General features: G+C 57.7%; 226 protein-coding genes, 4 tRNA genes, 1 other RNA gene and 5 pseudogenes (1 of these 236 cut by a window edge). 101 read left to right on the top strand and 135 right to left on the bottom strand.

What is annotated here, in order from left to right; all coding sequences use genetic code 11:
- Nucleotides 1-778 precede the first annotated feature (778 nt).
- Entirely contained in the window at nt 779-1,507 is a 729-nt protein-coding gene (locus OLX72_RS13495; RefSeq protein ID WP_162797885.1) for a gamma-glutamylcyclotransferase, read from the bottom strand.
- Nucleotides 1,508-1,748: 241 nt separating this feature from the next.
- Between OLX72_RS13495 and OLX72_RS13490 the strand changes: the two genes are divergently transcribed.
- The 4 genes from OLX72_RS13490 to OLX72_RS13475 all read left to right on the top strand — a co-directional run bounded on the left by OLX72_RS13490 (nt 1,749) and on the right by OLX72_RS13475 (nt 3,810).
- Complete coding sequence (locus OLX72_RS13490) at nt 1,749-1,925, top strand: hypothetical protein (RefSeq protein WP_205388955.1); 177 nt, start codon at nt 1,749-1,751, stop codon at nt 1,923-1,925.
- Between the two features lie 509 nt (nt 1,926-2,434).
- On the top strand, nt 2,435-2,914 hold the full coding sequence (locus tag OLX72_RS13485; protein ID WP_254684605.1) for a hypothetical protein: 480 nt from the start codon (nt 2,435-2,437) through the stop codon (nt 2,912-2,914).
- Nucleotides 2,915-2,937: 23 nt separating this feature from the next.
- Complete coding sequence (locus OLX72_RS13480; protein ID WP_114870799.1) at nt 2,938-3,300, top strand: hypothetical protein; 363 nt, start codon at nt 2,938-2,940, stop codon at nt 3,298-3,300.
- A gap of 75 nt (nt 3,301-3,375) precedes the next feature.
- Complete coding sequence (locus OLX72_RS13475) at nt 3,376-3,810, top strand: CBS domain-containing protein (RefSeq protein WP_114870800.1); 435 nt, start codon at nt 3,376-3,378, stop codon at nt 3,808-3,810.
- Here the strand turns inward: OLX72_RS13475 and OLX72_RS13470 are convergent.
- Nucleotides 3,807-4,181 (bottom strand): hypothetical protein, encoded by a 375-nt coding sequence (locus tag OLX72_RS13470; RefSeq protein ID WP_205388956.1) that lies wholly within the window; start codon nt 4,179-4,181, stop codon nt 3,807-3,809. The genes OLX72_RS13475 and OLX72_RS13470 overlap by 4 nt on opposite strands.
- Before the next feature lie 28 nt (nt 4,182-4,209).
- Here OLX72_RS13470 and OLX72_RS13465 point away from each other — a divergent pair, with 28 nt between their 5' ends.
- Nucleotides 4,210-4,494, top strand: a complete 285-nt coding sequence (locus OLX72_RS13465; protein WP_114870801.1) for a co-chaperone GroES — start codon at nt 4,210-4,212, stop codon at nt 4,492-4,494.
- A 37-nt stretch (nt 4,495-4,531) separates the two neighbouring features.
- Nucleotides 4,532-6,157, top strand: coding sequence for a chaperonin GroEL (gene groL / locus OLX72_RS13460; protein WP_114870802.1), 1,626 nt, complete (start codon nt 4,532-4,534; stop codon nt 6,155-6,157).
- 153 nt (nt 6,158-6,310) lie between these two features.
- On the opposite strand, the pseudogene OLX72_RS13455 reads toward groL, so the two are convergent.
- The 5 genes and pseudogenes from OLX72_RS13455 to OLX72_RS13435 all read right to left on the bottom strand — a co-directional run.
- Nucleotides 6,311-6,565, bottom strand: a pseudogene (locus tag OLX72_RS13455) (IS30 family transposase); the annotation flags it as partial.
- Nucleotides 6,519-6,761, bottom strand: a complete 243-nt coding sequence (locus OLX72_RS13450) for a transglutaminase N-terminal domain-containing protein (protein ID WP_114870803.1) — start codon at nt 6,759-6,761, stop codon at nt 6,519-6,521. The pseudogene OLX72_RS13455 and the gene OLX72_RS13450, both read right to left, overlap by 47 nt.
- Before the next feature lie 261 nt (nt 6,762-7,022).
- The gene (locus OLX72_RS13445) at nt 7,023-7,556 is read right to left on the bottom strand and encodes a hypothetical protein (RefSeq protein ID WP_114872328.1); all 534 of its coding nucleotides are present in this window, start codon (nt 7,554-7,556) and stop codon (nt 7,023-7,025) included.
- 74 nt (nt 7,557-7,630) lie between these two features.
- Nucleotides 7,631-7,768 (bottom strand): hypothetical protein, encoded by a 138-nt coding sequence (locus OLX72_RS13440; RefSeq protein ID WP_162798078.1) that lies wholly within the window; start codon nt 7,766-7,768, stop codon nt 7,631-7,633.
- A 131-nt stretch (nt 7,769-7,899) separates the two neighbouring features.
- Nucleotides 7,900-8,580 (bottom strand): annotated as a pseudogene (locus tag OLX72_RS13435) (transglutaminase domain-containing protein); the annotation flags it as partial.
- A 76-nt stretch (nt 8,581-8,656) separates the two neighbouring features.
- On the opposite strand from OLX72_RS13435, the gene OLX72_RS13430 reads away from it, so the two are divergent.
- Nucleotides 8,657-8,806: a hypothetical protein gene (locus OLX72_RS13430; protein WP_162798079.1), complete on the top strand. Its 150-nt coding sequence runs from the start codon at nt 8,657-8,659 to the stop codon at nt 8,804-8,806.
- A 269-nt stretch (nt 8,807-9,075) separates the two neighbouring features.
- Complete coding sequence (locus OLX72_RS13425; RefSeq protein ID WP_114870806.1) at nt 9,076-9,255, top strand: hypothetical protein; 180 nt, start codon at nt 9,076-9,078, stop codon at nt 9,253-9,255.
- 201 nt (nt 9,256-9,456) lie between these two features.
- Here OLX72_RS13425 and OLX72_RS13420 read toward each other — a convergent pair whose 3' ends face one another.
- Both OLX72_RS13420 and OLX72_RS13415 read right to left on the bottom strand, forming a co-directional pair.
- Complete coding sequence (locus OLX72_RS13420) at nt 9,457-9,738, bottom strand: hypothetical protein (protein ID WP_114870807.1); 282 nt, start codon at nt 9,736-9,738, stop codon at nt 9,457-9,459.
- A 151-nt stretch (nt 9,739-9,889) separates the two neighbouring features.
- Complete coding sequence (locus tag OLX72_RS13415; protein WP_114870808.1) at nt 9,890-10,102, bottom strand: hypothetical protein; 213 nt, start codon at nt 10,100-10,102, stop codon at nt 9,890-9,892.
- A gap of 303 nt (nt 10,103-10,405) precedes the next feature.
- Between OLX72_RS13415 and OLX72_RS13410 the strand changes: the two genes are divergently transcribed.
- Complete coding sequence (locus tag OLX72_RS13410) at nt 10,406-10,699, top strand: hypothetical protein (protein WP_162797862.1); 294 nt, start codon at nt 10,406-10,408, stop codon at nt 10,697-10,699.
- Between the two features lie 179 nt (nt 10,700-10,878).
- Here OLX72_RS13410 and OLX72_RS13405 read toward each other — a convergent pair whose 3' ends face one another.
- From OLX72_RS13405 to OLX72_RS13390, 4 genes are all read right to left on the bottom strand, one after another.
- Nucleotides 10,879-11,637 (bottom strand): hypothetical protein, encoded by a 759-nt coding sequence (locus OLX72_RS13405; RefSeq protein WP_114870811.1) that lies wholly within the window; start codon nt 11,635-11,637, stop codon nt 10,879-10,881.
- Between the two features lie 70 nt (nt 11,638-11,707).
- The gene (locus tag OLX72_RS13400; protein ID WP_114870812.1) at nt 11,708-12,061 is read right to left on the bottom strand and encodes a hypothetical protein; all 354 of its coding nucleotides are present in this window, start codon (nt 12,059-12,061) and stop codon (nt 11,708-11,710) included.
- Nucleotides 12,058-12,369, bottom strand: a complete 312-nt coding sequence (locus OLX72_RS13395; RefSeq protein ID WP_114870813.1) for a hypothetical protein — start codon at nt 12,367-12,369, stop codon at nt 12,058-12,060. The genes OLX72_RS13400 and OLX72_RS13395 overlap by 4 nt, the downstream gene beginning before the upstream one ends.
- A gap of 399 nt (nt 12,370-12,768) precedes the next feature.
- Entirely contained in the window at nt 12,769-13,209 is a 441-nt protein-coding gene (locus OLX72_RS13390) for a GFA family protein (protein WP_114870814.1), read from the bottom strand.
- Between the two features lie 462 nt (nt 13,210-13,671).
- Between OLX72_RS13390 and OLX72_RS13385 the strand changes: the two genes are divergently transcribed.
- The 5 genes from OLX72_RS13385 to OLX72_RS13365 all read left to right on the top strand — a co-directional run bounded on the left by OLX72_RS13385 (nt 13,672) and on the right by OLX72_RS13365 (nt 17,380).
- The gene (locus OLX72_RS13385; protein WP_114872329.1) at nt 13,672-13,878 is read left to right on the top strand and encodes a cold-shock protein; all 207 of its coding nucleotides are present in this window, start codon (nt 13,672-13,674) and stop codon (nt 13,876-13,878) included.
- A gap of 117 nt (nt 13,879-13,995) precedes the next feature.
- Nucleotides 13,996-14,268, top strand: coding sequence for a DUF982 domain-containing protein (locus tag OLX72_RS13380; RefSeq protein ID WP_204326055.1), 273 nt, complete (start codon nt 13,996-13,998; stop codon nt 14,266-14,268).
- A 459-nt stretch (nt 14,269-14,727) separates the two neighbouring features.
- Nucleotides 14,728-15,723 carry a fatty acid desaturase gene (locus tag OLX72_RS13375; RefSeq protein ID WP_114870815.1) on the top strand — a complete coding sequence of 332 codons (996 nt, stop codon included), beginning with the start codon at nt 14,728-14,730 and terminating at the stop codon, nt 15,721-15,723.
- A gap of 757 nt (nt 15,724-16,480) precedes the next feature.
- Nucleotides 16,481-16,687, top strand: a complete 207-nt coding sequence (locus tag OLX72_RS13370; protein WP_433988876.1) for a cold-shock protein — start codon at nt 16,481-16,483, stop codon at nt 16,685-16,687.
- Nucleotides 16,688-16,993: 306 nt separating this feature from the next.
- Nucleotides 16,994-17,380, top strand: a complete 387-nt coding sequence (locus tag OLX72_RS13365; RefSeq protein ID WP_433988875.1) for a DUF6481 family protein — start codon at nt 16,994-16,996, stop codon at nt 17,378-17,380.
- A 588-nt stretch (nt 17,381-17,968) separates the two neighbouring features.
- On the opposite strand, the gene OLX72_RS13360 is transcribed toward OLX72_RS13365, so the two are convergent.
- The 3 genes from OLX72_RS13360 to OLX72_RS13350 form a co-directional block, all read right to left on the bottom strand.
- Complete coding sequence (locus tag OLX72_RS13360; RefSeq protein ID WP_433988874.1) at nt 17,969-21,340, bottom strand: AAA family ATPase; 3,372 nt, start codon at nt 21,338-21,340, stop codon at nt 17,969-17,971.
- A gap of 325 nt (nt 21,341-21,665) precedes the next feature.
- Nucleotides 21,666-21,980 (bottom strand): hypothetical protein, encoded by a 315-nt coding sequence (locus OLX72_RS13355; RefSeq protein ID WP_162798080.1) that lies wholly within the window; start codon nt 21,978-21,980, stop codon nt 21,666-21,668.
- Nucleotides 21,973-23,532, bottom strand: a complete 1,560-nt coding sequence (locus OLX72_RS13350; RefSeq protein WP_114870819.1) for an arylsulfatase — start codon at nt 23,530-23,532, stop codon at nt 21,973-21,975. The genes OLX72_RS13355 and OLX72_RS13350 overlap by 8 nt, the downstream gene beginning before the upstream one ends.
- Before the next feature lie 154 nt (nt 23,533-23,686).
- On the opposite strand from OLX72_RS13350, the gene OLX72_RS13345 reads away from it, so the two are divergent.
- Nucleotides 23,687-24,688: an AraC family transcriptional regulator gene (locus tag OLX72_RS13345; RefSeq protein WP_114870820.1), complete on the top strand. Its 1,002-nt coding sequence runs from the start codon at nt 23,687-23,689 to the stop codon at nt 24,686-24,688.
- A gap of 236 nt (nt 24,689-24,924) precedes the next feature.
- Nucleotides 24,925-25,236: a bactofilin family protein gene (locus OLX72_RS13340; RefSeq protein WP_114872330.1), complete on the top strand. Its 312-nt coding sequence runs from the start codon at nt 24,925-24,927 to the stop codon at nt 25,234-25,236.
- Between the two features lie 306 nt (nt 25,237-25,542).
- On the opposite strand, the gene OLX72_RS13335 is transcribed toward OLX72_RS13340, so the two are convergent.
- The 3 genes from OLX72_RS13335 to OLX72_RS13325 form a co-directional block, all read right to left on the bottom strand.
- Complete coding sequence (locus OLX72_RS13335; protein WP_162798081.1) at nt 25,543-26,175, bottom strand: hypothetical protein; 633 nt, start codon at nt 26,173-26,175, stop codon at nt 25,543-25,545.
- A 44-nt stretch (nt 26,176-26,219) separates the two neighbouring features.
- Nucleotides 26,220-26,540, bottom strand: coding sequence for a hypothetical protein (locus tag OLX72_RS13330; RefSeq protein WP_114870822.1), 321 nt, complete (start codon nt 26,538-26,540; stop codon nt 26,220-26,222).
- A gap of 270 nt (nt 26,541-26,810) precedes the next feature.
- Nucleotides 26,811-27,515 (bottom strand): IS6 family transposase, encoded by a 705-nt coding sequence (locus OLX72_RS13325; protein ID WP_433988873.1) that lies wholly within the window; start codon nt 27,513-27,515, stop codon nt 26,811-26,813.
- A gap of 552 nt (nt 27,516-28,067) precedes the next feature.
- Between OLX72_RS13325 and OLX72_RS13320 the strand changes: the two genes are divergently transcribed.
- The gene (locus OLX72_RS13320; protein WP_433988872.1) at nt 28,068-29,072 is read left to right on the top strand and encodes a hypothetical protein; all 1,005 of its coding nucleotides are present in this window, start codon (nt 28,068-28,070) and stop codon (nt 29,070-29,072) included.
- Between the two features lie 76 nt (nt 29,073-29,148).
- Nucleotides 29,149-30,441: an O-acetylhomoserine aminocarboxypropyltransferase/cysteine synthase family protein gene (locus OLX72_RS13315; protein WP_114870851.1), complete on the top strand. Its 1,293-nt coding sequence runs from the start codon at nt 29,149-29,151 to the stop codon at nt 30,439-30,441.
- Between the two features lie 44 nt (nt 30,442-30,485).
- Here the strand turns inward: OLX72_RS13315 and OLX72_RS13310 are convergent, their stop codons facing one another.
- Nucleotides 30,486-31,181, bottom strand: a complete 696-nt coding sequence (locus tag OLX72_RS13310; protein ID WP_433988871.1) for an SIMPL domain-containing protein — start codon at nt 31,179-31,181, stop codon at nt 30,486-30,488.
- Between the two features lie 179 nt (nt 31,182-31,360).
- On the opposite strand from OLX72_RS13310, the gene OLX72_RS13305 reads away from it, so the two are divergent.
- Nucleotides 31,361-33,784, top strand: a complete 2,424-nt coding sequence (locus tag OLX72_RS13305; protein ID WP_433988870.1) for a hypothetical protein — start codon at nt 31,361-31,363, stop codon at nt 33,782-33,784.
- Between the two features lie 12 nt (nt 33,785-33,796).
- Here the strand turns inward: OLX72_RS13305 and hppD are convergent, their stop codons facing one another.
- Nucleotides 33,797-34,888: a 4-hydroxyphenylpyruvate dioxygenase gene (gene hppD, locus OLX72_RS13300; RefSeq protein WP_433988869.1), complete on the bottom strand. Its 1,092-nt coding sequence runs from the start codon at nt 34,886-34,888 to the stop codon at nt 33,797-33,799.
- Nucleotides 34,889-35,046: 158 nt separating this feature from the next.
- Here hppD and OLX72_RS13295 point away from each other — a divergent pair, with 158 nt between their 5' ends.
- Nucleotides 35,047-35,502, top strand: a complete 456-nt coding sequence (locus OLX72_RS13295; RefSeq protein ID WP_114870855.1) for an Lrp/AsnC family transcriptional regulator — start codon at nt 35,047-35,049, stop codon at nt 35,500-35,502.
- Between the two features lie 31 nt (nt 35,503-35,533).
- Entirely contained in the window at nt 35,534-37,438 is a 1,905-nt protein-coding gene (locus OLX72_RS13290) for a cation:proton antiporter domain-containing protein (protein ID WP_114870856.1), read from the top strand.
- 4 nt (nt 37,439-37,442) lie between these two features.
- Here OLX72_RS13290 and cobT read toward each other — a convergent pair whose 3' ends face one another.
- The gene (cobT, locus tag OLX72_RS13285; protein WP_114870857.1) at nt 37,443-38,453 is read right to left on the bottom strand and encodes a nicotinate-nucleotide--dimethylbenzimidazole phosphoribosyltransferase; all 1,011 of its coding nucleotides are present in this window, start codon (nt 38,451-38,453) and stop codon (nt 37,443-37,445) included.
- Nucleotides 38,454-38,550: 97 nt separating this feature from the next.
- Between cobT and OLX72_RS13280 the strand changes: the two genes are divergently transcribed.
- Nucleotides 38,551-39,309 carry an adenosylcobinamide-GDP ribazoletransferase gene (locus OLX72_RS13280; protein ID WP_433988868.1) on the top strand — a complete coding sequence of 253 codons (759 nt, stop codon included), beginning with the start codon at nt 38,551-38,553 and terminating at the stop codon, nt 39,307-39,309.
- Nucleotides 39,310-39,361: 52 nt separating this feature from the next.
- Here the strand turns inward: OLX72_RS13280 and OLX72_RS13275 are convergent, their stop codons facing one another.
- The 5 genes from OLX72_RS13275 to OLX72_RS13255 all read right to left on the bottom strand — a co-directional run bounded on the left by OLX72_RS13275 (nt 39,362) and on the right by OLX72_RS13255 (nt 44,372).
- On the bottom strand, nt 39,362-39,874 hold the full coding sequence (locus OLX72_RS13275; RefSeq protein ID WP_114870859.1) for a CarD family transcriptional regulator: 513 nt from the start codon (nt 39,872-39,874) through the stop codon (nt 39,362-39,364).
- A 298-nt stretch (nt 39,875-40,172) separates the two neighbouring features.
- Nucleotides 40,173-40,511 (bottom strand): ferredoxin FdxA, encoded by a 339-nt coding sequence (fdxA, locus tag OLX72_RS13270; protein WP_114870860.1) that lies wholly within the window; start codon nt 40,509-40,511, stop codon nt 40,173-40,175.
- A gap of 51 nt (nt 40,512-40,562) precedes the next feature.
- On the bottom strand, nt 40,563-40,961 hold the full coding sequence (locus OLX72_RS13265) for an RNA-binding S4 domain-containing protein (RefSeq protein ID WP_114870861.1): 399 nt from the start codon (nt 40,959-40,961) through the stop codon (nt 40,563-40,565).
- A 3-nt stretch (nt 40,962-40,964) separates the two neighbouring features.
- Nucleotides 40,965-43,841: a helicase-related protein gene (locus tag OLX72_RS13260; RefSeq protein ID WP_433988867.1), complete on the bottom strand. Its 2,877-nt coding sequence runs from the start codon at nt 43,839-43,841 to the stop codon at nt 40,965-40,967.
- Between the two features lie 30 nt (nt 43,842-43,871).
- On the bottom strand, nt 43,872-44,372 hold the full coding sequence (locus OLX72_RS13255; RefSeq protein ID WP_433988866.1) for a tetratricopeptide repeat protein: 501 nt from the start codon (nt 44,370-44,372) through the stop codon (nt 43,872-43,874).
- Nucleotides 44,373-44,499: 127 nt separating this feature from the next.
- Here OLX72_RS13255 and OLX72_RS13250 point away from each other — a divergent pair, with 127 nt between their 5' ends.
- The 5 genes from OLX72_RS13250 (at nt 44,500) to OLX72_RS13230 (ending at nt 50,301) form a co-directional block, all read left to right on the top strand.
- Nucleotides 44,500-44,790, top strand: coding sequence for an SCP2 sterol-binding domain-containing protein (locus tag OLX72_RS13250; RefSeq protein WP_114870864.1), 291 nt, complete (start codon nt 44,500-44,502; stop codon nt 44,788-44,790).
- On the top strand, nt 44,790-45,758 hold the full coding sequence (locus OLX72_RS13245; protein ID WP_433988865.1) for an alpha/beta fold hydrolase: 969 nt from the start codon (nt 44,790-44,792) through the stop codon (nt 45,756-45,758). Before OLX72_RS13250 ends, OLX72_RS13245 begins: the two co-directional genes overlap by 1 nt.
- A gap of 60 nt (nt 45,759-45,818) precedes the next feature.
- The gene (locus tag OLX72_RS13240) at nt 45,819-46,829 is read left to right on the top strand and encodes a ligase-associated DNA damage response exonuclease (protein ID WP_433988864.1); all 1,011 of its coding nucleotides are present in this window, start codon (nt 45,819-45,821) and stop codon (nt 46,827-46,829) included.
- On the top strand, nt 46,826-48,418 hold the full coding sequence (locus tag OLX72_RS13235) for an ATP-dependent DNA ligase (RefSeq protein WP_433988863.1): 1,593 nt from the start codon (nt 46,826-46,828) through the stop codon (nt 48,416-48,418). Before OLX72_RS13240 ends, OLX72_RS13235 begins: the two co-directional genes overlap by 4 nt.
- A gap of 62 nt (nt 48,419-48,480) precedes the next feature.
- Nucleotides 48,481-50,301, top strand: a complete 1,821-nt coding sequence (locus tag OLX72_RS13230; RefSeq protein WP_114870868.1) for a M3 family oligoendopeptidase — start codon at nt 48,481-48,483, stop codon at nt 50,299-50,301.
- A gap of 60 nt (nt 50,302-50,361) precedes the next feature.
- On the opposite strand, the gene OLX72_RS13225 is transcribed toward OLX72_RS13230, so the two are convergent.
- From OLX72_RS13225 to OLX72_RS13205, 5 genes are all read right to left on the bottom strand, one after another.
- Complete coding sequence (locus tag OLX72_RS13225; RefSeq protein ID WP_114870869.1) at nt 50,362-50,631, bottom strand: DksA/TraR family C4-type zinc finger protein; 270 nt, start codon at nt 50,629-50,631, stop codon at nt 50,362-50,364.
- 113 nt (nt 50,632-50,744) lie between these two features.
- Nucleotides 50,745-51,152 carry a lysozyme inhibitor LprI family protein gene (locus OLX72_RS13220; protein ID WP_368073713.1) on the bottom strand — a complete coding sequence of 136 codons (408 nt, stop codon included), beginning with the start codon at nt 51,150-51,152 and terminating at the stop codon, nt 50,745-50,747.
- 172 nt (nt 51,153-51,324) lie between these two features.
- Nucleotides 51,325-51,507, bottom strand: a complete 183-nt coding sequence (locus tag OLX72_RS13215; RefSeq protein ID WP_114872331.1) for a hypothetical protein — start codon at nt 51,505-51,507, stop codon at nt 51,325-51,327.
- Nucleotides 51,508-51,917: 410 nt separating this feature from the next.
- On the bottom strand, nt 51,918-52,814 hold the full coding sequence (gene rpoH, locus OLX72_RS13210) for an RNA polymerase sigma factor RpoH (protein ID WP_114870871.1): 897 nt from the start codon (nt 52,812-52,814) through the stop codon (nt 51,918-51,920).
- 187 nt (nt 52,815-53,001) lie between these two features.
- Nucleotides 53,002-54,045, bottom strand: coding sequence for an RluA family pseudouridine synthase (locus tag OLX72_RS13205; RefSeq protein ID WP_114870872.1), 1,044 nt, complete (start codon nt 54,043-54,045; stop codon nt 53,002-53,004).
- Between OLX72_RS13205 and OLX72_RS13200 the strand changes: the two genes are divergently transcribed.
- From OLX72_RS13200 to OLX72_RS13190, 3 genes are all read left to right on the top strand, one after another.
- Nucleotides 54,044-54,349, top strand: coding sequence for a DUF6476 family protein (locus tag OLX72_RS13200; protein WP_114870873.1), 306 nt, complete (start codon nt 54,044-54,046; stop codon nt 54,347-54,349). The genes OLX72_RS13205 and OLX72_RS13200 overlap by 2 nt on opposite strands.
- A 148-nt stretch (nt 54,350-54,497) precedes the next feature.
- Nucleotides 54,498-56,114 carry a hypothetical protein gene (locus OLX72_RS13195; RefSeq protein WP_433988862.1) on the top strand — a complete coding sequence of 539 codons (1,617 nt, stop codon included), beginning with the start codon at nt 54,498-54,500 and terminating at the stop codon, nt 56,112-56,114.
- Entirely contained in the window at nt 56,099-56,728 is a 630-nt protein-coding gene (locus tag OLX72_RS13190) for a spermidine synthase (RefSeq protein ID WP_433988861.1), read from the top strand. Before OLX72_RS13195 ends, OLX72_RS13190 begins: the two co-directional genes overlap by 16 nt.
- A gap of 8 nt (nt 56,729-56,736) precedes the next feature.
- Here the strand turns inward: OLX72_RS13190 and OLX72_RS13185 are convergent.
- From OLX72_RS13185 to OLX72_RS13175, 3 genes are all read right to left on the bottom strand, one after another.
- Nucleotides 56,737-56,813 (bottom strand) — tRNA-His (locus tag OLX72_RS13185).
- 43 nt (nt 56,814-56,856) lie between these two features.
- Nucleotides 56,857-57,717 (bottom strand): DMT family transporter, encoded by an 861-nt coding sequence (locus tag OLX72_RS13180; RefSeq protein ID WP_114870874.1) that lies wholly within the window; start codon nt 57,715-57,717, stop codon nt 56,857-56,859.
- Entirely contained in the window at nt 57,714-58,199 is a 486-nt protein-coding gene (locus tag OLX72_RS13175) for a GNAT family N-acetyltransferase (RefSeq protein WP_114870875.1), read from the bottom strand. The genes OLX72_RS13180 and OLX72_RS13175 overlap by 4 nt, the downstream gene beginning before the upstream one ends.
- A gap of 79 nt (nt 58,200-58,278) precedes the next feature.
- Between OLX72_RS13175 and OLX72_RS13170 the strand changes: the two genes are divergently transcribed.
- The gene (locus tag OLX72_RS13170; protein ID WP_114870876.1) at nt 58,279-58,467 is read left to right on the top strand and encodes a DUF6324 family protein; all 189 of its coding nucleotides are present in this window, start codon (nt 58,279-58,281) and stop codon (nt 58,465-58,467) included.
- Here OLX72_RS13170 and OLX72_RS13165 read toward each other — a convergent pair.
- Nucleotides 58,457-58,918: an MmcB family DNA repair protein gene (locus tag OLX72_RS13165; protein WP_114870877.1), complete on the bottom strand. Its 462-nt coding sequence runs from the start codon at nt 58,916-58,918 to the stop codon at nt 58,457-58,459. The two genes, OLX72_RS13170 and OLX72_RS13165, sit on opposite strands and share 11 nt — an antisense overlap.
- A gap of 117 nt (nt 58,919-59,035) precedes the next feature.
- On the opposite strand from OLX72_RS13165, the gene ssrS reads away from it, so the two are divergent.
- Nucleotides 59,036-59,190, top strand: a non-coding RNA gene (gene ssrS / locus OLX72_RS13160) — 6S RNA.
- A gap of 30 nt (nt 59,191-59,220) precedes the next feature.
- Here ssrS and OLX72_RS13155 read toward each other — a convergent pair.
- The 4 genes from OLX72_RS13155 to ribB all read right to left on the bottom strand — a co-directional run bounded on the left by OLX72_RS13155 (nt 59,221) and on the right by ribB (nt 61,803).
- Complete coding sequence (locus OLX72_RS13155) at nt 59,221-59,547, bottom strand: hypothetical protein (protein WP_114870878.1); 327 nt, start codon at nt 59,545-59,547, stop codon at nt 59,221-59,223.
- 103 nt (nt 59,548-59,650) lie between these two features.
- Nucleotides 59,651-60,133, bottom strand: a complete 483-nt coding sequence (gene nusB, locus OLX72_RS13150; protein ID WP_114870879.1) for a transcription antitermination factor NusB — start codon at nt 60,131-60,133, stop codon at nt 59,651-59,653.
- The gene (locus tag OLX72_RS13145; protein WP_433988860.1) at nt 60,130-60,681 is read right to left on the bottom strand and encodes a 6,7-dimethyl-8-ribityllumazine synthase; all 552 of its coding nucleotides are present in this window, start codon (nt 60,679-60,681) and stop codon (nt 60,130-60,132) included. Before OLX72_RS13145 ends, nusB begins: the two co-directional genes overlap by 4 nt.
- Nucleotides 60,682-61,803 (bottom strand): 3,4-dihydroxy-2-butanone-4-phosphate synthase, encoded by a 1,122-nt coding sequence (gene ribB / locus OLX72_RS13140; protein ID WP_114870881.1) that lies wholly within the window; start codon nt 61,801-61,803, stop codon nt 60,682-60,684.
- A 136-nt stretch (nt 61,804-61,939) separates the two neighbouring features.
- On the opposite strand from ribB, the gene OLX72_RS13135 reads away from it, so the two are divergent.
- On the top strand, nt 61,940-63,001 hold the full coding sequence (locus tag OLX72_RS13135; protein WP_114870882.1) for a proline racemase family protein: 1,062 nt from the start codon (nt 61,940-61,942) through the stop codon (nt 62,999-63,001).
- Nucleotides 63,002-63,003: 2 nt separating this feature from the next.
- Here the strand turns inward: OLX72_RS13135 and OLX72_RS13130 are convergent, their stop codons facing one another.
- The gene (locus OLX72_RS13130; RefSeq protein ID WP_433988859.1) at nt 63,004-63,597 is read right to left on the bottom strand and encodes a riboflavin synthase; all 594 of its coding nucleotides are present in this window, start codon (nt 63,595-63,597) and stop codon (nt 63,004-63,006) included.
- Between the two features lie 153 nt (nt 63,598-63,750).
- On the opposite strand from OLX72_RS13130, the gene OLX72_RS13125 reads away from it, so the two are divergent.
- The 3 genes from OLX72_RS13125 to OLX72_RS13115 all read left to right on the top strand — a co-directional run bounded on the left by OLX72_RS13125 (nt 63,751) and on the right by OLX72_RS13115 (nt 68,319).
- Nucleotides 63,751-65,043 (top strand): capsule biosynthesis protein, encoded by a 1,293-nt coding sequence (locus OLX72_RS13125; protein WP_433988858.1) that lies wholly within the window; start codon nt 63,751-63,753, stop codon nt 65,041-65,043.
- Nucleotides 65,044-65,159: 116 nt separating this feature from the next.
- On the top strand, nt 65,160-66,290 hold the full coding sequence (locus tag OLX72_RS13120) for a polysaccharide biosynthesis/export family protein (protein WP_433988857.1): 1,131 nt from the start codon (nt 65,160-65,162) through the stop codon (nt 66,288-66,290).
- A gap of 1 nt (nt 66,291) precedes the next feature.
- Entirely contained in the window at nt 66,292-68,319 is a 2,028-nt protein-coding gene (locus OLX72_RS13115) for a capsular polysaccharide biosynthesis protein (RefSeq protein WP_433988856.1), read from the top strand.
- Here OLX72_RS13115 and ribD read toward each other — a convergent pair.
- The 16 genes from ribD to OLX72_RS13035 form a co-directional block, all read right to left on the bottom strand.
- On the bottom strand, nt 68,316-69,422 hold the full coding sequence (gene ribD / locus OLX72_RS13110; protein ID WP_433988855.1) for a bifunctional diaminohydroxyphosphoribosylaminopyrimidine deaminase/5-amino-6-(5-phosphoribosylamino)uracil reductase RibD: 1,107 nt from the start codon (nt 69,420-69,422) through the stop codon (nt 68,316-68,318). The two genes, OLX72_RS13115 and ribD, sit on opposite strands and share 4 nt — an antisense overlap.
- On the bottom strand, nt 69,419-69,889 hold the full coding sequence (nrdR, locus tag OLX72_RS13105) for a transcriptional regulator NrdR (protein WP_114872337.1): 471 nt from the start codon (nt 69,887-69,889) through the stop codon (nt 69,419-69,421). Before nrdR ends, ribD begins: the two co-directional genes overlap by 4 nt.
- A gap of 170 nt (nt 69,890-70,059) precedes the next feature.
- The gene (locus tag OLX72_RS13100) at nt 70,060-70,464 is read right to left on the bottom strand and encodes a hypothetical protein (protein ID WP_433988854.1); all 405 of its coding nucleotides are present in this window, start codon (nt 70,462-70,464) and stop codon (nt 70,060-70,062) included.
- A 103-nt stretch (nt 70,465-70,567) separates the two neighbouring features.
- Entirely contained in the window at nt 70,568-70,990 is a 423-nt protein-coding gene (locus OLX72_RS13095) for a hypothetical protein (protein WP_433988853.1), read from the bottom strand.
- Between the two features lie 84 nt (nt 70,991-71,074).
- Nucleotides 71,075-71,485 (bottom strand): hypothetical protein, encoded by a 411-nt coding sequence (locus OLX72_RS13090; RefSeq protein WP_114870886.1) that lies wholly within the window; start codon nt 71,483-71,485, stop codon nt 71,075-71,077.
- Between the two features lie 27 nt (nt 71,486-71,512).
- Nucleotides 71,513-71,857 (bottom strand): hypothetical protein, encoded by a 345-nt coding sequence (locus tag OLX72_RS13085; protein WP_162798090.1) that lies wholly within the window; start codon nt 71,855-71,857, stop codon nt 71,513-71,515.
- 269 nt (nt 71,858-72,126) lie between these two features.
- Entirely contained in the window at nt 72,127-74,106 is a 1,980-nt protein-coding gene (gene rpoD, locus OLX72_RS13080) for an RNA polymerase sigma factor RpoD (RefSeq protein WP_114870888.1), read from the bottom strand.
- A gap of 111 nt (nt 74,107-74,217) precedes the next feature.
- A complete protein-coding gene (gene dnaG, locus OLX72_RS13075) occupies nt 74,218-76,173 on the bottom strand; it encodes a DNA primase (RefSeq protein ID WP_433988852.1) in 1,956 nt (651 codons plus the stop codon).
- A 42-nt stretch (nt 76,174-76,215) separates the two neighbouring features.
- Nucleotides 76,216-76,527, bottom strand: a complete 312-nt coding sequence (locus OLX72_RS13070) for a hypothetical protein (RefSeq protein WP_254684608.1) — start codon at nt 76,525-76,527, stop codon at nt 76,216-76,218.
- Between the two features lie 36 nt (nt 76,528-76,563).
- Nucleotides 76,564-77,109: a sarcosine oxidase subunit gamma gene (locus OLX72_RS13065; RefSeq protein ID WP_254684609.1), complete on the bottom strand. Its 546-nt coding sequence runs from the start codon at nt 77,107-77,109 to the stop codon at nt 76,564-76,566.
- Nucleotides 77,102-80,035 carry a sarcosine oxidase subunit alpha family protein gene (locus tag OLX72_RS13060; RefSeq protein ID WP_433988851.1) on the bottom strand — a complete coding sequence of 978 codons (2,934 nt, stop codon included), beginning with the start codon at nt 80,033-80,035 and terminating at the stop codon, nt 77,102-77,104. The genes OLX72_RS13065 and OLX72_RS13060 overlap by 8 nt, the downstream gene beginning before the upstream one ends.
- Nucleotides 80,032-80,304 (bottom strand): sarcosine oxidase subunit delta, encoded by a 273-nt coding sequence (locus OLX72_RS13055; protein WP_433988850.1) that lies wholly within the window; start codon nt 80,302-80,304, stop codon nt 80,032-80,034. Before OLX72_RS13055 ends, OLX72_RS13060 begins: the two co-directional genes overlap by 4 nt.
- A gap of 75 nt (nt 80,305-80,379) precedes the next feature.
- Nucleotides 80,380-81,633: a sarcosine oxidase subunit beta family protein gene (locus OLX72_RS13050; RefSeq protein ID WP_433988849.1), complete on the bottom strand. Its 1,254-nt coding sequence runs from the start codon at nt 81,631-81,633 to the stop codon at nt 80,380-80,382.
- A gap of 223 nt (nt 81,634-81,856) precedes the next feature.
- On the bottom strand, nt 81,857-82,129 hold the full coding sequence (locus tag OLX72_RS13045) for a hypothetical protein (RefSeq protein ID WP_433988848.1): 273 nt from the start codon (nt 82,127-82,129) through the stop codon (nt 81,857-81,859).
- 30 nt (nt 82,130-82,159) lie between these two features.
- On the bottom strand, nt 82,160-83,647 hold the full coding sequence (locus OLX72_RS13040) for a hypothetical protein (protein ID WP_433988847.1): 1,488 nt from the start codon (nt 83,645-83,647) through the stop codon (nt 82,160-82,162).
- A 164-nt stretch (nt 83,648-83,811) separates the two neighbouring features.
- The gene (locus tag OLX72_RS13035) at nt 83,812-85,242 is read right to left on the bottom strand and encodes a Glu/Leu/Phe/Val family dehydrogenase (RefSeq protein WP_114872340.1); all 1,431 of its coding nucleotides are present in this window, start codon (nt 85,240-85,242) and stop codon (nt 83,812-83,814) included.
- 344 nt (nt 85,243-85,586) lie between these two features.
- Between OLX72_RS13035 and OLX72_RS13030 the strand changes: the two genes are divergently transcribed.
- Genes OLX72_RS13030 through OLX72_RS13015 form a run of 4 tightly spaced genes read left to right on the top strand, consistent with a single transcriptional unit; the run spans nt 85,587 to nt 88,480 of the window.
- Nucleotides 85,587-86,342, top strand: coding sequence for a pilus assembly protein TadG-related protein (locus tag OLX72_RS13030; protein ID WP_433988846.1), 756 nt, complete (start codon nt 85,587-85,589; stop codon nt 86,340-86,342).
- Between the two features lie 46 nt (nt 86,343-86,388).
- The gene (locus OLX72_RS13025; RefSeq protein ID WP_433988845.1) at nt 86,389-87,378 is read left to right on the top strand and encodes a hypothetical protein; all 990 of its coding nucleotides are present in this window, start codon (nt 86,389-86,391) and stop codon (nt 87,376-87,378) included.
- A gap of 8 nt (nt 87,379-87,386) precedes the next feature.
- On the top strand, nt 87,387-87,926 hold the full coding sequence (locus OLX72_RS13020; protein ID WP_433988844.1) for a TadE/TadG family type IV pilus assembly protein: 540 nt from the start codon (nt 87,387-87,389) through the stop codon (nt 87,924-87,926).
- Nucleotides 87,923-88,480 (top strand): TadE/TadG family type IV pilus assembly protein, encoded by a 558-nt coding sequence (locus OLX72_RS13015; protein ID WP_433988843.1) that lies wholly within the window; start codon nt 87,923-87,925, stop codon nt 88,478-88,480. Before OLX72_RS13020 ends, OLX72_RS13015 begins: the two co-directional genes overlap by 4 nt.
- Here the strand turns inward: OLX72_RS13015 and OLX72_RS13010 are convergent.
- Both OLX72_RS13010 and OLX72_RS13005 read right to left on the bottom strand, forming a co-directional pair.
- On the bottom strand, nt 88,477-88,959 hold the full coding sequence (locus tag OLX72_RS13010; RefSeq protein WP_433988842.1) for a hypothetical protein: 483 nt from the start codon (nt 88,957-88,959) through the stop codon (nt 88,477-88,479). The genes OLX72_RS13015 and OLX72_RS13010 overlap by 4 nt on opposite strands.
- 65 nt (nt 88,960-89,024) lie before the next feature.
- Nucleotides 89,025-89,969: an NAD(P)-dependent oxidoreductase gene (locus OLX72_RS13005; RefSeq protein ID WP_433988841.1), complete on the bottom strand. Its 945-nt coding sequence runs from the start codon at nt 89,967-89,969 to the stop codon at nt 89,025-89,027.
- A gap of 104 nt (nt 89,970-90,073) precedes the next feature.
- On the opposite strand from OLX72_RS13005, the gene OLX72_RS13000 reads away from it, so the two are divergent.
- Both OLX72_RS13000 and OLX72_RS12995 read left to right on the top strand, forming a co-directional pair.
- Complete coding sequence (locus OLX72_RS13000) at nt 90,074-91,252, top strand: 4Fe-4S double cluster binding domain-containing protein (RefSeq protein ID WP_114870898.1); 1,179 nt, start codon at nt 90,074-90,076, stop codon at nt 91,250-91,252.
- A gap of 111 nt (nt 91,253-91,363) precedes the next feature.
- Nucleotides 91,364-92,275, top strand: a complete 912-nt coding sequence (locus tag OLX72_RS12995) for a pirin family protein (protein WP_114872343.1) — start codon at nt 91,364-91,366, stop codon at nt 92,273-92,275.
- 42 nt (nt 92,276-92,317) lie between these two features.
- On the opposite strand, the gene OLX72_RS12990 is transcribed toward OLX72_RS12995, so the two are convergent.
- A complete protein-coding gene (locus OLX72_RS12990) occupies nt 92,318-92,902 on the bottom strand; it encodes a TetR/AcrR family transcriptional regulator (protein ID WP_433988840.1) in 585 nt (194 codons plus the stop codon).
- A gap of 96 nt (nt 92,903-92,998) precedes the next feature.
- Between OLX72_RS12990 and OLX72_RS12985 the strand changes: the two genes are divergently transcribed.
- From OLX72_RS12985 to OLX72_RS12955, 7 genes are all read left to right on the top strand, one after another.
- A complete protein-coding gene (locus tag OLX72_RS12985; RefSeq protein ID WP_433988839.1) occupies nt 92,999-93,247 on the top strand; it encodes a hypothetical protein in 249 nt (82 codons plus the stop codon).
- A gap of 104 nt (nt 93,248-93,351) precedes the next feature.
- Nucleotides 93,352-94,638, top strand: coding sequence for a homoserine dehydrogenase (locus OLX72_RS12980; protein WP_433988838.1), 1,287 nt, complete (start codon nt 93,352-93,354; stop codon nt 94,636-94,638).
- Nucleotides 94,639-94,699: 61 nt separating this feature from the next.
- On the top strand, nt 94,700-95,668 hold the full coding sequence (gene glpX / locus OLX72_RS12975) for a class II fructose-bisphosphatase (RefSeq protein ID WP_114870902.1): 969 nt from the start codon (nt 94,700-94,702) through the stop codon (nt 95,666-95,668).
- A gap of 66 nt (nt 95,669-95,734) precedes the next feature.
- Complete coding sequence (gene recJ / locus OLX72_RS12970) at nt 95,735-97,474, top strand: single-stranded-DNA-specific exonuclease RecJ (RefSeq protein ID WP_433988837.1); 1,740 nt, start codon at nt 95,735-95,737, stop codon at nt 97,472-97,474.
- An 87-nt stretch (nt 97,475-97,561) separates the two neighbouring features.
- Nucleotides 97,562-97,636 (top strand) — tRNA-Glu (locus tag OLX72_RS12965).
- Nucleotides 97,637-97,725: 89 nt separating this feature from the next.
- Nucleotides 97,726-99,021: a tyrosine-type recombinase/integrase gene (locus tag OLX72_RS12960; protein ID WP_433988836.1), complete on the top strand. Its 1,296-nt coding sequence runs from the start codon at nt 97,726-97,728 to the stop codon at nt 99,019-99,021.
- Nucleotides 99,018-99,680 (top strand): hypothetical protein, encoded by a 663-nt coding sequence (locus OLX72_RS12955; protein WP_433988835.1) that lies wholly within the window; start codon nt 99,018-99,020, stop codon nt 99,678-99,680. The genes OLX72_RS12960 and OLX72_RS12955 overlap by 4 nt, the downstream gene beginning before the upstream one ends.
- Nucleotides 99,681-100,758: 1,078 nt before the next feature.
- On the opposite strand, the gene OLX72_RS12950 is transcribed toward OLX72_RS12955, so the two are convergent.
- Nucleotides 100,759-101,787 (bottom strand): hypothetical protein, encoded by a 1,029-nt coding sequence (locus OLX72_RS12950; RefSeq protein ID WP_433988834.1) that lies wholly within the window; start codon nt 101,785-101,787, stop codon nt 100,759-100,761.
- Nucleotides 101,788-101,881: 94 nt separating this feature from the next.
- A complete protein-coding gene (locus OLX72_RS12945; RefSeq protein ID WP_433988833.1) occupies nt 101,882-102,370 on the bottom strand; it encodes a tetratricopeptide repeat protein in 489 nt (162 codons plus the stop codon).
- Nucleotides 102,371-102,678: 308 nt separating this feature from the next.
- On the opposite strand from OLX72_RS12945, the gene OLX72_RS12940 reads away from it, so the two are divergent.
- Both OLX72_RS12940 and OLX72_RS12935 read left to right on the top strand, forming a co-directional pair.
- Nucleotides 102,679-103,662 (top strand): lysozyme inhibitor LprI family protein, encoded by a 984-nt coding sequence (locus tag OLX72_RS12940; RefSeq protein WP_433988832.1) that lies wholly within the window; start codon nt 102,679-102,681, stop codon nt 103,660-103,662.
- 384 nt (nt 103,663-104,046) lie between these two features.
- Nucleotides 104,047-106,104 carry a DEAD/DEAH box helicase family protein gene (locus tag OLX72_RS12935; RefSeq protein WP_433988831.1) on the top strand — a complete coding sequence of 686 codons (2,058 nt, stop codon included), beginning with the start codon at nt 104,047-104,049 and terminating at the stop codon, nt 106,102-106,104.
- On the opposite strand, the gene tnpA is transcribed toward OLX72_RS12935, so the two are convergent.
- The gene (gene tnpA / locus OLX72_RS12930) at nt 106,070-106,468 is read right to left on the bottom strand and encodes an IS200/IS605 family transposase (protein WP_433988602.1); all 399 of its coding nucleotides are present in this window, start codon (nt 106,466-106,468) and stop codon (nt 106,070-106,072) included. The genes OLX72_RS12935 and tnpA overlap by 35 nt on opposite strands.
- Before the next feature lie 800 nt (nt 106,469-107,268).
- Between tnpA and OLX72_RS12925 the strand changes: the two genes are divergently transcribed.
- The 7 genes from OLX72_RS12925 (at nt 107,269) to OLX72_RS12895 (ending at nt 113,846) form a co-directional block, all read left to right on the top strand.
- Entirely contained in the window at nt 107,269-108,363 is a 1,095-nt protein-coding gene (locus OLX72_RS12925) for a TRAP transporter substrate-binding protein (protein WP_433988830.1), read from the top strand.
- A gap of 104 nt (nt 108,364-108,467) precedes the next feature.
- Complete coding sequence (locus OLX72_RS12920) at nt 108,468-109,058, top strand: TRAP transporter small permease subunit (RefSeq protein WP_114870831.1); 591 nt, start codon at nt 108,468-108,470, stop codon at nt 109,056-109,058.
- Between the two features lie 32 nt (nt 109,059-109,090).
- Nucleotides 109,091-110,458, top strand: coding sequence for a TRAP transporter large permease (locus tag OLX72_RS12915; protein WP_114870832.1), 1,368 nt, complete (start codon nt 109,091-109,093; stop codon nt 110,456-110,458).
- Nucleotides 110,455-111,807, top strand: a complete 1,353-nt coding sequence (locus tag OLX72_RS12910; RefSeq protein ID WP_433988829.1) for an amidase — start codon at nt 110,455-110,457, stop codon at nt 111,805-111,807. The genes OLX72_RS12915 and OLX72_RS12910 overlap by 4 nt, the downstream gene beginning before the upstream one ends.
- A 1-nt stretch (nt 111,808) precedes the next feature.
- Entirely contained in the window at nt 111,809-112,003 is a 195-nt protein-coding gene (locus OLX72_RS12905) for a hypothetical protein (RefSeq protein ID WP_114870834.1), read from the top strand.
- A complete protein-coding gene (locus tag OLX72_RS12900) occupies nt 112,000-112,959 on the top strand; it encodes a 2-hydroxyacid dehydrogenase (RefSeq protein WP_114870835.1) in 960 nt (319 codons plus the stop codon). Before OLX72_RS12905 ends, OLX72_RS12900 begins: the two co-directional genes overlap by 4 nt.
- Nucleotides 112,960-112,976: 17 nt before the next feature.
- Entirely contained in the window at nt 112,977-113,846 is an 870-nt protein-coding gene (locus OLX72_RS12895) for an NAD(P)-dependent oxidoreductase (RefSeq protein WP_433988828.1), read from the top strand.
- Between the two features lie 100 nt (nt 113,847-113,946).
- Here OLX72_RS12895 and OLX72_RS12890 read toward each other — a convergent pair whose 3' ends face one another.
- A complete protein-coding gene (locus OLX72_RS12890; protein ID WP_433988827.1) occupies nt 113,947-114,165 on the bottom strand; it encodes a hypothetical protein in 219 nt (72 codons plus the stop codon).
- Nucleotides 114,166-114,287: 122 nt separating this feature from the next.
- On the opposite strand from OLX72_RS12890, the pseudogene OLX72_RS12885 reads away from it, so the two are divergent.
- Nucleotides 114,288-114,506, top strand: a pseudogene (locus tag OLX72_RS12885) (GDCCVxC domain-containing (seleno)protein).
- Between the two features lie 169 nt (nt 114,507-114,675).
- Here the strand turns inward: OLX72_RS12885 and OLX72_RS12880 are convergent.
- The 7 genes and pseudogenes from OLX72_RS12880 to OLX72_RS12850 all read right to left on the bottom strand — a co-directional run.
- A pseudogene (locus OLX72_RS12880) lies at nt 114,676-115,386 on the bottom strand (alpha/beta fold hydrolase); the annotation flags it as partial.
- Nucleotides 115,387-115,509: 123 nt separating this feature from the next.
- Nucleotides 115,510-116,556 (bottom strand): serine hydrolase domain-containing protein, encoded by a 1,047-nt coding sequence (locus tag OLX72_RS12875; protein WP_433988826.1) that lies wholly within the window; start codon nt 116,554-116,556, stop codon nt 115,510-115,512.
- A 161-nt stretch (nt 116,557-116,717) separates the two neighbouring features.
- Complete coding sequence (locus OLX72_RS12870; RefSeq protein WP_433988825.1) at nt 116,718-118,142, bottom strand: C69 family dipeptidase; 1,425 nt, start codon at nt 118,140-118,142, stop codon at nt 116,718-116,720.
- Nucleotides 118,143-118,181: 39 nt separating this feature from the next.
- Nucleotides 118,182-120,197 (bottom strand): dipeptide ABC transporter ATP-binding protein, encoded by a 2,016-nt coding sequence (locus tag OLX72_RS12865; protein ID WP_433988824.1) that lies wholly within the window; start codon nt 120,195-120,197, stop codon nt 118,182-118,184.
- Nucleotides 120,194-121,084, bottom strand: coding sequence for an ABC transporter permease (locus OLX72_RS12860; protein WP_433988823.1), 891 nt, complete (start codon nt 121,082-121,084; stop codon nt 120,194-120,196). The genes OLX72_RS12865 and OLX72_RS12860 overlap by 4 nt, the downstream gene beginning before the upstream one ends.
- Nucleotides 121,065-122,009 carry an ABC transporter permease gene (locus tag OLX72_RS12855; RefSeq protein ID WP_433988822.1) on the bottom strand — a complete coding sequence of 315 codons (945 nt, stop codon included), beginning with the start codon at nt 122,007-122,009 and terminating at the stop codon, nt 121,065-121,067. Before OLX72_RS12855 ends, OLX72_RS12860 begins: the two co-directional genes overlap by 20 nt.
- An 81-nt stretch (nt 122,010-122,090) precedes the next feature.
- Complete coding sequence (locus OLX72_RS12850; protein WP_433988821.1) at nt 122,091-123,914, bottom strand: ABC transporter substrate-binding protein; 1,824 nt, start codon at nt 123,912-123,914, stop codon at nt 122,091-122,093.
- On the opposite strand from OLX72_RS12850, the gene OLX72_RS12845 reads away from it, so the two are divergent.
- From OLX72_RS12845 to OLX72_RS12835, 3 genes are all read left to right on the top strand, one after another.
- The gene (locus OLX72_RS12845; protein ID WP_433988820.1) at nt 123,795-124,607 is read left to right on the top strand and encodes a helix-turn-helix domain-containing protein; all 813 of its coding nucleotides are present in this window, start codon (nt 123,795-123,797) and stop codon (nt 124,605-124,607) included. The genes OLX72_RS12850 and OLX72_RS12845 overlap by 120 nt on opposite strands.
- Before the next feature lie 457 nt (nt 124,608-125,064).
- On the top strand, nt 125,065-126,375 hold the full coding sequence (locus OLX72_RS12840; RefSeq protein ID WP_433988819.1) for an adenylate/guanylate cyclase domain-containing protein: 1,311 nt from the start codon (nt 125,065-125,067) through the stop codon (nt 126,373-126,375).
- A 311-nt stretch (nt 126,376-126,686) separates the two neighbouring features.
- A complete protein-coding gene (locus tag OLX72_RS12835; protein WP_433988818.1) occupies nt 126,687-127,466 on the top strand; it encodes a hypothetical protein in 780 nt (259 codons plus the stop codon).
- A gap of 153 nt (nt 127,467-127,619) precedes the next feature.
- Here the strand turns inward: OLX72_RS12835 and OLX72_RS12830 are convergent, their stop codons facing one another.
- A complete protein-coding gene (locus tag OLX72_RS12830; RefSeq protein WP_433988817.1) occupies nt 127,620-128,039 on the bottom strand; it encodes a hypothetical protein in 420 nt (139 codons plus the stop codon).
- 333 nt (nt 128,040-128,372) lie between these two features.
- On the opposite strand from OLX72_RS12830, the pseudogene OLX72_RS12825 reads away from it, so the two are divergent.
- Nucleotides 128,373-129,077, top strand: a pseudogene (locus tag OLX72_RS12825) (IS6 family transposase).
- On the opposite strand, the gene OLX72_RS12820 reads toward OLX72_RS12825, so the two are convergent.
- The 5 genes from OLX72_RS12820 to OLX72_RS12800 form a co-directional block, all read right to left on the bottom strand.
- Complete coding sequence (locus OLX72_RS12820; RefSeq protein WP_433990491.1) at nt 129,028-129,222, bottom strand: hypothetical protein; 195 nt, start codon at nt 129,220-129,222, stop codon at nt 129,028-129,030. The pseudogene OLX72_RS12825 and the gene OLX72_RS12820 sit on opposite strands and share 50 nt — an antisense overlap.
- Before the next feature lie 68 nt (nt 129,223-129,290).
- The gene (locus OLX72_RS12815) at nt 129,291-131,057 is read right to left on the bottom strand and encodes a DUF4153 domain-containing protein (protein ID WP_433988816.1); all 1,767 of its coding nucleotides are present in this window, start codon (nt 131,055-131,057) and stop codon (nt 129,291-129,293) included.
- Nucleotides 131,058-131,150: 93 nt separating this feature from the next.
- Nucleotides 131,151-132,710 (bottom strand): trimethylamine methyltransferase family protein, encoded by a 1,560-nt coding sequence (locus tag OLX72_RS12810; RefSeq protein WP_114870906.1) that lies wholly within the window; start codon nt 132,708-132,710, stop codon nt 131,151-131,153.
- 121 nt (nt 132,711-132,831) lie between these two features.
- The gene (locus OLX72_RS12805; RefSeq protein ID WP_114870907.1) at nt 132,832-133,536 is read right to left on the bottom strand and encodes an HAD family hydrolase; all 705 of its coding nucleotides are present in this window, start codon (nt 133,534-133,536) and stop codon (nt 132,832-132,834) included.
- A 5-nt stretch (nt 133,537-133,541) separates the two neighbouring features.
- Nucleotides 133,542-133,826: a DUF3572 domain-containing protein gene (locus OLX72_RS12800; RefSeq protein WP_114872345.1), complete on the bottom strand. Its 285-nt coding sequence runs from the start codon at nt 133,824-133,826 to the stop codon at nt 133,542-133,544.
- Between the two features lie 71 nt (nt 133,827-133,897).
- On the opposite strand from OLX72_RS12800, the gene OLX72_RS12795 reads away from it, so the two are divergent.
- Nucleotides 133,898-135,358 carry a diguanylate cyclase gene (locus OLX72_RS12795; protein WP_162798093.1) on the top strand — a complete coding sequence of 487 codons (1,461 nt, stop codon included), beginning with the start codon at nt 133,898-133,900 and terminating at the stop codon, nt 135,356-135,358.
- Between the two features lie 3 nt (nt 135,359-135,361).
- Here OLX72_RS12795 and OLX72_RS12790 read toward each other — a convergent pair whose 3' ends face one another.
- The 4 genes from OLX72_RS12790 to OLX72_RS12775 form a co-directional block, all read right to left on the bottom strand.
- Complete coding sequence (locus OLX72_RS12790) at nt 135,362-135,847, bottom strand: periplasmic heavy metal sensor (protein ID WP_114870909.1); 486 nt, start codon at nt 135,845-135,847, stop codon at nt 135,362-135,364.
- A complete protein-coding gene (locus OLX72_RS12785; RefSeq protein ID WP_162798094.1) occupies nt 135,844-136,227 on the bottom strand; it encodes a hypothetical protein in 384 nt (127 codons plus the stop codon). Before OLX72_RS12785 ends, OLX72_RS12790 begins: the two co-directional genes overlap by 4 nt.
- A complete protein-coding gene (locus OLX72_RS12780; protein WP_433988815.1) occupies nt 136,214-136,804 on the bottom strand; it encodes an RNA polymerase sigma factor in 591 nt (196 codons plus the stop codon). The genes OLX72_RS12785 and OLX72_RS12780 overlap by 14 nt, the downstream gene beginning before the upstream one ends.
- Before the next feature lie 63 nt (nt 136,805-136,867).
- Nucleotides 136,868-137,320 carry an EF-hand domain-containing protein gene (locus tag OLX72_RS12775; RefSeq protein WP_433988814.1) on the bottom strand — a complete coding sequence of 151 codons (453 nt, stop codon included), beginning with the start codon at nt 137,318-137,320 and terminating at the stop codon, nt 136,868-136,870.
- Between the two features lie 238 nt (nt 137,321-137,558).
- Between OLX72_RS12775 and OLX72_RS12770 the strand changes: the two genes are divergently transcribed.
- A complete protein-coding gene (locus OLX72_RS12770; RefSeq protein WP_433988813.1) occupies nt 137,559-137,966 on the top strand; it encodes a DUF983 domain-containing protein in 408 nt (135 codons plus the stop codon).
- 24 nt (nt 137,967-137,990) lie between these two features.
- Nucleotides 137,991-138,686 (top strand): NUDIX hydrolase, encoded by a 696-nt coding sequence (locus tag OLX72_RS12765; protein WP_114870914.1) that lies wholly within the window; start codon nt 137,991-137,993, stop codon nt 138,684-138,686.
- A gap of 17 nt (nt 138,687-138,703) precedes the next feature.
- On the opposite strand, the gene OLX72_RS12760 is transcribed toward OLX72_RS12765, so the two are convergent.
- On the bottom strand, nt 138,704-139,606 hold the full coding sequence (locus OLX72_RS12760; protein WP_114870915.1) for a DMT family transporter: 903 nt from the start codon (nt 139,604-139,606) through the stop codon (nt 138,704-138,706).
- A gap of 19 nt (nt 139,607-139,625) precedes the next feature.
- Nucleotides 139,626-140,558, bottom strand: coding sequence for a fatty acid desaturase (locus OLX72_RS12755; protein WP_433988812.1), 933 nt, complete (start codon nt 140,556-140,558; stop codon nt 139,626-139,628).
- A gap of 108 nt (nt 140,559-140,666) precedes the next feature.
- Between OLX72_RS12755 and OLX72_RS12750 the strand changes: the two genes are divergently transcribed.
- Nucleotides 140,667-141,527 carry a helix-turn-helix domain-containing protein gene (locus tag OLX72_RS12750; protein WP_114870917.1) on the top strand — a complete coding sequence of 287 codons (861 nt, stop codon included), beginning with the start codon at nt 140,667-140,669 and terminating at the stop codon, nt 141,525-141,527.
- A 39-nt stretch (nt 141,528-141,566) separates the two neighbouring features.
- On the opposite strand, the gene OLX72_RS12745 is transcribed toward OLX72_RS12750, so the two are convergent.
- From OLX72_RS12745 to OLX72_RS12730, 4 genes are read right to left on the bottom strand one after another with little or no spacing between them, the layout of a single operon-like run.
- Entirely contained in the window at nt 141,567-142,325 is a 759-nt protein-coding gene (locus tag OLX72_RS12745) for an SDR family oxidoreductase (RefSeq protein WP_114870918.1), read from the bottom strand.
- Entirely contained in the window at nt 142,322-143,794 is a 1,473-nt protein-coding gene (locus OLX72_RS12740) for a carnitine 3-dehydrogenase (RefSeq protein ID WP_433988811.1), read from the bottom strand. The genes OLX72_RS12745 and OLX72_RS12740 overlap by 4 nt, the downstream gene beginning before the upstream one ends.
- The gene (locus tag OLX72_RS12735; protein WP_162798095.1) at nt 143,791-144,273 is read right to left on the bottom strand and encodes a lipocalin; all 483 of its coding nucleotides are present in this window, start codon (nt 144,271-144,273) and stop codon (nt 143,791-143,793) included. Before OLX72_RS12735 ends, OLX72_RS12740 begins: the two co-directional genes overlap by 4 nt.
- A 5-nt stretch (nt 144,274-144,278) precedes the next feature.
- Nucleotides 144,279-145,187 (bottom strand): 3-keto-5-aminohexanoate cleavage protein, encoded by a 909-nt coding sequence (locus OLX72_RS12730; protein WP_114870921.1) that lies wholly within the window; start codon nt 145,185-145,187, stop codon nt 144,279-144,281.
- A gap of 80 nt (nt 145,188-145,267) precedes the next feature.
- Between OLX72_RS12730 and OLX72_RS12725 the strand changes: the two genes are divergently transcribed.
- Entirely contained in the window at nt 145,268-146,230 is a 963-nt protein-coding gene (locus OLX72_RS12725; protein WP_114870922.1) for a GlxA family transcriptional regulator, read from the top strand.
- A 40-nt stretch (nt 146,231-146,270) separates the two neighbouring features.
- Here the strand turns inward: OLX72_RS12725 and OLX72_RS12720 are convergent, their stop codons facing one another.
- Nucleotides 146,271-147,314, bottom strand: a complete 1,044-nt coding sequence (locus OLX72_RS12720) for an aldo/keto reductase (RefSeq protein WP_114872346.1) — start codon at nt 147,312-147,314, stop codon at nt 146,271-146,273.
- A gap of 111 nt (nt 147,315-147,425) precedes the next feature.
- Between OLX72_RS12720 and OLX72_RS12715 the strand changes: the two genes are divergently transcribed.
- The 4 genes from OLX72_RS12715 (at nt 147,426) to metG (ending at nt 151,797) form a co-directional block, all read left to right on the top strand.
- Nucleotides 147,426-148,043, top strand: coding sequence for an ImuA family protein (locus tag OLX72_RS12715; RefSeq protein ID WP_114870923.1), 618 nt, complete (start codon nt 147,426-147,428; stop codon nt 148,041-148,043).
- Nucleotides 148,044-148,092: 49 nt separating this feature from the next.
- On the top strand, nt 148,093-148,695 hold the full coding sequence (locus OLX72_RS12710; RefSeq protein ID WP_114870924.1) for a YceI family protein: 603 nt from the start codon (nt 148,093-148,095) through the stop codon (nt 148,693-148,695).
- Nucleotides 148,696-148,777: 82 nt separating this feature from the next.
- Nucleotides 148,778-150,019, top strand: coding sequence for an MFS transporter (locus tag OLX72_RS12705; RefSeq protein WP_114870925.1), 1,242 nt, complete (start codon nt 148,778-148,780; stop codon nt 150,017-150,019).
- 59 nt (nt 150,020-150,078) lie between these two features.
- Complete coding sequence (metG, locus tag OLX72_RS12700; protein WP_433988810.1) at nt 150,079-151,797, top strand: methionine--tRNA ligase; 1,719 nt, start codon at nt 150,079-150,081, stop codon at nt 151,795-151,797.
- On the opposite strand, the gene OLX72_RS12695 is transcribed toward metG, so the two are convergent.
- On the bottom strand, nt 151,794-153,404 hold the full coding sequence (locus tag OLX72_RS12695; RefSeq protein WP_433990464.1) for a sulfatase-like hydrolase/transferase: 1,611 nt from the start codon (nt 153,402-153,404) through the stop codon (nt 151,794-151,796). The two genes, metG and OLX72_RS12695, sit on opposite strands and share 4 nt — an antisense overlap.
- A gap of 148 nt (nt 153,405-153,552) precedes the next feature.
- Here OLX72_RS12695 and OLX72_RS12690 point away from each other — a divergent pair, with 148 nt between their 5' ends.
- Nucleotides 153,553-155,052: an NAD(P)-binding protein gene (locus OLX72_RS12690; protein ID WP_433988809.1), complete on the top strand. Its 1,500-nt coding sequence runs from the start codon at nt 153,553-153,555 to the stop codon at nt 155,050-155,052.
- Nucleotides 155,053-155,101: 49 nt separating this feature from the next.
- On the opposite strand, the gene OLX72_RS12685 is transcribed toward OLX72_RS12690, so the two are convergent.
- The 3 genes from OLX72_RS12685 to OLX72_RS12675 form a co-directional block, all read right to left on the bottom strand.
- Nucleotides 155,102-155,187, bottom strand: a tRNA-Leu gene (locus tag OLX72_RS12685).
- Between the two features lie 58 nt (nt 155,188-155,245).
- Complete coding sequence (locus OLX72_RS12680) at nt 155,246-155,800, bottom strand: tetratricopeptide repeat protein (protein WP_433988808.1); 555 nt, start codon at nt 155,798-155,800, stop codon at nt 155,246-155,248.
- 65 nt (nt 155,801-155,865) lie between these two features.
- Complete coding sequence (locus tag OLX72_RS12675) at nt 155,866-156,342, bottom strand: Lrp/AsnC family transcriptional regulator (protein WP_114872348.1); 477 nt, start codon at nt 156,340-156,342, stop codon at nt 155,866-155,868.
- A gap of 135 nt (nt 156,343-156,477) precedes the next feature.
- Here OLX72_RS12675 and putA point away from each other — a divergent pair, with 135 nt between their 5' ends.
- Both putA and OLX72_RS12665 read left to right on the top strand, forming a co-directional pair.
- The gene (putA, locus tag OLX72_RS12670; RefSeq protein ID WP_433990463.1) at nt 156,478-159,870 is read left to right on the top strand and encodes a bifunctional proline dehydrogenase/L-glutamate gamma-semialdehyde dehydrogenase PutA; all 3,393 of its coding nucleotides are present in this window, start codon (nt 156,478-156,480) and stop codon (nt 159,868-159,870) included.
- 96 nt (nt 159,871-159,966) lie between these two features.
- Nucleotides 159,967-160,710: a rhomboid family intramembrane serine protease gene (locus OLX72_RS12665; protein WP_114870930.1), complete on the top strand. Its 744-nt coding sequence runs from the start codon at nt 159,967-159,969 to the stop codon at nt 160,708-160,710.
- A 21-nt stretch (nt 160,711-160,731) separates the two neighbouring features.
- Here OLX72_RS12665 and OLX72_RS12660 read toward each other — a convergent pair whose 3' ends face one another.
- Together OLX72_RS12660 and OLX72_RS12655 are read right to left on the bottom strand one after the other, a co-directional pair.
- On the bottom strand, nt 160,732-161,517 hold the full coding sequence (locus tag OLX72_RS12660; protein WP_114870931.1) for an inositol monophosphatase family protein: 786 nt from the start codon (nt 161,515-161,517) through the stop codon (nt 160,732-160,734).
- 16 nt (nt 161,518-161,533) lie between these two features.
- A complete protein-coding gene (locus OLX72_RS12655) occupies nt 161,534-161,698 on the bottom strand; it encodes a hypothetical protein (protein WP_433988807.1) in 165 nt (54 codons plus the stop codon).
- Here OLX72_RS12655 and OLX72_RS12650 point away from each other — a divergent pair.
- Nucleotides 161,697-162,737 (top strand): NADP-dependent oxidoreductase, encoded by a 1,041-nt coding sequence (locus OLX72_RS12650; RefSeq protein WP_114872349.1) that lies wholly within the window; start codon nt 161,697-161,699, stop codon nt 162,735-162,737. The two genes, OLX72_RS12655 and OLX72_RS12650, sit on opposite strands and share 2 nt — an antisense overlap.
- On the opposite strand, the gene OLX72_RS12645 is transcribed toward OLX72_RS12650, so the two are convergent.
- Complete coding sequence (locus tag OLX72_RS12645) at nt 162,734-163,639, bottom strand: LysR family transcriptional regulator (RefSeq protein ID WP_114870932.1); 906 nt, start codon at nt 163,637-163,639, stop codon at nt 162,734-162,736. The two genes, OLX72_RS12650 and OLX72_RS12645, sit on opposite strands and share 4 nt — an antisense overlap.
- Nucleotides 163,640-163,735: 96 nt before the next feature.
- On the opposite strand from OLX72_RS12645, the gene metF reads away from it, so the two are divergent.
- The 3 genes from metF (at nt 163,736) to OLX72_RS12630 (ending at nt 166,256) form a co-directional block, all read left to right on the top strand.
- On the top strand, nt 163,736-164,611 hold the full coding sequence (metF, locus tag OLX72_RS12640) for a methylenetetrahydrofolate reductase [NAD(P)H] (protein ID WP_433988806.1): 876 nt from the start codon (nt 163,736-163,738) through the stop codon (nt 164,609-164,611).
- 62 nt (nt 164,612-164,673) lie between these two features.
- Complete coding sequence (locus tag OLX72_RS12635; protein WP_433988805.1) at nt 164,674-165,159, top strand: PaaI family thioesterase; 486 nt, start codon at nt 164,674-164,676, stop codon at nt 165,157-165,159.
- A gap of 41 nt (nt 165,160-165,200) precedes the next feature.
- The gene (locus OLX72_RS12630; protein ID WP_114870935.1) at nt 165,201-166,256 is read left to right on the top strand and encodes an AbrB family transcriptional regulator; all 1,056 of its coding nucleotides are present in this window, start codon (nt 165,201-165,203) and stop codon (nt 166,254-166,256) included.
- On the opposite strand, the gene OLX72_RS12625 is transcribed toward OLX72_RS12630, so the two are convergent.
- From OLX72_RS12625 to OLX72_RS12615, 3 genes are all read right to left on the bottom strand, one after another.
- Nucleotides 166,253-167,335: a DUF2235 domain-containing protein gene (locus tag OLX72_RS12625; RefSeq protein ID WP_433988804.1), complete on the bottom strand. Its 1,083-nt coding sequence runs from the start codon at nt 167,333-167,335 to the stop codon at nt 166,253-166,255. The two genes, OLX72_RS12630 and OLX72_RS12625, sit on opposite strands and share 4 nt — an antisense overlap.
- Nucleotides 167,313-169,610 carry a xanthine dehydrogenase family protein molybdopterin-binding subunit gene (locus OLX72_RS12620; protein WP_433988803.1) on the bottom strand — a complete coding sequence of 766 codons (2,298 nt, stop codon included), beginning with the start codon at nt 169,608-169,610 and terminating at the stop codon, nt 167,313-167,315. The genes OLX72_RS12625 and OLX72_RS12620 overlap by 23 nt, the downstream gene beginning before the upstream one ends.
- A gap of 75 nt (nt 169,611-169,685) precedes the next feature.
- Nucleotides 169,686-170,819, bottom strand: a complete 1,134-nt coding sequence (locus tag OLX72_RS12615; protein WP_433988802.1) for a type III PLP-dependent enzyme — start codon at nt 170,817-170,819, stop codon at nt 169,686-169,688.
- A gap of 105 nt (nt 170,820-170,924) precedes the next feature.
- Between OLX72_RS12615 and OLX72_RS12610 the strand changes: the two genes are divergently transcribed.
- Complete coding sequence (locus tag OLX72_RS12610) at nt 170,925-171,359, top strand: Lrp/AsnC family transcriptional regulator (RefSeq protein ID WP_114870939.1); 435 nt, start codon at nt 170,925-170,927, stop codon at nt 171,357-171,359.
- A gap of 66 nt (nt 171,360-171,425) precedes the next feature.
- On the opposite strand, the gene efp is transcribed toward OLX72_RS12610, so the two are convergent.
- Entirely contained in the window at nt 171,426-171,989 is a 564-nt protein-coding gene (gene efp, locus OLX72_RS12605; protein ID WP_433988801.1) for an elongation factor P, read from the bottom strand.
- 218 nt (nt 171,990-172,207) lie between these two features.
- Between efp and OLX72_RS12600 the strand changes: the two genes are divergently transcribed.
- Together OLX72_RS12600 and OLX72_RS12595 are read left to right on the top strand one after the other, a co-directional pair.
- Nucleotides 172,208-172,528 carry a DUF6280 family protein gene (locus tag OLX72_RS12600; RefSeq protein WP_008228933.1) on the top strand — a complete coding sequence of 107 codons (321 nt, stop codon included), beginning with the start codon at nt 172,208-172,210 and terminating at the stop codon, nt 172,526-172,528.
- A gap of 76 nt (nt 172,529-172,604) precedes the next feature.
- Nucleotides 172,605-174,068 (top strand): cobyric acid synthase, encoded by a 1,464-nt coding sequence (locus OLX72_RS12595; protein ID WP_433988800.1) that lies wholly within the window; start codon nt 172,605-172,607, stop codon nt 174,066-174,068.
- Between the two features lie 12 nt (nt 174,069-174,080).
- Here OLX72_RS12595 and OLX72_RS12590 read toward each other — a convergent pair whose 3' ends face one another.
- The 3 genes from OLX72_RS12590 to OLX72_RS12580 all read right to left on the bottom strand — a co-directional run bounded on the left by OLX72_RS12590 (nt 174,081) and on the right by OLX72_RS12580 (nt 177,509).
- The gene (locus tag OLX72_RS12590) at nt 174,081-175,268 is read right to left on the bottom strand and encodes a hypothetical protein (RefSeq protein WP_433988799.1); all 1,188 of its coding nucleotides are present in this window, start codon (nt 175,266-175,268) and stop codon (nt 174,081-174,083) included.
- A gap of 74 nt (nt 175,269-175,342) precedes the next feature.
- Complete coding sequence (locus OLX72_RS12585) at nt 175,343-176,743, bottom strand: TolC family outer membrane protein (protein ID WP_433988798.1); 1,401 nt, start codon at nt 176,741-176,743, stop codon at nt 175,343-175,345.
- A 112-nt stretch (nt 176,744-176,855) separates the two neighbouring features.
- Nucleotides 176,856-177,509, bottom strand: a complete 654-nt coding sequence (locus tag OLX72_RS12580) for a protein-L-isoaspartate O-methyltransferase family protein (RefSeq protein ID WP_114870944.1) — start codon at nt 177,507-177,509, stop codon at nt 176,856-176,858.
- A 154-nt stretch (nt 177,510-177,663) separates the two neighbouring features.
- On the opposite strand from OLX72_RS12580, the gene OLX72_RS12575 reads away from it, so the two are divergent.
- Nucleotides 177,664-177,737 (top strand) — tRNA-Cys (locus OLX72_RS12575).
- An 85-nt stretch (nt 177,738-177,822) separates the two neighbouring features.
- Here OLX72_RS12575 and OLX72_RS12570 read toward each other — a convergent pair.
- The 3 genes from OLX72_RS12570 to OLX72_RS12560 all read right to left on the bottom strand — a co-directional run bounded on the left by OLX72_RS12570 (nt 177,823) and on the right by OLX72_RS12560 (nt 180,274).
- A complete protein-coding gene (locus OLX72_RS12570) occupies nt 177,823-178,743 on the bottom strand; it encodes a tyrosine-type recombinase/integrase (protein WP_433988797.1) in 921 nt (306 codons plus the stop codon).
- A 230-nt stretch (nt 178,744-178,973) separates the two neighbouring features.
- On the bottom strand, nt 178,974-179,366 hold the full coding sequence (locus tag OLX72_RS12565; protein WP_433988796.1) for a hypothetical protein: 393 nt from the start codon (nt 179,364-179,366) through the stop codon (nt 178,974-178,976).
- A complete protein-coding gene (locus tag OLX72_RS12560; RefSeq protein WP_433988795.1) occupies nt 179,345-180,274 on the bottom strand; it encodes a hypothetical protein in 930 nt (309 codons plus the stop codon). The genes OLX72_RS12565 and OLX72_RS12560 overlap by 22 nt, the downstream gene beginning before the upstream one ends.
- Nucleotides 180,275-180,677: 403 nt before the next feature.
- On the opposite strand from OLX72_RS12560, the gene OLX72_RS12555 reads away from it, so the two are divergent.
- The 3 genes from OLX72_RS12555 to OLX72_RS12545 all read left to right on the top strand — a co-directional run bounded on the left by OLX72_RS12555 (nt 180,678) and on the right by OLX72_RS12545 (nt 183,821).
- Nucleotides 180,678-181,319, top strand: a complete 642-nt coding sequence (locus OLX72_RS12555; RefSeq protein ID WP_433988794.1) for a hypothetical protein — start codon at nt 180,678-180,680, stop codon at nt 181,317-181,319.
- Between the two features lie 3 nt (nt 181,320-181,322).
- Entirely contained in the window at nt 181,323-182,309 is a 987-nt protein-coding gene (locus OLX72_RS12550; RefSeq protein ID WP_433988793.1) for an HNH endonuclease signature motif containing protein, read from the top strand.
- Between the two features lie 837 nt (nt 182,310-183,146).
- The gene (locus tag OLX72_RS12545; RefSeq protein WP_433988792.1) at nt 183,147-183,821 is read left to right on the top strand and encodes an ankyrin repeat domain-containing protein; all 675 of its coding nucleotides are present in this window, start codon (nt 183,147-183,149) and stop codon (nt 183,819-183,821) included.
- A 152-nt stretch (nt 183,822-183,973) separates the two neighbouring features.
- Here OLX72_RS12545 and OLX72_RS12540 read toward each other — a convergent pair whose 3' ends face one another.
- Both OLX72_RS12540 and OLX72_RS12535 read right to left on the bottom strand, forming a co-directional pair.
- Complete coding sequence (locus tag OLX72_RS12540) at nt 183,974-184,168, bottom strand: YgaP family membrane protein (protein WP_433988791.1); 195 nt, start codon at nt 184,166-184,168, stop codon at nt 183,974-183,976.
- Between the two features lie 71 nt (nt 184,169-184,239).
- On the bottom strand, nt 184,240-184,836 hold the full coding sequence (locus tag OLX72_RS12535) for a Crp/Fnr family transcriptional regulator (protein ID WP_433988790.1): 597 nt from the start codon (nt 184,834-184,836) through the stop codon (nt 184,240-184,242).
- 368 nt (nt 184,837-185,204) lie between these two features.
- Between OLX72_RS12535 and OLX72_RS12530 the strand changes: the two genes are divergently transcribed.
- Together OLX72_RS12530 and OLX72_RS12525 are read left to right on the top strand one after the other, a co-directional pair.
- Nucleotides 185,205-186,776 carry a sensor histidine kinase gene (locus OLX72_RS12530; RefSeq protein ID WP_433988789.1) on the top strand — a complete coding sequence of 524 codons (1,572 nt, stop codon included), beginning with the start codon at nt 185,205-185,207 and terminating at the stop codon, nt 186,774-186,776.
- Complete coding sequence (locus tag OLX72_RS12525; RefSeq protein ID WP_433988788.1) at nt 186,773-187,417, top strand: response regulator; 645 nt, start codon at nt 186,773-186,775, stop codon at nt 187,415-187,417. Before OLX72_RS12530 ends, OLX72_RS12525 begins: the two co-directional genes overlap by 4 nt.
- Before the next feature lie 289 nt (nt 187,418-187,706).
- Here the strand turns inward: OLX72_RS12525 and OLX72_RS12520 are convergent, their stop codons facing one another.
- The 4 genes from OLX72_RS12520 to OLX72_RS12505 form a co-directional block, all read right to left on the bottom strand.
- Nucleotides 187,707-188,168: a hypothetical protein gene (locus OLX72_RS12520; protein WP_433988787.1), complete on the bottom strand. Its 462-nt coding sequence runs from the start codon at nt 188,166-188,168 to the stop codon at nt 187,707-187,709.
- Between the two features lie 264 nt (nt 188,169-188,432).
- Nucleotides 188,433-189,044 (bottom strand): TIGR02466 family protein, encoded by a 612-nt coding sequence (locus OLX72_RS12515; RefSeq protein ID WP_162798102.1) that lies wholly within the window; start codon nt 189,042-189,044, stop codon nt 188,433-188,435.
- A gap of 185 nt (nt 189,045-189,229) precedes the next feature.
- Nucleotides 189,230-189,742 carry a hypothetical protein gene (locus OLX72_RS12510; protein ID WP_433988786.1) on the bottom strand — a complete coding sequence of 171 codons (513 nt, stop codon included), beginning with the start codon at nt 189,740-189,742 and terminating at the stop codon, nt 189,230-189,232.
- A 303-nt stretch (nt 189,743-190,045) separates the two neighbouring features.
- Nucleotides 190,046-190,690, bottom strand: a complete 645-nt coding sequence (locus OLX72_RS12505) for a hypothetical protein (protein WP_433988785.1) — start codon at nt 190,688-190,690, stop codon at nt 190,046-190,048.
- A 17-nt stretch (nt 190,691-190,707) separates the two neighbouring features.
- Here OLX72_RS12505 and OLX72_RS12500 point away from each other — a divergent pair, with 17 nt between their 5' ends.
- Both OLX72_RS12500 and OLX72_RS12495 read left to right on the top strand, forming a co-directional pair.
- Nucleotides 190,708-191,319, top strand: coding sequence for an aspartate/glutamate racemase family protein (locus OLX72_RS12500; RefSeq protein ID WP_433988784.1), 612 nt, complete (start codon nt 190,708-190,710; stop codon nt 191,317-191,319).
- Between the two features lie 1,220 nt (nt 191,320-192,539).
- Nucleotides 192,540-193,268, top strand: a complete 729-nt coding sequence (locus tag OLX72_RS12495; protein WP_114870972.1) for a helix-turn-helix domain-containing protein — start codon at nt 192,540-192,542, stop codon at nt 193,266-193,268.
- Nucleotide 193,269: 1 nt separating this feature from the next.
- On the opposite strand, the gene OLX72_RS12490 is transcribed toward OLX72_RS12495, so the two are convergent.
- Nucleotides 193,270-193,851, bottom strand: coding sequence for a hypothetical protein (locus OLX72_RS12490; protein WP_433988783.1), 582 nt, complete (start codon nt 193,849-193,851; stop codon nt 193,270-193,272).
- A 234-nt stretch (nt 193,852-194,085) separates the two neighbouring features.
- Between OLX72_RS12490 and OLX72_RS12485 the strand changes: the two genes are divergently transcribed.
- Complete coding sequence (locus OLX72_RS12485; protein WP_433988782.1) at nt 194,086-195,090, top strand: DMT family transporter; 1,005 nt, start codon at nt 194,086-194,088, stop codon at nt 195,088-195,090.
- A 14-nt stretch (nt 195,091-195,104) separates the two neighbouring features.
- Here the strand turns inward: OLX72_RS12485 and OLX72_RS12480 are convergent, their stop codons facing one another.
- The 6 genes from OLX72_RS12480 to OLX72_RS12455 form a co-directional block, all read right to left on the bottom strand.
- A complete protein-coding gene (locus tag OLX72_RS12480) occupies nt 195,105-195,350 on the bottom strand; it encodes a MoaD/ThiS family protein (protein ID WP_433988781.1) in 246 nt (81 codons plus the stop codon).
- 2 nt (nt 195,351-195,352) lie between these two features.
- Nucleotides 195,353-197,596, bottom strand: coding sequence for a xanthine dehydrogenase family protein molybdopterin-binding subunit (locus tag OLX72_RS12475; RefSeq protein ID WP_433988780.1), 2,244 nt, complete (start codon nt 197,594-197,596; stop codon nt 195,353-195,355).
- Nucleotide 197,597: 1 nt separating this feature from the next.
- Nucleotides 197,598-198,074, bottom strand: coding sequence for a (2Fe-2S)-binding protein (locus OLX72_RS12470; RefSeq protein ID WP_114870976.1), 477 nt, complete (start codon nt 198,072-198,074; stop codon nt 197,598-197,600).
- Entirely contained in the window at nt 198,071-198,934 is an 864-nt protein-coding gene (locus tag OLX72_RS12465; RefSeq protein WP_114870977.1) for an FAD binding domain-containing protein, read from the bottom strand. The genes OLX72_RS12470 and OLX72_RS12465 overlap by 4 nt, the downstream gene beginning before the upstream one ends.
- Nucleotides 198,935-199,014: 80 nt before the next feature.
- Complete coding sequence (locus OLX72_RS12460; RefSeq protein WP_433988779.1) at nt 199,015-200,493, bottom strand: aromatic amino acid lyase; 1,479 nt, start codon at nt 200,491-200,493, stop codon at nt 199,015-199,017.
- Nucleotides 200,493-201,500: an ornithine cyclodeaminase family protein gene (locus OLX72_RS12455; protein WP_433988778.1), complete on the bottom strand. Its 1,008-nt coding sequence runs from the start codon at nt 201,498-201,500 to the stop codon at nt 200,493-200,495. The genes OLX72_RS12460 and OLX72_RS12455 overlap by 1 nt, the downstream gene beginning before the upstream one ends.
- A gap of 380 nt (nt 201,501-201,880) precedes the next feature.
- Between OLX72_RS12455 and OLX72_RS12450 the strand changes: the two genes are divergently transcribed.
- Both OLX72_RS12450 and OLX72_RS12445 read left to right on the top strand, forming a co-directional pair.
- Complete coding sequence (locus tag OLX72_RS12450) at nt 201,881-202,684, top strand: phytanoyl-CoA dioxygenase family protein (protein ID WP_433988777.1); 804 nt, start codon at nt 201,881-201,883, stop codon at nt 202,682-202,684.
- A gap of 45 nt (nt 202,685-202,729) precedes the next feature.
- Nucleotides 202,730-203,245, top strand: coding sequence for a GNAT family N-acetyltransferase (locus tag OLX72_RS12445; protein WP_433988776.1), 516 nt, complete (start codon nt 202,730-202,732; stop codon nt 203,243-203,245).
- 85 nt (nt 203,246-203,330) lie between these two features.
- Here the strand turns inward: OLX72_RS12445 and ptsP are convergent, their stop codons facing one another.
- Together ptsP and OLX72_RS12435 are read right to left on the bottom strand one after the other, a co-directional pair.
- Nucleotides 203,331-205,574: a phosphoenolpyruvate--protein phosphotransferase gene (ptsP, locus tag OLX72_RS12440; protein ID WP_433988775.1), complete on the bottom strand. Its 2,244-nt coding sequence runs from the start codon at nt 205,572-205,574 to the stop codon at nt 203,331-203,333.
- A 14-nt stretch (nt 205,575-205,588) separates the two neighbouring features.
- A complete protein-coding gene (locus tag OLX72_RS12435) occupies nt 205,589-205,801 on the bottom strand; it encodes a hypothetical protein (RefSeq protein ID WP_433988774.1) in 213 nt (70 codons plus the stop codon).
- A 29-nt stretch (nt 205,802-205,830) separates the two neighbouring features.
- Between OLX72_RS12435 and OLX72_RS12430 the strand changes: the two genes are divergently transcribed.
- Nucleotides 205,831-206,499, top strand: coding sequence for an ureidoglycolate lyase (locus OLX72_RS12430; protein WP_114870983.1), 669 nt, complete (start codon nt 205,831-205,833; stop codon nt 206,497-206,499).
- Here the strand turns inward: OLX72_RS12430 and OLX72_RS12425 are convergent.
- The 5 genes from OLX72_RS12425 to OLX72_RS12405 form a co-directional block, all read right to left on the bottom strand.
- Nucleotides 206,496-207,734, bottom strand: a complete 1,239-nt coding sequence (locus OLX72_RS12425) for an aspartate kinase (RefSeq protein ID WP_114870984.1) — start codon at nt 207,732-207,734, stop codon at nt 206,496-206,498. The two genes, OLX72_RS12430 and OLX72_RS12425, sit on opposite strands and share 4 nt — an antisense overlap.
- 197 nt (nt 207,735-207,931) lie before the next feature.
- The gene (locus OLX72_RS12420) at nt 207,932-208,336 is read right to left on the bottom strand and encodes an OsmC family protein (RefSeq protein ID WP_114870985.1); all 405 of its coding nucleotides are present in this window, start codon (nt 208,334-208,336) and stop codon (nt 207,932-207,934) included.
- A 114-nt stretch (nt 208,337-208,450) separates the two neighbouring features.
- Nucleotides 208,451-209,095 (bottom strand): SDR family NAD(P)-dependent oxidoreductase, encoded by a 645-nt coding sequence (locus OLX72_RS12415; protein WP_433988773.1) that lies wholly within the window; start codon nt 209,093-209,095, stop codon nt 208,451-208,453.
- A gap of 3 nt (nt 209,096-209,098) precedes the next feature.
- A complete protein-coding gene (locus tag OLX72_RS12410) occupies nt 209,099-209,530 on the bottom strand; it encodes a DUF1178 family protein (RefSeq protein WP_114870987.1) in 432 nt (143 codons plus the stop codon).
- A 70-nt stretch (nt 209,531-209,600) separates the two neighbouring features.
- Nucleotides 209,601-210,074 (bottom strand): NUDIX hydrolase, encoded by a 474-nt coding sequence (locus OLX72_RS12405; protein WP_114870988.1) that lies wholly within the window; start codon nt 210,072-210,074, stop codon nt 209,601-209,603.
- A gap of 188 nt (nt 210,075-210,262) precedes the next feature.
- On the opposite strand from OLX72_RS12405, the gene modA reads away from it, so the two are divergent.
- Genes modA through modC form a run of 3 tightly spaced genes read left to right on the top strand, consistent with a single transcriptional unit; the run spans nt 210,263 to nt 212,806 of the window.
- Nucleotides 210,263-211,012, top strand: coding sequence for a molybdate ABC transporter substrate-binding protein (gene modA, locus OLX72_RS12400; RefSeq protein WP_114870989.1), 750 nt, complete (start codon nt 210,263-210,265; stop codon nt 211,010-211,012).
- Nucleotides 211,012-211,710, top strand: a complete 699-nt coding sequence (modB, locus tag OLX72_RS12395; RefSeq protein ID WP_433988772.1) for a molybdate ABC transporter permease subunit — start codon at nt 211,012-211,014, stop codon at nt 211,708-211,710. Before modA ends, modB begins: the two co-directional genes overlap by 1 nt.
- On the top strand, nt 211,703-212,806 hold the full coding sequence (modC, locus tag OLX72_RS12390; RefSeq protein ID WP_433990462.1) for a molybdenum ABC transporter ATP-binding protein: 1,104 nt from the start codon (nt 211,703-211,705) through the stop codon (nt 212,804-212,806). Before modB ends, modC begins: the two co-directional genes overlap by 8 nt.
- A gap of 71 nt (nt 212,807-212,877) precedes the next feature.
- Here the strand turns inward: modC and OLX72_RS12385 are convergent, their stop codons facing one another.
- Together OLX72_RS12385 and OLX72_RS12380 are read right to left on the bottom strand one after the other, a co-directional pair.
- Nucleotides 212,878-213,645 carry an EcsC family protein gene (locus tag OLX72_RS12385; protein ID WP_114870992.1) on the bottom strand — a complete coding sequence of 256 codons (768 nt, stop codon included), beginning with the start codon at nt 213,643-213,645 and terminating at the stop codon, nt 212,878-212,880.
- A gap of 51 nt (nt 213,646-213,696) precedes the next feature.
- Nucleotides 213,697-214,191: a GNAT family N-acetyltransferase gene (locus OLX72_RS12380; RefSeq protein WP_114870993.1), complete on the bottom strand. Its 495-nt coding sequence runs from the start codon at nt 214,189-214,191 to the stop codon at nt 213,697-213,699.
- Nucleotides 214,192-214,282: 91 nt separating this feature from the next.
- Here OLX72_RS12380 and OLX72_RS12375 point away from each other — a divergent pair, with 91 nt between their 5' ends.
- A complete protein-coding gene (locus OLX72_RS12375; RefSeq protein WP_114870994.1) occupies nt 214,283-214,888 on the top strand; it encodes a flavin reductase family protein in 606 nt (201 codons plus the stop codon).
- Between the two features lie 259 nt (nt 214,889-215,147).
- Here the strand turns inward: OLX72_RS12375 and OLX72_RS12370 are convergent, their stop codons facing one another.
- Together OLX72_RS12370 and OLX72_RS12365 are read right to left on the bottom strand one after the other, a co-directional pair.
- Complete coding sequence (locus OLX72_RS12370; RefSeq protein ID WP_433988771.1) at nt 215,148-216,452, bottom strand: ferredoxin reductase family protein; 1,305 nt, start codon at nt 216,450-216,452, stop codon at nt 215,148-215,150.
- Nucleotides 216,453-216,527: 75 nt separating this feature from the next.
- Complete coding sequence (locus OLX72_RS12365) at nt 216,528-218,156, bottom strand: SulP family inorganic anion transporter (protein ID WP_114870996.1); 1,629 nt, start codon at nt 218,154-218,156, stop codon at nt 216,528-216,530.
- Between the two features lie 203 nt (nt 218,157-218,359).
- Here OLX72_RS12365 and OLX72_RS12360 point away from each other — a divergent pair, with 203 nt between their 5' ends.
- The 3 genes from OLX72_RS12360 to OLX72_RS12350 are packed head-to-tail and all read left to right on the top strand — an operon-like array spanning nt 218,360 to nt 220,415.
- Complete coding sequence (locus tag OLX72_RS12360) at nt 218,360-219,247, top strand: S-methyl-5'-thioadenosine phosphorylase (RefSeq protein WP_114870997.1); 888 nt, start codon at nt 218,360-218,362, stop codon at nt 219,245-219,247.
- Entirely contained in the window at nt 219,244-219,876 is a 633-nt protein-coding gene (locus OLX72_RS12355; protein WP_114870998.1) for a LysE family translocator, read from the top strand. Before OLX72_RS12360 ends, OLX72_RS12355 begins: the two co-directional genes overlap by 4 nt.
- 8 nt (nt 219,877-219,884) lie before the next feature.
- Complete coding sequence (locus OLX72_RS12350) at nt 219,885-220,415, top strand: adenine phosphoribosyltransferase (RefSeq protein ID WP_114870999.1); 531 nt, start codon at nt 219,885-219,887, stop codon at nt 220,413-220,415.
- A gap of 44 nt (nt 220,416-220,459) precedes the next feature.
- Here the strand turns inward: OLX72_RS12350 and OLX72_RS12345 are convergent, their stop codons facing one another.
- From OLX72_RS12345 to OLX72_RS12320, 6 genes are all read right to left on the bottom strand, one after another.
- Nucleotides 220,460-221,878, bottom strand: coding sequence for an FAD-binding oxidoreductase (locus OLX72_RS12345; RefSeq protein ID WP_433988770.1), 1,419 nt, complete (start codon nt 221,876-221,878; stop codon nt 220,460-220,462).
- Nucleotides 221,879-221,917: 39 nt separating this feature from the next.
- Nucleotides 221,918-222,736 (bottom strand): MBL fold metallo-hydrolase, encoded by an 819-nt coding sequence (locus tag OLX72_RS12340; protein ID WP_114872353.1) that lies wholly within the window; start codon nt 222,734-222,736, stop codon nt 221,918-221,920.
- A gap of 75 nt (nt 222,737-222,811) precedes the next feature.
- Nucleotides 222,812-223,396: a GNAT family N-acetyltransferase gene (locus tag OLX72_RS12335; RefSeq protein WP_114871001.1), complete on the bottom strand. Its 585-nt coding sequence runs from the start codon at nt 223,394-223,396 to the stop codon at nt 222,812-222,814.
- On the bottom strand, nt 223,396-224,658 hold the full coding sequence (locus OLX72_RS12330) for a M16 family metallopeptidase (protein WP_433988769.1): 1,263 nt from the start codon (nt 224,656-224,658) through the stop codon (nt 223,396-223,398). The genes OLX72_RS12335 and OLX72_RS12330 overlap by 1 nt, the downstream gene beginning before the upstream one ends.
- The gene (thrC, locus tag OLX72_RS12325; protein WP_433988768.1) at nt 224,655-226,046 is read right to left on the bottom strand and encodes a threonine synthase; all 1,392 of its coding nucleotides are present in this window, start codon (nt 226,044-226,046) and stop codon (nt 224,655-224,657) included. The genes OLX72_RS12330 and thrC overlap by 4 nt, the downstream gene beginning before the upstream one ends.
- Before the next feature lie 4 nt (nt 226,047-226,050).
- A protein-coding gene (locus OLX72_RS12320; RefSeq protein ID WP_433988767.1) for an SURF1 family protein crosses the window boundary here: on the bottom strand, nt 226,051-226,403 show its 3' portion. Its footprint extends 325 nt past the window's final position; 353 of the gene's 678 nt are visible here — the last part of the coding sequence; its start codon lies beyond the right edge, outside the window; the stop codon is at nt 226,051-226,053.

Raw genomic sequence — 226,403 nt, 5'->3', positions numbered from 1 at the left:
GCCCGGGTTCCCTATTATCGCGACGTGGGCTTGGCGAGTTTCTGGAAACCAACTCATAGCTTTTAAAGTCGAAAGATTCCAAGCATTGTCGGCTACCACGTATTTGCGATATGCTAGTTCAAGGGCTCGACGTCTGGTTTGCAATTCGACAAGCATATAGTCCCCTCCACGATCTACGATCCACTTAAGTCTAGGGTAAACTCGTGCGGCGTTTGTATCAACTGTTGAGGGCACCGAGAGCATGAAGGCCTGGGTCTACTTATTCTTGAATTGCCTACAAATAGACGGTCAGGATCGTGCTGGACGGGTTAAAATCCGTTTTTGTCCCGCGGAGCAGTCGTGCGCTGCAGTCTGAATCAAGGCCTGCCAAGAAGATTTAAACATGGGAAGTTTCGTGGGGGAGCATGCGAGCTCAAATCGAATTACTTCGGAAAAATCGTCATACATGCTACGCAAGCACGCTGCCCCCACACCACTTTAAATTGTGGCAAAACTATGTCTATCCCGTTTTAGGAAACAATCTGTTTTCAAAGCGCGACTTATAGTGCTGGTTTTCTTCATGTGCTTCGGGGTCAAAGTGAAATCTAGAACGGCTCAAAGTGGCAATACTGGCACTACCGGTTTTCGACACCTCGCCGCCGAACATCAATCGGCGCAACCAGCCCAAGGCAAATGCACAATTAGACAATTCGAGCAACTTCGATCGTCTTTCTTCGCTGAAGTTGAGAATAGGTCAACAGAAATCCGAGAAAACATGCGGAAACGGCGCTCGACCAAGTTACTTTCGGAATGCACGAGCAGAAGCGTGCAGTCTCTTCATGTCATCGTCTTGGATGCCCAATTCGTCTAGATGCATGACCAACGACTGAAGGTAATCGAAATTTGGGCCAAGCCCGCCTTCGGCGACTGCAATCATCCGAGCCGCTTCCTCGACGGTCAGATGCGGCATATAGCAGCGGTTCGTTCGGTCCATGACGAAGACCAATGCTTCTACTGACCCTTGAGACGTTTCAACTTCGTGAAACACAGGACAGTAAGCACCGGCAAACATCTCCCTGTGCCACATGAATTTTGTCTCGCGATCCACTAAATCTGCAGCGATCCTGAAGGCAACACCGTCACATTGCCCACCTTGATCAAGCGCGGCCATAAGCCCGGGCCGATCATGGCTGCCGCGGCCGCCTTCCAGCAGCATACAAAAACTGCGACGCCAGCCTGATAAACCGCCACGCCGGTATTCTTCGACATAAACCGCAGGATCCCAGATCAAAGAGCCATAGGCGAAAACCCAAAGATCCCGAGACCATCGTCCCGCTAGGACCGTTTGGCGATTGGCTTCTCGCGCGTCGTGGTCCATGCGCCATCCCGGTGGCCAACCCTCGGCCTCAGCTTGCTTATCCAGTTCATCGAAATATTCATGCCCGAAACGCATCTCCGAGGACTCTGGATGGGTGATTAGATCGCGAAGGGCGGGGGTGTGTTGAAAGACATGTTCTGGAAAAGGCATAGAGCAGTCTTGTTGGTTTTCAGCACCGATGACCAGAGTAGAATGCGCTGCAGGACACCGTCGCCAAAAAAGCATCAGGAAGCGTGCGGGGTAATCCGTAGATCATCATGTCACAATCTCCTTGTGCATTGATCCTGCTGTTTCGTGCATCAGACCCGTCAATGCAACAAATCAGCTGACCCCGCCTGACCGCTCAGATGATGCGTGACAAGAATGCAATCAAGCGAGTAAGTATGTATTCATGAAACAAATCCCAAAGAAAACGACAGATGATGCCTTAATTCAGGAGTTTCTGAACAAAGGCGGCAAGGTGGACATCGGAAAAACCAAACCGCTAAAAGCCGAACTGGGTTTGAGTAACAATGTTTGGAACAACAAGCTGACCAAAGAAGAAAAGTCGGCACGGGATAAGAAGTGATCTAGTGCGCCAGAAGCAGATTTGCCCACATTTGAAACTTGCTTTTTTGTGGCGCACCGAGCCGCGCATGTAACGGGTGGCTGCCTTTGCGGCAGCATCCGATTTGAAGCCGACGTTTTTTTGCAGAATGGTTGTCCCGGATGCTGATCGAGAGTTCTTTGCGGTCCATTTTGCCATCACACCTGTTGCCTTTACAGAAGCCCCCCCTCTAAAAGTAAACTCGGAAAAATCTGTCTACCCACGCCGGTCCCCTGACCTGAATGCTTTGAACTTTTATACCCCCCCTTCGCAGGTATCTGGTCTATCCTTAGTGCAAGTCATTGCTGGTTTCCTGGTCGCTCCGATCAGTTATCTGACGGGATAGACTACAGGCTTGTAGGTTTTCACATAAGCGCTCCCCTGCAATATTACCAAAGCGGACGCTTAAAGTTCAGAACGGCTAGGTCTGGTACGCGGACAAACCGAACCTGTGCAGCTGCAGCTATTGCTGACGCAGAAAGCACTCGCAATTGCGGCATGGCTATCGTTGTGCCGCAAAGCAATTCACCAAAGCGGCCATGATCTTGGCGCGCGTCAAAGTACGGCTTTCCTGCTTGCGCGGAGAAGTTGCCAATCAGTCCCAAATTTCTGTATTTACTGCACTAATTATTTCTATCTACATCTTGTATTCCGCATTACCCGGGGCCATTTCTGCATTAGGCGAAACACTGTGGATCGCCAATTCTCTGATGGGTAGAAAAATGAGTAGAGTCGCCATTGGTGCTCTTCTCGCGACCTTCGTAGCCTTCTCGGCTCATGCCATGAACCCCGAGATCGATACTGACGGGGACGGAAAAGCATCCCTCGTTGAGCTTCAAACGGTCTTTCCCGAACTCGCCGAAGATCTGTTTCTGGAAATAGATACCAACGCCGATGGTCTGGTGGATGATGAAGAAATGATGATCGCGGTTGAAACCGAGATGATCCCCGGCATCGAAATGGACGCATAACACCTAGCCTTGGAGATTGTGCAATGCACACGCATGACAAGTTCAGATGGGTCTTCGCAAGTTTGGGCCTCTGGCTGATCGTTTCACCCTTCCTGCTCCTCGGCGGTGAAAAATCTCTGATGAACGCAAGGATCGGTGAGACGGCAGTCCTAATGCTTGGTGGTCTGGTGGCGCTTTGGATGGCGTGTTTGAACCACCCCCGGCAAGACCTAATGCAAGCGATCGCCGGTCTGACATTGGGTTCGTCGTTGATCGCAGCGCCGCTGGCGTTTGATCTCAACGAAAGCTCCGTGGCTGTCTGGAACGCTCAAGTGATTGGTTCTGTGTTTGTGCTGAGCGCTCTTTTCGAGTTCTACGACCACTGGGCAGGCCACAACGCCCAGTGAAACTTCAGGAGTGGGGCGATTGTCGCCCCACCCACCTCCAACTCGGAGCCTATTGCGCCTCGTGAGGACCACACCGTGACAATCAAGAAGCTTCTAAAGGACCCAAAGGTAGGCCTGCGGACAATTGCGCCAACCGCACAGATCGCGCAGGCCATCACCATGCTGGCTGCGGACGATACCTCGGCCCTCTTGGTGACAAATGACAACCAAACGGTTGATGGCATTCTATCGAGCAGAGATATCGTTAAATACCTTGACGACCACAAGCAGGTCTCGGACGAAATTCTCGTGCTGGACGTGATGACAAAGGAGGTCATCACTTGCAATTTAATAGAACCTGTCCAGCGGCTTGAGCTGCTGATGACCCGAAACAATGTCCGCCACATCCCGATCACGGATGCCGGTGCCCCTGTCGCTCTGATCAGCATCATCGATGTAACCCGTCACCGCCTCTCTCTGGCCGAAGGCGAGTTGTCACAGATGCGCGATTTTGTCAGCGGTGCCAGCTAATGCCTTCGGCCCTCGTCGCCATCGTTCTCGAAATTGAGCGTGTCGATTGTTTCGGCATGAAACCAACCAACACTAAAAGGAAAGACAATGACAAAAGGTAAAGGCGGCAAACGCGGCAATAAGGAAGCCAAGAAACCGAAGCAGGAAAAGCCCAATGTCAAGGCCACAGCCAATTCCCTCGCAGGCAAGCCTGCACTGGAGATTGGTGGAAAGAAGCTGACGTAACTTTGGATCGCCCCTGCGGTGATTAAAAACCGCCACGCGACAAATGCGCCGCAAAACTGAATGGAGCACGCGAAAGGCTCGCGCGCTCCTGCAAAGGCACTGAAAAGTGGCAAGCGCCATTGCATCTGAATTTTGGCCATACCCATGGAACCCTCTAGAAGGAGCAATTCCAAAATGTTTACGCCTCTACACGACCGCGTTCTGGTCCGTCGCATCGAAGGCGACGAAAAGACGAAAGGTGGCCTGATCATACCCGACAGCGCAAAGGAAAAGCCCGCCGAGGGCGAAATCGTGGCTGTGGGCGCAGGTGCACTGGACGACGACGGCGACCGGATCGCCATGGACGTCAAAACCGGCGACAGGATCCTGTTCGGCAAATGGTCCGGCAGTGAAATCAAGATCGACGGCGAAAATCTCATGATCATGAAGGAGAGCGACATCCTCGGCATCATCGCCTGACCACTTCTGTCCTTCCCTCATTTTTAGGAATACCGACATGTCTGCAAAAGACGTCAAATTTGGCACGGACTCCCGTGGCCGCATGCTCAAGGGCATCAATACACTCGCCAACGCCGTCAAGGTCACGCTGGGCCCTAAGGGCCGCAACGTTGTTTTGGGCAAATCCTGGGGCGCGCCACGCATCACCAAGGACGGTGTGACCGTCGCCAAGGAAATCGAACTCTCCGACCCATTCGAAAACATGGGCGCACAGATGGTCAAGGACGTCGCATCGCGCACCAATGACGAGGCAGGCGACGGCACGACCACCGCTACTGTTCTGGCTCAAGCCATTATTAAGGAAGGCATGAAGTCGGTCGCTGCGGGCATGAACCCAATGGACCTTAAACGTGGCATCGACAAGGCCGTGGAAGCCGTCGTAGCCGAAGTCAAGGCAATGTCACGTCCTGTCGGCGACACGGATGAGATCGCCAAGGTCGGCACGATATCGGCCAATGGTGAGGCTGCGATTGGCCAACAGATCGCGGACGCAATGGCCAAGGTTGGGAACGAAGGCGTGATCACCGTCGAAGAAAACAAGGGCCTGGAGACCGAAACGGAAGTCGTCGAGGGCATGCAGTTCGACCGCGGCTATCTCAGCCCGTACTTCGTCACAAAAGCCGAGAAAATGACGGCGTGCCTGGAAGACTGTGTGATCCTGCTTCACGAGAAGAAGCTGACCTCGCTGGCCCCAATGGTGCCCCTGCTCGAAGCGGTCATGCAAGCGGACAAGCAGTTACTAGTTGTTGCCGAAGATATCGATGGGGAAGCGCTCGCCATGCTTGTGGTGAACAAGCTCCGCGGCGGCTTGAAGGTCGCAGGCGTCAAGGCGCCTGGCTTCGGGGATCGTCGTAAGGCGATGCTGGAAGACCTCGCTATTCTTACAGGTGGCCAGGTCATTTCCGAAGAACTCGGCATCAAGCTCGAGAATGTCACCCTGGATATGCTGGGTGTCGCCAAGAAGATCACGATCACCAAAGACGCCACGACCGTGATCGACGGGGCGGGCGACAAGACGACCATTGCCGCGCGTGTGTCTCAGATCCGCACTCAGATCGAAGACACAACGTCGGATTATGACAAGGAAAAGCTGCAGGAGCGTCTTGCGAAACTCGCGGGCGGAGTTGCGGTGATCAAGGTCGGCGGTGCGACCGAAGTCGAAGTCAGGGAGCGCAAAGACCGCGTCGATGACGCCTTGAATGCAACCCGCGCGGCCGTTCAGGAAGGCGTCGTTCCCGGCGGCGGTGTTGCTCTGGTTCACGCTGGCAAGGTGCTGGCAGGCCTTTCTGGTGACAATGCAGACCAGACGGCAGGCATCGCGATCATCCGCAAGGCCCTCCAGGCACCGCTGCGCCAGATCGCCGAAAATGCAGGCGTTGATGGTTCGGTCGTTGCCGGAAAGATCGTCGAGAATGACTGCAAGACGTTTGGCTACGATGCACAGGCAGACACCTACGGTGACATGTTGAAGGCGGGTATCATTGATCCCACGAAAGTTGTGCGCATTGCGCTCCAATACGCAGCCTCAGTTGCTGGCTTGCTTGTGACGACAGAAGCGATGATTGCTGATCGTCCGATAAAATCCGGCAGGACCGAAATGGCTGACATGGAAAGCATGATGTAGATGGTTACCCCGGACAAAAGGCGACTTATTTGGCGAAGGAAAGCAAAAACGCGTCGGTACTTAAGAGAGTGTTCTCGCTTTACAGCGAATTGCAACCCACCTGTGATAGTCTGGACTCCGGGGGCCACATCGAACGGCTGTAAACGGCAGATTGGCGATGGAACGCAGCGACTTCTGCGCGACCAACCCGCGAGATATCTCTTCACGGTCCACCAAGCTTAAAGCAAATCGAGATCGCTTACGGGCAGGTGGCCGGATCCCACCAAACTGCGCCAAATGTGGAAAGATCGAAGACGACGCACGATTGAAGTGCCGCCCAATCGAGCTCATAGACTCTCCGCGTTGCCATCGGTCCCACATCTCAGACTTCTGTCTGTCCGTATAAAACGTCCGCGTACGATACTTCATCTCTAACACTCCATCTTTCCAAAAAGATCAAAGTGTTGCGATCACCCGTTGAAACCGCAGGCATATTCAGACCTTTGCGACCCTCAAGACCCAACTCTTGCGTTTCGCGCGGACGCAGCATCAACCTGTGCGGCCCGAGGGCGACCGCCTGACGGTATCGGTAGGTTGTAGTGTGAAGGATGTCGAGGCAGGCCAAATTTTGGGGGTCCAGTGTGGTTCGCGCAAGACGGCACGCAGGTCGATGCGGATCAGCGGCGGCGCGATGACCCAGAGCTATCGGGCGCGGCGTTTCGCCAGGCGTTCAATCCTTTGCAGCGCCGACAGATCCGCTCTCCGAACCCTTCGCTCCAGAAAAGGGTTTCGCACCGCAGGCATTGGCGTTCCTGCGGAACGTCGCGCCGGGCCCGAACGGTCGTAATGTATGGCTGTTCGCCTTCGGACATGGCCTCGTCCGACATCAAGTCTGTCCCGCGACTTGGCGGCCTAGCGATCGCGACAGTGTTTCCGGCTCTGTCGAAATGCCTTCGTTTTCGGCAGCCTGTATTGGTGCATCGTCCGGCGTCTTTTGAGTGGTCGTGATCGATGCCCGCCCACCCAGATCGGGATCTGGCGTTTTGCGGTCCGAGTAGAGGTGGCGCAGATGCGCCTCGGAGACACCGTCGGCCTTCATCACGAGGCGCACCATCGGATCCGCCAGCATTTGCTCGAGGAAGAAGTCGGATAGCGCCTTACCCGTCAGCTTGTCCCTGGCACGTGCGTAGTCGAGGTCGGCAAGGGAAACGGTAAGAGTCCGTGCAAGTCCAGGATGCGATATCTGGGGATGAAGCTTCACCAAAACGGAGGCTTTCCAAGCTTCGGGATCCTGTTGATTGGGGGGCGAAACCAACTCCGTTTCGATCTCGTACTCTCCCGCCGGGAGCGTTTCGGTGAAACCGGGTACGGTGAACGGTCGTGCGAAAACCGCAACTGTCTTGCTCGTCATATCTTCCATCGGCGTGATCCTCTCCCTTATTGTTTCTGTTGCCCGCGCCCCCTTGAGAATGGGGCGCGCAGCCTGTGCAGGTCTCAAGATGTCTCTGAGTCCGCTGGCGCCTCCTTGCCAGCGACCGTGGGCTCGTTCGCCTTGGCAGGCGCGTTTGCTGTTTTGGCAGGCTTCGGCTTCATCGCGGCCGCAGCCTTGGCGGTCAGGTCCTTGAAGGACATGTCATGTTCCTTTGATTGGCCGGGGCCACCTCCTTGCCCATTGCGGACCGGGATGCTTGGCATCGGTACAATCTATATGGGGACTGGCGGCCCGATTTACGATAGCGCATCGAAAAGGAAGCCGAGATCATTCAGGCCAATTCATCCGTCCACACCTTGAATTCCGTCAAAGGGTACTGACCGAATGTCTGGGTCAAAGGGACATCCGTGGCATCGCGGCCGCGCGCGATCAGAATTCTCGCAAACCGCGGCTTGTTGTTGCGCGGGTCAAACATGTGCCATTCACCAGAGAGAAAGACCTCCATCCACGCGGCGAAGTCCCCCGGCGGATGAGGGAGAGGTTCACCGGTGTCACTCAGATATCCTGTGCAGTAGCGTGCAGGAATGTTCATGCAACGACACAAAGCGATGGCGAGATGGGCAAAGTCGCGGCAGACGCCCTTTTGCTCGGCCATTGCCTGCAATGCGGTGCGCGTCGCTTTCGCCTTGGGGCCCATTCGGATCGCGATATCAAAGCCGGCATCGATCAGGTCACGTCGGATGTCTGAAAAATCCAGAGACAGTTTGATCCTCGGGTGGGCCTTGGAAAAGGCCGCGATCTGCTCTGTGAAATGTGATTTTGAGAGGACGGATGGAACGGTCACGCGAAGCTCACCGCTCGGCGCAGTTGCGGACACCGACAGATCAACTAACTCGCCTTCGACGGCCTCCAGCATCTTGTGCGCTGCAGCCAGAAGCCTGTGGCCCTCGCGCGTCAGCGTCAGCTTTCGGGTCGAGCGATAGATCAGCGCGACGCCAAGGCTGTCTTCAAGAATGACATTGATTTGCTCCATGTACGACGGGTTAAAGTAGGTGAAAGATATTCGAGTGGATTAGGAGAGAACTACAATGGCAATTGTTACCAATGCGATTGCCGTAACAATTGCCATGCGAAACTTTTTGGCCGGTGATCGAAGGAACGCCTGGTCTGATTTCAAGCGCTTCCCCAATCTCTCGTTTAATGTGCCATTTTCCAATTTAGTCAGCCTTTCTCTTTAGATAACTACCCGGGCTGCAAAACAGGGATACGACCTCACGTGGGATTCTGTGCCCAACTTGGTACAGAGAATGCGCTTCATGTTTCGAAAGGCCGTGGTTGCTCGACGTCGGCAACACCGCGACGAAGGTTTTTTAACCACTAGCCATTGCTATATCCCACACGTCAAAATGTCAAAGCCCATACAAGCGGTGGTTCGGGTACCGTTAAGGAACAACCGCTTCGTTCCAAAACGTTTGTTTCTTGGGAGGGTACAGAAGGCTAAGCTCTTTTGTTTAGACATGTACCCATACATTCGACAGATGATGCGCTTGTTCAGGAATTCCTGAACAAAGGTGGCAAAGTCAACTTTGGCAAGACCAAGCCGTTGCCGGAAGAACTGGGCCTAAGCAAAATTGTTTGGAACAACAAACTAACCAAAGAAGAAAAGTTAGCTCGCGATAAGAAGTAAAGCGGACCTTAGATGCACGATGCGCCGAGATCCGCTGAGCGGGACGAATTGTAAATTCGCTGCGCTTGCACCAATGACCGTTTTGTTGGCTCGCACTAGTTGGATTGAAGAATAGTCCGCCTTTGACAACCCTTATTAGCCAATGCAGTACCGCGGTTGAGGGACACCGCTTTCGGGCGGGCCGTGGCTATTTTCGGATTTCTAGGCTTCGTCAAAATCCGGAACATTGCCCAGCCTTACAAGGAAGCTTGGTTCGCCAACTTCCCCACTGTTTGGATCCTCACTGACCATGTAAGCGTCAGCACCTGCGCAATCCACGGATAGAGCCTCTCGTTCGGCTTTGTTTTGTGCCTCCGAGGCTGTGGAGTATTCGAATTGCTTGGCAATTTTCAGGCCAGTCTGCCCATTTCGCCCAGCCTTCATTTCAACATACGTCTGGCAGATATAGTGAATTTTTTCTGTGGTCCGCTCTGAATTCGTCATGGATTGATCCTTGGAGGAAGCCGGGACGATTGAGAAATCTGACATCCGCCTTGGCCGATTTCAGCCCGGTTTGATTGCTTGTGAGGAATCTAGGCGTTCAACCCAAAACAAGGCTGCTGAAGCTTTGTCATCGCTTTGAAGTGCCCAAAGATCAACGGGTTTTGCGCGTCGCCTTGGTTGTGGTTTCAGGTGGCGTGTTCGCGTCTCGTTCAAGACGGGTGTTGCGAAGCCGGGTGATTTTAGCCTGTCGTTGTTCGGCTTCTTCATCGACCATTTGTCTGACAACACGTGTCGTCTTGTCCAGCGCGGTTTCCGGTTTGGGGTTATGCTCTTTGAAGACATTTGTAATTGTGTGTTTCGTCAATTTTTTAGTCTCTCTTTTTTGGTTACAGATCGGTTGGTCTAGGAAAGGTCCTTCAAAACAGCGTCAAGTGTTCGGCCTTGCCTCGGATATGTCGCGATTGTCTCGTGGGTCGATCATCGAATAGTTTTACTTTGATGTCTGGCGCGGCCATCGCATGCATCAACGCGTTGTAGTTCATCTGAAACTTCGCTTCAGATCCCATCTTCAGCATGGATCGGTTTGCCTCAATGACCAGATGATTTCTGGTTGCACGGATAAATATGCGCAAACTAGCATCGAAACCCCCGAAATGTCTGTGTCCTGATGTCCGATCGCGAGTATATGGCGCTTGGAAACACCACTGACTTGCGCGATCCGAAGTTTTACCAAAGTTGGGTTGACCAGGGCAATGGCGGAAGGCGCAGGTTTTGCATCCGCTTCAATATCGTCGAAAAAGGATCCGCTGTCTTGTCCGCTACAGGTGCTATCGATGACAGAAAGGATGCGATACGCTTGTTAATGGCGGACAAGGCCATTCGCCGTCTTGCCATCGGTTTGCGCAAAATTCCCCTCGCAATAAACGACTGCCGATGGGGGCTTTTTGACCTGCCTGACTGACGCCAGATTTGTAGGTTTGATCGGAGTGATTGGTGGCGCTTGCGCGCCGCCTACGGGACGGCGGATAGTGACAACATTTTCAGATTTGATTTCCATTGTAGTTCCCTTTTTGCGTCGGCACAGAGGACAGAACTGTCCTCACCTGCGCTTTTTGAAGTAGTCGTTGGCGCGTTTTGCGCCTAGTTGTTAAGCACGCACAGCTCCTTTGATTTTTGGAAATTTCGGTTGCATTCCCATCGGTTTCCCGACCTATCCAAATGCGCGTTTTCGGGCAGGCTGATCAATTCGCATGTATCTCCAGAGACGGCGTAGCCACGATCACACTTCCACCCTCTGCCGTAGGTTGTGCCGTCAAAATATGCATTTTGCGGGACCACGACAGCTTCGCACAGACCGGCCTTTTCAAAGAAGCCACGCTCACATGTCCAAGGTTGACCGTATCCTGATCCATTCAGAAAAGCGTTGGCTGGAACCGCAATGGGGGTACATTGCTCGCCAGTTGTTTCAAACCCACGTTTGCACGTCCACATGGAACCATATGAGGCATCTGCCAAGTATGCATTTGCTGGCAGCAAGATCTCCTGACATGTGTCATCAATCTTGATGTAGCCACGCAAACACCGCCACCGTTCGCCCGACGGGTCCAAAAACCCACCTTCAGGCACCTCTACTGCAACACATGCAGCTTCATCGGTTCCGCGAAACCCATGCAGACATTCCCATCCGGAACCGTAGGACCGGTTCGTTTCGTATGCGTTCTGCGGCACAACAACAGCGACGCAGGCATTTTCGTTTAGCCGGAAACCAATGTTACATTCCCATCCGGAACCGTAACGTTTGGCACTGGCGTTCTCAGGCATTGTCAGTGCGGCGGTTTGTGCAAATGCAGGGAGCGCAAGCAACATGACTGCTATGATCGAACCTACAAATAGGGCCATGACTGTTGGTCTGTCTGCTAGTATATGAACTGCGGCAGAGCGCGGAGATCGCGTTTCCGTTGTTCCTAATTTACGACCCATCTAAAGCAAGCTCCTCAAGACAGGCGTCTGCCAGATCCCGGCTTGGAACGTCAGTGCCGGGCAGTGTGGCCCAGCCTGTTTCCATCATCGCATTGCGCTGCTGAAAGCTTGAGGTTTGTTGAAGTGTCGCCAGTTTTTCGATGCGTTCTGCATCAGCTTGCGAAAGGTCTAGACAAACCGGCACCATGGCCAATGTGACTTGCTCTGACGCGAAGCTATTTGCCCTCTTGTCCGCGCTGCCTGCTGTTGACCAGCCACCCCAGGTGAAGCCAAGAATAGATACAACAACTGCGCCAACCAAGGCACCGTAAACACCGGGTTTCGTCCATTCGGGAAATTTCATTTTCGATCCTCTGACGGAGAAAGCGCCGCCGCACTATTTTTGATTGCGTTCGTATTTGCGTTGGCCTGATCCTGCTCCAGAGCCAACTCCAGGTCTCGGTGGTCCACTAAGCGCACCTCTGATTTTCCTGTGTGCCAATTAATCAATAGAAACGTCGCCGTCCGTCTGTATGCCGCAAAGCTGTGGCTCAGGATGACTTCGTCGTCTGCCAACACTTCGTATTCACCCGCGGGCAGTTCATCGGCGTATCCCGCGACCACAAACGGATGAAGAAATGTCACAATTGACGTGGTCGAGCGCGATGACATCGGCAACCTTCCCAAACATCAGACCCTTGCGACAGGACGTGACAGTTGAATTTTCATGATTAAGGATTGTGGTCCGCTTTCGCAGACTGATGCGCCGACGCCGCAGAGAACCGCAATTTTCGTATTCTTCATATAGTCTCTGGGCGTCAGAAATACAACGTTGGTGACATTGGCTCCAATTCTGAGACAACCCATGCGCCTAGAGAGGTCAAGGTTTGCAGGACTCCATCGTGTGCATCGGAAGACCTTCTCCAGCCATGTCATTTTTCGGCTCATCCGCTCAGAAGCTGACTTTCGCTGCATCACAGAAGATTGGAACAGAGGGCTCATTGCTGCCATCTCCGGTCGATGTTGTCGGACGGCCGCTCAGCGGAGCCAGGCACTCACTCGGGCAGGCTACTAGGCCCCGGCTGGCCAGGCAAAGCTGGGTTGCAGTGCCTCGTAGACCGGGCGAGCATCCGATGGTTTCGGGTAGCCTTTGCTCTCGTCCCAGAACGCGTGATAGGTTGCATCAGGAAACGCCGCATCGTCGTAGCCCATGACGTTTGGCACAGCGACCCGGATGCGCTTCTCCTTATCGTCCAGCATGAGAGCTGCCTCGCATTCAGAGCAGGTGCAAAGCTCCAGCGGACCGTCTGGGTTGTCCTTGTTGAACGGTTGTCTAGCCATCTTCTCGGGATGATCGGCTGTTAAATCACCCCAGTTGAAGAAAGCCACATGTGTGTGCTGCTGGCCGGTCACCGATTTGCAAACATCGCAGTGGCATTCATGGTTGTCGATCGGTTCGCCGGAGGCGGTTACACGCACGTGGTCGCATCCACCCTGATATTGACTGGCCATTTAATCCTCCCTTTCTTTCGGCACCAATCAATCCGGCACCTTGCGTCACGAGCATAGCACAGCGTCCGGCGAGTCGCGAATTTCTCGTCGGTATCGAATGTTGTGATCGAGCCAAATGTCGCAAAAGGGCTCTGACCGGTCAGAGCCGCATTCCGCACGAATGCCCACACCACAAACCGGCCTTTTGCAGTTGCAGCAGATGCGACTGCGTAAAACCTTTGCACCCGCGGCATGGGATGTTCGGCGACGCGGTAAATTCTTCCCGAAACTCGTCGTTCGACCTTGTCACATTCCCTGTTCTGCGTCCTTAGCACTTGCAATGAAGAGGACATGTACCCACATAAACTTTGCGATGTATCTTTTTACGACCTTCTGTTTTCTAGCGGCCTCAGTTGATCCAACGACGACACTGAGCCGGGCTATCGCGTGATGTGGATGGCAATTATTCTAGGAGACATCACGATGGCCAACGGCACCGTGAAATGGTTCAACACTCAAAAAGGTTTCGGTTTCATCGCCCCTGAGCATGGACCGAAGGATATTTTGGGTCACATTTCCGCCCTTGAACGGGCAGGGATTAATCAGCTGGACGATGGGCAGACTGTGGCCTTCGACATCGAAGAAGGCCGGGACGGCCGCGAAGCTGCAACCAATCTCGCACTGGCGTAAGTCGGCGTTGAACTGAATTGTAAGAGGGGAATGACCTTTGGGCTGTTCCCGCCTCCTTACTTGATATGGCCCTTTGGTTTTCAGAGATGGCCATCGCGATTTTAATGGAACAAAAACTTGATAGAAATTAACTGGGGAACCCCCATAACATTAGTTCTGTCGCCAGAAGGCGGCACCAAGAAATTCACCACCATAGAACAGGCCTCACACTGGCTTCGGAAAAAGTGGCCGGTTGCCGATCGCTACCGAGACGTTGCGGTTGGTCGGATTGATGCGGCGATGCATTGTATGGGTACGGTTGGCTCGGCCCGCAAAGCTTTCCTTGCGGCAGCGAACACTGCTGGCTTCAAGCTGGACCATGCGAACACCGGAACAACACCCATTCTTTGATCATTGCGGCGCAACGCCTGCGTCACTCGTGGATCACCATTCAGACTCAGGACGTCGGAAATATCAGCCCATCCAAAGCCTGGCGGACCGTGTCGCGGCCCCAGTGATAAGCTCAACAAGGAGACCACCAGATCACTAGTCTTACAAACACCACATTGTTGAAAAGCACCAAACCACGCGCGGAAACGCTGATGGACAAAACTACGCGCGCAGTAACCGAAATCCTTGACGAAGAAACGGAAAAACGCAGAATCAAGACAGATCGTCTTCGCAAGGCTCGCCTCGAGAGAGGCTAACGCGCTAGCCGAGACGCCAACGCCAATGGCAAAGTCCGGTACAGCCCGCAAAAAGCCCCCGGCCAAGGCTGCCAGAAAGAGCTGAAACGCGCCTGGTCCGGAACGCATCAGATTGCCCAGAACACGAGGGCAGTTTCAGGCCCGACATACGAAAGGTACCAGAATGCAACCCTCCGAATGGACCCGGGTCCTCGCCAAATATCGCGAACCTATCCTCTCCCGCAGTATCTTCGAACTGATCGTGACCCTTGCGCCTTTTGTGGCGATTTGGGCTCTGGCCTGGTGGGTGCTGTCGATCAGCCCTTGGCTGGCAATGGCGCTGGCGATTGCCAATGCGGCGTTCCTGGTCCGCTTATTCATGATCCAGCACGATTGTGGTCACGGCGCGTTCTTCAAAAACCGCCGGGTAGGCGATTGGATGGGTCGGTTTATAGGGGTTTTAACGCTGACGCCATATGACATATGGCGCAAAACCCACTCAATTCACCATGCGACGACCGGCAATCTCGACAAGCGAGGCGTCGGCGACTTACCCACACTGACAGTCCGGGAGTATCGGGAAAAGAATTGGGTCGGCAGGGCGTCGTATCGCTTGGTCCGCAATCCGCTATTCTTGTTCGGTGTCATCCCATTCTACACGTTTTTTCTGCAGAACCGGCTTCCTGTCGGTTTGATGCGATCAGGATGGCGGTATTGGTTCAGCGCTCTGGCAACCAACGTCGTTATCGGAGCCGCGCTTGCAACAATCGGTTGGCTGGGCGGTTGGGACGTGCTGTTGTTCGTGTTCCTGCCGACCATGCTTTTGGCCGCAAGTACGGGGATGTGGCTCTTCTACGTCCAGCACCAGTTCGAAGACACCTTCTGGGACCATGAGGGAGACTGGAACGTGCACGATGCCGCCTTCAACGGAAGTTCGCACTACGATCTGCCTGGTATTCTGCGTTGGATAACCGCGAACATCGGTGTTCACCATGTGCATCACCTAGCCAGCCGCATTCCCTTCTATCGCTTGGGCGAGGTCGTCCGAGACCACGATATCCTTGCGCAGTCCCGGCGCCTTACGCTTTGGGAGAGTTTCCGCTGTGCGCGGCTTCACCTCTGGGACGAGAACAGTCGCAAACTATTGTCATTTTCGGATGCGCGGGCGCTTGCGACGTAAAGATGTGCGCAGGATCGCCGGCTAACCTTCCTCAATGTGAGCGTGACGGGCCTTCAACTACAATTCCAGTGTGAATGCTCCCAAGCCCTCCCATCAAAAGAAAGGGCAAATGTGGCCGACTTTTACACCGCCCGCGACAGCACAATACTGCCGCTATCATGGCCGAGTATTGCTGCGTCGTTCACGGCAGAGGTTATGGACGATTTGCGCAACCCGATAGGGTAGCCCACAAGTCCGCTTCTCATCAGTTGGGGCTTAAGTTCTCGCTGCGACCAGCATGAACGGCCGGTTTCTCCACCGCATAGCAGCGGACTCAATCATGCTGGTGCCGCATTTCCCATGCTGTGAGCGCGCGCAGCGAGCAACACGAACTCACAGGATGGGCTCTTGGCGGCCATTCGCCGCAGACTGCACCGTTGTCGGCTGAGCGGGACTTTGCCGCTGAAGGTTCTTGCGCAAGCAATGGCCGCTTTCCAATTCATGACGCCGATATTTTCAGCTTAAGTAAGGGACGCCGTCAAAAGCGCGCTGCACCTGCGGATGAAACTGATCAGGTCTTAGAGTTGTGTTATGCGACAAAACCGCTTTCGACCAACGACCAGTAAATAGAACTTGCTTAGTTGAACAAAGGAGACTAGCGAATATGAGTTACGTTACCTCTATCGACTTTTCTGCTCCTTACGGCTCAGTGATACGATCTTGCACTGACTAGCCGAGCTACCGCATTCCGCGGGTGGCATTATTAAGGAGACTTACGATGGCGAATGGCACCGTAAAATGGTTCAACTCTACTAAAGGTTTTGGTTTTATCGCCCCTGAGGGCGGAAGCAAGGATGTGTTTGTACATATCTCAACGCTTGAGCGCGCAGGCCTGACTTCGCTGAATGATGACCAGAAGGTCACATTCGATATTGAGGCCGGTCGCGACGGTCGCGAAAGCGCGACCAATTTGGCTCTGGCTTAAGCATTTTACCTTTGAAGGTATAGGCTGAAATGGAATTTGGGCGCGTCGGAAACGATGCGCCCATTCTACTTTCCCTTCAAGGGTTTTGCTATTCATACGCAACGTTATATGCAAATCGTTTTCAATACATGCGCCGTCACGCCTAGCCATTGCAAACAAAGCATTCTCAACCCTTTGCAACAAATAGTCAGGCGAGTTAGCAGGTTTCTTTTTTCGGTTTCCAAAAAGGATACACGCATGATTTTCTATCGATATAGCGTGTAATCCCCTTAACCCCTGAACCACAAAAGTGTGAGCTAGAACAAAATGAAAAACTCCGATCGAGATCGCTTTGATGGGCGCCTCAAGAATGCATCTGAAGCCAAGCAGAACAGGCTGAAGCGTTTCAAAGCTTCCGCAAACAGCCCGGAAATGCTGGTAAAGCTCGCTAACAGAAATGAGGCCGCCGCGGTCCGCGAAGCGAAGAGACAGGTTAAGGCTGCAAACAGGCTCAAAGAACAAGAGGACCTCGCGCGTCAGCAAGCTGAGGATACAAGAAAAAGCGAAGAGGACGCCGCGGTGCGAGAGGCGGCGCTTGAGGCAGAACGCGCTGAGGTTTCCGATCAAGTCATTGCGCAAAATACATCGCGCGAAGCAGAGCGCAAGGCAGAACGTGACCAACGCTATGCTGCGAGACAAAACCGAAAGCGCTGATTGAACCAAAAAAGCCACTCGTGGGCGAAACAATTCGTTTTCTTTAACCTCGCTACCGCAATTTCCGGTCTGTTTGTCCGAAGGCTGCTTCCTTCATTGGCGCTGCCAGCTTGCAATTGCCGAGGCCGCTTCGATCAGGAACAACTGGATTGGTGCATGACTTGGCATCAAAGGCTTTGGCAGACGGTTGGGATGTGACTGATGCCGCGGGCTTCTTTCTAACCACAAGGTCCGGAAACATCTATTGGATTAACTCAGCACACGCTGTGCCGCCGGGAATCGATGAAATGACCAATCTGTGGCGCATGCCAGACGGTCGAATTGCGACTGTTCGAGTCTGCATTGGGCTCGATGCAGTCATTCACCGCAGACTGCACCGATGTCGGCTGAGCGGACAAAGTGTGAATTCGCTGCACCTGCATAATCTTGGCTTTCTAAAGCGCTTTTATTGATGGTGAGGGTGTAAACCGGCGCATTGATTTAAGAAAATATGAATAACTCAAAATCGGCAATGCGGACTTTCGGCTAGTCCCGTTGTTGGCCGCATCCGCAGAAACGAGGCGCGAATGTAATCCGTTGGCAGCAAAATTACGCCGTCAACTCAGCGAGCAGTTCTCGAGCCATCTTCTGATCTTCGGGGCAGTCGCCATCAGCGATGCTTTGGTGAATAGGTTCGAGAATTGCAATGGCTTCGTCCCGTCGATCCTGTTCCTGCATAAGGCGCGCCAGATCGATGGCCGCACGCAGTTCATATAGCTTTGCACCCTGTTGACGGGCGACGTCGAGAGCCTTGCCCAAGAAGCTTTCAGCCACTTCGCTGTCACCATCGGCCATGGCGATACGCGCCTGCACCCGCTTCAAGTCCGAAAGGGAATAGGTCTCGCCAGTCTGGTCCATCATTTCCTGCGCTAAAGCAGCCAGTTTGGCGGCCTCAAGGCGAAGTCCCAACGCCAACGCGCTTCGTGCCATCCCGATGCGAACCTGAGGAATGAACATTTTCGTGTCCAAAGCGGCAATCGCAGCATCTGCTTTCAGATACTTTTGCACGCAAGCCCTGTCTCCGCTTTTCGCCGCCAGAATTTCACGAATAGCGACTGCAAATTCATACCACACCGGCAGATTGTGCTCGTGAGAGATCGGTATGACCTCGGTCACACAACGCTCAACCACGGCATAGTCTTCTGCATCTAAGGCGAACATCGCCCGGATAACCAGCATGTAACAAATGGTTTGAATGTGCCCGGTCGATCTGGCTATCCGATCGGCTTCGTCTGAATACTTCCAGCCTTGGCGGGTTTTACCTAGAAGCAAGCTACGAGTTGCCGCAAATGTGTAAAGTGAAACGCCAACATCCTGCCCAAAGCGGTTGGCCAAACCGCCGTGTTCGACGGGGTCGTAATTCTTAAATGCAACGTTGAGGTACTTTTCTGCCCCAGCCAGGTCACCCATGAACATTCGCGTGGCGGCGGCGACCCGGTTGGCCACAACCAAGGGCACAATCTCTGACGAACCGGCCGTGGTCTCGACGAGAGCTTCTGCTCGCTGCCAAGCTTCTGAAAACTCTCCCCTGATCGCCTTGCCGATCCACAATCCGTAGAGAACCGAATAACGCATAGGGGTTTCACCGACTATGTCGGCTAGTGTGAGAGCATTTTCGAAGGCGTCAATAGTGTCACTGGCACCGTATCCACGACGAACGAGCAAAGTCATACCAAGCTGAATTTGCAAAGAAAGGGCTCGTTCAGTTGCTGAACCATCCCCTGCGTCCACCTTTGGTTCAATAAGCTCGATGGCTTGCGCCAAATGCGAGATCGCCTCGTCAAACGCTGGTCGTGCGGTGGCCGCTTTACTGGCGGCTTCCCACAGGTCTATTGCGCGGTCAGTAAGTCCGGCCGCCTCGGCGTGTACGGCAAGGACTTCAGGTGCTATTTCGGGGTCTGTCTCCAACGCCGTCAGGATACGCGCATGGATGGCGCGGCGTTTCTCTTTCAGCTGGCTCTCATAGGCCGCGTCGCGCACCAATGCGTGTTTGAAGAGATAGGTTGCTTCGGGAGGCAGGCCCCTGCGGTAGATCAGTTCGGCTGCGATCAGGCCGTCCAGTGCGGCAGTCAGTTCAGCTTTGGGCAAAAGGGATATCTCCGCCAGTAAACCATGGCTGAACTCCCGCCCGATACAGGCGGCCGTCTGCGCCACTTCCTTGATTGGTTGCAACCGGTCCAGTCGCGCCATCAAGCTGTCATGCAGCGTGGTGGGGATGGCGATGGTGCTCAGCGGTCCATTCAGAACCAGCCGGACGCCGTCTTCTTTCAGCGCGCCGGATTCAAGGATGGTCTTGGTCAGTTCCTCAACAAACAGTGGCACGCCATCCGTGCGCTCCGCGATAATTGCCATGATCTCGTCTGGCAGCGCCTTGCCGCCAGTCAACTTGGCGACGATGTCTCCGATCTGATCCTTGCCCAGCCGGTTCAGCGCGAACTTCGTCACGATGGGATGCCCGCCAAAGCCATACTCAAAGCTGGGACGCGCCGTGGCAAGGATCATGATGTTTTGATCCGCAACAGTATCCAGAAGCAGGTCCAGCAACTCCAACGAAGTTGGGTCAATCCAGTGCAAGTCTTCGTAGACCAACAGCACCGGCTTGTCCTGGCTTTGCTCAACCAGCAGCTTGGCCAGTATCTTCATGGTATGCGCCCGTTGCTGGGCTGGTGTCAGATCAAGCGCACCGTACCGAGCCGTTCCGTCCAGACCCATCATCGGCGTGATCAGCTTCAGCGTGTCGGGGTCCTTTCCAAGCAGCGCCTCCAACTTGTCCAGCCGGGCATCCGGCCCGTCTGATGGTGCGAACCCGGCGGCAAACGACAATTGCTGAATGACTGGATAGAACGCGGAATCCGCGTGATAGGGCGAGCATTGATAAGTGATGCGGATGTGATCATCCTTTGCAACCTCGTCGATGACCGCTCTTGTGATACGAGACTTGCCAATACCGGCCTCGCCGCTGACGATCACCATCTGGCCCTGTCCCGAGCGGGCCAAAGCCCAACGCTCCAGCATCAGTTCGATCTCGCGGTCGCGTCCGACGATGGGGGTCAGAGTGCCAGACTGGCGTGCGGCAAAGCGGCTTTCTTGCACTGCCTCGCCGTCAACGACGAAGGCTTCGACCGGCGCACCCACGCCCTTCAAATCTTGTGCGCCGAGTGACGCCAGCTTGTACGTGCTGCCCAGCAGACGGCGTGTTTCGCTGGGCAGAACAAGCTGGTTCGGCCCTGCAACGCCTTGCAGCCGCGCGGCCAGGTTGGGGGTCTCTCCAACCACAGCAGCTTCCTGAGTCGCACCGCTGCCGATCAGGTCTCCAACGATGACAACACCCGTGGCGACCCCGATCCGGGTTGCAAGGGCTGTGCCATCGGGAGCATTTATTGTCCTAATACTGTCGATAATCGCCAGACCCGCGCGCACGGCACGTTCCGCATCATCTTCACCCGCGCGCGGCCAGCCAAAGTAACACATCACGCCGTCGCCCATGAACTTGGCCACGAAACCTTCATAGCGGCCAACAACACCGGCCACCGTGTTCTGATACCCAGTGATGACGGTACGCATGTCCTCAGCGTCAATGCGCGTCGCCATCTCGGTCGAGCCGACAAGATCAACGAACATCACCGTTAGATGGCGGCGTTCCGCGTCGGCGCTCGGGTTGGATGTGAGGTTGGAAGACGTGTCAGAAACCGCGTCTCCTATTGATTGGTTTTGCAATGCCGGGGTATCTGCTTCGGTTTTGTCGGTGAATTTTCTGATCGCCTCGTTGACGCGACGTCGAGGCCCAATTGGTAACCCCATTTCTTTCAAGTCATCTTCAGAAAGATAGGCAAGGTCAGCGAGCTCAATCTCGGCTTCAACAAAAGCCAAAGTGTATTTTTGTAAGCCAAGTTCAGCGAGCCAGCTTTGAACGTCTTGCACGTCTTCCCCCACATCCACGGATTTCAGCAATCCGTAATTACAAAGGAGAGCTTAGCCTGATCTTCGACTATGTCATGCCATTACTTTAGACTTTAACACGCTGTTTGGGGACAAACTTGCCTGTCGTTGGCGACCTGATCTCGGCGGCTCTAGCCACTTGGGTTACCCTTTGACGGCCGGAAAGACCCCGCAGCGAACGTCCGCAATGCGAAATCGCAAAGCAAAAATGCAGGATATCAGTGACGGGCACGTCTGGTCCGGTTGTGAAATTCTGAGTCGTGCTGCAAGTGCCAAATAAATCCATTGCGACACGGCTGGTTTGGGCTCAAAGCGGAAGTTCACAGTTTTTTGGCGAGTGTCTGCTGTGTCGCGTCAAGCCGCCGTTAGCGACTGAAAATTCGAAACTTTTGTTCCGAATGGCTGCTTTTACCGGCACCAGACGTTCGCTGCACTCTGTATTAATGACCGCCTTGCGGACTGAACGGACATTGAGCTTTTTCGCCAGATTACTTTTTATGGTAAAATGACCAATTTCACATGCGCCTAAGTCGTCTTGTGGTTTCTGCCAATAAGGGGCGCCAGATGCGGGCGCCCCAAAACTTGTCTCACTCTTTACTAAGTCGAAATCAGCATCAGCCACCCTGATTGCGCTGCAGAGAAGACAGAACCTGATCAATAGAGAAGCTCGCCGGAGCTTGCCGGGGTGGATAGTCTTTGAAAGTCTCGAGGAACTTGCCGACAAATACTTGCGCCGGAACAAGCAAATAGAGCCGCTCAAACCGCCACATAGTGTATCCTGCCGCTTCTTCCTGCGCGCGCTCGAAAGGGTCGCTATAGAGGTCGATCAGTTTCGGTACCCGCAGTGGAACAAAGGGTTCCTCCCAAACCTCGAAGCCTTCGGCGCGTTGTTCAGCGAACACAAGTTTCCAACGGCCATATCGCAGGTTTACGAGATCACCACCGTCATTGAAGTAAAAGAACTCTTTGCGCGGCCCTTCTTCGGCTTCGCCTTTGAAGTATGGCATAAAGTCATAACCATCGAGGTGAACGGGCTCGTTCGCGTCCCCAAACGGAGCCTCGGTCAGCATGCGTTCTTTCATGTTTTCATCGCCTTGTGCCGACATGAATGTCGGAAACCAGTCAAGATGACTGATGATCTGGTTCGACTTGCGGCCCGGTTCGATGACGCCCGGCCACTTTATCATCATGGGAACACGGTAGCCGCCTTCCCAGTTATCATTTTTTTCACCCTTAAACGGGGTGGTCCCACCATCCGGCCATGAAAAGACTTCCGCTCCGTTGTCAGTAGAGTAAATAACTACGGTATTGTCTGCGATGCCAAGCTCTTCAAGCTTGTCCAGCATTTCGCCGACCATGCCGTCATGTTCAACCATACCATCGGGATAAACACCTAAGCCAGTTACACCTTCACTCTCGGGCTTGAGCCGAGTGTTAATGTGCATCCGGGTAGTGTTGTACCAAAGAAAGAATGGCTTTTCCTGATCTACCGCACGCTCCATGAAATCTATGGCACCCGCCGTGACTTCTTCATCAATCGTTTCCATACGCTTGCGCGTCAGTGGCCCAGTGTCTTCGATCGAACCATCTGCACTTGCACGGATAACGCCACGCGGACCAAAGTTCTTTCTGAACTCCGGGTCTTGCGGGTAGTCAACGCTTTCAGGCTCTTCTTCTGCATTGAGGTGATAGAGATTGCCGAAGAACTCATCAAAGCCATGGTTCGTCGGTAAGTGTTCGTCGCGGTCACCAAGATGATTTTTCCCGTATTGTGCAGTCATGTAGCCAACTGACTTCATGTACTCCGCAACAGTTGGGTCCTTTTCGGACATCCCCTCCGCTGCCCCCGGTAAGCCAACTTTAAGCAAACCTGTTCGAAACCCCGACTGACCTGTAACAAAGGAGGCTCTGCCAGCAGTACACGACTGTTCGCCGTAAGCGTGCGTGAACAGCATCCCTTCATTAGCAATCCGGTCAATGTTAGGCGTCTCGTAGCCCATCATTCCTTGATTATAGGCACTGATATTCCAGTACCCCACATCGTCTCCCCAGATGACCAAATAGTTCATCGGTTTTTGGTCTTGTGCCACTGCCGTAGCGGCGGACAGTGCTAGCCCAGCGCAGAATGCAGCAGTTGCCGCTGATCCGCTGATTTTTTGAAAGAATGTCCCCATTCGTAACAAGCTCCCTTTTCTCCAAATAATTTTTGGAGAAACACATTAGCACGTATGGTAAGAATAGCCTTAGCATTTCCGGCCACGCATCAGGGAATTACGTCCAAAGAAGGCGTTATCGGGTCGCGGAATGTTTGGAAGTGAGGAATAAAATATGGCACAATTTTGCATTGTTGCCGCGCATGCGATCAAGCCAATGATTGGTGCCGCAGCCATACCGATGCCGCAACTTGAGCGACTAGCGGAACGTGCAGGTTTACCCGGTTCGATTATTGAAGACACAACTGGATATGTGCCGCTCCATGCAACTGAGAGCTTTCTCAATCTTGTCCATCGAAAGCTAGGTGATCCTTCTTTCTTGTACACAAGTCTAAGCCTCGACATGTCTGAAAAGCAGGAAACCCATTCGGTGGTCGGAATACCACTTCCTGTAGGGGCAACGGGTAAAGAAGCGCTGCAGGCTTTGACGACCACGTTTAACCGTTACATAACTGGAACGCGGTTTTATTGCGAGATAAGAGGCGAACTTTTGTGGATTGAGCGAACAACCTCAGCCACCGATTGGTCTGATGAATGGCCGATAATCCAATACAATCTCAGCATCATGTTATTGGGTGTGCGCCGCGCTCTCGGACGACGGGTGCACCCAAGAGCCCTCCATCTTCCAGTAATTACAACACAGGCAGACATACCGGAAGAATTGCGGGGCATTCCAGTAACCCTGAAAAAGCAAGGGTTTGGCATGGCTTTTGATGTTGTCGATGTTGCCTTTTCGGGCTTTACACTAGGACATATGGAGAACCGATCAAACGGGCTGATGTCTGAAGCCATCCATATAGATATACGGTCGGCCATTTCATCTTGTCTGTCTCAGTTCGTTATGTCTTCGACAACCGACAATCTGTCTGAGCGCGTTGCAAGATCATTTGGGATCAGCGAGCGGAGTTATCGGCGTCTACTCGCAAAGGTTGGTACAAGTCATTCGGAACTTCTGTCAGATATTCGACTGGATTGGGCGCTCAGACTTCTGGCGGACAAAACGAATGCTGTAGCCGAGATCGCAATGGAGTTGGGGTATGCACATGCTGGCGACTTCACGAGGTTTTTCAAAAGCCGGATGGGATGTTCTCCTACCGAGTATCGTTACAAAGTCTAATGGTGCATGGATGTTCCGTAATCTCATTTACACTCCAGTTCAAAAGTTGAAGGTCAGTGTCGCCTTTGGGCTCGGTGCAGTCATTCGACAATTCCAGATGAACTTCTGCTTCTAGGTGAGCCTTTGTCACCTCTGACCGGCGCTTACGAAAGTTGGCAACTTAAGCTTCAGTGTTGTGTTTGGCGGGAATGATTGTCAGGAAGGTCGCGTGTCCGTGCCAAATGGAAGCCACACCTATGAAATCAGTAGTCGAAGAAGACCTAACCATAGAAGGCAATTTAGAAGCAAAGGATGGTAGCGTCGAAGTCAAAGGCAAAGTGCTGGGTAATGTCACTGCCGCATCGGTCGAGTTACATCAGACCGGAAAATTAGATGGGAATCTCACCGCTGCCTCAGTTTCAATTGAAGGCAGCTATGAGGGTACCCTGAAATGTGATGAATTGCGGGTCGCCGCCACTTCAAAGATCAAGGGCGATATCTCCGCGAAAACTATGACAACGGAAGGTGGCGGTATATTTGTTGGCAAAGTCAATATAACAGGCCCTTGATGTAGGGTTACATGACAAAAAATTTGAGGCCGATTTGGGCTCGATGCAGTTATTCACCGAAATTTGGTGACTGTCTGCTGTGCAGCGCAAAGCAGTCCTTCATGGCTGCAAATTCGAATTTTGCTTTTGAACGACTGCTTTCACCGGCAGCGGACGTTCGCTGCAATCACAACGAATGTCTCAGTTGCGGATGGGGTGGATGGCTCCTGCAACATTCGGCGTCGCAATACGCCATCGTGCAGTTGTCATGAACTCCTTACGAGAGGAGCCACCCAATGCAAGTTACAACAATCGGCCGTGATTTGGCTATTCGATGCCGATGCCGATATCGAATGTAACTGGTTGCGCCCCGGAATTGACGATCTCGACCACGTGGTCGCCGGACTGCCAGAGTTGACCTTGATAAGGGGTGTCGGAAGAGATCAGGTCCAAAAGGAGCGAGCCGTCCGGGTTAAAAATCTTGTAGTCCAGCGCGCCGCCACGGGAACCAACGTCTATGCGCATGAACTGGCCGTCTGCCGCGCCAAGCACGTAGCTCACTGATGAATTTGGATTCAGAGTGCCGGACATAGCCGCGCCGCTGGTGCCTGCCGCGAACTGGACCCGCTGAGACCCTGATACGACTGGAGCAGCAGAAGCGCCCGCCATCGCGCCACCTCCGTCATCGGCCATGGTGCCTTCGCCACTGACCTGCCGGAAATCCGCGATTTCGGGGCCAGACCAGACGAGACACTCATAAACGCCGCCATTGGCATCACGCAGTCGAACCATAATGGCAGCTTCGGAAAACTCTTGGCCCAGTACTTCGCCACCCACGTTCCCGACGCGGCTGATGAGTTCGTCGATGCAAGCATTTGCTTCGTCGGATATATCGGCCACGGTTGGAGTTGCCATAATCGCCAAAGCCAAAAATGCAGAATTCAGTCGAATGTATTTCATCGCCCATCTCCTTGCCTTGAGCTGCTTGTACTCGGGCACAAAAGTTATGACGCAGAAGCGTCCCGAAGCTTTTGCAGTACTGCGTCGCATTCGCTTGCAGCACCGACAATCGTTTCGCCACTGCCTTCTGCGTCAGGTGTCAACTCCCTGAGATTGCTAACCGCGCGGTTGAAGACTTGATCGACCTGTTCTTCGGTCAAAAGCCCCTCTTGCTGCGCAGCGTTCGCAATGCCGCAAACGCCAGCCGAAAGACCCGTTGCAATACCTATTCCCGCGCCACTGCCAACGCCCATCATGCCGCCGCCAATACCGCCAACAACCAATCCGACAACAAATGTCAAAGTGGCTAATAGACCTTTGCCCATGAAAATTCCTCCGTAGCATTCCATTGTTTAATCACGAATTAGGAACAGCTTAAAACTTCTTTCGCAACACTTTTGTGATGAACGCTTCGGCTCGGTGCTGCCGTTCGCCGCAGGCTTCACCGATGTCGGCTGAGCGGGACGAAGCAGACCCTCGAACTGACCGGTCTCGTTGGCGCTGCCTGTCTCATGGCTGGGACAACAGCTGAATTGGCAGAAAGGTGCTGTCAGACCAATTCGAACTCGTCTCTGCAAGGACAGTAAGGCTGATCCTTATGCCGCACCGAGACCGCGCCACTCAGCCAGAGCGGCGGCGCGGTTGAGTTTGAAATTCGTTCGACTTGAGAGGCTGCGTTCCTGATTAAAGTGATTGTAAACGGATGCGTGAACGGCGGCGAATTTCTGCAAACTTCGCATGCGCCGGAAGCGAAGCATGGCTCGCTCTCGTCGTCGAAATGGCAGGTGGGAATTCTCCGCTCTGTTGTTCATCCACCGTCCTGTTTCCTGCTTGTCTGCGACGCCAATCTCTTTCAGCGCAGCGCCGTACGAGGCCAGCCCATCCGTGACGATGACTTCTGGACGACCATGCTTACGCATTGCTTTCTTTAAGAATTTCAATGCGGCCTTCTTGTCGCGCGTCTTTGTCACGAAGCTTTCCAGAACTTCGCCTTCATGATCGACGGCCCGCCAAAGATAATGTCGCTCACCGTTGATCTTCACGAACATCTCGTCCAGATGCCAGCGCCACCGGCTGGATTTCAAACCCTCGATCCGCCGTTTTCGGATCTCAGAAGCAAACATCGGACCGAACCGATGCCACCAAAATCGAACGGCCTCGTGGCTCACGTCGATGCCGCGTTCGTGCAGCAGGTCCTCCACGTTACGAAGGGACAGAGGAAACCGGACGTACAACATTACCGCCAGGCGGATAATCTCACGGCTCGTTTTAAAATAGCGAAATGGGTCAGGATTGGTCATCCGACGAGGCTACAAAACCGCCCTGCCCGCCTCAAGCGATTTTGCTCTGACTGGACCCATACATCCGGGCTCGGACCAGACAATCGCCGCGATTTGCACCAATGGCGGCTTCGATTTTTATCCAGCCTTTCGTGAGGGAGACTTGATCGACGGCGCTATCGAAAATCCGGGGGGATGCTGGCTTCCCTGATTTCCCTGCTCGCCTACCACCTTTCCCTGTTCTTTCAATTTCTTTCCCTGATATCCGGATAGTTTTCCTGCTAATTTGAGAACAGGGAAAAACCCCATAACACGCTGTAAACAAATCAAGAATCTGGGTGAAAATCGTCAAAAACGAACCAAATCAGTCCGAATTTGCAGATTTTCCCTGTTATTTCCCTGTAAAACAGGGAAAACAGGCCCGAGACTGGTTCGGTCAGGACTGCGTCCACCACCATTTCCTCTCGATACCGTTGGCAAACCCCAACTGAAATCTGCGCGAAATAGTGCCTTTTGGCGATCTGCAATCCGGCCTATGCTATCCGCGACACCCCAAAGGTTTCAGAGCAGAGAATGGCACGAAAAGCCGCAAGATCAGCCAGTTTCAATATCGTGATTGTGGGCCAGTCCGGCCGCCTGCAATACGAGGCGCTGTTGTTTGTCGCGTCGCTGCGCCAGTGCGCGCCCGCTTTCAAGGGTCGCGTTCTGGTTGCTGAACCGCAGCCCGGCCCGCTTTGGTCGTCTGATCCGCGGATCAACAAACCCGATGTCCGCGACAGTCTTGCCGCGCTTGGCGCACAAATCATCCCGTTCGAAAGCCGCCATTTTGGCGGATCCTATCCCTATGGAAACAAAATCGAGGCACTGTTCGCCCTGCCCGCAGATGAACCTTTTGTATTTTTTGACAGTGATACCCTGATCACCGGCGAAATTTCGGATGTGCCGTTTGATTTCGCGCGCCCTTCCGCATCCTTGCGCCGCACCGGAACCTGGCCGCAACCCGAGCTTTACGGCCCCGGATACACGGATATCTGGAAATCTCTTTACGATAAATTCGGCCTTGATATCCAAAGTTCGCTGGACCTGTCCCAACCCGATGAATTCTGGGCACGCTACCTTTATTTCAACGCCGGATATTTCTACTACCGGTGCCCGCATCTGTTTGGGCAGAGATTTCTGGACTACGCTTTGGCCATCCGCGACGATCCACCGCCCGAACTGGTTTGCCAGTCGCTGGATCCCTGGCTGGATCAGGTGGCGCTGCCGCTGGTGATCCATGCCCTTGGCGGCGGGCGTAATGCTTTGCCTGCCGGGTTTCTGGACGGGTCGGTCAGTTGCCATTACCGCCTGTTTCCAATGCTTTATGCCCGCGAATCCGATGCTGTGGTTCAGGTGCTTGAAACGGTATCGGCGCCCAACAAGATCAAAAAGGTCCTGAAAGGATCCGATCCGATCAAACGCATGGTCTATCAGGGACGCGGCCAGAAGGTGCGCGCCCTGTTTGACCGGAACAACCTGCCCCGCCGTGAACAGGCGATCCGCAACAGGATCAAGTCCGAAGGGTTCTGGATGCGATAGCCGCGCGTCGCGGTTGTTTTGGCAATGCCAATGTCATAGTGCTATCGCAACGCCATTTCACAACGGAGAATTTCCCATGACTGACGGCCCGAAATACGGTTTTGACACGTTGCAAATTCACGCTGGTGCGCGGCCGGATCCGGCAACGGGCGCGCGTCAGACACCGATCTATCAGACAACGGCTTATGTGTTTCGCGATGCAGAACACGCGGCGGCCTTGTTCAATCTGCAAGAGGTCGGATACATCTATTCGCGCCTGACCAACCCGACAGTTGCCGTGCTGCAGGAACGCATTGCCACACTGGAGGGCGGCGTTGGCGCAGTGTGCTGTTCTTCGGGACATGCCGCACAGTTGATGGCGCTGTTCCCGCTGATGTCACCGGGGAAAAACGTTGTTGTCTCTACCCGCCTTTACGGCGGAACTGTCACCCAGTTCAGCCAGACCATCAAACGGTTCGGCTGGTCTGCCACCTTTGTAGATTTTGATGATACCGATGCGGTCAAGGCTGCGATTGACGATGATACACGCGCGATTTTCTGTGAATCGATCGCGAACCCGGGTGGTTACATCACCGATCTGCCGGCAATTTCAAAGATCGCCGATGGCGCAGGCATTCCGCTGATTGTCGATAACACGTCTGCCACCCCTTACCTGTGCCGCCCGATCGAACATGGCGCGACCCTTGTTGTCCATTCGACCACGAAATACCTGACCGGCAACGGTACGGTGACCGGCGGCTGCGTGGTGGATTCGGGCAAGTTCGACTGGTCCGGCAATGACAAGTTCCCGTCGCTCAGCACACCCGAACCCGCCTATCATGGCCTGAAATTCCATGAAACATTCGGCCCGCTGGCGTTTACCTTTCACAGCATCGCCATTGGCCTGCGCGATCTGGGCATGACGATGAACCCGCAGGCGGCGCATTACACGCTGATGGGCACCGAAACACTCAGCTTGCGGATGCAGCGCCATGTCGAAAACGCCGAAAAAGTGGCGGCGTGGCTTGAAGCCGATCCGCGGGTGGATTTTGTCACCTATGCGGGCCTGAAATCCTCGCCCTATTTCAAACGGGTGAAAACCATATGCCCGAAAGGCGCGGGCGGATTGTTCACCTTTGCGGTCAAGGGCGGCTATGACGCCTGTGTGAAACTGGTCAACGCGCTCGAGATTTTCAGCCATGTCGCCAATCTGGGCGATACGCGGTCGCTGATCATCCACTCGGCCTCGACCACGCACCGCCAGTTGACGGCGGAACAGCAAGAGGCCGCAGGGGCCGGCCCCAATGTTGTGCGGATTTCCATCGGGATCGAAGACGCCGACGACCTGATCGCAGATCTGAATCAGGCGTTAAGCAAAGCATCGCATTGAAAAACCGGCCCGGAGAGCGCGCTGCGCTCTCCGGGCCAATCATCCTAGTTCTCTATCGCAAACACCATCGACACGGACGCGGATATTGAAACTTCGCCTTCTGCGATGGGAATGCTGGAATCACTCATCATCGCGCGTTCCATCATGACCGGTTGATTTCGACCACTATGTTCCGCGATCGATTGAACCGCGCCCAATGTCACACCCGCAGCGGCAGCCATTTGTTGGGCTTTTGCCATTGCATCCTGCACCGCGCGGGTGCGGGCGGTTTCCATCAAGGGTTCGGGATCCTGAAGTGAGAACTGCAACCCGTTGAAATCGTTTGCACCATCCTGAACAACCTGCGTCAGAACCGCCCCCAGCACAGACAAATCCCGCACCCGCACAGACACTGCATTCGATGCGGAAAAACCGGTGATTTCCGCGCGGTTGCCGTTGGACGAATTGCGGTTTGACCACACCGGGTTCAACGAAAACCGCGATGTCTGGATATCGCGATTTTCGATTCCAGTTTCGCCCAGCCGAGTCAGAATACCGGTTACGGCCTTTGACACCTCGGCCATCGCATCCTGTGCGTTCTTGGCCTCGTGCGTCACGCCAAGGGTGATGATGGCCATATCCGGCGCAACCTCAACCTGGCCTTCTCCGGTTACGGAAATAAGCCTTGGTGTGTCCTGCGCACTGGCCCGGGCCGTCAGCCCAATTCCCACCAATATCGCCAAAACTGCAACCCGCCACATGTCGTTCTCCTTTGATTATCGAATTACTGTCCAAGTATGACGCAAGGGCTGCGCAAATCCTTGGATAATTCTCAAATAAAATCAGCGTTTTTCTTCCCCTCGGCAAAGACCTGCTTTAAAATGCGCGAAACGCAGGGGGTGTTTCCCTTGCCCGTGGGCCAGATGGTAGACACACACGCATGAAACCAATGTTCGCGCTTTCCCTGTCTTTTGAAGGCATTGACCTGTTGCATCGCGGCGCAGGCGGGTGGCGGATCGTGGGCGAGGTTCCGTTGCACACGCTAGACCTGACGGAAGAACTGGCGGCTTTGCGCAAAACCGCAGGCGTGCTGGAACCGGATGGTGTCCGCACCAAGGTGATTATTCCCAACGATCAGATCAAATACCTGACGATCCAGACGGAAGGCCTGTCTGACGACGACCGCACGGCACAGGTACGTGCGGCGCTTGACGGCGCAACCCCCTATGATGTGGACGAACTGGTTTTTGATGTCAGTCTGGACGGCAATGTGGCGCATGTTGCGGCAGTTGCCCGCGATACGCTGGACGAAGCCGAAGATTTCGCAGTTGAACACGATTTCAACCCGATCTGTTTCGCCGCCATTCCCGGCGACGAAGCCTTTCTGGGCGAGCCGTTTTTCGGCGTGACCCGCGCAGCCAAAAGCCTTTTGGCACCGGATGAGGAAGTGGAAACAGACGGCGTCGCGGTTGTGGTTGTGGGCAAGGCGGACATTTCCGAAGACCCGGTTGCCGATGCCAAAACCGGCGATTTCGTTGCACCCGTATCAGGGCCGGAGCAAGCAGACGAGCAAGCAGACGAGCAAGCAGACGACGCTCCGGAACCGTTGGCAAGTGTTGATGACGAAGAAACCGAGGCGACCGCCCCGCAGATCGACACCGGGAAACCTTCCGCAACGGATGACGATCACGAGGGCACCAGCGCCCCCCCTCCGGTCGGATTTTCAAGTGTGCGCGCAGCACGCACAACATCCGAAAGCCTTGATATTACCGCACCCAAACTGAGCGGTGTGCAACGCGACAAGGACAGACCGACAGCACCAGACATTCCCGTTCCGGCAGCCCAAAAACCGGAAATGGCGCTGGCCGATGATGTGACGGCACCACCGATCACAGGTCTTCCGGTGTCTCCGGAAGCGATTGAAGATGGCGATCCGGGCGGCATTTCTACGCCAGACGGTCTGCCCCGCCTGACACCCAACACAATCCCGCCTGCACCGGATACCGACGGGCCGGGCGAACATGCGTTCGGTGCAGTCAAGGCGGGCGCAGCACCTGCAATCGGCGGCAAACCGAAATATCTGGGCATCATTCTGACGGCCATATTGTTGGTGTTTCTTGCAGCTGTGGCCGCATGGGCATCGCTTTTTGCCGGCGCAGGGCTGTCCAAATTCTTTGGCCGCGATCACGATGACACGGACGTGGCCGTTGTGCAGGAAGATCCGGCACCTGCAGAACCGGAATCCTTGATTGCGCCGCAATCCGAGGTGACAGCCAGTCTGGCGCAACCGGATCAAGAAACAGAGATGACCCCCAGCAATATCGTGGAAGTCTCTGCCACCGAACCCGAAGACGAAGACGAAGCGTTGACAGACGCGGACATCGCCGTGCTGGACGCCATGCGCCAGCCTGCCCCGCCCGAACCGCTGACGCCCGAACGCGCCGAAGCCCGCTATGCCGTTTCGGGCATTTGGCAAATGGCCCCTGTTGCGCCGGACGCCAGCAACCTGATCGATATTGAAGATATTTATGTGGCGGGAATTGATCCTGTATCAAGCACGACAGATGCGGTGGCCCTGCCTTCTGTCACGGCTTTCCTGACGGATGAATTGCCCGAACAGATATCTTCGCCGAGTGCGGCAGGAACCGTGTTCGATCTGGATGAAAACGGTCTGGTCGTCCCCACGCCCGAAGGTGCTGTGACGCCCGATGGCGCGCTGGTCTATCTGGGCAAACCACCGGTTGTCCCGCCCGAAAGACCACAAAGCATCATAGCGCAAACAGATGCGGAAACCGCAACGCAAACCAGATTGTCCCAATTGCGGCCCCGCCTGCGCCCCGAAAACCTGATCGAAAATACCGAACGGACGCAACTGGGCGGGCTGACAAAATCGGAACTGGCCGGCATCCGGCCAAAACTGCGCCCGGACGTGGCCAAAGTTGAAGAGGAACAGGACGAGACACCGACCGCCCAGGCCGTTGCAACGTCGATCAAGCCGAACTTGCGCCCGAAAAACATGGATCAGATCGTGCAGCAGGCCAATGTGCGCGCGCCCGAACCTGTACAGGTGGCGGCCGCCGCCAGCGTCGCGCCTGTCACCGTTGCGCCGTCCATTCCGTCCACCGCATCGGTTGCCAAACAGGCGACGGTCAAGAATGCGATCAAACTGAACAAGATCAACCTGATTGGCGTCTACGGCAAACCTTCAAGCCGCCGCGCGCTGGTCCGGCTTGAAAACGGACGATACAAAAAGGTTGAGGTCGGCGACCGCATCGACGGCGGCAAGATTTCGGCCATCGGCGACAGCGAATTGCGCTATACCAAAGGCGGCCGCAATGTCGTGCTGAAAATGCCGAAAAGCTGAAGCAATCGCAGGTCAGACCTTGAGTTCGCCCGAGTTCACCTGTTCCTGTTCGATCGATTCGAACAACGCCTTGAAATTACCCTCGCCAAATCCGTCATCGCCTTTGCGCTGAATGAATTCGAAAAAAATCGGACCGATCACCGTTTTTGAAAAGATTTGCAGCAGAATTTTGGTTTCGCCACCATCCACCACGCCTTCGCCATCAATCAGAATGCCGTGCTTTTTCATCCGATCCAGCGGTTCATTGTGCCCTTCGACCCGCGTTTTGCTAAGTTCATAGTAAGCATCAGGCGGCCCCGGCATGAATTTCAGTCCGCGTTCGGCAATGGCATCTGTGGCGTCGTAAAGCGTATCGGTTCCCACGGCGATGTGTTGGATACCTTCGCCATTGTACTTCTTCAGATAGGATACAATCTGGCCGGTTTCGCCACGATCCTCGTTGATCGGGATGCGGATGCGCCCGCATGGCGATGTCAGCGCACGGCTCAGCAATCCGGTAAACTTGCCTTCGATATCGAAAAACCGGATTTCGCGGAAATTGAAAAGATCACCGTAAAACCGGAACCATTTGTCCATATTGCCTTTGTGCACATTGTGGGTCAGGTGATCGAGGTAATAGAACCCCACGCCTTTCGGCTTTGACACGTCCAGCCATTCGAATTCTTCGTTATAGGGGCTGGTGTCGTAATACTGATCCACGAAATACAAAAGCGACCCGCCGATGCCAATTATCGCAGGCACATCCAGTGACTTGCCGGTGCCGGTGTAAGGTGTCGCTCCCTTGCCCATCGCGTGATCAAATGCCTTTTGCGCATCCGCCACCCGCCATCCCATCGATGGCGCACAAGGCCCGTGCTCCTGCACGAACTCATGGGCAAAACTGTCTGCATCCGCGTTCAGCAAATAGGTGATATCCCCCTGCTGCCACAGTTCGATATCCTTGGTCTTGTGACGGGCCGTATTCCGATATCCCATCCGGGTGAAAAGTGTGCGCAGTTCCTGTGGATCAGGATGGGCGAATTCCACGAATTCGAACCCGTCGGTTCCGGCAGGATTGTCTTTAGTGATTTGTGATTTTGGCGCGCTATGCGGAAACGGTCCCATCGGGCTGTCTTTCTTTGGTCTGATCTGTTCGCGCTTCCCGTATAGACGCCACAGCTTGCGTCATTTGCGCGAAATTATGCCAATATCAAAGGTTGAACGCGCAGGATTTAATGAATTATTATAAACAGCGCGGAAATTGCGCATAAAGGCTGCAAAACATGCTAGATCACCTCGACACAAGGCTATTGGCCGCCCTTCAAAGCAACGCACACCTGACAACGCAGGAGCTAAGCGATGTGCTGAACCTGTCGCCCAGTCAGGCAGGACGCCGCCGCCTGCGGCTTGAGAAAGAAGGCTATATTACCGGCTATTGTGCCCGCCTTGATCCGGTCAAGCTGGGGTTGAACGTTCAGGGGTTTGTGCAGGTCCACCTGAACCAGCACGGGCCGGAACACGGGCGGTCTTTTGCGCGCCTCGTATCGCTGCGTGCCGAAATAATCAGCGCATGGACGATGACGGGGGATGCGGATTACCTGCTTCGGGTGTATTGTAGCGATCTTTCTGCACTGAACACCTTGATTCATGACGTTCTTTTGCCCCACCCTGCTGTTGGGCGGGTGCACAGCCAGATCGTGATGGATCAGTTCAAAAGCGATGCGCCACTGCCTACGTGACGCCGTCCCATCCGACCAAAAGGCCCCTTTTATGGAATCATTCCTTTATCAGGCTTCAATCTATCTGGCGGCCGCAGTCATCGCGGTTCCGTTTGCCGCGCGATTGGGGCTTGGATCGGTTCTGGGTTATCTGGCCGCGGGCATACTGATCGGGCCGGTTCTGGGCTTTGTCGGTGCCGAAACCGAAGATTTGCGCCATTTTGCCGAATTCGGCGTCGTGATGATGTTGTTCCTGATCGGGCTGGAACTGGAACCGCGCGCGCTGTGGGATATGCGCCATCGCCTGATTGGCATGGGCGGCTTGCAGGTTGTGCTAAGCACGCTTGCCCTGATGGGCGTCGCAATGGCGTTTCACCAGCCGTGGAGCGTGGCACTTGCCATTGGGCTGGCACTGTCCCTGTCATCGACCGCGATTGTCCTGCAAACGCTTTCGGAAAAGGGTTTGATGCAGACCAGCGGCGGCAGATCGGCGTTTTCCGTGCTGCTGACGCAAGATATCGCCGTCATCCCGATTCTTGCCCTGTTGCCCCTGCTGGCTATTGCGCAACCGCCGATCACGGCGTCGCCTGACGGATCGCTGCAACGTTCAACACATTCCGGCACCGGCGGCGATGGCCATGGCGGGGGCCATGGCGACGTGGCGCTGTCGCTTGTTGATGGATTGCCCGGCTGGGGCGTGACACTTGTCACGATCGGTGTGGTGGCCACCATCATTCTGGCGGGCATTTACCTGACCCGCCCGGTGTTCCGCTATATCCACGCCTCGCGGTTGCGCGAAATGTACACCGCGCTGGCGCTGCTGATCGTGGTCGGTATTTCGTTTCTCATGTTGCTGATCGGCCTGTCGCCGGCTTTGGGCGCGTTTCTGGCGGGCGTGGTTCTTGCCAACTCGGAATTCCGGCATGAGCTGGAAAGCGATCTGGAGCCGTTCAAGGGGCTGTTGCTTGGCCTGTTTTTCATCACTGTTGGCGCCGGCATCAACTTTACGTTGCTGTTTTCCAATGCGCCTGCAATTGTCAGCATGGCCCTGCTGGTGATCATTATCAAAGGCCTGATCCTGTTTGTTCTGGGCCGTGCGTTCAAGCTGCGCGGCCGCGATCAATGGCTATTCACTCTGGGCCTCGCACAGGCCGGTGAATTCGGGTTCGTGCTGTTGTCTTTTTCCGTCCAGCAAAATGTGATCCCGCAGCGCGTTGCCGAAACGCTTTTGCTGGTGATCGCGCTGTCGATGCTGATCACGCCGTTGCTGTTCATTCTGTTTGATGTGCTGTCCAAACGCATGGGCGAAGGGGCGGGCCACCACGAAGCGGATGAAATCGATGAAAAAGGCACCGTGATCATCGCCGGCGTTGGCCGGTTCGGGCAGATCGTCAACCGTCTGGTGCAATCCAGCGGGTTCAGCACCGTGGTTCTGGATCACGATATGGAAGTGATCCAGTTGATGCGCCGGTTTGGCTTCAAGGGGTTTCTGGGCGACCCTACCCGCCCCGAACTGTTGCGCGCCGCAGGCTTGAGCGAAGCATCGGTGCTGGTGGTCGCGCTGGATGATCCCGATGCAGCCGTGCGGTTGGTGGCCTATGCGAAACGCCAAAGGCCCGATCTGCATGTCGTCGCCCGCGCCCATGACCGAAACCATGTCTACCGGCTGTACAAGGCCGGTGCGGATGACATTGTGCGCGAAATGTTCGACAGCTCGTTGCGGGCGGGACGGTATGTTCTGGAAAACATCGGGCTGTCCGAATACGAGGCCGCCGAAGTCGCCCAAACCTTTTACGCCCATGACCGGTTTGCCGTTAAGGAACTGGCGGAACTGTGGCGCAGCGATATTCCATCCAGCGAAAACGAACCCTATCTGGCCCGCGCCAAAGAGCTTCAGAAGGAACTGGAACTGGCGCTGCTGAACCGTGCGCAGGACGAACCGAAGAAATCCGCCTGAGCGTCTAGCCCTCGGAAACACCGGCCTCGGCAAAGGTTGCCATGCCACTGTGGCACGCCACGGCGCCTTGCAACACGGCAATCGCCAGCGCCGCGCCCGATCCTTCGCCTAGCCGCAAACCCAGCGACAAAAGCGGTGTTTTCCCAAGTTTCTCCAGCAATTTCCCGTGCGCGCCCTCGGCACTCAGATGGCCCGCCACCGCGTGGTCCAGAACTGTATCGTGAACGCCGTGCAGGCACGCCGCTGCCGCCGTGCAGATGAACCCGTCAAGGATCACGGGAATCCGCAACTGCCGAGCCCGGGCAATGGCGCCCGCCATCGCCGCCAGTTCTCGCCCCCCCAGACATTGCAGAACCGCCAATCCGTCTTTGGCATCACGGTGCTTTTCTACACCCGCCGCTACCACGCGACATTTCAGATCAAGCGCTGCGCCCTCAACACCTGTGCCCGTCCCTGTCCAATCGGGTGCCGATCCGCCAAACAGCGCAAGACAGATCGCCGCCGCAGACGTGGTGTTTCCGATCCCCATTTCGCCCGTGACCAAAAGATCCGCAGCAGGATCAACCGCGTCCCATCCGGCCAAAAGCGCGGCAACACACTCTGCTTCGCTCATGGCGGGCGCTGTCGTGAAATCCTGTGTGGGCCTGTCCAAGGACAGTGCATGCACATCCATGCGCGCGCCGAAGGCTTTACTAAGCTGGTTGATTGCCGCCCCGCCATGTTGGAAATTCAGCACCATCTGTTCCGTCACTTCGGGCGGAAACGCGGATACGCCCTGGGCGGCAACACCGTGATTGCCGGCAAAAATCACGACCTGTGGCGATGTAATCTGCGGGCGCCCTGTCCCTCGCCATCCGGCATACCAGATTGCCAGATCTTCCAGACGGCCCAGCGCGGCAGGCGGTTTTGTCAGTTGGGCATTGCGTGCACGCGCATCCGCCACCGCATCACCATCGCATTCAGGCGCGTTTCGCAAAAGAGATCTGAACTGGTCCAGTGTGGAAAATGCGGTCATGTTGTCGCCTTCATTGCAAGTGTCGTGTGATGCGTGTTTAACCCGACAACAACGAGTGTGACAGTGGCGAAACCCGTACCGGAGACGCAAAAACGACATGACTGCCCATCTGCGCGCCATTGATCTTGGGATCGCGTTTTCCCTGCTCTGCCGCCTGCCGGTTGATCGGCTGGTACGCATCCCCGATGCCGCATGGCAAAGACAGGCGCAGGCGGCTTGGGCCTTTCCGCTTGTCGGGGCGGCTATCGGCGCGCTGGCTGCGATTGCAGGCTGGTGCGCGCTGGCGCTGTCCTTGCCGCCGTTGATTGCCGCAGGGATCAGCCTTGCCGTTCTGTCGATATCCAGCGGCGCGATGCACGAAGACGGATTGGCCGATTGCGCAGACGGGTTCTGGGGCGGGTCAAGCCGCGAACGCCGGCTTGAGATCATGAAAGACAGCCAGATCGGCACCTATGGTGTTCTGGCCTTGATCCTTGTTACCGGCCTGCGGTGGATCGGATACGGCGTTCTGCTTGCAAGTGGAACATTGGCTGTGATTGCCATCGCCGCCCTGTCGCGCGCGGCAATACCCGCTGTGATGTGCGCCCTGCCCCACGCGCGAGCAACAGGATTATCCTATCGTGTAGGGCGCCCGGAATGGCCTGCAGCGGGCCTGTCCGCACTGATTGGCATTGCCATCGCCGTCTTGTGTCTGGGGGGCGGCACCGTAATCGCAGCCTTGATTGCAGCCGCCACGGTGTTTGGTATTGCGCTGTTGGCAAAGGCCAAAATCGGCGGCCAGACCGGGGATGTTCTGGGCGCAGCGCAACAAATGGCCGAACTGTCCGCCATTCTGACATTGCTGGCGCTGGTCTGAAACAAAAGGGCCGCGCATTTCCGCACGGCCCCAAAATGAGTTTGGTGTTTGCTCAGGCCGCGACGCGCGACATCAGAACATCATCAACCTGCTTTGCGGCGGCAATTTCATCGCCACCGGCAACAGCCGCCACCTCACGGGTCAACCGCTCCAAAGCGGCTTCGTACAACTGGCGCTCGGAATAGCTTTGTTCGCGCTGATCGTCAGTGCGGTGCAAGTCGCGCACCACTTCGGCAATTGCAATCAGATCGCCGGAATTGATCTTTTGTTCATATTCCTGCGCACGACGCGACCACATCGCCCGTTTGACCTTGGCCTTGCCCTTAAGCGTCTTCATCGCATGCGTGATCACATCGGGCGAGCTGAGCGCACGCATGCCAAAGGCCGTGGCCTTGTTGGTCGGAACCCGCAACGTCATCTTGTCTTTTTCGAAAGAAATCACAAAAAGCTCAAGCGTGATGCCCGCCACTTCCTGTTCTTCGATCGAAATGATCTGACCCACGCCATGCGCCGGGTAGACGACGAATTCTTCGGGGCGGAAATCCAGTTTCTTGTTCTTTGTCATTTAAAAAGTCCTTGATCTGCACCTGACACTTTACTGCGACGTCACAAATTCTGGCACGGGATCATCCATTTGCCCCCATGTCAGACTTTTCGCCGAAAATAAAACCATCCCAGAGCGGCAGCACATGAGGATGGTATCAGGTCAGTTGCTTCATTTGTAACGAGTACATAACACAAAAAACGGCATTTTCCAAGCCACGCGTGATTGCCGCGCACGATTTAAGCGCCCCTTTGGCACAAATCAGCCGTCTTTCAGGCGCACGGGGCATTTTTTTCGGCCCCGTTGCCGGGCGAATCGTTCAGCCGCCCTCGCCCGGGGCTTCGGAAAAGTATTTTTCAAGCTTGCCGGTTTCGCCGTCACGCTCTTCCGCGTCGGGTAACGGATCTTTCTTGGTAATGATCACGGGCCACATTTCAGAATACTTGCGGTTGAATTCGACCCATTTTTCCATGTCCGGCTCGGTATCAGGGCGGATCGCGTCTGCCGGGCATTCCGGCTCACATACGCCGCAATCGATGCATTCATCGGGATGAATAACCAACATGTTCTCACCCTCGTAGAAACAGTCTACCGGGCACACTTCGACACAGTCGGTATATTTACACGCGATGCATGAATCGTTGACGATATAGGTCATGGTTTGTCTACTTTTCTGAAGCTTAGCGGCTAGCTAATTCAGCAGGCTGGATCATTCAAGGTTTCGCGCACGAGAAAGGTCAGTTTGACGCCGCGCGCGTTTCGTGGGCCGCCCTTTTCCCTCAAATCGCGGATTTGGCGCAACGCTGTCCGCCTTGTCCGCCGGATCGCGGGGTTGGGGCGGATCAAGATCGGTGTAAAGCGCCTGTGCTTCCGGGGCCGGGCCGCGGCGATCCGCCAGGGCTTCGATCCGGATCACGCGGATCACACGGGACTGCGCAAAGGTCAGCACATCGCCGGCGCCCACCAATTGCGCAGGTTTACCGGCCTTTACCGTGTTCACACGCACATGCCCGGACGAAATGGTTTTTGCAGCCAAAGTACGGGTCTTGAAGAACCGCGCCTGCCACAGCCATTTGTCCAAACGCTGTTTTCCGGTCGCGTCGCCCACAGATCAGCTGTTGTCTTTCAGCCCCATCAACGCGGCGGCGAATGGGTTATCGGGATCGATTTTCTTTTCGGGTCTGGGGGGTCTTGCCTGAAACTGCTGCGCGCCTTTGTCGCGGCCCTGTCCCTGCCGCTTGTCACCGCGCGCACCACCCTTCTTGCCTTGCGGTTTTCCCTTACCACGAGGTTTGTCCGAGAATTGCGCCGGTTTTGCCCTGCGATCGGGGCGCATTCCGCCCCAGCGGAACGTATAGAAAACTTCCTGTTCCGGTGCCGCGACCGGTGCATCCGTTGCACCTGCCCCATCGGCGCCCGGCGGGATTTCAACCGGGCTGTCGGGTGGCGCTTCTCCGGGCACATCGACAGGCACCTCGACCGGAGAATCGGCGGGCTCTTCCGCCGGCGGCTCGGTCGGTGTTTCATCCGGTTGAGGCGGCGTTTCCTCGGGCTGTTTCTGCGGCACTTCCTTTGGATCTTGCTGTGCGGCAACCGCGGCCTCGCTGGCCTTGACCTTGGCGCGCTCGCCTTTTTCGGCACTGTAGCCCAGCCCGGTCATCAGATCGGCGAACTGTTCCAGCGTCATACCGGTGATCGACAGCATATCGGCTTTGGCTTCGAACCCGCCACGGCTGTCTTCGGCCCGCACCATATCCGCAAGTCGCTCCAGCATGTCGATGCGGATCGCCCGTGTTCCGGCGGCGCGGTATCCGCACATCGTATGATAGCCCTTGGGCGCATCGGTTTTGGCCGGAACCGTCACCAGTCCGGGCGGCGGGCTTTCGGGAAATTCCTGAAGGTCCTGCGCCAGCGACCACAGCACAAGCCGCAACCGTGTCGGGGCCGGTTTCAGCAGCAAAGGCATGAAAATAGTGAACTGGCCAAAGCGGATACCATGTTTGCGCAGCGCCCCGCGCGCATCCTGATCCAGCGCTTTGACATCGTCGGCCACGTCCGCGCGTTGGAGAATCCCCAATCCTTCGACCATGCGAAATGCAAAGCCGCGCGCAAGTCCGGTAAGGGCTTCGTCCTTCGACAAGGCCAGCAACGGTTCGAACAGGGCTGCGATCTTGCGGTCTATGAAATGCTGCAATCGGCGCTGCACCTTCTGCGCAACATCCACGCCGGCGGCATCATCCACAAAAACCTCTACCTGCGGCTTGAGCGGATCGCTTCCCTTGACAAGTTTGCCCACCGCATGGGTGCCCCACATCAGGCCACCCTGTTCTGTGAAATCGATTTCGGTGTCCGGCGCGTTGTAAAACCGGTCCGCGCGCAGATGGAACTGCGGCGCCAGTGCCTGCAGGGACGCCGCCTTCAGCGTCTTTGCTTCGGCCCCGGCCGCCCCTTTGTCCGGCGAAAACCGGAAGCCTTCCAAACGACCGACAAATTCGCCTTCGACGGTCACATCACCTTTATCATTCACTTCGGCCAAGAGGGCCTCCTTTTGGTTGAGCCGGCGAAGCAAAACTGACGTGCGCCGATCCACAAATCTTTGGGTCAGACGTTCATGTAACGCATCCGACAACCTGTCTTCTACAGCGCGCGTGGCCCCGCGCCAATGGCTTTCGTCCCTTGTCCAGCCTTTGCGTTGCGCGACATAGGTCCATGTGCGGATAAATGCCAGCCGTTTGGACAGCGCATCGATGTCGCCATCGGTGCGATCAATCCGCTGGATTTGGCGCGCCAGCCAGTCATCCGGGATATCGCCGGACTGGTGCAAATAACCGAAAATCGCCTCAAGCAGGCCGGCGTGTTCCGCGTGACTGATACCGCGAAAATCGGGGATGCGGCAAACATCCCACAGCAGCCGGATCGATTGGCCATCCGATGCCCGCGCCCGCACCTCGGCCAGACCCGCAAGGGTGCGCAGCGCAATAAGATCATCCGCGTCACGCGCCTTGACCAGAATGGGGTTGTCCGGCGACGTTTCCAGTGACGCAATCAATCCATCCACACTGCCGAATTGAAAGGCGGGATTGCGCCAGTTCAACTTTTGCAACGGTGTGAACCTGTGCGCCATGATCGCCTGCGCCACGTCGTCGCTCAGCGGGGATGCTTCGCCGGTGACGCCGAAACTGCCATTCGACATGCCGCGCCCTGCGCGCCCCGCGATCTGGGCCAGTTCGTTGGGCGCAAGCGGACGCATCCGCCGCCCGTCAAATTTTGACAATGCGGAAAACGCCACATGGTTGATATCCAGGTTCAGGCCCATCCCGATCGCATCGGTGGCAACCAGATAATCAACCTCGCCATTCTGGTACATATCGACCTGGGCGTTGCGTGTGCGCGGTGAAAGTGCGCCCATTACCACAGCGCACCCGCCCTTTTGGCGACGGATCAGCTCTGCGATTGCATATACATTTTCAACCGAAAACCCGACAATCGCACTGCGTTCTGGCATTCTGCTTATCTTTTTCTGACCATTATAGGTCAGTTGCGACATTCGCTCGCGGTGCAGGAACTGTGCGTCGGGCACCAGCGCCGAAATCGGGCCGCGCATCGTATCCGCGCCCAGAAACAACGTTTCGTGTTGCCCCCGCGCGCGCAGCAACCGGTCGGTAAAGACGTGGCCGCGTTCAGGGTCAGCACATAGCTGGATTTCATCCACGGCCAGGAAATCGCACCCCATACCTTCGGGCATCGCCTCAACAGTGCAGACCCAATATTTCGTGCGTGGGGGAACAATGCGTTCTTCCCCAGTGACGAGCGCCACGACAGACGGTCCGCGAATAGCGACGATCTTGTCATAAACCTCGCGCGCAAGAAGACGCAGCGGCAACCCCATGACGCCGGTTCGATGCCCCAGCATGCGTTCAATCGCATAATGGGTTTTACCTGTGTTTGTCGGGCCCAAAACGGCCACGATCCGCGACGATCCGGTCACTGCTATGTCCCTTCGCGGACGGAGTTTGTTTTAAAGGGGCTGGCCCAGAACGCCGTTTTCCAGACGCTGTATCGCCGTGGTTACTTCGCTATGATGCGGATGTATAGCGCGAACCCGCAGGTAGGCCTGATAGGCGCGATCCGTATCACCCAACTCTTCCAGAATGACACCAAAGCCGAACATCGCATTGTAATTGTCCGGGTTCAGAACCAGTGCCTTGCGCAAATCCCCCAGCGCCGGCCCGTAGAGATCGGACTGGTAAAAGGCCGTGGCCCGCATATGCCATCCTTCGGCAAAATCGGGGGCGTGATCGGTCAGCGCGCTGAAATGTTCGATGGCAGCCGCATAATCGCCCGCATCCATTGCATCACGCCCGCGCTTCAACAACAAATCCATCGAGGCAGAGCCGGTTTTCGACCATTCCGCCTGTACCGCCCTGTCCAGCTGCTTTGCCTTGACAGGTTCGGCGTCTTTCAGCTGTTCCAGCAATGATTTTACATCATCCTGTGCCGCCAAAGGTAAGGAATTCATGACTAGCAGCAGAAATGCCGCAACGGTACATTTGAGATTAATCGCTTTGATGCCCATAACACCGCTAATGTAGCGCGCGTGCAGATGCATTTCCAGACATCTGTGGCCAAATAAGGGAAGACAGACAATGAGCGACGTAATTTCAGAGGCCGTAGCCGTTCTGAACGAAAAACTGGCGGGCACCGATATTGGTGGTACCGCAAAATTCAGCATCGCCGGCGAAGGCGACATTGTGATGGATGCCAGCGGCGCACGTGCCTCGGACGAAGAGGCCGATGTCACGCTCAGCGCAGATGCCGACACTTTCCGCTCGATTCTGGATGGCGAAACCAATCCGACCAGCGCCTTCATGACCGGAAAACTGTCTGTGGACGGCGACATGGGCATGGCGATGAAACTGGCGTCAGCGCTGGCTTGATGCATTTAGAGGCGGCCCCTTTTTTTGACGATGTGGCCGATGGGCCACCGGGCGGGGCCGCCCACTGGTTGCGCGCGTCCGATGGGGTGCGCATCCGCGTAGGCCACTGGGTGCCCGCAAACGCCAAGGGCACGGTTCTGCTGTTTCCGGGCCGCAGCGAATATGTGGAAAAATACGGTCGCGCGGCGGCAGACCTTTATCAGCGTCAGTTTGCGACGATAACAATCGACTGGCGCGGCCAGGGCCTTGCCGACCGGATGCTTGAAGATGCCCGCATCGGGCATGTGCATCGTTTCACAGACTACCAGAAAGACGTGGCAGCCATGGTGCAGGCCGCGCAGGCGCTGGATCTGCCGCGCCCCTATTTTCTGATGGCCCATTCCATGGGCGGATGTATCGGCCTGCGGTCACTTATCGAAGGGTTGCCTGTTCAGGCCGTGGTGTTTTCCGGCCCGATGTGGGGCATCCGCATCGCCCCGACAACGCGCCCCGTCGCTTGGGCACTGTCCTTTGGCAGCGGCTGGATCGGTCAGGGGCACCGCCTGCCCCCCGGCACCAAGATCGATGCCTATGTCACGTCCGAACCGTTCGAAGACAATTTGCTGACCACAGATGCGGACATGCATGATTATATGGTGCGTCAGTTGCGCATCCATCCCGAATTGTCACTTGGCGGCCCCAGCCTGATCTGGTTGCGCGAGGCACTGTGCGAATGCCGGTATCTGGCACGGCGCTGTACGCCGGACCTACCCTGTCTGACAGTGATGGGCGGCAATGAACGCATTGTCGATATCGCGCGCATCAGGGACAGGATGAACACGTGGCCCGGCAGCCGGCTGGACGTGATCGAAGGCGCCGAACACGAGGTTCTGATGGAAAGCGCACAAACCCGCACCCGTATCTTTGATCAGGCAGCCGACCTGTTTTCAAACAACATGGAAAGCAAGGCGTCGGCCCAAAGCGCCTGATCGCAGAACAGGTTTTCGCGAAAGGCTGGGAAATCCCGCCGCCCCTACTATTGTTGGGATATGAAAAACCCGGTTCTGACTTTTACACCAAACGGCATTTATTGCGCCGCAGGCGATTTTTACATCGATCCGTGGCGCCCGGTTGATCGCGCCCTGATCACCCACGGCCATGCGGATCATGCGCGCGCCGGTCACAGCCGCTATCTGGCTACCAGAACCGCCGCACCGGTGATGCGGCACCGTCTGGGCAACATCAGCATTGAAACAACCGGTTACGGCCGCCAACTGAGCATCGGCGATGCAATCGTTTCGTTCCACCCGGCAGGGCATGTACCCGGTTCTGCCCAGATCAGGGTCGAGGTGGGCGGCGAAATCTGGGTCGCGTCCGGCGATTACAAAACCGAAGAGGATGGCCTGTCTGATCCCTTTGAGCCGGTGCGCTGTCACAGCTTTATCACCGAAAGCACCTTTGGCCTGCCCGCGTTTCGCTGGGACACACAGGAACAGGTGGCACAAGATCTGAACGCTTGGTGGGCCTCCTGCGCCGCACAGGGTAAAACCGCGCTTTTGGGGGCCTATGCCCTTGGCAAGGCGCAGCGCCTGATGCGCATGCTGGACCACAACATCGGGCCGATCCTGACCCACGGCGCGGTCGAGGCAACCAATACCGTCCTGCGCGCCGAAGGTATCGATTTGCCCGCCACTGTGCTTGTCACGGGCGATACCAATATCAAGGATCATCCAGGCGCTATCGTGCTGGCCCCGCCCTCGGCCCTGGGCAGTGCATGGGCCCGCAAACTGGGGCCGCATTCGACTGGGTTTGCCAGTGGCTGGATGCGGTTGCGCGGCATCCGGCGCCGCCGCGCGGTCGATCGCGGCTTTGTTGTTTCGGATCATGCCGACTGGACGGGCCTGAACAGCGCCATTCGCGATACCGGCGCAGAAAATATATATGTTACGCATGGTTATACAGATATCTTCACACGTCACCTGAATGAAAAAGGCTATAATGCCAGCATCGTCACAACCGAGTTTCAGGGCGAGGATGCAGACGAGGCGGACATGCCATGAAACAGTTCGCCGCCCTGTTCGACCAGATCGACCAGACAACCAAGACGAACCAGAAGGTGGCCGCCCTTTCGGCCTATTTCCAGTCCGCCCCCGAACAGGACCGATTGTGGACCATCGCGCTGTTTTCAGGGCGGCGGCCGAAACGGGCCGTCACCACAACCCGCCTGCGGGAATGGGCCGCCGAAGTGTCAGAATTGCCGCTGTGGTTGTTAGAGGACACCTATCCCGTTGTCGGTGATCTGGCCGAAACAATCGCCCTGATCCTGCCGCCTGCAAGCTACACATCGGATTACGAATTAACACATTGGATCAATACACTGCGCGATCTTTCTGACGTGGAAGAAGCCACCAGAAAAGACAACGTTTTGTCCGCCTGGGATCAGCTGAACACAACCGAACGGTTCCTGTTTAACAAACTGATCACAGGCGGGTTCCGCATCGGGATCAGCCAGAAACTGATGACGCGGGCGCTGGCGCAGGCCAGCGGCAAACCCGAAACCGAACTGGCCCACCGTTTGATGGGCGACTGGACCCCCGACACCACAACCTACCACGATCTGATCGAGGCCGAAGATGCCAGCGCCGACGCGTCACGGCCCTATCCGTTCTATCTTGCCTACGCGCTGGAGAGTTCGCCCGACGCGTTGGGCGACCCGTCTGGTTGGTACGCAGAATGGAAATGGGATGGCATCCGAGGTCAGCTGATTATCCGCGACGGGCAGTATTTCGTCTGGTCCCGCGGCGAAGAACTGATGACAGACCGTTTTCCCGAACTGGCCCGCGCGGTTGATTTCCTGCCGGACGGCACCGTTCTGGATGGCGAATTGCTTGCGTGGGGCGGCAACGCGCCATTGTCGTTCAGCGCGCTGCAAAAGCGGATCGGGCGCAAAACAGTACCCAAAAAGCTGCTGGCCGAAACGCCGGTTGTTCTGGCGGCCTATGATCTGCTGGAACAGAACGGTCAGGACATGCGCGCCAAACCCTTTGCCGAACGGCGCGCAGCCCTGGAACAGATTGCAAAAGACCTGCCCCGCGATGCCCCCCTGCACCTGCCGCCGCAACTGCGGTTTGACACATGGCGCGATCTGGAAGCGTTGCGCACCGACGCGCGCGCGCATCAAGCCGAAGGTGTCATGCTGAAACGCGCCGACAGCCCCCATCTGGCCGGGCGCAAGAAAGGCGACTGGTGGAAATGGAAGCTGGACCCGTTGGTGATTGATGCCGTGATGATCTATGCGCAGGCCGGACATGGACGGCGCGCCAATCTGTTCACCGATTTCACCTTTGCCGTATGGGACGGCAACGATCTTGTACCCTTCACCAAGGCCTATTCCGGCCTGACAGATGCTGAATTCGCCAAAATCACTGCGTGGGTGCGCAGAAACACCCTGCAACGCTTTGGTCCCGTGCGACAGGTCAAACCACACCACGTCTTTGAAATCGCCTTTGAAGGCATACAGGCCAGCCCGCGCCACAAATCCGGTGTCGCCCTGCGGTTTCCCCGCATGTCACGCTGGCGGCAGGACAAACCGCTGCAAGAGGCCAATTCCTTGGACGATCTGAAAGAAATGCTGCGGGTTTATGGCTAGGTCCGCTTGTGACTCGCGCCCAAGGCTCTTAACTCTGTCACAGATGCAAAAATGAGGGTTCCATGTTCCAACTTCCGTTTCCGGTACGCGATGCAAATGCCACAGGTGGCGCTGACAATCTGGGCAACCTGCCCGAATGGGATCTGAACGATCTTTACACAGGTGAAGACGCGCCCGAACTGAAACGCGATCTGGACTGGCTGGAACAGGCCTGCACCTCTTTCGCCACCGATTACGAAGGCAAACTGGCCGGTCTAGATGCCAACGGCCTGTTGGAATGTGTGCTGCGCAATGAACGGATCAGCACGATTGCCGGGCGTATCATGTCCTTTGCCGGATTGCGCTATTACCAGCACACCACAGATGCAGGCCGCGCCAAGTTCATGTCGGACATGCAGGAAAAGATCACCAACTTCACCACCCCGCTGGTGTTTTTCACGCTGGAACTGAACCGGCTGGAAGATGATCATCTGGCGGCGTTGTTGCACCAGAACCCGGATCTGGCGCGCTACAAGCCTGTGTTCGACCGCATCCGCGCGATGAAACCCTATCAGTTGTCGGACGAGTTGGAAAAATTCCTGCACGATCTGGGGGTCGTGGGCGATGCGTGGGAACGGCTGTTTGATGAAACCATTGCCGGCCTCACATTCGACGTGAACGGTGAAACCCTGGGCATCGAAAGCACGCTAAACCTGCTGACCGATCCGGACCGCGAAAAACGGCAGGCCGGTGCCGAAGAACTGGCGCGCGTGTTCGGCGAAAACGTGAAAACCTTTGCCCGCGTGCACAACACACAGACCAAGGAAAAGGAAATCGTTGACCGCTGGCGCGGCATGCCCACTGCGCAAACCGGCCGCCATCTGTCAAATGATGTCGAACCCGAAGTGGTCGAAGCCCTGCGCGAGGCGGTTGTCGCCGCCTATCCGCGCCTCAGCCACCGCTATTACGATCTGAAACGCAAATGGCTGGGGCTGGACCGGATGCAGGTCTGGGACCGCAATGCCCCCCTGCCGATGGAAGATCCGACCATCGTCAACTGGGATCAGGCACAAAAGATGGTGATGGATGCGTATTCTGCTTTTGATCCCCGTATGGGCGAACTGGCCGAACCGTTTTTCAACAAGGGCTGGATTGATGCGGGTGTAAAACCCGGCAAAGCCCCCGGCGCCTTTGCCCACCCCACCGTGACCGAAGTGCACCCCTATGTGATGTTGAACTATCTGGGCAAACCGCGCGACGTGATGACCCTCGCGCATGAACTGGGGCACGGCGTGCATCAGGTGCTGGCCGCCGATCAGGGCGAAATGCTGTCCTCGACCCCGCTGACACTCGCGGAAACGGCATCGGTGTTCGGTGAAATGCTGACATTCCGCAAGATGCTGGACAACGCGAAAACCGATGCGCAACGCAAGGTTCTGCTGGCTGGCAAGGTCGAAGACATGATCAACACGGTCGTGCGCCAGATCGCGTTTTACGATTTCGAATGCAAGCTGCACGCCGCACGGCGCGGCGGCGAACTGACGCCGGATGATATCAACGCGTTGTGGATGTCGGTGCAGGCCGAAAGCCTTGGACCTGCCTTTGATTTCATGGACGGGTATGAAACGTTCTGGGCCTACATCCCGCATTTCGTCCACTCGCCGTTTTATGTCTATGCCTATGCCTTTGGTGACGGCCTCGTGAACGCGCTGTATTCGGTTTACGCCGAGGGCGATGACGGGTTCGAGGACAAGTATTTCGACATGCTGAAAGCGGGCGGGTCAAAGCACCACAAGGAATTGCTGGCGCCCTTCGGGCTGGACGCGTCCGACCCGAAATTCTGGGACAAGGGCCTAAGCATGATTGAAGGCCTGATCGACGAACTGGAAGCGATGGAAGGGTAAGAACACCCTCTTCAAGGCCGCGAAATTTTCAGAGTTTCGCGCGCCTGTCGCCGTGGTCGCTTACTTCAACTGGCTGTCCTTGCTGCCCCGCCGGTTGATGCCGACGCGTGTTTTGCGTTGGCTGTCGCGTTCCTGCATACAGTCGATGCACAGTTTTACGCCGGGGATCGCGGCGCGGCGCGCCTCGGGGATCGGTTCTTCGCAGTCCGCGCAATGGGTCAGGCTGTCACCGACGGGGGCCTTGCGCGCCTTCAGCCGCGCCAGTTCGTCATTTATCGACGCTTCGATCTGTTCGCTCACGGCGCCGTCACGCGCCCATCCTCCGGCCATCGCTCACACTCCTTTGTACCTCGCATATTTAAGGCATCTGCCCTCACCTGCCAACAAGAACGGGTGGGTCGCCCTTTGGCAGAAAACGGTGCCGTGCGCAGGAAAGGCCCGCTTCATTGTACGTAGCGCATAAGCTCTTCTGCGCGGCCCCGCCCAAGCTTGATCTTGCAGGAATTGATCGCGATCCCTGTTCCGGAACCGCCTCCGAAAGTTGCCCCGACATAGTCGCATTGTGCATCGCGATAGGCTGACCAGGCCGCCTGTGCGGCTTCCAGAGCAGGTACCGCCACCGTTCGATCAGTTACGTTGTCAAGCTCTGCCGCAGAACTCATCGCGAAGCCCAGATAGATGTCGACAGTCGCATCGACCCGCTCAAGTGTATCGGCGACACAGGCCCCGATCTCGACCTGACTGCTTCCGCCGCATTCTGTTGCCGGATCGGACAGGGCGATGCCGGGCAGGCAGGTCAACAAGAACAGTTTCATGCCAAGACTTCGCATGACAAATCTCCTTTTGCTCATCAATCAATCCTTGCCAGGCTAACTTGGCAGACGTCGACAAACACCATCCATTCAATACATTTCTTGCACGGAGTCTTGAAATCAGCCGTCGTGTCCTTCGCAGCAAAAGTCCGCGCCCGGCCCAGCACAGACAAGAAAGCCTAGTTTTTGGCCGCCCACCGCGTTTTCACGATCAACTTTGGTTGGCGCCACGCATGCGTCGGATACTTCCCCGAATTGCGCGCCAGTTATCTGCTTCATCGTTGTTTCCGGCGTTCTTGAACCGCTTTTCGCACTGAGCGGCCTCAAATTCTGCTTTGTCTCCGTGAGTACGGTACAAAGCGCGAGCGATTTCCGTAATTTTGATGGTATCCATGGTCTTCCCTCCGTTGGTCAAAACGTCAAAGCAATGGTCAAGAGGATCGGCAAAGTGCATGTCGTCGAGACAATTTTTCCGCGCGCCGCAGCGCTGGCCTTCGCAACATTTTTATCGGCTGAATCGTCACAGATCCGGCCAATATCACTGACCCGTCACAAGACATGACAGCCTTTGCGCCTCTCTTCCAGCATACATAAAAAGGTGCGCAGGATCAATTTTGTTTGCCTTGCACCGTTGGGGCAGGCCTTGGTTTCTATCTCAGAGCAAGCGATTTTTCATCGTTCTTTTTGCAATGGTGCCAGCCAAACAGGAACACCTGAAACCGAACCCTGCGATCTGCCTCTCTACCAAAAAAGGGCGGCCCCGCAGGACCGCCCGTTTCCATGTCACTCAAGACCGACGCAAGGTTACGCTGTGGCCAGCATGCCTTTTTCTTTGGCCAGATCACGCATCCGTTTTTGCAGTTTTTCAAACGCGCGCACCTCGATCTGACGGATACGTTCGCGGCTTACGTCATATTGGCCACTCAGATCTTCCAGCGTTACCGCCTTGTCGGCCAGACGCCGCTGGGTCAGGATATCCTTTTCCCGGTCATTCAGCACGTCCAGCGCCTGTGCCAGCAATTCGCGCCGCGCTTCCAGTTCGTCGCGCTCGGCGTAATCTCCGGCCTGGTCGGCATCTTCGTCTTCCAGCCAGTCCTGCCATTGCATCGTACCTTCGCCTTCGGACCCGACCGTTGCGTTCAAAGACGCATCACCACCCGACAGGCGGCGGTTCATCGAGATCACTTCGTCTTCGGTCACGCCCAGATCGGTCGCGATCCGCTTGACGTTTTCAGGGCGCAAATCGCCATCTTCCAGCGCGCCGATTTTGGATTTGGCTTTGCGCAGGTTGAAAAACAGCTTTTTCTGCGCCGATGTCGTACCCAGTTTCACCAACGACCAGCTGCGCAGGATGTATTCCTGAATGCTGGCGCGGATCCACCACATCGCATAGGTCGCAAGGCGAAAGCCCTTTTCCGGATCAAACCGCTTGACGGCCTGCATCAGGCCCACATTCGCCTCTGAAATCACTTCGGCCTGCGGCAGGCCGTATCCGCGATATCCCATCGCGATTTTGGCCGCCAATCGCAGATGCGATGTGACCATCTTGTGGGCTGCTTCCGTGTCCTGTTCTTCGACCCAGCGCTTGGCCAGCATATATTCCTCTTCCGGTTCCAGCAGCGGGAATTTCCGGATTTCCTGCATATACCGGTTCAGACCGCCTTCGGGCGTCGGTGCCGGCAGATTTGCGTAGTTTGCCATTTTCTGTCCCCTCCCAATGTTTAAGGGCTTAACATACCATATGGGTCGTGGTCGCACCCCTTTCAAGGGGCATATGATGTTCCTTTAACGCTATAATGGCAGCTTTCCGTCGCTGTGAAAGTCACGTGTCAGTGCGCTCACGCGCATGTGCTGTTCATGTCAAAGCGCGCGATGACATTAAACCGCCCTATGCACCCTGATCTGCCGGACTACGCAATGCGGCAATCAACGCGACCATATCGGGCGGCAATGGGGCCTCAAACCGCATCGCTTCGCCGGTGACCGGGTGGTCAAAACCCAAAACGGCCGCATGCAGCGCCTGACGGGAAAACGCGGCAACGGCGGCGCGCCCGGTTTCGGAAATCGCCTTGGCCGACAATTTGCGCCGCCCGCCATAGGTCGGATCGCCGATCAGGGCATGTCCCGCATGCGCCATATGAACCCGGATTTGATGGGTCCGGCCGGTTTCCAGCCAGCATTCAACCAGCGATGCAACCGGTGGGTTTCCGAACGCCTCGACAATGCGGGCGCGGGTGACAGCGTGCCGCCCCCCCTGAAACAGCACCGCCTGACGCTGCCGGTCAGTCTTGTGCCGGGCCAGTTGCGTGGTCAGGCGCAGAATATTGCCTGCCTCAAAGCTTGCGCCCCTGATCCCGCGCAGACGCGGATCATTGGCATCGGGAACGCCGTAGACGACTGCGTTGTAATACCGCTCCACGCTGTGCTTTTCGAACTGAGCCGCCAACCCGTGATGCGCAGCATCCGATTTGGCCACCACCAGCAGACCGCTGGTCTCCTTGTCGATCCGGTGCACGATACCGGGGCGTTTCATCCCACCGACGCCGGACAGGTCATCGCCGCAATGCGCCAGCAGCGCATTCACCAACGTACCCGAAGGGCTGCCCGGTGCAGGGTGGACTACCATGCCCGCCGGTTTGTTGATGACAATCAGGTCGGCGTCTTCAAACACCACATCCAGCGGGATAGGTTCCGGCGCGATATGGCTGTCCTGGGGTGCATCCACAACAATGCTGATGCTGGCCCCTTGTGCAACTCTGGCCTTGGGATCGTCGGCGATCACGCCATCCACATGCACCGCACCATCTGCGATCAGCCGCGCCAGCCGCGTCCGCGACAGAACCGCATCCTCTGGCACATCGCGGGCAAGCGCCTTATCAAGGCGGGGCGGCGGATCTTCCGCGATGGTGAATGTAACACGGCGGATGTCCATGCAAGACCCTTCTGAACTGACCCCGGAACCGGCCAATTTGCGTTTCCTGCGGCGTCTGGTGACACTGCTGACCGCAACGATGATTGGCGGCCTGTTTATCATCATTGCCCTCTTTGTCATCCGTTTCTCTGACCGTCCAGCCCCCCTGCCCGATGAGATCACTTTACCTGACGGGGCCACGGCCAGTGCGTTCACCCAGGGCGACGGCTGGTATGCCGTGGTGACGCGGCAGAACACGATCCTGATTTTCGATCGGGGCAGCGGTGCCCTGCGCCAAAGCATCGATATAAAAACGGGCGATTAGGAAGCCTTTCGCTTTTCAGCACAATCGCGACCTTGAAGCCGTGATTGTATCTGTTCTGATCACAATTTCGCCGCATTAAGCCCCTAGAACCCGACAGAACAGCCACCCGTGCCGGTGGCCCGTTTCGCGTGACAACACAGGGCAAAGCATGAGCAGTACCGACACACATCCACATCTGCACCCATCGCCCGCGCGCAGAAAGCAATGGGTCGTTCCGGCCGTTTTCACGCTGACCATTTTTGTCAGCGCATCCCTGTTGTTCTTCGTCCAGCCGCTGTTCGCCAAGCTGGTGCTGCCCCAGATCGGCGGCGCGCCGGGGGTGTGGACCACGGCGATGCTGTTTTTTCAGGTTGTTTTGCTGGTCGGGTATATCTACGCGCACCTTCTGACCCGCCATGTCCCGCTGAAATGGCAATTGCCCATCCATCTTGCGGTGTGGGCCGGTGCGTTGTGGTTTCTGCCCCTGTCGGTCAGCGAAAGCTGGGCTTACGATCCGACAGCATCGACAGCGTGGCAAACGCTGTCCCTGTTCGCTCTGGGAGTGGGCGTGCCGTTTGGCATGTTGTCGGCCAACGCGCCCTTGCTGCAATCGTGGTATGCCAAATCGGACGGCCCGTCTGCGCATGACCCCTATTTTCTTTACGGTGCCTGCAATTTCGGATCGCTTCTGGCGCTTCTGGGGTTTCCCTTGCTGGCCGAACCCCTGTTCGGGGCACAGGCCATCGGCTGGGGCTGGGCGGCGGGTTTTGTCGCGTTCGGCGCGCTATTGATGATCAGCGGTCTGCTGACCCTGCGGGCCAGACCGGCCCCGCAAACAGGCGATACGCGCGTTCATATCGTGGCACCACCCACCAACATCACCGCATCAACCGTGGCGATCTGGCTGCTTCTGGCCTTTGTTCCATCCACGCTGATGTTGTCGATCACCACCAAGATCAGCACCGATCTGGGATCATTCCCGCTGATCTGGGTCGTGCCGCTGTCGCTGTACATCCTGAGTTTCGTCATCGCCTTTTCCAACCGCCCGCTGTTTTCGAATGCCGTATCACGCCCGCTTGCCGCAGGCGCGATTGCCGTGATGGCCGTTTTGATGAGCCATCAGTCCAGCGGCATCCAGACATGGCTAAGTGCGCTGTTGTTCGCACCGGCGCTGTTTATCGTCGCGGTTCATGCCCACAGGGCGCTATATGAACGCCGCCCCGACGCGGCGCACCTTACGCTGTTTTACATCATCATGTCGGTGGGGGGCGCATTGGGCGGCCTGTTCAATTCCATCATCGCCCCGGTGGCATTCAGCGGCATCTACGAAGGAGTGATTTCGGTCATATTGGCGGCGCTGCTTTTGACGCTGGGCACCAAAACCATCCCCGTGCGCCCGCTGGCCCACGGGTTGCTGTCAGCGGCGGCGGTGCTGTTCGCCTTCAGCCTGCTGCGCGGCACCGACAGCGAAGGCCCCGTTGCCATGATCACATCACTGGGGTTGATGGCCGGATTCGCGATTCTACTGGCCAGACTGGCGCGCGCGCCGGTGGCCATTCTGGCGGCTGTGGTGGTGTTTCTGGGGGCTGACATGCTGTCGCTAAGCAAGGATTACACGTTCAAGGACCGCAGCTTTTCGGCGCGCATACGGTCTATGATACCGACGGATTGCGCGTTTACGGCAACGGAACCACGATCCACGGCTATCAATATGTCGATGAAACCGGCACCCGTCCGACACCGCTGTCCTATTACCATGCAAACAGCCCGATGGCGCAGATCCTGACCACGACAGACGGCATTGAAACCGCCCGGATCGGCATTGTCGGACTGGGCGTCGGATCGCTGGCCTGTTACGCCCGGCCGGGCCAGTCGTGGGAGTATTACGAGATCGACGAAATGGTGGACCGCGTGGCGCGCACGCCCGAGATGTTCAATTTCATGTCCCATTGCGCACCGGACTCCAGCACCCATCTGGGGGATGCGCGCATTGTTCTGGCACAGCAGGATCTGACATTTGATATCATGGTCCTTGATGCCTACAGCTCGGATTCGATTCCGGTGCATCTGGTCACGCGCGAAGCGGTTGAAATGTATCTTGACCGTCTGGCGTCAAACGGGGTTTTGGTGTTCCACATTTCCAACCGCTATTACGATCTGACCCAGCCACTGGCGCGCATCGCAGGCGAAACCCGTCTGTTGGCCGCCAAACGCGTAGATGCCCCCGACCCCGCCGCGCCGCTGCCAAAGGGCGCCAAACCGTCTGTCGTGATGATGCTGACGCCGGATGCCGGCAAAATGTCGGCCCTGCTGCGCGATCCGCGCTGGCGCGCCGTGGCATCGGATGGCGGTACTGCCTGGACGGATGATCACGCCCATCTGCTGTCGGCCCTCAAGTAAAGGAAGAATGGTACCACCTCCCCGGCTCGAACGGGGGACCTCTTGATCCACAATCAAGCGCTCTAACCTACTGAGCTAAGGCGGCACACGGTGGGGATTTAGCGCCCATGGCCGATGATTGCAAGAGGTTAAGGGCGACTAAGAACCGCCAGCGACACCCCCAGAATTGCGATGCTCAATCCCAGAGCAAACCCCGCGGTCAGCGGTTCGCCCAAGGCCAGCGCCCCGACAATTGCGGCAGTGATCGGCGAAATGCCCATCAGCACCGTCGCCTCGCCCGGGCCGGTATGTTTCAGCGCGGTCAACCACAAAAGATATCCCGCCCCGCTTAGAAATCCGATGGCCAGAACCATCGCCCATTGACCGGGAAGCAGTACCGACAGTTGCGCCATCGGCGTTTCGATCAGACTGGCGGGAAACAGGCTGAGCGCGGCGGCAAACATGGCGATCGCCCCGACCTGCAAGGTCGGGTATTTTTGCAGATAGGGGCGGTAATAGATCGAACAGGCAGCCGCAGAGCCTGCCGCCAGAAACACCAGCCCCGCCCCGAACCCGCTGGTCGGCAGGGTATTGGCCCCCAGACAGATTGCCACCCCGACCACGGAAATCAGCGCCCCCAACACCCGCAGCAGCGTCATTTTCTCGCGCCCCAGCGCTGCAGCCAGCGCGATTGTCAAAATCGGGAACATCCCGAACACAACCGCCCCCTGCGCCGCAGACACATAGTGCAATCCATAATTGACAAGCGCCACGGTGATCCCGAATTGCACCACCCCCAGCAACAGGATCGGCCCCCTGTCAGCCGGCGCAATACGGGCCGGTCGCAGGCGCAGAAAAAACGGGGCCAGCACCATTACCGCAATGCTGTAGCGCAAAAACGCCAGTGTCATCGGGCTGATGTCATCCGCCAGCGCACGGGTCAGCACCATGGCCAATCCGGTCTGAACCCCCGTTATGGCTGCGGCGATCTGGCCGCGCCGGCGGCTCAAAACCGGATGCTCCAGTTTTGTTCCACATTGTCACGACCAAAGGAATGCACCGGCGTCGCACTGTCCAGCGACCAGCCATTGCGCTGATAAAGCACCCCTGCCGCCTTGTGGCTTTCGTGGGTCCACAACCGCATTCCACGATAACCGGCATCCCGTGCGAACTGCATGCAGGTGTGCAGCATCCGCGTGCCCAGACCGGTGCCGCGCGCCTTAGGCAACAACAGGAACACCCGCAATTTTGCAGTGTATTCGTCCAGCCGGACGCAAAAAATGCTGCCCAGACGTTCTTCACCCTGCGCGGCGATCCATCCGGCTTCGCATGCGGGGTCGTGGTGCGCCAGAAAATCAGTCAGGACATCATCAACCAAAGCGCCAAAACTGTCATCGAACCCTTCGTCGCGCGCATAAAGCGTACTGTGTTGCCGAACCAGCCAGTCTTTGTCATCTGGCCGAAAGCGGCGCAGTTCAATGTCTTGCGTCATGCGCGCAGCAAAGCACGCCCCCACTTGCCAAGCAAGGCCTTGCGCGCTAGCACATGACACCTAAAATCAGGAGGCCGGCATGGGCATCGACACAGAGCGCGATATCGAAGCAAACTTGCAAATCGGCCCGACCGACAAAGGCATGGTGCGCATCTTTGTCGAAGCGAACGGCATTGAAATCCCGATGGATTTCGACCCCGAAGAAGCCGACGACATCGCCGAGGAAATTCGCGCGGCCGCCGTGGCCGCACGCGCCGTCAAACGCTGAACGCCGGCCCCATTGCCGGATCGCGCAGACGTTGCAGGCGGCGGGCTGCATGACTGGCAAATTTCTGGATCACCACCTTGCGCCGCGCCGGTGCAAGTTTGTGTTCCGGGGCCATACGAATGATTTCGGCGTCATAGGCATCGGCGATGATCAGGCCGGTTTGCTCCGGCAACAGATCGGTGGGAAAATCGCAATCCACCGCCCAGAAATACCGGTCGCACCACTCCAGATAGCCCTGCCATTTGCAGTCCGTCTGAAAATCCGCACGCGAGGATTTGCATTCGATAATCCACACCTCGCCTTTTGGGCCCAACCCCATCACATCCACACGCAATCCACGCGCAGGTACGAATTCTTCAATAGAAGCAATATCGTGGCTGCTCAGATGGCGTGATACGCCGCGGGCCAGAAGCTGGCCGGGCTGCAATAAGGAAGGGGTCACATCCGACATGGCTCAACCATGAACAAAACGTAAACATTTTTCAAGCCCCGCGCTTGCGGCGTTCCTGCGAACGAAGACATCAAACCCCTTGTCCGGATCATGGCAACACCCTATGTCTGCTCCGTGGCGGTTCTGCCCTTCTCGTGACTGGTTACGTTCCAGTGGCCTTAAGCAAATCCGAGGGAGCTGGCTCTGTTCAAGCCCTGGTTTGATTACCTGGCGCCCACCTGTAAATACAGGTCCTCGGGAATATAGAACTAAAACGGTTCGGTGGTTCCGTCACACATTCTCTACCCGATCGAAACTGGCGATCAGCGGCGCGTCTTCCGCTGCGCAGTGTCGGATTCGGCGCGCACCGGCACAGCCAGATAATCGCGGATCGCATGGCCGCCGTGATGATCATCGTCATCATCATCCTTGCGCGCCATCATCATCACCGCAAAGGCAAATTGAACGCCCGCGAACACGATGCCGTGCATGAACCACAACAGGAACACGGCCAGAACACCATCGGAATTATGCGACACAAGATACCACAGGTTCATCACGTTGAACCACAACAGCAGCGCAACAAAAACCGCGGCAACCCCAAATCCGATTGCGACGTTACGAATATATAATTTGACGAGTTCAGGCATATGACCACTCCTTCGTCTTTATTATATCACATCTCGCCAAAAGGACGAGGGCGACAGCGTCAAAAGGTGGCGACAAATTGCCCGAGGAGGCCGACGAGCCGGATCAGAACGCTTCGGGGCGGGCCTCGCGTGCCATGTGATCCAGCACCGCGTTTACGAATTTCGGTTCCTTGCCGTCGGGAAAAAACGCCGTGGCGACCTGTACGAATTCCACGATCACCACCTTGGGCGGCACATCGGACCCGACCAGTTCGGCCCCGGCGGCGCGAAACAACGCCCGCAATGTCGGATCGATCCGCGCAATCGGCCACTTTGCCACCAGTGCGCGGTCTGTCATCTGGTCGATCCGCACCTGCTGCGTAACGGCCCCGTCAAGGATCTCGGTGAACAGGTCCACATCGCCGTCCGCCATCTCTTCGCCCTCATAGACGGCGCCAAAACGGTGGTGCAGGAATTCATTGCGCACCTGATCCGCGCTTTGATCGGAATGTTCCATCTGAAACAACGCCTGCACGGCATATAGCCGCGCGGCGGATTTCATCTTGCGCTTCTGGTTGCCTGACGGTGCGGCTTGCGTTTCGCTCATGCGGTCGGTTTTCCAATGCTATCGCCCGCCAAAAGGATGTTTTCCGATGCGGGTTTGAACCCGACCCCTTTGGTCTGGCGGCCCCACTTACGGCTGAGCGCGACAAGATGCAAGGCCGCCGCAGCGGCACCGCCACCTTTGTTCTGATCCGACGGATCGGCGCGCATTTCGGCTTGCGCTCGGTTTTCCACGGTCAGGATGCCGTTGCCGATGCACAACCCCTGCAACCCCATCATTTGCAGGGCGCGGCTGCTGTCGTTGCACACCGTATCGTAATGCGTGGTTTCGCCGCGAATGACGCAGCCAAGCGCCACATACCCATCGTAATTGGACATCCGTTCCGCAATGCTGATTGCGGTGGGCAATTCTAGCGCGCCGGGCACCTCGATCTTGTCCCAGCTTGCGCCACAGGCTTCCGCTTCGGCAACCGCTCCGTCCACCAGATTGTCGGCGATATCCTTGTAATAAGGTGCAACCACGATCAGCAATTTGACGGGCTTGTCGAATTCGGGACGTGGCAGGATGTAATGCTGTTCGGCGGTGGCCATTCATGCCTCCTTCAGGATCGGGCGGGTGCCGGTGATGCGCAGACCATAGGCATCCAGTCCAACATAGCGGGTCATCGGTGAATCGGTCAGAAGGATCAGATCGTGCAATCCCATCTTTGACAGGATTTGCGCACCCAGACCGGTTTGCTTGATTGTGCGGGGGCCGTCTTCTTCCTGAGTATACAGGGCCTTGCGCGGCTCGCGGAAGAGGCAGACCGCGCCGCGCCCTTCCTTTGCAATGATTTCCATTGCGCGCGGCAGTTCCACAGCGGGTTTCGGGCCCAGACCCAGTACATCGGCGGCTTCGTGCAACGCGTGGGTGCGCACCAGAACGGGTTCCGGCGTGGTGATGTCACCCTTGGTCAGCACCACATGTTCGATCCCGTGGGTTTGATCCGTAAACAGGCGCATTTTCCATGCGCCGCCATATTCGGACACCACGTCATGCTGCGCGGTTTCCACCACCAGATTGTCATAGCGGCGCCGGTACGCGATCAGATCGCTGATCGTGCCGATTTTCAGCCCATGGGTTTTCGCCACATCCACCAGATCGGGCAGACGCGCCATTGTGCCGTCCGCATTCATGATTTCACAGATCACACCGGACGGATTGCGCCCCGCCAGTCGCGACACGTCACAGGCGGCTTCGGTGTGCCCTGCCCGCACCAGAACACCACCGCGGCGCGCACGCAGCGGAAACACGTGCCCCGGCGTCGCGATATCGGCACCGGTTGACGCAGGATTGATCGCGACAGCCACAGTGCGCGCACGGTCCTGCGCCGAAATACCGGTGCTGACACCTTCGCGGGCCTCAATCGACACAGTAAAAGCGGTTTCGTGGCGCGACGAATTATGTGTTGCCATCATCGGAAGGCGCAGCGCCTCGATCCGGTCGGCAGGCAGTGTCAGACAGATCAGGCCGCGCCCGTGATTGGCCATGAAATTGATCGCATCCGCATCGGCCGCATCAGCCGGAATGACCAGATCGCCCTCGTTCTCGCGGTCTTCGTGATCGACCAGAATAAACATCCGACCCGCGCGCGCATCTTCAATGATCTGTTCGATCGGCGAAATATGGGCGGCCAGGTTGGATTCAACAGGTCCGGGTGTTTCGAAACTCATGGCAGGTACCTTCGCAGCAGTTATCGCGCAGATAGACCAGCAAGCGCAAAAATGCCAGAGCAACCAGAGTCGAATTCAGGCTGGACGCTTGCCGTAACCACGCTTTAGCCTGAACCGACAGGCACAGGAGGTTGAGATGCAGGTTTCCCGCTTGATCAACGTGGTCGAGGCGCATGCCGAAGGCGAACCGGGTCGCGTGATCACCGGCGGCATGCCCCACATGCCGGGCAATACAGTGTTTGAACGCATGCAATGGATGCAGGAAAACGCCGATGACATCCGCCTGCTGATGCTGCGTGAACCGCGCGGTTACCCTGCCTTGTGCTGCAATGTGATCGTGCCGCCCTGCCATCCGGACGCGGATGCCGGGTTTATCATCATGGAGCAGACGGAATACCCGCCGATGTCCGGCAGCAATACGATCTGCGTCACCACCGTATTGCTGGAAACCGGCATTATTCCGATGGTCGAACCGGTTACAAACCTCGTGCTTGAGGCGCCAGCCGGATTGATCCGGGTGCGTGCCCAGTGCCACAAAGGGAAAGTCACGCGCGTGACGTTTCGCAATGTACCGGCTTTTGCGATGCATCTGGATCGCGTGATCGAGGTGGCCGGTTTCGGGGATATCCGCGTTGATGTGGCGTGGGGCGGCATGTTTTACGTCATCGCGGACGCCGCGCAGTTCGGGCTTGAAATCAGCGCCGATGCCGGCGCGGATATGGTACGCGCAAGCGAAGCGATGCGCGCCGCGGCAGCCGAACAGCTTCCTGTGGTTCACCCGGACAATCCGCAGATCAGCGGGCCCAGTATCGCCCAGTTGACGGCACCACCACCCCAAGGTGCCCCTTACGACGGATTGGGCGCGGTCACGGTGTCTACGGGCACATTTGATGCGCAACGCCCCAATGCCCTGACAGGTGTGCTTGATCGTTCGCCCTGCGGCACAGGCACCTGCGCCAAAACGGCCGTGCTGCACGCGCGCGGGCAGTTGGGCGTCGGTCAGGACTATGTCAACGCCGGCCCGATGGGAACGACCTTTACAGGCCGGATCGAAGACACCACGCAGGTCGGCCCCTACCCCGCCATCATTCCATCGCTATCGGGACAGGGCTGGATTTACGGAACCGGTCAGGTGATGCGTGACCCCACCGATCCGTTCCCCAACGGGTACAAGATCGGCGACATCTGGGGCAATTGACATCAACCGGCTTCGGCCAGTCGGGCAACATAGCGCGCCAGCGTGTCGATCTCGAGATTGACGGCATCGCCGATCTGCATATCACCCCATGTTGTCACCTCTTTGGTGTGGGGAATGAAGTTGATCCCGAATTCGGCGCCGTTCACCTCGTTCACCGTCAGGGATGTGCCGTTCAGCGCCACAGAGCCTTTGGGCGCGATGAACCGTGCCAGTTCGGCGGGCGCCCGCAACGTCACGCGTGTGCTGTCGCCTTCGTCGGCGATTGCCGTAATTTCGGCCACCCCGTCGACATGGCCCGATACGATATGCCCGCCAAGCTCGTCACCGACACGCAACGCGCGCTCAAGGTTGATCCGGCGCCCCACAGCCCAGCGGTTACGCCCGATATTGGTTTTGTCGACCGTTTCCTTGCTGATATCCACATCGAACCAGTCAGCCCCAAGGCCGACCACGGTCAGACACACGCCATCACAGGCAATGGATGCGCCCATGTCGATCGTATCCGTGTCATATCCGGTTTTGATCCGCGCGCGCAAATCACCGCGCTGATCCAGTTCCGTCAGAACGCCGATATCCGTGATGATGCCAGTAAACATCGCAAAACCCCTTTTTTCATAGCCTTGCAGGTAGCGGGCCGTTCCCCTGCTGGCAAGGGGGAGTGTCACCCCCGCGCATCGCCCGACCTGCCATTCTTTTGCCCGACACATCGCTTAATGGTGTTTGGACAAAGCAACAATTATAAGAAAATTATGTTGAAATCCGCACCAGAACATAAGGTTTTCCTGTTTCTGCAAGGCCCACACGGCCCGTTTTTTGACCAGTTGGGCAAAATGCTGCGCACCACCGGCGCGCAGGTGTGGCGCGTCGGGTTCAATGCAGGTGATCGTGCATTCTGGTCGCACAAGGCCAGCTATATTCCGTTTCGCGCCCCCCAAGACCAGTGGCCCGACCGGTTCGCGGCGCTGGTGCAGGACAAGGGCGTGACCGACATCGTTCTTTATGGTGATACGCGCCGTGTTCACGCCGATGCGGTGGCCCATGCCCAAACGCTTGGCTTGCGGATCCACGTGTTCGAGGAAGGGTATATGCGACCCTATTGGGTCAGTTACGAACGGGGCGGCAGCAACGGCCATTCGCGCCTGATGTCGATGTCGATCAACGATATGCAATCGGTTCTGGCGCGGTCCGATACTGACGCGCCGTTGCCCCCCGGACATTGGGGCGACATGCGCCAGCATGTGTTTTACGGGGCGCTTTATCATGCCTTTGTTCTGTTCTTGAACAGTGGCTACAAAAACTTCCGCCCGCACCGGGATATCTCGGTTTATCGTGAATTTATCCTTTATCTCAAACGCCTTATCAGAATGCCGGCGCAATCCATCGAACGGCGCATCGCAACCAAAAGGGTGCGCCGCGGCGGGTTTCCCTATCATGTCGCCCTGTTGCAACTGGCCCATGATGCCAGTTTTCAGAAACACTCGCGGTTTGCATCGATGACCCAGTTCCTGACGGAAGTGGTGCAAGGTTTCGCCACGGGCGCGCCGCAACACCATCATCTGGTCTTCAAGGCCCATCCGCTGGAAGACGGGCGTGTGCCTTTGCGGCGCGAAATCCGGCGGCTGGCGCGCGAAAACGGCATCCGTGACCGGGTGCATTTCATCGGTGGCGGCAAACTCGCCCGCCTTCTGGATGACGCACGAAGTGCTGTAACGGTAAATTCGACGTCGGCACAGCAGGTTTTGTGGCGCGGCATTCCGTTGAAAGTGTTTGGCGACGCGGTTTATGCAAAACCGGAATTTGTTTCGGATCAGCCGCTTTGCGCGTTTTTTGCTGCGCCAACGCGCCCGGATACGGCAGCTTATCGCGATTACCGGCGCTATCTTCTGGAAACCAGCCAGATTGCCGGCGGCTTCTACTCCTCGCGTGGGCGGCGCCAGTTGCTACGACATGTGGTAGACATGGTCCTGCAAGAACGGGATCCCTACGACGCACTGGCCGCCGGAACCGCGGCCCCAAGGCAACAGTTCAGGGTGATCGGTTAAGCCGGCACACTGCGCACAGTAGCTTTTAGTTCCGGAATCCCGTAGCTTACCGTCAATACGTCACGCAAAGTTGGCGAACACTGAGGCAGAATAAATCAGGTCGAGGAGACCGAGCAGTGAAACCTTTTGCTATTCAATGGGCGCGCCCCATTGCTATTTTTACGGCTGTGGCCGTGCTGAGTTCGTGTGGTTTGCCGCAAGTAGGGCCTAGCAAAAAACAAATTTTCTCAGGCTCCGTCCAGCAGGAAGGCGATGCGTTTGTCATCGAAGTGAATGATCGCGTAACGCGTGCAACTTCTGTCGTACCGGCCTTGGGTTTTTCGGATTCCTTCAAGAACGCAGGCGTTCTTGGCTCTGATACAATCTCGCCCGGTGATACTTTGGGCCTGACAATCTGGGAAAACGTTGATGACGGCCTGTTGGCCGGCGAAGCCCAGAACGCGACCCTTCTGGAAGAGGTACAGGTAGACGGCGACGGGTTTATCTTTGTTCCCTACGCCGGACGCATCCGTGCCGCGGGCAACAGCCCAGAAGCGATCCGCCGGATCATCACCGAAAAACTGGAAGACCAGACGCCCGATCCGCAGGTTCAGGTGCGCCGTCTTGCCGGTGACGGATCAACCGTGTCGCTGATCGGATCGGTTGGGGCGCAGGGCGTTTATGCGATCGAACGGCCCACACGCACATTATCCACCATGCTGGCCCGCGCGGGCGGCGTGACCATTCAACCCGAAATCGCCGAAATCACGGTGACGCGTGGTGGCGCCAGCGGTAAAGTATGGTTCCAGGATCTTTATAATTTTCCCGAACTAGACATTGCCTTGCGCCCCGGTGACCGCATCCTGGTCGAGGAAGACACACGTTCCTACACCGCAGTTGGCGCAACCGGCACGCAAAACAAGGTGGCGTTCAAAAGCCAGAACCTGTCTGCCATCGAAGCGATTGCACAGGTTGGCGGCTTGTCTTCGGCGACCGCTGATCCAACGGGCGTTTTCGTGTTCCGCAACGAACCCGCCGAAGTTGTCGGCCCTTTGCTGGGACGCGACGATCTGGTTGGGGCACAGCGCATGATTTACGTGCTTGATCTGACGCAGCCGAACGGCATGTTCGTGGCGCGTGATTTCCTGATCCGCGACGGTGATACCGTCTACGTCACCGAAGCACCGTTCACGCAATGGGACAAAACAATCTCGTCCTTCACCAGCTCACTGACCACGGTAAGTGCTCTGGCGGCGTTCACGAACTGATATGCAATACCCTTTAGGGGATAGAGCCGCCGGGGGGCCAACCACCCGGCGGCTTTTCGTTTACACCGGCGGTTTTCTGCGCCAGCGCCGCGTCAGGCGTATTCTGCACCTGTCGGGCTTTGATGTCCGTCTGGGGCGCCCCACCCCCGACGATCTTATCGGCGTCTGGGGCAAAAGCCCGACAGCCCATCGCGGCGAAGCGATAGCCCAGAAATACAACGTACCGCTGTTGCGGGTCGAAGATGCCTTTCTGCGCTCGCTTGCTCCGGGCCGTGCGGGGGAACTGCCATTGGGCTTGCTGCTGGACACATCGGGCGTGCATTTCGATCCTGCGACACCGTCCGATCTGGAAAAACTTCTGGCGTCCCATCCATTGGATGACACGGCATTGCTGGATGCCGCCCGGTCCGGAATGGCCCGTATGGCCGATGCCGGGCTTTCCAAATACAGCGGGTTTGATGCCTCACTTCCCCCGCCAGAACCGGGATATGTTCTGGTAGTCGATCAGGCGCGTGGCGATGCCTCTGTTACAGTCACACAGGCAGGACGCGCGGAATTTCTGGAAATGCTGGTCTTTGCACAGGAAGAGCATCCCGGCGTGCCCGTGATCATCAAATCCCATCCAGAAACCGCAGCCGGATACCGGGCCGGCTATTTCGGGCCAGAGGATGAAAACGACCGCATCCGCGTGGTGACAGACAACATCGCGCCCGCCGCCCTTTTCGGCGGGGCTGTCGGCGTTTACACCTATTCATCGCAAATGGGATTTGACGCGATATTTGCCGGCCACAAGCCGCGGGTATTCGGGCAACCGTTCTATGCGGGATGGGGGCTGACGCAGGATGAAAATCCGGTGCCGCGACGCACGCGCAAACTGACACGCGCACAACTTTTTGCCGCGGCGATGATCCTGTATCCACGCTGGTATGATCCCTACAATGACCGTCTGTGTGATCTGGATCGGGTCATTTCCACGCTGCATGCGAAAACCCGTGCCTGGCACGCCGACCGAGCCGGTTGGATCGCAAGCGAAACCCGGCTTTGGAAGCGCAAGACGTTCCAGAATTATTTCGGGCAGTTCAAGCCGGTCATATTCGAAAACGATCCCGAAAAAGCCCGCCAACTGGCGCAGACCACATCACGCAACCGGATGGTCTGGGCGGGAAAAGCGTTTGAAGCGCATGCAAATGCCACCCGTGTGGAAGACGGATTTCTACGCTCGCAAGGATTGGGGGCGGCGCTTGTCCCGCCGCTTTCGCTGATCACGGACGATATCGGCATTTATTATGATCCATCACGTCCCAGCGGACTGGAACAGCTGATCATGCAGCGCGCCAAGCTGCGACCGGATCAGAAACAGCGCGCCCGAACACTGATATCCCGCATCGTGGCCGGCGGCCTAAGCAAATACAACCCGCACGATGCCTTGCCTGACCTGCCACAAGGCCACCGGATACTGGTGCCCGGACAGGTTGAAGATGATGCCTCGATCCTGGCCGGAACCGGGGCCATATCGACCAACGAAAGCCTGTTGCACGCCACACGAAACGCTAACCCCGACGCGGTGATCATCTACAAAACACATCCCGACGTTGCAGCGGGTTTGCGCGCTGGCCAGACAGATGCGACCCCGTTTGCCGATCTGGTTCTGACGCAGGGCGACCCCGCAAAACTGATTGCCTGCGTCGATGAAGTCTGGACGATGACATCGCTTTTGGGGTTCGAGACGCTTTTGCGTGGCAAGAAGGTTGTGACGGTCGGTGCCCCGTTTTACGCAGGCTGGGGCCTGACCGAAGATCGCGGGCGTATCCCGCCCCGGCGAAATCTGGCGGTTTCACTGGAAACCCTGGTGCACGCAACGCTGATCGATTACCCCAGATACTTCGATCCGGTGACGAAACAGCCCTGCCCGGTCGAGGTTGTGATCGAAAGGCTGGTTTCGGGCACCCTGCCCCGGCACGGCCCGTTCAATCGCACCCTGTCAAAACTGCAGGGCGTGTTTGCCAGTCAATCTCACCTCTGGCGCTAAACATTTGTCGCGCCGCGCGCCCAGCGGTGCATCACATCGCCGCCAATGGCACGCGTTTCGACCAGCCTGAAACGTGGCCCATCCGCCAGCGCAGAAAGCCCCAGCGCCCCGACCAAAGGCAGCCCCTCGGCCCCGATGGCCAGACCGGCGGTAAAGCCGACCAGTTCATCCACCAGATCCTCTGCCAGCAAAGATGCCGACAAGGCGCTGCCGCCTTCACATAAAACCCGCGTCAATCCCGCCTTGGCAAGCTGATGCAAGACATCGCGTGTATCCAGTTGCCCGCCGCGCACCGCACAGCAGAACAGGTCTGCCCCCAGCCCCTGCCATGCCGAAACAAGATTCGGGTCGGCATCCGGCCCGTGGCACATCCACAGCGGAATTTCTTTGGCCGAGCGGGCAAGCTGCCCCATAAGCGGCACATCCAGCCTGCGCGACGTGACCACCCGAACAGGTTGATGCCTGACACCCAGATCGCGCACCGTCAGCGACGGATCATCAATGCGCGCCGTCCCTGCACCAACCAGTACAGCATCATGACGCGCGCGCATCGCATGCACCAAACGCCGCGCGTCCGGCCCGGTAATCCACTTGCTTTCACCGGTGGCCGTCGCGATACGCCCGTCAAAACTGTTTGCCAGTTTCAACGTGACAAAGGGACGATCCAGATCGGTGTTGAGGATAAATCCCGCGTTATCCTGCGCTGCCAAATCTGCCATACAACCGATTTCAACGGCAATGCCCGCATCCCGCAGCATGGCAAAGCCACGCCCGGCAACGCGCGTATCCGTATCTGTTATTGCGGCCACCACCCGTTTCACACCTGCCTCAATCAAGGCCGTGGCGCAGGGGGGTGTTTTGCCGGTATGGGCGCAGGGTTCCAGCGTCACGTAAACATCGGCGCCGCGCGCAGCCTTGCCCGCCTGCGCCAGCGCCACGGTTTCCGCGTGCGGACGACCGCCCTGCTGCGTCCATCCGCGCCCGACAATGCGACCGTCTTTGACAATGACACAACCGACAGCAGGATTGGGCCACACCATACCCTGCCCGCGCCGCCCCAGTGAAAGGGCCAGCGCCATGAACCGTTCGTCTTGCCCGCTCACGCTTCTTCTGGGGGCACGTCCGGGCGCAATTCACTGACAAATTTGTCGAAATCGTCAGCGGCCTGGAAATTCTTGTAAACCGATGCAAAGCGCACATAGGCGACGGTATCGATCCGTGCCAGCGCTTCCATCACGATCTCGCCGATCTGTTTGGAACCGATGTCCGTTTCGCCCATGCTTTCCAGACGCCGCACGATACCGGAAATCATCTGGTCGATACGTTCGGGATCAATCGGGCGTTTCTGCATGGAAATGCGGATCGAACGCTCCAGTTTGTCGCGGTCGAAATCTTCGCGCTTTCCGCTGGTCTTGATGACCACAAGATCGCGCAGCTGCACGCGTTCATAGGTCGTAAAGCGGCCGCCGCAGGCCGGACAAAACCGTCGGCGCCGGATCGAAACATGATCTTCGGCTGGCCGGCTGTCTTTTACTTGAGTGTCGATATTTCCGCAAAACGGGCAGCGCATCGCCGTCCCCCTTTTATTGTCGTTTTCCGCCTCTTTGTGGGGCTGCTCGCCCACTTATCCACAACTATAGGGCACCCGCTACACTTTGGGTAGGGCAGAAATGGGGCCGCAACATAGGCGATCCAGTCTGGGGGAAATTTGGCACAGTTCAGTGGCGTCCTGGCAAAAGATCAGTTCACTTCGCCTTCTTCATCACAGAATGTCAGGGCCATCGACACCGCGAACGTAACGCCCGCAATATCTGTTGTTGCGGAATTGGCCGCGCGTGGCACCACATCCAGTCCGGTCGTATCAGTACTAAAAACAACGCCTTTGCGGCCCGGACTTGTCACACTTGGCCCACGGGGCGAGATCACGGTAAGTTCCATTTTCGCATATTGCCCCAGCACATCGTTCGAATAGGTGGCCGCCGCGCACCACACTTGCGGGCTGCCGACCGAGCCTTCCTCGATGACTTCGAACTGGCTGCCGGAAACGGAGTTAACCGGCAAACGTGTGCCGGATTCAAAGCTTTGAGCATAGACCCCAGACGCAAGCCCACCCCCGAATACAGCGATCATCACGAGTGGTTTCATAGGCACATCTCCATCATAACCAGTTCTTGTCACGAGTGAGATGGCGCAAATCAAGCGCGCGGCAAGGTCGGCTTTATCCGGTAATCAGTGCTTCACCCGATTGTTACGGACCGATATCAATCAGCGACTGACTGCACAGAGCAAGCGCATGCCCGACCGCAAAGGTCGTACCTGCCGTCTTGGTACTGACGGATGTCGATGTGGTCAGGGGGGCACCGACCTGATTGGGGTCAAGCGTATAAGCCACGCCCTTGCGGCCCGGATTGGTCACGCTGGGCCCGCGCGGCGTTTTCAGATACACATCGGCCTTCCCCGACGCCCCCAGAACCCGCGTCGCATAATCCGCCGCCGCACACCATGAACCACTGGCCCCCAACGATCGGGATTCAACGACTTCGAACACCGAATTACTGATCGGATTCACGGTAAGCCGGTTCTGCGCCTTGAAACTGTTGGCCAGTGCCGGTGTCGCAATCATCAGTGCCACACATAGTGACGCGCCGGTTGTTTTCGGGAATTTGATCATCGCAATTCTCCTTATGGGCGACAATGAAAGCTTTGTGCGAAGTATGGCAACACCAAATTGCGCGGATGCAGGCAGGCCCGAACCCTAACGCCGGGTGCGACTGAACGTATCCCGACAGAATGTACGCGCATGATGGGATGGCAGGCTCATCCCCGGTGTGTTCACGGAAATCGAAACCGATTTGGTGATCGGGGCCGACACATTGGCCGGATTGTTGGTGAACACAACGCCCTTGCGTCCCGGTTGCGTGATGCTTGGGCCACGTTTGGTTTTGACAATCAATTCGGTTTCTCGCTGATTGCCCAGTACGCGTTCGTTGTACTCGGCAGCGGCACACCAGATTTGACGCGCGCCGGCTCCGTGGCTTTCGATCACTTCGAATTCGCTGGCGCTGACCGGATTAACGGTAAGGCGGTTCACGGCAGTAAAGGAATTTGCTTGTACCGGCACAGCCCCAAGCACAGCGATACACGTCAGGGTCGCAAGCAGTTTCATGGTATTTTCCTTTTCAAATTGAGGGGCTTAGTTATAATCCCAGCGATCCCGTTCGCCGAACCGGTCACGGCAGAAACTGCGTGCCAGATAGGACGGAAAGCTGGTGCCAGCCGCGCGTGTTGTCGCAAACGACAATTGGCTGATGGTCGCGGTTTCAGGCAAGCGCGCTTTATCAAGTGTAAACACCACGCCTTTCCGGTTTGGCACCGTCGCACTTGGGCCGCGTGGGACCAGAACATAGATCGTGGATGTCGGATCAATGCGCAATTCACGCTCGGCATAGCTTGCCGCCGCGCACCAGATGCCGCGCGCGCCTTCGCCTCTGGCTTCGATCACTTCAAATGTGACTGCATCGATTGGCCAGACTTTCAAAAAGTTTTCAGCCGTATAGGAGTTTGCATTCCCCAGAGCGGGGATCACGGCAAACCAAAAACAGCACAGTATTCGCTTGATCCCAACAACGCGCAATTATTCGCTCCGGTCTAAATTCAACCTGAAATAAACGATAGCACTTTGAACGCCCGAGAAAAGAGAGACGCGGGCGCATATCTCGAAAAGTTTACCGCGCTTCAAGCTGAAATGAAAAGGGCCGCACCTTTCGGCGCGGCCCTGAATTTGCAGACCTCAAAACGCGATGCAGGTCACTGATCCAGGAAAGACCGCAACTTGCGGCTGCGGCTTGGATGTTTCAGCTTGCGCAGCGCCTTGGCTTCGATCTGACGGATCCGCTCGCGGGTTACGCTGAACTGCTGGCCGACTTCTTCCAATGTGTGATCGGTGTTCATGCCGATACCGAACCGCATCCGCAACACACGTTCTTCGCGTGGCGTCAGGCTTGCCAGTACACGCGTTGTGGTTTCTTTCAGGTTTTCCTGAATGGCGCTGTCCAGCGGCAAAACCGCGTTCTTGTCTTCGATGAAATCGCCAAGCTGGCTGTCTTCTTCGTCACCGATCGGAGTTTCAAGGCTGATCGGCTCTTTGGCGATTTTCATCACCTTGCGCACTTTCTCGAGCGGCATTTGCAGCTTTTCTGCCAGTTCTTCCGGCGTCGGTTCACGGCCGATTTCGTGCAGCATCTGGCGCCCCGTCCGCACCAGTTTGTTGATGGTTTCGATCATGTGCACGGGAATACGGATGGTGCGTGCCTGATCGGCGATGCTGCGGGTGATCGCCTGTCTGATCCACCATGTCGCATAGGTCGAAAACTTGTAGCCGCGGCGGTATTCGAATTTGTCCACCGCCTTCATCAGGCCGATGTTACCTTCCTGAATAAGATCAAGGAATTGCAGGCCACGGTTCGTGTACTTCTTGGCGATCGAAATCACCAGTCGCAGGTTCGCTTCGACCATTTCCTTTTTGGCCTGACGCGCCTCTTTTTCGCCCTTCTGGACCTGCTGGACAATGCGGCGGAATTCCGGAATATCCAGACCGACATACTGGCCGACCTGCGCCATTTCGGCGCGCAGTTCTTCGACCTTGTCGGTCGAGCGTTCGATGAACATCTGCCAGCCACGGCCCGGCTTGTCCGCCATTTCCGACAGCCAGTTCGGGTCAAGCTCGCGTCCGCGGTATTCATCCACGAATTCACGGCGGTTGATCCGGGCCTGATCGGCAAGCTTCACCATCGAACTGTCAATCGACATGATCCTGCGGTTGATACCGTAAAGCTGGTCAATCAGCGCTTCGATCCGGTTGTTGTGCAGGTGCAGTTCATTCACCAGCAGCACAATTTCAGATCGTAGTTTCTGATAGGTGGTTTCCTCGGACGAGCTAAAAGAGCCGTCCTCGTTCAGCGTTGCGGAAATCCGGCTGTCCTGCATTTCGGACAGTTTGACATAATCCAGCGCGATCCGGTCCAGCGTTTCCAGAACCTGCGGCTTCAGCGCGGCTTCCATTGCGGCCAGCGACATGTTGGCCTGCTCGTCATCATCGTCGTCATCATCCGACGCAATCGGGTTCCCATCGGCATCCAGTTCCTGATCACCGTCATCTTTCTTCTCGGCGTTGATCGCGGATGTGTCCACAACGGGGGCAACCGCCTCCTCGTCATCCAGCTGGTTGCCGAACGTGGTTTCCAGATCAATCACATCGCGCAGCAGAATGTCTTCCGACAGCAATTCGTCACGCCAGATGGTGATCGCCTGAAATGTCAGCGGGCTTTCGCACAGCCCAAGGATCATCGTGTTGCGGCCGGCCTCGATCCGTTTGGCGATTGCGATCTCGCCTTCACGGCTCAGCAGTTCGACGGACCCCATTTCGCGCAGGTACATGCGCACGGGATCATCCGTGCGGTCCAGTTTCTCTGCGGTCGATGCCGCCAGCGTCACTTCGCGCGCGTTGTCTGTTGTCGCCAGATCGGTCGAGCCTTTGGCCTCTTCCTCTTCGGCCTCTTCATCCTCGATGATGTTGATGCCCATTTCGGACAACATCGACATCACGTCTTCGATCTGTTCGGAACTGACCTGATCAGGGGGCAAAACCTGATTAAGCTGGTCATAGGTGATGTAGCCGCGTTCACGCGCGTCGCCGATCATCTTTTTGACGGCGGCCTGGCTCATATCCAGGGAAACTTCGGCGTCTTGGTCGTCAGGTTTACGGTCGTCGTTGTCTTTGGCGGCCATGTGGTACTCCTGCGAGGGGCTCCGGTGATTCGATTCTCCGAATCACCCCATTTTAGATGATTCGTTTATCCGTTTACCCTGTTTTCTTTAGACATTCCCTACCAAAACGCCTCAACGTCCGGGTTTGGCGAATGAAATTTTCTCCATGAGTGCATCAAAAGCACTCCGTTCAGTCCGGTTCATCAGGGCACCGTTCGGGCCCGTTTCATATTCGGTCGCGTCTTCATGCTCGCTGCGTTCGGCGCTGTTTCTGGCTTGTGCGGCCTGCCCCAACCGCCAGGTCAAAGCCTCGTCTGCCACACCGGACAGGTCTTCGGTGGCGTCTTCGATTTCCGCCAGCAACCCCTTATGCGCCACCAGCTTTGCCAACGCTTCGGCGATGGTCATCCGCGCCAGATCGGGATCACCCGGATTGCGAATGCACGGCGTAATGGCGACATGGCGCGCCGTCAGCAGGTTTTCAAGGGCCTCTGCCCCCATTTCAGCGCGAATTTCTTTTTGAAACAGCTCTGGCGCAAGGTCGGCGTGGCGCAGCACCAAATCCCGCAGACGGCGCAACTGTGCATCGCGACATTCCAGATTTTCCAATCCGGCTTCGAATTCGGGAATGATTTGCGGCGTACACAAACATGTGGCCAGAATGATCGCTTCGCGCAATTGCGTTTCAACCCCGTCCCCTGCCGCCGCAAGCATCGAAGCCTTGGCGGTTGGCGTTGCCGGTTCGGGGGCAGCCTGCCATTTCCCGTTGACGCGCGCCCCGCTGTTGCGCTGTGGCGCACGCTTGGGGCGAAACAACTGCCAGCGCAGGTCTTTCATCGCCTGACCGTAATGGTTGCGAATGGACGGATCACGGATCAGCTTGATCTTGTCGCGCAGCGCCTTGTCCAATGCCGCCTTGCGTTCGGGACTGTCAAAGTTGCCGTTTTCGGTTTCGCGCTGCCACAGCAATTGCACCATCGGCATGGCGTTATCGATCAGTTTCTGAACAGCGGCAGGACCCTGCGCACGGATCAGATCATCAGGGTCCTGCCCGTCGGGCAGGATGGCAAAACGCAACGATTGCCCGGCTTCCAACAACGGCAGCGCCAGGTCGATCAACCGCATGGCCGCACGTAAACCCGCCGTATCGCCATCCAGCGCGATGATCGGTTCCGGCGCGATCCGCCACAGCAATTGCAGCTGGGTTTCGGTAATCGCCGTCCCCAAAGGCGCAACACAGGCATCAAAACCGCCCGTCGCAAGCGCAATCACGTCCATGTACCCTTCGGCCACGATCAGCGGCGCGCCTTTGCCGGCCGCCTCGCGCGCGGGGCCGTGATTGTAAAGGCTGCGCCCTTTGTCAAACAGATCGGTTTCCGGTGAATTCAGGTATTTCGCATTGTCATCGGGATTCATCGCGCGCCCGCCGAACGCAATACAACGCCCGCGCGGATCGCGGATCGGAAACATGATCCGCCCGCGAAACGTGTCATAGGGTTTGCCGCCCCTTGTCGACGGTTTGGCCAGCCCCGCGCCAAAAATCAGATCGGGGTCCACGCCTTTGCCGGTCAGATGATCCCACAAGGCCTGCCATCCCTGCGGCGCAAACCCGATTTCGAACCGGTCCTGCACGTCCTGGGCCAGCCCGCGCCGTTCCAGATAGGCGCGCGCCTCGGTGGCGGCACCGGTTTTCAGTTGCAACCGGTAAAACTGCACCGCCTGTTCCATCACATCGGCCAGAACCGTGCGATGATCCGATTTTTCCTGCGCTTTGGGATCGCGCGCCGGCATCGTCATACCCGCTTCGCGCGCCAGAATCTCGACAGCGTCCATGAACCCGACATTTTCAGTTTCACGGACAAAGGATATGGCATCGCCCTTGGCATGGCAGCCAAAGCAATAATAAAACCCCTTGCGATCATCGACATGAAAGCTGGCGGATTTTTCCTGATGGAACGGGCATGGCGCCCACATATCGCCCTTGGCTGCGTTGGATTTGCGTGTGTCCCACACCACCTTGCGCCCGACAACCTGGCTCAGGCTGGCGCGGCTGCGCAACTCGTCAATAAATCCAGAAGGCAGGCTCATGCGGTTTCATACCATAAAGTCGCACAGGAAGGCGACAGCCCATCAGTTGTTCAGGCAGGTATTCAGCCATTCCGCGCGCAGATCAATGTTGCGCAGATCGCGTTTCTTGATCTGGTAAATCTGCCCGGCAAATACCGGAATGGCATTGCTGTAACGATCCGGCCATGCCGGATTGGTGTCTTCGATGGCTTTGCGCACCTTGCGTTCGGAAACACCGTCAAGCCGTGCCTGCTGAACCGCACCGGCAACATCCGCCTGATAGCCGCAATCCAGTTCTTTTTCGCTTTGGGCCAGTGCGCCCGTCGCAAGCACCGAAACGGACAGAACATAAGGCAGCAGTTTTGGGAATGTCATTGGCAGTCTCCGGAATCAGGGGCGTTTCATGCCAGACTAACCGCGCGCGGCCACGCCTTCCATAGCGGTTTTCAGATCGTGAACTAAAGTATGCGCCATAGAGCGAAACACCATGATCAGCATCGTGTCAGCGCCCGTGCACGTGATCGACGCCGACATGTGCATCAGATCGGTGCGCGCGGTATGGCCGCGTTTGAAATGTGACGCCCGCAGATCGACCGGCACCAGCCGCGCCAGTACATCGGCCACGCCCTGCCCCTTCAATTGCATCACAGTCCACGCATCCGATTGATCGGTCATCGCCGCCAGCTTGGCCAGTGCCGCATCAGGGGGCGGCCCCATCAGCAATACATGGCAGGCCCCGAACCAGATCACCCGCGCGCCGCCCTTGCCTGTGGCGCGATTGGGGCCGGGCATCGCCGCCCCGTGCGCCGCCTTGAGCGCATCTGAAAACGCCTTGTCTTGTCCCGCATAGGGTGAAAACGAGGTCAGATAGCCCGCATCCACTTCTTCAAGTTCTACCGATCCGATTTTGACCGGTGTCATCCCGCCTGCGGAGCTTTTTGCAATCAGTTTAGCCACGCACCTTGCCTCCTTCAGGATCAAAAAACACCGGGTGGCACACTTCGCACAGGGTTTCGATACCGCGCAGATGGTCCACCATGCGCACTATCTCTCCGTGCCGGTCCGGTCCGTTTTTCAGAAAGCCCAGCCCCAGAAAGGACTGCAATGTCGGGGAAAACGCCACCGAGGTCACGTAGCCCTGATCGTTCACCCTTACCGCATCATCAGATTTGTTGAACAAATGCGCCCCCGCCGTCAGCTGCTTTACCGACCCAACCGGTTTCAGGCCGACCAGACGTTCGCGGGAGTCTTCGATCAATCCCTCACGCTGCGACATGGTTTTGCCGATGCAATCCTTTTTGGCCGACACCATACGCTCCATCCCGATGTCGAACGCGGTGGTGCGACCGTGGATTTCCGCGTGGGTGATAAACCCTTTTTCGATCCGCAACACATTCAGCGCTTCCATCCCGTAGGCACATCCGCCCAGCGCTTCGGCGCGTGCGACCAACAACCTGAAAAGGCTGTCGCCATAGCGCGCCGGAACCGCCAGTTCATAGGCATGTTCGCCGGAAAACGAGATCCGGAACAACCGCCCCTGAACACCGAACAAGGATACCGACCCGCAGGCCATGAACGGCCAGTTTTCATCCGTGATCTGCTCATCCAGCATGTCGTTCAGCAAGGCCCGCGATTTGGGGCCGGCAATGGCAAACTGCGCCCATTGTTCCGTGACGGAAATGAACGAAACGTCCAGTTCGGGGCACAGCGCCTGATGCACGAAATCCAGATGCCGCATCACCTGCCCTGCGGCGGCGGTGGTGGTGGTCATGACATAGTGATTTTCGCCCAATCGCGCGGTCGTGCCGTCATCCATCACATAGCCGTCTTCGCGCAGCATCAAACCGTATCGCGTGCGCCCGAGCTTGAGCGTTGAAAATGTGTTGGTGTAGACGAAATCCAGAAACGCGGCGGCATCCGGCCCCTGAATGTCAATCTTGCCCAGGGTGGAGACATCACACACACCGACAGTTTCGCGCACCGCATTCACCTCGCGGTCACAGGACTGACGCCATGTGGTTTCCCCCGGGGCTGGAAAATAGCTCGGGCGATACCACATCCCGACCTCGATCATCGGCGCACCGTGTTCAACGCAGGCCGCGTGGCTGGTGGTAAAGCGCTGCGGCGCAAACCCTTTGCCCTGCGCCCCTGCCCCCATCGCAGCAATCGCCACCGGGGCATAGGGCGGGCGAAACGTTGTCGTGCCGGTTTTGGGAATACCGCGCCCGGTGGCATCGGCCAGAACCGCCAATGCGGCGACGTTGGAATTCTTGCCCTGATCTGTCGCCATGCCTTGCGTGGTATAGCGTTTCATATGCTCGACCGATCTGAAATTCTCGGTCGCGGCCTGTTTCACGTCCTTCACGCTGACATCGTTCTGGAAATCCAGCCAGGCCCGCCCTTTTCCCGGAACGGCCCACAGTGGCGACAGCGCATAAGGCGTATCATCGGCCACCGGCACTTCGATTTTCGCGGCTTTCAGGCCCAGCGCCTCCAGTGCGGTTTTCGCGGCGGCAACACCCGCCTCAAGGCAGGCGACAGTTGAAAAGTCACCGTTGCAGGCGCCTGCCGTCACCATACCGGGGACCGCGCCCGGCGTGGGCACGAATGCGGCAATGTCGTCGCGCCAGGTCGGCCGCCCGTTCATATGACATGTCAGGTGCACCGAAGGGTTCCACCCGCCCGACATGGCCAGGCAATCGGTGGTTATCTTTTCCTCACCGCGCGCGCTGCGCACGGTAATGCTTTCCAGCGCCTTGCGTCCGCCCGATCCGCACACCTGCGCCCCCGCGAACACCGGATAATCACCTGTCTGCGCCACATCCGTACGGCTGTCGATCAGAGCCGCGACATGCACCCCGGCCGCCACCAGATCCTGTGCCGTGCGATGGGCATCGTCATTGTTGCCGAACACCGTCACCGACCGGCCGGGGCTGACCCCCCAGCGGTTCAGATAGGCCCGCACCGCCCCTGCGGTCATGATCCCGGGTCGGTCATTGTTCTGAAACGCAACCGGGCGTTCCAGCGCGCCCGCCGCCAGAACCGACTGCTTCGCAGCAATGCGCCAGAACGTCTCAAGCGGCGCGCCCGGTGCACGGTTCGCGATATGATGGCTCACCCGCTCCAGCGCGGCATATGTGCCCTGATCGTAGACGCCTGTGACCGTGGTACGCGGCATCAGGCGCACATTGTCCATCCCCGCCAGTTCGGCCACAACCTCTTGCACCCAGTCCGGCCCTGCCATGCCGTCAATCGCATAGGTTTCAGCGTTCAGCCGTCCGCCCATGCGCGCATCTTCATCGGCCAGAATAACATCCGCACCGGCCCGCGCCGCAACCAGCGCCGCCATGAGGCCGGTGGGCCCCGCGCCGATCACCAGCAGATCGCAGAACGCATAGGCCCGTTCGTATTTGTCAGGGTTGTTTTCGCCCGAAAGCGCCCCCAGCCCCGCCGCGCGCCGGATCACGGGTTCATACAGCTTTTCCCAGAACGCCCGTGGCCACATAAAGGTCTTGTAATAAAACCCGGCGCCCAGAAACGGCGCCGCCAGATCGTTGATGCTCATCAGATCAAAATCCAGCGATGGCCAGTTGTTCTGGCTGCGCGCCTCAAGGCCCGGATAGATCTCCTGCACGGTGGCGCGCACATTGGGTTCGCGCGCCGCACCGCTGCCGATCGTCATCAGCGCATTGGGTTCTTCGCTGCCCGCCGTCAAAATACCGCGCGGACGGTGATATTTGAATGATCGTGCGACTAAAGTGATATCATTGGCCAGCAGCGCCGAGGCCAGCGTATCCCCCCTGAACCCCGAATAGGTCTTGCCATCGAACGAAAACGAAACCGGTCTGGACCGGTCGATCAGGCCTTTGCCGTCAACCCTCATGCTTTGGCCCTTTTCACGTTCGATGCCAGTTCCGTCTTGAATATCTCGTGCGTCAGCGTGGATCGTGTCACCACCAGCCACGCCGAACAGCCGCTGGTGTGATGCCATAAATCCTGCGTTTCACCCGCCGGGTTTTCACGATCATGCACATAATCGTTCCAGGCATCCGCGCCCGCATCCGGCGCGGGGCGCGACAGCGCAACCGCCGCACCCTGATAATAGAACTCGCGCATGTCGCGCTCCCCGCAGAGCGGGCATTGAATTCTCATCTCACCGCCTCCCGCAGGGCGCTGCCTGCACTTTCTTTTTGCAATAAATTCGGAAATCCCGACATCTCGGCCCCCTCAGTGCAAATTATGCTGAGAGCCGGTGCCCTCTTCATCCATCAGGCCCCGCCCGGTGCGGAACCGGTCCAGCCGGAACTTGGCGGCGGTTTGATGCGGCGTACCGGTGGCCATCAGATGCGCAAAGCTGAACCCCGACCCCGGCACCGCCTTGAAGCCGCCGTAACACCAGCCGCAATCGATGAACAAACCTTCGGTATCGGTCTTGTCGATGATGGGGGATCCGTCCGGTGTCATATCCATGATTCCGCCCCAGCTGCGCAGCACCTTGGCCTTGCCGATCATCGGCATCAGCGTCATGCCCGCCTCCATCACGTGTTCTTTCATCGGCAGGTTGCCGCGCTGTGCATAGGTTGCATAAAAATCCAGATCGCCGCCAAAGACCAAACCGCCCTTGTCCGACTGCGAAATATAGAAATGGCCCATGCCAAAGCTGACGACGTGGTCAATGCAGGGCTTTAACCCTTCGGTGACAAACGCCTGCAAGACATGGCTTTCGATCGGCAGACGCATGCCCGCCATCGCCGCCACCTGACCGGACCGGCCCGCCACGACGATTCCCACCTTTTTGGCACGGATGGCCCCGCGCGTTGTCTGCACGCCGCGCACCTTGCCGTTTTCGATATCGATGCCGGTCACTTCGCAATTCTGCAGCAGGTCCACACCGCGCTGATCCGCGCCGCGCGCATAGCCCCACGCCACCGCATCATGCCGTGCAGAACCACCCCGCGGATGCAGCAATCCGCCAAAAATCGGAAACCGCGTGTTGTCGAAATCCAGATAGGGCAGATATTTGCGCACGCCTTCGCGATCCAGCAGAACCGCATCATCCCCCTGATTGATCATTGCATTGCCCCGCCGCGCAAAGGCATCGCGCTGGCCGTCGGAATGGAACAGGTTGATCAAGCCGCGCTGGGAATGCATCACGTTATAGTTCAGGTCCTGTTCCAGACCTTCCCACAATTTCAGCGAATGACTGTAGAATTCCGAATTGCCCGGCAGAAAGTAATTGGCCCGCACGATTGTCGTGTTCCGCCCGATATTGCCACTGCCGATGTAACCCTTTTCCAGCACCGCAATATTCGTCATGCCGTGGTTCTTGGCCAGATAATAGGCGGTCGACAGTCCATGCCCGCCACCGCCGATGATCACGGCGTCATATTCCGCCTTGGGTTCGGGATCGCGCCAGTGCGGGGTCCAACCCTTGTTGCCGGTCAAACCCTCGCGCAGCACGCGCAACCCAGAAAACCGCATGTCAGACTCCCTACTGGACAGATGTGACCATAACCCGCCGCTGTCCGGTCTATCAATAGGGTCCGTGTAACCCGAACCGCTTTGCGACACGGATATGTCTGTGCACGACCGAGTTGCAAGAAACAGCCGCCGTCCCGGCAACCGGGACCGCAAGGCGCACCGGTCGGGCCGCGGTTTTTCGTTTGATCAGCAGGGCGTAAAAGGCGCTGCGTCTGCGCCCTGCTCAGCAGGTCACGCTGCCGTTCGCGTTCAGTGTGATGCTAGCCGGGAACCAGACCGTCGGGGCGTCGGGCTCTCCCGGATCACCCAGCAGGATAAAATCATCCGGCTTTTCGCTGCACGCCGCCAGCTTCGCCCTTACTACGGCCCGGTCGGGCACAACCCGGGTCGCCATGCCCGACCGCGCGGCCCATCCACGGATTGCGGCGTTCGAAATACATTCCGGTGTCAGCGCCCCGAACGCGCACCGCCCTGTCGATGGTTCACGCAGGTGCATGGCCTTGTGATCATCTAATGTGGGCGCACCCTAGGCTGCTTCGGTTTCAGCCTTGGCAACCTGTTGCGTGCTTTCGTCCGTTGATTTGACAGACTCTGGTGCAGGCACCGGTACGGGCAACGGCATGCTGGCCCGCACCGCATAGGGGGATCGCACCAGTGTAGCGTCAAACCGGCAGTCTTCTTCGTCCGCCAGACATTTTTCGGCTTCGGATTCGATCCTGTCCAGCGCAACCAACGCCATATCCTGCATGTCTTCCAGCAACCTGACACCGTCCGGGCCAATCGCGCCAAACGACCGGCTACAGGCCTTTTCCTCATCACATCCGACGAGCGGCATCAGATACTCGTCCGGCGTTTCAAGCACATCAACGATATCGGCGTAAAGCTGGGTGTAGTAAGACCACAACGCCACCAGTTCATCATGCTCGACCTCTTGCGGCAGAATGTCCGCGCCACGCGGAAAATTCTCAAGCACCTGATAGGGGGTGATACTGATTTCAAAGATTTTTCCGGCCTGTGCAGCGGCATAGGCCAGATCCTCGATGCGGTCGATTGCGGCCTTGGCATCCTTTGGCAGCTTCGTGCGGGCTTCGGATTTCGGATCATCCGCGTCCAGATCAGCCGCCCCGCCCTGCTGCATGAACGTCAGTGTGCGCGTCAGGTTTTCGGTGCCGGATTCGGAACTTCCGCTGGCTACCGCATTTACCTTGACGCCCCAGCCCGACCCTTTGACAGACGCTTTCATGCTTTCACGTTCCGTTTTGCTGGTGGTTTCGGTCGTGGCCAGCAGATAGGCCCGCGCGCCACCCACGGTCGATGAAACGTATCCTTCGCCGCAAGTTTCCTGAAACCGCTGGATATCACGCTTTGCCATCGCCGCCGCCGCGTCAGTCAGTCGTACGGCGCGCCCGCCACTCGACGCCGGAGGCGCTGCAAAGGTCGCCGAATTCAGCACTTCGGCATTGACCAGAAAACTGACCGATGTGGATGAAACGCTTGAATTTTTTGCAAATGACGCCTTGCCGCTGGCCTCGTATCCGATGGCCTTGACAGACACCGAGGCCGACACGTTCATTGCCTTGGACAACGAATAGCTGTCGCGCACTTCCTTGATTGTGATGTCGGATGATTGCGCGCTGCGGTGCACCGGCTCAAAGACGACGCACACTGTGGGCACAGGTTCGCCACGGGCCTGGCTCCACCCCCATCCCAATTCCACGACTTCGGGCGCTTCGACGCTGAAACTGCCTTCGGATGCTTCATCATCCTGCGCCGCGCGCACCGGTGTGCGCGGACGCGGCGCGGACCAGGCGAGCTTTTGTCTGACCGGATCGGCTTCTTCGGGTGCGGGCGGCGCGGGGCGCACCTGTGGTTCATTCTGGTTTTGAGCGAAAAGGTATCCGGCAAAGGCAAAAGCCCCGGCCACGAGGGCCACGCCGAAATAGTGTTTCGACGTCATCAACGGCGCGGGTGCAGGGGTATTTTCTTGTGCGTCGGGGTCAGGGGGCTGCGACATGTTTCACCTCATTCAAACAACTTAAAAGAATGATGGCATTCAGTCGCATGACTTAAGGTAAAGCAAGATTTTTGCCGGAATAGGCTGTTTCCCGCCCATTCCGGAACATGAAAAGCGGTTGCGACCTGCGCGCGCAATGCGCAGGCCGCAAAGTTTTTTTGGGCCTACAGCCCTTTCGCGCGGTAGCTGGCTGCCACCTTGGTGATCGCCACCAGATAGGCGGCGGTGCGCAGATCATCCACGTCCTCGCGGGAATGCCAGACCTCGCGCATGGACTGGTAGGCAATGCGCATCGTGTCATCCAGACCCGAGCGGACCAGTTCAAGCTCTCCGGCGCCGCGCAGATATTTGGTTTTGAAATCCGGCGACAACGTCCAACCCAGCTGCTTGTCTGCCGACAGGCGTTCCAATTCGTCCACAACCAGTTGGTGGCGGCTTTCTTCCTGACGGCGCTGCATCCGGCCAAACCGGATATGGCTCAGGTTCTTGACCCATTCGAAATACGAAACGGTCACACCGCCGGCGTTGGCATACATATCCGGAATGATCACAACGCCTTTTTCGCGCAGGATATCGTCCGCGCCCGCCGTGACGGGCCCGTTGGCCGCTTCGATGATCAGGTTCGCCTTGATCCTGTCAGCATTGGAAAGATTGATTACCCCTTCCAGTGCGGCGGGAATAAGGATGTCGCAGTCTTCTTCCAGTACGGCCGCGCCTTCTGCGGTGTGGGCGGCATCGGGATAGCCTGTAACGCCGCCATGCTTGGCGATCCAGCGGTGGACGGATTCCACATCCAGCCCCTTTGGATTGAACAACGCACCATCGCGTTCGATGATGCCCGTGATCACGCTGCCGTCTTCTTCGGACAGGAACTTGGCCGCATGGTAGCCCACGTTACCCAGGCCCTGAACGATCACGCGTTTGCCGTCCAGCGTCCCGCTCAGCTTGGCGGCCTTGATGTCTTCGGGGTGGCGGAAAAATTCCTGCAACGCATATTGCACGCCCCGCCCTGTTGCCTCGACCCGGCCGGAAATCCCGCCGGCGTTCAGCGGTTTGCCCGTCACGCAAGCGGCCGAATTGATATCGGTCGTGTTCATGCGCTTGTACTGGTCGGCGATCCACGCCATTTCCCGTTCCCCGGTGCCCATATCCGGGGCGGGCACGTTCTGGCTGGGATGGATCAGATCGCGTTTCGCCAGTTCATAGGCAAACCGCCGCGTGATCAGTTCCAGTTCATGTTCGTCATATTCGCGCGGATTGATCCGCAGCCCGCCCTTTGAACCGCCAAAAGGCGCTTCGACCAGCGCGCATTTATAGGTCATCAGCGCCGCAAGCGCTTCGACTTCGTCCTGATTGACACCGATGGCATAGCGGATGCCGCCCTTGACCGGTTCCATGTGTTCGGAGTGGACCGACCGGTAGCCGGTGAACGTCTGTATCTGGCCGCGCAAGCGCACGCCAAAGCGTACAGTATAGGTCGCGTTACACACCCTGATTTTTTCTTCAAGGCCGGGCGGCAGGTCCATCAGCGCAACCGCCCGGTTGAACATCAGGTCAACGCTCTCGCGAAAACTCGGCTCTGTCTTGGCACTCATGTCATTCATTATTCTCTCCCGTTGGGTGCAGAACGCGACTCGCCCTGTCATTGCTTATCTTCCCCACACCCTAAGACGAACCCATATAAAAGTGCCAATTTTTTATGCATTTTAAGAAAAACTGGGCCGCACAGCCAGATTGCGGCAAAATTGTGGCGCATCTTTTCCCATGCAGAAACAATACATCCCTGCTGTCTGAATCATCACATCTCAGGCGCCCAATTCTTCGGATTTTATCGGAAAACCGCCCAACTTTGGACACTTTTGTCTGCCTCTAAGATGATCGAAGGAATGGGTTTAGATGGTTTGCGACTTTGTTTGGTGAGTTGAAAAAGGTGACAGTGATGGAAAACAATACCCTGAGCCAGAAAGGCTCTGTGACGGATGCTGTATCTGGCAGCTCCGACAGGCCGTTCAATCGCAAGATGCGCCGGATCATCACGCGGTTCTGCCGCGACGAGGACGGCGTTATCACGATTTTCGCCGTTTACATGCTGCTGCTGATCGTTGCCATTGGCGGCTTTGGCGTCAACCTTATGCACAACGAAATGGTGCGCACCAAGGTGCAATCCACGCTGGACCGCGCAATTCTTGCCGCCGCCGATCTGGAACAAACTCTTCCCGCTGATGAAGTGGTCGAGGATTATTTTGCCAAGGCCGGCATGTCGCAATATCTGGAAGGTGTGCAGGTCACTCCGGGCCCGGCTCTTCCTACCACCTATTTCCGCATCGTCAAAGCAACAGCGCGGACCGAAACGCCATTCCTTTACATGCCGTGGGATTATTATCGCGGCATCACCAGAACGCTGCCGGTGGTCGCGTCCGGTCAGGCCGAAGAAGTCATCAACAACGTCGAAATCTCGCTGGTTCTTGACGTTTCCGGTTCGATGAACAGCAACAGCCGCCTCTACAACCTCAAGATCGCGGCCAAGGAATTTGTGGAGCAGATGCTTGACAACAGCCGCGACGACAGGCTGTCGATCTCGATCATCCCCTACGCTACCCAGGTGTCGTTGCCCGACGAAATGATCGCAGAATTCAACATTCAACGCACAGGGAACCAACCCCTATTCGAACTGCATCAACTTCAGCGGTTCTGACTTCAACGACAGGGCTGTTTCGACAACGGCGCCGTTCCAGCGCACCATGCATTTCGACCCCTGGAGTAGTAATGACGGACGCGATGACGATCCGGTCAATCTGGTGTCCCGCCCGGTTTGCGAAGACCGGGATTCACGCGAAATCCTGATGCTGACCGATGATCGCCAGAAACTGAAAGACTATATCGACGACCTGTCTGCCCGCGGCAACACATCGATCGATCTGGGGATGAAATGGGGCACGGCCCTTTTGGATCCGGCCATGCGACCGGTTGTGAATAAAATGATCGGGCACGGCGAGGTACCCTCACGCTTTAGCCTGCGCCCCTTTGCCTATGACGATCTGGAAACGCTGAAAGTTGTGGTGTTGATGACCGACGGGCAGAACACCAGCCAATATTACATCGAAGACGATCACCGCTCTGGTGAATCCGATGTGTACTGGAATGAACAGACCGAAGAATACTCGATCTGGAACAAACGCAACGGCGATGGCAACGACGGCCTGTTCTACTGGGTCAACAACAACCTGTGGCGCGATCATCCCAAAGGCAACGGCCACTGGGATTGCGGCAAGGAAGGCCTGCGCGGCTATCCCAACGATCTTGACGGTGACGGCATCGAAAACGAATATTTCTGCTACGAGGTGCCAAATCAGGACGACAATGAAAACGGCACAGCTGTCAACTTGTCCTATCCGGAACTGTGGGCCTACACCTCGATCCGCTACAACACGGAAAAGAACTATTACCCGTGGATGAACGACAGCGAGGCCCGCAGCCAGTGGCGCTATGGGGTATATGACACTGTTGGTTCGGGCACCAAAGACAACCGGACCAAGGCCATTTGCGACGCCGCAAAAACAGAGCAGATTGTTGTCTACACCATCGGCTTCGAAGCGCCGTCTGGCGGGGTTTCGGTCCTTAAGGACTGCGCCAGTTCGCCCAGCCACTTCTTTGACGTGGACGGCCTTGAAATCTCGAACGCGTTCAAATCCATCGCGCAGCAGATCACACAGCTGAGGCTGACCCAATGACCCGCGCAATGTTCAGATTTCTGCGCCGGTTTCGCAAGGACGAAGGCGGCCAGCTCGCGATTGAATTCGTGATCATGGTGCCCCTGTTGTTCACCGTGTTCCTGACTTCGGTTGAACTGGGTATCTATTCGATGCGCCAGATGTGGTTGGATCGTGGCCTGGACATGACCGTGCGGCTGGTCCGTTTGAACACGGGTCAGGTGCCCGATCACGACGATCTGAAAGACATGATCTGCGAACGTGCCGGCTTTATCCCCGATTGCGCCACCAGTCTGAAACTTGAAATGCGTCGCGTTGACCCGCGCAATTTCGTCGCGCTGAGCCAGACAGCGGATTGTCACGATAAATCACAGCCTGTGCTGCCGGAAAATGCGCCCACCTATATTACAGGTCAGGAACATGACCTGATGGTACTGCGCGCCTGTGTAACATTTGACCCGCTTTTCCCGACAACCGGCCTTGGTTTCGACTTTGCGCAAAGTGCAAATGGTGCAGGACAGGCCCAGATGACGGCCATGTCGGCCTTTGTACAGGAGCCGGGAAATTGAACACGCTTTCTTTCTGGCTGAAACGCCACACCCGCCGCTTTTCTTCGGATGAAACTGGCAACATCGCGATCGAAGCGACCATTGTCCTGCCGATCATGTTCTGGGCTTATCTGTCGTTGTTTTCGATCTTTGACGCCTACCGGCAATACACCGTCAGCCAAAAGGCGGCCTATACGATTTCGGATCTGATTTCGCGCCAGACAACGCCGATCGACAATGATTTTCTGGATAGCTCGCGCGCGCTGTTCGACATGCTGACCCGGTCCAGCAACCGGCCGTCGATCCGTCTGACCATTCTCAAATACGACGAAGACAGCGACAGCTACGAAGTTCAGTGGTCCAAGGTACGCGGATCATTTGGCGCGCTTGACAACGAGGATGTGGATGACTGGCATAACAAACTGCCGGTGATGCCGGATCAGGAAAACGTGATTGTTTTCGAATCGGTGGCTGAGTTCGATCCGTTGTTAGATACAGGGCTGGAAAACCGCACGATTTCGAATTTCGTGTTCACCCGCCCCCGCTATGCTCCGCAGGTTCTGTGGCAGGATTAACCGTCTGACAGATCACGCATCGCCAGCATTGCGGCCAGCGTTTCCGACATAAACCGCGTGTCCCGCCCCGGCGTGACACCACCAACACCCACACGGCGCCCCACGCGCCACCACAACCCGGGCCGCCAGATGCGCGATCCGGGTTGTTTCGTTTTGATCAGAAACCCGTGGGACGGTTTGAAGGCAAAAAAACCGCGATCAACAGACTGAACATCATCAACCCGGGCCAGCACAGCACCATTGGTGTCGCGCAACTCGGTTTCCGTCAGTTCAAGACCGTGATCTGTCGCGCGGCGCATCTTGTCACCCATCCACAGCGCTGCCCCCCCAACGACAAGCAGAAACACCTGCCATTGCAAGGCGGGCGGTCGGGCCAGCGCAATATAGATCAGCATGAAACCCAGCACGCCCATCATCACAATACCCATCCAGCGGCGCGCAGGGGATGCGTGCACACTGGCCAGAATTTCATCGTTCATTCCGCCGTCCTTTATGCCTGACCGCATCAGGCTTTACCCGCCCTTGCACGAAAGGAACAGGGCAATCAGGCCGGCGGTCTGACTTCGTAACCGGCCTCTTCCGGTTCATCGTCGATCAATTCGGCCGGAAATCCGTCAGCCAGAACCGACAAGCCCGTTGCCTCTTCCAGACGCTCGATGATCCGGTCCGATTGCGCCCGTTCGCCATAGCGTTTCTGGCCATCGCGCATGATTTCGATCATCAGCGGCGAAATTTCCAGCGGAACATTGTGTTCGTCCGCGATTTTCTGGAACAGCCCGATATCCTTTTGGACAAGGTCCATCGTGAAATTCACATCACGCGACCCCGACAGGATCAACTGGCTTTCGGTTTCATGAACGAACGACGTTCCAGAACTGATCTTGATCGCCTCGTATGTCGTGGCCATGTCCAGCCCTGCCGCTTTCATCGTCACCATCGCTTCGCACAGGGTCAGCAGGTTGGCCGTGGCCAGATAGTTTGTCATCACCTTCAACACCGATGCACTGCCCAACGGGCCTGTATGCAGCACGCGGCGGCCCATAATCGTCAGGAACGGCAGCATCTTTTCGAAAGACTCGCGGTCGCAGCCTGCGAAAATGCTTATATTTCCGGTGTCCGCGCGATGGCAGCCGCCTGATACCGGGCACTCCACCGCTGTGCCGCCCCGGGCGATCACTTCGGCCCCCAATCGACGAATTTCAGATTCGTCCGTTGTCGACATTTCCATCCAGATCTTGCCAGGTCCGACATCGGGCAACATTTCTTCCACAACAGCAGCACTTGCCGCGGGGCTGGGCAGGCAGGTGATCACCGCATCACAGGCCTGCATCATCTGCGCAGGCGAACCGCCCGCTGTCGCACCTTTGGCGACGAACTTTTCCACCTGCGCCGGATCAAGATCATGCACAACCAGATCAATCCCATTGCGCAACAGGCTGCCAGACAGTTTGTGCCCGACATTTCCCAACCCGATAAACCCTACTTTCATGCGTATCCCTTTCGCTTTTGGCGGAAACTGGGGGCTAATTCGCGCCCTGTCTTTTCCATTTGCGACCGTTGTACCCAACAAAGGGAACAGCTAGCCTGCCGCCTATGTCCTACCCCTCGAACCAGCCTGTCCAGCGCGAAGGCGATGCCGCCGCCGGCATTGACGTGACCCAAGAATTCGAACGGTTCGAACAGCGTAACGACGTGTTCACGAGGGCGTTCTGGGATGACAGCGTGCGCACGAAACAAACCGATGCGTTTTTTGCGTCCTACAGGATGGAGGCGAAACCGCGGCGTGGCGACGGGTTCAGCCAGCGCGATTTCGCATTGCGCAACGCATCATGGCTGATTTCCGACATCATGACAGACCGGCACGCCGATCAGGGGCGGCGCGAAGGGTTCCAGGCGCCGTTCAGCTATGACACGCCGGTCGCACCGGATCAGGTCGGGATTGATGAGCCCGCAAAGATGAGCGCCGAGATCAAACGCATCGCCGGTTTTTTCGGGGCTGATCTTTGCGGCATCACCGATCTTGACGACCGGTGGCTTTATCAATCGCGCGTGGACACACGTGATTTGTCGGCCGCCCCAAATGATCTGCCCGAAGGTCTGACCTCGGTGATTGTGCTGGGTCATGAAATGGATGAAACGCTGGTTGCCACCTATCCTTCGGCACTGGCCGGTGCGGCAACCGGGCGCGAATACAGCCACGAGGCGGCGATTGTCCTGCAACTGGCCGCCTATATCCGCAATCTGGGCTACGAAGCCGTGGCATCGATGAATGATACCGGCCTTGTGATCCCTTATGCGGTCAAGGCGGGTTTGGGCGAATATGCCCGAAACCAGCTGGTGATCACGCCGCAATTCGGGCCGCGGCTGCGGTTTTCCAAGATTTTCACCAACCTGCCGCTGACCCATGATGCGGCCACACCTCTGGGCGTGCGCGCATTCTGCGACATTTGCACCAAATGCGCCGATGCCTGCCCTGTCAAGGCGCTGCCCTATGGCCCGCCGGAAACGGGCGGTTCCAACGTATCGGCGCTGAAGGGCGTGCGAAAATGGACATCGGATGCCGAAAAATGTTTCGGGTTCTGGGCCAAGACTTCAACCGATTGCGCAATTTGCATGCGGGTGTGCCCGTTCAACCGCGACTTTCGCAAATGGCATCACCGTCTGTGGCTGAAACTGGCCCTGTCCCCTTGGCGCAAACTGGCGCTGTTTCTGGATCGCAATCGCGGCGGTCGCAAGAAGCCTTCGAAATGGTGGGATGGCGAAACCGGCTGATCCCGTGCCTTCGGTGCGTTTTCGCACAAAGGCCGTTCCTGCACGCAAATTGCCCGCGCAGCCTGTCCACCCTATCTGAAAACCATCAGAACGCAGATCATGGAGACGATCATGTCCCTTCGACCCACACTTGAAACACGCCAAGCCATCCCGACGCTGGAAGGCGCAGGCGTGAAACTGCACCGCGCCTTCGGCTTTCAGGATCCGTCAGAGCTTGACCCGTTCCTGTTGTTTGATGATTTCCGCAACGAACGCCCCGAGGATTTTATCAAGGGGTTTCCGTGGCATCCCCATCGCGGCATCGAAACAATCACCTACGTGCTGTCCGGTACAGTGGATCATGGCGACAGTCTGGGCAACACCGGCACCCTTGGTGCGGGCGATGTGCAATGGATGACCGCCGGCTCCGGTATCCTGCATCAGGAAATGCCGCACGGTAATGCCAACGGCCAGATGCACGGGTTCCAGCTGTGGGGTAACCTGCCCTCGGCAATGAAAATGACGGCACCGCGCTATCAGGACGTGCAAGGCACCGAAATCCCCGAAGTGATCGACGATGACGGCACCCGCGTCAAAGTGATCGTCGGCAGCTACTGGGGCAAGACCGGCCCTGTCGACGGGATCGCGGCAGACCCGCAATATCTGGATATCTTCGTACCTGCAGGCGTAAAAAAGACATTCAAGATAGACACTTACCGCCGTGCCTTCGCCTATATTTTCGAAGGGGCCGGTGCCTTTGCCGATGCCAGCCAGCCCACAGGTGTGCTGTTGGAAAAGGAAGTGGCAGGTCAGGAAGTGAATATCCGCGATCTCAGCGGTAACCGCACTTTGGTGCGGTTTGGCACCGGTGAAGAAGTGACCGTTCAGGCAGGACCGGACGGCCTGCGGTTCCTGCTGATCTCGGGCGCACCGATCGACGAACCTGTTGCATGGCATGGCCCGATCGTGATGAACACTCAGGACGAACTGCAACAGGCGATGAAGGAACTGCGCAACGGTACGTTCATCAAACCGGCCCACTGACCAAGAAACCGGGGCGGCGCAGCGCCGCCCCGAAATCTGCCTTCAGGCGGAAACCGCCTTGCGCACCATATCCCAGTATATCTTTTCGACCTGATCCAGCGAAAGCCGCCCTTGCGAGCGATACCACGTGTTGACGCCCGTCAGCATTGCGATCAGGCCCAGCGTGGCGATCTTGGGGTCCGGCACAGAAAATACACCCGCCTCGACCCCCCGGCGCAGGATCATTTCCAACTGGTCCTCGTACTGGCCACGCAAGTCTTCGATAATCGCGAAATTCTCGGGCGTCAGGTTGCGCAGTTCCATATAGGATATGAAAACCGCATCGGTGCGTTCCAGATGAAACCGGATATGGAACCGCGTGAACTGTTCCAGCGCGTCCAGCGGTGGCATCTGCGGAACGGTTTCGCGCGCCGCCAGCAAATCTTCCATGTGGCTGCGCAGCAGATCGAACAGCAGCGATTGCTTGTCTGTCGTGTAATTGTACAGCGCGCCGGCCTGCACCCCGACCGCACTGGCAATCTGGCGCATCGAAACGGCGGCGAACCCGTGCTGCGCAAACAAACGCTGCGCCTCGGCCCGCACGCGCGGACCTGTAATATCAGAATGGGATCCCGCCGTACGTGCCATGGATCGGTTTTATCTGAACATCTGTTCAAATCAAAGCCCTGCTTGCACCCAAATGCCGACTAGGGCATCACTGCGACAGTTATGGGGATCAAAACCATGCGTTTGTCATGCTTTGGCATCTTGTTCTTGCTGATATCGGCGTGCGCGCCGTTCCCCGATCTTGATGACGCACTCCCCCCCGGCGCGGAAGATCAGGATTATCCGACACTGCAACCGCTCGAACCCGTACTGGCAAGCGCGGCCCCCACAACGCCTGATGCTCAGGAAACCGCCGCTGCGCTTGATGCACGTATTGCGGCGCTGAATGCGCGGGCAGAAGACTTGCGCAAGCGCGATGTCCAATAGGCAATCCGGCAAGGCAATGGTTTTGCCTGCCCCAATGCGTTGCACGACGCACTGGAACCCGCTACATCGCCCTAGATTGAACTGACGCAGGCAAAGGACGCCCCATGACACAACAATTGCGGCTCGGGATTGCAGGGCTTGGAACTGTCGGCACAGGTGTCGTCAAGATTATCCGCTCCAAGGCCGCCCTTCTGGCCGCACGCACCGGCACAGACATTATAATCACTGCCGTCAGCGCCCGGGACAAGACCAAGGATCGCGGCGTGAACCTGTCTGGATACGCATGGGAAGATGACCCCGTAGCGCTGGCACGGCGCGACGATGTCGATGTGTTCGTGGAACTCATGGGCGGCACTGACGGCGCGGCAAGAAACGCGACCGAGGCTGCGATTGCTGCCGGCAAGGATGTTGTGACCGCCAACAAGGCGATGTTGGCCATTCACGGCCAGTCACTTGCCAAAATGGCCGAAGATGCCGGCCGCCTGATCCGCTTCGAAGCGGCGGTCGCTGGCGGCATTCCCGTGATCAAGGCGCTGACCGAAGGCCTTGCCGGCAACGAGATTACCCGCGTGATCGGTGTCATGAACGGATCGTGTAATTACATTCTGACGCGGATGGAAAACGCCGGCCTCAGCTATGAAGAGGTTTTTGCCGAAGCGGACGGTTTGGGGTATCTTGAGGCCGATCCCCAACTGGATGTCGGGGGCATTGATGCGGCGCACAAACTGGCGATCCTGTCGTCGATCGCGTTTGGAACGCAGGTTGATTTTGACGGTATCGAACTGGAAGGCATCGAACGGGTCAGCATCGAGGATATCCGCCACGCCGCCGATATGGGGTTCAAGATCAAATTGCTGGGTGTTGCGCAAAAAACCGGGCGCGGTCTGGAACAGCGGATGATGCCGTGCCTTGTGCCCGATACTTCAACGCTGGGGCAACTGGATGGCGGCACCAATATGGTCGTTCTGGAAGGCGACGAGGTGGGTCAGGTCATGTTGCGCGGTGCCGGGGCCGGCATGGGCCCCACGGCAAGCGCCGTTCTGTCCGACGTCTGCGATATCGCCCGCGGCGTGCGCCTGCCGACCTTTGGGCAACCTGCCGCACAACTGCTGAAATCCACTCCTGCGCGGTCGGTTCTGCCCGCACCCTATTATCTGCGCATGGATCTGATGGACAAACCCGGTGCGCTGGCCAAAGTTGCTTCAGTGCTTGGCAATGCCGGCGTGTCAATCGACCGGATGCGACAGTACGGCCATTCCGAACACACCGCACCCGTTCTGATCGTCACCCACAAAACCACTCGCTCCGCTCTGGACGAGGCGCTGGCCGCGATGCAAGGCACCGACGTTCTGGCCAGCACCCCCGTTGCTTTACGGATCGAGAATGTCTAGTGCCATGGATCAGGCCGCGCCTCGGCGCGCAATTTGTTAAAAGAACAGCAAGGATAGTTTGATGAGCACCGCACCTGTTGAATTTCATGACAGAATGCTGTCACTCGGTCTGGCCCGCGTCTCCGAGGCGGCAGCCCTTGCGTCGGCCCGATTGGTCGGGCACGGCGATGAAAAGGCCGCCGACCAGGCCGCCGTCAACGCGATGCGCGAACAGTTGAACCTGCTGGATATCGCCGGCGTGGTCGTGATCGGCGAAGGCGAACGCGACGAAGCACCCATGCTTTATATCGGCGAGGAAGTCGGCACCGGCAATGGCCCCGGCGTCGATATCGCGCTGGACCCGCTGGAAGGCACGACCCTGACCGCCAAGGACATGCCAAATGCACTGACCGTGATTGCAATGGGCCCGCGCGGTTCGATGCTGCACGCACCGGATGTTTACATGGACAAGCTGGCGATCGGCCCGGGCTATGCCGAAGGCGTTGTCTCGCTGGATATGACACCGCAAGAGCGGGTTACGGCGCTGGCCAAAGCGCGCAATTGCGCCGCGTCCGATATTACCGTCTGCATTCTGGAACGCCCGCGCCATGACGAAATGATTGCCGAAGTGCGTGCCACAGGCGCCGCCATCCGCCTGATCACCGATGGCGATGTGGCGGGTGTGATGCATTGCGCCGAAGCGGACGTGACCGGAATTGACATGTATATGGGCGCCGGGGGCGCACCCGAAGGCGTGCTGGCCGCGGCCGCACTGAAATGCATGGGCGGCCAGATGTTTGGCCGGCTTCTGTTTCGCAACGATGACGAACGCGGACGCGCTACCAAGGCGGGTATTACCGATCTGGACCGGGTTTACAGCCGCGACGAAATGGTCACGCAGGATGTGATCTTTGCCGCCACCGGTGTCACCGGTGGAACGCTGTTGCCCGGCATCAAGCGCGAGGTCGGCTGGTATACCACCGAAACGCTGCTGATGCGCTCAAAAACCGGTTCAGTGCGGCGCATGCAATACCGCACCCCAGTCAGCTGATCACCGTTCGCTCGCGCGGGATAAAACCGGCCGGCGACGGGTGCGGATCAAAGAACGGGGGCTTTCGTGGCATTTCTTGACGTTGAAACATCGTTGACCGGACGCCGATGGATCGGCCCCGAGATCGAGGTTCAGCGTGCCGCCGATGCCATGGCCCAGTCCACCACCCTGCCGCAGGCCCTGTGTCAGGTTCTGGCCCGTCGCGGCGTGTCTGACGAAGATGCGCCCCTGTTCCTGTCGCCGCAATTGCGCGATCTTTTGCCCGATCCGCGCAAACTGAAAGATATGGAAACCGCCGCGGCCCGCTTTCTGCAGGCCGTAAAGGCGCGCCAGCGCATTGCGGTCTTTGCCGATTACGATGTTGATGGTGGCAGTTCGGCGGCGCTGCTGATCGACTGGCTGCGCCAGATGGGCCTTTCGGCCACTTTATACGTGCCCGACCGGATCGACGAAGGCTATGGCCCGAACGATGCCGCCATGGCCGAACTGGCCGCGACCCACGATCTGATCATCTGCGTGGATTGCGGCACGCTGTCCCACGGCCCCATTGCAGCCGCCAAAGACGCCGACGTGATTGTGCTGGATCACCACCTTGGCGGCGAAACCCTGCCCCCCGCGCTGGCCGTCGTAAACCCAAACCGGCAGGACGAGACCGGTGATCTGGGATATCTGTGCGCCGCGGGCGTGGTGTTTTTGATGCTGGTCGAGGCCGGGCGCCAACTGCGCGAAGCCGGGCACAAAGGCCCCGATCTGATGGGACTGCTGGATCTTGTTGCGCTGGCAACGGTCGCAGACGTGGCCCCCCTGATCGAAGCGAATCGCGCGTTCGTCGTGCAGGGCCTGAAGGTGATGGCACGAAGGGAACGCCCCGGTCTGGTCGCGCTGTCCGATGTTGCCCGGCTGGACGCTGCCCCTGCCACCTATCACCTTGGGTTCCTGCTGGGCCCGCGGGTCAATGCGGGGGGGCGCATCGGGCAGGCCGATATGGGCGCGCGACTGCTGGGCACCGCCGATCCGCACGAAGCCGCAGCCCTGGCCGAGCGTCTGGATGCCCTGAACACCGAGCGGCGCGATATCGAAGCATCCGTGCGCGCAGCCGCCATGGCACAGGCAGAAGAACGTGGCCTTGATGCGCCGCTGGTCTGGGCGGCCGGCGAAGGCTGGCATCCAGGCGTAGTTGGAATTGTCGCCGCCCGCCTGAAAGAGGCCAGCAACCGGCCAGCGGTTGTGATCGGTCTGGAAAACGGAATTGGCAAAGGCTCGGGGCGGTCCGTGACGGGCGTGGATCTGGGTGCCGCGATCCAGCGGCTTGCGGGCGAAGGATTGTTGATCAAGGGCGGTGGCCACAAGATGGCCGCCGGATTGACAGTGGCACAGGATCAACTGGAACCTGCGATGGAACGGCTGGCCCAGTTGATGCAGAAACAAGGCGCTGATCGCGCTGGCCCCGCTGATCTGCGCGTGGATGGCGTTTTGATGCCTGGTGCAGCCACTGTCGACCTGATCGAACAAATCGAACGCGCCGGACCATATGGCGCAGGCGCACCCGGCCCGCGCTTTGTGTTTCCCGATATGCAGATCAAGTTCACCAAACGGGTTGGTGACAGCCACCTGAAGCTTACCTTTGGCGACGGTCTTGGCGCCACGCTCGACGCGATCAGCTTTGGGGCCTATGACAGTCCCCTTGGTGCTGCGCTTGATGCCCATGGCGGTGCCCGCTTTCATCTGGCCGGCCGGCTTGAGATCAACATCTGGCGCGGACGCCAAACCGTGCAACTACGTCTGGAAGACGCCACCCCCGCCTGAACCGCTGTACAGAAAAACTGCGCCAAACCGCAAATTTCTGCTTGCGCCTGACGGGTGGATTGCCTAATCACCCGATCACCACTTAGTGGCCCGTTCGTCTATCGGTTAGGACGTCAGGTTTTCAACCTGAAAAGAGGGGTTCGACTCCCCTACGGGCTGCCATTTATCCCCATACACCTTATTTGCTTGCTTTCCTGGACTTATCGTGTCCAGATTGGGTACAAAACTGGGTACAAACGGACAGTAAAGCGGTGTCAAATTACCTACTTCAACGGGGCCAGAAATGGCATGTGAAAGTCGCCATTCCGGCAGACGTACAGCACGTTTTTGGGAAGCGAGCCTTCAAGCAAACTCTCAAGACCTCGGACAAGACAGTCGCCATCGCCCGATCCGGCCCTATGATCGCTCAGTTCAAGAACGCTATTGAGGAAGCTCGAGGCAACCCCACGCAACACCTAGACGAATACCTGGCGCACACTCAAGCCTTTCTCAGGAAAGCCAAGGCCAACCCTGACACTGACCCAGCGGCGATTGACGGCATCGAAGGTGAAGTCCTCGACCGGCTCGTAAAGGCTTACGGGGTGCAGCGCGAAGAGCAACTCCCGGCAGACGCAGAGGCTGGGGTGATCCGAGCCTACAAGGTTGCCACCGGCAGGCTGACGAAGTTCGCTGCGCCGTTAGAGGAATACATCGCGAGCCGGAAGGTAGAACTCAAGACCGAAGCGAAAGATCGCCACGCGGTCGCGAAGTTCGCCTCGAGGGTTTCGATAGTCGAGGAAGTAGATCGGAAGGCCGTTAGAGACTTCGTGAAGTGGCTCTCGGTCGAGGACGGTCTCAAGAACCGGACCATCAAGGACAACCTGAGTACACTCCGGGTGTACTGGAACTGGCTCGCAGATCACTCCTACGCGCCTGAGGATCGTGCCAACCCATTCGACAATGTCACGCTGCCGCCAGAGAACCGGAAGGCTGCGGCTGAGAAGGTCCGCCTCCCCTTCTCGGTCGAGGATATTCGGAAGCTGCACAAGGCAATCGAAGGCGGACGCAGCGAGATGATGCGAGCCACGTTCATGCTGGCCATCTACACCGGCTGCCGGATCGAGGAGATTACCTCGCTTGAGATCGAAAACGTGACCGAAAACACTATTGGGATCGTCCGTGCCAAGACCGCTGCTGGCAATCGTACAATACCAATACACGAAGCAATCAAGCCGCTGGTAGCGGAATTGAAGGCACGGGGCGACAAATACCTCCTGCCCGATCTGGCAGCTAACAGGTACGGGGCGCGGTCACCTGCCATGTCGAAGCAGTTCGGTAAGGTAAAGAGCAAGCTGGATTTTGACAGCCGCTATGTGTTCCACTCACTGCGCAAGACCGTGACGACGCTACTGGAGCAAGCCGGGGTGCCCGAGAGTGTGAGTGCGGACATATTGGGGCACGACAAGAAGACTATGACCTACGGAGTTTATTCGGGAGGTAGCTCGATGGAGCAGAAACGCGAGGCGATCTTGAAGCTGGACTACAGGTTGCAAGGAGCATCGCGATGAAGGGCATGATCACGGCAGTCGAGATGGCGCGCAATCGCGGCATTGACCCAAAGGCATTCCGTAGAGCGCTGCGAGAGGCCAAGCTAAAGTGGCACTCACACAACAACAGGTGGTTGGTGCCCATTGGAAGCACAGAGCATCAGGAAATGGAGCGCATCTTGAACGAATTGGCAGGTGGCTCCCTTCCAAGTAGCGCCCAAAAACCAGAGAGCGCCACACAACCGCGACCAAGGGTGACTTCGAAAGCGAGAAACCATAGCGACGAAGCGTGGGTCATAGACCAATGCAACAAGGTTCTCGGGCTGGCTGCGATCCGACAGCACCGCTTCCCGTTCCTGGTGGGCGACCCAGGGCCATCAGGGCGACAGGTGCCACTGCCAGTGGATGCGTACTATCCGGACCTCGGCCTAGTGATTGAGTATCATGAGCGCCAGCACACTTCCTCTGTTCCGTTCTTCGACAAACGCAAGACCGTTTCCGGCGTGGGTCGGGGAGAACAGCGGCGACTTTACGATGAGCGCCGCCGAGAGTTGCTGCCAAAACACGGGTACAGGCTGATTGTATTCGACTATTCTGAGTTCCGCTGCACCAACGCAGGCCGTCTGGTGCGTGACGGGGAAGCCGAGCGCCTTGTTGCTGACCGCCTCAAGGCATTCTGATCATCGGCGTCAAGACCGGAAAATCTCTTTTTCACTCCCTCCGGCACAACTTCGAGGACGCCTGCAGTCATGGAGGGGTGCAGCCGCAAGTCATAGATGCGCTGCAGGGGCATGCACAACACGGCATGGCGGGGCTTTATCGTGATGGGAAGTAAAGGTTGAGTCTCTTGAAGAAAGCGATGGATCATCTCACCTACGAGGGCTTGAATGAAGGGCAACGAATGCAAACTTGAAAAACATGGCAGAAAAGCTGGTGCGCTTCCCTCCCAATACACTGACGAAAGGACGCGAATGAAACGATTCACTATATCTGAGTATGCTGAACTTGAGGCCCTTATCTCGGAGTTCGGCGGTGACGCGGTTTTTCGAGGTCAGACAAAACACTATGGCCCTGAGAATGCGCCGAGCATGAATACCTCCTTTTCAAGAGCCGGTTGTATTCCAACACTTATGTTGAGGTGGTCGCATTACGCACGGTTCATTTTGGCCGCACTGCTCGGAACCCCAACGAGCCTTCAGCGACTAATCTGATAGCTGGCATTACATGCTACGGACAAGGACAGGCCAACTGGCAGTGTGAACAATAAGCTACCTTGAGCCAAATTGTTGAATGCCGCACAGCGGACCTTAGCGGTGTTTCGGTTCGAAGTCCGGCTTTCGCACTTAGCGGTGATTTCACTGGCAACTGAAACTCAGGTATAATATGCATTTGCCGGCTTCGAGCTAATTATGCATGAAAACTGTTTTCCGGGAGAACTACTGTTGTTAGGGAAACGAATTGTCAGAAGCGCATTACTGGGTTTAATCATTGCAGTCTTCTTAATGCTCGTGATCGCTTACAGCACCATTGGAAATGGAGAAGATTGGTCGCTTATCTCGGAACCACAGTTTCAAGCAATGTATCCAGAACACGACTACGCTTCAGACTATTTCGTGCCTTCGATTTGGAAACTTGTGAAGCAAGCAGCGATCTGGGGTGGTATTATCGGCGCTGTACTTTCGCTGTTAAAGTGGGCTTTGAGTAGCGACAGTTAAACGCCCTTGTTGGCCTGAAAATCACACCAAGACGCTACAATCTTCAACCATTGCAAAAGTCTTTTCTCGGGAACCGGCGCTCGCTGAGCACACGGAACTCGAGTCCCTCAATCAAAAGATCTTGCTCTATGCACGGGCCATAAGGGTAGCTGGATGTATCTGCCCAGACAACTTTGAGCAACCTACTATCAACTGTGTACAACAACGCCATTTCGTATTGTTCCTCACCACCATAGGGAAAGGAAGCAACCTCGCCTGTACGTAAATCTACAACAAAAGCGAAACGACAACTGGTACCACACCCCACTTCTACAACTGCGATATGACCGGCGAAGTTTGCCCCACCATTCACACCTTCACTAATTCGAGTGCGGTAGCCGCGAAAGCTTTTGTCTCGTCCGCTAAAATCCGGAGCACTCGGAGCACCTGCCAAATAAACCTTAGTGGGAAACTGTTTAAAAGATGCGCCAACTTTTGGGGGAGATAGCGCTACGGAAGTGCTCGATGCGTCGCCCGGAAGATCTCGATTGAGGCCATACCGGACACTCATTTCAGGGGATATCCAGTACATAGCATCGGCAGGTGTGGTAAGCATCTGCTTCGATATTTCCCAAGGAACGTTAAATCGATCAAAAGCGTCCAGCAAGTCTGCTAAAACGAATTGAATTGTCGCCGCAGATGCGCGGCCACCATCATCCATTTGATGGACACCTAGCTGGCCTTTTGCTAGTCGATCATGCCCTGCGAAAAACAAGATAGAGCAGGCCGAAGCGCAGAAGTCCCCTTCAGCAATGAAAGTGCCGAACCTATGTTCAGATATGACATTCCCCATTTCTAGAGCTGATACCACCGTTCCCCCCGGACTGTTGAGCGAAATTCCCAAAAGCGCAGGACTGTCTGCTACGAAGGCCCTAAATGCAGCGGGACTATCAGTAGTGATCGCTCCATCAAAGTGACCGTACTTTCCATTATCAGAAAGAGTGAAGACTTGTGCGCACGCTGGATTGAAAAGAAGCAAAGTAATAACTGGTGATGTAATAATCGCAAAACATTTAAAAAAAGCTGATGGCATAACGGTAATCCAACCTTGATATGTTTCGGACAAACTTAAGTATAAGTTGACGTTTACACTGTCGGCAAGACGGACGCATGGGCCTACGCCTCGTTCAGCAGCCCTTGTAGTTTTTGGCAACACACTCTGCCGCCAGTGCTTGGGCTTTCGAGATGTCTTCGGGGGTCATTAGTGCCGCGGCTCTGTCTCTATCTTTTATTGACCATCCGTCCCCAAGTGAGGCTGCCAAACTGTACCACATGAACGCATAATCGTAGTCCTGAGAAACGTTTCGGCCGTAAAAATAAATAACACCCAGACGGTTCAGCGCCGTCGTATCTCGCTGTTCTGCAGCGAGGCGGTACCACTTTCTTGCTTCGGCATAATCAGATGGGACGCTTAAGCCATTGTCGTACATCCAGCCCAGTAAGTATTGCGTGCGCGCATAGCCCTGTTCCGCCAAAGGCCTCCATTCTTCTAGCGCTGCGTCATAATCACCGTTGTTGTAAGCCTCTAAGCCTTTCTCGAAATCCTGCGCCCAAGACACTTGCCCAAAGACGGTTAGGGCCGCTGCCACAGTGAGTGCTTGAAAAGTGCGTTTCATGCGGTAGGCCTCCAATATTTTCAAAAGGTTACATTTGGAGTTTGCAGAAGCCAAGGACGTTCGGTCCGTATTTGTTGGCCCAAAGGCTGGGCTCCAACTCCAATTGTGCTTGATGCCGAAAAAAGTGGAATAGACCACCGCAAAGGCCACTCAGCGTGGCAAAGCAGTCATCGGAGTAAAACATTCGGATGACCGCCTTGAGCCCAACTCGGACTACGCAAAATCAGAGAACAAGCGACCTATTCCGGTTGCATATTTTCAGTCATACTTGAGGCGAAGGCCCTCAGAAAAAAGTAAAGTTCAAATTTATGTTTTCCTTTCCCAAACTATTGCATACGATTTTTCGCTATTTAGCGCTTTCCACTTTTTGTCTGGGCCTCTTCGCTCTTCCGGCATTGTCGATGACATTCACAGTTGAGCCCTCGCCAGTAGATGGCGGGGTCACTGTGGTTGCTGGTAGAGGTCCTATCGAAACTGGCGATGCAGCTCGCTTCGAGGCCGCAATCAGTGCAGTTCCGCCAGATTTCCGTGTGCTGATGGTCACTAGCCCAGGAGGTAGCGTCACTGCTGCCATGGAGTTGGCAACACGAATTAAGGCAAATTCATTTAGCATCGTCGCGCATCAGGAATGCGCGTCATCTTGTGCAATGATCCTTTTCCCCGCTGGGGAGTACTCGATTTTGACGCAGGGTTCTATGTTAGGAATTCATTCCTGTTCTGCATCTGGTGCTCGTCACGAATTATGTAATGAAGCTATCGCCAAACTTGCAGTTTCAAACGGATTTCCCTTTGGCACGCTCGAGATGTTTTCCGATCTCTACGGCCCGGGAGAAATGAAATGGATGACAGAAATCTCCGCTCGTTGTTTTGGTTTCTACCGTGGCAGCGACGATCCAAAGCCGATACATGGTGGACGCAAAGCATGTGTTGATGGTGTTATCGCTACGATGGGATCAGACGTTCGACCGCGGCCATTTGGCCCGAGTTTCAACTGTGCGAATGCAAAAACAAAAGTAGAGCGGCTCTTCTGTATGGATAAAGAACTCATGCAAAGCGATAGCATCCTTGGGCTAGTCTATGATGCCGCGATGGCCGAGAAGAATACCAGCGAAAGGGCCGCGCTTCGTTCGCACCAGCGCCAGTGGATTGCAGCCCGAAATGCAAATTGCGAACAACTGTTTTCTTCAAGTATGGACTTCATGAGCACGCGAGATGCAGCATTATGCTTGTATGGCTACAACGAAGACAGAATTTACAGCCTGATAGACAACCCCCTTTTTATTCAAAGGTAGACTATGCAAGGGTCGGTCGGCTTCGTCGGCAACTCGGTCATCGCAGCAATCTTCGCCAATGTCTGCACTGTGTCGAAGCTGCCGTTGAAGCCTAGCCTCATTTTTAGGCCCAGAACCTAGAACATCTGGCCGGGCATCGCCGCAGCAGCCATGAGTCCAGCCATTACATTTGACAGATAAATTCAAAATGGAGCCATCATTTAGGCGCATTGTGATGCTATCGCTTAGATTGCTGATGCCCCCCCGCCTCAGCAACAAAGAACGGCCCGTCGCGTCTATTTCTCCTCACACCAGCGGCGGGCCTCCTTTTTCCCCAAAGACTGATCGTTGTCGGTGACTGCAATCTGTATCGACAACTGCCGACGACTGGTTAATCATCCTTGAATGGATAGCCAGATCATCTCGACTTCGCGTCATCGGCGGGCCAATCATTTCAGTACCCTTGGGCTTTACTCCGGTCTGACCAGCTTCAGTGAACTGGAGGGGCGCATTGAAAGGCTGGCAACGCCGCAAGAGCGCGGTGATGCATTCGAGGTATTTGCCGAAGCCTATCTGGCCACTCAGAAGATCAATCAGGCGGCTGATGTCTGGCCCGACGGTGCCATCCCAAGCGACATCGTGAAGGCCTTGAAGCTGCCCCCGACGGATATGGGCGTGGATGGTGTCTATAGAACCCTGAATGACGACTATGCCGCCTATCAGGTCAAATTCAGAACAGGCCGTAAGGCTCAGACGTGGAGTGAACTCTCCACATTCGTTGGCCTTGCTGACCGTGCCGACCTCAAGGTTCTCTTCACCAACAGCAGCGAGGTCCTCGAGGTCGTCACCGACAGGCGGGACTTCTTTTGCATCCGTGGGGCCGATCTGGACAGGCTCGAAGAAAGTGATCTGGCGGTCATCGACACTTGGCTTCGCGGGGAGGTCATACTTTTTGAACCGTTTTCACCCAAACCCCATCAGGCCCAGGCATTAGATGCGGTCCTCAGTGGCCTAAAGGACCACGACAGGGTCACCACAGTGATGGCCTGCGGGACGGGTAAGACGCTGACTGCACTGTGGATGGCCGAGCGGCTGGAACCCAAGCGGGTCCTTGTCCTTCTGCCCTCTCTGTCGCTTGTTCGGCAAACACTGCATGAGTGGCTTAAACAGACACGCTGGGAGCGCCCGAGGTTTCTGGCGGTTTGTTCTGACCCGACGGTAACGAAGGGGACTGAGGACGTGATGGTGGTCCATCAGGCGGACCTCGATTTTCCGGTCACAACACAGCCCGATGAAGTAAAGGCGTTTCTGGACGACAAGGCGGACGGCGTTCAGGTCGTGTTTTCCACCTACCAATCCGCCCATGTTGTGGGTGAAGCCATGGGCGGGCAGAAGCCGTTTGATGTCGGTATATTCGACGAGGCGCACAAAACCGCAGGGCGCGAAGGAAGCCGTTTTGCTTTCGCGCTTGAGGACGCAAACCTGCCTATCGCCAAGCGCGTATTCATGACCGCGACACCACGGCACTACGACGTTCGCAACAAAGACAAGGAAGGCGACAAGAAGCTCGTCTATTCGATGGACGTGCCGGAGGTCTACGGCCCTATCGTCCACACCCTGTCTTTTGCCCAAGCGGCCAAAGACGACATCATCTGTGACTTCAAAGTCCTTATCTCTGTCGTGACCTCGGAGATGGTCAATGACGACCTGCTGAAACATGGCGAGGTTCTGGTTGACGGTGACCCGATAAAGGCCCGCAGCGTGGCGACCCAGATCGCGCTCAAACAGGCGTGCGCAGAACATGACCTGCGCAAGGTGTTCTCGTTCCACAGCAGCGTGGCGTCAGCGAAAGACTTCACGGGTGAGACTGCCAGCGGTATCAAGACCCACATGCCCGACTATCAGGCGCTGCACGTCAACGGGGCGATGCGCACAGCCGCGCGTGAAACGGTCATGGGCGCGTTCAGGAGTGCCGACAGGGCCGTTATTTCCAATGCACGGTGCCTGACCGAAGGTGTGGACGTGCCCACCGTTGATGTCGTGGCGTTCCTGTCCCCGCGCAAAAGTAAGGTGGACATTGTACAGGCCGCAGGTCGGGCCATGCGCAAGTCCGACAGTACGGGCAAAGAGTTTGGCTACCTGTTGCTGCCGCTGTTTCTGGAGACAGAAGCGGGGGAAAGCGTTGAAGATGCGCTTGAAAGAACCGGCTTCAACGAGGCGTGGGATGTCCTGCAAGCCATGCAGGAACAGGATGCTGAATTGGCCGAGATCATCAGCGAGATGCGTGTTGAGCGCGGTAAAAAGGGTGGATTTGATGACAGCCGGCTGCGCGAAAAGGTGGAGCTGCTTGGCCCGCTGATTTCGCTAAAGGCATTACTGAATAAGCTTCCGTATTTCAGTGAAGGACCTCCTGCTGACGCAGGAGGCATCATTTGGTGGAATGTAATTCCAGGTACTGCTTGATGACATCGTCAGTCACGTTCCCGGAGGTCGTCGAGAAATACCCACGCGCCCAAAAGCGTCTGCCCCAATACCGCTTGCGCAGGTCAGGGAACTCCATCTGGATGCGTCGGGATGAGCGACCCTTGATGCGTTGCATGACATCGGACAGGGACAGCTTGGGCGGGATCGACAGGAACATATGGATATGATCGCGCGCCAAAACGCCTTTCACGATATGGACACCCAGTTCTCCGCAGGTCTGGATGATTATTTCACGGATCCGCTCACGCATGGCACCCTGCAGAACCTTGTACCGGTACTTCGTGGCCCATACGACGTGGTATCTATGATAGAATCGCGTGTGCGCGGATGACGAGTAGCGCATGATCTTCTCTCCTGAATTTTGAAACCATACCGCCTCAGCGGGTTTCAAAATTCAGGAGAGAAGATCAGAATAGATTCGCTGAAGCGAACCGGCTGGAAGCCGGTGGCTTAAATCCATTAGGTGGAAAGTTAATTCTCGAACTAAGCCGAGCAGCAGCACTAAGAATGCGAGCCCCAGCACTGGGCCCGGAATGGGGAAGCTAAGGCCGCGAGCAGTCATTTCTCCAAGCAACTGGCAGCCCAAGAGAAGTCCCAGTGTCTGAAGCATGGTGGTTCTCCCCTGAACTCGCTTTCCTTGTCATTCTGATACCAAATGCTTTGCGACACCAATGGAAACATTCTGTTTAGGGGAGCATATGTGGGGCAAAGCGGCTATCCCAAAACTGGCGCGGTTCAGATATCTGAAAGAGTTTCGTTCACACCAAAAGATCTGTGAACTTTGAAAACAAATTTTCACGGACTGTCTGGTAATGAGCGGTCAAAAGAAGAATGCTCCAACACTCTGAAAAAATTGACTTTACACACGATTCCTCCTTCGAAAATGGTGCTCAAAGACAAATCTAGCACTGCCCGCTCAATGCAAATGGGACTAGGCGCGATCGAACGCTTGGCAGAAACTTTTGCCATTAAATGCTTGTTCCAGAGTTTTTTTCTTCTAAGGTCCGAAAGGTTCGCGGGCTTAAGCGACGCATGATGCTGGTCTGGGAGGAACAAGCATCATGTAAATTTCGCGCCCGAGGCTCATAAGTCAGAGTTGCCCTTTGTCGGCAGCTCAATTTGAATCAATCCTTGGGAGGAAACATGACAAACTCTATCAATCGTAGAAAGTTTTTGCGCGGAACGGCCGTCGCCGGTGCCGCAGCGTTGGCGACACCAGCGGTCGCTGAAAGCCACGGCACAAACATCAAAATGCAAGCGGCTTGGGGTGGCGGTATTTTCTTAGAAAATGCGCAATCCTTTGCAAATCGCGTCAATGAAATGTCCGGTGGTTCTTTGACAATCGAGGTTTTGTCTGTCGATTCCGTCGTGAAAACAAGCCAGATGCAAGACGCGGTTCACCGCGGCGTTCTTGACGCAGCTCACTATGTTTCCGCATATTGGTACGGTAAATCCAAGTCCGCGTCTCTTTTCGGGACTGGGCCTTGCTTTGGTTGGTCGAGCCAGGAAATGCTGGGTTGGATCCACGCAGGTGGCGGCCAGGAACTTTTTGATGAGCTGATGGAAGAGTTGCAGCTCAATGTTGTGTCCTTCTTCAACTCACCCATGCCTGCACAGCCCCTTGGCTGGTTCAGCGAGGCAATTACGGATGCGTCGCAGATGAATGGTCTGAAGTACCGCACTGTGGGTCTTGCCGCGGATGTAATGCTGGAAATGGGCATGTCTGTTGTTCAGTTGCCGGGTGGCGAAATCCAGCCGGCCATGAAGTCGGGTCTGATTGACGCAGCCGAATTCAACAACCCGACGTCTGACCGCGACTTTGGTATGCAGGATGTGTCTAAGGACTACATGCTTGCGTCATACCACCAGAGCCAAGAGTGCTTTGAAGTTACGATCAACAAAGACGTCTGGAACGGCCTGTCGCCAGAACATCAGGCAATCATCCGCAACGCATCCATGGCTGAAAACTCCGGTTTCTACTGGGGCAACACCAAGCGTTACTCCGATGACCTGATCAAGCTGCAAGAGCAGGACGGCGTGAGCGTACACCGCACACCACAAGCTGTCCTTGAGGCACAGCTCGCGGCATGGGACACAGTTGCTGATCGCATCGCAAGCGAAGACCCCTTCTTCGCCCGCGTGATGGAATCCCAGAAGACCTACGCACGCGAGGTCATGGGCTACCTGAACCTGAACCAGCCGGATTACAAGCTGGCCTACGATCACTACTTCTCCTGATCGCTGAAACTGACGGCAAGGTCCGGGCACCAGCAGGTGTCCGGGCTTTGCGACTTTGGGGGACTGAAGAACGCCCGTTCTATCTGTAAGGGGAGCAGCAGAAGATGAAATTCGTGCATGCAATTGAGGGGCTTAGCCTTTGGATCGGTCGCGCCTTCGGGTGGTGTATCCTGATCCTGACATTGTCAGTGTCTTATGAGGTTTTCGTAAGGTATGTCCTGAACTCACCGACCGTTTGGGCCTTCGATATGATGATCCAGATGTATGGCGCCTTGTTCTTGATGTGCGGGGCCTACGCCTTGGCGCAAGATACGCATGTGCGGGCCGACGTCCTGTACCGTTTGTTCCCAGTCAGGGCTCAGGCAGGCCTCGATTTTGTGCTGTATTTCCTGTTTTTCTTTCCCGGCGTTATCGCGCTTGCGTGGTATGGCTACGAGATTGCGTCCGACAGCTGGCGCTACAAAGAGGTCAGCTTCAACAGCCCGGCCTCTATCCAGATTTACTTTTTCAAGTCGCTCATCCCCTTATCCGGTGGATTGCTCGTAATCCAGGGCATCGCCGAGTTGGTACGCTGCGTGATGGCTATGCGCACCGGCGTTTGGCCCGAACGGCTTGCTGACGTGAAAGAGACAGAAGACCTGCTGACCGATGCGGACCTAGACGCCATCGCAGCAGTCTCTCCTTCCAAAAAATGACCGCCTTCAAGCGCTTCTAGAAAGATAAAAAGATGACAAATCCCGAAGTCGCCCTGTTGATGCTTGGACTGTTTATTGTTCTCGTTCTCCTTGGTTTCCCGATTGCCTTTACGTTGCTCGCGATGGGTGTGGCGTTTGGCTATTACGCCTATCACCGCGGAGGCTCGATCGAGAATTTCAGCGATATTTTTGACAACAATATTTTCTACCTTCTGAACCAGAACACCTACTCCGTGATGGAGAACCCGATCCTTGTGGCGATCCCGTTGTTCTTATTCATGGGTTACGTGGTTGAGCGGGCGAACATTATCGACAAGTTGTTCTTCTCGCTTTACATGGCCGCGCGCAATCTGCCGGGCAGCCTTGCCATTGCCGCGCTTCTGACCTGTGCGGTGTTCTCGACCGCGTCTGGTATTGTGGGGGCGGTTGTAACGCTGATGGGCCTTCTGGCCTTTCCGGCAATGGCCAACGCCAACTACAATAAGAGTTTCGCTGCGGGTGTGATCTGTGCGGGTGGTACGCTGGGTATTCTGATCCCGCCGTCAATCATGCTGATTGTCTATGCGGCGATTGCTGATTTGTCACCGCTGCGCCTTTATGCGGCTGCGGTTTTCCCTGGATTGCTGCTGGCGGGATTGTACATCGTTTACGTGATGATCCGCGTTTACCTAAATCCCGCGCTTGCACCAAAGCCGACTACCGAAAACCCGCCCCCCCCGAAAGAAATCTACAAAGACCTTCTGGTGAGTTTTGTTCCCCTGACGGTGCTGATCGCGCTGGTTCTTGGTTCGATCCTTGGCGGTTTGGCGACACCAGCCGAAGCTGCGGCCATGGGTGCGCTGGGTGGTATGGTGCTGGCTGTGCTTTATCGCTCGATGACGTGGCAGAAGCTGAAAGAAAGCGTGTTCCTGACCGCCAAAGCCACCGCAATGGTGTGCTGGCTGTTCGTGGGATCATGGACGTTTGCGTCGGTGTTCTCATACCTTGGCGGGCACGACATTATCGCCCATTGGGTCGGCGGTATGGACCTTGAGCCGTGGCAGTTCCTGATCCTTGCGCAGGTCATCATCTTCTTGCTGGGTTGGCCGCTGGAATGGTCCGAGATTTTGATCATCTTCGTGCCGATTTTCCTGCCGCTTCTCGAAGTGTTCGGTGTAAACCCGTACTTCTTTGCGATGCTGATCGCGCTGAACTTGCAAACCTCGTTCCTGACGCCCCCCATGGCCATGTCTGCCTACTATCTAAAAGGGGTGCTCAAAAACCAGATCGAGCTAATGGAGATTTTCCGTGGTATCATGCCTTATCTGGGGATCGTGATCTTGACGATGGTCTTGATGTATACCTTCCCAGCCATCGCACTTTGGTTCCCTGATTACCTGTTCGGTCCATATATTCCATGATCCAAGACAGTTACAAACTGACTGCATCCGAGGCGCTGGACGCCTTCGCTTCGGGTCGGCTTAGCTCAGTCGAACTTGTGAAATCCTGTATCGGGCAGATCAAGGCAACGGATGACAGGATCAAGGCGTGGGCGTTTCTGGATGGCAACGTGGCGTTGGCACAAGCAGAGGAATGTGACCGGATCCGCAAGGCGGGCCTTGCCACAGGTGCGTTGCATGGCATTCCTGTCGGGCTTAAGGACATAATCGATACGGCCAAAATGCCAACCCAGTGCGGAACTCCAATTTTTTCTGGTCGCCGGACGGATCATGTGGCGCGCCTGGTAGAGCGACTGCGCGAAGCGGGCGCGATTATCTTGGGCAAGACCGTTACAACGGAACTGGCCTTTGTTCATGCCAATGAAACCCGCAATCCGCACAATCCGGATCACAGCCCAGGAGGGTCATCAAGCGGATCAGCCGCGTCTGTGGCAGCTTTCCATGTACCGCTAGCGGTCGGGACGCAGACCAATGGGTCCGTGATCCGGCCAGCGTCATTTTGCGGTACATTCGGATTCAAGCCGACGCGGGGCGTGATTTCGCGAAGTGGTGTTCTTCAAACGTCAGTCTCTCTTGATCAAGTCGGCTGCTTTGGCCGCAGCCTCGCTGATGTCGCACTTTTGACAGATGTGCTCGGATGCTATGATCAATACGATACCGTCAGCCTAGCCCGACCGCGGCCCAACATGTTAACTGGTGCACAGGCGGAGGCGCCAGTCACGCCTGAATTTGCGTGGTTCGATCTCCCCTTCAATGATAGGCTGTCAACCGACGCTCGCGATGGGATCGAGGCAGTTCTGGAAATCCTTGGCCCACAAGTTACGCGGATGCAACCGGCTGACACATTGGCCGACCTTGTCACAGTACAAGCTCGCATCCACGAATACGAAATCGCGCAACATCAGGCTGAGGTGTTCGATCAAAACTGGGACCAGATTAGCGATATACTTAAGACGATCATAACGCGCGCGCGAAAGATTACTAAGACCGAGTATGAAGATGCGTTGGCCGTCAAAGCGTCAGCGGAAGCATTCTTTGCTAATTTCTTTGTCGATTATGATGCCATCATTGCGCCGTCCGCTGCGGGCGAGGCGCCAATGTTTGGTGAGGGCACGGGCGATCCGATTTTCTGCACCCTGTGGACTTTAGCTGGTCTGCCCTGTGTTACGCTTCCACTTCTGGTGGGGGAAAATGGATTGCCCATTGGTGTACAGTTGATCGGCCCCGCAGAAAAAGACGACCGCCTTTTGCGCACAGCGCGATGGCTTCAGAAATATCTCGCTGAAACAGTAGATCAGAAAGGAACCTGAAATGTCATACACGGTCAAACTGATTGCAGGGCTAATAGGCACCGCATTCCTGTGCATTTTTATTGGCGGTTTGTCTCAAAGCATCTCGAGTGGTTTTGCCGGTTTCATGGGTGGCTTGCCGTTCATGATCATTGCGATCATCGTTTGCGGCATGGCGGTCTATGACTTCTGGGACGATTGCGTTCGTAAGAAATGAGCAAGAAACGCCTTTGGATTACCCGCCGCCTTTCTGACGCAACTCTGGAACGAGCCGCGCGAGATTTTGACGTCGTCATCAATCATGACGATACTCCCGGAACCGCCGCGGATCTCATTGCGGCAAGCGCCGATTTTGACGCAATTATTCCATGTCACTCCGAGCATTTCAGTGCTGATGTCGTCGCGCAATTTTCCGATCGTCTTCAGATTATTGCGAACCATTCCGTCGGCGTGGATCACTGTGATTTGCCTGCACTGAAAGCGCTCGGGATCGTTGTTACAAATACGCCCGATGTGCTGTCGGACGCAACGGCAGAACTAGCGATGTTATTGATGCTGGGTGCTGCCCGTCACGCAGTCGCTGGTGATCGGATCGTACGTACGGGCAACTGGGACAGCTGGTCACCGGCATTCATGGTGGGTAAGCAGGTGACAGGCGCGCGTCTGGGCATTGTCGGGATGGGTCGTGTCGGACGGGCTTTTGCCGCGAAAGCCCGCGGCTTCGATATGGAAGTGCATTACTTTAACCGCAGCGCCTTGCCTGAAGATCAAGCGCACGGCGCGGTTTATCACGACACCGTCGAGTCGCTTCTGCGGGTCGCAGATTTTCTATCGCTGCATTGCCCAGCTACGCCGGAGACAGCGGATCTGATGAATGCAGAGCGTTTCTCACTGTTGCCCCGTGGCGCTGTCGTTGTGAACACGGCGCGAGGCGCCTTGGTCGACGAAAACGCCCTAATAGCCGCACTTGATAGCGGTCAGGTGGCTGCAGCGGGGCTGGATTGCTTCAAGGTCGAGCCGGGGGGCAATCCCGCATTCGCCGCATACGATAATGTCTTTATGCTGCCCCATATCGGCAGTGCCACGCTGCAGACACGTGATGCCATGGGGTTCCGTGCGCTGGACAACCTTGATGCGTTCTTTGCGGGAAAAACCCCGCAGGACAAACTTTAAAAATATTGGAAAAATCAATGACAAAAATCGCATTTCTGGGCCTTGGTGTCATGGGGTATCCGATGGCAGGCCATTTGGCACAGGCCGGCCATGACGTGACAGTTTACAATCGGACCACAGCGAAGGCCGAAACGTGGGTAAAGGAATACGGTGGGGCCTTGGGTAAAACCCCGGCAGAAGCCGCGACGGGTGCTGAGATAGTATTGGCCTGCGTGGGAAACGACGATGATCTGCGAAGCGTGTGCCTTGGACCCGATGGCGCATTTGCAGCGATTTCCAAGGGCAGCACCTTCGTGGACCATACGACTGTTTCCGCCGCTGTGACGGCTGAGCTTTATGCTGCCGCCAAGGAGAAGGTCATCGCCTATGTGGACGCCCCTGTTTCAGGCGGGCAAGCAGGGGCGGAAAACGCCCAACTCTCGATCATGTGTGGTGGCGATCAGGCAGATTACGATTTGGTAGAACCTGTACTGAACGTCTATGCCAAGCTCTGCCGGCGCATCGGCGACAGCGGCGCGGGGCAGATGACCAAGATGTGCAATCAAATCGCGATTGCGGGACTTGTACAGGGCTTGTCAGAGGCACTGCATTTTGCGTCTAAAGCAGGATTAGACGGTGAGGCTGTGGTCGAGGTCATCAGTCAGGGGGCAGCGGGATCATGGCAAATGCAGAATCGATACAAAACGATGCTCGATGATCATTTTGATCATGGATTTGCGGTTGATTGGATGCGCAAGGACCTTGGGATTTGCCTTGACACCGCGAATGAAAACGGCGCGTCCTTACCAGTCACTGCGCTTGTGGATCAGTTCTATAAGGACGTGCAGAAAATGGGTGGCGGCAGATGGGACACCTCTGCCTTGTTCAAACGACTTCAAAATAACTGACCCGAATGTGAGCCAGAATACTCAAGAGACCTGGCCCGCCTTCACCGCATGAGAGAGGCAGAGACGCGTGCTAACTTGGCTGTGGCGCGAACTCTCAGGCTTATACCTCTGGCACGTCCATCGAATAGACGAGCTTCTTGTCGCCTTCCTTGTCTTTGTTGCGAACGTCATAGTGCCGAGGTGTCGCGGTCATGAACACGCGCTTGGCTATGGGCAGGTTGGCATCCTCAAGCGCATAGCTGAACCGACCACCTTCACGTCCTGCGGTCTTGTGCGCCTCATCGAATATACCGACATCGAACCACTTTTGCCCGCTCATGGCTTCACCCACAACATGGGCGGATTGGCTGCTCGGAAGCACCGTTCTGGCCGCACTCGCATGGGTGATCGTTTTTAACGAAGCCCGTATCAATGACTTTCTCATAACCCTGATGTGACACCATGAATGACCTAAACATAAAGTTGGAAAGCGAAATCTCCTGTCCTGAGTGCGGCCATGCCGCAGTCGAGACCATGCCATCAGATGCCTGTCAGTAGTTCTACGAATGCGCTTCATGCAAAGCCGTTATGAAACCGTTGCCCGGAGATTGCTGTGTTTTTTGCTCCTACGGAACGGTAGCTTGCTCACCTATCCAAGAAGGAAAAAACTGCTGCGGGTAATGGCCCCTCTGGGCTCGATGCAGTCATTCACCGAAATTTGGTGACTGTCTGCTGCTGGTAAAGCAGTCCTTCATGGCTGCAAATTCGAATTTTGGCTCTCAATGATCGCTTTCACCAGCAGCGGACGTTCGCTGCAGTCACAACGAATGTCTCAATTGTGGATTGGCTGTCATCGAGGTGTCGACTGCTCCCCAGCCCAAATGCGCCGCGCGAAGTCCGCAACAAGCGCCGCGATCTCTCTCGGCCTTTCGGTGCAGAGGGCATGTCCTGCACCGTCCAGATCGACGACCTCAACGCGATCTGGGAACTCAGTTTTCAGATGATGGCCGTTGGCAGGAGGAGCGATGCGATCCTGCAAACCTTGAATGACCAGTATCGGGCAGCTACCACCCGACCACCAAGTAGATACGGGAGTGGCTTCCAAAGCCGCGGCAAATGCTCGGCCGAATTCAACTGAACGGTCTGGTACGTCGAGATATTCGTGCGGAATTACACTTGCGGGCGCAAACATCGCTATGCGGTAAAGTCTTAGCCGTTCAGCCCTGTCGGCGTTACCCGAAATCAACTGAGACAGCGCCGCTTGCGCCTCCCGATCGGGAGGCACCATTCCGCCTGCGGCCAGAAGCACAACGCCCTTAATCAGATCGGGCCGCATACTCGCTGCCATACGCGCCACTCGATTCCCGCCGGCATGTCCAATCAGGAGCGTTGGCACGACGCAGACGGCGCTCAATACATTGATCACATCTTGAGCCAGATCTCCTAGCGTTACGTCGTCGAGAGAGGCCTGGCTGCCCCCGCACCCTCTGGGGTTCATGCCCGCAATTCCCAGTCCTAGGGATTGAAGTTCGGCCCCCAACGCAACGTAACCGCGGATACCCCCGTAGCTCCCGGCAACAGCAACTGCACTTTCACTGCTTGCATGTCGTAGCCTGTTTCCAGAGAGTCACAACATCGGTCCCAAAAAGGGCGTTGTTAGCTTTTTCCCCTATTTCGCAAACGCTTACGAAAACCCGGTTTCAACGGCATGGAGCGCGGCCAAAGTGCTATTGAGACATTTTGTGTCTGAGAAGCTCGGCCATGAAGAGAGCTTGACCGCAATGAAACTAGATTCAGGCGAGACAAAGATCAGTTGGCCAAACACGCCCAAACACAGATGTCGTTCGCCGCTGACATCTTCAATCCAAAACTGGTTCCTGTAGCGCCCGTTGGGGAAATCCTGACGCGACTCTTCGTCAAAAAGGCCATGGTTTCCGTGCCTTATATCGGCAATCCAGGCGCGCGGGAGAACGTTTCGACCCCCAACGTCCCCATTATTTACCAGAGCAAGCGCAAAACGGGCCAGATCGCGCAGCGTCGCACTGATACCACCGCAGGCAAGGCCGTAACCCGTCGCATCAACGGTGATGTTCGCATCTTCCTCACAGCCCAGCGGCTTCCACAACCGGTCGGAAATGATGTCGGCGAGAGACTGCCCGGTGACTCGCTCCATGGCATGTGCCAGAACTTCCGTCTCGATTGACCGATAGCAGAAGCGTTGCCCATGGCCCGCATCGGCGTCGGTAAGAGACAATATCTGGTCCCGGATACAACCCGGCCAGGATGTCACGTCCACACCGGGCGGCGCAGGTTTCCACCCGGCAGCAAAGTCCATTTTGCCAATGTCGCTATCGCGCGCCTCATAGGTTTCGTTGAACGCCACGCCCGATGTCATATCCAGGACATGTTGAACGCTCGCCCCGTTCCACGCGGTTTTTTCAAGCTCGGGAAAATATTCTGTAATGGGTGCCGAAGGGTCTATGATCTGTTCTGCAAAAAGACAAGCGGCCGCTGTCGCTGTAATCGACTTTGAAACTGACTGAAGCAGGTGCAATGTCTGAGGGCTCATCGCGTTGTGGTAGCTTTCGTGAAGACACTGCCCGTCTTTCCAGACAAACATCGCATCGGTATAGGTTTCTTCAAGCATCTGGCCGAAGGTTGTCGGCGCTCCGTCTGCACCACGGTAGCCGAAGGCATTCAATGACCCTGTAGCCTGCGGCAGGGCCGTCACTTGGGGGCCTTTACGGATCGGTGCGGTTGGCAGGATCAGGTCAATATTCTGAAAGGTCCAGTGGTTCCACGGCCCCCGATCCCAGTCAAGGCGTGGAACCTGCCCGGGCTCATGTGCCCTATCAGAGCCTGCGCGCCCGGCTGTGTCACCGGAGTCCGAGGTTACCATATCTGTTCGGGAACCATCGCCGACCCACCGTCTTTCAGGCCGCCAGCGTTACGAAGCAAAACTTCATATGCCGCAGATAACGCCTCGGCATCTTGCAAGGCAAGCGAGAGGGCCTGCGAACTGAAACGCGTCAGAGCCTGTGCCGCAAGGTCCGTCCGACCGGCCGCCATCAGGATCTCGGCTGAGGCCACAATATCTGGCAATTCCTCCGCCAATCCGGCCTCCATCGCCCGCCAATGCGCCCGGATGTCCCTCAGGGTGACTGGCCCCAGGCGAAACGCCAGATGCATCAGGCGCTTTTGCACCTGAAACGCCGAGCGAGTGACCTCGCGATTTTGCGGCACGGTCGAAATCCGGCCCGGTTCGTCGTCGTGGCGGTGGTCCAGAAACCGGCTGCTTTCGCCTGTCTTAAGATATCTGTGCAGCCCATATTCGACCGGAACGTCCGTCTGGCCGATGAACACCGGGACAAGCGGCGCGGTGACCGGGCCAACCGGTGCATGCCACAGCAGTCGCAGCGCATCATCTGATGGGTCAAGAAGCGGCACAACCTGGCCATAACCGGCTGTATCGCCGGTCAGCTTTTCGGTGCTTATCGCCCATATGACGTCCGGCTGGCTGATCTTTTCCGCCCGCGCTGCACGGGCCTGCATCTCTGTTTCGATCCATTGCACGCCGTCCCAGCGGCCCTTGCCATCGCCGTAAACCGCATTCACGTCAAAGGCGCCTGATCCCGGATCGTACCAGCCTCGGTCAATCGCTGTCGTAATGAAATGTGATGGAAAGTGAAAATCTTCACTCGGTTCCATCGGGATCCGGCCAATATATCCGGGGCGTGACGCACGGATACTGTCGGGTCCCAGACGTTCAGCGACCCAGAGCCCAAGGCCACCGGCAAATTCGATGACCACCCAGGCCTCGTCGGTATCTGCAATTATATGCGAGTTGCCACCGTAGCTGGAATAGCCATGGGTTGCGATCATATCCTCAATGATGTCAACGCCTTCACGGGCGCTATGGGCGCGCTCCAGAATGATCCGCGCCAGATCAGAATAGTTCGGCCCGGTCTGCTCAGCTGGTGTAAGGGCAATCAGCTCGGGGCGCGACGGCGCCCAGATGTCGCGCACCGCGACCCCGTGTTCGTTCAACCCGCCATTGGTCAGGGGTGATGGCGCGCCCAGATAGTAGCTGTAGCTGACCCGCAGGTGCCGCGCAGTCTCGGCGACTTGCGGGATCGTGCTCAGCCGCCCCGGCAGATCAGCCTCGGGCGTCATGCCAACAGTGATCGTGGCCGTGTCAGGATGGCTGCGGCGCGGAACGATCTCCAGCCAATGGCTTGACGGTTCGTCGCCATACCCTGCCAGCCAGGCGTGCCCGGTACTGCTATGGTTCTTCCCGATGTAGATGCCGTAGCTCATGTTTTCTGGTCTTTCGTTCAGGGCTGTTTGCAGGGGGCGTCAGATCAGCGGGAAATGACATGCGTAAGTGCGTCCGTCCGGAGCCATCGACTGTGCCGGTTTGATTGTCTTGCATTTGTCTTTTGTAAAAGGGCAGCGTGAGGCAAATTCACATCCCGCCGGACGGTTCAGAAGGCTGGGCACTTCGCCACGAAGGGGGGCAACGGTGCTGCGCAGATCGGGATCAGGCTGTGGCACACCCGACACCAGTGCATGCGTATATGGGTGCGCCGGGCGGGCGAAAATAGCTTCGGCGTCGCCCTGCTCAACGATCCGGCCCATATACATGATCGCCAACCGGTCGCTGACATGGCGCACAACCGCCAGGTTATGGGTGATCAGAAGATAACTTAGCCCCTTCTCTGACTGTAGGTCAGCCATCAGGTTCAGGATCTCGCCCTGTACCGAAACGTCGAGACCAGCCGTCGGTTCATCCGCGATGATGAGCTTGGGATTGAGTGCGAGCGCGCGGGCAACCCCCACGCGTCGCGCCTGCCCACCCGAAAGTTCGTGCGGGTAGCGTGACAGGAACGACCTCGGCAATTGCACCAGATCGGCAAGCCGCCCAGCCTCGGCGTTCAGATCAAGGCCGCTGACACCTTGGATGATAAATGGCTCGGTGATCAGGGACCGGACCGATTTGCGACGACTCAGTGATCCGATGGCATCCTGAAACATCATTGCCATGTCACGACGAAGCGGTTTGAAATCGCGTTCACGCAGATTGCGGATTTCGCGGCCTTCGAACCTGACCGACCCGGCGTTTGAGTATGTGAGATTGAGAATCGCACGGCCCAACGTCGTCTTGCCCGAGCCGCTTTCGCCGACAAGACCAAGCGTTTCGCCCCGGTTCACCACAAGCCCGGCATCCAGAACCCCATCGACGTAAGAATCCGCGATCCGGTTCAGCGCGGCGCGTATCGGCCCGACCGTGCGAAACCGAACGTTCAGCATCGGCACCTCGAGAAGCGGCTGAGTGTCCGGCATGGGCTGAGGCACGCCGGCGGATGTCGGTTGATCGGGTGTGACGGCCCGGGCGGTTTGCGCATCACAAGGCGCATGGCACCGCACCGAATGTTCCAACTTGCTGGTCTGTGGCAAGGGGGCATCGGTTGTGCACCGCGCCAGAACCTGCGTGCAGCGCGGCGCAAAGATGCAGCCCTGTGGTGGCATACCGAGATCGGGTAAATTTCCCTTGATTACCGGCAGGTGCCGGGTCTTTTGCAGAATGCGGGCCGGATCACACTCCAGAAGCGCGCGGGTATAGGGATGGCGGGCGTTGTGGAAAATCTCGTGGACGGGTCCGGTTTCCAGCACTTCACCGGCATACATGACAACAACATGATCGCACATTTCGGCGATCAGGCCGAGGTTGTGCGACACCACCAGCACCGTCGTCTCCAGCTCAGCGGCCAGATCGCGCATCAGGTGGATCACTTGGGCTTCCATTGTCACATCCAGTGCCGTTGTCGGCTCGTCCGCCAGCAACAGACGTGGCCGCGGCAACAGCGCCATCGCAATCCCCGCACGCTGACGCATGCCGCCGGAAAAGTGGTGCGGATACTGATCGATCCGGGTCGCCGGGTCCGGAATGCCGACGCGGTCCATCATGTCCACCGCCAGGGCGCGCTTGTCAGCGGCGCTCAGATCGCGCTTGCGATAGAGGATATCCAGCATCTGCCGACCATAGGTCAGAACCGGGATTTGCGAAGCCATAGGGTTCTGAAAGACCACTGACATATCCTGCCCGCGCGCGGCGCGAAGCGCGGTGGCATCCTGACGCAGCATGTCGCGCCCCTCGAACAGTACCTCGCCATCGGTGATACTGGCATTTGCCGAAAGCAGGCCAAGAATGGACCACAAGACCGTGCTTTTACCCGACCCGCTTTCTCCGACAATGCCAACGACGCTGTTTTTGGGAACTGCGAAGCTGACATCGCGCAGGGCGTGAATGGGGCCATGCGGCGTGGAGAAATTCACCGAAAGGCCACGGATATCGAGATGCGGCGCGCTCATGACCGGCCTTTCCCCATGCGCGGATCGAAAATGTCGCGCAGGGCCTCGCCCAGGAATGTGAACCCGAGCGTGGTCAGGACCAGCGGAATACCTGCCGCGACCACCATAAAGGGTGCGTCGCGGATCACCAGATAGCCTTCGTTCAGGATCGTGCCCCAGCTTGCCATGGGTGGCAAAACACCCAGCCCGAGAAAGCTGAGCCCGGCTTCGATCGTCACCACGACAGGGACATCCATCGCGGCAAGGATCAACAGCGGCCCCACCACATTGGGCAGGACGTGATGGATCAGGATCCTCGGCGTGCTGGCCCCAAGCGAGCGCTCCGCCAGAATGTATTCATCGTTTTTCAGGGCCAACGTCGAGGTGCGTGCCATACGGGCATAACCCGGCGTGGTAGAAACGATAACGATGATCAGCACCAGTTCCAGGCTCGGCCCGACCAGCGCAACGGTGGCCAGTGCCAGAACTATTGTCGGAAAGGCCAGAACCGTGTCGAACGCCAGAAGCAGCAGGTTATCGAGCCATTTGGGGCCATAGCCTGCGATCATGCCAAGGATCAGACCGGCAGACAACGCTACAGAGACCCCGATGACAGCGATCTTCAGGGCAACCCGGCCCCCGAATATCAACCGCGAGAACGTATCGCGCCCAAGCTGGTCGGTGCCCGCCCAATGTGTGGCCGTCGGCACGGACAGGCGCGCCGGTATGTCGAGCGCATTCGGGTCATAGGGGGCAAGAAACGGTGCAAACAGTGCGCTGGCGATGAACAGCACCACTAGGATCAGCCCAAGCATCGCCTTCCAGCTGCCCAGAAACTGGCGCAGGCGTGTGCCACCATGGCGCTGTGCGCCTTCGGGCGCTTGCGGGTCAGAGGGCTTCACGGACACGGGGATCAATCCAGGCTATGATGAGATCAGCAACAAGAACGAATGTGATATAGAGGCAGGTCGTCGCCAGCACCGCCCCCTGAACAACAGGAAAGTTGCGGGCTGACACCATGTCGTAGAGCAGCTTGCCAAGCCCGGGTCGGGCAAAGATCACCTCGGCGAAGACCGTGGAAGAGATCAACCCGCCGAACCCGAGGCCGATGAGGGTGATCGTCGGCAGGATCGCGACCCGCAGGGCATAGTTGATGATGACATCGCGGGGGCGCAGACCGAACGCATTGGCAGAGCGGATGTAGTCTTCGTGCATCACTTCCAGCAGCGACGCGCGCACCATTCGGGACAGGTAACCGACCCAGCCCAGCCCCAGTGCGAAGGCTGGCAGGATCAAATGGAGAAGCTGATCCCCAAGTTGGCCGGGCTCTCCGGCCCCAATAGCCGGCAGCCACCGCAACATGACCGAAAAGAACAAGAGCGACCAGATCGCAACCACAAAGGATGGCACCGCTATGGTGCCAACGGAAATGATCCCGGTGATCCGGTCAAGTGCCGAGTTCGGACGCAGGGCCGCGAGACAGCCCAGAGGGATGCCAAGGAGGATCGCCCAGCCAAGCCCGGCGGCACCGAGCGATAGCGAAAATCCGATATTTTCACCGATAATCTGTGTGACCGGTCGATTGGAAAACACGTCCTCGCCCAGATCACCGATGGCCAGATTGCCAACAAAAATCAGGAATTGGTTCCAGACCGGCTCGTTCAGGTGCATTTTCTCGGTAAACCGCGCGATTGTTTCGGGGCTGGCACGCGGCCCCAATGCAATTGTCGCCGGATCGCCCGGAATAAGATGCAACAGCGCAAATAGCACCAGCACAACCAGCAAGATCACAATCACCGACAGGCCAACGCGCTTGATCGCGTAGAGGATCATCTTGTCTCCTCAAAACAGAGTTTGGAATGAGCCGATCCTGCCAAGATCCCGGTCCGGCCAATTGGCCGAACCGGGTTTACATCAGGCAAATTCGAACCTGCGATAATCAAGCTCGCCAGACGGCGCGGTGCTAATCGTTACGCCCGCGCGATGGACATAGGCGGTTGGCTCATGGTTGATCCAGACATAGGCGCCGGTTTCTTCCATGATGTCCTGCATCCGCAGATAGATGGATTTGCGTTTCTCCAAGTCCTGCTCGGCAATGCCTTCGGCATAGAGTCTGTCATATTCCTCGTTCGTCCAGCGTTCCCAGTTCCAGATACCGACCTGGTTGGACACGAACCATTGCGTTGCTTCATAGGGATCGGGGGTGGTGAAGAACTGCATGATCCAAATCTCAAGGTCCTTCCAGACGTCGCCAGCTTCCTCGCTCCCCATCTCCCAGAAGGCCCCATCTTCCATTGGCATAATATTTGCGATTATTCCAACCGCGGCCAGATTGGCCTGAATGATCTGTGCCGTCAGCAGACGGTCCTGAACATTCTCGCATCGCAATGTTAGTTCGAGACCGGCCACACCCGCTTCGGCAAGAAGGTCACGCGCCTTTTGCGGATCGTAGCTGTATGATTTTGTCGCGTCACGCTGGCCCAGGAGGCCGGGGCAGATGATGCCGTTGGATTTTCTGGTTGTGTTTGAATAGGCCCCGGCGAGGATTGAATCCACATCAACCGCGTGTTGGATGGCTTGCCGGACCTTGATGTCCTCAAGCTTGGGATGTTCGGTGTTCATTCCCATCCACATGTAGCGCAACTCACCCGCGATGTTGATTTCGGCGCCTTCCGGTGGCGTTTTTTGGTACCGGGCCAAAGTGTCAGTGCCGATATCCGTGCAGTCCAGCTCGCCCGCCTCAAAAGCGAGATTCGCCGCTTTTTCCTCGCCCACAACCTGCACGACAACAGAATCCACCGCTGGTTTTGGGCCTGTCCAATCAGGATTAGGTGTGAAAGTCACGCGCTGGCCCGGCACCGCCTCATAGCGATAAGGCCCACAAATCGCAGGAAACTTTGTGGTAAATTTGCCGCCGACATCCTTAACTGCCTGTTCGCACAACACCGCGCCCGGCCCGTGACAGAGTGTCACCAGAATGAAGGGCGCAAAAGGCGTGTTCAAGACAATGGTGCCGGTGCGATCACCGGTTACTTCGACATGATCGAGGGCTTCGAAATAGCCGGACCAGTCGGTGTCCTTCATCCGTTCGAAGGAAAACTTGACGTCGGATGCCTTTACCGGCCCGTAGCCATCTGACCAGGTCAGCCCCTCAGTAAGTTCGAACTCGATACGAGTGGGATCGCTGTGCTCAAGTCGTGTCACATAGTAGGTCGGTCGCCAGGATACCTCACCATCAACCGTGTCATATTCCGCGAGGAACGGCAGGCATTGCTTTTGCGCCGAGACTTCAGTGCCGCCCACCATGTAGCCAGGATCAAGAATTTCGTCATCGGCCGGCATCCTCAAACGCAGCCCGCCGGATTGCGCCATCGCCGGGCCGCCAAGGCCCGGAGCAAGGAGAAGAGCCCCGGCCGCTGTTGTCCCTGCGAGAAATTCGCGCCGGCTTGTACCTTTGAATGTCATCTTAAACCTCCTGCTGATTTTGCTTCTGCGCACCTGAGCACTCACATGCCTCGGTTGGCCTTTGGACGAAGTGGAGCACTTTTGATCAAATATGTCGACTTCGCATGCATTCGCAACTTGACACTGATAGTGCTTCAGAGTGCTAATGGAGTCATGAAAACAGCTTTGTCCGAAAACCTTGGCTTTCTTTGCGGGTTCTACCCCTCCATTGCTGAAACATGCCGGCAAATTGGTATCAACCGCCAGCAGTTCAACAAGTATCTCAGCGGCCATGTGCGCCCGTCGCGCGCCAATATGCGGCGAATTTGTGATCTGTTTGGCGTGTCAGAAGCCGAGCTTTTGCTTGACCCCGTTGATTTTCAGAAGATCTTCGAGGTTCGCAAGCGCCCTGTAACCGAGGCTGCACTTGCTGGTCCATTGGGACATCTGGACGCGATTTTTCGCTCAAGCCTCAGTCTTGAACGATATGTTGGCTATTACTACCGCTACTTTTTCGCCTTCGGTTATCCGGGCATGATTGTGAAATCGCTGCTACGGATTTCTGCCGAGGACCAGCGTTATTACACCAAAAACATCGAGATACTCAGGGAACCTGGCAATCAGCGGTCTATTACGATCAACAAATACCTTGGGGTTGTGTTCCATCTTGGGGATCGGATTCAATTGATTGAATATGAGGCGCTGCAAAGCAATTCTATTTCCCAGTCGATCTACTATCCGACCTATCACAGCCGTGTTGACAGGCTTGTCGGCATCCAAACCGGAGCACCGTTGCGAAAAGGGCGTCGCCCGGGTGCGTCGAAGGTATTGCTTGAGTATCTTGGCAGGGACATCAACGCGCGCAAGGCGCTTCGCAGGATCGGACTATTCGAACCTGATGATCCGGACGTTCCAGCAGACGTTGTTGATCTGATCCAAAACCGGATAGAGCCTGGTCACTTCGTTCTTGATGTAGAGGAGTTGTAAATACACTCAGGATCGCGCTGTCCTCTGCTACAACCGGTTGCAACATCCGCTCCGTCCATCTGATCCGGTTTTGCCTGATTAGACCCTACCGCAATCTTGACGAATGACCGCTCTTCCAAATGCGGTGCGTCTGGAAATTCACTGCATCGCGGAGTTATTGTTTCTGCGAGCGCGCGCAGCGAGAAATTCAAATTCACAGAATGGGCTCGATGCAGTCATTCGACTGTTCTTCTCTGATGACCGATTCGTCGCGTTAAGCAGCCGTTCATGACTGGAAATTTGAATTTTTGGTTATGAACGACCGCTTACCAGAAGAGCGGACACTGACGAAAAATTGGTCTACTTCCGCTCTGCCGGACTAAGCCGCCAATAAAAATCCTCGCTTCGAGAGCAAGATGGTCACACTTCGCCTGACCGTCTATGCTTCCGAGGAAAGTAGTTTCTTGGAGCACCGCGTATGCAGGCCCAAACGATGGAATGCCAAATCGCCAGCCTGCGCGCCGAGGTCGACAGATTACGCGAGCGGGACGCCGCGACGAGAGAAATTCTTGGAGTTATCAGCCAAAACCGGGACGACGAACAACCGGTGCTAGATGCGATAACCCGTAATTCCGTCAAGTTGTGCGATGCTACCGGCGCTGGATTGTGGCTGTTGAGCGATGAGGGTGACGTCACAAGATTGGAAAGTACAGCTCAAGCGGAAAATTCAGAGAATGAAGTTGTGGTTTCAGTCGGTTTGGAATTTCCGTTTGAGACAATTTCCGCTATGGGGAGATGCCTTGTCGGCTCGCGCACTATAAATGTGGCTGATATTCGGGAAGACCCGTATTATCTGGATGGTGACCCTGTCGCTAGCAAGCTGGTTGACAAGGTCGGGATTCGTAGTCGGCTGGTTGTACCGCTTTTGGAGAACGGAACCGCGTTTGGATGCATCAGCATCATCCGGACAGAAGTTCGCTCTTTTTCCGACGCGGAAGTAAATTTGATCGAATCTTTTGCCAGGCAGGCGGTAATCGCTATCGAGAACGTGCGCCAGTTCAAGGCACTGGAGTCATTAAACGCGGAACTCACTGACCGGGTCGACGAACAGGTCGGTGAACTCGAACGAATGGGACGGCTCAAGCGGTTCTTACCGGCGGCTGTAGCGGAAACAGTAATCAGTCGGGGTGCGGACAAGCTGTTGTCCAGCCATCGCGCGTTACTCGGTGTGCTATTTTGCGATATTCGCGGGTTCACCGCATTTTGCGAAACGGCGGAGCCAGAGGAAACCATAGAGGTCTTGCAGACCTATCACGAGGAAATGGGCAGGCTCATTAACGTGCATGGAGCTGGGGTTGATCACCGCATGGGCGATGGCATCATGGTTTTGTTCAATGACCCGCTGACCTGTGATGATCCTGCAGGAGACGCGGTCCGGTTGGCACTCGCAATGCGCGCACGGATGGCTGGGTTGTCCAATAAATGGAAGCGCATGGGCTACAAGCTGGGTTTCGGGGTCGGTGTATCGCTCGGATATGCGACGGTTGGCATGGTTGGTTTCGAAGGTCGGTTTGATTATACCGCCTCTGGAACAGCGATCAATCTTGCCTCGCGCTTATGCGATGTAGCAGAAGATGGTGAGATATTACTAAGCCCAAAGGCAAGTATAGCAGTAGAGGGCGATTTTTGGGTTGAATCGCGAGGCGAGCTAAGCCTGAAGGGCCTTCGCGAACCACTGGAGGTCTTCAGGCTGACTGGTGGGCCTGAGCGTAAGAAAATCGGTCACTGACTAAACCCGACCCAACTATTGCTTTGGGTTGATTGTGTTGAAAAACTCTGGTTTCTCGAAGTAAATGCGAAAAACTTCGCCATGGAGCGCCTTTTGAAGATTTTGGCTGAGGGCCGACCAAATCAGTGCTTTGGCGATATATGCGTCTCTAACTACCCTCGCCAGGCAAATAGGGCCACTTTTTTCGGTGCAACGGAATTTGGCGGAAAATTGGAGTGGGGATTTTATGAGTTTTTTACACAATCCGCCCAATGCAGACATCTCCGCACCCTGGCACCAAATTTGACCGCAAACTGGATGTGGATTGCCCCATGCAAAAAATATCTGAGATTACCCGAGGCCGGGTGGTCAAGCCGGCACAACTATCGGACTCTGAACGTAACGTGTTGTCACAACAACTCTATTCTGTACATCAAAAGATATTCGCAGGTGTTTCCGCCGAAGAGTTTCATCGCCACGTGATAGAACCGCCTGCAGAAACGACAGCAATCCAGCTTTACTGCGCGGCAGACCAAAGTGTCATTGGCTATTGTGCGGTTCACCGTTATCGACGCCAAGTCCATGGGCGCAACGCAATCGTGCTACGGGCTGAGGCTGGCCTAATGCCTGAGTGCCGCGGACGCGGCGCAACCTACGGCTTCGGAATTGTTCGCGCCCTGATCGAAAAACTCAGCCATCCATTCACTCCTGTCTACTATCTCGGCACTCTCGTTCACACGTCAAGCTATCACCTGTTCTGTAAGTATTTTCCGCGAGTATACCCACATCCAGATATTGAGATGCCCAACGGTATTCGAGAAATCGCGCGTCAGCTCATAGAGAGTTTCCCTGATCCAGCGGTCCTTCCAGCTGACCCATTTGTGCGCAACGTCGGATGGGTGACCATCGAAACGCCGCAAGAAAAACATCTCAATCAGCAGACTAATCCGCCCGACGTACAGTTCTTCAAGTTGCGCAATCCTGGCTTCTCGCGGGGCCATGGCCTTGTCCTTCTTATTCCGATTACCTGGCGGAACCTCTCAGGGGCACTTTTTTCTCGTCTATACGAGCGAACGCTCATCGCTTTAGGGCGACACAAACCACAGCTATGAATGAACGGCCGTTTTGTCCCTAGACTGTATGAAAAGTCGAGAAAACGTCTATTTTTGATCGCGCTTTGCAGGAATCGATTTCGGGTTTCTTATTCGGGCACGTTTCATAAATCTTGCGACTGCCGCAGCTTCGAGTCTAGTTCGACCAGAGCGCTATTTCGCTATGGCATTGAATGCATTTTGTACAAGCATGATAGTTCCATTTTTGGCTTGCTGATAGTTTAGCCTCTTTGCTTGGCTGAGCACGACAATCCTGACGTCGCCAGCATGCATCGCAATCGTTGTGCAAGCCGTCATTTGCGGAAAGTCACGTTGGAATTCTGAATTGAAAAATCTCTTTATCCCAGTTACATAACGGCGCAGAGAGGTGAAGCTTTTGAAGCATGTCAGAGATGGGGCCGGATCAAGCCTGTTCCAGAAAAAGAAATCCAGCCTAGGCTTTTGGAAGAAGTTTTTGATAGCTAGCATTCCGGTCTTCGCGCTTGTCTTTGGCAATGTCTTCCTCACTCCGGTTTTTGTCACATACCCAGTTCTTTTATTTCTTGCTCTTTCAGCGCCATTACTTACCTGCATGGCTGGGATCTTTTTACTGCATCGGCTCAACTTGAATGACACGCTAGTTATCGGTTTTGGAGCTTTGATTCCTTGGGTAACGTGGTATTTCTGGGGTGATTTCGCTTACTCAACCTATGTCGAGTACTTTGGCGATTTGCCAAGGATCGGCGGTAGGTGATCAGTAGCGCAGCCATGGTTTGCCCACCACTCGATGGAGCTTACATTCTGACAATTGTTGGAGGAAAGTCGCTTCTTTATCGCATCGCGCAGACTAGGAAAGGCGGGCTGTTTCGGGGCATTGTCAGAGCAAAACCGCTTGAGGCGGACAGGGCGGTTTTGTAGCCTCGTCGGATGACCAAACCTGATCCATTTCGCTATTTTAAAACGAGCCGAGAGATCATCCGCCTGGCGGTAATGCTGTACGCCCGTTTCCCGCTGTCGCTGCGCAATGTGGAAGATTTGCTCCACGAACGCGGCATCGACGTGAGCCACGAGGCCGTTCGATTTTGGTGGCATCGGTTCGGTCCGATGTTTGCTTCTGAGATCCGAAAACGGCGGATTGAGGGTTTGAAATCCAGCCGGTGGCGCTGGCATCTGGACGAGATGTTCGTGAAGATCAACGGGGAGCGACATTATCTTTGGCGGGCCGTCGATCATGAAGGCGAAGTTCTGGAAAGCTTCGTGACAAAGACCCGTGACAAGAAGGCCGCATTGAAATTCTTAAAGAAAGCAATGCGTAAGCATGGTCGCCCAGAAGTCATCGTCACGGACGGGCTGGCATCGTACGGCGCTGCGCTTAAAGAGATTGGCGTCGCAGACAAGCAGGAAACGGGTCGCTGGCTGAATAACCGAGTGGAGAATTCACACCTGCCGTTTCGACGACGAGAGCGAGCCATGCTTCGGTTCAGACGCATGCGAAGTTTGCAGAAATTCGCCTCCGTCCACGCTTCCGTCTACAACCATTTTAATTAGGAACGCAGCCTCTCAAGTCGAACGAATTTCAAACTCAACCGCGCCGCCGCTCTGGCTGAGTGGCGCGGTCTCGGTGCGGCATAAGGATCAGCCTTACTGTCCTTGCAGAGACGAGTTCAAATTGGTCTGACAGCACCAGCCCGGCGGCGGCAACGATCCGGTCCCAGTCCGGATCACCACAGGTATCGCGCACAAAGCGTTCAATCGCCTTGTTGATCAAGCCATGCATAATGGTGTCTCACTCCCGTTTCCCAAAGACACCTTGGCGCGGCGGGCGTTAAGAAACCCCCAATATATTCAATTGTCGGGAACAAGTTCCATGTCGCCTACAAAAAGCGCCTTTTGACGGCTGGGCCCGATGCGGAAATCGCCCGACAATATTCTTGCCACCGTACCGTCGGGAACAAACGCTCTTTGTGTGTTGGCGAGGTCATACATATTGCGCGCCCAGCTCTGATCGCCCTGCCCCAGCGAAATCAGTTCGACAAATGCGTTCTGCCCTTCGACTTGCGCGAAAAACATGCCCTGCCGCTCGCCCGTCTCATCCAGTTCACCGATGACCAGAACACAAGAAGGGGCCTGATCTGACAGAGATGCCGAACAGGCTTGATACCATCGCTCGACCACCGTCACATGTACTGCCGCCAGATCGCTGGCGCGCAGGGTTTCACCCTCGGGCCTCACCGGCATGACTTTGATCAGATCCGCGACGCGGGCCTGCCCCAACGCGACGTTCTGAAGGTTCTCCAGCGCATATTTGCTATCGGCCTCACGGGCAGCCGCAATCATCGGCGCCAGCGCGCCATCGCTGTCCAGCTCTTCCAGTCGCGCCAGTCCGCGCTGCCCTGCCTTGCCCCACTCCTTGTCCATTTCCCAAAGCGGCAATTGCGCGGCCATTGCCTGCCCCGACTGGTAGCGAGCAATCTGGCTGCCGGTCGAAATTTTTTCGGCATGCAGCAGCGGTGTCATCCACAGCGCGGCAATCGCGATCAGAACCAAAGCCAGTGTTACGTTGACACGTCTGATCCTGTCCATCCAGTGCCGCCGTGCCAGCGCAACCACCGCATAACAGACCCCGTAAGCCAAAAGAAACGTGGCGCAGACCGCCGCAAACACACGGTCCGGTGTCCAGCCGTACTGCGTCACCCGCAGCACAATCGCATAAAGCGCAAGCGCCCCCAGAACCGGCAATGCCAGCGCCAGAACCTGCGTTGCAGAGCGCATCAGCGGGGTGTGCACAGCCAATCCGTTATCGCGGTCCAGCGCTATGGTAATCAGTGTAATCGCGCCGATGGTTACGCCCATCAGTGTCCCGGCTGCGGAAAAGTCCCCGAACAGGCTCGACAGTCCGCGCAGCGGCAGCGCGGCAATGAAAATCAGTACCACCAGCAGGACAACCGGCAAAAGCAGCCGCAAAAGGCGCAACAGCAGATAGGGCGACAAATAGCTGCGCAGTTCATGCACGACAGCAAGCGCAATCCCAAGAACTAGGCCGGAAAACGCATAAGGGACAGGTTCGACATCCAAAAGGTTCTCGATCACATCCACCCCGACCAACCCGAGCAAGGCGTTTGACAGCATCAGAACCAGCCATGCCACGCCCACGAACAGCCACGCCGCCAGATATCTAACCGTGATCGTCCAGGCTGCATCGAACAGATCCGGATAGCGCCGCCAACTCGTTCTGTCCTGCAACCACACGGCCAGAAACGGTGTCGCCACAGAAACCATGATGATGAACATCATCAACGTAGGCGGGCTGCGCGCGATGTCTGCTGCATCGGCGAACCGCAATCCGGCAAGGCTGAGCAATGCAGCAGACGGCACACCCACCGCCAACGCAGCGGCCACCGCCCGCAGGATCGAAACCGGCCCACACAGCGCCAGCGCCACACCGAAAAACACCGCCGCCAGGGCGAACACAGCCAGATAAAGACGCGGGTGCACATCGGTGTCTGGCAGCACCTCGACCAGCAACCAGAAAGACACACCTGCAGCGGTACCCAGAACCGCCATTGCCACGCGATCCAGCAAGATGGTGCGGTCTTGTTCTTTAGGGCTCATGTCCTGCCTCCGGATTTGCTCTGACAGGGTCATGTTAAACGGGCCGGTTCATCTGAACCAGCCCGCCATTTGTGCTAGTCTTAACCGAACAGATCAGAAATCCGTTGGTGCACCGCCTTCTGCCTTGCGCCGCTCGACAAATGCGGCCAGTTCGTCACGGATGGCCGGGTCCATCGGCGGCTCTTCGAAACTGTTCACGATATTCTTGAACATGTGATGCGCCCGTTCCGGTGTCCAGACGCCGCCGGCCGCTTCCCAGCCTTCATAGTTCTTCCAGTCGCTGACAATGGGCGAATAAAACGCGGTTTCATAGCGTTCCTGCGTGTGCGGCGTTCCAAAGAAATGCCCGCCCGCGCCAACGTCCTTGATCGCATCAAACGCGATTTCGTCCGGTCCTGTCGCCGTGATGGCAGGCTCCATGTATCGTTGGATCATTTGCAGAATTTCGCAATCCATGATGAATTTTTCGGGGCTTGCGATCAGCCCGCCTTCCAACCAGCCCGCAGCATGGTAGACCATGTTCGCGCCCGATTGCACCGCGGACCACAGCGAATTCGATGTTTCCCACATCGCCTGCCCGTCAGGCACGTTTGCTGCGCAAACGCCGCTGGCGCGCATCGGCAGATCATAAAACCGCGCCATCTGGCCGGTCATTTGCGTCGCGCGCATGTATTCGGGCGTGCCAAACGCCGGCGCGCCGGATTTCATATCGACATTTGATGTGAACGTGCCAATTGCCGTTGCCGCGCCGGGCCGGATGTATTGCGCAAGGGCAACCGCACACAGGGCTTCGGCCAGGGATTGCGCAACCGCGCCCGACATCGTCACAGGCGCCATTGCGCCAGCCAGCGTGAACGGCGTGACCACCAGCCCTTGATTGCGGCGCGCCATGCGCATCCAGCCGTCCAGCATCGGGATATCGTGCTTGAGCGGCGAGGTCGAATTGATGTTGGTGTACATCTTGGGGCTGGCTTCGAATTCCTCGTGGGTCCAGCCGCCGGAAATCCGCACCATTTCCATCACATCTTCAACGCGCTCTGTGCCCAGCGAATAGGCATGCATGACCTTGTCGGTCAGCGTCAGCTTGTCATAAAGCACATCCAGATGGCGCACCGATGCATGGATATCCACCGGTTCTACCGGATAACCGCCGGCAAAGTGGATACAGTTGAAATACTGCGTCAGTTTCAGAAGATTGCGGCACATCTCGCGCGTGCCCGGCACTTTGGTGCCGATCTCCATATCCCAGTAATTGGGCGGCGAGGATACGTTTCCAAACGCCATGTAGTTGCCGCCGATAATGATTTCGTGCGCCTTGTTCCGGGGTGTCAGCGTGAATTGCGATGGCGCCTTGCCGACCATCTCCATCACGAAATCGCGCCCCATACGCACGTTTTCGCCGTCGATCGTACACCCGGCCTCTTTCAGGATGGCCAGCGCTTCGTGATTAAGGAATTCGATGCCGATTTCTTCCAGAATGCGCATCGCGCCTTCGTGAATGGCGTTGACGCCTTCCGTTCCCAGCGGTTCGGTCGGACGATCAGTATTCCTGATCAGACGCCATGGCATCTGGTCCACAACCTCGCCGCCACGCCGCGCCGTGTTCCCGGCACGTCCGCCGCCCCGTTTCCTGCGCTCTTTCACGTCCGCCATGATGGTTCCTCCGAATGGGTCAATCCATCATGTGGAGGGAACGGGCCAGAACGCCTTACCGATTGCGACAAGCGGTGTCGTTTTTACCTAAAAAGGGTCGCTTGGGATCATAGCAGGCCCGTCAGGACGTCAACCACAGCGGCAAATGGCCGATATCGGGCAAAACCACATCCGCAAAGGGGGCAAGATCGGCCAGTTCGGCCATCCCTGTTAGAACACCCACAGTCTGCATTCCCGCCGCGCGTCCGGCAATCAGATCGTGCCGGCTGTCCCCGACCATGACCGATCTTTCCGGCGTGGCGGCAACCGCAAGACAAAAGGCCAACAGCGGATCAGGTGACGGTTTCGCGCCGTGCCCGCTGTCAAAACCAGCAACAAAATCAAATAGGTCCAGCACGCCGGCACTGCTCAGGTGGGCGCGCGCACCGAATTCGGTATCATTGGTCATCACACCCAGCGCCACCCCCTGCCCGGCAAGCCCCTGAAGGAACGGTACCAAGGGAACGGCAGGGGCAAGCGGCGCGTGAGAGGCGGACATTGTCAAATAGGTTTCAATCTCGGCAATGTCGCGGTCCGGAACACCCGCCGCCATTGATTCTGCAACTTCGCGATTTGTCGCCGCAACAATCGGACTACCCGGCAAGATCCGCCTTGCCTCCAGATCGTACCCGCAGGACAGTGCAATTCTTGCCGCAACTTCGGCGTCGCCCTTGGCAAGGTCTGCAATCACCTGCCCGGCCCACCCGTTCCACGTGGTCGCAAAATCGAAAAGCGTGCCGTCCTTGTCAAAACAGATGGCATCGGCACGTCGGTGATCAGGTTGCATAGGGGTCAGGTCCAATGGGTGGGCGCCCCACCGGGCAATGCATGGCGCGCCTGCATCGGGCGCTCGTAAGGGATTGAGGATGCATCACAAAACGCGATCACCCAGGCATCATCCATCATCAGGAAATCAAGCACTGACAACAGGAAATCAGGCGATGAGATGCGCGAACGCAAATCGGATTCAGATGCGCCTGTTGATCCCAGAAAAACCGGCAACAGGTCTTCGTTTCCTGCCAGCCACGCAAGGGCCTGCAAGGCAACAGTTTCAGCGGCTTCTTGCGACAGCGACATATGACTCGCTTTTTCCTGGAAATCGAAAGGCTTTATTAACCTCTGTCACTAAAAACTTGCGCATCAAGGAAATGCAAGCCCGGAAAGGCAGCCAGATGCAGGCCAAGGTCCTTATCGTCGATGCCGTGGCGACCAACCGGATCATGTTGACCGTCACGTTCTCTGCCGCCTTTTACGATGTCGCATCGGCACCTTCCTTGGATGCGGCAGTGGACCGTGTTCACGCATCACCGCCCGATCTGGTTATTCTGTCCGGCGATCTGCCGCAGAACGGGACGTTTGAATTCTGCAAGTCGATGAAATCCAATGCCGCGTTAAGCACTGTTCCCATTGTGATGATCACCGAAAAGGACAGCCCGGCCTTCCGGTTGCAAGCCCTTCGGGCGGGCGCAGAAGACATCCTGTCAAAACCGGTTGCGGATGGTCTTCTGCTGGCGCGTATCCGCTCACTTCTGCGCGCGCAGGCCACGACGCAGGAATTGCGCCTGCGCGATGGCACATCGCGCGCTTTGGGCTTTTGCGAAGACGCCTACGGCTTTTCAGGTCCAGGCCGGATTGCCCTAGTCGCAACCGATCTGACCGATGCGCAACACCTGGCCGGCACGATCACGGCAGGCGTCGCGCACGATGTTCATGCGCACAGCATCAAAAGCGCGATGGGCGCACTGGATGAACAGAACACGCCGGATGTGTTTGTTATCGCGCTGACGAACAGCGAGCCCGATCCGGGATTGCGATTGCTGGCCGATATCCGCGCGCGCGCCAGCACCCGGCATGCCGCGATCATCGTCATCACAGCCGCCGGGTGCCAGCACACCGCGGCAGATGCCTTTGATCTGGGCGCAGACGATGCGATGCCCGATGGCGTTGATGCAGCCGAATTTGCCTTGCGCCTGACCACGCAATTGTCGCGCAAGCGGCAATCGGACCGATTGCGTGAAACCATGCGCAGTGGCGCGCAGGCAGCCGTGACCGATCCGCTGACAGGTCTTTACAACCGCCGTTACGCCTTGCCACATCTGGCCCGCATAATGGAAACCGCGATGCGTACGGACAAACCATTTGCCGTCATGATTGCAGATCTTGACCATTTCAAATCGATCAATGACCGGTTCGGCCACGCTGTCGGCGATGCGGTACTAATAGATGTGGCACAGCGATTGCGCCGGAATTTGCGCGCCGTCGATCTGGTCGCCCGCTTTGGCGGAGAGGAATTTCTGATCGTCATGCCCAATACAGGCCTGAAAGCAGCCCGCACCGCCGCGCGCCGTCTTTGCAGCGCCGTTCAGGAAACGCCGGTGATGAAAAACCCCGTTGCATCCGATATACAGCCGGCATCGCTGGTCCCGCCGCTGCACGTCACCATCAGCATTGGCGTCGCCATCGCGGGCGACCCTGACACCGCGCCGTTTCTTCCCGATATGGTACAGGCCGACACCGTCGCGCGTTTGCTGGATGCAGCCGATCAGGCCCTTTACAAAGCCAAGGACAAGGGGCGCAACTGCGTCAGGATGAGCAGGCCCGCCGCCTGATCCCTAATTGTCATCCCGGCCGTGAAACCCACGGCTGGCCGCGTCTTCCAACCTGTCGGCATAGGCCACCCGTTCGGATGCTGTCATCGCGGTGACATGGCGCAACCAGATATCCTGCGCTGCTGTCATGCGGGCCGCCAGCCCTGCCTGCCGCTCTGCCATCAGCGCGGCAACCCGACCGGCATCAAAGGGGTCAGCGCGCAATGCAACGCCGATCTCTGTGTATAGCGCCGCGCTTTGCGCCCGCCGGTCCGGTATGGCCTTGCCCGCACGCCGCAACTCTTCCCGCAGTTCCGCGCGATCGCGATGATCCAGCGCACGAATAAAGGGGGCGGCAAAATCCCGGCCATGCGCACGGTGTTCACCGCCACCAAACCGGAACGCCATACCTGCAACGGCCCCGGCAACAGCAAGGTTCAGCGCAAGGGACACAACCAGAACAATCCGGCCCCACCCCCACTTTGATTTGTGATCGTTTTTTTCGGTCATGGGTTCGGATCCTCGAAATTCCAGCTGAAATCGCTCAGGTCGGCATCAACCAGCGCCAGCGTATCGTTCTGTGAAAAAAGCGCATTGGTCGGCGTTTCAATCATGTCGGGTGGACGGATGCCAATCCAGAATCCGACAATCGTGGCTGTCGCCAGACCGCCCATGGCCGCCCAGCCGCCCAGAAACCCGAATATGCGTGTTCCAAACCCGGCCCGCGCGGGCGCAGCGGCGCGCGCCATGGCCGGTCTGGGCTGGTGCGCCAGCGCATCGGACAGCACGCGCGCCATCAAATCCGGCGAAGGTTCGTGCCGGCTGCGACGCGCCGCGGCAAACTCGGACTCCAGCCTTGCGTTCATATCGTTTTGATCAGTCATCATCATATCCCAGTTCTGCGCGGCGTCCGGCCAGGGCCGCACCCAGCGCCCGTTTTCCCCGTGCCGTCAGGCTTTCCACAGCTTCGGTGGTGATCCCCATGATCTGCCCGATTTCGGGGTTGGCCAGACCTTCGATATGGCGCAGGACGACCGCTTGCTTTTGCCTCTCCGGCAGATCATCCAGCGCCGCTTGCAGGGCCAAGGTGCGCGCCTTGTCCTGCAACCGTTCCGGCGCACCCGGTTCGGGGCTGGCTGGGTCATCGATAGCATCAAGCGGCGGCCCCTGCCGCTTGCGCAGCCGCAGACGGTCGGTCGCAAGGTTCAAGGCCACACGATACAACCACGTTGCAACCTGTGCTTCGCCCTGCCGCCATTCCGGTGCGATGCGCCACAGGCGCAACATCGCCTCCTGCACAACATCCTCGGCCTCGCTGGCATCCCCAAGCATGCGAACGGCAAGCCCGAACACCCGCGGCGTCAGGCGTTGTGTCAGAACGAAAGCCGCATCGGCATCGCCATTGGCGTATAATGCCAACAACGCCTCATCCGGCACATCCTGTCGTGAATCCAGCGGCATTCCCATCCTCGCAGGGCTATCAACGGCAAGGGCGGCAAACAAGTTCAGCTTGCGCCGCCCTGCGCCCGATCAATCCTGCTTGTCCGAGTGGCGGCCTTTGCGTTGGGCATGAAAGGCATCGAATTCCGCCTGTGAAATCACCCCGTCGCTGTCGCTGTCCACGCGGTCGAACATCCGTGAAGGATCCCGCCGCGGTTTCATCTCGGCCAGCGTAATCTTGCCGTCACCGTCCGTGTCCATCCGCTCCATCATTTGGGTGACGCGTTCTTTAGCCCGTTCCGCCGCGGCCTTTTCAAGCTCTGCCCGCGTCAGAAACCCGTCCGCATCCGCATCTGCCGCGGCAAAGCGGTTTTCAACAATCGATTGCATTTCCTCGCGTGTGATCTGTCCGTTCCCGTCCGTATCGATCTGCGAGAATGTCATGTGGTGGCCGCGCTGCCCCTTGGCCACGGCGACCGATGCAAGCGCCGTAACGCTGAACCCGGCCAGAATGATACCTGTGATGATTGCTGTGCGTTTCATGTTCGATGAACTCCGTTATCTGTCTGATCCGTTGCGCCCTGTTGCGGGGCGAACATTTCTTTTACGTATACCGGCGGTGGTTCCGTCGAAAAAAAGTTGACCATCCGCCGAACCGCACAATCCAGAGATGAAGCTTTGCGACGGAACGCCGCAATGACGAAATGCGTCCTCGCAATTGCCGTGCGGAAAGCGCAGGAAGCTAGTCAAAAAACGGTTGCGTCCAGCCAGGGAAAACAAAATGCAAGACACTGTAGATGCCCGATCCGAAGCGGATCAGGAAACGGATCACGCCGTTTGGCCTGCGATTTACCGCGGGTGGCGCCGCAAATGCCCGAATTGCGGCAGTGGGGCGCTTCTCAAGGGGTATCTGACCGTAAACAAGACCTGTACAGTTTGTAATCAGGAATTGTATCACCACCGCGCAGATGACGGTCCCGCCTATCTGACGATTCTGATTGTCGGCCACCTGATGGCACCGCTGCTGCATTTTGCGTTTGTGCGCTGGCGTCCGGAACCGTTGACGCTGTTCACAATATTTGCGGTTGGCTGTGTGGCTTTGTCTCTTTACCTTTTGCCACGACTGAAGGGCTCAATCGTCGGGTTTCAATGGGCGCGCAACATGTACGGGTTTCGCACCGCACCCTGACAAGCGCAGGTAAAAAGGGACAATATGGCTATCGATAAATCGGCAATCCGAAACGCTGCCACTGTCATCCTTTTACGCGATCGCCAAAGCAATCCACATATTCTGATGGGCCAGCGCGGGGCCAAAGCCGCGTTCATGCCAAACAAATTCGTCTTTCCCGGCGGCGCGGTCGATGCAACCGATGCACAGGTACCGCTGGCTGGCGCGCTGTCGGATCTGTGCCTGACCCGACTGCGCGATCAATCCGAAGCCGGGCTGGAATATGCCCTGGCCGCAGCCGCCATTCGTGAACTCTGGGAAGAAACCGGGCAGGTTCTGGGTGTGCCGGGGCGCTGGTCCGGCACAGTGCCGCAAGACTGGGCCGGCTTTGCCGCCACCGGCCACCTGCCAAATGCCACCCCGTTACAGTTTGTGTTCCGCGCGCTGACCCCGCCGGGGCGGCCGCGCCGGTTTGATGCACGGTTTTTTCTGGTGGATGCCGATACGCTGGCCAGTGATCCGGATGATTTTTCCGCCGCATCGGATGAACTATCGCACCTGCAATGGATTCCACTGGGGCAGGTACGCCGCTTTGATCTGCCCTTTATCACCGAAGTCGTCCTGAGCGAGGTCGGGGCACGCGCAACCGACCCCGCCCCGCCCGCATCGGTGCCCTATTTCCGCAATAACGACGAAGAGAGCCTGTTCCTGCGCCTGCGCGGCCACCCCATGCCGGACTAGATACGCCTCAGGCGTGGTCAGATGACAAGAATCAGCATCAGGATACTGATTGCCAGAATGGCGATGCCGAATATTTCCCGCCTTGAAATCGTTTCACGAAAAAACAAGGTCGAGGCGAGCAGACTGAAAATCAGTTCGACCTGCCCCAGCGCATTGACGTAGGCCGCCGTTTGCAGGGTAAACGCCGTGAACCAGCACATTGATCCCGCCATCGAGGTCAGCCCGATCCAGCCCGCCACCTTGCGAACGCGCCAGACAGCCGTGATTTCGCCCGCCTCGCGCAGGCGCAGCCAAATCGCCATTGCCACCATTTGCATGGCCGTCACCGCGCTTAACGTCACACCCGCCCGCAACAGCGGATCGGCACTGGCAATCTCAAGCGAGGCACCGCGATAACACACCCCCGAGATCGCAAAGAACACGCCCGACACCAAACCGATACCGGCGGCGCGATTGGCAATTCTGCGCAGCCACACCCCGTCACCACCCGGCGGGTCAGACAGCAACAGCACGCCGATCAAACCGATCAGGATCGCGGCAAATCCCCAGATCGACACGCCTTCGCTCAGAATGACCCACCCTACCAGAACCGTCTGGATCACTTCGGTTTTCTTAAAGGTTATGCCCACGGCAAAATTTCGTTGCTTGAACAGCATGACAACGCAAATGGTGGCAAGAATTTGCGCCGCACCGCCCGCCGCCCCATAGATCCAGAAGGCAAGCCCAAGCGTTGGCAGTGCTTGCCCTGACGCGTTCAGGTATAGCGCCAGCAAAACGGCAACCAGCGGCGCAGAATAGAAAAACCGCGCAAATGTGGCCCCTGCCGGGGACAGATCAACGCGGCTTAGGTGTTTTTGCAGCATGAACCGCAGCGTCTGGAAAAACGCGGCGGCCAGTGTGACAGGGATCCAAAGGCTCATGCCCTGCTATGGCGCAGATTTACTTTGGCCGCCAGAGAGGATGCGGAACCGGATCCTTGGTGCGCAGGAAATAACGGGCGAAAACATCACGGTATGACCGGTAGACATAGCTTTCGTTTCGCGCCTGAAACGCCTCTTTGCGGGCTTCATACAACGCCGGAAGGCGGTACCACGCCACTTTGGGATGCGCATGATGAACGACGTGAAAGTTGTTGTTCAGAAACAGAAATGCCAGAATTCCACGATCTTCGATGATCACAGTTCGGGCGCGGCATTTTTCATGTGCCCGATGTTCCAGAAAGGTCCGGATCTTGATCAGCGCCATACCGCAATATGCCGCAAGCAGGTAGGCCCAGAACGGCATGGCGGAAACCGCGATCACCCACCACACCACCAAGACAACACCGACCAGATGCAGCGCCCATGCGGTTGCAACCGACCGGTCGCCGCCACGGATCAAACGCCAGTCGGCGCACATGAAACTGATTTGTCCCAACGCCGTGCCAATCAGCATACGGCCCAGCAGCGTATTGTTGAACCGGTAGATCCAGCGCACAAAACGTGGTTGCCGCGCCCATACCGCCGGATCGAAATAATTGCTCTCGGGATCATCATAAGGGTCGGTAAGATCTTCATCGTGGTGATGCGCAAGGTGCGTGTCGCGAAACCGGCCATAGGGGACAAACAGGTTCGGCTGGATGAAAACCAGCGCCTCGTTCCACTTCTGGTTCCGGAACGGATGCCCGTGCAGCACTTCGTGACTAAGCGATGACAGCAGCGCAATCGCCAACGTCGTCACGACGATGCCCAGCGGCAGTGAAATCGCGCTGATCAGCGTCGTTGCCAGTATCCAGACGGCACTGGCGCCCAGAATCAGGGACAGGGTGGGCCATTCGACTGCCCGTACATCTGGCAGTTTGTGAACAGGATCAAAGCGGTGAGTGGCGTCCATTAATGTGTCCGAGTTAAGTGGAATGTAACAGCGATACGACACTTCACGTGGCTGTGAACATTCCGAATACAGTTAACAAAACAAACTAACTGTGATATTTATCACCACATGCATGAAAACATCGACAAACGCGACCGTTCAGAACAGTTCCGCACCCGGTTAAAGCGCGCGATGTCCGATCATGGCAGCACCCAAAGCAGTCTGGCCCGCGCCATCGGCGTCGACAGGTCCACCATTTCGCAGCTGTTGAAAGGTCAAGGCGCCCGCCTGCCCAACGCCCATGTCGTCGGGGCCTGCGCCTCGGCCCTTGGTGTGTCGGCCGACTGGTTGCTGAGCCTGTCGGACCGCCCTGAAAGCGCCGCCGATCTGATGTCTGCCAATCTGTCGCTTACTGCGGCCCCCCGCGCCCTTGTCGATCAGCAGATTTTCGACTGGCACCGTGAGGCGGCAGGCTACAAGATCCGCCACGTCCCCGCGGCCCTGCCCGACATGCTGAAAACCCAAGCGCTGCTGGAATGGGAATATACCCCCCATCTGGGTCGCACCGCACGCCAGGCCATTGGCGCATCAACAGATCGGCTGGCATGGATGCGCTCGGCCCGGTCCGATTACGAAATTGCGATGCCGGTCTACGAACTGCACAGCTTTGCCCATGCCACCGGCTATTACACCGGCCTGCCGCTCGACACGCGTCTGGAGCAACTGGACCAGTTTGATCGCCTGATCGACCAGTTGTACCCGCGTTTGCGGATCTATCTTTTCGACGCGCGGAAACTTTACAGTGCACCGGTCACGATCTTTGGTCCGCTGCTTTGCGTTCTATATGCGGGCGGGCATTACCTTGCATTTCGCGATCGCGACCGGATCGACACCTTCACCGGTCATTTCGATGTGCTGGTACGCGAAGCATCTGTCTCTGCGCGCAACATGGCGCAACATCTGCGCGACCTGCGCGCAGATATCACTTGATTCAAAATATCAACAAACCTGATCAACCGGCTGTAATATCTACACTTTCGGGTCAGGATTAATCGTAAATCCGTCAACGCCAATCACCTGCCCCGATACCAGCCTGGCCGCATCCGACCCCAGAAAAACCGCCATGTTCGCAATGTCACTTGCTTCGACAAACCGGCCAAGCGCGGTGCCGCTGGCATAGCCGTCATAGACCTGATCGCGCGTCATGCCCTTGGCTGCCGCCTCGCGCTCCAATACGCCTTCCATACGCGGGCCTTCCACCGAACCGGGGCAGATTGCGTTGGCACGGATGCCAAATGGCCCCAGTTCCATGGCAAGTGTTTTCATCAGCCCGATCACGGCCCATTTCGCCGCCGCATAGGGCGCCCGGTTGGGATATCCGTATAGTCCTGCAGTGGATGACGTCACGACAATGCTGCCCGCTTTCGCTTCCTTCATCATTGGCGCGGTGTACTTTGCCGCCAGAAACGCACCTTCCAGATTGACACTGACACATCTGCGCCAGTCTTCCAGCGCGATGTCTTCAACCCGCGCGGTCGGCCCGGCAATGCCGGCATTGGCACACAAGACGTCCAGTCCGCCCCAACGCGCCCCCAGATCCTCAAAAAGCGCGGCCATGGCATCTTCGTCACTGGCATCGACTTGGGTTGTCCGCCACCGTTCAGGGCAGCCAGTCAACGCCTGTTTGTCCACATCCGTGACCCACACGTCAAATCCGGCGGCGTCAAACGCCTCGCCCATGGCGCGGCCGATGCCGGACGCGCCGGCAGTAATCAAAACGCGCCTCATCTCGGGGCACCGATGGCACGGCCCAGCCCGTCTGGCGGCGACATGTCGGCCTGCCCTGCCACCATGCGGGCCAATATGGCCTGCATCGCATCCGGCATCGGCGCGGGTTTTCGGGTTTCCAGACTGACATGCAGCAAAATCTGTTCCCCCGTGGCCAGCACTGCACCTTCATGGGTCATTTCGTGCCACAGGTGCATTTTCTTGCCTTCGCCCGATATCACCCGCGTTGTCACTTCGATCCGCGCACCGGGTGCGGCCTCGCCCAGATGCCGGATATGGGTTTCTGCCGTGAAAAAACTGCCGCCATTGGCGATGTAATCCGCGTCACACCCGATCAGCTTCATGAAATGGTCTGTCGCACGGCTGAACGCCTCAAGATAGCGCGCCTCGTTCATATGGCCGTTGTAGTCCAGCCAGTCGATCGGAACGGCCTGCGCCAGCATCACCAAAGGTACGGCGTAATCCGTGATCTGTTCCAGCGTTGCCGGTACGGGGCTGTCTTGCAACAACACCGCGTCATGCGCATTCAGCAAAGCGCCCGCACCATAATCCTGCGCCTTGAGCGCCCGCATCATGCTGACCAGATTGTTGTCGCGGATCCGCTCCAGCTCGCGGATCGAATGGGCACCGGATTGTTCGTCCGATTGCCCCGCGATAAGATCAACCAGTTCGTCGGTAAACTCCGGCACATCCATCAGCTTGGTCCACGGCCATTTCAGCGCGGGGCCGAACTGCGCCATGAAATGTTTCATGCCCGCCTCGCCGCCCGCTACTCGGTAGGTTTCAAACAAGCCCATCTGCGCCCAGCGGATACCAAACCCATAGCGGATCGCATTATCAATTTCTTCGGTTGTGGCAATGCCGTCCTTGACCAGCCACAACGCCTCGCGCCAGACCGCCTCAAGGAAACGGTCGGCCACGTGCGCATCGATTTCCTTGCGCAGATGCAACGGATAAAGCCCGACCGACGTCAGCAGTGCCTTGGCTTTTTCAACAATCCCGGTGTCATTTTCAGGCGTGGTGACGACTTCGATAAGCGGCAGCAGATAGACCGGATTGAACGGATGGCACACCATGATCTGCGCGGGGCGCACCGCGCCCTGCTGCAACTCAGATGGCTTGAACCCCGATGTAGAGGATCCGATCACTGCGCTTTCATCACACGCGCCCTGCAACTCGGCCAGAACCTTGTGCTTGATATCAAGCCGCTCGGGCACGCTTTCCTGTATCCAGTCGGCGCCTTTTACAGTGTCGGCCATGCTCCGGTGAAAGCTCAACCGGCCTTCTTGCGGCATCGCCGCATCACTCAGGCCCGGAAGCGAACGGCGCGCGTTGTCCAGAACCTCGCCAACCTTGCGCTCTGCCTCGGGGTCCGGGTCAAACACCCGCACGTCCCACCCGTTCAGCAGAAACCGCGCGGCCCAGCCGCCGCCAATCACGCCTCCCCCGATAATAGCTGCCACGCTCATCTTTGTGTCTCCCGCAATCTTGTTAAGTCGTATCCGAACCAGTCGAAAATATCCCGCGCGGCGGCGATCCTGTCGATGCCGCCCGCGGCACCGCGATCAAGGATCATGCCGAACGATCCGTCCGGCGTGCCCAGCGCGGCCGTGCGATAGCCTGTATCAACCCATAACAGCCAGATTTCAGGCGCACCGCCCGATGCCGCCCAGCGTGCGCCTTCACTCACGTCATGGCGCACCAGCGCGCCGTCCAGCGGACCGATGTCAAAACTGCCATCCCCGTTCCAGACATAGCGTACCTGCCGTGCAGCCGTCGGGGTCTGCGCAAATTCTGCACGGACCCACCACGTGCCATCAAGCCGCTGCGGCTCGAACCGTGTGGTGGCGGCGATCGGCGCTGATACATCGCGAAATCCTGCCAAATCGGGCGCTGGCGCGCACCCTGTCAGCCCCAGAACCAGCGCCGATACCGCAGCGTATCGCATCACCGTCACTTGGGGGCCCGTTTCACCAGCCCCAGCTTTTCACGCACTTCCGCCGGGCCGATCACCCGCGCCCCCATGTTTTCGATGATGGTTCCGGCGCGTTCCACCAGTTGCCAGTTTTCCGCCAGCACACCTTTTTCCAGCCACAGATTGTCTTCCAGCCCGACACGCACATTGCCGCCCGCCAGAATCGCCGCGGCGACATATGCCATCTGGTTGCGCCCCAGACCAAAGGCCGAAAACGTCCAGGTGTCGGGCACATTGTTCACCATCGCCATGAACGTGTTCAGATCATCCGGCGCGCCCCACGGCACCCCCATGCACAACTGCACCAGCACATCCGGTTCAAGAACCCCATCGGCGACAAGCTGTTTGGCGTACCACAAATGACCGGTGTCAAAGGCTTCAACCTCGGGCTTGACGCCCATTTCGGTCATCATCCGCCCCATCGCCGTCAACATTCCCGGCGTGTTGGTCATCACATAATCGGCTTCGGCAAAGTTCATCGTGCCGCAATCCAGCGTGCAGATCTCGGGCAGGCATTCCGCGATATGGGCCACGCGCTCGGTTGCGCCGATCATATCGGTTCCGGCGACGGCTGGCAGCGGCTTTTCCACACCGCCAAACACGATATCCCCGCCCATTCCGGCCGTCAGGTTCAACACCACGTCCACCTCGGCATCCCGAATGCGGTCCGTGACCTCGCGGTAATAGTCAAGGCTGCGGCTGGGTTTGCCGGTTTCAGGGTCACGGACATGACAATGCACCACGGCAGCACCGGCCTTGGCCGCTGCAATCGCACTTTCGGCGATCTGCTGGGGGGATCGGGGCACATGCGGGCTGCGGTCTTGCGTGCCACCCGAACCGGTGACGGCACAAGTGATAAAGACTTCTTTGTTCATGGTCAGTGGCATGGGGCGCTCCTTTTTTCGAATCTGCGCAAATCTTGACGTGACTTGCGCAAGTCAACTTTGCATTATACGAATCCCACTTGATGAATTCCGCACAAAATATCTTTCTTCCCAATCCCGAACCGCTGCGCATTACGGTTCTGGTTCTGGATGACAGCAACACATTGTCTTTTGCCGCCGCCGTCGATCCGATGCGCGCCGCCAACCGGCAGGCGCGCAAGCGGCTGTTCAACTGGACATATGCCACCGCCGCAGGCAATCCGGCCCTGTTGACCAGCGGCCTGCAAGTGCCCGGCGACCCCATAGCACAGGCCACGCCGCCCGATCTGTTGCTGATCATCGCCGGGTTCAATCTGGCCAGTCACGATACACCCAATCTGCGCGCCAGCTTGCGCCGGCTGGCCCGTGCGGGCTGCACCCTTGCCGGCATTGATGGCGGTCCCTGGCTTCTGGCAGGGGCCGGTGTGCTTGACGGGCACCGCGCCACCACCCATTGGGAAGACCACGATACATTTGCCGCACGCTTTTCCCAGATCAATGTCGAACGCAGCCGTTATTGCGTCGATGGCGCCCGCCTGACCAGTGGCGGTGCCGCCCCCACCATTGATCTGATGCTGTCCCTGATCGCGGGCCGCTTTGGCACCGCGCTGGCCGAAAAGGTCACGACATCGTTCATTTACGATCCCGTCGGGGATGCCAGCCGCCCGCAAAGCCGCCGCATCTCGGCCCGCCACAACATCCTGACGGCCCGCGCCAATGCCCTGATGGAAGACAATCTGGATAGCCCGCTGCCGATCCCGCAGATCGCGCGCCGTCTGGGCGTCAGCACACGGTCGCTTGAACTTCAGTTCCGGGCGCGGCTGGGAACGACCCCCAAATCCTATTTCCTGTCCCTGCGTCTGGCCGAAGCCTACCGCCGTGTCACCGCCACATCAGAGCCGTTGAACGATATCGCGCTGGCATGCGGCTTTGCCTCGCAATCCAGCTTTTCACGCGCCTTCAAGTCAAGCTACGGCCAAAGCGCACGCCGCCTGCGTTCGGCGTAACCCCCCACTTCTTTTCGCCATAAATACGGAAATCCCGCCGTCAATACGGCATCGGACACTGGCGTTGGGCCGCATCGATCTCTGCCAGCACCTCATCGTCCAGCGTCACATCCGCGGCCCCCAGCGCCAGATCCAGTTGATCCATCGTCGTTGCACCAAAAATCACCGATGCCATGAACGGGCGTGTGGCGCACCAGGCCAACGCCATCTGCACCGGGTCCAGCCCGTGTTTCTGCGCGATGCCAAGATACAGATCCACCGCCGCGAAGGCGCGGTCTGTCTTGCGTCCACCCAGATCACCGTTCAGCGACATGCGCGATCCCTGCGGCACTGCGCCGTTCTGGTATTTCCCGCTCAGCAATCCGGCCGCCAAAGGCGAAAACGCTAGCAGGCCGACATCCTCGTTGACGCTCAGTTCCGCCAGATCGGTGTCATACATCCGGCACAGCAGCGAATACTCATTCTGGATCGAGGCAACGCGCGGCAGGCCCTTGTCCTCGGACAGGCGCAGCCATTGGGCCGTGCCCCAGGCGCTTTCGTTGGACAGACCAAAGGCGCGGATCGTGCCCTTGTCGACCTCGCGCTGCAGCGCGCCCAGCGCATCCTCCATATGGGCCAGCGTCTCGGCCTTGTTCTGGCCGGACGGATCATAGGTCCAGTTCTTGCGAAACATGTAGGATCCGCGATTGGGCCAGTGAAACTGGTAAAGATCGATGTAATCCGTTTTCAGCCGCTTCAGAGATCCCGCGATTGTGTCGGGAATTGTCTTGGATGAAATCGGCGCACCATCGCGGACATATCCCAACCCCTCGCCCGAATGTTTGGTCGCGAGGATCACCTGATCGCGCCGCCCCGATTGTTCGACCCATTGTCCGATGATGTCCTCGGTGCGGCCAACGGTTTCCTTGCTGACAGGGTTCACAGGGTACATTTCCGCCGTGTCGATGAAATTCACCCCCCGTTCCAGCGCGCGGTCGATCTGGGCGTGACCTTCGCCAACCGTGTTCTGCGTGCCCCAGGTCATTGATCCCAGACACAGTTCCGACACGGCAAGACCGGTGCGGCCCAACGGCTTCATCTTCATGGCAAACCTTTCTGAATTTTCTGCCGCGCACCCTAGCAGCCCGATCCGCAGGGGCAAGGCGCACACCGTTTTTAGATTGAGAACAAACAAAGAACATATTAATGTGATCCCATGAATCAAACCCTGCTTTCGCGCGCCCCGGACACGGCACCGCCGTCGCTGACCCTGCTGGGGCAGTTGTCCTTGCGCCTTGCCCGTCTGCACGAGGTCTGCGGCGCAGCCCGCCACAGCTTTGCACTATGGTGCGCGGCGCAGACCAGCGGGCCGGTTTTGTGGATCGCCCCCGATTGGGGCACCAACGGGCTGCACGGGGCGGGCATCCACCCTTTTGTAAATCCCGGGCGTCTGATCTTTGTGCACCCGCGGCGCGCCGAAGACACCCTTTGGACCATGGAAGAAGCGTTGCGCAGCGGTGCTGCCCCGCTGGTTGTCGGGGATGTGCCCGCCCCGCCGGGTCTGACCGCAGTGCGGCGCATGCATCTGGCGGCACAAGCCGGTGCACAGGCCGGAATGGGTGCACCTCTGGGTCTGCTGCTGACACCGGGGGATGGCGGCGCACCCGGTGTCGAAAGCCGCTGGCACATGGCCCCGCGCCACAGCGCGACCCAAACGCTCTGGCATCTGGAACGGCGCCGCGCCCGCACCGCAGCACCGCAAAGCTGGCAGATCACAGCGTCCGGCGGGGGCACACAGGGTGCAGCGCCCGGGCTTGGCATCAAAGTGCTGTGATCACTGCAGAATAAAGGTCCAATTCCCGCAGAACATCGTAACGTACGGTATGAAACAATTTCTTTCGGTCCGCATCCTGCTGCACGCCATCCTGATCATGGTGCTTGGCACGGCCACATCCAGCGCAGCCCCGACACGCTATGCGCTGGACCAGACAGTTTCCCAGGTGGGGTTTATCTATGTGCTGAACGGTGCCGAGCAAAAAGGCACAATGCCCGTCAGTCAGGCCGATCTGGTCATTGATCCCGAAAACCTGCGTGACGCCAAAGTTGACGTTCAGGTCAGCGTGGAAAAGGCACGTACCGGGCTGATCTTTGCCACGGACGCGCTCAAGGCGCCATCGGTTCTGGATGCCGGACAATTCCCAACCATCCGCTTTGTCGCAACGGCCATCCATCTGGGGGCCGATGGCCGCCTGTCCAATGGCGCGCGCATCGATGGCGACATCACCATGCGCGGCGTCACCCGCCCGGCCAGCTTTCAGGCCAGCCTGTTTCGCATGCAGGGCAGCGCGCCCGACGATCTGAGCACTCTGACCATCCGTCTGACAGGGGCGGTGCGGCGATCGGATTTCGGGGCAAGCGGATACGCGGACCTTGTCGGCGACGTGGTACAGCTTGACATAGTTGCCCGCATTCAGGCGCAGCGTTAAAGATTGGCTGAACCCCGAAAAACGACCCAATACCGTCGATTAAGAACAAGCGCGGGCAACAAAAGAATGGTGCTAACGGCTTATGCGCATGCTCATTTCCTTCGCCGCTCTGTTCCTGTCGGTCATTCTATTGCAGCTTTCGACAGGTGGCGTTGGCCCGCTTGATGCGCTTTCGGGCCTGGAACTGGGGTTTTCAACCGAAGAAATCGGGTTGCTCGGCTCGGCGCATTTCTTCGGGTTCTTTATAGGCTGCTGGTGGGCGCCGCGGGTTCTAGGCACAGTCGGCCACAGCCGCGCCTTTGCCGCGTTTACCGCGATCGGCGCCATCGGCCTGCTGGCGCACATGCTGGTGGTGAACCCCTATGCCTGGGTCGTCATGCGCATCATGTCGGGCTTTTGCGTGGCCGGATGTTACACCGTCGTCGAAGCATGGTTACAGGCCAAAGTGACCAATGAAACGCGCGGACGCGCGATGGGGATCTACCGTGTGGTCGACACCACCGGATCACTGGGCGCGCAACTGATTATCGGGGTGCTCGCTCCGGCCAGTTACGTGTCATACAACCTGCTGGCCATTATCTGTTGCGCCGCCCTGATCCCGCTGACGCTGACCACCAACCAACAGCCCGAAACCCCCCGCGCGGCACGGCTGCGCCCGATGCTGGCCATACATCTGTCTCCGCTGGCGGCGGCGGCGGTGGTTGTGTCGGCGCTGTCCAGCGCGTCCTTCCGCATGGTTGGCCCGGTTTACGGACAGGGGGTCGGGCTTAGCGTGGGGCAAATCGCCTGGTTCCTGGCGGCCTTTGTTCTGGGCGGCGCGCTGGCGCAAATTCCGGTCGGATGGCTGGCCGACAAATATGATCGGCGCTGGGTGCTGATCTGGCTGTCCGTCGCCGCCATGATCAGTTGCGCCGTGACCGTGGCCAGCAGCGGCTATGGCACCACCGCGATCATGCTGTCGGCCGGACTGTTCGGGCTGACCACATTTCCGATCTATTCGGTGGCCGCTGCACACGCACATGATTTCGCGGACAATTCCGAACGGGTCGAACTTTCGGCCGCGCTGATGTTTTTCTTTGCCCTTGGTGCCATTGCCGCGCCTTTGTTCGCATCGGTCCTGATCGAGGCCTTTGGCCCCGGTGCCCTGTTCACGATGGTTTCAATCGGGCATCTGGTTCTGGTCGTTTTCGGCTTTTTCCGGATGCGGCAGCGCGCCTCTCCGGTGGATCGCACCGCGTTCGTTGCGACCCCGCGCACATCCTTCACCATCGGGCGGCTGTTCGGGCGCAGCCGCAAACCGCTTGATACATCGCAAACGGACTGACTGGTCATGACAATCCCCTTGGGCTAAAGCTGCGCAAGTTTCGAACCAAAGGCACTTGCATGACCCGTCACCTGATCACCTCCGCGATTCCCTACATCAACGGGATCAAACATCTGGGCAACCTGATCGGCTCTCAGTTGCCAGCTGATCTTTATGCCCGCTACCAGCGCGGACGCGGCAACGAAGTCCTGTTTTTGTGCGCCACCGACGAACACGGCACCCCTGCCGAACTGGCTGCGGCCAAGGCGGGTAAACCGGTGGCGGATTATTGCGCCGAAATGCACGCCGTGCAGGCCGAAATCGCGCGCGGCTTCCGCCTCAGCTTTGATCATTTCGGGCGCTCTTCCAGCCCGCAGAACCATGCCCTGACCCAGCATTTCGCCGGCAAACTTGCCGACAATGGTCTGATCCGCGAAGTGTCGGAGAAACAGGTCTATTCCATCACCGACGGGCGGTTCCTGCCTGATCGCTATATCGAAGGTACCTGCCCCAACTGCGGCTACGACAAGGCGCGCGGCGACCAGTGTGAAAACTGTACCAAACAACTGGACCCGACCGATCTGATCGATCCGCGCAGCGCCATTTCCGGTTCGACCGATCTTGAAGTGCGCGAAACCAAACATCTTTATCTTTGCCAGTCCGCGCTCAAGGACGACCTGGACAAATGGATCGACAGCAAAACCGACTGGCCCGTGCTGACAACCTCGATCGCCAAAAAATGGCTGCATGACGGCGACGGTTTGCAGGATCGCGGCATCACCCGCGATCTGGATTGGGGCATTCCCGTCAAACGCGGCGATCAGGACTGGCCCGGCATGGAGGGCAAGGTATTCTATGTCTGGTTCGATGCGCCCATCGAATACATCGCCTGCGCGGGCGAATGGGCCGAGGCCAACGGAAAATCCGATGCCGACTGGCAACGCTGGTGGCGCACCGACAAAGGTGCCGCGGATGTGCGCTATACCCAGTTCATGGGCAAGGACAACGTGCCGTTTCATACGCTCAGCTTTCCGGCCACGATCCTTGGCTCTGGCGAACCATGGAAACTGGTCGATCATCTGAAGTCGTTCAACTACCTCAACTATGATGGCGGCCAGTTCAGCACCTCGCAGGGGCGCGGCATCTTCATGGATCAGGCACTGGACATCCTGCCAGCCGATTACTGGCGCTGGTGGTTGCTGTCGCACGCCCCGGAATCGTCCGACAGCGAATTCACATGGGAAAATTTCCAGGTGTCGGTGAACAAGGATCTGGCCGATGTGCTGGGCAATTTCGTAAGCCGCATCACAAAGTTCTGCCGCTCCAAATTTGGCGAAGCCGTGCCGCAGGGTGGCAGCTATGGCCCTGCCGAAACAACTCTGATTGCCGATCTGACAACCCGCATCCGCGCTTACGAAACCTTTATGGAAGCGATGGAAGTGCGCAAATCGGCGCAGGAATTGCGCGCGATCTGGTCACTGGGCAACGAATACCTGCAAGCTGCAGCACCGTGGAGCACATTCAAAACCGATCCCGAACAGGCCGCCGCGCAAACGCGCCTCGCGCTTTGCCTGATCCCGATTTACGCGGCTCTCAGCGCCCCGTTCATCCCTGATGCCAGCGCGTCGATCCTGGCGTCGATGAAGCTGGACAATTTTGATTGGCCTGAAGATGTCGATGCCGCGTTGGCCGCCCTGCAAGCGGGTCACGCGTTCGACGTGCCCGAGGTTCTGTTCGCCAAGATCAGCGATGAAGATCGCGAAGACTGGCAACAACGCTTTGCAGGCATCCGCACCTAGTCGGGGATTTTGCCCTGATAGACAGCTGCCACATCCGGCGCGACATCTTCCGGCGAAAACGCCCCCAGCAGAATGCCCACCTCGTCGCCGGTGCCGGTGCCCGCTTCGATCTGTGCATCGCTGATCGTCACCCGCTGGGACGGGCGGCGCGCCCAGTTTGCAAGATGCGCGTACATCTGCGCGATCACATCGCGATGTGCATCGCTTGCCCCCAGATCGACAAATTCCTGCGGATCCTCTTTGCGGTCAAACAGCATCGGGCGAAAGCCGCCTTCGGCATGGATCAGTTTCCACCGCTTGTCCGCCACCATGAACAGACGCGCATTGCGGATCGAAACTCCCAACGCGGCCCGCATCGGGGATTTGGAATAATCATATTCGCTGATCACATGTTCGCGCCATTGCGTGACAGTTTCACCGTTCAGAAACGGGCGCAATGATCGGCCTTCGACGATATGGCGCGGCACCTGTGCCCCCGCGACATCAATGAACGTTGCCGCCAGATCAATCGATTCCACCAGTGCATCACAGGTCGTTCCGCGCGTTGCGTCCGCCGCAGGCGATGGATCGCAAATAATCAGCGGTACCCGCACGGACGGATCGTGAAACAGATCCTTTTCCCCCATCCAGTGATCGCCCAGATAATCGCCATGATCCGTTGTCAGAACGATCACGGTATCCTTGTCCTGCCCGGTCGCCTTCAGATGGGCCAGTAACACGCCCAACTGGTCATCACATTGCGTAATCAGCCCCATATAGGCGGGAATCACCACATCGCGCACCTCGTCGCGGGAAAAGCTTTGGCCCACACGGCTGTCCATGAACGCGCCATAAACCGGATGCGGATTATCCTTTTCCCGCGCATCGCGCAGCGCGGGCACCACATCCTGCGGCGTGTACATATCGTGATAGGGCGCCGGCACGATGTAAGGCCAGTGCGGCTTGATAAAGGAAACATGCGCGCACCACGGCCCCTGCGCCTGATCCAGAAACGCCATCGCGCGCCGCGTCAGCCAGGGCGTTTCACTGTCCTGTTCCCTGATGTTGGCCGGTCTGGCGGCGTTCTGCATAAACCAGCCACTGGCCAGATCGTCCCCGTTCGCACCGGCATTGGCAAAATCGGCCCACGGATTATCGCCTGCATATCCCTGGTGTTTCAGATATTCGTTATAGGGGCTGCGTTTGTCATCATAGGGGCCGTGCGGGCCGCTGGCCCATAACCCGTCATCGCGCTCCCACACGTCAAACCCGCATTCGGCCTGCCGCGCGCCGATCACACTGTCCGGCGTCAGCCCCAGACGCGCCATGCCAGCAGCATCGGCCTTCATATGGGTCTTGCCGATCAGCCAGCAGCCCAGACCGGCACTGCGCAGGTGATCGCCCAATGTCATTTCCCCCACACGCAAAGGAAACCCGTTATAGGCCGCCCCGTGCGAATGCACATAGCGCCCCGTATAGGTCGACATGCGCGATGCTCCGCAAACCGGCGATTGCACATATGCGTTGGAAAACCGCACCCCGCGCGCAGCCAGCGTATCCATATGCGGCGTCCTGATCGTGGGATGGCCGGCACATCCCAGATAGTCATGGCGCAGCTGGTCGTACATGATGAAAAGGATGTTCTTTTGCAAACTGCACGCTCCCTGCCGGCATTTGCGCCCGCAAAGGAAGGACCACGCCGCGCCGAATAAAAAGTTTAGGGTCTGCAAACAAGACAATCAATGCTACCGTGATCGGGCTTTTGGGGGAATGCACATGCTTGATCAGAAGGCCACCCAACCCGCGACAGGACAGGACGCGCCTGTCACGACATATGATCTTGTCGTGATCGGCGCAGGCATTGCGGGGCTGAATGCGCTGTTTGCCGCGACCGCCTATTTGCCAAAAAACGCGCGTGTTCTGCTGCTTGACCAGAAACAGGGTGCCGGCGGAATGTGGAACACGGCTTACGATTATGTGCGCCTGCACCAGCCTCACCCGATGTTCACCGTGGGTGATATCAAATGGAACTGGCAAAAACCGCGCGATTACCTTGCGGGGCGCGATGAAGTACAACGCCATCTGGCGGGTGCCCTTGGCCCCGTTGCGGACGCGGTCAATCTGGAAACCGGCTTTGAACAGACGGTGATTGCCTGTGATGAGGTCACAACTGACAATGGTTATCGTGCGCGCATTACCTTTCACCCCAACGACACGCCCGCGCAAACGACAACGGTTCATGCGATGCTGGCAATACACGCGTCCGTCCTGAATTACCGGATGGCCGAACCTTTGGATTTGTCCGCCAGTTCCGTCATCTCGATCGTGCCCCAGGACCTGCGTGATATTCTTGCCGCCCACCCCGGCGCGGCGGTCTATGTTGTCGGCGGGGGCAAGACCGGCATGGACACTGTATTGGCGGCGCTGGCTGATGATCCCAAGCGCAAAGTATCGCTGATCAACGGGCGCGGCACGAATTTCCTGAACCGCACACGATACATTCCGACAGGCCTGAAACGCTGGACATCGGGCCAGCTGGTCTCGCGCCTGTTTCGCGACATGGCACTGAACTTTGATGGCGACAACGAAGAAGAACTCATCTCGTATTTCCGCCGCACCTATTCAACCGATCCCGATACTGCAAACGGGGTTTTTCTGTATGGCCTGCAATCGGAAGACGAACAGATCCGGATCGCTGCGGGGCTGAGTGAGACGTATCCCGGCTATCTGGTTGACGTGACCGACGGCCCTGACGGACCTGTGATGGAATTGCAAAGCGGTGAACGCCTGCCGGTCGAACCCGATAGCATCTTTGTCAATTGCACCGGCAGCTTTTTCAGGACTGCCGACATGGAAACCAACGCCCGCTGTCTTTCCCCCGGCAGCACTGTTCTGAACATCAGCGCTCGCGACGGGTTTCATTTCCTGACCAGCGTCGCCGGTTTTTTCCTGACACATCTGCTTTATCGCAAAGACCTGAAAGGCAAGGGATTTTATACGCTGGATCACGAGGCGCTGTTCCGTATGGATCGAAACGCCTGGGTCGGCGCCTCGGCTGCGCAGGCCTATATGAATCAGGTGATTGCCGTGAATACCCTTCCGATGATGCTGCTTGATCGTTGCGGCCTCGATCTTGATCGCTGGTACCCGTTTCCACGCCGTATGGCCGGGCTGATCCGGATGAAATCCAGCGCGGACACCGACATAGCGCATTGTCGCAAAGTCCTTGATCGCGTGGCAGACCGCTTCAACATTCGTTGCGCGCCGCTGGACTAGCGGCTGGAAACGCACCTGTCTGCCTGAACAGTATCGGGAGTCCGTCCGCTGGTACCCACGGCCGGACTCGAACCGGCACGGCCTTTCGGCCCAGAGATTTTAAGTCTCTTGTGTCTACCATTCCACCACGTGGGCCAGCGCGCGGACAATAGCGGCTAAAGACGCGGTGTAAAGCGGTGCAAGGACTGCAAAATCAGATATCGTCGCCGGGCGGTTCCAGCGGGCCACCGGGGGCCAGCAGCGCACGTTCGGACAACCACGGGTTCAGTTCCAGTGCGGCGCGCAAATCGGTGCGCGCCTCCTCCAGACGGCCCAGCTGCATCAGGCTTAGCGCGCGCCCTGCCCGCGCGGCCACGTGATCGGGGCGCAATTCCAACGTGCGGTCCAGATCGACCAGCGCCTTTTCATAGGCACCGCTCAGGAAATAGGCGAACGCACGTTGGTTATAGCCTTCGGCGTAATCGGGGCAGTACTCGATCAGGGTTTCAAAATCGGCGATGGCCCCCAGAAAATCATAGCCCGATCGCTTGGACATGCCGCGGTCCAGAATGGCCTGCGCCTGCTGATCCGGCGCATCCGCCCAGATTTCCCACATTTCACGGCTGATATCGCTTCCGGCCATTTCCGTTTCGGCGGCATTGGCCTGCGCCACCAGTTCCGCCATACGCTCGGACGTATCGGGAACCGGCGGACAGGCCAGAGCCAGTACCGGCGAAAACAGCAGGGCGGACGTCAGCAGTATCTTCATGACGTCAGAATTGGCGCAGCGTGGCCTTGCGTCAACCCCGCGGGCTTCACAAAGCCGCGCGGCGGTCACGCAATTTCGCCCATTCCGTTTTCCTTCACGGCCTGCATCGCCACATAGGTCGATGTCCCCGCCACATGCGGCAAGGTGGATATCTTTTCACCCAGAACCGCACGGTAATCTGCCATGGACCGTGTGCGCACCTTCAGCAGATAATCGAAATTTCCCGCGATCATGTGGGCCTGCTCCACCTCGGGCAGCTTTGCCACTGCCGCGTTGAACGCCGACAGCGCCGCCTCACGTGTATCGCTCAGGCGCACTTCGACAAAGGCAACGTGATCCAGCCCCAGCCGGATCGGATCGACCAGCGCCCGGTACCCGATGATAATACCCGCGTCTTCCAGCCGGCGCAGCCGCGCCTGCGTCGGTGATTTCGACAACCCGATTCGTGTTGCCAGATCGGTGATCGACATGCGTCCGTCGCCCGATAAGACCTGTACAATCGCCCGGTCAAACCGGTCCAGATCAACCAAGTCCAATTGCATTGCAAAGCCCCCCATTTTCGGGACAAAATATGCCCCCATGCCCTATCTTAAGCCAATCTGCCCTCGAACCCTGCGATATACTAGCGCAAACTTCTGGAGACTGAAATGAACCGCGCGCCCGAACACTCCCGCCGTATGGCGTTGGACACCCTGACATACACCGCACAAGGCCCCGTGCTTGACGCGCTGATCAAGACCGCAGCGCTGAGCCAAGGCGACCGCAGTGAAATCTGCACGCAGGCCGCCGGACTGGTGCGCAGCATCCGCAGCCATTCCGCCCCCGGTTTGATGGAGGTTTTTCTGGCCGAATACGGGCTGAGCACCGAAGAAGGTGTGGCGCTGATGTGTCTGGCCGAAGCGTTGTTACGCGTTCCGGATGCCGATACGATCGATGCCCTGATCGAAGACAAGATCGCCCCGTCGGACTGGGGCAAGCATCTGGGTCATTCCACATCGTCGCTGGTCAACGCATCCACATGGGCGCTGATGCTGACGGGTCGTGTGCTTCAGGATGAAAAACCCGGCCCTGTCGGACACTTACGCGCCGCTGTCAAACGTCTGGGCGAACCGGTAATCCGCACCGCAGTCGGGCGCGCGATGAAGGAAATGGGCCGTCAGTTCGTGCTGGGTGAAAGCATCACATCGGCCATGGAACGCGCCGCCAAAATGGAAGCCAAAGGCTATACCTACAGCTATGACATGCTGGGCGAAGCCGCGCGTACCGAACGCGATGCCAAACGCTATCACCTGAGTTACAGCCGCGCAATTTCCGCCATTGCCACGGCCTGTACCCACACCGACATCCGTAGCAATCCGGGCATTTCGGTCAAACTGTCCGCCCTGCATCCGCGCTATGAAATAGCACAGGAAACGCGCGTTATAGCCGAACTGGTGCCGCGCCTGCGTTCCCTTGCGCTGCTGGCAAAATCGGCGGGCATGGGCCTTAACATCGATGCAGAGGAGGCCGACCGCCTGTCCCTGTCGCTGGACGTGATCGAAGCGGTGCTGAGTGATTCCGCCCTGTCGGGGTGGGACGGATTCGGCATCGTGGTGCAGGCCTATGGCCCACGCGCCGGTGCCGTGATCGACAGTCTTTATGATATGGCCACCCGCACCAATCGCAAGATCATGGTCCGTCTGGTCAAAGGCGCGTATTGGGATACCGAAATCAAACGCGCCCAGGTCGAAGGCGTCGACGGGTTTCCGGTTTTCACGCAAAAAGCGGCCACAGATGTGTCCTATATCGCCAATGCCCGCAAATTGCTGGGCATGACAGACCGGATTTATCCGCAATTCGCCACCCATAATGCCCATACCGTTGCCGCGATCCTGCACATGGCCGATGACAAGGAAACGTTTGAATTCCAGCGGTTACATGGCATGGGTGAAGCATTGCATGATATTGTTCTGTCAACCTACGAAACGCGCTGCCGCATTTACGCACCCGTTGGCGCACACAGCGATTTGCTGGCCTATCTCGTGCGCCGCCTGCTGGAAAACGGTGCAAACAGTTCTTTCGTCAACCAGATCGTCGACGAAAACGTTCCCCCCGAAGTGGTCGCCGCAGACCCCTTTGACCAGTTGGGGGCGCAAAACTATCCGGTGCCCACCGGCCCCGATCTTTATCAACCCGAACGCCCGAATTCCAAGGGCTTTGATCTGACCCACACACCGACACTGGCGGCCATCGAATCCGCCCGCGCGCCGTTCAAAACGCAGACATGGAAGGCGGCACCACTATTGGCAGCAGACGCGCAGCCGCAAAAACCGCGTGATATCCTGAACCCGTCAGATCATGGCGACAGCCCCGGCACAGTGGCCGCCGCCAGCACGAAAGACATCGAAACGGCCCTGTCATCGGCACAGCCCTGGGCAGCGGACCCGGCAGAACGCGGCGCAATCCTTGCCCGCGCCGCCGATCTTTACGAAGAAAACTTTGGCGCGCTGTTTGCCCTGCTGGCGCGCGAGGCGGGCAAGTCCCTGCCCGATTGCGTGGCCGAACTGCGCGAAGCAGTGGATTTCCTGCGCTATTACGGCGCCAATGCCCCCACCACTCCCGCGGCGGGTCTTTTCACCTGCATTTCGCCGTGGAACTTTCCGCTGGCGATTTTTTCTGGCCAGATCGGCGCGGCACTGGCGGCAGGCAATGCGGTGCTGGCCAAACCGGCGGAACAAACCCCGTTGATCGCGCATTTTGCGGTTTCACTGATGCACGATGCGGGCGTACCGCGCAGCGCGCTGCAACTTCTGCCCGGTGCGGGCGATGTGGGCGCCGCGCTTACCTCTGATCCGCGGATCAACGGCGTTGCGTTTACCGGATCAACCGCCACAGCCCTGCGTATCCGCGCTGCCATGGCTGAAAATCTGGCCCCCGGCACGCCGCTTATCGCGGAAACCGGCGGGTTGAACGCTATGATCGTCGACAGCACCGCCCTGCCCGAACAGGCCGTAACCGCCGTGATCGAAAGCGCGTTTCAATCCGCAGGCCAGCGCTGTTCCGCCCTGCGCTGCCTTTATGTTCAGGAAGACATTGCCGAAAGCTTTCTGGAAATGCTGACCGGCGCGATGGATGAACTTACGCTGGACAATCCGTGGGATCTGAGCACGGACAGCGGCCCCGTGATCGATGCCGCCGCGCAGGCTGGCATTCTTGAACATATCGCCAAAGCCCGCGCAGACGGGCGCGTGATCAAGGAAATGGCCACGCCGGACGCCGGAACCTTCGTTGCCCCTACGCTGATCCGGGTCAGCGGTATCTCTGATCTGGAACGTGAAATATTCGGTCCGGTGCTGCATCTGGCGACCTTCAGGTCCGGTGATCTGGACCGGATCATCAACGATATCAACGCCACCGGATACGGCCTGACCTTTGGCCTGCAAACCCGCATCGACGACCGTGTGCAGCACGTGTCTGACCGTATCCATGCAGGCAACGTCTATATCAACCGCAACCAGATCGGCGCCATTGTGGGCAGCCAGCCCTTTGGCGGCGAGGGTCTGTCCGGCACCGGCCCCAAAGCGGGCGGGCCAAACTATCTGCCACGCTTTGGCGCACCGGATGTGCAAAACGGCGATGGCGCGTGGACGACGGATATGGATATCGGAGCGTTAACCATTCCGACCCCAACAAACCGCGCAATTGAAACACTGACCTTGCCGGGGCCGACGGGCGAATCAAACCGCCTTAGCACGTCGGCGCGCGCGCCTTTGCTGTGCATGGGGCCAGGCGATGCGGTCGCGGAAAAACAGGCGGCTGCAATCAACGCCCTGGGCGGTATCGCCGTCAAGGCCACCGGGCGGCTTGCACCACAGGCATTGACGTTTCTCTACGGCATTTCCGGCGTTTTGTGGTGGGGCGATGACACAACGGCGCGCGCCATTGAACAGGCGTTGGCGAAACGCGACGGGCCAATCATCCCGCTGATCACCGGCCTGCCCGATCTGGCACGCGTGCGCGCTGAACGGCATGTGTGCGTCGACACCACAGCCGCCGGTGGCAATACCGCCCTGCTGGGGGGCGCCGCCTAGACGCGCGCAACGTGATCCCGGTGATCGTCGGGATCACGTTTCCCTGCGCCAGAACAAAGGCTTGACCGCCGCGCAGTTTATGACCAGCGTGCGCGCATGTTTCCGATCCGCGATCATAATCCATCGGGGCGCGTGCCCTTTGTGACCTATGCCCTGATGGTGCTGAACATCGGCATTTTTCTAAGCTATGCGGGCCTGCTGAACGATGCGCGCGCGATCAACGCGTTCTACATCAACTGGGCGATGATCCCGGGCCTTGTCGCGCAAGGTGAAAATACCATGACGCTGTTCAGTTCGATGTTCCTGCACGGCAGCTGGATGCACCTTGCCGGTAATATGCTGTTCTTATGGATTTTCGGCGACAACATGGAAGACGAAATGGGCCATATCCCGTTCTTCATATTCTACGTTGTCTGCGGCTTGGGTGCGGGCGCTGTTCATATACTGTCGGGCACAGACTCCACAGTGCCTGTGGTGGGGGCCTCGGGCGCGATTGCGGGTGTCATGGGCGGCTACCTTTTGATGTTCCCCAAGGCGCGCGTTGATATCCTGCTGATCATCGTGATCTTTTTCCGCATCATCCCGATCCCGGCATGGATCATGCTGGCACTGTGGTTCGTGATGCAGTTCGTTGGCGCGATCCTGTCCGATCCCGATGTCGGCGGCGTTGCACACTGGGCGCATGCGGGCGGTTTCATCGTCGGGATTGTTCTGACACTGCCACTGTGGCTTTGGCGCGGCGGCAGATCGTTCTGGTACGAAACCGACGGCCACCCACCCCATCCCGAGGCAAAATACAAGCTTAGCCCCAGCCGCATTCCCAAGGTGCGGCGCAGGTAGCGTCAAAGCGGTAAAGGCGCCTTAGCCGCGGATGACTTTCGCAAACCCGGAAAAAATCGGTTCGTTTGCGCAGATGATTTCACCATCTTCCAGAATGTCGCCTTTGGGGTTCAGCGGTTCAACCAGCCCGCCCGCCTCGCGTACGATCAAAAGGCCCGCCGCCATGTCCCACGCATTCAGGCTGCGTTCCCAGAACCCGTCATACCGGCCGGCGGCGACATAGGCCAGATCCAGCGCGGCAGACCCGAACCGGCGCACGCCCGCACAAGCAGGCAGAACACGCGCCAGATCCTTCAAAGTATCCGGCAGATCGGCACGCCCGCCAAAGGGCAATCCGGTCGCAAAGATACATTCGATCATCCGGCTGCGCCCCGACACCCGCAAACGGGTTTCGTTCATCCATGCGCCGGCACCCTTTTCGGCAAAGAACAATTCGTCCTTGGACGCGTCATAGACCACACCCGCCACGATCTGGCTCTTGTGTTCCAGCGCGATCGAAACGGCCCAGTGGGGCAATCCGTGCAGGAAATTGGTCGTGCCATCCAACGGGTCCACGATCCAGCGGCGGGTCGGGTCTGCGCCCTCTTCTGCGCCGCCTTCTTCGGCCAGCCAGCCATAGGTGGGCCGCGCGCCCATCAATTCGTCTTTTATGATCTTTTCAGCCGCGATATCGGCCTTGGACACAAAATCGCCCGCGCCTTTCATCGACACTTGCAGGTTCTCGACCTCGCGAAAATCCTTGGCCAGGGCACGGCCTGCCTTGCGGGCCGTTTTCATCATGATGTTCAGATTGGCGCTGCCGACCATTTTCGGGGTTCTCCTGTCACGTCAGGCCGCGCGTATACGCCCCGAAACCCCGCTTGCCAAGGGCCGAGGACACCATACCGGCGGTGCACACGCAAACCGCCGCCGCGTCACGGTGCATGCGCTTGCGATCAGGGGCCATCCGGTCAACACTGATGGCGGATATCGCACAGGAGTCACCCATGCCCGAACAGATGCTTCGTATCGCCCTGGCCAGTCGTCCCACCGGCGCACCGACAGCAGAAAACTTTCGCCACGAGGCACAGCCGATGCCCGAACCCGGCAAGGACGAGGTGCTGGTCAAAGTGCATTACATATCCCTTGATCCCTATATGCGCGGGCGGATGGATGACGGGAAATCCTATGCCGCCCCCATCCCGGTTGGCGGCACGATGGAAGGGGGCGGCGTGGGCGAGGTGATTGCCTCTAACGCGTCCGGGTTTGAACCGGGCGATTTTGTTATGGGCTATATGGGCTGGGCCACCCACGCCGTGCAGCCCGCCAATGCCTTGCGCAAACTTGATCCAGCACATGGCCCGATCACCGCCGCCCTTGGTGTTCTGGGGATGCCGGGGTTCACCGGCTGGCACGGGTTGATGGAATATGGCCGCCCGAAAAAAGGCGAAACGCTGGTTGTCGCCGCGGCCACCGGCCCTGTCGGTTCGATGGTGGGTCAACTGGCCAAATCAATGGGGCTGCGTGCCGTGGGCATTGCAGGCGGCCCTGAAAAATGCGCGCTGGCCGTCGACAGGTTCGGGTTTGATGCCTGCGTTGATCACCGCGCACACGAAACCTCATCGACCCTGCGCAAGGCCATCGCCGCCCACTGCCCCGATGGCGTCGACATTTATTTCGAAAACGTCGGTGGCAAAGTGCTTGAGGCGGTGTTCCCGTTATTGAACACCCATGCACGTATCCCGATCTGCGGCATGATCAGCTGGTACAATACGGGCGGATTGGGGGCCAACGCCCCGTCCGGGGGATTGACTGTCCCTGCTCTCTGGAGCGCCGCACTGGTCAAGTTCATGTCGATCAATGGCTTTATCATCTCGAACCACTGGGACCGGTTGCCCACCTTTCTGGCCGAAGTCGGGCCAAAGGTGGCCAAAGGCGATATTGCCTATCTGGAAGACATCACCGTCGGGCTGGAAAACGCGCCGGACGCCTTCATCGGTTTGTTAGAAGGCAGGAATATCGGCAAGCAATTGGTCAAGATCGCCTAGACCGCCTGCAACTTGCGTGCCTCAACCCGCGCCAACCGGATCAGATCGGCCATGTAGGGCTTGGTGCGGTCCGCACTGCGCACGGCGGCAAACAAGCGGCGGGTGATCCCCTTTTCCGTCAGCGGGCGGGTCACGTAATCAGAGTTGTATTTGACCTCTCGCACAACCCAGTCCGGCAGAACCGAAACGCCGCGGTTCGATGCAACCAGCAACAGGATCACCGCCGTCAGTTCCACCTGCCGGATCGCGGCAGGTTCGACCTTGGCGGGAATCAAAAGCTGCGAAAACACATCCAATCGTGTGCGTTCCACCGGATAGGTGATCAGGGTCTGGCCGCGAAAATCCTCGGCCTCGATATAGGGTTTTTGCGACAGCGGGTGCGCCGAGGACGCGACGAAAACCGGCGCGTAATCGAACAGTTCGACAAAATCCACGCCTGCAAGGTCTTCGGGATCGGACGATACGACCAGATCAACCTCTTCCTTGTCCAGCGCGGGCATTGCGTCAAACGCCAGACCGGGGCGGATATCCACATCCACATCGGGCCAGCGCTTGCGGAACTCTTCCAGCACCGGAAACAGCCATTCAAAACAGGCGTGGCATTCGATCGCGATGTGCAAGCGCCCCGTGGTGCCGCCGCGCAGATTGGCAAATTCGTGTTGCAAGGCTTCGACTTGCGGCAACACCTGTTCGGCCAGTCGCAGCAGCCGCAATCCCGCCGCCGACAGCTTCATCGGCTTGGAGCGGCGAATGAACAGTTCCACCCCGGTCTGGTCCTCCAGCCCCTTGATCTGATGCGACAGGGCCGACTGCGTGATGTGCAACTGCTCTGCCGCGCGGGCCAGCCCGCCCGCCTCGTGAATGGCCTTGATGGTGCGCAGGTGACGGAATTCGATATGCATGAATACAAATCCAACTCATGTTATACTTGAATATTATGAAATTGTCTCACACTCGGTGCGCTGCCACAAGGGGTCAACACATAAAGGTATCCCATCATGACACACCGCACACCGCCCGCCGTTTCGTTCGAATTCTTTCCGCCCAAAGACCTCGCCGGATCGTTCCGGCTGTGGGATACGGTGCAATCCCTTGCCCCGCTGGAGCCTGATTTCGTGTCCGTCACATACGGCGCAGGCGGCACCACACGCGATCTTACCCGCGATGCCGTGGCCACGCTGCACACAGCGTCCGGCCTGAACGTGGCGGCGCACCTGACCTGTGTCGATGCCACACGCGCCGAAACCCTGAAGATCGCCGCCGATTTCGCCGCTGCCGGAGTATCCGATATCGTGGCTTTGCGGGGCGATCCGCCCAAGGGCACTGAAAAATTCACCCCCCACCCCGACGGGTTCGACAACGTCTGTGACCTGATCAGCGCGCTGGCGGACACCGGAACATTCAACATCCGTGTGGGGGCCTACCCCGAAAAACACCCCGAAGCGGCAGATATGGCAGCCAATATCGACTGGCTGAAACGCAAGATCGACGCCGGAGCCAACAGCGCCATCACGCAGTTCTTTTTCGAGGCAGACACGTTCCTGCGGTTTCGCGACGCGTGCGCCGATGCCGGCATTACCGCGCCGATCACGCCCGGTATCCTGCCCATCGAAAACTGGGCCGGCGCGCGCGCGTTCGCGCGGCGCTGCGGTACTACCATACCCGCATGGCTCGATTCCGCGTTCGAAAAGGCGACCCGCGACAACCGCGCCGATCTGCTGGCCACCGCCGTCTGCACCGAACTCTGTGACAAGTTGCTGGAAAACGGCGTGGACACATTGCATTTCTACACGCTGAACCGGCCGGAACTGACGCGCGATGTATGTCACGCACTGGGGATCACCCCGCGCGTGCAATTGCGCCATGTTGCTTAGGGCTTGCACCTGATCGCGGGCCTTTCTAGCGTGGCGCAAACACACGCAAAACAGGCCCAGCGATGCATTTTGCCCAGAAACCGGACGATCTGGCCGATCGTGAAACACTTCTGTCGATGTCCGGCCTTGAATTCATGCAAGCCATCCTGAACGGGCACCTGCCCGCACCTGCCATCGCGCAGACCATGGGCATACGCGTTCACGCGGTTGCAGACGGACAGGTCACGTTTTGCGGCACACCGGAATTCAACGTCACCAACCCCGTGGGCGCAGTGCATGGCGGATGGTATGGCACGTTGCTTGACAGCGCACTGGGCTGCGCGGTCATGACCAAAGTGCCAAAGGGTTCGGTTGATACGACGCTGGAATACAAGATAAACATCACCCGCGCGATCCCGCTGGGTATGCTGGTCAACTGCACCGCAATTGTTGATCACGCGGGCCGTTCGACCTGCGTTGCCCATGGCGAAATCCGAGGCGTCGAAGACGGCAGGCTTTATGCCACCGGATCAACCACCTGCATCATCATGAACTTCGGCGGCGCGTAATCCCGCTTCCGGCGCGGGATCAGAAATGCTAGCCGTGAACCATGTCTTACTGGCCCGGTTTTCGCGACATCTTTGTCACCGCCTATACGCTGGGTGCCGGCGCGCTTGGGGCGCTGATCGGCTATTGGATCGGTCTGCCGGTCTATCTTCTGACCGGACCGGCACTACTGATCAGCCTTGCCACCCTGACCGGGCTGCACCTTGCGATTGCCCCTGTGGTTCGGGATTTTGCGTTTATCCTGATCGGCATCAGCATCGGCGCGGGCGTTGATCCGCAGGCGGCAGACGCCTTCATACGCTGGCCGATCGCGTTTCTGATGCTGGCTTTCATGCTGATCCTGACATTGATCCTGTGCCGCGACCTGCTAGTCCGGGTATTCGGGTTTGATCCCCGCAGCGCCGTTCTGGCCGCCAGCCCCGGCCATCTCAGCTATATCATCAGCCTCAGCGAAAGCATGAAGGTCGATATCAGCCGCGTCGCGGTGGTGCAGTCGGTCCGCCTGCTGGCGCTTACACTATGCGTGCCCTTTGCCGCGCTAGCGTTCGGGATCCGGATTGATACGGCCTTTGCCTCGTCCGCGCCGCTGATGCGGGTGGATCACGCGATTGTACTGTTCTGTCTGTCTCTGGTGTTTGGCCTGATCCTGAAACGCGCCAATGCCCCCGCCGCGCTATTGATCGCCGCGATGATCGTTTCGGCGGCCGCGCATCTCTCTGAACGTGCGCCGGGTGTTCTGTCGCCCCAGATCACCCACGCGATGTTTGTTGTCATGGGCACACTGATCGGCACCCGGTTTTCCGGCATCCACCTGGCAGCATTGCGCAAAACACTGGTTGCAGGGTTGTCCACAACCCTGCTGACCGTGTTGCTTGCGATGGCGGCCGCGGTGCCCGTGGCCTATGCGCTTGGCCTGCCCGTCGCGCATGTGCTGATCGCCTTTGCGCCCGGCGGCTTGGAAACCATGGTTGTGATGGGCGTTGTACTGGGCGCCAATCCCGGCTTTGTGGCCGCATGCCACGTGGCGCGCCTGTTGTTCCTGACCGTGCTGGTACCTGCCGTTCTGGCCCGCGCCCCCAAGGATCGCAGCCTGCCCTAACCGAATTGCGGCCCTTCTTCGGCCAGCATCAGCGCCGATTTCGACAGCGTATCAGAATGAACATTGACCGTTTCATGCAACCGCTCGCAGCGTGTTTGCCCTACCACACGGGCACGGCGCAAAAGAAACATCTTGCCATAGCCGCGCCATTTCCCGACGGACGGCGCATCGGGGTCGGTCGGAAACCGGCTGGCCCAGTTTTCCGGCAACGGCAAACCGCATTCCTGTGCGCGCTCCAACATCCAGACAAAGGAAATATTGGCCAGGGGCCGCGCCGGGTAAAACCCGCTAAGTTGCCCGCCGACATCGCCATGTGTGCCGCGAAACCACACCTGTTCCACCCGGCCGTTCCATTCCTGCGGGCACTCCCACAAGACAGGGGTAAAAACCTCGCGGTTTTCATCCAGCGCAAGGGCGTGAAACCCGTGTTTTACCGATGGCACCAGATCGTGGTTGTGAAAATCGTGGCGCTTTGCATCCAGCCGCCACAACAGCGGCACCCGCAAGCCCAGCGCCTTGACCGTGTCCCAGACGCCGACCATCTCGATTTCGGTCTGCGCGTGACAATAGGCGCGGGCAAACGCGGCCGCAAAGCTGTTGCCGGGATTGCACTGGTAATGCCTGTAAACCTCGCGGATGTTGCGTTCGGTCGCATGCTCCGCCTTGACCAGCCCGACCATGTCGATAACACCCGCCAGCGACCGAACCGCATAGGCACCACGCGAATATCCCATCAGATAAATGCTGTCACCGGGGCGATAACGCGATGCCAGATACCCGTAGGCGCGCCTGATCTGCCGGTTGATCCCGCGCCCCATCATCACATCAGGCGCGGCGCGCCAATCCATGAACTGCAACCCCGCCTCGTAATAAAGCGACACGTCGCCGTTCATTTCACGCAACAGTTTATAGGTTTGTCCGGCGTGGGTTTCATAGCCGGGTTCCAGCGTGGACATCGTCCCGTCCAGAATGATCACATGGCTGACAGGGCCGCGCCCGCGCGGTTTGCTTGACCGGGCGCGCGACAACCGCGCCCGCAGCCACGCCGAAAATGCATTAGTCAGCCGGTTCAGTTGCATCCTGTAACAATTCCCATACTCGTAATGGCGTAAACGGCATGTCCGCCTGCCTGACACCTTTGTTCCACAGCGCATCCTGCACCGCATTGGCCACCGCCGCCATGGACCCGACTGTCCCGGCCTCACCGCAGCCTTTCATCCCCATGGGATTGGCCGTCGATGGCACCGGTTCAGAGCGAAAGCCAATCATGGGCAGATCATCGGCCCTTGGCATGGCGTAGTCCATGAAACTTGCCGTGAGCAGTTGGCCATCTTCATCATAGACCACCCGCTCGCTCAGCGCCTGACCAAGACCCTGGGCCACACCTCCATGTACCTGACCTTCGGCCAGCATCGGGTTGATAAGATTCCCGAAATCGTCCACCACACAGTACTTATCCACCCGCGTCACGCCGGTTTCCGGATCAATCACAACTTCCGCGACATGCGCACCGTTCGGGTAGGATCGCGCCGGCAAAGTGGCGCGCGCCTCGTGCTCCAGCAAATCGGTGCGCCCGTCCGCGCGCGCCATGTCGGCCGCTTCCAGCAGGGTCGGGGTCATATTCGACCCCGGCGCGCGAAATGTTTCATCGTCAAACACAACATCTTCTCTTTCCACCCCCATCTTATCTGCCAGATAGGGCGTAAATGCGGCGATCATCGTGTCAACTGTGGCCAGCGTGGCATGGGTTTGCACCGTCACAGACCGTGACCCGCCTGTGCCACCACCCTTGGCAATCAGATCACTGTCGCCCTGCACCACATGGATGCGGTCCGCCGGAATACCGGTCTGGTCCGCCAGAAACTGCGCATAGACCGTTTCATGCCCCTGCCCGTTTGATTGTGTGCCCACAAGAATATGCACTGTCCCGTCCGCGTTAAAGACCACCTTGGCACCTTCCGAAGGATCGCCCAGAATACTTTCAATATAGTAACACAAGCCCTGCCCGCGCAGCTGGCCCCGCGCGCCATCCGCCGCCTTGCGCGCGGCAAAACCGGCGGCATCCGCCTCGACCGCGGCCCGCGCCAGCACCTTGTGAAAATCACCAACATCGTAAAGTTCGCCGGTGGCCGACGTATAGGGAAACGCACCCGCAGGAATGAAATTGCGCCGCCGCAACTCCCACGGATCAACGCCCAGTTCGCGTGCCGCGCGGTCCATCGCCCGTTCCAGCACATAAATCGCCTCAGGGCGGCCCGCGCCGCGGTAGGCATCAACCTGCGCCGTGTTCGTGTAATAGCCTTCCACCTGCAACCACGTGGTTTGCACATCGTAACAGCCCATAAGAACCTTGGAAAACAGCAGGGTCTGGATCGGCTGGGCGAATTGCGAATTATAGGCACCCAGATTGCATTTGGTGCGCACCCGATAAGCCGTGATCTTGTGGTTCTCGTCAAAGGCCAGTTCCGCCAGAGAGTCCAGATCGCGCCCGCCATTGTCGCTCAGCATCGCCTCGGTCCGCTCGGACATCCAGCGCACAGGGCGGGTCAGCATCCGCGCGGCCTGCGCCACCACGAAATATTCCGGATAGGGCATCGCCTTCATGCCAAACCCGCCACCTACATCGGGGATGGTGACGCGCACGTTTTCGGGCGGCAAGCCCGTCATCGCGCACAACTGATCCTTGAGGCCCCAAACCCCCTGCCCGTTGAACGCCACGTGTAATCTGTTGCCGTCCCAATCAGCGAAACAGCCGCGCGGCTCCATGGAATTCACGATAATCCGGTTGTCAGCCACATTCAGACGCACCACATGCGCCGCCGCGGCAAAGGCCGCATCGGTCGCCGCTTCATCACCCATGCCCCAGTCAAAGGCGCGGTTGTCGGGCGCTTCGTCATGCAGGGGCGCGCCACCCGGGCCGACATCGGTTTTGACAGGCAGTTCTTCGTAATCCAGAGCGATCAACTCGGCGGCGTCGCGCGCCTGTTCGTGGCTGTCCGCCACGATCATCGCAACCGGATCGCCGACAAACCGCACCCGCCCGCGCGCCAGAAAGGGCCGCACCGGCGCGGCGGCCTTGGTTCCGTCGCGATTGTCCAGAATTGTGGCTCGCATTGCCGTGGTGATGCCGGCGGCATCCAGATCATCACTGCTCAGAACCAGATGCACCCCGTCAGCGGCGCGCGCCTCTTCCAGATCGAGGGATATGATCCTTGCATGCGCCACGGGCGAGCGGAACACATAGGCATGCAATGCGCCCGCAGGCGCCACATCATCAATATATCCACCGCCACCCGTCAGAAACCGCAGGTCTTCGACCCGCCGCACCGGCTGGCTTTTCCCGAATTTTTCCATGATCTGCCCTTTGCCTTCTGCGCTCGTCCGGACACTAGCCCCAAGTGCGCCAGTGTCCAGCAGATGGCGCGCAGATCAGCGCAGGCTTTGTGTACTGATCACATCGCGCAGGCCATAGCCGTTGAACGCAGTGCTCATCGCGATCGAATAGGCGCCCATGGCGTCAAACAGAACATAATCGCCCGCCTGCAGGTCATCCGGCAGCGGCAACCCGTCGGGCAACCGATCCAGACTGTCACAGGTTGGTCCGAATACCACGCGCGGGCGCGGCGCAGCCTCCCGCAACTGTCCATCCGGCGCATAAACACGCACACGATGCGACAGCGCCATGTCGCGCAGATCGGCCAGCCCACCATAGATACCATCGTTCAGAAACAGCTGATCGGGGGCGCGCACGGCCTTGACCCGCGCAGCCAGCGAAAACGCCTCGGCCACCATCGCGCGGCCCGGTTCACACAGCAGATCAGGGCGCTGCGCGCCAAAAGCATCGGTGACAGCACCGTCAATAGCATGGAAAACAGCAACCAGATCGGGCACAACCGGCCCGCGGTGCGCGGCAAACCCGCCCCCCACATTCAGGCGCCCGGTTGTCACACCTGCCGTTTTCGTGATCTCCGCAGCCGCACGGATATAGACCGCCCAGACATTCGGATCTTCGCACTGGGTGCCCGGATGAAAGCACAGGGACGGCGCAAAGCCCATTTCGGCAACGGCGCGCAGCAATTCCACCGCGCGTTCGGGCGTTGCCCCGAATTTGGCACCGAAATCATAGGCCGCACCCGACACGGGCAAGGCAAAGCGCACTGCAACCTCGCAGTCACGCGGCACCGCATGCAACTTGCGTAATTCGCCCACGTCATCGACAGACCAGCTGGCCACACCGGCGGCGATACCCGCAGTGATCTCTGCAGCCGACCGGACAGGGTTATTGTAATGCAGTGTGGCACTTGGCAGAGCACGGCGCACGGCCGCCATTTCAGCAGGCGATGCGACATCAAAAGCGGTCAGTCCGGCAGCCACCAGATTGTCCAGCACAACAGCACTGTCATTGGCCTTGACCGCATAGGTCACCAACCCGTCAAAGCCGCCCTGAAACTGGCGCGCCGTTGCCTGCAACAATGCCGGATCAAAATACAAAACCGGCTGGTCCGGCTGTTCGCGCGCCAGATGTGTGGCCGGATCGCGCCAAAGTGTCGGGTTCTGCTGCATCTTTAACCTCGTCTGTTTTTTTCCAGTTTCTTCTGTTTCATTGTCGATTCAACGTATCACTTATGTTAATTCAGAGTCATTGATCGGCATATCGAAGGCTAATTGATGCAAATCGACGAAACGGATACGAAATTGCTGCGCCTGTTGCGTGAAAACGCGCGCCTGCCTGTCAGCACACTGGCCGCGCGTCTGGGGCTGGCACGCACCACAGTGCAGGCGCGGATCGAACGTCTGGAAAAGACTGGTACGATTTTGGGCTATACGCTGCGCACAGGCGGGCATCTGCGCCCGCGCCTACGCGCGACGGCCCTTGTCAGCATCGAACCGCGCAGTGGCCCCGCCGTTCTGGACCGGCTGCGATCGCTGTCAGGCGTCGAAGTGGTGCACACCACGGCGGGGCGCTTTGATCTGATGGTACAGATTTCCGCCGGATCAACCGAAGAACTGGACGCCACGCTGGACCGCATCGGCGAGGCGCGCGGCGTGCGCAGTTCGGAAAGCCTGATCCATCTGGCAACAAAACTGGACCGCGTGATCTAGGATTCGCAGCAGTTCCGACAAAAAAAGGCGGCCCCCAAAAGGCCGCCTTTTGAAAATGACGTCACGTCACGCGCGTTCGGAATATTCCATCGTTTCGGTGTTCACCACCACGTCTTCGTCCTGACCGACAAAGGGCGGAACCATGATCTTTACACCGTTATCAAGGATCGCAGGCTTGAACGAATTTGCCGCAGTCTGGCCTTTGACCACCGGTTCAGTCTCGACAATCTTGCACACCACTTTTTGTGGCAGCGACGCGCTCAGCGCCTCGCTTTCATGAAACTCGACCACAACGGTCATACCGTCCTGAAGGAACGGACGGCGATCCCCCAGAATATCAGCGGGAACTTCGACCTGTTCATAGGTTTCCGCATCCATGAAAACCAGCATCCCATCGTTTTCATACAGAAATTGCTGGTCTTTTTGTTCCAGACGCACCCGTTCCACCTTGTCGGCAGAGCGGAATCTTTCGTTCAGTTTCGATCCGTTTCGCAGGTTCTTCATTTCCACCTGCGCAAACGCGCCGCCCTTTCCGGGTTTGACGTGATCGACTTTCACAGCGGCCCACAGACCACCATTGTGCTCCAGTATATTCCCTGGGCGGATTTCGTTTCCGTTAATTTTGGGCATGTGCAGAAACCATGGCAAAAGGTTGATGAAAAGTTGATCGCACCTATATCTGGCGGGATAGAGGCTGGCAAGACAACCATATCTCGTGCTGCATATGCAGAAAGCCATGCGACAAGCGCATAGGCGTTATGCGTTTACGGGGTATCCGAATCGAAACTAATGCTTCATAAGAAACGCCACGCCGAAAATGCAAGAGCAAGAAAAACAAGGATGACGAGATGAAAGATTTCGTTGACGGCACAGCCTTTAATAACGAGCAAGGCAACCGTGCACGCAAACTATTCGCAGCTGTCGTATTGGCTGCACTGGACGACGCCATCGCCGACGACAAGAAGTATGGCAATGGTCCTGAACAGATCGCCCGCTGGGCCCGTTCCCGTGACGGGCGCGAGGTGCTGTCGTGCGCGGGCATCGACCCGAACGAACGTGTCGTGACCGGGCTGATGGATTTCGTCGGCAAGGGCGTGCGTACGTCTGTCGCCCTGTCGCGCGAAGAAAGCGAACGCCGCAACGCTGCCCAGCAGGCCGAAGCCGCCTAAGCGACCACGTCAGTTCAAGACGACCTGGAACGCGCCTTTGGGGCGCGTTTTTTGGTGGCACACCGAAAGGGCCACAATGGCGCGATGCATAATGATCCAAGGCACCGGCACCAATGTCGGCAAGTCCATGATCGTGGCGGGCCTTGCGCGCGCCTTTGTGCGCCGCGGCCTGTCCGTGCGTCCGTTCAAACCGCAAAACATGTCCAACAACGCCGCTGTCACACCGGATGGCGGCGAAATCGGGCGCGCGCAGGCACTGCAGGCGCGTGCGGCCTGTGTTGCCCCGCACATCGATATGAACCCCGTTCTTTTGAAACCGCAAAGCACGACAGGCGCGCAGGTCATCGTACAGGGCAAGGTGCGCGGGATGCAGTTGGCCAAGAACTACGGCCAGCACAAACACAACCTGCTGCCCGATGTACTGGACAGTTTTTACCGCCTTGCACAAGCCTGTGATCTTGTCCTGATCGAAGGCGCCGGCAGCCCGTCTGAAACCAATTTGCGTGCCGGCGACATTGCCAATATGGGCTTTGCCACGGCTGCAGACGTACCTGTTGTCCTGTTCGGTGATATTGATCGAGGCGGTGTCATCGCGCAGATTGTCGGCACTTCGGCGGTACTGGATATCGCCGACCTGAAACAGATAAAAGCGTTTGGGATCAACAAGTTTCGCGGTGATATTCGCCTTTTTGATGACGGGCTAAGCGATATCGTTGCGCGAACTGGCTGGCCTTGTCTTGGTGTCATCCCATGGTTTGACGGTGCCGCGCACCTGCCCGCCGAAGACGTGATGGACATCACCTCCAAATCCGGTGGCGATTTCAAGATCGCCGTGCCCCGCCTGCCCCGCATCGCAAATTTCGACGATCTCGATCCCCTGTCGCAGGAACCCGGTGTCAGCGTTGCCTTTATCGAACCCGGCACGGCCCTGCCCGGCGATGCCGATCTGGTTCTGATCCCCGGAAGCAAGGCCACACTGGCCGATCTGGCTGCGTTTCGCAGTGCCGGATGGGATGTTGATCTGGCCGCCCACATCCGTCGTGGCGGGCAGGTTATGGGCATTTGCGGCGGTTATCAGATGTTGGGGCAAACCCTGTCAGATCCGCTGGGCATCGAAGGGCCGCCGGAAACGGTAGAAGGGTTGGGGCATCTCAATGTGCACACCGTTCTGGAACCGCACAAACAGGTCACGCAGGTTTCCGGCCATGACTGCCACAGCGGCGCCCCTGTCGAAGGCTACGAAATTCACATGGGCCAGACCACCGGCCCCGATTGCGCGCGCCCCTGGCTGACAATCAACGGCCAACCCGCCGGGGCCGCCAGTGCCAACGCCCTTGTCCGCGGCTGCTATGTGCACGGGTTGTTCGCATCCGACAGGTTTCGTGCTGCTTTTCTTGCAAATCACGGAGTCGCCTCGGATCACAGCTATGATCAGACGGTCGAAACCGCGCTGGACGCTTTGGCCCAGCATCTTGAACGCCACATGGATATTGATGCACTGTTAGCTCTGGCAACAGAGGTCAGGCCGCAGCCCCGTTAACCGGGCCAGTGTTCAGTCCAGATCCAGTTCGGCCAAGGCACGCTGGATTTCGCGCCGCACCAGTTTACGCACATTGCGGGTGATCCGTTCACCCAGCCTGCCCTGCAACTCCTGACGCACAATATCACTGACAAGCTCCCGAAGGGATTCTTCGTCCAGAACCGCATCACCCTCATCAACCTGTTCAAAGTCGATCGGATCACCGCGATGGCGGAATTGCGGTTGCGCCACAAATACATCCTCGTCCCGCTCTGCTTGCGGGTCTTGCGCTTCAAATGCAGGTTCAACGTTGCCCGATTGATCGGCATCGATGTCATGCAAAACCGTTGTGGTGTCCGCTGCGGCCGCTTCCGGTGGGGTCTGATCTTCGTGATCTTCCCACTCCATCGCCTCGACTTCGGTGCCGGAATAATCGTCCTTGCCGGTGTCATCCGGCTCCCACTGGTCCGGGGTCTTGGCGATGACCTCTTCCAGCGCGGCAATTTTTTCCGTCAATTCCTTGGTCGAGGCACGGCGGAATACCAAAGGTGCATCGGGTGCCACGTCTTCGGTCTTGTCAAACAGGCTCTCGGCCGTCTCGTCCTGTTCCGGATCGGGTGTTTCATCGCTGTCCGCATGCTGATCTTCTGACACAGCTTCGGGCTGGCCCCACTGTGTATCGTGATCTTCCACGCGCTGTTCCACTGTGTTTTCAGCGGCTTGCGCCCCTTCATCTTCAGGCGCATCTTCTTCGGTCGGGCGGTTGTCCTTTGCGCATTCCTGATCTGGCGCAGTTTGACGCGCCTCTTTGCGCAAATGGTTCAGAAAGAAATACGAACTGCTTGCCGACCCGCCGGCCTGCGCCGAATACCCTGCGTTCCGGTTGCTATTCTGCGCATCGGCCTGCGGTGCTTCGTCCGCTTGCGCGGGCGCGGCTTGCTCTGCCGGTTCTGCCTGCGTGTCCTCTGTCAGGCCGGATGCATCCTGCGCAACAGCCGCGTCGGCAATCGCTTCAACCTCGTCCGGTTCGGGATGCGTTTCGGCCCATTTGGTTTCGTCGTCATCCTGCACCCGCAGCGCAGGCGTCAGAACCAACCGGCCCGGCGCTGTATCCGGCCCAGTGCCGGCCGCCACCTCTTTGGGGCGAACATCACTCGATACAAGACGGCGTATCGAAGACAAAACGTCCTCAACGTCGGCGCGGTTTACTGGGTCTGGCATACACTCACTTCCACAATCGCTTTCGAACAATACTAACGGCTGGATTTAAGTCTCACAACAGATAGAGAAAATTGTTATTCTTTCCCCAGCGACTTTAGTACTTTGTCCAGCTGCTTGCCCTGACGGCTGGACGCGGTCGGCGCGTCCTTTACCAGATCGTAATAAGCCGCCGGATCATAACGCTGTACCGCCAGGTTCAGCCCGTCCGCAGTCAGCGTTCCGATCGAAGACAGTACCGCATAAGCCGCGATATACTGTTGTGCCTGCGCCGAAATCCGCGTTGCCTGCGCATCCAGAAGCTCTTGTTCCGCGTCCAGCACATCCAGCGTTGTCCGCGCGCCCAGTGCCGCTTCCTCCCGGATGCCATCAAATGCGATTCGGGCCGCAACGATCTGTTGTTCCGATGATTCCAGCGCAGCCCGCGCCACAGCCAGCCGCGCAACAGCGTTGCCCACATTCTGCTGTAGATCATGACGCACACGGTGCAGATTGCCCCGCGCCGCATCGCGGAATGCGATCGCCTGCCGCACACTGGCCGACAAAGCACCGCCTCCGTAAATCACCTGATTCATCCGCAACCCGACCGATGCCGACTGGCCAAAATTGCTGGATCCCAGCTTGTCATCCGACGCGATCCGCCCGTCCAGAGTGATACGGGGGCGGATATCCGATTTGGCCCGCAGGATATTCAGTTCTGCTGCGGCCACTTCGCGCTGGACCTGCAACATGAACGGATGCCCGCGCACCGCCTGGTTCTTGGCGCTGTCGATATTGCCCGGTATGCTTGGCAACCGCCCCGGCGCAACCAGATTGCCCGGCGCCCGACCGACGACGTTCTTGTATTCTTCAACCGCGATAAAATAATCGCCTTGCGCCACCGCCAGCCCCGACCGGCCCGCCGCCAAACGCGATTCTGCCTGTGCCACGTCCGTACGTGTCACTTCACCCACTTCAAACCGGTCCTGTGCGGCGCGCAGCTGTTCCGAAATAAGCCGCACGTTGTTTTGCCGCAAGGCGACGAACTCTGCCGAACTGATCACGGTAAAAAAGGCGGACACCGTCCGCAAAAACACATCCTGCTCGATCGCGACCAGATTATAGCGGGTCGCAAGCACTGTTTCCTTTGCCGCCTCAACCGCAAGTTTGCTGCTGCCACCATCATACAGCAAGATTTCTGCGTTCAGTCCCAGCAACAGATTGGTCGAATTTCTGTCGGTGATCGTGGGTGTCAGGGTACTACGCCCGTAAACTGATCCGTTTTCGATTGCCGCGCTCCAGCTGATGATCGGGCGCAAGGCAGATACCGCGCGGGCCACATCTTCGTCCGCAGCGCGCAGCAAAGCTCTGTTCTGATCCAGCAATCCGCTGTGCGTGTAGGCGCCGATCAGCGCATCGGCCAGTGTCTCTGCCCTGCCCTTGTCGGGCGCGCCCCCCAGAACCATCAAAACTGCGACCAGCGCAAAGATGCCTTGCACGCATAAATTCCTGATTTTGCTGCGGAATGCATTCACCATGGCATGTCAAACCCCTTCAGGATTGTCTTTGGTTTGCGTCGACCTTCAACCTGCAATGCAACGCTACACCGCGCTAAAGAGAAAAGACAGTTTCGCGCTCGAACCCGGCCAGAACCGGTGCCGCCGCGTTAAAGGAAAACCGCCAGTTTACGTCTCCGTCAATCTTGTAGCCGATGCGCACCACACCCAACGCCCCATCCATGAACAGACAGGCGATGCGACCGCCCTCTTTCAGCTGATCCAGAATGGCTTGCGGTACCTGCTCGACCCCGCCCTGCACGGTAATGGCATCATAGGGGCCGTGTTCGGGCGCGCCCTCGGCCAGCACACCGGCCTGTACGATTACATTGTCCGCGCCCATTTCCGTCAGTGTTGTCTGCGTATCCGCCGCACGTTCGTCGTCACTGTCAACCGCGACAACGGCCTCGGCCATCCGCGCAATTACGGCTGATGAATAGCCGTAGCCGCAGCCGATATCCAAAACCAGTTCGTTTCCGGAAATATCAAGCGCATCCAGCATTTTCGCCAGCGTTCTGGGTTCCATCAGAACCGCCCCGCCCCCCAGATCGATGTTTTCGCCCATATAGGCGGCCTCGCGCTTGTTCGCCGGCACGAATTTTTCGCGCGGAACAGCAAGCATGGCGTCAATGATCGGGAACTTGGTCACATCCGAAGGGCGCACTTGCGTGTCCACCATCATCGTGCGTCGTGCGGCATAATCTGGCATAATCTAAACTCAATCGTTCGGAATCTGGTGGGTCAGGTGTCGCACATCTTGTTCGGCACAGCAACGGTTCGCAACGCACGTCGTGGCAAAACGCAGCTACTGACTTGCGGCCCTGCAACAGATCGGCTAATCCGGCGAAACCACAGCGATCTCAGGCGAGTTGGCGGAGTGGTGACGCAGCGGATTGCAAATCCGTGTACACCGGTTCGATTCCGGTACTCGCCTCCAAATAAAATCAATGAGTTAACTCGCACACCCGCTACGCGGGCAGTGCATTTTACATGTCATTTTACAAATAATGTTCTTTTTACGTTCACTTCGCTGCCGCCAACGCGGCCAAAACATCGTCGGTTTCTTCCGGTGAAACTTTCGCATAGCGCTCAATCATCAGCGCTGCCGTGCGGATCGACCACCCCATACAAGCGGCAATTTGGGCCAATGACAGCCCAGCGCGCAGGAGGCGCGTTGCGGCGGTCCCTCTCGCGTCATTGAGACGCAAGTCGTACCCGATTACGTCTGGCAGCAGCCCTGCCTTGTCGCGCCACTGTCTAAGGCCTTCGGAAGCTCTGTGCTCTGACAGCGCACCGCCAGAAGCGTTTGCCAAAATCAACAGGCGATCCTCAGGTGTCTCGTCAATGATATTGGCCATGGCTTGAGTGACCGGAATGTATGCAGGCACACCGCGCTTATTTGTGCGGATGCGAATACGACGCCCTCCGGGGGTCGGTTCGATCTGATTGCGGCTCAGGCGGATCAAGTCACCGGGGCGCAAGCCGGTCTCCGTTGCTGCAATCAGAATTCGGCAAACCCACTCCGGGCAGATCGCGGCAACCTTTGCTATATCACTTGGCGACCACACAATTTCTGAACGGTCTACTTCGTAAAGCTTCTCCAGCCCCTGAATTGCATTTGTCGCGATGTAACCTTCGGCTTCGGCCCAGTTTAGAAAGAGGGTAACGACCGTTCCGCAGTAATCATACTGCTTGGCGCTATGAATCCACTGCTGTCGCCACTTATTGAACTCGCGCTTGGATACAACGACCTCCCACATGGAGATGTCGTCCGGCCCAAACTCATCCGTAAAACGATCCAGCCAACGGCGGTAGTCATCTTGTGTACGCTGTTTCTTTTTCCGAAAGCTAGCACTCGCCAGATATTCCGCCGCGATATCGGCATTGGACTGCAGAACCACCTTTGGCTTGCAGTTCTCCACGGCCTGTACGTAAGCGGCCATAAACTCTGCGGTTCTTGGAAAACGCTCCTGACCAGACCAGAATCCAGACCCTTTGTAGCCTCACAACGAGAAATAGTATTTTTTTGTGCCATCAGCGAGCGTTGCTTGCGTGCGGTGCACGCCCTCCGGCAGTTTCGAACTTCTAGCCATTTCTTCTCATCATGCTGCGCGTCAGCGCTCCTTGTGGGCCTGCTTCACTTGAGTTTCCGAGACCCTGAATTTCATTAAGCTTATGTCTGCCCCTTCCATTCCGGGCAACCTTTAGCCTTCCAGTGCTGCACAAGAACTAAGAGTGCGTGCATATACTGCCCGGCGTATGCCTGAATATGCGGGATGAGCGGCGCATATTTGAAAGAAGATGTCGGACGGTCGCCGGGTCGCTCCATTCGGGGGTCAAGTTCGATCAAGAGCGTTCGCTCGCGCAGTTGCTCAGAAAGTTGAGTGCGGATGCCAGTACTCAACCAAGTTTGCGTAACGCGCGCCTTCACCATGGACGTCTCGCCCAAACGACGTCCCGTGTACTCGGGATATGCCGTAATTGCGCCTGCCAGTTCGTACCAGTCGTTAACGGTAGGTGATACGGGGTTCTGTAAATCGGTATTCACGTGTTCTTTATCTTCCATCTTCTTCTTGATCGATTTCGCTCTCTGCCCAGTTCTGTTAGCTCTTCACACTTTCGGACGCACTCTAGCACGAGCAGCAATGACATCCGCCGCGTGTAATGCGCGGACTCAGCGTTTTCTCGATCACATGAAAAGAAGACATCTGTAAGTATCCGGCGATCTGACGCCAATGGGTCATTTATTTCGCATAGCCCCGCTTTTGCGCCGAATTCGATCAAAACTTCTCTGTCGACGACCGACTTTGAAGACCAGCCATTCGACAAATAGTCAGTGTTCTTGATTGACTCGCGAAATGCCGCGGCCAGCTTTTTTCCGCGGGCCGACAGCCTTGAAAGATCAACTTCCGCTTGATTTTGGCCAAGCATGTTAGTTTCGAGGTCAACCTCCTCGTTCATCTCGGCCTTCGCCGTTTCGAACAAACCAAGATTTACAAGCGATGCTTGATAAGCTGCGCCCAATTGGCCTTGTGGTGAATCCAGATGCAACCAAGCCTCAAGGTCGTAATCGTCCTTTGGTAAAGCCGCAGCAATCGTCGAAGCCTTGCTAGATCCACCAAGAGCTCCCCCTTCACAGGCTTGACCTTTGTGATGCAATACAGCGCCAAGCACCATCGCCCTCTCACGAACGACAACGCCAGTTATTGGGCCACGATCGCTCATCTTTCCTTTCTCTGATTTTGCATAATCTTCGATCGCCCAAGGAAAGAACGCATAGTATCTCGCCCTCGGTGTGATCGAAGTAATGCAGTGCAATAGTTCCGCGGCCAGCCTAGCTGAGACTCTTAAATTCAGTCCTAGCGGGTCTTGTGCGCTCGCGGATGGAAGTTCTTTACTCCAACGCAAAAGGGCCATTTGATCAGGCAACTTATCGAGGTCCAGAACTTTATTCTGCTCAGCATATACCGCCATCGTAATTCTCTCGCACTAGACTGATTTCACATCACGTTTGTTTCAATAGCCTGTGGCGGAAATTAGGCGGGAGAAAATTCAGCAGGACCTTTGCAACACTGCTGCATCAATTTTCTTTGTTAGTCAGCGAAGCCGTACAAGACAGCCATGACGTTCCTGTTGGTCCAATCCACTACTATTTGAAGTTCTACTTCTTTTTCGCATGAAAAATTATCTTTAGAGCTGCGGGGACCTCACTCTCATTTGTTAACTTAAAGAGCGTATTACCTCGATCATCTTTAATCGGCAATTCCGCAACGCGAACGCTCCGCCCGCTTAGCGATCTTCGGACGCAGCTTGATTCCAGTTGACTCGTCACGACTCGCTGGTTATGTAATTTTTTACCATAGTTATGGAGATGGTTATGTCACCACTAAGCAACGCTGAAAAGCAAGCACGCCACAGAAAGAAAGAAGAGCTGCAAAGGTTCGCTGAACAGTGCTTCAGGGACGCACAAATAGGAGCAATACGACATGGCGCGAACGCTCCCGCTATGCTGGCGCAGATCAAACAGATGGCTGACCTGCCCTCTGGATGGACTAATGAAGACCTCGAATTGGCTGTGGAACGAATTCAGCAACTTCGAATGGATCTCATCAACCCAAACAATGATCTGGACAATGATGTTCATGACGCGCTCGATAGCTTTAATGAATGGAAGAAGGCACCTGCCAAAGTTAGAATTGATACCGAGAAGGCAATTCAAGATACGCGCAATCTGGCCTCACATCTAATTTCGGCTGTTGAGTTAACGAAGCTGAGCAACGGAGAACGTGCCGCAGCCCTTGTTGAAGCGCTGCGCCATGTTGGCAGATCATTGGCTAACGAGCGACCACTTCACAGATCTGACGCGAACACCGTTTGTCTTGCAACGCTTCCGCCTCAATACAGACGGCCAGATTGGTTTGCCGAGTCATTTGCAAAGTACATGGCATTCAGGCTCGGCACGGAAGAGGCCAAAGAAGATCTAGGGCAAAAGATTATTGATTACGATTTTGGGATTTGAGCCATGAAATTCGACAACTTTGAACTGAGCCACCTGCCCCTCATCGATCAATTCGATACAGAGCTCGAGGTCACGTATCGCGAGGAAAGATACAGAGTTCGCGACAATGGCGCGGTCTTTCGATTGAACAGGTACCGTAAACGAGCGCGTCCTTTGGACAAGCAATGGACCTTCGGTCGACAGGCGCCATCAACCGGTTACTTGTTCGTGTCCGGTATACAAATACATCGAATAGTATGCAGTGCGTTCCACGGTGCGCCGCCTTCAGATCAACACGTGGTGGATCACATTGATACGAACCGCGCCAATAACCGACCTGAGAATCTAAGGTGGGTTACGAGGTTGGAGAATGTACTTCTCAATCCGATTTCTGCGCGTCGAATTGAGTTTGTGTATGGTTCAATTGAAGCGTTCTTCGAGAACCCCAAGGCCGTACAGACCCACACAGATTTCCCGGACGTCTCATGGATGCGCGTCGTCAGCAAAGAGGAAGCGCAAACGGCAAAGGCAAGCCTCATCGAATGGGCTCAAAGTGGAAAGGCTCCTAAGGGAGGTGCACTTGGAGAGTGGCTATACGGCGAAAGCGATGCCCCGGCATTGGAGCCAGCACGTGAAGAATTTGAGTCACTGACTCCTTCGGTAGTTCAGGTTCGATGGAAAGTTCCGTCGGAATTTCCTGCTTGCCCGCCCCGCGTTACTGAAGACGCACTGGAGAGGTACGCCAGTTCTCTTGAATTCGGAAATGTCTTTGTTCAAAACGACATCTATCACGGTCTCGTCGTGCAACATTCGCTTAGTGACAACGGCCTCGTGGTACTTTCACACAGTGCTTCCGGAGTTAAGGACTGGGCTATAGCGCACATCTCGACCAAAGACGATCTGTTTTACCATAAGAGCGAAGGAACCTTCTTCACGCTTCAAGGGGCCTTGAAGGCGTTCTGCCAGCTTTCCGGCGAAGAATTTGATGAGTCCATAGACGACTACTGCTGATTGACGCTATGCATTTTACATCCAGTGGGTAACCAACTGTTACTTCACGGGTGCTCTGAGGCATATTTTACAGAAAAGCCCAATGTTTTCAGCGGAATCCTTAGGATTGCAAATCCGTGTACACCGGTTCGATTCCGGTACTCGCCTCCAGTGTCCAGTGATAAGCTTCTGATATTGCTTATTTATCAAAAATTTATTGCATTCTTTCCGCTACCAACCCGCCCAAATTAGAGTCTCCCAATCATGTATTGCTAAATGGAAGTTCTATTCGTTGGGGAGCAACCATTGTAACTTAGTTGGTTATTTGTCGGTAAAGTTTTTTTGTGAGTGATATGATGATTACATCAAGATTCGAGCCTGGACGGCTAAGATCTTAACATTACACATAGCGCGCTCAACAGAATTCGGTAGAATTTCATACGCGTGGCGGCATCAAGTGGGACTGGTCAAGTAGACCGCCGGACAGTAATGACGGAACCCGTTCGGCCTTTGATCAAAATTCGTGGAACGAGCGGCGGATAACCTGTTTAATCCATCTCTTCCCAATGCCGCAAAATCGAAAAACGTCAGCCTTTGTGTTCTCTGGAAAGGTTTCGGCACCGCTAAGATGTCGCTACGTGATCTACCGGAAACCCAACGCGCGAGTATTATGGCTACCCCGCTGTGCGGTTTCGGGAGCAAAGCGCCTCTGCTCCGATTAAGCTGAATCGGTTGCGTGTGGGTATTGCTACGGATTTCGATGAAGAGGCTGTCATATATGTTACCACAACGTGCAAAACGCGTTAGTCAAGCGGTGCGGCCGCCAACTCAATGACATGAAACCACAAGGACCTTGCCATGAGACATTTTGCGTTGATCGTAACACTGATAGGCCTTGCAAACACGGCCGTCGCGCAGACGGCGCCTTCGGAGCGTGAAATCCGCGCCTATGACGGGCTGCTTTTGGCCGCGCACGAAGGCAACGTCGAAGCAATCCATCAGCTTGTGGCTGAAGGCGCAGACGTCAACATCCTCGATACGAGAGGTCGGACATCAATCCATGTTGCAGCCTTCGCCTCCGAAGACGATGCGCTGCGCGCGCTCGCCGAAGCCGGCGCGGACATGAACGCCCTTGAGGGTCAGGCATATGATGCGGTGACAATCGCCGCGGTTGCCAACGACGCCGAACTGATGTCGCTTGCCATCGCACTTGGAAACGATCCGGGGCTCGTAACCAGCCCTTATGAAGGCACGGCGCTGATTGCGGCGGCTCATCTGGGCCACGTGGACGTCGTCAAGCGCCTGATAGATGCCGGTGCGCCGCTTGATCACATCAACAACCTGCACTGGACCGCCGTGATGGAATCGGTGGTCCTTGGCGATGGCGGCCCGGATCATCTTGCAGTGCTCGACGCGTTGCTTGGGGCTGGAGCGGATCGATCGTTGAGTGACAGGCAAGGCTTGACGCCGCTCGATCATGCCGTTCGGAACGGTTACACGGAAATGGCGGATCGGCTTCGAAAGAAGAACTGAGGCGGATCGGAATCTGCTTTTTCCATCCCGCATCGTTGATATCCCGAGTGTGCCACAGACGTATAGGGTAAAGGCAATCCGGGTCTTTCCACAAATGCCAAGGCTGCGGCGTATTCAGCCGCAGCCTGCATTTGATCGTCATCTTGTGATAATTATTTGTTCTTCAACGCGCAGGTGTTGACACCCAGCATGGAATATACCGGGCAACTGCCCATGAGCCCGGTCACCAAGGGCACAAGGCCAATCAGACCCCACCATGTTTGCGGCCCAATGAACACGAGTGACAGTAGCACGAGGCCAAGGATAACGCGCAGAGCGCGGTCAATGGTGCCTTCATTTCTAGACATCTCAAAGCTCTCCATTTTTGAGTTCAATGCCCAATTCTATCTCGATCTGGCAGTCACACACGGTGACAAAGTCACCGCAGACCTGCGGCAACTTGTTCCAGTTCGCGTCGGTTCAGAATTTCTACACCGTCATCTTTCTGTTCGACCCAGCCCTTTTTCGCGAATTCTGCAAGTTTGCGCGTTACATACGCCCGCCCCGAAGCCGTCTCTGTCGCCAGAGCCGCATGCGTTACAGCTACCACACAGGACGGCCCTGCCATCCGCAAAAGCACTTTGGCAAGCCGCGCATCGAACCCCGTCAGGGCAACTTCTTCGACAAGTTGCTGATATTCGGCGAACCGCGTCGCGACAGACGACATGATCAGGTCGCGAAACGCCTCGTCATCAACGAATTTCTTGCGGAATTCGCCCGCTGGTACCAACTGGCCGATGACATCTGTCTCGGCGATTCCCTCGGCGCCATACGGTTGGCCGTTGATTAGGCAGGACAGAGTTTGCAGACAAACCTCTCCGGGCCGAACTCTGTACAGAACGACTTCGCGACCACTTGCTCCGGTCAAGGTCACTTTGATTGAGCCGTTGAACAAAACAATAAACCCGGGACACGAATGCCCGGGCTGAAAGATGATCTTGCCTTGCGGCGCCGTAAAACTCCGAATTTTCGGCATCTTTCTCCTCAAAACAACAGGCTGTTCCGGTCCAGAATAGCCTAGATGCCTTCCAAGACGAATGAAATAACTTCGGTTCCATCAGGCTTGGTATAGCGGACACTGAATCCGAAGGAACCAAAGTCTTCTCCGTCCAGTGTTTTCTTCGGGTCCAAAGCTTAGCTTTCCGGGTCCGCAACCCGGTTATCATCATCAAAAGTCTTCGACTTAAACCTTGGTTACAATCACGTTCCTAAAACTTGTGATTGAGCGGTAGCAAAAGTTCACCAATTTCAGTGTCCGGACATACTATCGGGTAAATCGGGGCCTGTCCCCTACCCGACCAGCGCTTGCGCCACCAAACCGAAAACGCATAAATTCAATCAAAGATGAGCCAAAGCCTCAAATTGCAGAACTGCTCAACTGTCTCGAATTGTTCAAAGAAGGACAGTCGGCCTCGCTCACTCGGTTATTCAGCCGCTTTAACATCCAAAGCCATCAAACTGTATGCTCACATCAGACGAAAGTCCGTTTCGAAGAAGCATACTTCAGGTAAATTGCTTTATATGAAAGTATCGACAATGTCGCGACATTGGAGGCGTTTGACCTTGCCAAGCCAGTTTGTTCTGGCGGGGGGCGCCGTGATGCTTGTGGCGATGATCTTGGTCGGGTCATGGGTATCCCGCCGGATCGAACACGCGGCTGTACAGAACTTTGCGATCCTCGCCGCAAATTATGTCGAGAGTTTCATATCACCTCTCACGCAAGAATTAGCATCCGGTACAACGCTTTCTGAACCGGCACAGCAAGCAATGATCGAAGTGTTTGCAAGCACTGCGTTAAGCGAACGTGTCGTGTCTTACAAAATCTGGAAACAAGGAGGATTGATTGTTCATTCCTCAGACCCAAGCCTTGTTGGACAAAAGTTTACTCCGTCCGACGACTTGCAAGCGGCTTGGATGGGAGATGTTTCAGCTTCATTCGGAGATCTGAACGACGAGGAAGATGCAACGGAAGCGATGCTTGGCGTGCCCCTCCTGGAGGTCTACAGCCCCATACATGAGGTTTTTAGTGGCGAAATCATTGCGGTTGCAGAGTTCTACGAGCGTGCCGATGGACTTCAGGCAGAATTGCGGAACGCCCGGCGCACAACATGGTTCGTCGTAGGGTCTGCTTTTATCGCCAGCGGCCTCCTGCTTATTGGCATCGTAAAAGCTGGGGGTCAAACCATCGAACGACAGCGTGGCGAGTTGCAAAAACGGCTAACTGAGTCCGAGCAGCTTGTCGCCCAGAAGAACGCCCTTCGGCGCCGCGCGATCACTGCGAACCAGCGTGCAACGGCACAATTGGAACAGACCATTCGTCGCGTGGGTTCTGACTTGCACGATGGGCCAGCACAGCATCTGTCATTCGCGGCATTGTGCCTGGATTCCGCGTTTCAAGAGAATGCGGCGCCCAACACCCGCGACGATGTCAGATCATCCATTGATCGTGCCCTTGAAGAAATCCGCGCAATTTCACGTGGGCTAGCTTTGCCAGAGTTGGACGAGTTGGATATGCCAAGCCTTGTAAAGCGGGCCGTAACCGAACGGGAAACTCAATCGGGCAACTCTATTGATGTCACCTTTGAAGGGCCTGAACTAAAGTGGTTGAGCTATGCCGATAAGCTCTGCGTTTATCGGTTCCTGCAAGAAGGGCTTTCCAATGCATTTCGACATGGCGGAGTCGAACAGGCCCAAGTGTTCGTCCAAAGTTCAATCGAGGGCCTAAGGATTTCTGTCAAGGATAAGGGAAGTGGCTTTGACATGAACGAAGCCGTGCGCCTCTACGATGAAGGTGGACAGGGCCTGAACGGCCTCAAGGACAGATCTGAAAGCATCGGCGGCAAACTGGAAATTGTAAGCGAAATTGGACTAGGCACGACCCTGACGCTGCATATCCCAAACGAGGAAAGCGCATGACTATCAAGTTGATTGTTGCAGACGATCACCCGATTTTTCGCGATGGCTTGGTCACGACTCTGTCCGAGACCGGCGATTTCGAAGTCCTCGGAGTTGGCGCGTCTGCTGGTGAGGCGGTTGCTCTGGCCAGAAAACACACTCCGGACGTGGCTTTGTTGGATCTGTCCATGCCCGGGGGTGGTATAGAGGCCGCCAAAGAAATCGTTGCTGGCCAACTGGCTACCCATGTCGCGATGTTGACCGTATCTGAAGATGATACAGACGTTGCCAGGGCCTTGCAGGTGGGCGCCATAGGGTATTTGCTTAAAGGTGTGTCTGCAGAAGAGTTGCGCCGTGTCCTGAGAGGGATCGCGCGGGGTGATCCGCATGTATCACCGGGCCTTGCGGCACAGGTGCTTAAGATGATGCAGGCACCAAAGCAGAAAACCCAAAATCCGCTTGATGATCTCACGAAACGCGAAGAAGAGATTTTGCGGCTGGTGGCCACGGGCCAAAGCAATCGCGAAGTTGCGGATGTGCTAAGACTTCAGGAAAAAACGGTCAAACATTACATGACAGTTATACTTAGCAAACTACAGGCACGAAACCGGGTCGAAGCTGCGCTGATTGCCCATGATGCGTGGAAAAATGGATCGAATTGATATCTGTTTGAGCACTACTTCCTAAATCGGTTGAGTCGCGTCCGATCTGCCTGAGTGGCGGAGCGCGATGCCACCACTCTGCCATATTGATCAACCAATCTGAATCTTCCGAACTCGATCAGTTCTCGCCAACCATTGGCGTAAAGTATTTCTACATTCCGCCCGCGATAGATGGCCTTTACCGCTCGAGAGTTGATTTTGGGTGGCTCTGTCGCAGTCTGGGCTTGGTGCCCTCCAAAGTAAGCGCGTAGACGTGCCAGATCACTACCCCGAGCAGGTCGGCGTTCTCTTACTTGGCCGTTGCGATCTGTATGCGTGAACAGCCCACTTCTGACTTCTTCCCAGCTACCATCTGAAAAAAACACCCGGGCGCCGTCAGAAAGCTTCTGCATCTTGCTGGGGCTTGACCTCTCGCCACGACTTCCGGAAGTAGATTCGCCTTCGCTGTCCTCCCCGCCATCATCACCTTCGCCATCATCACCTTCGCCATCGTCTCCGCTGTCATCTCCCTCGCCGTCGTCACCACCCTCGCCATCGCTTCCGTCATCTCCACCTTCGCCGTCGTCACCACCCTCGCCATCGCTTCCGTCATCTCCACCTTCGCCGTCATCGCCGCCCTCTCCATCGCCTCCGTCGTCGCCACCTTCGCCATCGTCGCCCCCCTCGCCATCGCCTCCGTCGTCGCCACCTTCGCCATCATCGCCCCCCTCGCCATCGCCTCCATCGTCGCCGCCCTCTCCATCGCCATCACTGCCGGAGCCACTGTTTGCAAGCGCGTAGGGCATTACGAGGGTGAATTTTCCCGCCTGGTCCATTTCCAATCGGAATGGGAAGACCACGAACAAGATCGACAGAATTAGGTATTTGGCGGTTGCCGTCAGTCTCATGGTTCCTCTTTGTCCACATCTTTCGCGACTTGACGTTAAAGCACGCTAGCAATTTTTCATCGGACTATAGTCCTTGAGTTTTAGCAGATCGTTCAAGCACCTCAGCGACAGGGTTCCCCGAACCGTGGTTACTTTCGAAAAGTTGCATTGAACGCGACCGTGACCCGATCTGCTTCTACCTCATTTGGATAGACCCAATGAACCAAATAGGAAGGAAACAGGATAATTTCGCCCGCAGCCGGTCTAATGCACTTTTTCAAACGAAAGGCATTGGTTTTCAGAATTTCCCATTGCGGCAAGTCAGCACGCGGGGCCACGAACTCGATCATACCTGAAGAACCTTCGCTGATCTCCGGTTGCGAGACGTAATACACACCTGACCAATGCGCACCGGGGTGGGTATGCGGCGCATTGTATCCGTCCTTTGGATTAACGTTCATCCAACCAAAAAGCTTCATCTTCAGCGTTTCTGGATCAACCTTGTTCGTCATCTTGCGTGTCGCTTTGAGAACCGCCATTTCTGCTGCGACGCGCAGTTCGGTGATGCAGTCCGCATCCCTCGTGAAGAGATTTCCAGTCGAATGCCATCCGCGACGGTTCGATTTGACAACACCATCATCTTCCCGACGCATTGCGGCGCCTTCGGCCAGCAGTTCTGCACTGAGAGCTTCGTGATTTGCAACGTCGTACCGGAACAACGGTGAGGAAAACAGTTTTTCGAATTTGGTTTCTGAGATCATGATGGTTTCTTCGCTTGAGAAGGTTTTGTTTACCGGCAAAAGTTCCCGACGGTATTGAAATCGACGACTAAGATACGGCTCCCGGAACTTTAATTGCTATTCGAATGTTCCTGCCTTGCCGACTGACCTCCAATGAATGCCAGTCGGTTACTTGTCAGTTGGTTCAGAAAAGTGCGGACTGTTGTTTAGTCGTCTCCACCCTCACCGCCATCATCACCGCCTTCGCCGCCATCATCACCGCCTTCACCGCCATCATCGCCGCCCTCGCCGCCATCATCGCCGCCCTCACCGCCATCATCGCCGCCCTCGCCGCCATCATCGCCGCCCTCGCCGCTATCATCGCCGCCCTCGCCGCCGTCATCGCTTTCGCCGCCGTCATCGCTTTCGTTGTCATCGCTTTCGTTGTCGTCACTTTCGCTGTCATCACTTTCGCTGTCGTCGCTTTCGCTGTCATCACTTTCGCTGTCGCTACCTGACGATCTAGCCTCGGCCAACGATACTGCGCCATCGTTGTTCAGGTCATCTCGATCAAGAACACCATCTGCACCGCGCGTGCCGAACGCAGTCGCAAGTTCGCTCCGACTGAGTGAACCGTCTTTGTTCGTGTCAATCTGGCCAAAAGATTTGCCCGATGCATATGCCGGTGCTGATAGAACCATACAAAGGGAAGTGGTTAGAAGAAGTTTCGAGCGTGTCATGTTCGGTCTCCATTGTTGAAAGATACGCCCACCATGGGGTTCAAACACCCGCCCGGCATCTGTAGAACGTCCAACAACTGCTGTTCGAAAGTCTGACCTGATTTCAGACGAAAGTCTGAAAGGCTGGCTTTGATACCGCCGCAGCAATTGGCCGCAAAGCGACTCCATCGGGCCAACGGCCGATTTTAACGCGTTGGTATGCGGTTCCAGCGTTTTGCATTTACCTGTGCCAAAGAGCACCTTTTGGCACGTTCTACAAAAGGAACAGGCCGCGTCTTTTTTTCACTTCAATGATCAAGTGCCTTAATCGGCGGCAAAGCAGTAAAACAGCCCTGCGCCACCCGTGCCATTGAGCGCTTCCTGCCCGCATCCCCTGGAACCATGTGCCGAATTCCACGATGTGTTGCCACCGCCATGGCGATCGTGGTGACCCACTTGTGCACTGCCCTCGCCGTTGCTTGTCCAATTGGAACAGGTATGATCACCTTCGGCCCATGGGAAGTAAGCCATTCCATCGGCCATGGACCCGGTCAGAATGTCGTGTTCGTTGGGATTGTCGCCAACACCGTTGATCTTTTTGCCATTTTCATCAACCGCAGTCCGTTTGATGATATTGGGGCTTAGATGCAGTTCGTCCAGATCACTTGCCACCAGTTCACCATGCGCATTATACCACGGACCACTTCCAATACGATACCGGGCAGAAACGCCACGTTTGCCGCCTTCTTGGGTGCCGAGGTAAGCGCGCCATGTGCGCCCTTCGATTCGCGCCGCGGTTGCGAGTGCATCACAATGCGCGTCGGCACCGTCCAGTCCACCCAGATTTGCCCCATCGCCCAAACCGATGCTGGTCACGAAGAAGCCCATCGGATGCTCCTGTGCCTGTGCCATGCCAAGTTGAGTGATCAGCGCCATTTGCAGCAGCGCAGCACTTTTCAATATTTTCATCGCTTCATCCTTTCGTTTTGAGCTTTAACAATACCATAAAAGCGGGAACGGGAACGGATTGTGAAAAGCTGTGGCAGGACAACAAGGAGCGCCATAGCGATGCCGACGCTACGGTCATTGCCTGTTTTGATGATACTGGCCTAGACGCATTGCGGTGTATGCTAACCGGGCCTGTCATCGGCATTGGCGAGGCTTCATTTCACGCAGCAAGCATGATTTCCAGCCGGTTTTCCGTGATTACGACTCTCCCCCGCTCCGTCGCTGGGTTGTACGAAAATCTTGAGAAATACGGAATGTCGGCGCGTTGCGCTGGGATACGGGCTGCAGATGTGCCGGTTCTGGCACTGGAGCGTGACCCACAACTCGCACGGACACGGATCGAAGCGCAGGTAAAGGCTGCAGTTAATCAGGATGGCGCTGACGCGGTTGTGCTGGGATGTTCGGGCATGACGGATCTGGCCGAGAGTATTTCAACACAATTCGGCATTCCCGTGATTGATGGTATCGGTTGCGCAGTCGCGATGGCCGAAGCCTTTTTCTCGGCGGGGTTACTCACATCCAAAGTCGGCGCTTATGCTATTGAATCAGATGACATGGCAACACTGTCGAACGCTGCAGCAAGACACTAGGGCAACAGTTGATCTCTCAAAACGATCCAGGCAATCACTCATCTGCATCAGAAAACGCGGGGCTTCAAATCCACGCACATCAAGGTCAAGAAACGTGGTCAAAAATCTGTTTAGCCGCATTCTGAATGGGTCAACCCAAATGAGTTACCACAATGCGTCTCGCCACGTTTATCCTGGCGTTTTTCGCGTTGGTTCAGGGCGAAAACCCCATCAAACAACGTTAGCGTGCCGAAGCGCGCCTTGTTTTGTTAACCAAATTTTAAAGAAAACGGCCAATGTGCCATAATTTTGCCACATAGACAGAAGAATGTAAAAAGTATGGAGAGCCCACCCTCTCCATACGAAGAAATACTCTTTTTCAAACTCGTTACTAACTACACCCCAAGACACTCTGCCTCGGCAGGGTGTCTTTTGGTTTCAGAATGTCTTTTCTTCAAAACTCTTCAACTGATCAAACGCAACACTTCGAAAAGTTTCGTTTGCACGTGCCGGGCCAGTCTTGCACGTCATCTTTTTCACACCCGAACTCATACTCAAAACCATAGCTTTATCAGCACTGTGCAAATCGTAACTGCACCACAGAACGCCGCGATAATAGCCAGCATATCGGACATGCTGATTGTGCGACTTGGGCGCATCGGTTCGGTAAGATCAACATCATCATACAGCGATGATTGTTGCGGAACCGAATACTGGGTAAAATTGGTCACAGGCAAATTCCACATAGGTAACTGGTTAACAACACCCCGCTGCAAACAGCGCAACACGGCAAACGAACTTTTCTGGGACACTCACCTTATGACACAGTTGCGCGTCAGGTGTCAATAAGGAAACTTATAGGTGTACACTTTTACACTACCGCAAGAATTACTCTAGGTTTTAGGGGCTTAGCCGTGCAAAGCAGAATGGAGATTCAACGGTGGCAGGAAAAACCTGAAGCGATCTATTGATATCAGAGCCAGTACAACATGCGATTCTCCACCATCAAAGCACGATATGTTGTGGTCACCTGAAAAGTGGCGCCGCGAGCAGTGAGAGGGGAAAATGAGGAACTAATGAAAATGAAACAGGCAACAAACCTTCTCACCTTCCCCTCTCGGATGCTATGAGACTCTAGCAGCGCGGCCCTGACCCACCTCAGGTACACGCTGACGTTGTTACTGGATTCGCGCTTTGTGTCAAGCTTGACACGCATAGGTGTAAAATTGTACACTAACGGAATGATTGAACCGCCAGAGATCACTCCCGCTGCAAAAGCGGAACGAATCCGAGAAACCCTAGGGTTAAGCCGGCCGCAATTCGCGGCCCATGCCGGCCTGAAATTCGGCACGCTGAACAAGCAGCTGAACAAGGGGCAAGATCTGCCGTGGAAGACCATTGATGCGATATGTTGCGCTTTCAACATACCGCATAAATACTTTTCGCGCGACAACACGATCCTGTCGATCCAGCCGGATCCGATGATCCCGGACCTGCCGAAAAGCTTTGCGCCTTCGGTCACACAATTCGTGCGGATGCACATTCTGGAAAAATACGGCCGCCTGCGCGGACAGGACGTGATGGATTGGATCGATGAACAGGGCGGCGAGATTTCCGATCTCGACGGGATATGCCAGGCTGTCGACATCTACCAACCGATGTCTCCCGACGAAAATATCCCCAAACCGCTCAAGCTTGGCCCGGTCAGCCTGTCGACTCGGCTGCTGGAAATTCAGGATGAAAACCATTTCGAACGCCGCCTGACAACGTTCAATTCAACCATTCTGGACAATGTCAAAGCCGCCCATCTGCGCGTCAGCCAGGAATCTTTTCCGTTTGACGATGTGACCTTTGAAGGCATGATCGACGGCAAGAAAATCACCGTGCGCTACCGCCGCCTGATCCGGCGCGTCAAGATGAAGGGTGTCGGCGATGTCACCCTGCTGCACGCGGAACAACTGTCGCTTTAACTTAACGCCATTCGTCGAAAAACTGATCCCGTGTGATCAATGCCAGAGTATGATCGCTGCGGCGCCCGTCGGGAACGGGGTCTTTCCATGTGATCGGGTTCAGCATCGAACAGCAGAACCCGTAATCATAGGTCAACCGCCTGTGGTGCTCGGCAATGAACGCATAGGCGCAATTGATCTCGGGCCAGCGCAGAAACGTGATCCCCATCACGATCTTGGCAAAGGCCGATACGACACTGCGCTTGCCACGATAGGATTCGTGCAGCTCCAGTTCGCCCAGATAGGCATGGCGGCCGTAAATCATCTTGTTCATCACAGGTGACACCCGTTCAATCGGGTCTTCGTTGCGATTATACTGATGTTTGCTGGTTCGCCGCATATAGTCTTCGAAACTTTCGTTCCTCAGATCAACGGTTTTCGACGCAAAGCCGCCAATCACCTTGTCGCCATGCATCAGGAACAGCCAGATGGCTTCTGCGTCGGTAAAATCATTCCGTGCCACAGACAGCATTGGCGTCTGATATTTTCGTCCGGTTCGGCGTACCAGATCCAGAACATCCTCGGCACAATGCGGTTGATACACGTCGTACCCCGCATTTCGTACCGTATCTGTCGCTTGGACAATACGCCTCGAAATACTCAATTCCAAGTTCAGCTCCCACACCTGTGGCATTGATAGCACAAAGCGAGTCAGGCACAATCGTCATCCCGGTTCGTGGAAAGTTTTTTGCAAACTGTGTTTACCAAGTTGCTAAACGCCGGAATTTGTAGGACAAACGGCTGAAACCATTCGGTAGAAGTGTATATCTAAACTTTAATGCAACCATCAGGCGATCATAATACGCAGGATTCCGATGCGTCCGCCCGCGCGGTTGCCAGCCCGTCCACCAACCCCGGATTCTACGTAAACGGCGTGCGCGCCAACACCGGACCGCAAAACAACAGAACGCTTTTCAGATCCCTTCCAGACGGCGTTCTGGGCATGATGTACATGTCGCTTGCATTTTTTCTGGTGGCGGCCTCCGATGCACAGGTCAAGGTGCTGACAGAAGCGTTTCATCCGATGCAGATCGCGTGGACCCGCCAGATGGGTCTGTTGCTGGGTGCCCTGGTTCTGCTGGCGATGAAGGGCGGCCAGATCCTGCGCACCAGCAATATTCCACTGCAGGTCGTTCGGGGTGTTCTGGCCCTGATGACGGCCACGTTTTTCGTGTTCGGCCTGCGCTTTGTGCCTCTGGCGGATGCGGTCGCGGTGTGTTTCGTAGCGCCGATCATGGTCACGGCAATGGGCGCGTTGTTTCTGGGGGAACCTGTCGGCATCCGCCGCTGGAGCGCGGTGATCGTCGGCTTTATCGGCACCCTGATCATCATTCGCCCGGGCTTTGCTTCGTTTCACCCTGCAATGCTGCTGGTGGTGCTGGCCGCGACCTGCTTTGCCGTCCGGCAGGTTTTGTCGCGCAATCTGGTTGTGCAGGATGGAGTTGCCACCACGATCACCTACACCGCCTTTGTCAGCATCATCGTGCTTACCGTGCCCCTGCCTTTTTTCTGGACAACGCCCGAAACCTTTAATCAGGTTCTTCTGATGATCGGTGTCGCCGGGTTCGCCGCGCTGGCGGAATTGCTGTTCGTCAAGGCGCTCGAGGTGGGAATGACCGTGGTCGTCGCCCCCGTGCAGTACACCCTGATTATCTGGGGCACCTTTTACGGATGGATCATTTTCGGGCATTTCCCCGATATGTGGACGGTTCTTGGAACCATGATAATCGTCGTCACAGGTTTTTACATTTTCAACCGCGAACGCCTGCTGATGCGGATCTGATCGCGGGCCTTTCCCTAACCGCCCACCATGTAGGGCAGCAGCACAATCTCGTTCTTGTCGGACAAGGGCGTAAACCACGCATCGCGGTAAATCACTCCGTCCAGCGCCAGGGACACCCCGCGCTTGATCTGCGGTTCAAGTGCGGGATGTAATTCCACCAGCTGGTCCAGCAGTTCCTTAAAGTTCCTGGCCTCGACCTCGACAACCGCCTGATCATCGGCCAGGCTGCGCAAAGACCCCCAAAGCTTTACCTGAACCATGCCTAGCCCTTGTCTGACATCGCCTTCAGCAATTTGGGCGGCGACATCGGCAGTTCCGTCATGCGTACACCGGTTGCGCGCGACACCGCGTTTGCAATCGCGGCCAGCGGCGGCACAATCGGCGTTTCCCCGACACCGCGCACACCATAAGGATGGCCCGGATTGGGAATCTCCAGAATAACCGTTTCAATCGACGGAAGATCCGATGCCACCGGCACCCGGTAATCCAGAAAGCCCGGATTTTGCAGGCGGCCGTCTTCGCCATAGATGTACTCTTCGTTCAGTGCCCAGCCGATGCCCTGCACCGCACCACCCTGCATCTGGCCTTCGACATAGTCGGGATGCACCGCCTTGCCCGCGTCCTGAAAAATCGTATAGCGCACAACCTTTGTGGTTCCGGTTTCGGGGTCCACTTCGGTATCCACCAGATGCACACCGAAACTGACACCGGCACCATCGGCATTCACCTCGTGATGGCCCGCAATCGGGCCGCCGGTATTGTCCGAAATTGCCGCAATCTCGGCTAGTGTCATCGGATCGAAATCACCCGCATTCGGACCAGACGGTTTGGCGGCGCCGTCTTCCCAGATCACCGCCTCTTCGTCAATGCCCCAGATCTTGGCAACACGGGCGCACATTTCCTTGATCGCGGCACGCGCCGCCTTGATCGTGGCCAGCCCCACCGCAAAGGTCACACGGCTGCCATCGGTCACATCGTTGTAACCGATCGAATTTGTGTCGGTGATGACCGTGCGCACCTTGTCCAGCGGAACGCCCAGCTCTTCCGCCGCCATCATCGAAATCGATGCCCGCGATCCCCCGATATCGGGGTTGCCTTCGACCACGCTGATCGTGCCGTCGGAATCGATGTTCAGCGACACACAGGTGTTTCCGCCGAAATTGAACCAGAAGCCGCAGGACAAACCGCGCCCCTGATTTTCACCCAGGGGGGCAGTGTAATGCGGATGTGCCTTGGCCGCTTCCAGCGTTGCAACCAGCCCGATTTCGTTGAATGTGGGGCCATAGGACGACAACGTTCCTTTGCGGGCGGCGTTTTTCAGGCGCACATCCAGCGGATCAAGACCCAGATCCTGACACAGCTCGTCCACCACGCTTTCCACCGCGTAAATCGCCATGGGCGCACCGGGCGCGCGATAAGCCACCTCTTTGGGGCGGTTTGTCATCACATTCCAGCCCAGCGTACGCACCGCTTCCAGATCATAGGCGGCAAAGGCCGATTGCGCACCGAATTCAACGGTTCCACAGGGAAACGCACCGCCCTGATAGCGCAGACGCGCCTGCCCGGCGGTGATCCGGCCATCTTTTGTCATGCCGATTTTCACATCGGTCGATGACGACACAGTCGGCCCCGTGGCGCGGAACACTTCTTCACGCGTCATGACGATTTTCACCGGCCTGCCCGACTTGCGCGACAACGCCAGCGCGACAGGTTCGATAAACACGGTTGTCTTGCCGCCAAACCCGCCGCCGATTTCCGATGCCGTCACCTTCAACTGGCTGGCGTCCATGCCCAACAGCGGTGCACAGACCGACCGGACCATGAACTGGCCCTGCGTACAGCACCACAAGTCACCCCGCCCGTCCGGACCTAGCGACGCCAGACAGGCATGGGGTTCGATATAGCCCTGATGCGTGGCCGCGGTTTTGAAACTGCGTTCGATGATCTTGTCGGCCTTGGCAAATCCGGCGTCCAGATCCCCGTGCCCGAATTCGAAATGGCTGGTGACGTTCTGGGACATATCCGCGCCAACAGATTCGTCCGCGCGCCCCTCTTGCACAACGGGCGCACCGGGCTTCATCGCCTCGTCCACATCAGTGACATGGGGCAACACTTCGTATTCCACCTTGATCAGACGGATCGCCGCCTTGGCCACAGAGCGGCTGACCGCCGCAACAGCCGCCACCGCGTGCCCGTCGTAAAGCGCCTTGTCCCGCGCCAGACAATTGTCAGCAATATCCGCCAGATATTCATCATTGGGACGTGTCAGATCGGCATGGGTCACAACCGCCTTGACGCCGTTCAGGGCCAGGGCCGCAGATGCATCGATTGACACGATGCGCGCATGGGCATGCGGGCTGCGCAGGATACGCCCGTACAGCATTCCGGGCGCATACATATCCGCGCCATACAGCGCCTTGCCCGTCACCTTGTCTATCCCGTCGGGGCGTTTGGCCCGCGTCCCTACGATTTTGAATTCGCGCTGGTTTTGTGCGTCATAGGCCATCTTATGCGCTCCTCATCTCTGCCGCGGCGATCTGAACCGCCTTGATGATCTTGTCATAGCCGGTGCAGCGGCACAGGTTGCCCGCCAGCCAGTACCGGATTTCGGTTTCGCTCGGATCCGGGTTCTTGGCCAGCAATGCCTTGGCCGCAACCAGAATGCCCGGCGTACAGACACCGCATTGCAAGGCCGCCTTTTCGATAAAGACCCGCTGCAACACATGCAGGTTGTCCCCGTCGGCCATGCCTTCGATGGTTTCAATCTCGGCGCCGTCGGCCTCGGCCCCCAGCACAAGGCACGAACAGACAAGACGGCCATTCAGCATCACGCTACAGGCACCGCAATCGCCTGTGCCGCAGCCTTCCTTGGCGCCTGTCAGGTTCAGACGGTCGCGCAGCGCATCCAGCAGCGTTTCATCAGGGGCGCAGATAAACTCGGCCTCGTCGCCGTTGACGGTCGTGGAAACGTGGAAATTCTTCATGATCTTTCTCCCGCACGCGCATAGGCGATCAGGGCGGCGCGTTTTGCCAACACGCCTGCCGTTTTTGTCCGAAATTCGATTGTGCCGCGCTTGTCGGTGATCGGGGAACACACCGCCTCGACCTCGGCCACCAGTCTGGCCACGGCTGCATCATCCAGTTTGGTGCCCACCAGCGCCGCACCCGCCTTGGGCACCATAACCACCGTCGGGGCCACTGCCCCCACCGCGACCCGCGCCGCAACACAGGTGCCATCAGCGTCCAGCTCAACGCTCACGCCGGCCGAGGCAACGGCAATGTCCATTTCCGTGCGCGGAATGAAGCGCAAATACGCATCCGATGCCCGTGCAGGCCGCGCCGGCAGAAACACCGAGGTGATGATATCGCCCTTTTCAAGGTTCGTCTTGCTTGGCCCCTTTGGAATATCCATGACAGACACGTCGCGCGTGCCCTTGACCCCGTGAATGCGCACCATGGCATCTGCTGCAAACATCGCGGGCACACTATCGGCGGCGGGTGATCCGTTGCACAGGTTGCCCGCCATCGTGGCGCGCCCCTGCACTTGCGTTGATCCGATAAGTTCCATCGCCTCGACCACACCGGGCCACATCGCGCTGACGCCCCCATGTTCACCCAGTTGCGCACCTGAAACCGCAGCCCCGATGCGATATCCACCGTCTTCTTCGGTAATGGCGCGCATGCCGTCCAGATGTTTCAGATCGACAATCAGGTCGGGTTCAACAACCTCTGATTTCAACTGCACCAGCACATCGGTGCCCCCCGCCAGAATACGGGTGATACCCTGTTCTTTGGACAGAATTGCCGATGCCTCTTCCAGATTTTGCGGTCGTTCGAATTTCATGGGATCCCCCTGCGTCTTTCGCTGACAGTCTAGCCGAGATTTTTGTACGATTAAACCTGAGGCTCAGGTAGTCCCCATTTTCAGATTTCACATGTTTCTTGCGCGCAGACACGCTCCAGCAAGCGGCTTGCAACGTCAATGTCGCCACCCAAAGGCCGGTCAGCCTGAACCATCGCCACCTCTGCGCGCAACGCCGCATACAATTCGCCCGCCAAACCGGCGGGGCAGGTACCGCGCAAATCCATCGCCTGCGCCGCCACCACCGCCTCGGCCCCGCACAGCAATGCAAAGGGCATGCCTTGCTCACCCAGCTTGATCGCCGCGGCGGGGGTCATCGCCGCCATATCCTCGACCGTATCCGACACCGGTGCCGGATCAAGCGCGGCAGGCATGGCGTGGCGGCGCACATCGCCCAGCAGGGCCGCCGCCGTTTTCTGCAACGGCACCATCCCCGCCGATGCCCCGCCCACCGGGCTGAGGTATTTTGGCAATCCGGTCAGATCGGGGTTCATCATCCGCTGTATCCGCTGAACCGACCCATTGGCCACCATGGCCATCGCAAGCGCCACATGATCCAGTGCCAGCGCCAGGGCTGGTGCATGAAAATTCGGCGTCGATACCATTGCCTGACGGCCCAGAACCACAGGGCTGTCGGGTGTACCGTTCGCCTCATCCTGCCAGATCGCGGCCGCCCGCGCGCCGGCATCCACCGCCGCGCCCAGAACCGGCGCCACCACCCGAAAGCTAAGCGCATCCTGAATGCGGCGCGGCGCATTTTCGGTGTCCATGATCTGCGCCCCGAACCATGCTGCCACATCCGCCTGACCCGGCGCAGGGCGCAGCGCATTGATTTCAGGCGCAAAAATATCCCGATTGGCCCCGTAGCCTGTGTAAGACAATAGCGTTGCCGCACGCGACTGGCGCAGGTTCTGTCGGGTCTGAAACAGCGCCTCGCCGGCCAGTGCGGTACTCAACCCGCCGTGATTGATCAGGGCCATCGCATCTTTTGGCTGCAACTCCGGAACCGTCAGACCGGCCCCTTCCAGCGCCGCGCCCGCCTCTGTCAGGACACCATCAACCCAGATATCGCCCTGCCCCAACAGTGCCAGCGCCCATACCGCGTTCTGCGTCAGATCCCCCGCCCCGATCGACCCATAGCGCGGCACAACAGGCGAAAGCCCAGTCGCAAACACCGCACATAAATGATCAAACACCGGCAGCGACATTCCCGAATGTCCCGCACAGGCCGACAGAATACGCGCCAAAAGCACCGCGCGCCCCGTCTGCTCTGGCAGCGGCGCGCCCGTGGCCACCGCCCGCCCCGCAATCAACTGGTGCTGGAACGCGGCAATATCCTCGGGTGCAATCCGGTGGCCCAGATTGGCCCCCAATCCGGTGTTCAGCCCGTAAACCGGCGCCGCCCCCGCAGCGGCGGCATCCACCACACGGCGCGCCTCTGCCAGACGCGCGCGCACATCGTCCTGCACATCAAGCTGCCCGCGCCGTGAAAGCAGCGCGGCAAACGCCTCAAGCGTGACGGGCTCCGCGCCCAGCATCATCACGCAAACCTCAGCCGCTGGCCGATTCCCATTGCGGCGGCCTTGCCCAGCATCATATGGCCCAGCGCGATATCGGACAAAGACAGCCCGCGATGCCAGAACAATATGGTTTCATCCGCGCTTTCCCGTCCCGGTTTCTCCCCGGCCACGATCTGTCCCAATTCGGCGTGCAAATTGTCCGCCGTCAGCTTGCCCGCGTCCACATGCGCCCGCAAGGCGCCGAAAATCCCGTGCGCCTGCCCCCAGTCGTCCATCACGACCTTGTCCATGATATCCGTCAGGTTCAATTCGACCGTCGACATCGTGCCATAGGGAATGACCAGCGCGCCCTTTTTGACCCACTCGGTTTTGAACATCACCTTGGGCTCGGGCAGGCGCGATGCCTCGACCATGATGTCGGCGCCTTCCAGACAGCTTTGCCAATCCTCCGTCACCACGATCTTGCGCCCCAGATCGGCCTCCAGTTTCGCGGCAAAGGCCTCGCGGCTTTCGGGGCGGCGCGAATGCACGCGCACCTCTTCAAAATCAAACAGGTGGCACAGCAGGCGGATATTCCAGTAGGCCGTGCCGCGTGCGCCGATATGGGCCAACACCTTGGGGTTTTTAGGGGCCAGATATTTCGCGCCCAGCGCAGTGATCGCGCCGGTGCGCATTTCGGTGATGCCGGTGGCATCCACCAGCGCCTTTGGCGCGCCGTTGCGCGGATCAAACAGGGTCAGCAGCCCGTATTCGCTGGGCCGCCCGTCCTTGTAGTTGTCGACAAAGTCGCCCACCACCTTGACCCCCGCGCTGTCGATCTCGCCGCCGATCCAGCCGCGCAAGACATTGAAATGCCCCTCGACGCCGGCGCGCGGGCGGATATGGGTGCGCGGTTCAATCTCGGTCTCGCCGCGGCCCTGCATGGTCAGGCTGTCTTCGATCGCAGCCAGAATTTCGGCGTCCGTCAGCGCCAGATCTTCGATATCGAACCGGTTGAGATAGTCGAAATAAACCGGGGGCATTGTCATGGCATGTTCCTTTTGCAATCGCGGTCAGGTCAGGCAGAACCTTTCGCCGCAACTTCAATCGTTTCCGCCAGCCAAGGTCCAGCCTTGATTTATCGCCGGACTGCATTCAGGGCCCTTCCGCGCAGGATTTCCAACCGCAGGCAGCGCATTTAAAGCCCGCGCTGCGCGCCATCTGGTGCAATGTGGGTAAAAACAGCATATAATCGCTTTTGTGAAAAAAATTCGGGCTATTTCCCTAAATTTCGAGCATATAAATCGCATTACGTGCTGCTATCCCCCACTCACCTCTATAGTTTTCCATCTAAAAAACGCCACACACCACTCTGGACTTTCGCCAAAGCAGGCCACACAGTCGCGCCATCCTGCTAGCGGAGCATTCCATGCCACATCCCCTGATTTCGCAATCCGACATCGACACCTTCCAGAAGGACGGCGTCGTCATCATTCGCGGCCTGTTCGCCGATCATGTCGATGCCCTGCGCGACGGTATTGCCCAAAACATGGCCGATCCCGGCCCCTATGCCGCTGAAAACCTGAAACAGGGCGAAGCAGGGCGGTTTTTTGATGATTACTGCAACTGGCAGCGCATCACCCCGTTTCAGGACGTTATCGCGCGATCCCCCGCCGCCGAAGTGGCCGCAGACCTGATGCAATCGGACCGAGTGCAGATGTTCCACGATCACGTTCTGGTCAAGGAACCCGGCACGTCCAAACCCACCCCGTGGCACAGCGATGGCCCCTATTATTTCGTAGAAGGCCGCCAGACCGTCAGCTTCTGGTCGCCCGTCGATCCGGTGAAAGAGGCCAGCCTGCGCTGCGTCGCGGGCAGCCACATGTGGCCCAAACCGGTCCTACCGACGCGCTGGTTGTCCGAAACCAGCTTCTATCCCAACGAAGATGATTACATGCCCGTACCGGACCCCGACGCCGAAGGCATGGATATCCGCGAATGGGATATGGCACCGGGCGATGCTGTGGCCTTTCACTACCACGTACTGCACGGCGCGCGCGGCAATACCAGCACCGCCCGGCGCCGCGCGTTTTCCCTGCGCCTTGTCGGGGATGATGCGCGCTATGTGTCCCGTCCGGGGCCGACCTCACCACCGTTTCCGGGCCATGACATGCAAGACGGGCAACGCCTGCGCGAAGACTGGTTTCCGGTGCTTTACACCCGTGATGCATAGCCCTGCCCTGCGCGCCGTCCCTCACAGCACCGCCACCGAAACCCGATGATCATCCGCGAAACAACCCCCGGCGATATGGCGCAGATCATGGCGCTTTACCCGCAGGCCTTCCCGGAGGAAGACCTGACACAGCTTGTGACCCGTCTGCTGGCCTGCGATGCACAGCTTCTGTCGCTTGCCGGTTTTCAGGGCGATACCCTGATGGCGCATCTCCTGTTCTCGTTCGGCGATACCCAACCGGGCTTGCAAAGGGGCGCGCTTTTGGGGCCACTGGCGGTTGCGCCGCCACAACAGAAACAGGGGCGGGGCAGCCAACTTGTGCGTGCCGGGCTGGATCAGCTTGCCGCCATCGGCATTGCACAGGTTTTTGTCTTGGGCGATCCGGCCTATTACCGGCGTTTCGGGTTTATGCCGGAACGCGATGTGATGCCGCCCTGTCCGGTTCCCGATGCATGGGCGGACGCATGGCAATCGCTAGTGCTGGCGCAACAGGCCCCGTTACAGGCAGGAACGCTTTCACTGCCCGCACCTTGGATGGATCCGGCAGTCTGGGGTCCGTAATACGCGCCCCCTTGCCGTTCTTTTTTGCCAACAATACGGAAAATCCAACACTGGCGCCCAAAACCGGCCATCCCGTTTGAACGCATTACCCCTGTGCGCGCAGATATTCCATGATCGCCGGACGCACCGACATGTCACCGCGATGGCGCGCGTCCGCGATCACCTGGCGTACCTCGTCCAGATTGACACGGCGCAACAGGCTTTTGACCGGCCCGATCGAGGCCGGGCGCATCGACAGGGTGCGCAACCCGATGGCGGCCAGACACATCGCTTCGATCGGGCGGCCTGCATCTTCACCACAAAACGACAGCGGCGTGTTCGAGATAGCGCAGCGCTCCACGATCTTTTCGATCAGGCTCAGGAAACTGACGTTCAGCGTATCATAGCGCCGCCGTACCCGTTCGTTTTCACGATCCGCGGCAAAGAAAAACTGTTTCAAATCGTTGCCGCCGATCGACAGGAATTCGACCTCATCAAAAAACTTCTGCGGCGCGAACGCCAGTGACGGGGTTTCCAGCATCGCCCCGATTTCAATGGTTTCCGGCAGCACATGGCCCAGCCGTTTTTCGCGCGCAATGGTCTTGTCCACCTCTGCCCGCGCGGCGCGGTATTCTTCGAACTGCGCCACAAACGGGAACATGACGGTCAGCGGGCGCCCGTTGGCCGCGCGCAACAGCGCCTGCAACTGCATCCGCATGATCCCCGGCTTGTCCAGCCCCACACGGATCGCACGCCAGCCCAGCGCGGGGTTGGGTTCGTCCGTCGGTTTCATATAGGGCAGGACCTTGTCCGATCCGATATCCAGCGTGCGAAACACCACCCGTTTGCCGTGCGCGGCATCCAGAACCCGCGCATAAAGCGCGGCCAGTTCGGTTCTGGTGGGCATCTTGTTGCGCACCAGAAACTGCAATTCCGTCCGGAACAGGCCCACACCTTCGGCGCCCGACCCGTCCAGCGATGGCAAGTCCGCCATCAGGCCGGCATTCATATGCATCCCGATCACGGCACCGCATCTGGTTTCCGCAGGCTTGTCGCGGATCGATGCATAGCGTTCCAGCGCATCCGCCTGCATCGCGATCTTGTCGCGAAACGCGGTGACAACGCTGTCATCGGGGCGCAGATGCACAACACCCTGATCCCCGTCGACCATGACATGATCGCCGTTCAGCGCTTCGCTGATGATCCGGCCCGCCCGCACCACCAACGGGATGGCCAGCGCCCGTGCGACAATCGCCGCGTGGCTGCCCACGGATCCCTCTTCCAGTACGATCCCGCGCAGCGACCGGCCGTAATCCAGCAACTCTGCCGGACCGATATTGCGGGCGATCAGGATCGGATCAGCCGGCATTTCCGCGCCGGTTTCGCTGCCCTGCCCTGTCAGGATGCGCAGCAACCGGTTGCTCAGATCATCCAGATCGCTCAGCCGTTCGCGCAGATAGCTATCCTGCGCCTGTCCGATGCGGCTGCGCGCCAGCGATTGTTCCTTTTCCACCGCCGCCTCGGCCGAAAGACCGCGGGCAATGTCCTCTTCCATCCGGCGCATCCAGCCTTTGGAATTGGCGAACATCCGGAAGGCTTCCAGCACCTGGCGTTGTTCCTTGTCCCCGATCGCCGCCATATCCAGCATCTTGTCCACGCCAACGCGCAATTCCTCGACAGCGTTTTGCAGGCGTTTCAATTCGACGGCGGGATCATCTGCAATCGGATTTGCGACGACAACACGCGGTTCATGCAGCCAGACATGGCCCTCTGCCGCACCTTCCTGCCCGGTGGTGCCACGGATCAGCACCGGTTGCTGGTGACGTGCGGACAATGCAGCACCTTCACCAACAAACGCGCCCAGTTCCGTCATTTCGGCCAGAACCATCGCAACCACTTCCAGCGCATAGACCTCATCGGCGGAAAATTCCCGGGCTTCGCGCGATTGCACCACCAGCACGCCCAGCGCCTCGCCCAATCGTTGCACGGGGATGCCCAGAAAGGATGAAAACACCTCTTCTCCGGTTTCCGGCATGTAGCGAAAGCCTTTGGCACCGGGTGCATTCGGGGTGTTGATGATCTGGCGGCTTTTTGCGACGCGCCCCACCAGACCTTCGCCCAGTTTCATGCGGGTTTGGTGAACTGATTCCGGTTTCAGCCCTTCGGTGGCACACAATTCCAGCGTCACGTCATCGCGAAACAGATAGATTGAACACACTTCGGACCGCATGGAATCCGCGATCAGATGCGTGATCTTGTTCAGACGAGCCTGCCCGGCTTCATCGCTGGCCATCGCATCGCGCAAACGCCCCAGCAACCGGCGGCTTTCTGATTCTGTGCGTTCCGGCATTACATCATCCAAACCTAGACGTCAGGCACCGCTTGGCTGGCACCCAGCGCCACTCTATAGAACAGCGCGTGTGAAAGCGAAACGCCATTTCTGCCTGCATGGCCATTTCCGTTGCCCGCCCCGCGCAAACCTGCCGAAAAATTACGCATGTAACCGATGTTCCCTGATCGCTTGTACCGATGATGAGAATTGATCTGTCCTTTCAAAGCAATATAGAATTCTTCCATCGTGGCGCATCAATCAAGGGCCAGTTCCCATGAACCAACCGCAATACATCTTCGAAGCCAGTTCAAAACCATCATTGCCATGGCACGAGGTTCCGCTGGTGCGCGCGACCGATGCAACGGTCAAAGGATACGGATGTCTGGTGGATGATCCGGCGGCATTCGATATCGAAATCACCCGCTGGCCCCAGCAGGGCTGGCGCCCCATCGACGAAGGCACCGGCGACGAAGGCGGCTTTGTCGAGGGCACATTCAAGTGCGACTGGAAAGGTGATGTTCTCTATGGCGAGAACGAAGCCGTCTCAGGGCATTATGTTCTGGGGTGGTCTGCCGATCCGCAACAGGCTCAGAGCGATCGCCAGACTGCACCCCGTGATCAGGTTCTGCTGTGGCACATGAATTACCACCCCGACGGGGGACAGCTATTTTTTCCCTTGGACAACAAGCCCTTTGTCGTGCCCGTCGCGCTTCCCGGTGACAACCTGACCCCGGACAAGGTGATCGCATTCTGGTGTGACGGCGCGCAGGGTCTTTATATCCACGCGGGCATCTGGCACGAAGGCGTGTTTCCAACGCAGGATCAGCAGCGTTTTCTGGATCGTCAGGGTGCCGTACACGCGCGTGTCAGCGCTGATATCGGAACCGAATTCGGCGTTTACCTGTGTTGCCCGCTTGTGGCGGACAAGCTCAGAACGCTTTAGCCGGCTTTTTCCAGCTCGAACGCGTCGTGCAGCGCCTGCACTGCCAGTTCCATGTATTTGCGGTCGATCAGCACCGAAATCTTGATCTCGGACGTGGTGATCACCTTGATGTTGATCCGTTCGTCGCTCAGAACCTTGAACATCTTGGCCGCCACACCGGTGTGGCTGCGCATCCCGATACCGACAACCGAAACCTTGGCCACATCCGTGTCCGCGATCAGATCGTGGAAATTCAGCACGCCGGACTCCTTGATATCGGCCATGGCCTTTTGCGCACGTGCCACCTGATCGGTCGGGCACGAAAACGTCATGTCGGTGCGCCCTTCTTCGGAAATGTTCTGCACGATCATGTCCACGTTCACGCCCGCATCGCTGAGCGCGGTAAAAATCAGCGCGGCAATCCCGGGGCGGTCGGCCACCGACACCAGCGTCATCTTCGCCTCGTCGCGCGAATAGGCCACACCGGCCACTACATTGCTTTCCATGATCTCATCCTCATCACACACCAGCGTTCCCGCCGTGTCAGATTGTTCCTCGAAACTGCTCAGCACCCGCAGCTTGACCTTGTAACGCATCGCCAGTTCAACAGACCGGGTCTGCAACACTTTCGCCCCCAGCGATGCCAGTTCCAGCATTTCCTCGAACGCGATCTTGTCCAGCTTGCGCGCCTTGGACGTGATGCGCGGATCGGTCGTGTAAACCCCGTCCACGTCCGTATAGATATCACAGCGTTCCGCCTGAAACGCGGCGGCAAAGGCCACGGCTGTCGTATCGCTGCCGCCCCGCCCCAATGTGGTAATGCGCCCTTCGGGGCTGACGCCCTGAAATCCGGCCACAACCGCCACGCGCATGCCCTGGGCAAACCGCGCGCGGATGTTTTCGGGGGGAATATCCTCGATCCGGGCGCTGGAATGGGCCGATGTGGTTTTCACCGGCACCTGCCAGCCCTGCCAGCTGCGCGCCGGAACATCCATTTCCTGCAGGGTCAGCGCCATCAGTCCGGCGGTGACGTTTTCACCCGAAGACACGACCGCATCATATTCGCGCGCGTCAAACAGGGGCGATGTCTCTTGCACCCAGCCGACCAGTTCGTTGGTTTTGCCCGACATGGCCGACACGATCACGATCACATCATAGCCTTTGGCCACTTCCACGCCCACGCGCTTGGCCGCCCGCCTGATCCGGTCCAGCGTGGCAACCGATGTGCCACCGAATTTCATCACAAGAACCGGCATTGATCTTCCTTCACACGCCTTGAACGGGGCGGGTTTACGCGGCGGCGCGTCCAAGGGCAAGTGGCACAGCGCGCCGGATGTGCAGGTGCGACATCAGATCAACAATAGGGGTTTGACGCATATGTCAAAGGTCAGCCATGCCCCCTTGACCGGCCCGCACCGCAGCGCAATCGGATTGGTTGGAACGCAGCAGCCCGCTATGGGGCAGACACCACTGAAACGGGTATGCCGTTGGTAAGGGAATTGCTGACCATGCAGCTTTTCTTTGCCTGCTCGACAATGGGCGCCGGATCAGACCCGTCAAGAACAGAGCATTTGACCGTCATAAGGGCAGAAGTGGCCAACAGCGGTGTGCCCTCCAGTACTAGCGACACCTGAACCGAAATCTCGGACAGCTCTGCACCTAGCTCTTGCGCGACGTATCGTAAATCATTGCAAAAACAACCGCCTATAGCCAGCGCCAGAAGCTGTGCACCGTTAAACCCAAGGCCAAGGCCACCGGCTTTTCCCTCCGGTCTATCGGCAATGATCGTGTGACATCCCGCCCAGCCGACTGCCGCGCCGGTGCCGGGCAGATTTCGCAATTGTACATCGACTTGCATGGGGCATCTCTCAACCGAAGATGCTGAAACTGTCCTGCAATCGGATCGGCCGTGTCAAGCCGGATGATCCAGTTCAACCCGCCGCTTGGCGAACTTGGCGTCCGCTCAAAGCGCTTAAAACGCGTGCGCCTGCCCATCCCAGGTTTCAAAACAGCCCGTGGTGGCTAGTGACAAATCCGCAAACCGCTGCACCAGACCACCGGCTGCCTGATCAACCGTGATCGAAGCGGAAGGCCCGCCCATATCCGTCTGCACCCAACCGGGATGGTAAATGCCAACGGCAATGCCCGCCGGTTTCAGATCAACCGCAAGGTTCCGCCCAAGGTTCAGCGCCGCCGCCTTGGACCCGCGATAGATGTAACTGCCCCCCGGCGCATGGGTATCCGATGCCATCTGCGATGAAATAATCGCGATCTTGGGCCTATCCGACAGGCGCAGGGACGGTAGCAGTCTCTGAATGCTCAGAAATACGCCCGTGACGTTGGCGGCAAAGGTCTGTGCCCACATATCGGCCCCATACCCGTCCGCAAGGGATTGCCCCTTGTCCAGATATACGCCCGCATTGCACACCAGCAGATCAATTGCCCGCCCGTCCATCGCCCGCGCCAATGCCGCGTGACTGTTCGGGTCGGTCACATCCAGCATCGCATCGCCCGATCCGTCGCGCGCCGTACCGGTCACATCCGCCCCGTTCGCGCGATAGGTTGCCGCCAGCGCGGCGCCGATGCCGCGATTGGCCCCCGTAATCAAAACATGCATGGATCAGTTCACCTTCCGGTTTGGGCTAAAGGGCAGCGGTGCTACCGGCACGCCTTCATCCATCAGCTTTTTCGCATCTTCAAGACGCGCCTCGCCATAGATTGCGCGTTCCGGCGCCGTTCCCTCGTGAATCGCGCGCGCCTCTTCGACAAACCTGTTGCCCACATAATCCGCGTTCTTTTCGATGGTTTTGCGCAATTCCGCCAGTGCCTGTTGCGCGGGCGACGCCGGTTCAGACAAGGCGCGCTCGGGCTTTTGCACGTTTGCCACGGCAGAATTCACTCTGGGTGACATCACCGCCTTGGACACAGTGCCATCGCCACAGACCGCGCATTCGATCAGGCCCGCGCGGTGCAGTTTTTCAAACGCATCCGCCGACTGGAACCAACTGTCAAAGCTGTGGCCGTCCTTACATTTCAAAGCATACTGGATCATGCGTGATACTCTTGGTCTGACACGCCATACTTAAGCCTGCAAAGGCCAAGCGCAAGCATCCTGATCCGGATCAGCGCAACATCTTGGGGTCAAAATCACGCACAATGCGCGCCAGTTCCGGTTCTTGCAGCATTTGCGCCGCCTTTTTCTGGCTGAACCACTTGCGCCGGCGCTCTCCAGCCTCGGGATAGTCTGATTGCAGCGATTTCACCGCAACAGGATACACCATCGCCACGCAGGGCAACCCGGCTTTCGGCGCGATCACTTTGGTATAGGAATAAAGCCCAAGGCAGCGATCATATGCCTTGCCGACAACGCCCGCCTCTTCCCACGCTTCCTGCATCGCACTTTGCGCAGGGGTTTGCCCGTCCATCGGCCAGCCCTTGGGCACAATCCAGCGCCCCGTGCCGCGCGATGTGATCAACAGAACCTCGATCTTACCACTTTTCACACGGTAGCACAGTGCTGCAAACTGGGTGCGCACATCGCTCTTGTTATCGGCCCGAACTGAAATGGGCAATTGTTTGACAAAAGGGGCAGTCATTGGCCCATACCTGTTTTTTTTAATAGTCATACATGAATAATGGCACAGAATGAAGTGTCTTTTGCTTTATTAATCCCTCTATTGCGTCCTTGCCAACTCGGTTTTATCGTTGCGCGCGGGGATTTTACACCGAATTTCGCCCGCCAGAGCAGACTTTGCCACCCGACCGGAAGGATAAACGAGGCCAGATGACCTTAAGGCTCAACATCCGGGTGCTGGTCTGTGCTGTGGTCATGCTGTGCGCGCCTGTCGCACAGGCCGACACGCCGGTGACCGTCTTTGCCGCCGCTAGCCTCAAGACCGCTCTGGATGATATAGCAGAGGATTGGCAGGGCAATGTGACGCTGTCTTATGCCGGCAGCGGCGCGATAGCCCGCCAGGTGGCCCAGTCCGCTCCCGCCGATCTGGTCATTCTGGCCAATCCGCAGTGGATGGTCTGGTTGCAGGATCAGGGCATCGTCAACCCGGACGAAACCCGCATGATACTGGGCAACACGCTGGTTGTGATCGCCCCCGCAGGCCACGATCCAATCGCAGCCGACCAGCCCGGTGTTCTGCTGAAGACGCTTAACGGCGGGCGGCTGGCCACCGGCCAGACCGACAGTGTTCCCGCCGGCATCTATGCCCGCGCATGGCTTGAAACCGCCGGGCTTTGGCCCGAACTGTCCGCACATCTGGCCGAAGCCGAAAACGTGCGCGCCGCGCTGGCCTATGTCGCGCGCCAAGAGGCCCCTTTGGGCATTGTCTACGCCAGTGATGCCATTGCCGAACCCGCCGTATCGGTGGTTTACAATGTGCCGTCCGATCAGCATCCGCACATTCGCTACGCCGCCGCACCACTGACAACGGAGGGCGCGGCTTTTCTGGATTTTCTCGACACGGCCACAGCCAGATCGGTGTTTGCCGCCAATGGCTTTGTGCCGCTGGATCCGTCCTGATGGCCCTGAGCGAAGCTGAATGGACGGCCCTTGCCCTGTCTTTGCAAGTATCGCTGACAGCGACGCTGGTGGCGCTGCCGCTGGCCTTGTGGGTGGCGTGGGTGCTGGCGCGCAAATCGTTCTGGGGCAAATCGGTGCTGAACGCGGCGGTGCACCTGCCGCTGGTTTTGCCCCCTGTCGTCACCGGCTACCTGCTGCTGATCGGCTTCGGGCGCAACGGGCCGGTCGGGGCCCTGCTGTATGACTGGTTCGGCATCAGCTTTGCCTTTCGCTGGACCGGCGCGGCGCTGGCGGCGGGCATCATGGGCTTTCCGCTGATGGTGCGCGCCATTCGCCTTGCGATCGAAGCGGTCGATCCCCGTCTTGAACAGGCCGCCGCAACGCTTGGAACACCGGGCCATGCCATCTTTGCCCGCGTCACCCTGCCCCTGATCCTGCCCGGTGTTCTGGCGGGCGCGGTCATGGGCTTTGCCAAGGCCATGGGCGAATTCGGTGCCACGATCACCTTTGTCGCCAATATTCCCGGCCAGACCCAGACCCTGCCCTCGGCGATCTACGCGTTCCTGCAGGTGCCCGGCGGGGAAGGCGCGGCCGCGCGACTGGTAGCACTTGCGCTTATCGTTGCGCTGGGAGCTGTTGTGGTGTCGGAATGGCTGGCGCGCCGTGTCGCGCGCCGGATTGCGGGGCAGGATGCTTGATGTCGCGCTGACCCACCGCCTTGGCGCGTTCCGCCTTGATGTGGCCTTTCACGCCGGCGCGGGCGTGACGGCGATCCTCGGGCGCTCGGGCGCGGGCAAGACCACGCTGGTCAATGCCATTGCCGGGCTGATCACACCGGATCAGGGCCATATAAGGCTGGATCAGACCGATCTTCTGGACACCGCAAAGCGCATCAACCGCCCCTCGCACCAGCGAAATCTGGGCTATGTATTTCAGGACGGGCGCCTGTTTCCCCATCTGAATGTCGCCCAAAATCTGGAATTCGGGCTGCGCTACGCAGCCGCCCCGCTGTCACGCGCCGCGCGCGCCGAACTGATCGATCTGCTGGGCATCGCCCCCCTGCTGAACCGCCGCCCCGCGGCCCTTTCAGGGGGCGAAAAACAGCGGGTGGCACTGGGACGCGCCCTGTTTCCCGCCCCGTCCCTGTTGTTGATGGATGAACCGCTGGCCGCACTGGACGGCCCCCGCAAGGAAGAAATCCTGCCCTATCTGGAACAGTTGCGCGATGCGCCCGGTGGCGCGGTGCCCATTCTTTACGTCAGCCATGCGGTCGATGAAATCGCCCGCCTTGCCGACCGGATCGTGCTGCTGCAACAGGGGCAGGTCGCCACGCAGGGCGATGTGTTCGATGTTCTGTCCGATCCGGCGGCGGTGCCGCTGATCGGTGTGCGCGAGGCCGGATCAATCCTTGTTGCGACCGTGACAGATCATGCGCCGGACGGGCTCAGCACTCTCACGACCAGCGCCGGCGCGCTGGAACTGCCCGGTGTGGCGGCCCCGATCGGCGCGCAGGTGCGCCTGCGGGTGCTGGCGCAGGATGTGATCCTGTCGCGCAGCCGCCCCGAAGGCCTCTCCTCGGTCAATATCCTGCCGGTCACCGTCACAAGCATCCACACCGGCGAAGGCCCCGGCGCCGCCATCGCGCTCAGCGCCGGACAGGACCGCCTGCTGGCGCGCCTGACATTGCGCGCGGTGCGCGAACTGGGCCTTGCCCCCGGCGTGACATGCCATGCCATCGTCAAAGCCACCACCGTGGCACGTGGCAGCATCGGATTGACACGCCCTACGCTTTAGGGCGGCAGCCTGTCATTCTTTTTGCCAAAAATACGGGAAAGCCCGCGCTACGTTTGCAGCGGCCGGCGCGCTCAGCGATCCGCAGGCCGGGCCGCGATCATCCGCGTTCGCAACCGCTCGACCAGATCGGCGTGGGCCACATCGCCGTCAATCGCCAGTTTGCGCAATCCGAAATGCACATGCGCGATTTCCTGATAATAGCTGGTGTAGGCATAATTCGTCGCCGCGCCTGCAACCGCGCCCAGCACCGGCACGGTCTGCGCCGCCAGCTTTTGCCCCAGCACCGTAGCCAGCCGTGGCGCGATCCGCGCAATCAGCCCCTGCACCGCGCCGCCGGTCAGCGCCAGACGCACCGACAGAAACCCCAGATCAGCGCCATCATCGTTGGCCAAAGGCCCTGCCGCGGCAAAGACCTGAATGCAATCGAACTGGACATTTTCCGCCGCGGGGTCGAAATCATATTCCTTGGCCACACCCTGAATAGCACGCAACAACACAGTTGTCGTCACCGGCAGTTCCGCAAGCGCCGTGGGCAATCCGCCAAAGCCGCCCGCAGCCCCCATGGCGGTGGCCGCTGCGGTGTTCAGCCATCCGGCCTGATCGGGCACCACATCGCGTGACCCCTGCGCGGCACGCATCGCGATTTTTAGCGCTCTGGCCGCCCCCTCTTCCAGACCGGCGCGTACCGGACGAGGCAGTTGATCCAGCAATCCTTCGGCCTTGCCGCCAAACAGGGTCAACACCTGCACGCCGATGCCGCCCGCCGCACGATAGCGCAGCGCCAGCCGGTCAAGTTCGGCATCAACATCGATCGGGATCAGTTCGGTTGTATCGTGCATTCTTGCGGTCCTTTCAGGGTGCCTTACAGATCGGCACCCGCACGCGCGCTTTCAAGCCTTGGCCGCCCAGGATCGCACCGTGCCCGTCACATCGCGCCAGCCGTCCGGTTGCAGATCATGGCCCAGAACGCGTTCCGGGTTGGTGGGGGGCGGCATGTCGACACCGCTGAGACGCGCAAAGCCGAATCGGCTGTAATAGGGCGCATCACCCACCAGCATCACCCGTTGCCAGCCGCTGGCGCGCGCCAGACCCAGACTGTCGGCGATCAGCACCCCGCCCAGACCTTCGCCCTGACGGGTCGGGTGCACCGCGACCGGCCCCAGCAACAGCGCCGGTGCAGGCCCGACCCAGACCGGCCAGAACCGGATCGCGCCCGCCAGAATACCATCCGGATCACGCGCAACCAGCGACAGATCGGCGACGGCGGGCACACCATCACGCAGACGGTAGGACGACAGCGCCTCGCGTCCGGGCGCAAAGCACAGATCATAAAGCGCCTCGACCTCCCAGTAATCTTCGTCCTGCTCTGGTTGCAGATGATACACCGCCCGTTTCCCTTCGGCCCGTTTTTCGCGCTTGGTGGTGGCCTTCGCCCCGACACGGCGCTAGGGATGGGGCAAAAGACAGGAGAGTGCAATGTTCTACCGCCCCGCCGATGGCCACGGCCTGCCCCACAATCCGTTCAATGCCATCGTGACACCGCGCCCGATCGGCTGGATTTCGACCCGTGGTGCGGACGGTTCAGAAAATCTTGCACCCTATTCGTTCTTCAATGCCGTGGCCTATGTGCCGCCGCAGGTCATGTTTGCCTCGACCGGGGCCAAACCGGATCGCGGCCCGACCAAGGACAGCGTTGCCAACATCCGCGACACCGGCGTGTTTTGCGTCAACATCGTGGAATATGAAATGCGCGATGTGATGAATGTCAGTTCGGGCACCTATGACAAGGACGTGGACGAATTTGACCGCGCCGGCATCGCGCGCACCGAATGCCGCGAAATTGCCTGTTCGCGCGTGTCCGATGCCCCCGCCGCGCTGGAATGCCGGCTGAACCAGATCGTGCCCCTGCTGGGGGAAAGCAACTTTCTGGTTCTGGGCGAAGTCGTTGGCATCCACCTGCGTGACGATTGCCTGAAAGACGGCCGCTTTGACGTGACAACCTATCAGCCGCTGGCGCGGATGGGGTATCGCGATTACACCCATGTGCGCGATGTGTTCGAGCTTAAACGCCCGGATGATTAAGGTTTCGGCGGCTTAGTTGCGCGCGAAAGGCCCGCAATTTTCCAAGGATCAGCGCAATTTCCGCCATTCCGGCCGGCAGATCGCGCAGATGTTTTCGCATGCGAAACAAGCTAATGAACCGTTAAAGGTTAATTTTTGCAGGCCTTTCCGCCGCACACCCTAACGCAGCGCAAAGACGATCAGAACCAGAACCAGCGTGATGTTCAACGCGGTGATGGCGCGGGAAACGCGCTGGCGCAAAGGACGGTTTCGCGCAGACCTAATCATATTCGAACCGTTCCGACAGAATGCGCGAAGATGGCGTACCGCGCGCGATCAGGGCATCTTCGACGCTGTCCAGCATTGCCTTTGGGCCGCAGAGTACAAAAACCCAGTTTTTGAATGCATCCTCTGAAAACGCACGATCCAGCACCCCGGCATCGACATATCCGGTTTCCCCGGCCCAGCCTGTCGGCGGTTCGGACAGCACATAGGTGACATCTTCGCCATTCAGGTCACTTTGGCAGGCGATCTGCTGTTCTGTCCGGTTGGCGTAGATCAGCTTGCGCTGGCGCGGATCACCGGTTGCGCGCATCTGCCGGATGATCCCCAGCAGCGGCGCAATCCCCACCCCGCCTGCAATCAGCGCCACACCGGGTTCATCGCGCCCCGAAACCGAAAGGTTGCCATAAGGCCCGTCAAGATAGGCGCGCGTGTCCGGCCTGATCTGTCCGATTGTGTCGGTGAAATCACCCAGTTCCTTGATCAGAAAAGACATATCAGGCCCTTCAGCGGGGGCGGAACTGATCGAAAACGGGTTTTCCTTTAGGGAAAAGGTACTGTTGCCGACATTCAGCCAGACAAACTGGCCCGGCTCATAGGTCATGCCCGCATGCCCTTGCGGTGAAAGTGTCAGCTCCCATTGTTTGGGTGTCATCTGAACAACCGATGTAACGCGCCACGGCAACCGGCGCTGTCTCAGCGGAACAATCAGGTAGACATAGACCAGTGATCCCGCCGCGACGGCCGTCATTGTGCCCCATAGCCAGACCAGTTCGGGCTGCGACCCATAGCGCCCCGCATAGATGGTGTGATGAAACAGCAGCAAGGCGATTACCAGCGCCCCCAGCCCGTGCATCAGCCGCCATGTTTCGTATTTGTAATCCAGTTGCGTGCGCGCGATGGCCAGTAGGACAAGGCTGGGCAACAACAGGAATGCAGCGATGCCGGTGACCAGATCGGAAAAATCGGTAGTGAGTGTCATCCGCCGCATCGAATCCCATGGCCGCACGCCCCCTGCGGGCGAGCCAGCGTAGAGAAACGGGTGCAGCAGCGCAAAGGCCAGCGCGGTGCGCGCCATCATCTGATGAAACCGCATCGTCACGTCCATGCCGATGCCTTTGGATATGCTTTTGAAACGGCCCGACAGTACGAATTCGGTCAGGATGATCGAAAACGCCAATATCCCAAGACCCGAGGCGAGTTCCTGCCGGAAAGGGCGCGGCGCACCCCCGACCGCCCAGGACAGTATCAGGGGCAGCGTGACCGAAATGGCATAAAAACCGATAAGAAAGAATGGCTTCATGCGCGCCAGTCTACACAGACGCCCGCACCCGGATATGATCTGGCTCAAGCGCGGGTCAGGGCAACTCAGCGCGGATCAGTGCCCGCCAAGAATCCCCGTGCGCACGGAATAATTCACCGCAAGTTCGTAATCGGGGTCATCATCGCTGTCGACCATCAGGTGCCCCGCCTTCTTCAGCAGACGGTGGCAATCACGGCTGAGGTGGCGCAACTGGATCTGTTTGCCCTGCCCTTCGTATTTCAGCGCCACGGCTTCGATCGCCTGAAGCGCGGACTGATCCACAACGCGGCTGTCGGCAAAATCGACAATCACCAGATCAGGGTCGGATTTGGGATCGAACAGTTCGGCAAACCCGTCGCTTGACCCAAAGAACAATGGCCCCTGAACGCGGTATACCTTGGCGCCTTCGTCGGAAATGAATGTGTTGGCGTGAATGCGGCGCGCATTGTTCCACGCATAGGCCAGCGCCGACACGATCACCCCGACCACGACAGCCACGGCAAGGTCCTCCATCACCGTGACAACCGTGACCAGACCGATCACGAACGCATCCATTTTCGGCACGCGGCGCAGGATGGTCAGCGAATTCCACGCGAATGTCCCGATGACCACCATGAACATGACGCCGACAAGCGCCGCCAGCGGGATCAGTTCGATCACCGAGGATCCGACCAGAATGAACAGCAACAAAAACAGCGCCGCCGCGATGCCCGCAACCCGCGTGCGACCTCCCGATTTCACGTTGATCATCGATTGTCCGATCATCGCGCACCCGCCCATACCGCCAAAAAACCCGGTGACGGTGTTGGCCACGCCCTGGGCGATACATTCCTGGCTTGCCCCGCCACGCCGCCCGGTCATTTCCCCGACAAGGTTCAGCGTCAGCAGGCTTTCGATCAGGCCGATGGCGGCCAGAATAACCGCGTAAGGCAGGATGATCTTGAAGGTTTCAAAGGTCAGCGGCACCATCGGGATGTGCAGGCTGGGCAGCCCGCCCTTGATCGAGGCAAGATCCCCGACGCGGGGCACATCAAGCCCGAATCCGATCACCACTGCAGCGACAATCCCGATACCCGCCAAAGGCGCCGGCACGATGCGCGTGATGCGCGGCATCACCCAGATGATCGCCATCGTCGCCGCCACCAGCGCCAGCATCATATAAAGCGGCATCCCCGAAAGCCATTCGCCACCCGACATGCCGTGGCCTGTATCCACCATCGTGCCCGGCACCTTGAACTGGCTCATCTGGGCCAGAAAAATAACGATCGCCAGCCCGTTCACAAAGCCAAGCATCACCGGATGCGGCACCAGACGGATGAATTTGCCCCACTTCATGATCCCGGCAAACATCTGCAGCAGCCCCATCAGCACCACGGTCGCAAACAGATATTCGACGCCGTGCTGGGCCACCAGCGCCACCATCACAACGGCCAGCGCCCCGGTGGCGCCCGAAATCATCCCCGGACGTCCGCCGATCAGCGCCGTGATCAGCCCGACCAGAAACGCGGCGTAAAGGCCCACCAGCGGGTGGACACCCGCGACAAACGCAAAGGCCACAGCTTCGGGCACAAGGGCCAGTGCAACGGTCAGGCCGGCCAGAATTTCAATGCGCAACCGGTCCAGTGTCAGCCCGTCTTCGGGCATCCAGCGCAGATCGGGCATGGCAATATGCGTGGCAAACGAGGCCAGAATGGCTTTTTTCATCGGACGATCCTGTAGGGATTGGGGCTAAGCGCTCGCGCGTCCTTAGACGGAACCGGGCCGGAATGATACCTTTTGCACGCGGGATGCTGCCATGCGCCTGACGCATAGCGCCGTCTGACCGGCCAGAAACCCGCCCGGAACGGGTTGATTTCCCCCCGCCAACCCATCACGATCCGGCGCAAACACAATCACCGGACCGGATCATGACAGCATCAGACCTACGCACCCGACTTGCCGTGATCGGCGGGTCCGGCGTTTACGATATCGACGGCTTGAAAGATGCCGAATGGGTGGATGTGGACACCCCTTGGGGCGCGCCTTCGGATGCGATCCTGACCGGTACGCTGGACGGGGTTGCCATGGCGTTTCTGCCCCGCCACGGGCGCGGCCATGTGCACAGCCCGACGACAGTGCCCTACCGCGCCAATATCGATGCCCTGAAACGGCTTGGAATGACAGACGTGATCAGCGTCAGCGCCTGTGGATCGTTCCGCGATCATATGGCACCGGGCGATTTTGTCATTGTGGATCAATTCATTGACCGCACTTTTTCACGTGAAAAATCGTTTTTTGGCACCGGTTGCGCGGCGCATGTATCGCTGGCCCATCCGACCTGCCCGCGCCTTGGTGACGCCTGCGAAACCGCCGCGAAAACCGCCGGTGTCACCGTGCATCGCTGCGGCACCTATCTGGCGATGGAAGGGCCGCAATTTTCCACCATCGCCGAAAGCCGGATGTACCGCGAAAGCTGGGGCTGTGACGTGATCGGCATGACCAACATGCCCGAGGCCAAACTCGCCCGCGAGGCGGAATTGTGCTACGCCTCGGTCGCCATGATCACCGATTACGACAGCTGGCACCCCGATCACGGCGCAGTGGACATCAGCGACATCATCAAGACCCTGACCGGCAACGCCGACAAGGCCCGCGCGCTGGTGGCGCAGCTGCCGAACCTGCTGGGCAAAAGCCGCGCGCCCTGCCCGCACGGCTGTGATCGCGCGCTGGAATATGCCATCCTGACCGCCCCCGAGGCCCGCGATCCGGCGGTCCTGTCGAAACTGGATGCCGTTGCAGGGCGGGTGCTGGCATGAGCCTTGATCTCTGGCTGGCCTTTGTCGCCGCCTCGACCGCGCTGTTGCTGATCCCAGGACCAACGGTTCTTCTGGTGCTCAGCTATGCGCTGTCCAAGGGGCGCAGCGTGGCTGTTGCATCTGCCGCCGGTGTCGCACTGGGTGATCTGGTGGCGATGACCGCGTCGCTTCTGGGTCTGGGCGCGCTGGTGCTGACCTCGGCCACGCTATTCACGGTGCTGAAATGGGCCGGTGCCGTCTATCTGATCTATCTGGGTGTCAGAATGCTGCGCTCTGCGCCCTCAAGCGGGCTGGGCACGGTCGTGACAAAAGGCGATGTCAGTGCGCGCGGCGTGTTTGGCCATGCGGCGGCGGTGACAGCGCTGAACCCGAAATCCATCGGCTTCTTCATTGCCTTCGTGCCGCAGTTCCTGCGCCCGGATGCACCGCTGGCGCCGCAGTTCATTATCCTGATCGCAACCTTTGTCGGCCTTGCGGCACTCAATACGCTGGCCTATGCGCTGCTGGCCGACCGGCTGCGCACCACCATTGCACGGCCCCGCGTGATCACGTGGCTGACGCGCGGTGGCGGGCTTGCCCTGATCTCGATGGGTCTACTGACCGCAACCCTGCGCCGCACAACCCCTTAAGGAACATCATGAAAACCGTTCAGGACTATATCCGCACCATCGTCGATTTCCCCCATGAAGGCATCCTGTTTCGCGATGTCACCACGCTGTTTGCCGATCCGCGCGGCTTTCGCATGGCGGTGGACCAGATGCTGCACCCCTATGCCGGATTGCGCATCGACAAGGTCGTCGGGCTGGAAGCGCGCGGCTTTATCCTTGGCGGCGCCATCGCCCACCAGCTAAGCGTCGGGTTCGTGCCAGTGCGCAAGAAAGGCAAACTGCCCGGCCCGGTGATCAGCGAGGAATATACCCTGGAATACGGCGAGGCGGTTGTTGAAATCCACGATGATGCGATCCAGCCCGGCGAAACCGTTCTGATTGTCGACGATCTGCTTGCAACCGGCGGCACAGCCGAGGCCGGGATCAAACTGATCGAACGGCTGGGCGGCAAGATCCTCAGCTGTGCCTTTGTAATCGACCTGCCCGATCTGGGCGGGCGCAAACGGCTTGAGGCACTGGGCATGGATGTGCACGCACTCTGCGCCTTTGAGGGTGTGTAACCCCTGCTTCTTTTTGCTAGAAATACGGGAAACCCGCACCGCCCTTAACGGGCGCGCAACACCGCGCCGGGGTTCATGATGCCGACGGGGTCCAGTGTGGTCTTGATCGCGCGCATCGTGGCAAGTTTGACCGGATCGCCATAGCGTTCCAGATCGTCGACCTTCAGTCGTCCGATCCCGTGTTCGGCGCTGAACGATCCGTCCATTTCCTGCACCAGATCATGGATCGCCTGTTTGATCGCATCGCGCTGGTTCTGGTGATCATGTTTGGTTTTTCCGGGCATCGGAAACACATTGTAGTGCAGGTTGCCATCCCCCAGATGGCCAAAACTGTTGATCCGGAAACTGCCGATCGCGGCAATCCGGCCGGCGCCTGCGCGAATGAAATCGGGGATCGCGCCGATGGGCACGGAAATATCGGAACTGACGATCGCACCGATGCGGCGGTTGGCTTCGGGGATGTGTTCGCGCACGGACCAGAGCGCGCGGCGCTGCCCTTCGGATTGGGCAATGGTGCCATCCACGACAGCGCCGGCTTCCGCCGCGCTTTCGAACAGGGTTTCCAGCGCCTGTGCCGGATCCAGCCCCTGCGCCAGACCGACCTCGATCAGAACGCTCCATTCGGGCGGGTCGGCAAAAGGCTGGCGCAGATCGGGCAGTGTTTCGCTCAGGAATTCAAGGCCCTGACGATGGATCAGTTCAAAGGCGCTGACCCCTTCGCCCATTTGCGCGCGCGCCAGCGCCAGCAGTTCTATCGCCGCTTCGGGCGACGGGACGACCATCATCGCGGTGCCGGTTCCGGCAGGGCGCGGGGAAAGTTTCAGCGCGGCGGCGGTGATCACGCCCAATGTGCCTTCGGATCCGATCAGCAGGTTGCGCAGATCATACCCGGTATTGTCCTTGCGCAGGCGTGACAGCCCGTTCCAGATCGACCCGTCGGGCAACACCGCCTCGATCCCGAGGCACAGATCGCGGGTATTGCCATAGCGCAGCACGTTCACGCCACCGGCATTGGTGGCCAGATTGCCCCCGATCCGCGCCGATCCTTCGGCCGCCAGCGACAGCGGAAACAGCCGGTCCGCGGCTTCGGCCGCGGCCTGCACATCGGCCAGAATGACACCCGCCTCGACGATCAGCACGTTTTCCAGCGGGTACAGCCCGCGCACCCGGTTCATCCGCTCCAGCGACAGGATCACCGGCGCAGGCCCGTCAGGCAACACCTGCCCGCCGACCACGCCTGTGCCACCACCATAGGGGATCACGCCAACACGGGCGGCACCGGCCTCGCGGATGATTGTGGCCACCTGTTCGGTATTGTCCGGACACAGCACAAGCCCTGCCTGCCCTTCGAACTGGCCGCGCGGTTCTTCCAGATAATGCGCCGCAGAATCGCGAAACACATCCTGCGGCAGAAGGCTGCGCAGATGATCACGAAACAGGTCTGTGGCGGGGGCAAGGCTCATGCGTCTTTCAAAGCGCGCCGGCGGGAAAAACGCAAGCCGCTATTCGGTGTCACGCAGCCATTCGGGCTGCAACACGATGATCGTCGGACGGTTCGGCAGATCGCGCAGCGAAACCGTCAGCGCGGAACTGTCGCGCCGTTCGATCGCGAATTCGTCTGCCATGCCCACCAGAAACGCATCCAGCGCATAGGTGCTGAACCAGTGCATCGGAACAACGACAGATGATTTCAACCGTTTCAGCACCCGCGTCATCGTCGGCAAATCCAGCGTATAACCGCCATCGACCGGTGCCATCACCACATCCAGACGCCCCAGCGCAGCATATTGCGCATCATTGGGTTCGTGATGCAGATGGCCCAGATGGCCGATGCACAGGCCCGCCACCTCGAACACGAAAATCGAATTTCCGTTATCTTCGCGCCCGCCGAATTGCGACCGGATATCGGTGGATACGTTGCGCACCAGCATCTCGCCCAGATCAAGATGATGGTCGATGCCTTCACCGAACGGCCCCCACCCTTCCAGAACATGGGGAATCGCCGGATCGGGATAGGCCGTCCAGTGCGTATCATGGGCATGGTTCATCGTGACCACGTCGGGGATCAGGGGCACATTGCCGACAAATCCGGTAAAATCGGTCACGGCGTTCAGCCCGCCTTGGGTCTGGATCAGAAAACTGGCATGGGCGATGTATTGCAGGCGAACCGAAAAATCCGGCACCGGCGCGCGGTAGCTGGCTTGGTGGAGGTATTCGATCTGCGGATCGGCTTGCGCAATGGCAATACAGTGGCTTGGCCGGCGGTCCTGTGCGTTGGACGCCGTTGCAATCAGCACAAAAAGCAGGATCAACCGAAGCAACATGACTGAAAGATAGCGCAGCGGCGGGACAGGTCTAGGGGGAAGTGTAAAACACCTGAGCTTGATAGCGGGGTTTTAGCCCGCTTCGGTCTTGCCGCGCCGGTCGCTGCGCAGGCATGCATAAAGCACGTGGGTGCGCCAGCGGCCATCGATCTGCAGATAGGATTGCGCCACGCCTTCATATTTGAAGCCTGACCGTTCCAGCAACCCGCGCGAGGCGACGTTTTCAGGCAGGCAGGCGGCTTCGATGCGGCTGAGGTCCAGTCGGTTGAATGCGTGATGCACAACGGCCAGAATCGCCTCGCGCATGTATCCCTGACGGATAAAGGGCTGGCCTGTCCAATATCCCAACGTGCCCGCCTGCGCGGGGCCACGGCGGATGTTATCAAGGGTGATCGCGCCCAGCAGAACCTGATCGGACCGGCGGATCAGGAACAGCGGCACAGCCGAACCGTTGTTGACAGAGCGTTGTGCCCAATAGACGCGATTGGTGAAGCCCTTGCGCGACAGATGATCCTGCGCCCAGCTTGGCTCCCATCTGGTCAGGAAATCCTCGCTTTCGCGGCGCAGACTGGTCCATGCGCGAAAATCCGAATGGGTCGGCGGGCGCAGCGTCATACGCTCGGTTTCGATCTTCAGCTTGCGCTTGGCCAGCAGCATCAGGCAGCGCGCCGTCCCTGCAGTTTTTCCAGATCGGGGGCTTTCTGCACCGGACCGTAAAGCGCCATGGCTGCGCGGGCGGCGGTGGCCATGTGGCCTGCAAAATCGCGCACATCCCCGGTTGTCACCGCGTCAATGCGCTGCACGACTTCGTCCAGATCAGGCACGCGATCCCAGATCTGGATCATGCGGGCCAGACGTTCGGCGCGGTTTGAGGGGCTTTCCAGCCCCATCAGCATACCGGCCTTCATCTGGGCGCGGGCGCGGGCCACTTCGGCCGGGCTCATGTCGTCGGCGGCGCGTTTCATTTCATCCACAGTGATTTCGGCCAGTTCACCGATCTGACCGGCACTGGTGCCGGCATAGATCGTGGTCATGCCGGTATCGGCATAGGCCCCGGCCTGCGCAAAGATCGAATAGCACAGACCGCGATGTTCGCGCACTTCCTGAAACAGGCGCGAAGACATGCCGCCACCCAGAACGCTGGCATAGATCTGCGCCACATAGATTGCGTCATCACGATAGCCCGGGCTTTCAAAGGCCAGCGCAAAATGGGCCTGTTCCAGATCCTTGGTACGGCGCACCTCGCCTCCGGAAAAGGCGGCGGGCGAAATATCAAAGGATGGCGTTGGCGTCAGGTGCCCGAACAGGATTTCGGCCTCGCGCACGAGGGCATCATGATCCACGGCCCCCGCTGCTGACAGGATCATCTGGTTGGGCCCGTAATGTTCGCCGACAAAGCCGGCCAGATCCTCGCGGGTGAATGCGCTGACACGTTCGGACGGGCCCAGAATGGTGCGCCCGATCGGCTGACCCGGATAGGCCTTTTCCTGCAACCAGTCAAAGATCACATCATCCGGCGTATCCAGTGCCTGGCCGATTTCCTGCAGGATCACACCGCGTTCTATTTCGATCTCTTCCGGTTCGAATACCGGGTTCAGAACGATATCGGCGATCACATCCAGCGCCAAGGGCACATCGTTTTCCAGAACCCGGGCGTAGTAGGCGGTGACTTCGCGGCTGGTATAGGCATTGATGTACCCGCCCACGTCTTCAATGGCTTCGGCGATCTGCAAGGCACTGCGCCGCTTTGTGCCCTTGAACGCCATGTGTTCAAGAAAATGCGCGATGCCGTTCTGTTCAACCCGTTCGTGGCGTCCACCTGCCGTGACCCAGATCCCGATCGAGGACGACTGCAGGCCCGGCATGTTTTCGGTGACGATGCGAAACCCGTTCGCCAGAGTGTGTTGTTGTACTGTCAATGTCTGATCTGTCCTCTGACAAAAGCTTCGAGCGCGGCCAGATCGTTGCTGATCCGCGTCACCCGTTCCGGCCTGTCATACAGGTCTGCCATGCGCGGGGGAAGGGGTGGACGTATTCCTGTTGCCGCCTCGACTGCATCGGGGAATTTGGCGGGGTGCGCCGTGGCCAGCGTGATCATCGGTGTTGCGGGATCGCGCAGCGCGTTTGCAACCTTGACGCCCACGGCGGAATGCGGGCACAGCAATTCGCTGCTGCGCGCCAGTTCCGCGGTGATAGTGGCCGATGTTTCATCTTCCGAGGCGCGCCCGGACTGGAAGGTATCCTGCAACATCTGAAGCGCGCCCTGACTGACGTCGAATCCGCCACCGGATTTCAGTTCGTCCATCAGTTGCGCAACGGCATTGCCATCGCGCCCGTAGGCATCAAACAGCGCCCGTTCGAAATTGGAACTGACCTGAATATCCATCGACGGGCTGATCGACGGGTGCACCGTACTGGTGTGATAGCCCTGCCCTTTCAGGCAGCGATCCAGAATGTCGTTCTGGTTGGTCGCGACAACCAGTTGATCAATGGGCAGCCCCATTTTCTTGGCGATGTATCCGGCGAATATATCGCCGAAATTTCCCGTCGGCACAGTAAAGCTGACGCGGCGGTGCGGCGCGCCAAGGCTGACTGCGGAGGTGAAGTAATAAACCACCTGAGCCAGCACGCGCCCCCAGTTGATCGAATTCACACCGGCAAGCCGGACCTCGTCGCGGAAGGTGAAATCGTTGAACATATCCTTCAGGCGGGCCTGACAATCATCAAAATCGCCATCGACCGCAAGCGCATGCACATTGGCCTCGCCCGGTGTCGTCATCTGGCGGCGCTGCACTTCGCTGACGCGGCCATGGGGATAAAGGATGACCACATCGACAACGTCCAGCCCCTTGAACGCCTCGATCGCGGCAGAACCGGTATCACCGCTGGTGGCCCCGACGATGGTCACGCGTTCACCGCGCCGCGCCAGTGCGGTCTGGAACATCTGGCCGATCAGTTGCATGGCGAAATCCTTGAACGCCAGCGTCGGGCCGTGAAACAGTTCAAGCAGGAAATGGCCGCTGTCCAGCTGCACCAGAGGCGCGCGGGCGGCATGGCCGAACCCGGCATAGCTGCGCGTGATGATATCGCCGAATTCCGTATCGGTGAACGTATCGCCGACAAAGGGGCGCATCACGCGATAGGCGACATCTTCATAGGAAAGACCGTGCAGGGCGGCAATATCGGCCTGATCCATCTGCGGGATCGTTTCGGGCACGTACAATCCGCCATCGCGTGCAAGGCCGGTCAGCATTGCGTCTTCGAAACTTAAAACAGGCGCGTGTCCACGGGTCGAGATGTAGCGCAACTTTTCAGCTTTCCGGTTTTGAGCGCATCGAGCGCATGAAAAAGAAGGTCATCGCCAGCCAGATGGCGGCCAGCGAAAACCACGTGATGGCATATTGCAAGTGATCGTTTGGAATGCCAGCACTGTCGACCGGCAAAGGCGTTACAGAAGGGTTCGGTTCCGAAATGGTGCGCGCAATCAACAATACAGGGTCGGTGCCCAGTACCTGCGCCAGCGCGGGCACATCGCGGGCAAACCATGTATTGCCTGCCAGATCGGGCGCGGGCGTGTAGCTGTCAACCTCGTCCGGCCAGTGCAGATTGCCTGTGACGCTGATCGGCCCTGTTGTGCGGGTGTTGTTTTTGGCGGCATCGCGGA

It is taken from the genome of Sulfitobacter sp. TBRI5 (assembly GCF_051013555.1).
GTDB lineage: Bacteria > Pseudomonadota > Alphaproteobacteria > Rhodobacterales > Rhodobacteraceae > JL08.
The sequence above is the reverse complement of the archived record's forward strand: the minus strand, read 5'-3'. Positions and strand labels throughout refer to the sequence as shown.

Excerpts from the sequence above, each read along its gene's own strand:
- OLX72_RS13495 (WP_162797885.1), bottom strand. The coding sequence starts at position 1,507 with ATGCCTTTTCCAGAACATGTCTTTCAACACACCCCCGCCCTTCGCGAT.
- OLX72_RS13490 (WP_205388955.1), top strand. The coding sequence starts at position 1,749 with ATGAAACAAATCCCAAAGAAAACGACAGATGATGCCTTAATTCAGGAG.
- OLX72_RS13480 (WP_114870799.1), top strand. The coding sequence starts at position 2,938 with ATGCACACGCATGACAAGTTCAGATGGGTCTTCGCAAGTTTGGGCCTC.
- OLX72_RS13470 (WP_205388956.1), bottom strand. The coding sequence starts at position 4,181 with ATGGGTATGGCCAAAATTCAGATGCAATGGCGCTTGCCACTTTTCAGT.
- OLX72_RS13465 (WP_114870801.1), top strand. The coding sequence starts at position 4,210 with ATGTTTACGCCTCTACACGACCGCGTTCTGGTCCGTCGCATCGAAGGC.
- groL (WP_114870802.1), top strand. The coding sequence starts at position 4,532 with ATGTCTGCAAAAGACGTCAAATTTGGCACGGACTCCCGTGGCCGCATG.
- OLX72_RS13445 (WP_114872328.1), bottom strand. The coding sequence starts at position 7,556 with ATGGAAGATATGACGAGCAAGACAGTTGCGGTTTTCGCACGACCGTTC.
- OLX72_RS13440 (WP_162798078.1), bottom strand. The coding sequence starts at position 7,768 with ATGTCCTTCAAGGACCTGACCGCCAAGGCTGCGGCCGCGATGAAGCCG.
- OLX72_RS13430 (WP_162798079.1), top strand. The coding sequence starts at position 8,657 with ATGGCAATTGTTACCAATGCGATTGCCGTAACAATTGCCATGCGAAAC.
- OLX72_RS13420 (WP_114870807.1), bottom strand. The coding sequence starts at position 9,738 with ATGACGAATTCAGAGCGGACCACAGAAAAAATTCACTATATCTGCCAG.
- OLX72_RS13410 (WP_162797862.1), top strand. The coding sequence starts at position 10,406 with ATGTCCGATCGCGAGTATATGGCGCTTGGAAACACCACTGACTTGCGC.
- OLX72_RS13405 (WP_114870811.1), bottom strand. The coding sequence starts at position 11,637 with ATGGCCCTATTTGTAGGTTCGATCATAGCAGTCATGTTGCTTGCGCTC.
- OLX72_RS13400 (WP_114870812.1), bottom strand. The coding sequence starts at position 12,061 with ATGAAATTTCCCGAATGGACGAAACCCGGTGTTTACGGTGCCTTGGTT.
- OLX72_RS13395 (WP_114870813.1), bottom strand. The coding sequence starts at position 12,369 with ATGTCATCGCGCTCGACCACGTCAATTGTGACATTTCTTCATCCGTTT.
- OLX72_RS13390 (WP_114870814.1), bottom strand. The coding sequence starts at position 13,209 with ATGGCCAGTCAATATCAGGGTGGATGCGACCACGTGCGTGTAACCGCC.
- OLX72_RS13385 (WP_114872329.1), top strand. The coding sequence starts at position 13,672 with ATGGCCAACGGCACCGTGAAATGGTTCAACACTCAAAAAGGTTTCGGT.
- OLX72_RS13375 (WP_114870815.1), top strand. The coding sequence starts at position 14,728 with ATGCAACCCTCCGAATGGACCCGGGTCCTCGCCAAATATCGCGAACCT.
- OLX72_RS13370 (WP_433988876.1), top strand. The coding sequence starts at position 16,481 with ATGGCGAATGGCACCGTAAAATGGTTCAACTCTACTAAAGGTTTTGGT.
- OLX72_RS13365 (WP_433988875.1), top strand. The coding sequence starts at position 16,994 with ATGAAAAACTCCGATCGAGATCGCTTTGATGGGCGCCTCAAGAATGCA.
- OLX72_RS13350 (WP_114870819.1), bottom strand. The coding sequence starts at position 23,532 with ATGGGGACATTCTTTCAAAAAATCAGCGGATCAGCGGCAACTGCTGCA.
- OLX72_RS13345 (WP_114870820.1), top strand. The coding sequence starts at position 23,687 with ATGGCACAATTTTGCATTGTTGCCGCGCATGCGATCAAGCCAATGATT.
- OLX72_RS13340 (WP_114872330.1), top strand. The coding sequence starts at position 24,925 with ATGAAATCAGTAGTCGAAGAAGACCTAACCATAGAAGGCAATTTAGAA.
- OLX72_RS13335 (WP_162798081.1), bottom strand. The coding sequence starts at position 26,175 with ATGAAATACATTCGACTGAATTCTGCATTTTTGGCTTTGGCGATTATG.
- OLX72_RS13330 (WP_114870822.1), bottom strand. The coding sequence starts at position 26,540 with ATGGGCAAAGGTCTATTAGCCACTTTGACATTTGTTGTCGGATTGGTT.
- OLX72_RS13325 (WP_433988873.1), bottom strand. The coding sequence starts at position 27,515 with ATGACCAATCCTGACCCATTTCGCTATTTTAAAACGAGCCGTGAGATT.
- OLX72_RS13320 (WP_433988872.1), top strand. The coding sequence starts at position 28,068 with ATGGCACGAAAAGCCGCAAGATCAGCCAGTTTCAATATCGTGATTGTG.
- OLX72_RS13315 (WP_114870851.1), top strand. The coding sequence starts at position 29,149 with ATGACTGACGGCCCGAAATACGGTTTTGACACGTTGCAAATTCACGCT.
- OLX72_RS13310 (WP_433988871.1), bottom strand. The coding sequence starts at position 31,181 with ATGTGGCGGGTTGCAGTTTTGGCGATATTGGTGGGAATTGGGCTGACG.
- OLX72_RS13305 (WP_433988870.1), top strand. The coding sequence starts at position 31,361 with ATGAAACCAATGTTCGCGCTTTCCCTGTCTTTTGAAGGCATTGACCTG.
- hppD (WP_433988869.1), bottom strand. The coding sequence starts at position 34,888 with ATGGGACCGTTTCCGCATAGCGCGCCAAAATCACAAATCACTAAAGAC.
- OLX72_RS13295 (WP_114870855.1), top strand. The coding sequence starts at position 35,047 with ATGCTAGATCACCTCGACACAAGGCTATTGGCCGCCCTTCAAAGCAAC.
- OLX72_RS13290 (WP_114870856.1), top strand. The coding sequence starts at position 35,534 with ATGGAATCATTCCTTTATCAGGCTTCAATCTATCTGGCGGCCGCAGTC.
- cobT (WP_114870857.1), bottom strand. The coding sequence starts at position 38,453 with ATGACCGCATTTTCCACACTGGACCAGTTCAGATCTCTTTTGCGAAAC.
- OLX72_RS13280 (WP_433988868.1), top strand. The coding sequence starts at position 38,551 with ATGACTGCCCATCTGCGCGCCATTGATCTTGGGATCGCGTTTTCCCTG.
- OLX72_RS13275 (WP_114870859.1), bottom strand. The coding sequence starts at position 39,874 with ATGACAAAGAACAAGAAACTGGATTTCCGCCCCGAAGAATTCGTCGTC.
- fdxA (WP_114870860.1), bottom strand. The coding sequence starts at position 40,511 with ATGACCTATATCGTCAACGATTCATGCATCGCGTGTAAATATACCGAC.
- OLX72_RS13255 (WP_433988866.1), bottom strand. The coding sequence starts at position 44,372 with ATGAATTCCTTACCTTTGGCGGCACAGGATGATGTAAAATCATTGCTG.
- OLX72_RS13250 (WP_114870864.1), top strand. The coding sequence starts at position 44,500 with ATGAGCGACGTAATTTCAGAGGCCGTAGCCGTTCTGAACGAAAAACTG.
- OLX72_RS13245 (WP_433988865.1), top strand. The coding sequence starts at position 44,790 with ATGCATTTAGAGGCGGCCCCTTTTTTTGACGATGTGGCCGATGGGCCA.
- OLX72_RS13240 (WP_433988864.1), top strand. The coding sequence starts at position 45,819 with ATGAAAAACCCGGTTCTGACTTTTACACCAAACGGCATTTATTGCGCC.
- OLX72_RS13235 (WP_433988863.1), top strand. The coding sequence starts at position 46,826 with ATGAAACAGTTCGCCGCCCTGTTCGACCAGATCGACCAGACAACCAAG.
- OLX72_RS13230 (WP_114870868.1), top strand. The coding sequence starts at position 48,481 with ATGTTCCAACTTCCGTTTCCGGTACGCGATGCAAATGCCACAGGTGGC.
- OLX72_RS13225 (WP_114870869.1), bottom strand. The coding sequence starts at position 50,631 with ATGGCCGGAGGATGGGCGCGTGACGGCGCCGTGAGCGAACAGATCGAA.
- OLX72_RS13220 (WP_368073713.1), bottom strand. The coding sequence starts at position 51,152 with ATGAGCAAAAGGAGATTTGTCATGCGAAGTCTTGGCATGAAACTGTTC.
- OLX72_RS13215 (WP_114872331.1), bottom strand. The coding sequence starts at position 51,507 with ATGGATACCATCAAAATTACGGAAATCGCTCGCGCTTTGTACCGTACT.
- rpoH (WP_114870871.1), bottom strand. The coding sequence starts at position 52,814 with ATGGCAAACTACGCAAATCTGCCGGCACCGACGCCCGAAGGCGGTCTG.
- OLX72_RS13200 (WP_114870873.1), top strand. The coding sequence starts at position 54,044 with ATGCAAGACCCTTCTGAACTGACCCCGGAACCGGCCAATTTGCGTTTC.
- OLX72_RS13205 (WP_114870872.1), bottom strand. The coding sequence starts at position 54,045 with ATGGACATCCGCCGTGTTACATTCACCATCGCGGAAGATCCGCCGCCC.
- OLX72_RS13195 (WP_433988862.1), top strand. The coding sequence starts at position 54,498 with ATGAGCAGTACCGACACACATCCACATCTGCACCCATCGCCCGCGCGC.
- OLX72_RS13190 (WP_433988861.1), top strand. The coding sequence starts at position 56,099 with ATGGCGCAGATCCTGACCACGACAGACGGCATTGAAACCGCCCGGATC.
- OLX72_RS13175 (WP_114870875.1), bottom strand. The coding sequence starts at position 58,199 with ATGACGCAAGACATTGAACTGCGCCGCTTTCGGCCAGATGACAAAGAC.
- OLX72_RS13170 (WP_114870876.1), top strand. The coding sequence starts at position 58,279 with ATGGGCATCGACACAGAGCGCGATATCGAAGCAAACTTGCAAATCGGC.
- OLX72_RS13165 (WP_114870877.1), bottom strand. The coding sequence starts at position 58,918 with ATGTCGGATGTGACCCCTTCCTTATTGCAGCCCGGCCAGCTTCTGGCC.
- OLX72_RS13155 (WP_114870878.1), bottom strand. The coding sequence starts at position 59,547 with ATGCCTGAACTCGTCAAATTATATATTCGTAACGTCGCAATCGGATTT.
- nusB (WP_114870879.1), bottom strand. The coding sequence starts at position 60,133 with ATGAGCGAAACGCAAGCCGCACCGTCAGGCAACCAGAAGCGCAAGATG.
- OLX72_RS13145 (WP_433988860.1), bottom strand. The coding sequence starts at position 60,681 with ATGGCCACCGCCGAACAGCATTACATCCTGCCACGTCCCGAATTCGAC.
- ribB (WP_114870881.1), bottom strand. The coding sequence starts at position 61,803 with ATGAGTTTCGAAACACCCGGACCTGTTGAATCCAACCTGGCCGCCCAT.
- OLX72_RS13135 (WP_114870882.1), top strand. The coding sequence starts at position 61,940 with ATGCAGGTTTCCCGCTTGATCAACGTGGTCGAGGCGCATGCCGAAGGC.
- OLX72_RS13130 (WP_433988859.1), bottom strand. The coding sequence starts at position 63,597 with ATGTTTACTGGCATCATCACGGATATCGGCGTTCTGACGGAACTGGAT.
- OLX72_RS13125 (WP_433988858.1), top strand. The coding sequence starts at position 63,751 with ATGTTGAAATCCGCACCAGAACATAAGGTTTTCCTGTTTCTGCAAGGC.
- OLX72_RS13115 (WP_433988856.1), top strand. The coding sequence starts at position 66,292 with ATGCAATACCCTTTAGGGGATAGAGCCGCCGGGGGGCCAACCACCCGG.
- nrdR (WP_114872337.1), bottom strand. The coding sequence starts at position 69,889 with ATGCGCTGCCCGTTTTGCGGAAATATCGACACTCAAGTAAAAGACAGC.
- OLX72_RS13100 (WP_433988854.1), bottom strand. The coding sequence starts at position 70,464 with ATGAAACCACTCGTGATGATCGCTGTATTCGGGGGTGGGCTTGCGTCT.
- OLX72_RS13095 (WP_433988853.1), bottom strand. The coding sequence starts at position 70,990 with ATGATCAAATTCCCGAAAACAACCGGCGCGTCACTATGTGTGGCACTG.
- OLX72_RS13090 (WP_114870886.1), bottom strand. The coding sequence starts at position 71,485 with ATGAAACTGCTTGCGACCCTGACGTGTATCGCTGTGCTTGGGGCTGTG.
- rpoD (WP_114870888.1), bottom strand. The coding sequence starts at position 74,106 with ATGGCCGCCAAAGACAACGACGACCGTAAACCTGACGACCAAGACGCC.
- dnaG (WP_433988852.1), bottom strand. The coding sequence starts at position 76,173 with ATGAGCCTGCCTTCTGGATTTATTGACGAGTTGCGCAGCCGCGCCAGC.
- OLX72_RS13070 (WP_254684608.1), bottom strand. The coding sequence starts at position 76,527 with ATGACATTCCCAAAACTGCTGCCTTATGTTCTGTCCGTTTCGGTGCTT.
- OLX72_RS13060 (WP_433988851.1), bottom strand. The coding sequence starts at position 80,035 with ATGAGGGTTGACGGCAAAGGCCTGATCGACCGGTCCAGACCGGTTTCG.
- OLX72_RS13055 (WP_433988850.1), bottom strand. The coding sequence starts at position 80,304 with ATGAGAATTCAATGCCCGCTCTGCGGGGAGCGCGACATGCGCGAGTTC.
- OLX72_RS13050 (WP_433988849.1), bottom strand. The coding sequence starts at position 81,633 with ATGCGGTTTTCTGGGTTGCGCGTGCTGCGCGAGGGTTTGACCGGCAAC.
- OLX72_RS13045 (WP_433988848.1), bottom strand. The coding sequence starts at position 82,129 with ATGCACCTGCGTGAACCATCGACAGGGCGGTGCGCGTTCGGGGCGCTG.
- OLX72_RS13040 (WP_433988847.1), bottom strand. The coding sequence starts at position 83,647 with ATGTCGCAGCCCCCTGACCCCGACGCACAAGAAAATACCCCTGCACCC.
- OLX72_RS13035 (WP_114872340.1), bottom strand. The coding sequence starts at position 85,242 with ATGAGTGCCAAGACAGAGCCGAGTTTTCGCGAGAGCGTTGACCTGATG.
- OLX72_RS13030 (WP_433988846.1), top strand. The coding sequence starts at position 85,587 with ATGGAAAACAATACCCTGAGCCAGAAAGGCTCTGTGACGGATGCTGTA.
- OLX72_RS13025 (WP_433988845.1), top strand. The coding sequence starts at position 86,389 with ATGCATTTCGACCCCTGGAGTAGTAATGACGGACGCGATGACGATCCG.
- OLX72_RS13020 (WP_433988844.1), top strand. The coding sequence starts at position 87,387 with ATGTTCAGATTTCTGCGCCGGTTTCGCAAGGACGAAGGCGGCCAGCTC.
- OLX72_RS13010 (WP_433988842.1), bottom strand. The coding sequence starts at position 88,959 with ATGAACGATGAAATTCTGGCCAGTGTGCACGCATCCCCTGCGCGCCGC.
- OLX72_RS13005 (WP_433988841.1), bottom strand. The coding sequence starts at position 89,969 with ATGAAAGTAGGGTTTATCGGGTTGGGAAATGTCGGGCACAAACTGTCT.
- OLX72_RS13000 (WP_114870898.1), top strand. The coding sequence starts at position 90,074 with ATGTCCTACCCCTCGAACCAGCCTGTCCAGCGCGAAGGCGATGCCGCC.
- OLX72_RS12995 (WP_114872343.1), top strand. The coding sequence starts at position 91,364 with ATGTCCCTTCGACCCACACTTGAAACACGCCAAGCCATCCCGACGCTG.
- OLX72_RS12990 (WP_433988840.1), bottom strand. The coding sequence starts at position 92,902 with ATGGCACGTACGGCGGGATCCCATTCTGATATTACAGGTCCGCGCGTG.
- OLX72_RS12985 (WP_433988839.1), top strand. The coding sequence starts at position 92,999 with ATGCGTTTGTCATGCTTTGGCATCTTGTTCTTGCTGATATCGGCGTGC.
- OLX72_RS12980 (WP_433988838.1), top strand. The coding sequence starts at position 93,352 with ATGACACAACAATTGCGGCTCGGGATTGCAGGGCTTGGAACTGTCGGC.
- glpX (WP_114870902.1), top strand. The coding sequence starts at position 94,700 with ATGAGCACCGCACCTGTTGAATTTCATGACAGAATGCTGTCACTCGGT.
- OLX72_RS12955 (WP_433988835.1), top strand. The coding sequence starts at position 99,018 with ATGAAGGGCATGATCACGGCAGTCGAGATGGCGCGCAATCGCGGCATT.
- OLX72_RS12950 (WP_433988834.1), bottom strand. The coding sequence starts at position 101,787 with ATGCCATCAGCTTTTTTTAAATGTTTTGCGATTATTACATCACCAGTT.
- OLX72_RS12945 (WP_433988833.1), bottom strand. The coding sequence starts at position 102,370 with ATGAAACGCACTTTTCAAGCACTCACTGTGGCAGCGGCCCTAACCGTC.
- OLX72_RS12940 (WP_433988832.1), top strand. The coding sequence starts at position 102,679 with ATGTTTTCCTTTCCCAAACTATTGCATACGATTTTTCGCTATTTAGCG.
- OLX72_RS12935 (WP_433988831.1), top strand. The coding sequence starts at position 104,047 with ATGGATAGCCAGATCATCTCGACTTCGCGTCATCGGCGGGCCAATCAT.
- tnpA (WP_433988602.1), bottom strand. The coding sequence starts at position 106,468 with ATGCGCTACTCGTCATCCGCGCACACGCGATTCTATCATAGATACCAC.
- OLX72_RS12925 (WP_433988830.1), top strand. The coding sequence starts at position 107,269 with ATGACAAACTCTATCAATCGTAGAAAGTTTTTGCGCGGAACGGCCGTC.
- OLX72_RS12920 (WP_114870831.1), top strand. The coding sequence starts at position 108,468 with ATGAAATTCGTGCATGCAATTGAGGGGCTTAGCCTTTGGATCGGTCGC.
- OLX72_RS12915 (WP_114870832.1), top strand. The coding sequence starts at position 109,091 with ATGACAAATCCCGAAGTCGCCCTGTTGATGCTTGGACTGTTTATTGTT.
- OLX72_RS12910 (WP_433988829.1), top strand. The coding sequence starts at position 110,455 with ATGATCCAAGACAGTTACAAACTGACTGCATCCGAGGCGCTGGACGCC.
- OLX72_RS12905 (WP_114870834.1), top strand. The coding sequence starts at position 111,809 with ATGTCATACACGGTCAAACTGATTGCAGGGCTAATAGGCACCGCATTC.
- OLX72_RS12900 (WP_114870835.1), top strand. The coding sequence starts at position 112,000 with ATGAGCAAGAAACGCCTTTGGATTACCCGCCGCCTTTCTGACGCAACT.
- OLX72_RS12895 (WP_433988828.1), top strand. The coding sequence starts at position 112,977 with ATGACAAAAATCGCATTTCTGGGCCTTGGTGTCATGGGGTATCCGATG.
- OLX72_RS12890 (WP_433988827.1), bottom strand. The coding sequence starts at position 114,165 with ATGAGCGGGCAAAAGTGGTTCGATGTCGGTATATTCGATGAGGCGCAC.
- OLX72_RS12870 (WP_433988825.1), bottom strand. The coding sequence starts at position 118,142 with ATGAGCTACGGCATCTACATCGGGAAGAACCATAGCAGTACCGGGCAC.
- OLX72_RS12865 (WP_433988824.1), bottom strand. The coding sequence starts at position 120,197 with ATGAGCGCGCCGCATCTCGATATCCGTGGCCTTTCGGTGAATTTCTCC.
- OLX72_RS12855 (WP_433988822.1), bottom strand. The coding sequence starts at position 122,009 with ATGATCCTCTACGCGATCAAGCGCGTTGGCCTGTCGGTGATTGTGATC.
- OLX72_RS12845 (WP_433988820.1), top strand. The coding sequence starts at position 123,795 with ATGAAAACAGCTTTGTCCGAAAACCTTGGCTTTCTTTGCGGGTTCTAC.
- OLX72_RS12850 (WP_433988821.1), bottom strand. The coding sequence starts at position 123,914 with ATGGCCGCTGAGATACTTGTTGAACTGCTGGCGGTTGATACCAATTTG.
- OLX72_RS12840 (WP_433988819.1), top strand. The coding sequence starts at position 125,065 with ATGCAGGCCCAAACGATGGAATGCCAAATCGCCAGCCTGCGCGCCGAG.
- OLX72_RS12835 (WP_433988818.1), top strand. The coding sequence starts at position 126,687 with ATGCAAAAAATATCTGAGATTACCCGAGGCCGGGTGGTCAAGCCGGCA.
- OLX72_RS12830 (WP_433988817.1), bottom strand. The coding sequence starts at position 128,039 with ATGCAGGTAAGTAATGGCGCTGAAAGAGCAAGAAATAAAAGAACTGGG.
- OLX72_RS12820 (WP_433990491.1), bottom strand. The coding sequence starts at position 129,222 with ATGCATGGCTTGATCAACAAGGCGATTGAACGCTTTGTGCGCGATACC.
- OLX72_RS12815 (WP_433988816.1), bottom strand. The coding sequence starts at position 131,057 with ATGAGCCCTAAAGAACAAGACCGCACCATCTTGCTGGATCGCGTGGCA.
- OLX72_RS12810 (WP_114870906.1), bottom strand. The coding sequence starts at position 132,710 with ATGGCGGACGTGAAAGAGCGCAGGAAACGGGGCGGCGGACGTGCCGGG.
- OLX72_RS12805 (WP_114870907.1), bottom strand. The coding sequence starts at position 133,536 with ATGCAACCTGATCACCGACGTGCCGATGCCATCTGTTTTGACAAGGAC.
- OLX72_RS12800 (WP_114872345.1), bottom strand. The coding sequence starts at position 133,826 with ATGTCGCTGTCGCAAGAAGCCGCTGAAACTGTTGCCTTGCAGGCCCTT.
- OLX72_RS12795 (WP_162798093.1), top strand. The coding sequence starts at position 133,898 with ATGCAAGCCCGGAAAGGCAGCCAGATGCAGGCCAAGGTCCTTATCGTC.
- OLX72_RS12790 (WP_114870909.1), bottom strand. The coding sequence starts at position 135,847 with ATGACCGAAAAAAACGATCACAAATCAAAGTGGGGGTGGGGCCGGATT.
- OLX72_RS12785 (WP_162798094.1), bottom strand. The coding sequence starts at position 136,227 with ATGATGATGACTGATCAAAACGATATGAACGCAAGGCTGGAGTCCGAG.
- OLX72_RS12780 (WP_433988815.1), bottom strand. The coding sequence starts at position 136,804 with ATGGGAATGCCGCTGGATTCACGACAGGATGTGCCGGATGAGGCGTTG.
- OLX72_RS12775 (WP_433988814.1), bottom strand. The coding sequence starts at position 137,320 with ATGAAACGCACAGCAATCATCACAGGTATCATTCTGGCCGGGTTCAGC.
- OLX72_RS12770 (WP_433988813.1), top strand. The coding sequence starts at position 137,559 with ATGCAAGACACTGTAGATGCCCGATCCGAAGCGGATCAGGAAACGGAT.
- OLX72_RS12765 (WP_114870914.1), top strand. The coding sequence starts at position 137,991 with ATGGCTATCGATAAATCGGCAATCCGAAACGCTGCCACTGTCATCCTT.
- OLX72_RS12760 (WP_114870915.1), bottom strand. The coding sequence starts at position 139,606 with ATGAGCCTTTGGATCCCTGTCACACTGGCCGCCGCGTTTTTCCAGACG.
- OLX72_RS12755 (WP_433988812.1), bottom strand. The coding sequence starts at position 140,558 with ATGGACGCCACTCACCGCTTTGATCCTGTTCACAAACTGCCAGATGTA.
- OLX72_RS12750 (WP_114870917.1), top strand. The coding sequence starts at position 140,667 with ATGCATGAAAACATCGACAAACGCGACCGTTCAGAACAGTTCCGCACC.
- OLX72_RS12745 (WP_114870918.1), bottom strand. The coding sequence starts at position 142,325 with ATGAGGCGCGTTTTGATTACTGCCGGCGCGTCCGGCATCGGCCGCGCC.
- OLX72_RS12740 (WP_433988811.1), bottom strand. The coding sequence starts at position 143,794 with ATGAGCGTGGCAGCTATTATCGGGGGAGGCGTGATTGGCGGCGGCTGG.
- OLX72_RS12735 (WP_162798095.1), bottom strand. The coding sequence starts at position 144,273 with ATGCGATACGCTGCGGTATCGGCGCTGGTTCTGGGGCTGACAGGGTGC.
- OLX72_RS12730 (WP_114870921.1), bottom strand. The coding sequence starts at position 145,187 with ATGCCACTGACCATGAACAAAGAAGTCTTTATCACTTGTGCCGTCACC.
- OLX72_RS12725 (WP_114870922.1), top strand. The coding sequence starts at position 145,268 with ATGAATTCCGCACAAAATATCTTTCTTCCCAATCCCGAACCGCTGCGC.
- OLX72_RS12720 (WP_114872346.1), bottom strand. The coding sequence starts at position 147,314 with ATGAAGATGAAGCCGTTGGGCCGCACCGGTCTTGCCGTGTCGGAACTG.
- OLX72_RS12715 (WP_114870923.1), top strand. The coding sequence starts at position 147,426 with ATGAATCAAACCCTGCTTTCGCGCGCCCCGGACACGGCACCGCCGTCG.
- OLX72_RS12710 (WP_114870924.1), top strand. The coding sequence starts at position 148,093 with ATGAAACAATTTCTTTCGGTCCGCATCCTGCTGCACGCCATCCTGATC.
- OLX72_RS12705 (WP_114870925.1), top strand. The coding sequence starts at position 148,778 with ATGCGCATGCTCATTTCCTTCGCCGCTCTGTTCCTGTCGGTCATTCTA.
- metG (WP_433988810.1), top strand. The coding sequence starts at position 150,079 with ATGACCCGTCACCTGATCACCTCCGCGATTCCCTACATCAACGGGATC.
- OLX72_RS12695 (WP_433990464.1), bottom strand. The coding sequence starts at position 153,404 with ATGTACGACCAGCTGCGCCATGACTATCTGGGATGTGCCGGCCATCCC.
- OLX72_RS12690 (WP_433988809.1), top strand. The coding sequence starts at position 153,553 with ATGCTTGATCAGAAGGCCACCCAACCCGCGACAGGACAGGACGCGCCT.
- OLX72_RS12680 (WP_433988808.1), bottom strand. The coding sequence starts at position 155,800 with ATGAAGATACTGCTGACGTCCGCCCTGCTGTTTTCGCCGGTACTGGCT.
- OLX72_RS12675 (WP_114872348.1), bottom strand. The coding sequence starts at position 156,342 with ATGCAATTGGACTTGGTTGATCTGGACCGGTTTGACCGGGCGATTGTA.
- putA (WP_433990463.1), top strand. The coding sequence starts at position 156,478 with ATGGCGTTGGACACCCTGACATACACCGCACAAGGCCCCGTGCTTGAC.
- OLX72_RS12665 (WP_114870930.1), top strand. The coding sequence starts at position 159,967 with ATGTTTCCGATCCGCGATCATAATCCATCGGGGCGCGTGCCCTTTGTG.
- OLX72_RS12660 (WP_114870931.1), bottom strand. The coding sequence starts at position 161,517 with ATGGTCGGCAGCGCCAATCTGAACATCATGATGAAAACGGCCCGCAAG.
- OLX72_RS12650 (WP_114872349.1), top strand. The coding sequence starts at position 161,697 with ATGCCCGAACAGATGCTTCGTATCGCCCTGGCCAGTCGTCCCACCGGC.
- OLX72_RS12655 (WP_433988807.1), bottom strand. The coding sequence starts at position 161,698 with ATGGGTGACTCCTGTGCGATATCCGCCATCAGTGTTGACCGGATGGCC.
- OLX72_RS12645 (WP_114870932.1), bottom strand. The coding sequence starts at position 163,639 with ATGCATATCGAATTCCGTCACCTGCGCACCATCAAGGCCATTCACGAG.
- metF (WP_433988806.1), top strand. The coding sequence starts at position 163,736 with ATGACACACCGCACACCGCCCGCCGTTTCGTTCGAATTCTTTCCGCCC.
- OLX72_RS12635 (WP_433988805.1), top strand. The coding sequence starts at position 164,674 with ATGCATTTTGCCCAGAAACCGGACGATCTGGCCGATCGTGAAACACTT.
- OLX72_RS12630 (WP_114870935.1), top strand. The coding sequence starts at position 165,201 with ATGTCTTACTGGCCCGGTTTTCGCGACATCTTTGTCACCGCCTATACG.
- OLX72_RS12625 (WP_433988804.1), bottom strand. The coding sequence starts at position 167,335 with ATGCAACTGAACCGGCTGACTAATGCATTTTCGGCGTGGCTGCGGGCG.
- OLX72_RS12620 (WP_433988803.1), bottom strand. The coding sequence starts at position 169,610 with ATGGAAAAATTCGGGAAAAGCCAGCCGGTGCGGCGGGTCGAAGACCTG.
- OLX72_RS12615 (WP_433988802.1), bottom strand. The coding sequence starts at position 170,819 with ATGCAGCAGAACCCGACACTTTGGCGCGATCCGGCCACACATCTGGCG.
- OLX72_RS12610 (WP_114870939.1), top strand. The coding sequence starts at position 170,925 with ATGCAAATCGACGAAACGGATACGAAATTGCTGCGCCTGTTGCGTGAA.
- efp (WP_433988801.1), bottom strand. The coding sequence starts at position 171,989 with ATGCCCAAAATTAACGGAAACGAAATCCGCCCAGGGAATATACTGGAG.
- OLX72_RS12600 (WP_008228933.1), top strand. The coding sequence starts at position 172,208 with ATGAAAGATTTCGTTGACGGCACAGCCTTTAATAACGAGCAAGGCAAC.
- OLX72_RS12595 (WP_433988800.1), top strand. The coding sequence starts at position 172,605 with ATGGCGCGATGCATAATGATCCAAGGCACCGGCACCAATGTCGGCAAG.
- OLX72_RS12590 (WP_433988799.1), bottom strand. The coding sequence starts at position 175,268 with ATGCCAGACCCAGTAAACCGCGCCGACGTTGAGGACGTTTTGTCTTCG.
- OLX72_RS12580 (WP_114870944.1), bottom strand. The coding sequence starts at position 177,509 with ATGCCAGATTATGCCGCACGACGCACGATGATGGTGGACACGCAAGTG.
- OLX72_RS12570 (WP_433988797.1), bottom strand. The coding sequence starts at position 178,743 with ATGGCCGCTTACGTACAGGCCGTGGAGAACTGCAAGCCAAAGGTGGTT.
- OLX72_RS12565 (WP_433988796.1), bottom strand. The coding sequence starts at position 179,366 with ATGGAAGATAAAGAACACGTGAATACCGATTTACAGAACCCCGTATCA.
- OLX72_RS12560 (WP_433988795.1), bottom strand. The coding sequence starts at position 180,274 with ATGGCGGTATATGCTGAGCAGAATAAAGTTCTGGACCTCGATAAGTTG.
- OLX72_RS12555 (WP_433988794.1), top strand. The coding sequence starts at position 180,678 with ATGTCACCACTAAGCAACGCTGAAAAGCAAGCACGCCACAGAAAGAAA.
- OLX72_RS12550 (WP_433988793.1), top strand. The coding sequence starts at position 181,323 with ATGAAATTCGACAACTTTGAACTGAGCCACCTGCCCCTCATCGATCAA.
- OLX72_RS12545 (WP_433988792.1), top strand. The coding sequence starts at position 183,147 with ATGAGACATTTTGCGTTGATCGTAACACTGATAGGCCTTGCAAACACG.
- OLX72_RS12540 (WP_433988791.1), bottom strand. The coding sequence starts at position 184,168 with ATGTCTAGAAATGAAGGCACCATTGACCGCGCTCTGCGCGTTATCCTT.
- OLX72_RS12535 (WP_433988790.1), bottom strand. The coding sequence starts at position 184,836 with ATGCCGAAAATTCGGAGTTTTACGGCGCCGCAAGGCAAGATCATCTTT.
- OLX72_RS12530 (WP_433988789.1), top strand. The coding sequence starts at position 185,205 with ATGAGCCAAAGCCTCAAATTGCAGAACTGCTCAACTGTCTCGAATTGT.
- OLX72_RS12525 (WP_433988788.1), top strand. The coding sequence starts at position 186,773 with ATGACTATCAAGTTGATTGTTGCAGACGATCACCCGATTTTTCGCGAT.
- OLX72_RS12515 (WP_162798102.1), bottom strand. The coding sequence starts at position 189,044 with ATGATCTCAGAAACCAAATTCGAAAAACTGTTTTCCTCACCGTTGTTC.
- OLX72_RS12510 (WP_433988786.1), bottom strand. The coding sequence starts at position 189,742 with ATGACACGCTCGAAACTTCTTCTAACCACTTCCCTTTGTATGGTTCTA.
- OLX72_RS12505 (WP_433988785.1), bottom strand. The coding sequence starts at position 190,690 with ATGAAAATATTGAAAAGTGCTGCGCTGCTGCAAATGGCGCTGATCACT.
- OLX72_RS12495 (WP_114870972.1), top strand. The coding sequence starts at position 192,540 with ATGATTGAACCGCCAGAGATCACTCCCGCTGCAAAAGCGGAACGAATC.
- OLX72_RS12485 (WP_433988782.1), top strand. The coding sequence starts at position 194,086 with ATGCAACCATCAGGCGATCATAATACGCAGGATTCCGATGCGTCCGCC.
- OLX72_RS12480 (WP_433988781.1), bottom strand. The coding sequence starts at position 195,350 with ATGGTTCAGGTAAAGCTTTGGGGGTCTTTGCGCAGCCTGGCCGATGAT.
- OLX72_RS12475 (WP_433988780.1), bottom strand. The coding sequence starts at position 197,596 with ATGGCCTATGACGCACAAAACCAGCGCGAATTCAAAATCGTAGGGACG.
- OLX72_RS12470 (WP_114870976.1), bottom strand. The coding sequence starts at position 198,074 with ATGAAGAATTTCCACGTTTCCACGACCGTCAACGGCGACGAGGCCGAG.
- OLX72_RS12465 (WP_114870977.1), bottom strand. The coding sequence starts at position 198,934 with ATGAAATTCGAACGACCGCAAAATCTGGAAGAGGCATCGGCAATTCTG.
- OLX72_RS12460 (WP_433988779.1), bottom strand. The coding sequence starts at position 200,493 with ATGATGCTGGGCGCGGAGCCCGTCACGCTTGAGGCGTTTGCCGCGCTG.
- OLX72_RS12455 (WP_433988778.1), bottom strand. The coding sequence starts at position 201,500 with ATGACAATGCCCCCGGTTTATTTCGACTATCTCAACCGGTTCGATATC.
- OLX72_RS12450 (WP_433988777.1), top strand. The coding sequence starts at position 201,881 with ATGCCACATCCCCTGATTTCGCAATCCGACATCGACACCTTCCAGAAG.
- OLX72_RS12445 (WP_433988776.1), top strand. The coding sequence starts at position 202,730 with ATGATCATCCGCGAAACAACCCCCGGCGATATGGCGCAGATCATGGCG.
- ptsP (WP_433988775.1), bottom strand. The coding sequence starts at position 205,574 with ATGCCGGAACGCACAGAATCAGAAAGCCGCCGGTTGCTGGGGCGTTTG.
- OLX72_RS12435 (WP_433988774.1), bottom strand. The coding sequence starts at position 205,801 with ATGGAAGAATTCTATATTGCTTTGAAAGGACAGATCAATTCTCATCAT.
- OLX72_RS12430 (WP_114870983.1), top strand. The coding sequence starts at position 205,831 with ATGAACCAACCGCAATACATCTTCGAAGCCAGTTCAAAACCATCATTG.
- OLX72_RS12425 (WP_114870984.1), bottom strand. The coding sequence starts at position 207,734 with ATGCCGGTTCTTGTGATGAAATTCGGTGGCACATCGGTTGCCACGCTG.
- OLX72_RS12420 (WP_114870985.1), bottom strand. The coding sequence starts at position 208,336 with ATGCAAGTCGATGTACAATTGCGAAATCTGCCCGGCACCGGCGCGGCA.
- OLX72_RS12415 (WP_433988773.1), bottom strand. The coding sequence starts at position 209,095 with ATGCATGTTTTGATTACGGGGGCCAATCGCGGCATCGGCGCCGCGCTG.
- OLX72_RS12410 (WP_114870987.1), bottom strand. The coding sequence starts at position 209,530 with ATGATCCAGTATGCTTTGAAATGTAAGGACGGCCACAGCTTTGACAGT.
- OLX72_RS12405 (WP_114870988.1), bottom strand. The coding sequence starts at position 210,074 with ATGACTGCCCCTTTTGTCAAACAATTGCCCATTTCAGTTCGGGCCGAT.
- modA (WP_114870989.1), top strand. The coding sequence starts at position 210,263 with ATGACCTTAAGGCTCAACATCCGGGTGCTGGTCTGTGCTGTGGTCATG.
- modB (WP_433988772.1), top strand. The coding sequence starts at position 211,012 with ATGGCCCTGAGCGAAGCTGAATGGACGGCCCTTGCCCTGTCTTTGCAA.
- modC (WP_433990462.1), top strand. The coding sequence starts at position 211,703 with ATGCTTGATGTCGCGCTGACCCACCGCCTTGGCGCGTTCCGCCTTGAT.
- OLX72_RS12385 (WP_114870992.1), bottom strand. The coding sequence starts at position 213,645 with ATGCACGATACAACCGAACTGATCCCGATCGATGTTGATGCCGAACTT.
- OLX72_RS12375 (WP_114870994.1), top strand. The coding sequence starts at position 214,283 with ATGTTCTACCGCCCCGCCGATGGCCACGGCCTGCCCCACAATCCGTTC.
- OLX72_RS12370 (WP_433988771.1), bottom strand. The coding sequence starts at position 216,452 with ATGAAGCCATTCTTTCTTATCGGTTTTTATGCCATTTCGGTCACGCTG.
- OLX72_RS12365 (WP_114870996.1), bottom strand. The coding sequence starts at position 218,156 with ATGAAAAAAGCCATTCTGGCCTCGTTTGCCACGCATATTGCCATGCCC.
- OLX72_RS12360 (WP_114870997.1), top strand. The coding sequence starts at position 218,360 with ATGACAGCATCAGACCTACGCACCCGACTTGCCGTGATCGGCGGGTCC.
- OLX72_RS12355 (WP_114870998.1), top strand. The coding sequence starts at position 219,244 with ATGAGCCTTGATCTCTGGCTGGCCTTTGTCGCCGCCTCGACCGCGCTG.
- OLX72_RS12350 (WP_114870999.1), top strand. The coding sequence starts at position 219,885 with ATGAAAACCGTTCAGGACTATATCCGCACCATCGTCGATTTCCCCCAT.
- OLX72_RS12345 (WP_433988770.1), bottom strand. The coding sequence starts at position 221,878 with ATGAGCCTTGCCCCCGCCACAGACCTGTTTCGTGATCATCTGCGCAGC.
- OLX72_RS12335 (WP_114871001.1), bottom strand. The coding sequence starts at position 223,396 with ATGCTGCTGGCCAAGCGCAAGCTGAAGATCGAAACCGAGCGTATGACG.